The sequence below is a fragment of the Duganella aceris genome (genome assembly GCF_011090165.1).
Classification (GTDB): domain Bacteria; phylum Pseudomonadota; class Gammaproteobacteria; order Burkholderiales; family Burkholderiaceae_D; genus Rugamonas; species Rugamonas aceris.
On record NZ_JAADJT010000003.1, the window covers coordinates 225,449 to 456,134 of the forward strand.

Here is a 230,686-nt window from a genome sequence, read left to right on the forward strand (position 1 = left end):
CGACGAAGTGCCGTTGCCGCCCGGCAGCTGCACCGAGTGGGTGGCGTCGAACACCACCGGCGCGCCGGTTTCGCGCATGATGGCCAGCGAGCGCATGTCGGACACCAGGTTGTTGTAGCCGAAGGAGGCGCCGCGTTCGCAGGCCATGAAGTTGTCTTCATTCAGGCCCTTGGCCTTGGCGGCCGCGCGGGCTTTCTCGATGACGTTCTTCATGTCGTGCGGCGCGAGGAACTGGCCCTTCTTGATGTTGACCGGCAGGCCGGACTGCGCGCAGGCGACGATGAAGTCGGTCTGGCGGCACAGGAAGGCCGGCGTTTGCAGCACGTCGACCACCGCCGAAACTTCGGCGATTTCGTCGATCGAGTGCACGTCGGTCAAGACCGGAACGCCCAGTTCGCGTTTGACGTCGCCCAGGATCTCCAGGCCCTTTTCGCGGCCGGGACCGCGGTAGGTGGTACCGGAGGAACGATTCGCCTTGTCGAACGAGGACTTGTAGATGAACGGGATGCCCAGTTCAGCCGTCATTTCCTTCAGCGCGCCGGCGACATCGAACGCCATCTGGCGCGATTCGATCACGCAGGTGCCGGCGATCAGGAAGAATGGCTTGTCGAGGCCGACGTCAAATCCGCACAGTTTCATGCCGCATCTCCTTGCAACTCTTCAGCGACGGCATGCGGACGATTGCCGCCCGAGGCCTTGTGGGCCAGCGCCGCCTTGATGTAGGACGTGAACAGCGGGTGGCCGTCACGCGGGGTCGATTTGAATTCAGGGTGGTATTGCACGCCCATGTACCAAGGGTGGGCGTTGTCGCCGCTGCGCGGCAGTTCCATGATTTCGCACAGGTCTTCGGTCGGGGTGCGCGCCGCGACCACCAGCCCGGCCGCTTCCACGCGCGGCAGGTAGTGGTTGTTGGCTTCGTAGCGGTGACGGTGACGCTCGGTGACGACCGCGCCGTAGATTTCCGATGCCAGCGTGCCCGGCTTGATGGCGCAGGTTTGCGCGCCGAGGCGCATGGTGCCGCCCAGGTCGGAGTTCTCGTCGCGTTTCTCGACCTTGCCGTCCTGGCCTTGCCATTCGTCGATCAGCGCGACCACCGGCTGCGCGGTGTCCAGGTCGAACTCGGTCGAGTTCGCCGTGGTCAGGCCGGCCTTGTGGCGCGCGTATTCGATCAGCGCGACCTGCATGCCCAGGCAGATGCCCAGGTAAGGGATCTTGTTTTCACGGGCGAACTGCGCCGCCATGATCTTGCCCTCGACGCCGCGCTTGCCGAAGCCGCCCGGCACCAGGATGGCGTCGTACTTGGCCAGCGCCGCGCAACCGATGGTTTCGATCTCTTCCGAGTCGATGTACTCGATGTTGACCTTGGATTCGTTCTTGATGCCGGCGTGGCGCAGCGCCTCGGTCAGCGATTTGTACGACTCGGTCAACTCGACATACTTGCCGACCATGCCGATCGACACTTCCGACTTCGGATGTTCCAGCGTGTAGATCAGGCGGCTCCAGACCGACAGGTCGGCCGGCGCCGGGTTCAGGTCCAGCGCGTCGCAGATGATCGCGTCCAGGCCCTGGTCGTGCAGCATTTGCGGCACTTTGTAGATGGTGTCGACGTCCCACACGGAAATGACGGCCTGCTCTTCGATGTTGGAGAACAGCGAGATCTTGGCGCGTTCGTCGTCCGGGATCGGGCGGTCGGCGCGGCACAGCAGCGCGTTCGGCATGATGCCGATTTCACGCAGTTTCTGCACCGAATGCTGGGTCGGCTTGGTTTTCAGTTCGCCGGCGGAGGCGATGAACGGCACCAGCGTCAGGTGGACGAAGGCGGTGTTCTTGCGGCCCGCGCGCAGGCTCAGCTGACGGGCGGCTTCGAGGAACGGCAGCGATTCGATATCGCCGACGGTGCCGCCGATTTCGCACAACGCCACGTCGTAGCCTTCGGCGCCGCGCCGGATGTAGTCCTGGATTTCATTGGTGATGTGCGGGATCACCTGCACGGTCTTGCCGAGGTACTCGCCGCGGCGTTCCTTGCGGATCACCGATTCGTAGATCTGGCCGGTGGTGAAGTTGTTCACCTTTTTCATGCGGGTGGAAATGAAGCGCTCGTAGTGGCCGAGATCGAGGTCGGTTTCCGCCCCGTCGTCGGTGACGAACACTTCACCGTGTTGCATAGGGCTCATCGTGCCAGGATCGACGTTGATGTACGGGTCGAGCTTGAGCATGGTGACTTTGAGGCCGCGCGATTCGAGGATCGCGGCGAGGGAGGCGGCGGCAATCCCTTTACCAAGGGAAGACACGACGCCACCGGTGACGAAGACAAATTTGGTCATTGCAGATAGTGCCGAACGGCACGTGCGGGAAATTGAAATTATACCCTAAAACCGCCGATTCTTCACCTTCCCGCCCGGAAAAAACCGCCATCCCCGGGCTACACCCTGCTCAAAATGGAAACTTTGGCAAGCTTGTCAGACTGTGCTTCAACGTACAGACCTTGGGCTTTCGTGAGAGCAAAATGACAATTCATTATCTAGAGGAGGTCATTATGAGCTACGAAGAACGCGATACCTATGGCATGTATGTGGACAACGGCCACAAAGGCCCTGGCCCTGAACTGATGGGCGCGGATACCCTGATCGGCGACCACGTGCACAACCTGCAAAACGAACACCTGGGCGAGATCAAGGAAATCATGCTCGACATGCGCACCGGCAAGATCGCCTATGCGGTGATGGCGTCCGGCGGCATCCTGACCATCGGCGAAAAACTGTTCGCCGTACCTTGGGAAGCCCTGACCCTGGATACCGTCAACAAGCGCTTCACGTTGAACCTGGACAAGGAACGCATCGAAAACGCCCCCGGCTTCGACACCGACCACTGGCCCAACATGGCCAACCAGACCTGGGCGTCGCAGATCCACACCTACTACGGCACCACTGCCAACACCAGCCTGTAAGTAGTGATGTGCCGGCTGCGCCAGCATGGCGCGGCCGGCATTCCCGATCAAGGCAGCAGCACCGACAATTCGCGTGCGCCCTCCTGCAGGGTCGGCAGGAACACCTCCACCATATACGCCGCACTGACACGGCTTGCCTGCACCCCGACGTTCAACGCCGCCAGCACATTGCCCGACGCGCCCCGCACCGGCACCGCCAGCGAACGCAATCCAAGCTCCAGTTCCTCGTCATTCAAGGCATAGCCCGACTCCCGCACCTCCGCCAGCACGGCGCGCAGCCGCGTGGCCGAGACGATGGTCTTCTCGGTGTAGGCCTGTAGCTTGACCCGCGCCAGGTAAGCGTCCAGCGCCTCGTCCGGCAGCTGCGCCAGCATCACCCGTCCCAGCGAGGTGCAATACGCCGGCAGCCGGCTGCCCGTGTTGAGCGACACCGACATGATGCGCGACGTCGCCGAACGCGCCACGTACAGGATCTCGTCCTCCTGCAACACCGCCAGGGAACAGGACTCGTTCAGCGTGCGGCTGATGCGGTTCAGATAAGGCGCGGTCGATACCGTCAACGGCGTCGACGACAAATACGAATAGCCCAGCGTCAGCACCTTGGACTGCAAGGTGAACAGGCTGCCGTCCACCTCCGCGTAACCCAGCTCGCACAAGGTGTGCAGGCAGCGCCGCACCGCCGCGCGCGAGATGCCGGTGCGATGGCTGATCTGCGCGATGGTCAGGCTGCGGCGCTGGTCGCTGAAGGCGCGCAGCACCGCCAGGCCGCGCGCCAGCGAGGTCATGAAATCCGGTCCGGTATGGCTGTCGATCTCGTCGGCGATGCTGACGGGGGAATTGCTCATGCGCGCTCCATTCCTGAAATAGCGTTCGATTACCGCACAGCTTCGATTGCAAGCGGTTGCCCGGCAAAACCGGGATGACTACACTGAACCGGTAGCAAAAGCGGCCAATTGTTCGATTATCGCACAAGGGCCGACGACCAATCAGTCAGAAAGCCCATTGTGATCGACAAAATCTCCCCCTCCCTGCAGGACGCGGTGGCCGACATCCGCGACGGCGCCACCGTCATGATCGGCGGCTTCGGCAACGCCGGCATGCCGTCGGCGCTGATCGACGCGCTGATCGAGCAAGGCGCGCGCGAACTCACCATCGTCAACAACAACGCCGGCAACGGCGACACCGGCCTGGCCGCGCTGCTGGCGGCGGGCCGGGTGCGCAAGATCATCTGCTCCTTCCCGCGCCAGGCCGACTCGCATCACTTCGACGCGCTGTACCGCGCCGGCAAGATCGAACTGGAACTGACGCCGCAAGGCAACCTGGCCGAGCGCATCCGCGCCGCCGGCGCCGGCATCGGCGGCTTCTTCTCCCCCACCGGCTACGGCACGCAGCTGGCCGAAGGCAAGGAGACGCGCCTGATCGACGGCCGCCACTACGTGCTGGAATCGCCGATCCACGCCGACTTCGCGCTGATCAAGGCGCTGCGCGGCGACCGCTGGGGCAACCTGGTGTACCGCAAGGCCGCGCGCAATTTCGGCCCCATCATGGCGATGGCGGCCAAGACCACCATCGCCCAGGTGCGCGACGTGGTCGCGCTGGGCGAACTCGATCCAGAAGTCATCATCACGCCGGGCATCTTCGTGCAGCGCGTGGTCAAGGAGGCAGCATGATGAACCGTTACACGCGCGACCAGATCGCCGCCCGCGTCGCCCAGGACATCCCTGAAGGCGCCTACGTCAACCTCGGCATCGGCCTGCCGACCAAGGTCGCCAACTACCTGCCGGCCGAGCGCGAAGTGTTCCTGCACAGCGAGAACGGCCTGCTCGGCATGGGCCCGGCGCCCGCGCCCGGCGAAGAGGACGAGGACCTGATCAACGCCGGCAAGCAGCCGGTGACGCTGCTGACCGGCGGCGCCTACTTCCACCACGGCGACTCGTTCGCGATGATGCGCGGCGGCCACCTGGACATCTGCGTGCTGGGCGCGTTCCAGGTCGCCGCCAACGGCGACCTGGCCAACTGGCACACCGGCGCGCCGGACGCGATCCCGGCGGTCGGCGGCGCGATGGACCTGGCGATCGGCGCCAAGCAAGTGTTCGTGATGATGGACCACCAAACCAAGACCGGCGAGAGCAAGATCGTCGCCGAGTGCAGCTATCCGCTGACCGGCGTGGCCTGCGTCAACCGCATCTACACCGACCTGGCCGTGCTGGAAGTCACGCCGGACGGCCTGCGCGTACTGGAAATGGCCGAGGGCCTGACCTTCGAAGAGCTGCAGGCGGCCACCGCCGCCACGCTGCTGCCCCACTAAAACGAAAGCGAGAAAAAAATGAATCAAGCCTTTATCTGCGACGCGGTGCGCACCCCGATCGGCCGCTACGGCGGCGCCCTGAAGGACGTGCGCGCCGACGACCTTGGCGCGCTGCCGATCCGCGAACTGCTGCGCCGCCATCCCGGCCTGGCGTGGGACCAGGTCGACGACGTGATCTACGGCTGCGCCAACCAGGCCGGCGAAGACAACCGCAACGTGGCGCGCATGTCGGCGCTGCTGGCCGGCCTGCCGGAGCAGGTGCCCGGCACCACCATCAACCGCCTGTGCGGCTCCGGCATGGACGCCGTCGGCACCGCCGCGCGCGCCATCATGGCCGGCCAGGCGGAATTGATGATCGCCGGCGGCGTCGAGTCGATGACGCGCGCGCCCTTCGTCATGGGCAAGGCCGATTCGGCCTTCAGCCGCAACGCCGAGCTGCAGGACACCACCATGGGCTGGCGCTTCGTCAATAAGGCGCTGAAGGAAGCCTACGGCGTCGACACCATGCCGCAGACGGCGGAGAACGTCGCCGACGATTACGGCGTCAGCCGCGCCGACCAGGACGCGTTCGCGCTGGCGAGCCAGAACAAGAGCGCCGCCGCCATCGCCGCCGGCGTGTTCGAGCGCGAGATCGTGCCGGTATCGCTGCCGGTCAAGAAGGGTGACCCGGTGATCTTCAGCCAGGACGAGCATCCGCGCGCCACCACGCCGGAAGCGCTGGCCAAACTGAAAGGCGTGGTGCGCCCCGACGGCAGCGTCACGGCGGGTAACGCGTCCGGCATCAACGACGGCGCCTGCGCGCTGCTGATCGCCAGCGCTGAAGCGGCCGAGAAGCATGGCCTCAAGCCGTTGGCACGCATCGTCGGCATGGCCACCGCCGGCGTCGCGCCGCGCGTGATGGGCATCGGCCCGGTGCCGGCGGTGCAGAAGCTGCTGCGCCAGACCGGCCTGTCGCTGGAGCAGATGGATTTGATCGAGTTGAACGAAGCGTTTGCGGCGCAGGGCCTGGCGGTGCTGCGCCAGCTCGGCTTGCGCGACGACGATCCGCGCGTCAATCCGAACGGCGGCGCCATCGCGCTGGGCCATCCGCTCGGCATGAGCGGCGCCCGGCTGGTGACGACGGCGACCTACCAGCTGCACCGCAGCGGCGGGCGCTATGCCCTGTGCACCATGTGCATCGGTGTCGGCCAGGGCATCGCGCTCATCATCGAGCGCGTCTGAGGTTAGAAGCTGTGGCGCAGGCCGGCGACGACGCCGTTCTGCGTCTTGCCGACGCCGACGGTGCCGCCGGCGTCCAGCGCGATCGCCGAGGCGCCGGAGTTCTTCATGCGGCCCAGCGAGCCGTGAATCGCGGTGCGCTTCGACAGATAGTAGGTCAGGCGCGCCACCAGCAGCGTCGCGTCGGCGTCGCTGCCCTTGACGTTTTTGCGCGCCACCTGCGTGTCCAGCGTCAGCAGCGGATGGACCGGGTAGCTGACGCCCAGGTAGTACAGATCCGATTCCTGCAAGCCGGTCGCGGCGCGCGTGCTGCGGTCCACCACGCCGCCGCCGATGCGGCCCGCTCCCACCATCACATATCCGTTCAGCGTCAGGCGCTTGTCGCTGTTGTCGCTGCTGCTCAGGCCGTTGGCGGCGCCGGTGTTCCCGTACAGGATGTCGTAGGAGGCGGTGACGCCGAACGGCTTGGTCTCGTAGCCGAGCAGGCCGGTGACCTGGCGGCAGGCCTTGGCGTTGCCAGCCACTTCGCCGGGACAGTTGGTGCCGGCCGGTCCGCCGGCGGCCGACGTGTCGCGGCCGGTGCTGTAGGTAGCGCCGGCCACCACGTCGTTGAAGCGGCCGAAGTAGAAGATCGAATTGTCGCTGCGCGCGTTCGGCAGATACAGGTCGATGCTGCTGATCGAGAACAGGTTGGGGCCCATCACGTCCGACTTTTGCGTCGCCAGGTAGGTCATGTTGATCTGGCGGCCGAAGGCGATTTCGCCGAAGCTGCCCTTCAGGCCCACCGAGGCCTGGCGGCCGAACAGCCGGTTTTGTCCCATGCCGCCGGTGTCGACGCCAAGTCCGGTCTCCAGCGTGAAGATGGCTTGCAGGCCGCCACCCAGATCTTCGGCGCCACGGAAGCCGATGCGTGACGGGAAGGAGCCGGTCAGCGACGGCATCTTGGTGACCGAGTCACCGGCGGCGTTGACGTTGGTGGTGTGTACCAGGCCGGTGTCGAGCAGGCCGTAGATGGTGACGGAGCTTTGCGCCATGGCCAATGCGGGTGCGGCCAGCAGCAGCGCAATGGCGCGGCGGATGCGTTGATGTTGGTGTTTCAAATTGGTCTCCATTGATGTAGTTATGTTGTGTGCGACCGGGATTTCTTAGCTGTGCAGGAACTCCCTGAGTGCGAGGTTAAAGGCCGCTTCGGCCTCGATATTCGAGATGTGCGATGCGTCCAGGATCGCCAGCGTGGCGCCGGGAATCTGTTCGCGCATCGCGGTGGCGTCGGCGACGGTGGTGACCGGGTCGGCGGCACCGGCGATCAGCAGCGTGGGGACGGCGATCGTGGCCAGCTGGCCGCGCAGGTCTGCGACGGCCAGGGCGTCGCAGCAGGCGGCGTAGCCTTCGGGGCTGCCGGCGCGCAGTGCGACCACCAGGGCGGTCACGCGTCGCGGCTCGCGCTCGGCGAAGGCCGGGGTGAACCAGCGGCCGGCGGCGCCGTCGGCAATGGCGTCCAGGCCGGAAGCGCGCACCAGCGTGGAGCGGTCTTGCCAGCCTTGCGCGGTGCCGATGCGCGGCGCGGAATTCGCGATCACCAGTTTGTGCAGCCGCTGCGGCGCGTGGATGCCGAGCCACTGCGCGATCGCCCCGCCCATCGACAGCCCGCAGAAATGTACCCGCTCGATAGCCAATGCATCCAAAAGCGCCAGCACGTCGCGCCCGAGCAGCGCCAAGCTGACCGGCTCGCGACCAACGTCCGAGCCCGAGCGCAGGCCCGCGTCGCGGCCAGCGAGGCCGACGTCCGATCCGGCGTCGTCGTGACCCAAGCGTACGCTTGCGCGGGCGGCGGCGCTGGCGGCAGGGACGGCTTCCGGTGCGTTGTCATGGCCTGCGCAGGCGGCGGCGATGGAAGCGGGGCCGGCATCTGGTGCGTTGTCGTAGCCTGCGCGGGCGGCGGGGGCGGCGGTGGCGGCGCGGACGGCTTCCGGCGCGTTGTCGTAGCCTGCGCGGGCGGCGGCGATGGCGGCGCGGACGGCGTCCGGTGCGTTGTCGTAGCCTGCGCGGGCAGCGGCGATTGAAGCGGCGCCGGCTTCCGGTGCGTTGTCGTAGCCTGCGCGGGCGGCGGCGATGGCGGCGCGGACGGCTTCCGGCGCGTTGTCGTAGCCTGCGCGGGCGGCGGCGATGGTGGCGCGGACGGCTTCCGGTGCGCTGTCTTGGCCTGCACTTGCGGCGGAGATGGCGGCGGGGCCGACGTCCGGTCCGGCGTCGTGGCCCGCGTGGCGCACGGCGGCGGCGGCGGCGGCGGCGGGGCCAATTGTGGAGCCGCCGTGGCCGCGTGTGTCGTAGCGCAGGACGCGGAAGTCTTGTTTGAAGAATTCGGCCTGCGCCTGCCACATCCGCAGGTCGGTGCCGAGCGAATTGGAGAACATCAGCCAGGGCTTGCCCGGCTCGCCGTCCACCTGATAGCTAACCTCGCCACCGTTAAGTCGAATAATAGGCATGATCCGTCACCCCTGATCGCCGCCGCCCACTGGCAGCACGCTACCGGTGATGTACGACGATTCACTGGAAGCCAGAAACAGAATCGCACTGACCTGCTCCGCGATGGTCCCGTAACGATGCATCAAACTGCTGGCGACGGTCTGGTCGACGATCCCCTGATACCACTGCTGCTCCCGCTCATTGAGCGGCTGTTCATTGCGTGGCACCCGGCGCGGCGGCGCCTCGGTCCCGCCGGTGGCCACCGCGTTGACGCGAATGCCATTGTGCGCATGCTCCATCGCCAGACTGGCGGTCAGCGCATTCACTCCGCCCTTGGCCGCCGAATACGGTATCCGATGAATCCCCCGCGTCGCCACCGACGACACATTGACGATCACGCCCTGCCGCCGCTCCACCATCCCCGGCAACACCGCCCGGCAGCACCACATGGTCGGGAACAGCGAACGACGAATCTCCGCCTCCACCTGCTCAGGCGAGTACTCCTGATACGGCTGCACCCAGATCGTGCCGCCGACGTTATTCACCAGCACATCGACCCGGCCGTAAGCCGCCAGCGCGATCTCGTTCAACTGCGCCGCGCCCGCCCAGGTCTCCAGATCGCCGCGCGCCACCACCGCCAGCGCACCCAGCGCCTGCACCTCCGCGACCACCTCCTCGACGATGGCCGCGCGGTCGGCCAGCACCAGTTGCGCACCCTCGCGAGCCAGCGCCAGCGCCACGCCCCGGCCGATGCCCTGGCCCGCGCCTGTAACGATCACCGCCTGCCCCTCAAAGCGACGCGCGCTCACGCCGCCACCTCGCTGCTCGCCGAGAACTTCTCAAAATAGAAGTTGGCCGGCTTGACGCCGCACTCGTTCAACCAACGCCGTACCGCATCCACCATCGGCACCGGACCGCACAAATAGATATCGACCTCACCACCGTTCAACCACTCCTGATCGACATGCTGGGTGACATAGCCCTTGCGCGGATGCGCGCTGTCGCTGGAAGCCACACAAGTGCGGAAGCTGAACGAAGGATGCGCCGCCGCGATCCGCTGCAAATGCTCGATCGCCACCAGATCCACATCGTTGGTCACGCCGAACACCATGCGCACCGGCTGCCGCATGCCGCTCGCCGCCAGCACCTGCAACATCGACAGGAACGGCGCGATGCCCGTACCGCCGGCCAGCAGCAACAAAGGCCGTTGCACCTCGCGCAGATAGAAGCTGCCATAAGGCCCCGAGAACGCGATCGGCTGCCCGACCTGCGCATCGCGCGCCAGGAAAGTGCTCATGCGCCCCTCCGGCACATTGCGCACCACGAAATCGAACCGCCGCTCACCGGGCGCGGAGCTGAACGAATAGGAACGCGTCAACGCCGTACCAGGCACCTCGACATTGACGTACTGCCCGGACAGGAAGCCAACCTCCGCCCCCTGCTCCAGCTCAATCGAAAAGCCCAGCGTCGTGTCGGATAGCCGCTCCACGCCGGCCAGGTTGCCGGTGTAACGCGCCACGCCGGTCTTGCACGCCGCCGACGTGGCGGGAATCCGCACCACGCAATCGGAGGTTGGCTTCATCTGGCAAGCCAGCACCTGACGTTGCGCCGCCTCTTCCGGCGTCAATGCATCCTCGATATAGCTCGATTCCGGCATGTCGTAGCTGCCCGACTCGCACAGGCCGCGGCAAGTGCCGCAAGCCCCATCGCGGCAGTCCAATGGAATGTTGACCTTCTGCCGGTAGGCCGCGTCGGCCAGCTTTTCATTCTCATTGCATGAGATGAAGCGGGTCACCCCGTCTTCGAATTGAAGCGCGATGTTGTAGCTCATCGTCGTGTCTCCTGCTTAAAGGTGATAGATGTCGATTACCTGATTGATGTAATCGTTCTTGAGCACCACGTACTTGTTAAGGATCAGAGGGCGCTCGCCGGAAAAATCGATGACGTAACGCGCCATGCCGAAGTAGCTGAAGTCCGTCTTGTAGCGGTGGCTCAGCGTGTGCCAGTTGAAGCGCACCGTGTAACGCTGCCCTTCCTGGCTCTCGATCTCCACGTTGGCGACGTTGTGGCAGGTCCGCGTATCCGGCATGGTGGCGCTGGAGCGCTCGGTCTTGATGCGGAACACGCGGTCCTCCAGGCCCTGGCGGGTCGGATAGTAGATCAGAGAAATCTCGCGCTGCGGATCGGTGACCAGCTTGTCGTCGTCGTCCCAAGCCGGCATCCAGAACTGCGCGTCCGGGTGGTAGCATTCCAGCCACTCGTCCCACTGCTCGTCGTCCAGCAGGCGACCTTCGCGATAGATGAAGGCGCAGATATCGTTGATCATGGCGCCACTCCCTCGGCCTTGAGCGCCTTCTGCATCACATCCAGCCAGTAGCGGTGCTGGATGGTGTACAGGCCCTCGTCCTCGGTCTTGACGCCGCTCATCACCGGATTGAGGCCGATCTCGCGCGCCGCCGCGTCGGCGCCCTGCACCCAGTGCTTGGAGCCGCGCGACATGTCGTTCCACTCCAGCGCGATGCCGTTGTAGCCTTGCTGGCAGGCGCGGAATTCCTCCAGGTCGTCCGGCGTCGCCATGCCGCTGACGTTGAAAAAGTCCTCGTACTGGCGGATGCGGCGCGCACGCGCTTCATCGGATTCGCCCTTCGGCGCGATGCAGTAGATCGTCACTTCCGTCTTGTCGACCGAGATCGGCCGCAGCAGACGGATTTGCGAGCCGAATTGGTCCATCAGGTACACGTTCGGATACAGGCACAGATTGCGCGAGCGCTCGATCATCCAGTCCGCCGTGGCGCCGCCGAACTTGTCGGCGTATTCGCTGCGGCGCGGATAGTTGGGCCGGTCCTGCGGATTGGCCCACTGTGTCCACAGCAGCAGGTGGCCGTGCTCGAACGCGTAAAAACCGCCGCCCTGCTTGCCCCAGTTGCCCGCGTCCATGGCCTTTATGTTGTCGGTGCGGCCGGCCGCCTGCTCCTTGCGGCGGTTGGTGGTGGCCGCATAGTTCCAGTGCACCGCCGAAACGTGATAGCCGTCGGCGCCATTCTCCGCCTGCAGCTTCCAGTTGCCCTCGAAGGTGTAGGTGGATGCGCCGCGCAGCACTTCCAGCCCGTCGGCCGACTGGTTGACGATCATGTCGATGATCTTGCCGGCCTCGCCGAGGAACTCGGGCAGCGGCGCCACGTCGTCATTCAGGCTGCCGAACAGGAAGCCCTTGTAGCTCTCGAAGCGCGCTACCTTCTTCAGGTCGTGCGAGCCTTCCTTGTTGAAGCAGTCCGGATAGCCTGCGTCCTCGGGATCCTTCACCTTCAGCAGCTTGCCGCTGTTGTTGAAGGTCCATCCGTGGAACGGGCAGGTATAGGTCGCCTTGTTGCCGCGTTTGTGGCGGCACAGCTGCGCGCCGCGATGGGTGCAGGCGTTGATGAAGGCGTTCAGCTCTCCCTGGCGATTGCGCGCGATGAAGATCGGCTGGCGGCCGATGTGCGTCGTGTAGTAATCATTGTTGTTCGGGATCTGGCTTTCGTGGGCCAGATAAATCCAGTTGCCCTCGAAGATATGCTTCATCTCCAGTTCGAACAGCGCGGGATCGGTGAAGGCGCTGCGGTGCAGGCGGTAATCGCCCTTGTCGTGGTCTTCGACCAGGTAGTGGTCCAGGCTTTTCGCCCCTGGCGCCTTGGCGGCGTGAATCGGAATCATGGCTGTCTCTTTTTATGCGGCGGCGCGCACGCGCTCTACTTCGGCCGCAGGCACTGCCTGGCGATCCGAATACAGACGGAAGTCGAAGTCGATCTCTGAGTACGGCTGGTCCAGGCCCTTGGCCTTGATCGCCGCCGGATCGGTGATCTTGTTCACCGCCGGCACCAGGCCCTCGCGGCTGGCGAAGGCGAAGTCGTCCCACAGGAACTCGTCGCCGTCGATGTTGATCTGCGTGGTCAGCTTGCGCTGGCCTTCGGCGCTGATGAAGAAGTGGATGTGCGCCGGGCGATGGCCGTGGCGGCCCAGCTGGTCCAGCAGGCGCTGGGTGGTGCCGTCCGGCGGGCAGCTGTAGCCGACCGGCAGGATGCTGCGGAACTGGTAACGGCCCTCGCCGTCGGCGATGATGGTGCGGCGCAGGTTGAACGGCGTCTGCGTCTGGTCGAAGAACGAGTAACCGCCCATCAGGTTGCAGTGCCAGACTTCGACCTTGGCGCCGGCGACCGGCTGGCCATGTTCGTCGCGCACGGTGCCCTGCATGAACAGCACTTCGGCCTTGTCGCTTTCGCTGCCGTCGTCGAGGCGCGCATAGCCCTTGCTCTCCGGCGCGCCGGCCACGTACAGCGGGCCTTCGATAGTGCGCGGCGTGCCGCCAATCAGGCCGGCCTTTGCTTCGGCTTCGTCGGCGCGGATGTCGAGGAAGCGTTCAAGGCCCAGGCCCGGCGCCAGCAGGCCGAGTTCATTGCGCACGCCGGCTTCGCGCAGGTATTCCAGTCCGCTCCAGAATTCGGTGGCCTGGATGTCCAGGTCTTCGATGGTCTTGCACAGCGCGCTGACCAGGCCGAACACCACTTGCTGCACGCGTGGATTGACCGGGCCTTTGGCGGTGTCGATGATCCAGCCTTTTACCAGGCTGTCGATGTCATTATGGGTCATGCTAGTCTCCTTGTGGGTTATGGTTTAAGCGTCGCTTTCATGTATCGACGACGGGTGCCGGCACATCGGCATTACTTCGATCTTCATGTACGGGAACAGCGGCAGCGACATCAGCAGCGCGTGCAATTCCTCGACGCTATCGACGTCGAACATGCTGACGTTGGCGTACTGGCCGGCGATGCGCCACAGGTGGCGCCACTTGCCGCTGCGTTGCAGGCTTTGCGCCAGTTCGCGCTCGTTCTTCTTGAGTTCATCCGCCTGCGCGGCCGGCATCGCCGGGGGCAATTGGACGTCCATCCTTACGTGGAACAACATGGTGGTCTCCTCCTCTTTATTTGCGGCGCAGTCGATGCAGCTTTTCCATATCGACCTCCACGCCCAGTCCAGGTCCGGTCGGCACCTGCAACATGAAATCCTTGTAGACCAGCGGCGTGCGCAGCACTTCCTCGGTCAGCAGCAGCGGACCGAATAACTCGGTGCCCGCCGACAGATCGTGAAACGTCGAGAACAACTGGGCCGATGCCGCCGTGCCCACGCCGCCCTCCAGCATGGTGCCGCCATACAGGCCGATGCCAGACAACTGCGCCACGGTCGCCACCTGCGCCGCCGGCAGCAGGCCGCCGGACTGGGTGATCTTGACCGCGAACACATCGGCCGCCGTGGCGTTGGCGATCGCCAGCGCATCCTGCGGGCCGTGCAGCGCCTCGTCGGCCATGATGCTGACGGCGAAGCGCTGCGCCAGCCGCGCCATGGCGGCGGTGTTCTCGGCGCGCACCGGCTGCTCGATCAGATCGACGCCGCCCGCTTCCAGCTCGGCGATGCCGCGCACCGCTTCCAGCTCGCTCCAGGCCTGGTTGACGTCGACCCGCACGCTGACCGCGTCGCCCAGCGCGTTCTTGATCGCCAACACGTGCGCCACATCGTCGGCCAGCGCGCGGGCGCCGATCTTCAGCTTGAAGATGCGGTGGCGGCGCAGTTCCAGCATCTGCTCCGCTTCGGCGATGTCCTTGGCGGTGTCGCCGCTGGCCAGCGTCCAGGCCACCGGCAGCGCATCGCGCACGCGGCCGCCCAGCAGTTCGCTCAGCGGGATGCCGAGGCGGCGCGCCTGCGCGTCCAGCAGCGCGGTCTCGATGGCGCACTTGGCGAAGCGATTGCCCTGGATGATCTTGCGAATCTTCGCCATCGCCTTCGCCACCTGGCTCGCTTCCATGCCGATCAATAGCGGCGCGATATGGGTGTCGATATTGACCTTGATGCTGTCCGGGCTCTCTTCGCCGTAATTCAGGCCGCCGATGGTGGTGGCTTCGCCCCAGCCCTCGATACCGTCGGCGCAGACCACGCGCACCAGCACCAGCGTTTGCGTATTCATCGTCGCGACCGACAGCTTGTGCGGACGAATGGTCGGCACGTCTGCGAGGATGACTTCTATATTCTGAATCATATTTAGTTTGTATAATTGATCGGGTAGATACACAATATTCCTCACCGGCGCCGCCGTCCAACACCGATTTAGCATGATTTTCATACCTGAAAGGTATGCAATGGAATTACGTCACCTGCGTTACTTCGTCGCTGTTGCCGACGAAAAAAACTTCACCCGCGCCGCCCAGCGGCTGCATATCGCGCAGCCGCCGCTGAGCCGGCAGATCCAGCAACTGGAGGAAGAGTTGGGGGTGGAGCTGATCGAAAAAGGCACCCGTCCGGTCAAGCTGACCGAGGCCGGCGCCTTCTTCCACGCCCATGCCCAGGAACTGCTGGCCAAGGCGGCCGAGCTGAAAACCATGACCCAGCGCGTCGGCAAAATCGAGCGCACGCTGTCGATCGGCTTTGTCGCGTCGACGCTGTACGGTTTGCTGCCGAGGATAGTGCGGCGCTACCGCATCCAGCATCCGCAGGTCGAGGTGACGTTCCACGAGATGACCACCATGCAGCAGATCCAGGCGCTGAAGGACGGCGTGATCGACGTCGGCTTCGGCCGCGTCAAGAGCGAGGACCCGAACATCCGCCGCATCGTGCTGCGTGAGGAGCGGCTGATCGTGGCGCTGCCGGCGGCGCATCCGCGCGCCGCCTCGTCCGATCCTATGAGCCTGGTCGACCTGCAGTCGGAATGCCTGCTGGTGTATCCGAAGACGCCGCGCCCGAGCTTCGCCGACCAGGTGCTGGCGGTGCTGTCCGAGCGCGCCATCACGCCGCTGAAGATCGTCGAAGTGCGCGAGCTGCAGATCGCCATCGGCCTGGTGGCGGCCGGCCAAGGCGTGGCTATCGTGCCGGACAGCGTGCAGGGCATGCGCCGCGACGACGTGGTGTTCCGCGCCCTCACCGACCGCCATGCGGTGTCGCCGGTGATGTTCAGCGTGCGCAAGCTGGATCGCAGCGAGGAGCTGCAGAAGATGCTGGCCGTGATCTACGAAGTCTACGACGCGGCCGGCATCAGCTACATCCGCGAAACGCTCTAGGCGGCGGCCGGCGCGCGGCTGTCCGCCTTGACGGCGGCAGCCGAGGCCGAGCGGCCATGCCGAATCAGCGACACCGCAATGGTGGCGATCACCGCCGGAATGGCGATGGCGACGAAGTTCTGCTCCAGCGGCAGCGCCATGCCGACCAGCGTGCCGATCACGATCGGCGCCAGGATCGCGCCGCTGCGGCCCACGCCCGAAGCCCAGCCGATGCCGGTCGAGCGTGCGGCGGCCGGATAGAACTGGCCGGCGTAGGCGTAGGTGACGATCTGCGTGCCGATGGTCGAGGCGCCGGCCAGGCCGACCAGCAGGTACAGCACTTCGGTCGAGACCTTGTAGCCCAGCAGCGTGATCGACACCGCCGCCAGCGCGTACATCCCGACCAGCACATACTTGATGTGGAAGCGGTCCGCCAGCCAGCCGCCACCGACCGCGCCGATCACCGCGCCGAAATTCAGCACCAGCACGAAGGTCAGCGCGGAACCGAGGCTGTAGCCGGCGCCCGCCATCAGCTTGGCCAGCCAGGAACTGAGCGCGTACACCATGAACAGGCACATGAAGAAGGCGATCCAGAACATCACGGTGCTGAAGCCGCGACCGTCCTGGAACAGTTTGCCGATCGGCGCACCCTCGGCGCGGTCGTGCGCCGGCACCGCGAAACGGTCGTCGGCCTGCGGCGTATAGCCCGGCTCCATGTTCGCCAGGATGGTCTTCAGTTCCGCCAGACGGTTCTGCTTCACCAGAAACGGCATCGACTCCGGCAGCGACTTCAGGATGAACGGAATCAGCACCACCGGCGCGCCGGCGGCCAGGAACACCGACGACCAGCCATAGCTCTCGATCATGCCCTTGCCCAGCAGCGCGGCCAGCATGCCGCCGACCGCGTAGCCGCTGAACATCAGCGTCACCATGGTCGAGCGGATCCGGCGCGGCGAGTATTCGGTCATCTGCGCCACCACGTTCGGCATCACGCCGCCGATGCCCAGGCCGGCCAGGAAGCGCATCGCGCTGAACACATACGGATCCTGCGTCAAGCCGGCAGCCGCCGTGAAGACGCTGAACAGCGCCAGGCAGATGGCGATGGCGCGCGGCCGGCCGATGCGGTCGGCGATGGTGCCGAGGAAGATCGCGCCGAACATCATGCCGAACAGCGCGGAGCTGACCATGAAGCCGGCGTTCTGCGCCGTCACGCCCATGCTCTTCATGATCGACGGCAGCGCGATGCCGGCCACCGCCAGGTCGTAGCCGTCGCAGATGATGATGACCGCGCACCAGGCCAGTATGCCGAGGTGGAAGCGGTTGAAGCGGGCGTTGTCCGCGAGGTGGTGGATGTCGATGTGCCGCATGATGCTGGTCTCCCTGTTGTAGTAGTAGTGTGGTGAAATTTATGCGGTGGTAGCCGGGCGCAGCACGCGGTGCGCCACCACGCCGATCAGGATTCCCCAGAACGCCGAGCCGAGGCCGAGGAAGCTCATGCCGGAGGCGGTGGCGAGGAAGGTCAGCACGGCGGCTTCGCGCTCGGGCGCGGCGGCCACCTGCGCCAGATTGACGCCGATGGGACCGAGCAGCGCCAGCCCGGCCAGCGTGACGATCAATTCCTTGGGCAAGGCGGCGAACAGCATCACCACCGAGCCGCCGCACAAGCCGGCCAGCAAATAGAACACGCCGTTGGCGATGCCGGCGACATAGCGGCGGCGCGGATCTTCGTGCGCGTCGCGGCCGGTGCACATGGCGGCGGTGATGGCGGCGATCGCGATGGTGATGCCGCCGGCGAACGCGGCCGCCAGCGAGGCCAGGCTGTTGACCACCACCACCTTGCGTACCGGGACGTCGTAGCCGGCGCCGCGCAGGATCGCCATGCCCGGCAGGTATTGGCCGCTCAGCGTGGTCAGCACCAGCGGCAGGGCCAGGCTGAAGGTGGTGGACCAGCTCCACGCGGGCGTGATGAATTGCGGCGTCACCAGTTGCAGATGGATGCCGGCGAAATGCGTCTGCCCGGTCGACATGGCGATGGCGATGCCGGCCGCCAGCAGCAGCACCACGCTGTAGCGCGGGTATAGCCGCTTGCACAGCAGGTAGGCGGCGAGCATGCCGCACACCAGCAGCGGCAGCGTGGCCATGCCCTTGAAGGCGTTCAGGCCGAACGGCAGCAGGATGCCGGCCATCATGCCGCTGGCGACGCCCTTGGGCACGTGCGACATCAGCCGATCGAAGCCGCCGGACAGGCCGATCGCCAGCAACAGCAGCGCGGCGGTCAGGTAGGCGCCGACCGCTTCGTGGATCGACAGCGCGGGGAACAGCGGGATCAGCAGCGCGGTGCCGGGCGCGGACCAGGCGGTGATCACCGGCGCCTTCAGCGTCCAGCTGAGGAAGATGCCGGCCACCGCCGCGCCCAGCGAAATGCCCCACACCCACGAGGCGAACATCTCGCCGGACATATTCCCCGCCTGCGCCGCCTGATAGAAAATCGCCAGCGGTCCGGCCAGCGAGACCAGCACCGCGAGGAAGCCGGCGGCGATGGCGGACAGCGAGCTGTCGGCCCAGCGCGACGCGCGGACGGCGGTGTCGGGCATAGCTGCGCCCTCGCAGCGCGGTTGCGGCTGTGATTGATGCATGATGTCTCCAGGTTTTATTCTTTTTGTATGCCGTTATTCGGCAGGGGAAGAGTAGACAAGTTGCGCGGGCCGGTCCAACACCGATTGAGTATGCTGTTGATACTTGCTGAGTATCGACGCGGAGGAGGCAATCAACAAAAGTCGCGGCTGATGGTCGGCAGCCGGCCCAGCAGATGCGACATGTCGACCAGCCGCTTGGCGACCAGGTGGCGCACGATGCCTTCCTGTTGCCACACGCCGTACACCCCCAGCAGCGGCGCGCCCAGTACCTCGCGCCGCTGCTGCTCCACCAGCGACGGCCAGATGATGACGTTGACGTTGCCGGTCTCGTCCTCCAGCGTGATGAACAACACGCCCTTGGCCGTGCCCGGCCGCTGCCGCACCGTGACCATGCCGCAGGCGCGCGCCAGCATGCCGTCGGTGTAGGTGTTGAGCGTGGCCGCCGGCATGAAGCGATGCTCCAGCAGCTTGGCGCGCAGCAGCGCCAGCGGATGGCGGCCCAGCGTCAATCCGTGCGAGCGGTAGTCGCCGAGGATTTCCTCGCCTTCGGTCGGCGGCCGGAGCGTCGGCGCCTCTTCGTCCGGCGTGGTCGGGCGCAGCAGATCCTTGTCCGGCGTGGCGCCGACCGCCTGCCACAAGGCTTGCCGCCGGTTGCCGGCCAGCCGCAGCAGCGCGTTGCCGCCGGCCAGCACTTGCAGGTCGTGCCGATCCAGGTCGGCGCGGCGCGCCATGTCGGCGACGCTGGCGAACGGTTGCGCGGCGCGCTCGGCTTCGATGCGTTTGGCGGCCTCGTCGCGCATGCCTTTCAGCAGCGACAGGCCGAGCCGCACCGCCGGCTGGCCGCGCTTGCCGGCCGGTTCCTCCAGCGACGAGTCCCAGCCGCTGATGGTGACGTCGATCTCGCGCACCAGCACGCCGTGACGCTTGGCGTCCTGCACCAGTTGCGACGGGCTGTAGAAGCCCATCGGCTGGCTGTTGAGCAGCGCGCACAGGAAGGCGGCCGGTTCGTGGCACTTGAGCCAGGAGCTGGCGTAGGTCAGCAGCGCGAAGCTGGCGGCGTGCGATTCGGGGAAGCCGTATTCGCCGAAGCCTTTGATCTGCTCGCAGATCGCCTCCGCGAATTTTTCGTCGTAGCCGCGCTCCTTCATGCCGTCCATGATGCGCTGCTGATATTTGTCGACGCCGCCCTTGCGCTTCCAGGCCGCCATCGCGCGCCGCAGCTGATCGGCCTCGCCCTCGGTAAAGCCGGCGGCGAGCTGGGCGATCTGCATCACCTGCTCCTGGAAGATGGGCACGCCCAGCGTTCGTTCCAGCGCCGCTTCCAGCCCCGGCGGGCAATGCGTCGCCTCGCGCCGCATGCGGCGCTGCAAATACGGATGCACCATACCGCCCTGGATCGGCCCCGGCCGCACGATCGCCACCTCGATCACCAGATCGTAAAAGGTGCGGGGCAGCAGGCGCGGCAGCATGCTCATCTGCGCGCGCGATTCGATCTGGAACACGCCGATGGTGTCGGCCTGGCAGATCATGTCGTAGGTGGCGGGATCCTCGGCCGGAATCTCCTGCATGCGGAACACCTCGCCGCGCCGCGCGCTCACCATGTCCAGCGTGCGCCGCAGCGCCGACAACATGCCCAGCGCCAGCACGTCGACCTTCATCAGGCCGAGCTCCTCCAGGTCGTCCTTGTCCCACTGGATCACGCAGCGTCCCTCCATCGTCGCCGCCTCGATCGGCACCAGCCGCGACAGCTTGTCGTGCGAGATGACGAAGCCGCCCGGGTGCTGCGACAAATGGCGCGGAAAGCCCAGCAGCGCCATCGCCAGCGCGGCCCATTGCTGCGCCAGTTGCGAGTCCTGGTCCAGGCCGCATTCGGCCAGCCGGGCCAGCAGGTCGTCGCGGCTGTCGAACCAGTGGTGCGACTTGGCCACCTTCTCGACGATGGCCAGGTCCACGCCCAGGGCCTTGCCGCTGTCGCGCAGCGCGCTCTTAGGCCGGTAGCTGATCACCACCGCCGCCAGCGCCGCGCGGTCGGCGCCGTATTTTTTATAGATGTACTGGATCACCTCCTCGCGCCGCTGGTGCTCGAAGTCGACGTCGATGTCGGGCGGCTCGTCGCGTTCGCGCGACATGAAACGGCCGGTCAGCATGTTGCTGCGCTCCGGATCGACCTCGGTGATATGCAGGCAATAGCACGCCACCGAATTGGCGGCCGATCCCCTGCCCTGGCACAGGATTTCCTTCGACCTGGCGAAACGTACGATATCGTAGACCGTCAGGAAGTAGGGCTCATACCGCAGCTCCGCGATCAGCACCAATTCCTTTTCGATCTGCTTGCGCACCTTGTCCGACACGCCCGCCGGCCAGCGATCCCGCGCGCCCGCGTAGACCTCCTGCCGCAGATAGCTGGCGGCGGTATGGCCGGGCGGCACCAGCTCCTTCGGGTACTCGTAGCGCAGCTGTCCGAGATTGAAGGTGCAGCGCTGCACGATGCTGATCGTCTCCGCCAACGCCGCCGGCGGATACAGGTTCGCCAGCCGCAAGCGCGGCCGCAGATGCTGCTCCGCGTTCTGCGACAGCGCATAGCCGCATTCGCCGACCGCCTTGCCGATGCGCACGGCGGTCAGCGTGTCGTGCAACGGCTTGCGCGAGCGCACGTGCATGCAGACGTGCCCGACCGCCACCACCCGCATATGGTGCTGCAGCGCCACCTCGTCGATGCTGGCCTGGTGCGCTTCGTCGAAGGCGCGTTGCAGCAGGTTCAAACCCATCCAGACGCGGCCGGGGAAGGTGGCCTCCATCCACGCCGCCTGCGCGTGCAGCCGGTCGACGTCGTCCGGCTGGTGCGCCGGATAATGCGGCAGCAGGATCAGCAGGCAATCAGGCAGCCCTTGCAAATGCGCGAAGGCCGGGGGCGGCGACGCCAGGTCGGCCGGCGTCAGCAGATAGCTGCCCTTGGCGACGCGATTGCGGGCGATGGTGATCAGCTCGCACAGATTGCCGTAGCCGTTGCGGTTTTTAGCCAGCGCCACGAACGACAACGCCGGGCCGCCATCCGGATTGGTCAGATGAAAATGGCTGCCGATAATCAGCGGCAGTCCCGCCTCCTTGGCGGCGGCGTGAGCACGCACTACGCCCGCCAGCGAGCATTCGTCGGTGATGGCCAGTCCGGCATAGTCGAGCTGCGCGGCGCGCGCGACCAATTCCTCGGCGCGCGAAGCGCCTTTCAGGAACGAGAAGTTGGACAGGCAAAACAGCTCGGCATAGGCCGGCAGTCCTTGGGTGGGTGGCGTGCTCATAGTTGATACTGTGTTTATATACAGTATTCTACACCGTTTGCCGGAAGATATACTTGGCGAATGAACGTACAAGAACTCCTTTGCTTCGGCACCGTGCCCGGCGGCGGCAATGCCGCCCTGGTGGTGCAAGACGACCATTCCAGCGCCGACCAGCGCCAGCAATTCGCCCGCGAACGCAACCAGCCGGCCTGCGTATTTGTCGATGCGGCGCCGGACGGCGCCATCGTGCTGGACTATTTCTACCCGCACGCCCGCAGCCCGCTGTGCCTGCACGCCACGCTGGCGGCGGCGCGGGTGCTGCTGTCGCCGCAGCGGCCGCTGCTGACGGTGCGCACCGCGCTGCGCGGCCAGCAGCTGACGCTGACGCTGGTCGACGACAAGGTTTTCATCCGGCTGGCGCCGCAGACGCCGCCCGGGGTCGCGCTGGCGCCCGACCTGCCGGGCCGGCTTCTGGCCGCGCCCGGCGTCACGCTGGCGTCGGCGCCGACGGTCGCCTCGGTCGGCAGCCCCAAGCTGCTGCTGGAGGTGGCCGACGCGGCCGCGCTGCACGCGCTGACACCCGACCTGGCCGCCATCGCCGCGTGGGGCGCGCAACACGGCGTCAGCGGCTGCTACGCCTGGTGCCGTCGCCCGGACGGCGCTCATGAAGGCCGCAACTTCAACCACCTCGACCCGGCGCAGGAGGACAGCGCCACCGGCGTGGCCGCCGGCGCCCTCACCGTCCACCTCGGCGCGGGCCTGACGCTGTATCAGGGCGGCAACACCGGCCAGCCCTGCCGCATCGTCACCCGGCGCGATGGCGAAAACATTTTAATCGGTGGCGAAACCGCCTTCCGTAGCACTACGTAGCCCGCGCCCACTCTGGCGCGGCAAAACAACAGTAAATAAAGTTTGCTTGAGAAAATGATACAAAAACACATGTCGATATGACTATTTTGAATAGAATCAAACTTTTCATGGGAGACGACACGTGTTCGCAACTACTACTTTACGCAAAGCCGTCCTGCTCAGCCTGTATGGCGCCACCGCGCTGACGCTGACGCCGACCACCCGCGCCCAATCGGCGCCTGAAGCATCGCCTATGCAATCGGTCAGCGTGGTCGGTTCGCGCCGCGCCACCACCTCCTCCACCGACACCGTGGTGCCGGTCGATATCATCCCGATGAGCAAGTCCAGCGAACAAGGCGGCCAGTTCGATCTGGCGCAGACGCTGACCTATATTTCCCCGTCGTTCAACTCGACCCGCCAGAGCGGCTCGGACGGCGCCGACCTGGTCGACTCGGCCGCGCTGCGCGGCCTCGGCTCGGATCAAACCCTGGTGCTGGTCAACGGCAAGCGCCGCCACACCACTGCGCTGGTCAACCTGTTCGGTGCGCGCAACCGCGGCAACACCGGCACCGACATGAACGCGATCCCGATGCTGGCCATCAAGGACGTGCAGGTGCTGCGCGACGGCGCCGCCGCCCAGTACGGCTCGGACGCGATCGCCGGCGTGATGGACATTGGCCTGAAGAAAAGCAAGGGCTGCGAAGCCATTGCCGGCTACAGCCAGTACGGCGAAGGCGACGGCAAGAACTATCTGACCTCGGCCTACTGCGGCGTCGACATCGGCAACGGCGGCGTGCTCGGCATCACCGGCGAGTACCTGAGCCGTGGCCGCTCGAACCGCGCCGAAGCGGACAACCCGCGCATCATCGGCGACAGCAAGACCGAGAACCAGACCCTGTACCTGAACGGCGAACTGCCGACCGTCGGCGAAGGCCGGCTGTACTTCACCGCCGGCGTACAGAAGCGCGACGCGTCCAGCGCCGCCTTCGCGCGCGGCGGCGTCGGTTCCGACGACATCCCGAGCCGCAACTCGGCCGCGATGTACCCGAACGGCTTCGTGCCCTTCATCGACGCCCGCATCGACGACCGCTACGCCACCATCGGCCACCGCACCAAGATCGGTGAATGGAACGCCGACCTGTCGCAGACCTACGGCTACAACAAGATGATCTATGACATCCGCCATACGATCAACGCCTCGATCGCCAACCTCGATCTGATCAAGGGCGGCAAGGGCATCAGCCCCGACCACTTCAACGCCGGCGGCTTCTCGTTCGAACAGCTGACCAGCAACCTGGACTTCAGCCGCTTCTACGACGGCATCATGGGCGGCGGCCTGAACGTCGCGTTCGGTGGCGAGTACCGCCACGAGAACTTCAAGATCTTCGCCGGCGAAGCCGGTTCCTACATCGACGCCGACGGCGTCGGCTTCGGCGGCAACGCCGGCAGCCAGGGCTTCCCGGGCTTCCAGCCGGGCGACCGCGTGGACGCCGACCGCCACAGCACCGCCGCCTACCTCGACCTGGAGCTGGACGTGACGCCGACCGTCAAGGCCCAGGCCGCCGTGCGCTACGAGAAGTACAGCGACTTCGGTTCGACCAGCACCGGCAAGCTGGCCGGCAGCTGGCGCGTGGCGCCGCAGGTGCTGCTGCGCGGTTCGGCCAGCACCGGCTTCCGCGCGCCGTCGCTGCAACAGATTTATCTGTCGTCGACCTTCACCGACTTCATCGGCGGCGTGCCGACCGAGGTGGTGCTGGCGCCGAACGGCGGCGTGATCGCCAACGCGGCCGGCATTCCGAAGCTGAAGGAAGAGAAGTCGACCAGCTACACGCTGGGCACGACCTGGACCCCGACCCAGGCGATCTCGGTCACCGCCGACCTGTACCAGATCAAGATCAAGGACCGCATCGTGCTGTCGGGCCGCTTCAACGCCGACACCTATCCCGACCTGGCCGAGCGCCTGGCCGCGCTGGGCGTGGGCGAGGCGCAGTTCTTCGTCAACTCGGTGGACACCAAAACCAAGGGCCTGGACCTGACCGCGTCGCACAAGGCCAACTTCGGCGCCAACAAGCTGACCACCTACCTGGCGATGAACGTCAGCAAGACCGAAGTGATCGGCATCCATGCGCCGGCCTCGCTGAACGGCTTCGAGGACGTGCTGTTGTCGGAGAAGGAGCGCCTGTACATCGAGCAAGGCGCGCCGCGCTCGAAGGCGACGCTGGGCTTCGATTTCGTCACCGGTCCGTGGGAAAGCGATCTGAAGATCATCCACTTCGGCCCGCAGACGCTGGGCACCTTCGACGGCACCGCCGGCGGCGTACCGAATCAGCGCTACGAGTCGAAGACCTCGGCCGACCTGGCCTTCACCTACACCATCAACAAGAACATGAAGTTCAGCTTCGGCGGCAACAACATCTTCAACGTCAAGCCGACGTCGCAGGATGCCGACCAGACCGACAACGGCTTCAAGTATGAGAGCGTGCAGTTCGGCCTGAACGGCGCCTCCTGGTTCGGCCGCCTGTACGTCAAGTTCTAAGCATCGCGATGCGCAGCCGTCCGGTGAAAACCGGACGGCTTTTTTATTTAGCGCTACGATTCACGCATGGAAGCCCAAGCCATAAAGCGCGTAACGTTTGCTTACATCTCGCTAACCGCATCCAACTCAGGCCCGCCATACACTGCCATTGTCTTAATTTTCGGCAATGGAGCGTCTATGCGCCGCGCACTTATCCTGATGTTGTTCCTGTCCCTGCTGCAAGGCGCGCTGGCGTATGCCGCGCTGGGCAGCGCCCCGTCCAACTTCGGCGACGCGCCGGTGCGGCAAGCCGCGCGCAGCCTGGCCGCCGCCAGTGGCGACCAGGTCTACACCGTCAGCCAAAGCACGCTCGACAGCGGCACCATCGTGCGCGAGTACAGCGACGCCGCCGGCATCGTGTTCGCCGTCAGCTGGAACGGCCCCACCCTGCCCGACCTGCGTACGCTGCTGGGCGACAAATTCGCCACCATGACCAGCGCCGCCGCCAAGCGTCCCAAGGCCGGCCACTCGCAACTGGCGGTCGAACAATCCGACGTGGTGATCGTCTCCAACGGCCATATGCGCTCGTTCGCCGGCCACGCCTGGATCCCGAGCGCGCTGCCGGCCGGTTTCGACACCAACAGCATCGAATAAGGACCGCCGCATGAAACGTATCCATCTGACGGCAGCCCTGCTGAGCCTGGCACTGGCCGCCTGCGGCGGCGGCGGCAGCGGCACCTCCGCCACCACCGCCACCACCGAAAGCTCGATGCAAAGCGCGACCACCGCCACCCCGGTGGTCAGCATCAGCGCCACGCCGACCGCCACCACCAGCGGCCAGGTGATCACGCTGAGCTGGAACGTCAGCAATCCAGCTTCGACCAGCTGCGCCGCCTCCGGCGCCTGGAGCGGCACGCTGGCCACCAGCGGCACGCAGACCGTCACGGCGGGCGAGGCCGGCACCGCGTTCTACACCCTGACCTGCGGCGCGGCCAGCAGCACCACCAGCGTGGTGGTCAGCACGCCGCCGCCGTCGCCCAGCGCCAGCCTGACGCTGGCCCCGGCCAACATCAACACCGCCCAGACCAGCGTGCTGAGCTGGTCGTCGGCCAACGCCACCAGCTGCACCGCCAGCGGCGCCTGGAGCGGCACCAAGGCCACGTCCGGCTCGGTGACCGTCACGCCTGGCGCCGTCGGCAACTTCACCTACAGCCTGGCCTGCAGCGGCGACGGCGGCACCGCCAACGCCAGCGCCGCGCTCAGCGTCACGGCCGCGCTCAGCAACAGCGCCGCCATCATCGTCGACAGCGGCCCGACCGGCGTCAGCGGCGCGATCAACGTGCCCTACGTCAGCGTCACCGTCTGCCGCCCCGCCACCACCACCTGCCAGACCATCGACCACGTGCTGGTCGACACCGGCTCCTACGGCCTGCGCCTGCTGTCCAGCGCGCTCAACTCGACGCTGGCGCTGCCGACCGTCAAGACCGCCTCCGGCGCCGACGCCGGCGAATGCGGCAAGTTCATCAGCGGCTACACCTGGGGCGGCGTGCGCTCGGCCGACGTCAAGCTGGCCGACGAGGTGGCGTCCGGCATCTCGATCCAGGTCATCGGCGACACCGGCGGCAGCTACACCACCACGCCGTCCAGCTGCAGCAGCGCCGGCAACAACCTCGGCACCTTGTCGGCGCTGGGCGCCAAGGGCATTCTTGGAATCGGCATGTTCAAGCAGGATTGCGGCACCGCCTGCGCCAACGCGGCGGTCAGCGGCGTCTACTACGCCTGCGCCAGCGGTAGCTGCAGCGCCAGCGCGATGCCGCTGGCGGCGCAGATCAGCAATCCGGTGGCCTCGTTCGCGGTCAACAACAACGGCGTGCTGATCACCTTGCCGGCGGTCGGCACCGCCGGCCTGACCTCGGTCAGCGGCACGCTGATCTTCGGCGTCAACACACAGAGCAACAACACCATCGCCACCGAAACCATCTTCAAGGCCAACAGCGGCGGCGACTTCAGCACCACCTACAAGGGCAAGACCTACAGCGCCAGCTTCATCGACAGCGGTTCGAACGGCTACTTCTTCACCGACAGCAGCATCCGCCAATGCTCCGGCGGCGACTTCTACTGCCCGGCCTCGACGCTGGCGCTGACGGCGACCAACAGCGCGTCCGACGCCAGCGCCAGCGGCACGGTCGACTTCAACGTGGTCAACCTGGTCGGGCTGGCGTCGACCATCACGGCGGCGCAGGTCGGCGGCACGGTCGGCAGCACCACCTCGTCGAGCAACTACTTCGACTGGGGCCTGCCCTTCTTCTACGGCCGCCGCGTGTTCGTCGCCATCGAAGGCAACACCGTGGCCGGCAAGGCCGCGCCGTTCTGGGCGTATTAACACTACTATTGGTAAATGATTATTTAATCAATCTGGCGCAATTGCCAAACATCTTGACCCTGCTGTAGAGCTTGTTTACAGTCGCAACTTTAATTTTCTTAACTAAAGGTAGCGATGAAAGTAAATCGGCTGATATGGACGGCGACGGCTGCGGCCGTCCTCACCGCTTGCGGCGGTGGCGGTGGCGGCAAGGACGCGAACGCGGAGCGGGCGATTCCCGAAGGCACCACCGTGACACTGGCGCTGCTGGAAACCACCGACCTGCAAGCCAGCGTGATGAGCTACAACTACTACACCATGGCCGAGGATACCAACCTGGGCATGGAGCGCACCTCGACGCTGGTCAACCAGGTGCGCGCCGAAAACCCGAACACCGTCCTGCTGGACAACGGCGACAATCTTCGCGGCAGCCTGATGGGCGATCTGCAAACCCTGGTGGCGCCGGTCGGCTGCGACGGCACCATGGCCGTGCACAAGGCGATGAACGCGATGAAATACGATGCCGGCGGCTTCGGCGACCACGAGTTCAATTTCGGCCTGTCGCTGATCAGCCAGATCACCAACACCGACCTGAAGATCATCGATATCCGCAAGCCCACCGGTCCCTGCGGCGCGCCCGCCTTCCCGCTGGTGCTGAGCAACGTCACCGGCGTCACGCTGGGCCGCGCGATCCTGCCGCCCTACGTGCTGCTGCCGCGCGACTTCGCCGCCACCGCGCCGGACGGCGGCAAGCTCAGCGTCAAGGTCAACATCGGCGTTATGAGCTTCGTGCCGCCGACCATGATGGAGTGGGACAAGAGCAAGCTGGAAGGCAAGATCGTCGTCGGCGGCGTGCAGGAAGCGGCCAGGAAATACATCCCCGAGCTGCGCAGCAAGGGCGCCGACCTGGTGGTGGCGCTGTCGCACGGCGGCCTGGACACCAGCGCCTACAGTCCGACGATGGAAAACGGCAGCTACCACCTGGCCGGCACCGGCATCGACGCGCTGATGATCGGCCACTCGCAACTGATCTTCCCGCAAGCCCGGGAGCGCGGCGGCCCGGCGCTGGATCCATCGTTCGCGGCGCTTCCGGCCAGCGCCGGCGTCGACGCGGTCAACGGCTTCGTCAAGGGCGTGCCGACGGTGATGGCGCAATCGGCCGGCCGCCGCCTCGGCATCATCAAGCTGACGCTGATGTATAACGGCGGCAAATGGGTGGTGCAACCGGCCAGGACCACGGTCGAGGCGCGCGGCTTCAAGTACGCGGACGGTGTGACGCCGGTGGCGGCCGACCCGGCCATCGCGCCGCTGGTCGCCACCGAACACACGGCGGCCAAGGCGCTGACCGAGCAGTCGCTGGCCGTCACCGCCGACTTCGCGTCGCAAGCCTACTTCGCGCTGGCGGGCGACGTCGGCGCCACGCAACTGGTCAACCAGGCGCAGGCGGACTACGCCAGGCAAGTCATCGCCGCCAGCGGCGACGCCACCATCGCCGGCTACAAGGACTTGCCGCTGCTGTCGGCCAGCAGGCTGTTCAAGGCCGGCGGCAAGGGACCGCAGGACTATCTCGACCTGCCCGCCGGCGATCTGCTGGTGCGCAACGTCGGCGACCTGTATCCGAACGGCGAAGACATCGTGCAGGTGCTCAAGATCAGCGGCGCCGAGCTGAAGTCCTGGCTGGAGGCGGTCGCCGGCCAGTATGGCCGCATCGATCCGACGCTGGAAACCGAGCAGGACCTGGTGCCGAGCTTCGCCGGCCTGCAAGACTACGACGTGTTCTACGCCGCGGACGACGCGCTCAGCTACGGTGTCGACGTGACCCAGCCTGCCGGCGGCCGCATCGTCGACCTGCTGCATCAAGGCAAGCCGGTGCTCAACGGCGACAGCTTCCTGGTCGCCACCAGCAGCTACCGCGCCGCAGGGCTGGCGGGCGGCAAGACCGTGTTCAGCTCGCTCGATTCGGTGCAGACCATCTTGCGCAACTACCTGGTGGCGCAAGGCGTGGCCACCGGTCATGTGGTGACCGGCCCGGGCAACTGGCGCTTCGTGCCGGTGCGCATGGCCGGTCCGCTGATCCTGCGCTCGGCGCCGGGCCATCTCGATCTGGCCGGCGGCCTCGGCGTGATCACGGCGGAAGGCGGCACCGACGCCAAAGGCTATGGCCGCTACACCGTGGAGCTGGGCACGCCGGCGGAGGAGCGCACGCAACGACGCCAGCGCAGCAAGCCGCGCTAAACGTCGACCATGTCACACCCACGTCATGTAGGGTGGTTAAAGTCGCAACCTTGAATTTTCACTTCGAGGTTGCGATGAAATTGAATTTGGTAGTGCTGGCCGCCATGAGCGCCGCCGGCCTGGTGGCATGCGGTGGCGACAGCAATCCTGCGGCCCCCGTCACGCCGCCCGTCACCACACCGGCGATCCCGGAAGGCACGACCGTCACCCTGGCGCTGATGGAGACCACCGACATCCACGCCAACGTGATGAGCTACAACTATTATTCCCTGGCCGAGGACACCAGCCTGGGGCTGGAGCGCACCGCGACCCTGGTCGCCGCCGCGCGCGCGGAAAATCCGAACAACCTGCTGCTCGACGACGGAGACGTGATCCAGGGGACGCTGCTGGGCGACCTGCAAGCGGTGACCAAGCCGATCGCCTGCACCGACACGCTGGCCGTGCACAAGGCCATGAACGCCATGAAGTACGACGGCGGCGGCTTCGGCAACCACGAATTCAACTACGGCCTGCCCTACCTGAGCCAGATCACCAACACCGACTTCGGCATTCCGGGCGTGACCAAGCCGACCGGCGCCTGCGGCGCGCCGACCTTCCCGCTGGTGCTGACCAACGTCACCGGCGTCGCCAGCGGCAAGCCGATCGTGCAGCCGTACTCGCTGCTGGCGCGCACCTTCAGCGCCACCAAGCCGGACGGCACCAAGCTCGACGTCAAGATGAACATCGGCATCATGAGCTTCGTGCCGCCGCAGATCCTGGAATGGGACCAGAAAAACCTGGCCGGCAAAGTCGCCGTGACCGGCGTGCAGGAAGCGGCCAAGCAATACGTGCCGGAAATGCGCACCAAGGGCGCCGACCTGGTGGTGGCGCTGTCGCACGGCGGCCTGGACCCGAGCGCCTACAGCCCGAAAATGGAAAACGGCAGCTATCACCTGACCACCACCGGCATCGACGCGCTGCTGATCGGCCACTCGCACCTGATCTTCCCCAAAGGCAAAGAAACCGGCGCCGCCGCGCTCGATGCGTCGTTCACCGCCTTCCCGGCCAGCGCCAAGATCGACGCCGTGAACGGCTTCGTCAACGACGTGCCGACGGTGATGGCGCAGAGCTGGGGCCGCCGCCTCGGCATCATCAAGATGACGCTGGCTTACACCAGCGGCAAATGGGTGGTGCAGCCGGCCAAGACCACGGTCGAATCGCGCGGCTTCAAGTACACCGACGGCAGCACCAACGTCGCCGCCGACCCGGCCATCGCGCCGCTGGTCGCCACCGAGCACGCCGCCACCATCGCCTTCGCCAAGCAGCCGCTGGGCGTGAGCACCGACTTTGAAATGTCGGCCTACTTCGCGCTGGCCGGCGACGTCAGCGCGATCCAGCTGGTCAACCAGGCGCAGCTGGACTACGTGAAGAAATTCATCGCCAGCAGCACCGACGCCACCATCGCCGGCTACAAGAACATTCCGGTGATCTCGTGCAGCGCGCCGTTCAAGGCCGGCCGCAACGGTCCTTCCGACTTCACCGACGTCGCGCCGGGCGCCAGCGCCGCCGCGCCGATCGGCCTGCAGGTGCGCAATCCGGGCGACCTCTACCTGTACAGCAACAACAACCTGCAGGCGGTCAAGATCAAGGGCTCCGACCTGAAGGCGTGGCTGGAAACCTCGGCCAAGCAGTTCGGCCAGATCGACCCGGCCAAGACCGCCGAGCAGGACCTGGTGCCAAGCTACGGCACGATCTACAACTACGACGTGTTCTACGCCGAAAACAACGCGCTGACCTACCAGATCGACGTCACCAAGCCGGCCGGCAGCCGCATCGTCAACCTGAGCTACCTGGGCAAGGCGGTGGCCGACGGCGACGACTTCATCGTCGCCACCAACGACTATCGCGCCGGCGGCGGCGGTGCGGTGCCCGGCATCGACGGCAGCAAGACCATCATCAAGTCGCCGGACGCCAACCAGACCGTGGTCAGCAACTACCTGACGGCGCTGGGCGCGTCGACCGGCAAGGTCACGCTGGCCGGCAACGGCAGCGCGCGCAGCTGGAGCTTCGTCAAGGTGGCGACCGCCGGTCCGGTGATCCTGCGTTCGGCGCCGGGCCACCTGGCGCTGGCCAAGAGCAGCGGCATCAGCGCGGTCACGGCCGAAGGCGCGCTGGACGCCAGTGGCTTCGCCAAGTACACCGTGGATCTGAGCAAATGATGCGCATCCAGCACTATCCCGGCGCGACGCTGGTGACGGTGCTGGCCTCGGCCTTCCTGTTCGGATGCCAGATCCAGCAGGAAAAGCCGACGTCGGCGCAGATCGAAACCATTGGCATGAAGGCCATGCAGCAGGCCGACGCCAGCGCCGAGCGCAAGCTGATGTCGTGGTCCAAGCAGAACCTGCCGGTGGCGCAGCGCGAGCTGGGATTGCTGTATCAAAAGCGGCCCGAACAGCGCGCCGATGCGCTGCGGCTGTTCGAGCAGGCGGCGCGCGCCGGCGACACGGAAGCGGCGTTCCAGCTGGGCGAGATGTTGCGCCTTGGCGTGATCGGGATCGCGCCGCAGCCGGCCGCCGCCGCGCCGTGGTATCGCATCGCCGCCGGGCAGAAGCACGCCAGGGCCGCGCTGGTGCTGGGCCTGCTCTACAAGAACGGCGACGGCGTCGCGCGCGACGACGCGCTGGCGGCGCGCTGGCTGAAGGCCGCCAGCGAAGCCGGCAATCCGCACGCGATGTTCCTGCTGTCGTACATCTATCGCGACGGCCGGGGCGTGGCGCAGGACGGCGCCAAGGCGCGCCAGCTGCTGGAGGAGGCGGCCGAGCACGAGTATCCGCCGGCGATCCAGGAACTGGCGATGACGGTGCAGCTGGGCGACCACCTCAGTCCGAAAGACGAATTGCGCGCCGGCCATCTGCTGAAGGAAGCCACCGAGCACCGCCACAACAACTGGAACCGATTCTGAGCGTTGCAGGACTATGACTACGCCGCGACGCGCCTGGGTCCCAGACCCAGCGTTGAGCAACGCACAGACCGTATCCTCCGGCAAACCTAGACTGGCTTGGCTGTCCCCGCCAATTCATTAGCCACGCAAGGAGCCGATATGACCACCACCACCCAAAGCCAGGGCAAGCTTCCAAAGCCTATCCCGACCGAGACCGATCCGCAGGACGCCATCACGCTGCTGACCGAGGATCATGAACACGTCAAATCGATGTTCGAGCAATACGAGGAACTGGGCGACCGCGCTTTTGCCAGCAAGCAAAAACTGGCGCTGCAGATCTGCACCGAACTGACCAAGCACGCCATCGCCGAGGAAGAAATCTTCTACAGCGCCGTGCGCGCCGCGACCAAGGATGACGACATGCTCGACGAAGCCATCGTCGAACACGGCTCGGCCAAGGAGCTGATCGCGCAGATCATTTCGATGGAATCGACCGAGGACCTGTACGACGCCAAGGTCAAGGTGCTCGGCGAGCTGATAGACCATCACGTCAAGGAAGAGGAAGGCGAGATGTTCCCGAAAGCACGCAAGGCCAAGCTCGACCTGATGGCCTTGGGCGAGGCGATCGCCGCGCGCAAGCAAGAAATCGAACTGCCGCCGCACTAAGCCTTATTTCGCCGCCAGGAACGCCATTTCGCGCTGCATGTTGTCGATGGCGCGTTCGTTGTACTGGTCGGCGAAATACGCGTTGCCGAACAACTGCCCCGCTTCCGCCTTGCGGCACAGATGGGCCAGCGCTCCGCCGCGCTGCTCGCGATACTTGACGTCCGGCAGATGGATGTATTCCTGCCGGATCGCGCGCGCATAATTCTGATAGACCTCGTCATCCTGTCCGAGGATCGCCAAGTCCACGCTCAACATGATGTCCTTCAATCGGTGACTGACCGCGCCTTCCTGGAAGTGATCGGTGGCGCGGATCAGTTCGGCCGCGTCGTCCATCTCCTGCGCCAGGTGGCTGCCCAGCCACATCTGTACGCTGGCCTCCTCGTTGCTGAGCTCACCCTGCACGCCGCCGTGGCCATATTCCGCGTCATGGAACCAGAACGCTTGCTTGACGATGTCGACATCGGCCGGATCGGGCCGCGTGTTGGCGGCCCAGACGCGGATCTCGCACAGCCCGTGCACCAGGTGATCCAAGTTGTGATAGTAGCGCGCCGGGCCGCCGTAGGCGGTGGCGCCGGTCAGCTTGACGAACCACTCGTCGGCGTGGGAAATGGCGGTGGCATCCAGGTGGGCGTAGTCCCACAGCGTCTCCCATTCCATGCGCAGCCAGCTTAGCACCCAGGCGTGATAGGCCGGGCCGGGCACGAACTTCTTCATGATCCAGTTCCAGCCGATCGGCCCCTCCAGCGCCTTGACGAAGCTGGAACTCACCGAACCCAGATCGCGCGGCGGCATGACGAAGATGGTCTTGGCGCCTTGCAGCACGTCGACGTTGGTTTGCTGGATCAGATTCTCGTAATCGAAGTCGGCGGTGGTGCGGATGCCGCGGATCAGGCATTCGACGCCGTGCTTCTTGGCCGCGCGCGCGGTGTAGTCGCCCTTGACGATCACCACCTGCACGTTTTCCCAGCCCTGCTCGGCGCAGCTGAGCGCGATGATGCTCTTGCGCTCCTCCGCCGTGAACTTGGGTTTCTTGGCCGTGTTTTCGGACAGGAACACCACCACCTCGTCCGCGATCGAACGGGCTTCGTTGATCACCCACATATGACCGTTGGTGATCGGGTCCAGCGTTCCCGAAAATCCGATTTTCTTCATGCTCCACTCCAACAACAATGCCAAACAGGCATTTTAGACTGGAGTGGGCCTGGTAGTCTCGGGAAAATCGACTTTGACCTTCAGCCCGCCCAGGCGCTCGGACTGGTCCAGCGTCAGCACCGCGCCGTGGCGCTCGGCGATCGACTGCACGATGGCCATGCCCAGGCCGCTGCCGCCGGCCGGGCTGCCGGGCACGCGGTAGAAGCGGCTGAACACCCGCTCGCGCTCTTCCGGTGGAATGCCGGGACCGGAATCCTCGACGCTGAGCGTGATGCGCCCGCGCGCCGCTTTTGTGGCGCCGGCGCTACGCCGCAGGTCGATATCGACGGTGCCGCCGGCCGGCGTGTACTTGATGGCGTTGTCGATCAGGTTGCGCAACAGGATGATCAGCGCGTCCGGCTGGCCGTCCACCGCGACCTCGTCGGCGTGGTGCAGGCCGAGGTCGATCTGCCGCGCCTGCGCCAGCCCGGCCATGTCGCCCAGTGTGCGCTTGGCCAGGTCGCTCAGGCTGACCGGCTCCAGCTTGACGTCGTCGACCGAGCCTTCCTGCCGCGCCAGCACCAGCAATTGCTCGACCAGCCGCGTGGCCCGTTCGATGCCGCCGGTGACGCGGCCGATGGCGACGCTGCGCGCCGCCTCGTCCTGTGCCCGTTCCAGGCTGAGCACTTGCAATTTCAGCGCCGCCAGCGGCGTGCGCAACTCGTGTGCCGCGTCGGCGACGAAGTGCTGCTGCGCCTGGAACGCGGTGCGCACCCGGCCGAACAGCAGGTTCAATTCGTGCACCAGCGGCAGCACCTCGTCCGGCAAATCGTTTTCCGACACCGGCGACAGATCGTCGGCCTGGCGCGCCGCCACCTGCCGCTTGACCCGCGACACCGGCGCCAGCGAACCGCTGACCACCCACCACACCACCAGCATCAGCACCGGCGCCATCACGGCGATCGGGCCGACCGTGCGCAGCGCCAGCGTGCCGGCCATGCGCTGCCGCACCGCCATGTCCTGCGCCACCTGCACCGTCTGGTTGCTGGTCTGCACCGAGAAGATCCGGTAAGTCGTGTTGTTGGCCTTGACGTTGGAGAAGCCCAGCACCGCGCGCTGCGGCAGCGAGGCGCGCGACAGCGAGCGGAACACTTGCGCGCCGTCCGGGGTCCACACCTGCACCACCAGATCGTCGTTCTCGGGATCGGCGGCGGTGTCGGCGGCCTTGTTGGTCAGCGTGGCGCTGGAACGCAGCGACATCGCCATCTGCTGCATGTGGTAGTCGAAGATCTGGTCGGCGTCGCTGAGCGCGCTGCGGTAGGCGATCATCGCCTGCGCGATGGCGGCCATGGTGATCGCGGCCAACAGGAACCACAACAGGCGGCCGCGCAGCGAGTGCGTCACCACCGGCACCCGCGGCAACGACGGCATCTTCACCTTCATAGTTTCGGAACCATATAGCCCAAGCCGCGCACGTTCTGGATCAGCTCGGCGCCGAGCTTCTTGCGCAGGCCGTGGATGTAGACCTCGACCGCGTTGCTGTTGACCTCATCCTTCCAGCTGTACAGTTTCTCTTCCAGCTGATGCCGCGACAGCACGATGCCCGGCCGCGCGATCAGCGCCTCCAGCACCGCCCATTCGCGCGCCGACAGGCTGACCGACTTGCCGTCGGCGATCACTTCGCGGGTTTGCGGATTGACCGTCACGCTGCCGTGCTCGAACACCGGCTCGGCGCGGCCGGCCGAGCGGCGCAACAAGGCGCGGATGCGCGCCAGCAGCTCGTCCAGGTCGTACGGCTTGAGCACGTAATCGTCGGCGCCGGCGTCGAGGCCGGCGATGCGCTGTTCCTTGGCGTCGCGCGCGGTGGCGATCAGCACCGGCGTCAGCTCCTTGCGCAGGCGCATCGAGCGCAGCACTTCGAGGCCGTCCTTGCGCGGCAGGCCCAGATCCAGCAACACCAGGTCGTAGGTCTGGGTTTGCAGCGCGGTGTCGGCCATGTCGCCGTCCTTGACCCAGTCGACGGCGTAGTGCTCCGCCCGCAGCAGGTCGAGCACCACCTCGCCGATCATCGTGTCGTCTTCCACCAGCAGAAGTCGCATATTATTTCCTTTCTGTTTTTGTCGCGTTCTGCGGCAGCCGCCATATTAGCCGAGGCGCACCGGGATGAAGATTTTATCTTCGCCGCGCTGCACCAGCAAGGCGACCGACTTGCCGGCCTTGCCGACCACTTCGCGCACCTGGTCGATGCTGCCGACCGCGCGGCCGTTGACCGACAATAACACGTCGCCCGGCATCACCCCGGCGTTGGCGGCGGCGCCGCCCGCGTCCTCGATCAGCAAGCCGTTGGCGATGCCGGACTGGCGCTTCTCGGCCGGATCCAGCGGACGCAGCGACAAGCCCAGGCGCAGCTTGGCGCTGGCCGGATCGGCGCGTTCGGTTTCGGCGGCCGCCACCTTGTCGTTGGCGTTGCCCAGCACCGCGCCCAGCTGCACCAGCTTGCCCTGGCGCCAGACGTCGATGCTGACTTTTTCACCCGGCGTGGCCAGGCTGACCATCGCCGGCAGATCGCCGGAGCTGACGATTTTCTGGCCGTTCAGCGTGCGGATCACATCGCCCGGTTTCAGGCCGGCCTTGTCGGCGGGGCCGCCCTTCTCCACGTTCGACACCAGCGCGCCTTCCGGCGTGGCCAGGTTGAAGGAGTCGGCGAAGCCCTGGTTGATCTCCTGCACCGTCACGCCGAGCTTGGCGTGCACCACCTTGCCGGTGGCGACGATCTGGGTCTTGATCTTGTTGGCGACATCGATCGGAATCGCGAACGACAAGCCCTGGTAGCCGCCGGTCTGGCTGTAGATCTGCGAATTGATGCCGACCACTTCGCCGCGCGTGTTGAACAGCGGTCCGCCCGAGTTGCCGGGATTGACGGCGACGTCGGTCTGGATGAACGGCACGTTGCCATCAGGCAGCGAGCGGCCCTTGGCGCTGACCACGCCGGCCGTCACAGTATTGTCGAGGCCGTATGGCGAACCGATCGCCAGCACCCATTCGCCCACTTTCAGATCGTTGCCCTTGGCCAGCGGCACCACCGGCAGGTTCTTGGCGTCGATCTTCAGCACCGCGACGTCGCTCTTCGGATCCGAGCCCAGCACCTTGGCGCGGAACTCGCGGCGGTCGGTCAGCTTGACCACGACTTCGCTGGCATCGCGCACCACGTGGGCGTTGGTCAGGATCACGCCGTCGGCGCTGATGATGAAGCCAGAGCCCAGGCCGTGGGTCGGCGTGGCGCGCTGGCCGCCGCGCCCCTGCTGCGGCATCTGGCCCTGGAAGCGGCGGAAGAATTCGTAGAACGGATCGTCGGCGAACGGATCGTTGCCGCGCGCCTGGCCTTCGTTGCCGTCGTAGCTGGTCTTGGTGCTGCCGGTGACGCTGATGTTGACCACGGCCGGCCCGTTGTGGGCGACGATGACGCTGAAGTCGGGCAGCGTGATCCCCGGCGCCGGCACGGCCACCGGCGCGGCGCTCGGCGCCACGGCGGCGGCGACCGGCACGGCGGTCGTGGCGGCGGCGGTGGCGCTGCTTTGCTGGACCACCACCGCACCGCCCGCGCCAATCACGCCCAGTACGGCGACCGCGACAGCTGCGCGCTTGAGAGTAGATTTGGACATTTGGGGACTCCTGAATTGAATAGGGTTTGTTGATGTATTCAATATGAAGGTAAAAACTTAGATGCCGCTTAACTAAACATCTGCTTACAAACGACAAACTGGCCGGATATACCGGCCAGTCATGATACTAAATTACACAGGAATTAAGCGGCTTGGCGCTGTTCCAGTGCGGTGACGTTGTCGCTGCCGTCGATGACGATTTTACGCGGTTTCAACGCTTCCGGCACTTCCCGCACCAGCGAGATGGTCAGCATGCCGTTGTCGAAGCCGGCGCCGGTCACCTTGACGTGGTTGGCCAGCTGGAAGCGCTGTTCGAAATCGCGGGCGGCGATGCCGCGGTGCAGGAAGGTGCGCTCGGTGGCGTCCTTCTGTTTGCGGCCGACGACGTGCAGCGAATCGCGTTCGAAGGTGATGTCGATCTCGGAGCGGTCGAAGCCGGCAAGCGCCATCACGATGCGGTAATTGTCTTCGGAGACCAGCTCGATGTTGTAGGGCGGGTAGCTCGGGGTGGCATCGCCGCGCTGGGCGTCGTTCAGCAGTTGTGCCAGACGATCAAAGCCGATAGCGGAACGATACAGTGGGGTCAGGTCAAAAGTACGCATGGTAAATATCCTTTTAAAGTTAAGCGATATGGCGGGGAAGATTCCCCTCGGTGGTCCCCATCTGGGCAACCACTGAGTCCGATATAGGTCGGTTTTTCGGACTTACAAGGCCTTGAAAAACGCCTTCAACATCCCCAGACGCCAACTTTTTTTAAAAATATTTTCGCTGCGCTGCGTCATCTCTTTGCAAGATTTGCAAGTTGCTCGCGTGCTACACTCTTTCGCTTGTCCATCAACGTTCATGACCATGACCATTACCCGCGCCGCTCTCGCCGTCCTGCTGGCCACCGCCTTCAGCGCCCAGGCACAGTCCATCTCCGACCAGCCCTACCCGGGCACCATCGTGTTGAAAGTGGACGCCACCAACACCGCCCAGCAAATCTTCCGCGTGCGCGAAAGCATCCCGGCCAAGCCCGGCAAGCTGACGCTGCTGTATCCGCAGTGGATCCCGGCCAACCACGGCCCCAGCGGCGCGCTGAACCAGTTCGCCGGCCTCAAGGTCAGCGCCAACGGCAAGCCGCTGGAATGGAAGCGCGACACCGTCAACGTCTACGCCTTCCACATCGAGGTGCCGAAGAGCGTCAGCGGCGTCGAGGTGGAATTCCAGTACCTGTCGCCGGTCGAGGCCAACCAGGGCCGCACCACCATCACCAACGACATCGTCGGCGTGCAGTGGCAATCGCTGACCTTGTACCCGGCCGGCTACGACAGCCGCCGCATCACGGTGCAGCCGAACCTGACGGTGCCGGCCGGCTGGCAATACGGCAGCGCGCTGGAGCAGGCCGAACGCGTCGGCGACGAGATCGCCTTCAAGCCGCTGGATCTGGAGGCGATGATGGATTCGCCGATCTTCGCCGGCCGCTACTTCCGCCGCATCGACCTCGATCCGGGCGCGAAGATTCCGGTGCACCTGAATGTCGTGGCCGACTCGGCCGAGCAGCTGGAGGCGACGCCGGAACAGATCGCGCCGCACCGCGCCATGGTGCAGCAAGCGTATAAACTGTTTAACTCGCAGCACTACAAGCACTACGATTTCCTGTTCGCCATCAGCGACGAATTCGGCGGCATCGGACGCGAGCACCACCAGTCGAGCGAGAACGCCGTCAAGCTCGGCTACTTCGCCGAATGGAACAAGTACGAGGCGCGGCGCGAACTGCTGTCGCACGAATTCACGCACTCGTGGAACGGCAAGTTCCGCCGTCCGGCCGACCAGAACGTCCCCAATTTCAACACGCCTCTGCAGAACACGCTGCTGTGGGTGTACGAGGGCCAGACCCAGTACTGGGGCGCAGTCCTGGCGGCCCGTTCCGGCCTGATCACGCCGGACCACACGCGCGACCAGCTGGCCGCCACCGCCGCACGCTACGACAACGTCAAGGGCCGCGACTGGCGCGCGGTGCAGGACACCACCAACGATCCGATCGTCAACGCGCGCCGTCCGCAAGGCTGGAACAACTGGCAGCGCGCCGAGGACTACTACTCCGAAGGCCAGCTGATCTGGCTGGACGCCGACACCAAGATCCGCGAACTGTCCAACGACCAGCGTTCGCTGAACGATTTCGCGCGCAGCTTCTTCGGCGTCGACGACGGCGTCAACGTCGCCAAGCACTACACCTTCGAGGACGTGGTCAAGGCCTTGAACGCGATCCAGCCGTATGACTGGAAGAGCTTCCTGCGCACCCGCCTGGACGGCCACGGCCCGGGCGCGCCGCTGGACGGCCTGGCGCGCGCCGGCTGGAAACTGGTCTACGCCGAAAAGCAGACCGACTTCCTCAAGGCGCAGGAAGACCTGAGCAAGTCGGCCAACTTCCAGTATTCGCTGGGCTTCTCGGTCGGCGCCGAAGGCAAGCTGGAAGCGTTCCAATGGGACGGCGTCGGCTTCAAGGCCGGCCTGTCGGGCGGCACCACGCTGCTGGCCGTCAACGGCCGTGCCTACAAGCCGGAACTGCTGCGCGCCGCCGTCACCGCCGCCAAGACCGCCAAGGAACCGATCAGCCTGCTGGTCAAGAAGGGCAATCTGTACCAGACCGTCGCGCTGGATTACCACGGCGGCCTGAAGTACCCGCGCCTGGAACGCATCGCCGGCACCCCGGATCGGCTTGCGGCAATTTTGCAACCATTAAAGTAATTGTTGCAACGAATGGAGCCGGCCCCGCGCCGGCTCCGGGTTATACTGGATTCATGCCCGACCGGAACGACTCCCGCCCCACCACGCGCAGCGAGCTTGACGAACTGCGCGAGTCCGACCGCATCCTGCGCGCCCTGCTCGACCATGCGCCGGTGCTGATCTCGACCAAGGATCTGCGCGGCACGGTGACCATGGCCAACCGCCACTTCGAGATCCTCGACGGCTACGACGCCGCCACCTTCGTCGGCTCCAATGTGTTCGACCTGTTCCCGTGCGAGATCGCCGAACAGCTGTGGTGCAACGATCGCCGGGCGGCGCTGGAAAAGCGCCCGATCCGCGAGGAAGAGTCGGTCTACCATCGCGACAAGACGCTGCACACCTACCGCACCGTGAAGTTCCCGCTGTTCGACGACGCCGGCGAGGTCTACGCCACCTGCGCCGTCTCGACCGACATCACCGACGCCAAGGCCGCGCACGACGACAGCGTCACCGACGAGCTGACCGGCCTGAAAAACCGGCGCTACTTCAACATCCGCTTCCATGAGGAACAAAAGCGCGCCCACCGCGACCACCGCGTGATGACGCTGCTGCTGGCCGACGTCGACCGCTTCAAGGAATACAACGACACCTACGGCCACCCGCAGGGCGACCTGGTGCTGCGGGCGGTGGCCGAGTGCCTGCACGCCACGCTGCACCGGCCGGGCGACCTCAGCTTCCGCATCGGCGGCGACGAGTTCGCCTGTCTGTTCGCCAGCAGCGGCCCGGACGAAAGCCTGGCGCTGGCCGAGCAGATCCGCGCCGGCATGGCGGCGCGCCGCATCCCGCATCAATCCAACCCGCCGAGCGGCCACGTCACGCTGTCGCTGGGGCTGGCCTTCATCGCGCACGACTCCGCGCTGGGCCAGTGCGAAATCTACGAGCAGGCCGACCAGGCGCTGTACCGCGCCAAACGTAGCGGGCGCAACATGGTGTCCAGATAGCTTATCGTAGCGGTATCCCATCTGGAGGACCGACATGATCACGCTGCACACCTGGACCACCCCGAACGGCCGCAAGATCCCCATCATGCTGGAAGAGCTCGGCATCCCGTACCGCATCGCCACCGTCGACATCGGCAAGGGCGAGCAGTTCGAACCGGCTTTCCTCGCCCTGTCGCCGAACAACAAGATTCCCGCCATCGTCGACGACGACGCCGATGGCCGGACCGTCACCGTGTTCGAGAGCGGCGCCATCCTGACCTACCTGGCCGAGAAGACCGGCCAGCTGCTGCCCGCCTCCGGCGCGGCGCGCTACCAGGTGCTGGAATGGCTGCACTGGCAAATCGGCGGGCTCGGTCCGATGCTGGGCCAGGTCGGCTTCTTCGAATTGCGCGCCAAGGAGAAATCGGCCATAGCCAGCAAGCACTTCCTCGACGAAGCCGAACGCCTGCTGGGTGTGATGGACCGGCAGCTGGCGCAGCACACTTATCTGGCCGGCGCGGACTACAGCATCGCCGACATCGCCGCCTACCCGTGGCTGGCGGCGACCGCCGAGAAAATGCAGCAGGCGCTGGGCCAACAGCTGGCGGCCAGCCACAACATCCAGCGCTGGATGACGCTGATGGCGGCGCGTCCGGCGGTGCAGCGCGGTATGCTTTTGCCGAAGCTCAGCTGACATATTTTGGTGTATGCTTTGCCTATGAACAAAGACACCGACATCCAACTCAGCGGCCCATTCAAGGCCTCCGACGGCTCCGGCCGGGCCCACGACGCCAAGGCGATCCGTATCTTCGACGAAGGTTACGGCGCGATCGACGTGTATGTGGACTTCACCAGTTCGATCAGCGGCCTGCACAAGGACAAATCGCTGATCGACGCCGTGGTGGCGCAACTGCGCACCGTCGGCTACAAGGGCCCGGCGCTGACGGCCGGCGACTCCGTGCTGCAGGAAAGCAAGCTGCTGGTGCTGGAAGCGCCGGACGAATTCAACACCTTCGCCGCCGGCAAGGGTTGGAAAGACCTGGCCGAAGAGTTCGACGACGAATAAGCATCAGCCGATGTAGCGGCCGGACCAGGCCGCGATCAGGTTGGCGACATAGACCGCATCCTCGCGCCTGGTCAGCAGGTGATCGGCGCTGTCGAGCGACACGAAGCTCTTCGGATGCTTGGCCGCCGTAAAGATCTCCATCGCATTGCTGATACCCACGGTGTCGTCGCCCGGCGCATGCATCACCATCAAGGCCCGCTTCAGGGCCGCGATCTTCACCTTCAAATTATGCTCGCCCGCATCATCGACAAACTGTTGCTTGATGCGGAAAGGCCTGCCCGCCAATTGCACATTGGCCTCGCCGTCGCGCGCGATCTGGTCCAGGTGCGCGCTGAACAGGCCGGTCACATGCGACGGATCGCTGGGCGCGGCGATGGTCACCACCGCCTTCACCTCCGGCATGTCGGCGGCCGCCGCCAGCACCGCCGCGCCGCCCAGGCTGTGGCCGATCAGCAGGCGCGGCGCCTGATACGTGGCGCGCAGGAAATCGGCCGCCGCCACCAGGTCGGCCAGGTTGGATGAAAAGTTGGTGTTGGCGAATTCGCCCTCGCTGGCGCCGAGGCCGGTGAAGTCGAAGCGCAGCACGGCGATGCCATGCTCGGTCAGCGCCTGCGCGATGCGGCTGGCCGCGAACACGTCCTTGCCGCAGGTAAAGCAATGGGCGAACAAGGCATAGGCCTTGGCCTCGCCCTCCGGCGCATCGAGCCGCGCCGCCAGCTTCAGCCCATCGGCGCCGGTGAATTCCTGTCGTTGTGATTGCATCGCTTACCCCGGTGAGAAGTTCCAGATGCTATTTAACCAAACAATCCTTGCAGATACCAGCGCGGCGAGAGGTCGGCGGCGTTGGCGTTGCGTTCGCGGTAGAGCCAGTAGTGGGCGCGGTCGGCGCCTTCGGCGATGAAATAGTCGCGGGTTTGCATCTGGCCCCACCAGCCGGCTTCGATGCGCTCGCCGGTCGACATGATGCGCAACGGCGAGCCGTAGTACGGCCGGTGGTCGCGCATCAGCAAGGCGATCGGCTTGGCCAGCAGCCATGCCGGACGCGGCAGACTCGGCATGTCCGGCGGCAGTTGCGCGCGCGCGTCGGCGGGACGGATTTTTTCCTGCACGCTGACCCAGGCGTTGGCCTGCTCCGGCCGGTAGTCGGCGCGCGGCGCCGCTTGCAGCACGTTCTCCGGCCCCAGCCGCGCCGTCAGCAACTCCAGCAGCCGCTGCCAATCCTCCTTGCTGCCGCCCGGCTCGGGAAACAGCGAGTCGCTCGGCGGCGCCATCGGCTGCACCTGCGGCGCTTCCAGGCACAGGCCGATCACCGGCGCGTCCAGCACCTGCTTGGCCAGCCGCTCCTTCAGCAGCCGCACCAGATGCGCGTCGCGCCAGGTCGGCTCGGCCAGCACGATCTCGATCAGCGTCGGCGGCCGCGCCACCTTGCCGCGCTCATGCTCCATCAGCAAATGAATGCGCTCGACCGCGAGCTGGCGCGCGCTCAGCCATCCCGTCAGTTGCAGCAGCAAACGGTGCGCGCCGAACAGCAGAGCCTCGGCGTTCTCGACCCGGTCGAACAGCTCCAGCTTGGCGCGGAAGCTGGCCGGCGCCTCCAGCCATTGATGCAGTTCCGGCCGTTCGCCGTGGGCGTCGTCCAGCATGTCCAGCAAGGCCCGGCCGCAGCGCCGCTGCAAGCCGGGACGCGGTAGGCGGCGCATCTCACCCAGCGTCATGCACCCGATGCCCTCCAACCAGCTCAGGTAGGGTCGAGCCGGGGGCAGCAGGCTGCAGGGCAAGCGGTCCATGCGCCGCACTAACGCCTCCATCGTCAAGGCCCGCCCCGCGTTGCTGCGGGCCAGCAGCCAGGCGCCGCGCGCGCTTGGCGCGCAACTGAGCACGGCTGTGAATCCCAGCGCGCGCATGCTGGCCGCGACCTGCCGGCACAGCGCGCGGATGCCGCCGAACAAGCGCAGACTGGCGCCGATGTCGAGCAGCAGCGTGGCCTCCTCGGCCTGCGCCAGCTGCGGCGTGAATTGCAGCAGCGCCATCGCCACCGCCTGCATCGCCTCCACCTCCAGCTGCGGCGCACGCTGATGAAATTGCGACTGCGGCGCCAGCATCAGCGCGCCGCCGCGTCGCATGTCGAGCTGCACGCCGGCGCCGGCCGCCAGCGCCGACATGGCCGCCACCCGCTCCTGCTCCAGCACCACCGTGCAGCTGTCCTCAGACCAGCGCGGGCAGAATACTTCGAGCGGCAACAACGGCAGGTGTATCGCTATCCAGAGTCGCATGGCGTTGAAGGAGTGAAGGCGTTAATGGAAGAAACAACGGGGCGTCGCGCTGCGGTCCTCGTCGCTTGACGAAGCCGATCTCGATGCCGCCCGCCGCCGGCGCCAGCGACAAGCGCAGCGGCGCCGGCGACGAATCCTGCGCCGCCGCCAACGGCCGCAGCATGCAGAACAAGGTCTCGCCGCTTTGCGCCGCCAGATGCAGGCGCCGCAGCGTTTCGCCGCGCGCATGGGTTTGCCACAGCAGCAGCGCGCCGCAACAGCCGCTGCGCAACACCTGTTCGGCCGCCCACAGCGCGTCGCCGCTTTTGGCGCCGCTGCGGATCCAGATCAGTTGCGACGGTTCCAGCCCCAGGGCGGCCAGCGCCAGCGCCTGCGGCGCATGCGGCGGCTGCAACAGCACGATGGGACGCTTGCCCAGTCCCGCCAGCGCCGGCCGCAACAGCCGCAGCTCGCCGATGCCGTGCTGTTGCAGCAGCAACTCGGTCAGGCTGCCCAGCGGCCAGCCGCCGCCCGGCAACTGCGCCGACAAGGCGGCGAAGCCGGTGTCGACGCAGCGGGTGGCGCTGTGCGCCAGTTGCGATGCCCGCCACAGGGACGGATGCAGGGCTTCGGGCGCCGCCGAACGTATGGAGGTGGCTATGTGTGTCATCGAATTTTACCGCAAATACTGTATAAATACACAGTACTATTTGGAGGCCAGTTTGGCAAGTCCTATCTGATACGCGCGCGCCTTTGCTGTAACATGTTGCCAGAGAACACACGAAAGGACATTCCTTTGCAAACGATACAACTGGTGGGCGCGGTCCTGTTCGGCCTGGCGCTGTTGCACACTTTCGCGGCCAAATCCTTCGAATTGCTGTCGCACCGCTACCCGCGCCATGCCGGGCTGTTCCACTTGCTGGGCGAGGTCGAGGTGGTGTTCGGCTTCTGGGCCTTCATCCTGATCATCACCATGGCCTTCCTCGACGGCGGCGCCGCCGCCATGCGCTACGCCGAGTCGCGCCACTATACCGAGCCGCTGTTCGTGTTCGCCGTGATGGTGGTGGCCGCATCGCGCCCGGTGCTCGATATCGTGCAGCGCGTGCTGCTGGCGCTGGCCAGGGTGGTGCCGCTGCGCACCGAGCTGGCGCTGGTCTGGTTCGGCCTGGCGCTGGTGCCGCTGACCGGTTCCCTGATCACCGAGCCGGCCGCGATGACGCTGGCCGCACTGATGCTGGCGCCGCTGGTGTTCCGCGACGGCGTGCCGGAATGGCTGAAGTATGGCGCGCTGGGCGTGTTGTTCGTCAACGTCTCGATCGGCGGCATGCTGACCTCGTACGCCGCGCCGCCGGTGCTGATGGTGGCACAGACCTGGCAATGGGACAGCGCCTACATGGCCGCGCATTTCGGCTGGAAGGCCGCGCTCGCGGTTGTCGTCAACGCCAGCGCCATCACCTTCATGCTGCGTAAGTATCTGCATGCGCCGCTGCGCGCCGCCGGCGACGCGCCCGCCTCGTCGGTGACGGTGAGCTTGCTCCACCTCGGCTTCCTGGCGCTGGTGGTGGTGCTGGGCCACCATCCGGTGCTGTTCCTCGGCGTGTTCATGCTGTTCCTCGGTTTCACCCAGGCGTACGAGCGCTATCAAAGTCCGCTGATCATCAAGGAGGCCTTGTTGGTCGGCTTTTTCCTGGCCGGGCTGGTGGTGCTGGGCGGGATGCAGCAATGGTGGTTGCAGCCCATTGTCGAGAGCCTGTCGCCACTGGCGCTGTTCTTTGGCGCGATGAGCCTGACCGCGATCACCGACAACGCCGCGCTGACCTATCTCGGCTCGCTGATCCAAGGTATTTCGCCGGCGTCGCAATACATGCTGATGGCCGGCGCGGTCACCGGCGGCGGCCTGACGGTGATCGCCAACGCGCCGAATCCGGCCGGCGCGGCGCTGCTGCGGCGCGGCTTCCGCGACGAGTCGATTGGCGCCATCGGCCTGCTGCTTGGCGCGCTGGCGCCGACCGCCGTATCGGCGCTGGCGTTCCTGCTGCTGTAGGCTTGGCCCAGTCGTTTACATCGTTCTTGCACCTTTCGTCCACGCCAGCGCCTGAGTAGCATGAGTGACATTGAACTTATCACGGGCGACACATGAAATGGCGTGCATTATTCTTCGCGCTGTGCGGCTTACTGCATTACGGAGCATCGGTCGCGGCGGCCAATGACGACGGCGGCGACGGCAAGCAGCGCGCGCAGCGCGTCGGCCAGAAGCTGGTCGGCCATCCCGGTCCGGCGGCGACGCTGACCAGCATCGACGGCCAGCGCATCGACCTCGCTTCGCTGTACGGTAAACAGCCGGTGTACCTGAAGTTCTGGGCCACGTGGTGCGTGCCATGCCGCCAGCAGTCGCCGGGCTTCGAGAAGCTCTATCAGCAGTACGGCAAGCGCATCGCCGTGGTGGCGGTCAATACCGGCTATAGCGAGACCGAGGCCGCCGTGCGCGCCTTCCGCGAACAATATGGCCTGCACATGCCGGTCGTGACCGACGACGGCACACTGGGCGGCCAGCTCGATCTGCGCGTCACGCCGCAGCATGTGGTCATCGACGCCGACGGCCGCATCGTCCATGTCGGCCATCTGGACGACCAGGCCTTGCATGATGCGCTGGAGCGCGTCGCCAACACGCCGCCGTCGCCGGGAGGGATTCCGCTGGCGCCGCAAAGCGCGGCGAAAGCGGCCTTCAAGGTCGGCGACCAGGTGAGCGGCATCAAGCTCACCACGCTGGCCGGCAAGGACATCGCCATCGGCGCCGGCAAGCCGCGCGCGCTGGTGTTCTTCTCGCCGTGGTGCGAATCCTATCTGCGCGAAACGCGGCCGGCCACGTCCAGCGCCTGCGAGCGCGTGCGGCTGGAGACCGAGCGGCTGGCGAAGGACCGCAGCGTCGAATGGGTAGGCATCTCGGCGCCGCTGTGGACCTCGCGCGGCGAGCTGGCGGCGTATGCGAAGGAAAAGCGCACCAGCATCCCGCTGGCGCTGGACCAGGACGGCGCCATCTTCCGCGCCTTCGGCGTGCGCCAGATCCCAACCGTCGTGATGATCGACGCCCAGGGCCGCGTCAGCAAGGTGACAACGCAGCCATAAAACTACGCTGCGGCTACCTCGACATGGAATCGCAATCCGAGCGCACGCGTGACCTTCAGGATCGTCGCGAAACTTGGATTGCCGTCGGCGGAAAGGGCTTTATATAAACTCTCCCGTCCCAGTCCCGTATCGATCGCCAACTGCGTCATCCCGTGCGCACGGGCGATATTGCCCAAAGCCTTGGCGATGAAGGCGATATCATCTCCCGCTTCCTCAAGACATGCATCAAAATACAGTGCGATGTCTTCTTTAGTCTGAAGGTGTTCAGCGCTATCCCATTTCTTCAATTTGAGCACCATGATGATCCCCTACAGTTGTCGCGCTCCGCGCGATCACCAAGAACAGAATCTCTCGGTCTGAAGAATATTCACTTCGTACTCCATAGGATACATTAAAAAGGTGATGTTATTCCTCTATTCAAGTAGTAACGAGCGAAATGTCAGCGTCGCTGATGTGTATCAAATGCGCTGATGGCGGGAGAAAAAGTCCAGCATCATCTTGCTGGCGTCGGGGCCGGCTTTGGCGTTGTAGGCCAGCGATGCGTCGCCGCCGCTCCAGGCGTGTTCCAGTTGTTCGATGCGGGCGACGCGCAGCAGCAGCTTGCGGCCGGCGTAGAAGTCGTGCAGGCGGTGGGCGTTGCGGCTGCCGCCGCGTCCTTGCGGCTTCTCGGTGATCTTCGCGGCGTCGGCCAGGCCGTTCAGCAACAGGCTTTGGCGCGCCAGCTGCACTTGATTGATCGGGCGGACCACGCTGTCGCCCTGCCCCTGGATCAGGATCGCCGGCATGCCGGGAAACTGCGGCTGGCGCAGCAGCACTTCGCGCGCGGCGAGATCGGCGCGCGGGCCGGCGCCGTGCTGCATCACGCCCAGCGCGCCGATGGTGTTGTGGCCGGCGCCGAACACGGGGCCGGAGTGCATCCCGACCGCCGCGAACAAACGCGGATGATTCAGCGCGACGATGTTGGCCATGCCGGCGCCGGCGGAAATCCCGGCGATGTAGATCCGCGAGCGGTCGACCGCATACTCGGTCAGCACCTTGTTGACGATGCCGACGATCATCGGCACATCGCCGCCGCCCTCCTGCGTGGCGCGGTCGTACCACTTCCAGCAACGCTGCGCGTGCGTGCTGACCAGCTGCTGCGGATACAGCACCGCGTAACCCATCTGCTCGGCCCAGTGGTTCATGCGCGTGCCCTGCGCGAACTGCGTCGCGGTTTGCTGGCAGCCGTGCAGCATGACCAGCAATGGCAGCCCTTTGCTGAGGGCCGCTTCAGGGATGTTGTTGGGGATGTAGAGCCAGTAGCTCATGCGGCGCCCGTAGGCGGTGAGGTGCGATGCCAGCCACTTGCCCGGCGAAGGCGGAATATGCGCGGCGACAGCGGCGGCCGGAGCCGGAGCCTTGCGCCGCACGGCCGGTCGCGGCGCGGCAGTGGCCGAAGCGGCCGCCGGCTTTCGCTTGCGCTTGGTTTTCGGCTTGGGCGCGGGCGCCGTCGCCGCCACCAGCAGCTTGGTCATCCGCTTGCCGGAACGAACCAGGCTACGCAGCAACCCAGCGGTTTTGATCTTCATCGCAACGACCTCCTGTTGAGATAAAGTCTACCGCGAAACCACCGCCGGACTGCGTTCGGCAACGCGCTTAGCGCTGCATCGACTCCCATACTTTTTGTAGTCGCTTGACCGATACCGGCATCGGCGTGCGCAGCTCCTGCGCGAACAGCGACACGCGCAACTCCTCCAGCATCCAGCGGAACTCCACCATCTTCGGATCGGTGTTCTTGCCGGCCGATTTGTCCTTGATGAGACGCTGGTACAGCAGCGCGGCCTGCTGCCACTCCGCCATCAATTTCGCATCGCGGGACGGATCGCCGCGCAGCTTCTCGATCCGCACATTCATCGCCTTCAGATAGCGCGGGAAGTGCGACAGCTGGCTGTACTCGTTCTCCGACAGGAAGCGCTTGTTGACCAGCCCCTGCAACTGCGACTGCATATCCGCCGCAGCCTGCGCCGGCAAGCCTTGCAAGCGCTTCGGCAGGCCATGGAACTCGGTCAGCACCTGCGACAGCAGGCGCGCGATCTCGTTCACCAGCAAGACCAGCCGCGACTTGCCCTCGTCCTTGCGCTTGGCGAACGACGCCGCGTCCACCGGCAGCGGATCCTGCAGGCAGGCGATGTCCAGCGCCTTGTTGATGATCTGTTCGCGCAGTTCCTCCTGCGTGCCCATGCTCATGAACTGCATGCCCATTTGCTGCAAGCCGGGGATGCCTTTTTCGATGAACTTGATCTGGTCCTTCATCTGCAACGCGAACAAGCGCCGCAGCCCGACGCGGTGCGTGCGCGCCGCCGCGGTCGGATCGTCGAAGACCTCCAGATCGCAGTGCGTGCCCTTGTCGACCAGCGCCGGGAAGCCGATCAGCGTCAGCTTGCCCTGGGCGATCTCCAGCAGCTCCGGCAACTCGCCGAAGGTCCACGAGGTCAGGCCGGTCAGCGTGATGCCGCTGCTGGCGGTGGCCGCAGCCGCCGCCGGTGCCGAACCCTTGCCCTGCGCGGCCGGCGCGCCGCCTTTCGCCGATGCCGATGCCGCCGCGGATCCGCCCGGGGTCGGCGCCACCGCGCGCAGGCTGACGCCCTGGCCGGCGGACGACTCGGCCATCTTCTGGAAGCTCTCGCGCGCCTGCGTGCCGAATTCCGCCTGCAGCGTGGCCAGGTTGCGGCCCATCTCCAGCTGGCGTCCGTGCTCGTCGATCACCTTGAAGTTCATGAAGTGGTGCGCCGGCAGCGTCTCCGGCTTGAAGTCGCTGGTCAGCACCGCGATCGTGATCTCCTTGCGGATGTCGGCGATGATCGCGTCGATCAGGTCGCCGCGCCCGAAGGTGCCGGCCTCGTTGACGCGCTCGCAGAACTTGGCCGCGTAGTCCGGCAGCGGCACACAATGGCGGCGCAGTTTTTGCGGCAGCGATTTAAGCAGCAGATGCACCTTCTCCTTCAGCATGCCCGGCACCAGCCATTCGACGCGCTCGCGCGGCAGCTGGTTCAGGGCGTACAACGGGATCGCCATGGTCACGCCGTCGCGCACGCTGCCCGGTTCGAAGTGATAGGTCAGCGCCAGCTCAAGGCCGGTCACCGACATCATTTTCGGGAACAGGTCGGTGGTCACGCCGGCCGCTTCGTGGCGCATCAACTCGTCGCGGTTCAGGTACAGCAGCTTCGGTTCCTGCGCGGTCGCGTCCTTGTGCCACTTCTCGAAACCGGCGCCGTTGACCACCTCGGCCGGAACCAGCTTGTCGTAGAAGGCGGCGATCAGTTCATCGTCGACCAGCACGTCGAGGCGGCGCGACTTGTGCTCAAGGTTTTCGATTTCCTTGATCAGCTTGTGGTTGTGGGCGAAGAACGGCGCGCGCGTCTCATAGTCGCCGCCGACCAGCGCGTCGCGGATGAAGATTTCGCGCGCCTCGGTCGGATTGAACAAGCCGTAGTTGATGCGGCGCTGGCTATACACCACCAGCCCGTACAGGGTCGCGCGCTCGGACGCGGTGACCTGCGCCGATTTCTTTTCCCAGCGCGGCTCGCCCCAGGATTTCTTCAGCAGGTGGCCGCCGACCTTTTCCAGCCACTCGGGCTGGATCTGCGCCACGCAGCGCGCGTACAGGCGCGTGGTGTCGACCAGTTCCGCCGCCATGATCCACTTGCCCGGTTTCTTCAACAGCGAGGAACCCGGCCAGATATTGAACTTGATGCCGCGCGCGCCGAGATAGCCCGCGCCTGGCTCGTCCTCGGCCTTGAAGCCGATGTTGCCCAGCAGGCCCGTCAACAACGCCAGGTGCAGGTTCTCGTAGGTGGCCGGCGCTTCGTTGATGCGCCAGCCCTGCTCCTTGACGATCGTCAGCAGCTGCGAGTGCACGTCGCGCCATTCGCGCAGGCGCAGCTGCGACAGGAAGTTGGCGCGGCAGTTGTCCATCAACTGGCGGTTGGTCTTCTTGTGCTCGATCGCGCTTTCGAACCACTTCCAGATCTTGATGTAGCTGAGGAATTCGGACTTCTCGTCGGCGAACTTCTTGTGCGCTTCGTCGGCGGCCTGCTGGTGTTCCATCGGGCGGTCGCGCGGATCCTGCACGGACAGCGCGGAGGCGATGATCAGCACTTCGTTCAGGCTGGCGTTGTCCAGCGCGGCCAGGATCATGCGGCCGACGCGCGGGTCCAGCGGCAGCTTGGACAGCTTGTTGCCCAGTGGCGTCAGCTGGTTGTATTCGTCGACCGCGCCCAGTTCCTGCAACAGCTGGTAGCCGTCGGCGATGGCGCGCGCCAGCGGCGGTTCGATGAACGGGAAGGTCTCCACATCGGTCAGATGCAGGGACTTCATGCGCAGGATGACGGAGGCCAGCGACGAGCGCAGGATTTCCGGCTCGGTGAACTTCGGCCGCAGCAAATAGTCCTGCTCTTCGTACAGGCGGATGCAGACGCCGTCGGCGACGCGGCCGCAACGGCCGGCGCGCTGGTTGGCGGCCGATTGCGCGATCGGTTCGATCTGCAGCTGTTCGACCTTGTTGCGGTAGCTGTAACGCTTGACGCGCGCCACGCCGGCGTCGACCACGTAGCGGATGCCGGGCACGGTCAGCGAGGTTTCGGCGACGTTGGTGGCCAGCACGATGCGGCGTGCGTTGCTGACCTTGAACACGCGTTCCTGTTCTTCGGCCGACAGGCGGGCGAACAGCGGCAGGATTTCGACGTGCGGCGGGTGGTGCTTGCGCAGCGCTTCGGCGACGTCGCGGATTTCGCGTTCGCCGGGCAGGAACACCAGCACGTCGCCGGAGCCGATGCGGCACAGTTCATCGACGCCGTCGACCACGGCGTCCATCAGGTCGCGTTTTTCGCGGGCGGCGGCGGTGCGGGCGCCTTTGCCTTCGGCGTTGGCCACGGCGGGATTCTGCACGTCGCTTTCGATCGGGCGGTAGCGCACTTCCACTTTGTACAGGCGGCCGGAGACTTCGATCACCGGCGCCGGTTTCTCCGGCGTGCCGAAGTGGCGCGAGAAGCGGTCGGCGTCGATGGTCGCGGAGGTGATGATCACCTTCAGGTCGGGGCGGCGCGGCAGCAGCTGCTTCAGGTAGCCGAGCAGGAAGTCGATGTTCAGGCTGCGTTCGTGGGCTTCATCGATGATGATGGTGTCGTAGCCTTTGAGCAGCGGGTCGGTTTGCGTTTCGGCCAGCAGGATACCGTCGGTCATCAGCTTGACCGAGGCGCCTTTGGTCAGCGTATCGGCGAAGCGGACTTTGAAGCCGACCGTTTCGCCCAGCGGCGTGCCGAGTTCCTGCGCGATGCGCTTGGCGGTCGAGGAAGCGGCGATACGGCGCGGCTGGGTGTGGCCGATCATGCCTTTTTGGCCTCGGCCGAGTTCCAGGCAGATCTTCGGCAGCTGGGTGGTCTTGCCGGAGCCGGTTTCGCCGGAGACGATGATGACCTGGTTGTTCATCAGGGCTTCGGCGATTTCGTGGCGGCGGCCGGAGACCGGCAGGTCTTCAGGATAGGTGATCGGCGGCAGCGGATTGCGGAAATTGCGCTCGGCCTCGCGAGCGGCCAGTTCCTCGGGCGTCAGACGCGGGCGGGCGTCGCCGCGCGGTGCACGCGGCGGCTGGGCCAGCGAGCCGCCTTCGCCGTCGGGACGCGGCGCGCGCGCACCACCCCGCAAAGCGGAGCCAGGGGTCTGTCCCCGTACGGGGACAGACCCCGCCTCGGTTCGGGGTGCGCGTCTCTGAGCCTGCGCCGGTTGGGCGGTTTTCGCTTGCGGGGGGCGGGTTTGGGCGGGTTTAGGCTTGTTGCTGGCTTCTGACATTGTTTTTTACAAAGGTTTTGGCGCGGACGTCGCGCACCGAATTATAATGCGGCTAATGGAAAACCCTACCCAATTCGTCCAATGGCTGCGCTCCGTCGCTCCCTACATCCACGCCTTCCGCGGCAAGACCTTCGTCGTCGCCTTCCCCGGTGAGCTGGTCAGCGCCGGCGCGCTGCAGGTGCTGGCCCACGATCTGTCCCTGCTGCACGCGCTGGACATCAACGTCACCGTGGTCTACGGCTCGCGCCCGCAGGTGGCCGAACAACTGGCGCTGCGGAACGTCGAAGGCCGCTTCCACAACGGCGTGCGCATCACCGACATCGCCGCCATGGAGTGCGCCAAGGAGGCCGCCGGCGAACTGCGACTCGATATCGAGGCCGCGTTCAGCCAGGGCTTGCCGAACACGCCGATGTCGAACGCGGCGATCCGTATCATTTCCGGCAACTTCATCACCGCCCGTCCGCTCGGCGTGATCAACGGCGTCGACCTCGAACTGACCGGCATCACCCGCAAGGTCGATGCCGAAACCATCCACTCCATCCTCGGCTCCGACGGCCTGGTGCTGCTGTCGCCGCTGGGCTTCTCGCCGACCGGCGAGGCGTTCAACCTGACCATGGAGGACGTGGCCTGCTCCACCGCCATCGCGCTGCACGCCGACAAACTGATCTTCATCACCGAAACCGAGATGATGACCGACGCCGGCGGCACCGAAATCCGCGAACTGTCGTCGCACCAGGCCGAAGCCGTGCTGCAAGCCGGCTTCCTGCCCGACGCCACCGCGTTCTACCTGAAGCACTGCATCAAGGCCTGCGACAACGGCGTCGAACGCTCGCACATCGTCTCGTTCAGCATGGACGGCTCGGCGCTGCTGGAGCTGTTCACCCATGATGGCGTCGGCACCATGATCTCGCACGAGAACCTGGAATCGCTGCGCCAGGCAACCATCGAGGATGTCGGCGGCATCATCAAGCTGATCGAACCGCTGGAGGCCGACGGCACGCTGGTCAAGCGCGGCCGCGAACTGATCGAACGCGAAATCGACTACTTCTCCGTCATCGAGCACGATGGCGTGATCTTCGGCTGCGCCGCGCTGTATCCGTTCCCGGAACAGAAGATGGCCGAAATGGCATGCTTGACGGTTAATCCAGACGTCCAGGCCCAGGGCGACGGCGAGCGTATCCTGAAGCACATGGAGAACCGCGCCCGCGCCATCGGCGTCACCAAGTTGTTCGTGCTGACCACCCGCACCTCGCACTGGTTCCAGAAGCGCGGCTTCGTGCCGACCACCGTCGATTCGCTGCCGAAAGACCGCCAGCGCATGTATAACTGGCAGCGCAAATCACAGGTGCTGGTGAAAACCTTATAATGACGCTTTACATACCGCTTTAGGAGCAACACTGATGGCCCGCACCGTTCAATGCATCAAACTCAACAAGGAAGCCGAGGGCTTGGACTTCCCGCCGTATCCGGGTGAACTGGGTAAGAAGATTTATGAGACGGTTTCGAAGGAAGCCTGGGCCGCATGGCTCAAGCACCAGACCATGCTGGTCAACGAAAACCGCCTGAACCTGGCCGATCAGCGCGCCCGCAAATACCTGGCGACGCAGATGGAAAAACACTTCTTCGGCGACGGCGCCGACGCCGCCATGGGCTACGTGCCGCCACCGGCCGACTGAGCTGGCATCGAGCCGGCGGCGCGCAGCCGCCGGCGTTTCATCTTACATGGCCTTGCACTGTTTCAGCTCGCACTTGGCCATGTAGACCTTCCCGCTTTCGCAGGTCATGCGATAGATCTCGACCGGTCCCGGTTCGCTCACCAATCCCGCGCCCCAGCCGCCGGCGCAGCCCTGCTGCTTGGCCAGCTTCTCCACCGTCGCCGACGATACGCCGGGACGGAACGGCACCTTCTCGATTTCGACGCCGTCGACGCGCGTCAACGGCGTGCCGTCGGCGGCTACGGTGCGCACCGGTGCGCGCGCGGCGGCCGCCGCCGCGTCGGCGCGCGATTTCGAAGGCAGCCAGGAGCAGGCGCTCAACAGCACCCCGCAAGACAACAGCAATACGGACAATCGATTCATGGGGGAGCTCTCTGTGTAGTTGGCGGCCGCGCTACCCCGCGACCTTGAGTGGCGAAGCCGGCTCCGCCACTTAGGGGTCAGACCCCGCATCGGGTCTGACCCCAGCAGGCCTGCGGGGTAAGACGATCAGAAGGTCAACGTCTTGACGCCGTCGGCGGTGCCGAGCAGGCAGACATTGGCGCCGCGCGCGGCGAACAGGCCGACCGCGATCACGCCGACGATCTGGTTGATGCGCTGCTCCAGCGCCACCGGATCGGTGATGGACAAGCCGGCGACGTCGATCAGCATGCCGCCGTTGTCGGTGATGAAGGCTTCGTCGGTGCCCGGCTTGAGGCGCAGCTTCGGCGTGCCGCCGATCCTGGCCAGCTCGCGCGTGACCGAGGCGCGCGCCATCGGCAGCACTTCCACCGGCAGCGGAAACTTGCCCATCACTTCGACCAGCTTGGAACCGTCGGCGATGCAGACGAACCGCTTCGACACCGAGGCGACGATCTTCTCGCGCGTCAGCGCCGCGCCGCCGCCCTTGATCATGGCGCCGGTGTCGGTGATCTCGTCGGCGCCGTCGATGTAGACCGCGATTTCCGGCACGTCGTTCAGGTCGAACACTTCGATGCCGTGGCCGCGCAGGCGGGCGGCGGTCGCTTCCGACGACGCCACGGCGCCCTTGATGGTGTGCTTGATCTTGGCCAGTTCGTCGATGAAGAAATTGGCGGTCGAGCCGGTGCCGACGCCGATGATCTCGTTGGCCACCACGTAATCGATGGCGGAGCGGGCTACGGCTTGTTTCAGTTCGTCTTGGGTCATGATGTTTCTATAAGAGAGGGGAAATCGAATGGCGCTATTTTAACGGATCACCCTCCCCCCTCCCTGTTTTCGGCAAAAAATTGCGCTCAGACAACACAGCCGGCGCCGTGGTGTCGCAGACTGGCACAAGTGCTGTTAATGATGCAACGATCGTAGCCGGCAGCCGGGCCGGATATGCGAGAATGAGCGCAATGCAGGTCCAAAAGAAGATCGCCGGGGATACGCCATGACGCAAGCCAAAACAGTCCTGATAGTCGATGACAGCCGCGTCTCGCGCATGATGGCCCGCCAATACATCTCGGTGTTGCGCGCCGATTGGGTGGTGGCCGAAGCGGCCACCGGCGAGGAATCGCTGCTCAAGGCGCACGAGGTGGCGCCGGACCTGGTGCTGATGGACGTGAACATGCCGGGCATGGGCGGGATCGCCGCCGCCGAGCAGCTGCGCCAGGATTTTCCCGCGCTGCCGATCTCGCTGCTGACCGCCAACGTGCAGACCGCGACCCGCGAGCGCGCCGCCGCGATGGGCATCGGCTTCGTCGAAAAACCGATCACCGAGGCCCGCATCGCGCAGCTGCTGGCGACGCTGGAAACCGCGTGAACGCCATGTTCAACCTGTCCGAGCTGGAGAACGACGCGCTGATCGAGATCTTCAACATCGGCGTCGGCCAGGCGGCGGCCTCGATGAGCGCCATCGTCCACGAGGCGGTGCGGATGTCGGTGCCGTCGATCAGCTTCATCCCGCGCACCGAGGCGGCGCGCCTGCTGGGCGCGCGCGACGCCGCCGAGCCGGAACGCATCTGCGGCATCAGCCAGCATTACCAGGGCGCGTTCGAGACCGAGGCGATTCTCATGTTCCCCGAGGATAAAAGCCTGGAGATCGTGCGGCTGATGGTGGGCGAGTCGGTGCCGATCAAGGAGCTGACCGAGATGGAGCAGGAAGCCATGTGCGAGATCGGCAACATCATCCTCAACTCCTGCGTCGGCACGCTGGCCAACATCTTCCAGCACGAGCTGCAAGGCTCGCTGCCGGAGTACCACCTCGGCACCAGCGACGAAATCCTGACCGCCACCGGCAGCGGCGCCGGCACCGTGGTGCTGATGCTGCACATCGACTTCCTGCTGGAGAAGCACCAGATCCACGGCTATGTCGCCTTCGTGCTCGACATCACCGCGCTGCACGACCTCAAGGGCCAGATCAATCTCTACATCGCGCGCGCGATGGGCCAGGCATGACGGCCATGCACACCCTGCCCGCCAGCGACCGGCTCAATCTGCTGCAAAGCATCCTGTGCGCGGTCAACATCGGCGCCGTGGTGCTCGACGGCGAGCGCCGCATCGTGCTGTGGAACGAATGGATGATCCGCCACTCCGGCCTGACCAACGACAAGGTGATCGGCAGCGACTTCTTCACCACCTGCCCCGGCCTGCGCGGCGGCCGGGTCGACGCCGCGATCCAGCAGGCGCTGTACAACAACTTCCCGTCGCTGCTGTCGCAGACGCTGAACAAGGCGCCATTCGCGCTGTACAGCAACGCGCTGGCGGCGGCGCGCCACGAACGCATCCAGCAGGCGGTGGAGGTGACGCCGATCGCGATCGAAGGCGCGCCGCGCCACTGCCTGATCCAGATCAACGACGTCAGCATCGCCGTCGCGCGCGAGAAGCTGCTGCGCGAGCAAACCATGGTGCTGCGCTCGCAGACCTTCTCGGACGGCCTGACCGGCATCGCCAACCGGCGCCACTTCGACGTCGCGATGGAGAAGGAACACCGGCGCGCCAAGCGTGGCGGCACGCCGCTGTCGCTGCTGATGATCGACATCGACCACTTCAAGGCCTACAACGACCACTACGGCCACCAGAAGGGCGACCAGTGCCTGATCCAGGTCGCGGCCGCGCTGGCGGGCATGCTGAAGCGCCCGTGCGACCTGATGGCGCGCTACGGCGGCGAGGAGTTCGCCATGATCCTGCCAGAGACCGACGTCGAGCAGGCCACGATGATGGCCGAGACCATCCGCGCCCGCGCGCAGGAACTGGGAATCGTGCATGAGCGCAGCGGCATCGACACGCACCAGGTCACGGTCAGCATCGGCATCGCCACGCAGAAGGTCGACGCGCCGGTGGAGATGGAGGCGCTGATCGGCGCCGCCGACCGCGCGCTGTACCAGGCCAAGCGCGCCGGCCGCAACCGCATCGCCGCGCTGGTGCCGGCATGAACCGCCGCCCTGGTTTTGCGCGTCACGTCGCGGCTTTGCTGGCCGCTTGCGGCATGCTGCCCGTCCTGCACGCCGCGCCGCTGGAACAACTGGGCTGGCTCGCCGGCTGCTGGAACGCGGTCGGCGGCGAGCCGGGATCGGGCGAGCAATGGACCTCGCCGGCCGGCGGCGCCATGCTGGGCATGAGCCGCACCATCAAGGGCGGCAAATTGAAGACTTATGAGTTCATGCGTATCGCCGCCACGGACGACGGCACGGCGGTGTTCCACGCGCAGCCTGCGGGCCAGCCGGCCGCCAGCTTCAGCGCCATCAAGCTCGATGCGACCGAGGTCGTGTTCGAGAACCTCCAGCACGATTTCCCGCAGCGCGTGATCTACCGCTTCGAGGCGCCGGAGCGGCTGCACGCCAGCATCGAAGGCACATTGAAAGGCGCGCTCAAGCGCATCGAGTTCCCGCTGGTGCGCGCCGCGTGTCAGGTCCAGATCCGGTAGATCCAGTAGCTTTCCTCGCTGGCCAGCACGCGCGCCAGTTCGGCCGGACTTTGGCCGGTGATCTCGCGCGCCTCGCGGCAGAAATGCGCCTGATCCGAATAGCCGCCGCGCGCGGCCACGTCGGACCAGACCACGCGGCCGGCCAGGTAGTCGTCGCGCGCGTCGAAGAAGGATAGCTCGGCGCGCTGCATCCGCAGCAGCTTGCGCAAGGGCTGGCCGGCGCTGGCCTTGATGCGGCGCTCGATGCTGCGCACCCCGCGTCCCAGCACCGAATCGGCGGCCTGCCAGGCCAGATGCCGCACCCAATCGCCGGCGATGCCGGCCGCGCCGCTCGGCCGGCTGGTTTGCCAGCGCGGCTCGAGGAAGGAGGCGATGGCCGCCAGCCGCGCGTCATCGTCGGTGGCCGCCAGCACCGCGTCCGACATCGCTTCCCAATCCGCGCCGAGTACTTCGTCCAGCGGCGCCCAGCGGTCCACCCAGTTCGGCACGTCGATGTCGCTCAACGCGTGCATCGCCTGCGGGTAGAACATCAGCATGAAGATGCGCACCGGGCCGGGGTTGTAGGTGGTCAGGGGACGCGTCTGCGGGCCGCAGAACACCGCGCGCATCGCTGGGGATGGCGTCGGCGGTTCGACCACTTCCGCCTCGCCTTCGATGAACCAGGTGATGGAGCATAGCGGCGTGGCGGGGAAATGGTTAAAGCGATCGGCCGCTTCGGCCAGCGGCGCCTCCACCGTGCTGCGCGTGATGCAGGCGCGCACGCAGGAGGCAAGCGCGAACGGCGGCACGATCAGGCGGGTGGAGTTCGGATGAGTCATGTCCGGAGTTTATACTCGTTTGTCGCAAACGTTCAATACGGGCGGCGGCGGGCGAGGCATAGTGGGCCATCGTCAGCCAGGGAGACAGTATGGAGAACAGCATGCCACGCACCGCAGCAGCGCCGGATTCGGGCTGCGCCCAATCGCCGGCCATCGCACTGCGCCGGATCGCGGATTTGCCGGGACCGCGTCCGTGGCCGCTGGCGGGCAACCTGCCGCAGATCCGTCCGCTGCGCCTGCACCAGGACGTCGAAGCGTGGAGCCGCGAATACGGCCCGCTGTTCCGCATCGCCTTCGGCAGCAGGCCGGTGCTGGTGGTCTCCAGCCATGAGCTGGTCGGCGCCGTGCTGCGCGACCGGCCGGATGGCTTCCGCCGCCCCGCCCTAACGGCCCAGGTATCGGAAGAAATGGGCGGCCGCCCGGGCCTGTTCCTGGCCGAAGGGGCGCCCTGGCGCGAGCAGCGGCGCATGGTCATGGCGGCGCTGGCGCCGCACGCGGTCAAGGCTTATTTCCCGTCGCTGGTCAAGGTCGCGCAGCGCTTGCAGGCGCATTGGCAAACGGCCGCGCGCACCGGCGCCGCCATCGACCTGACCGAGGACCTGAAGCGCTACAGCGTCGACATCATCGCCGGACTGGCGTTCGGCACGGAGGTCAACACCATCGACGGCGGCGAGGATGTGATCCAGCGCCACATGGACGTGATCCTGCCGGCGGTGGCCAAACGCTCGATCGCTATGTTCCCCTACTGGCGCTACGTCAAGCTGCCGGCCGACCGCCAACTGGACCGCAGCGTGGCCACGCTCAGCGCCGCCATCGACGACCTGATCGCCGCCGCGCGCGCACGCCTGAACGCCGAGCCGGCGCGGCGCGCGCGTCCCGCCAACCTGCTGGAGGCGATGATCTGCGCCGCCGAGGAAGGCGGCGGCGGCGTCGATGACGTCGCGGTGGCCGGCAACGTCACCACCATGCTGCTGGCCGGCGAAGACACCACCAGCAACACGCTGGCGTGGATGCTGTACCTGCTGAAGCGGAATCCCGCCGCGCTGGCGAAGGCGCGCGAGGAAGTGCTGCGCATCGCGCCGGACGCGGCGGCGTTCAGCATCGAGCAAATGGACGCGCTGGACTACGTGGACGCCTGCGCGCAGGAAGCGATGCGCCTGAAGCCGGTCGCGCCTTTCATCCCGCTGGAAGCGCTGCGCGACAGCGTGGTCGGCGACGTCGCGGTGCCGCAGGGCGGCCTGGTATGGCTGGTGATGCGCAACGACAGCGTCGCCGACAGCCACGTCGCCAACGCCGCCGATTTCGATCCCGAGCGCTGGCTGCGGCGCGGCGACGAGGCGATGAACAAGCACGTCTCGATGCCCTTCGGCGCCGGCGCGCGCACCTGTCCGGGGCGCTACCTGGCGCTGCTGGAGATCAAACTCGCCGCCGCCACGCTGCTCAACAGCTTCGACATCGCATCGATCGCCACCGTCGACAACAGCGAACCGCAAGAACTCTCCGGCTTCACCATGTCGCCCATCGGCCTGCGTATGACGCTACGCGCACCGACTTCCGATCTGCAACGCTAAGGCGCGGACGCCACGCCCCGCGTTTGACGAAAACGCCGCGCCGCGCACGGCTGGATGTTCGAAGCGGCGGCGGCGTGGTACGCTCATCCTACCTACATGGAGGAGAGCAATGCGCTTCAAATTCGAAACCAAACGACATGGCCGATGCTTCGCCGAGACCGAAGAGGCGGATGACCATATCGAAGTCGTCATCTGGTTCGACCAGAACACGTCACCCAAACAAGTCGCGTACCAGCTGCACATCACCGACCTGCCGCTGCCGAAGCAGATCCCCGACGGCGGCGCCTTGCAGGACGCGACCCGCATCGCCATCAATCACTTCCAGTCGGTCAAGACCAAGGACGGCGACGAGTTCGAGATGCACTGCAGCCGCATCACCGCCCGCTGGAACGGCATCATCTACAACAAGATGGGCGGCTGACGCCTACGGCAGCGGCTTGAAGCCTTCGGCGCGCACCACCCAACCTTCGCGCGGGAAGCCGGGCGCCGCGCCGGCCGGCGCGCCGTCCCAACCGCCGGCCATCATCGCCACCGCCGCCAGCAGTGCGCCATTTCCCGGCAGGTAGACCGGCAGGTTGGTGTTCGGATTGTGCCCCGCCGCCGTGTAGCTGTTGTTGGGGCCATCGGTTTTCAGCAGCACGTCCACCGCCTGCCGGCGCGCATCGAGGCGCGCGGCGGTCATCGCGATCATCGGATAATCCCAGCCCCAGATCTTGGTCTGCCAATCCCAGTTGGCCAGCACCGCGTCCAGCGTGCGCCGCATCACGGCGCGATCGACGCCGGCGCCGGGCAGCTGGCCGAGCGCCATCAGGAAGGATGGATGGTCGTGGCGGCTGGCGATATTGTCCCAGGTGTCCGGCGTCGACTCCAGCGCCACGTATTTGCCATCCTTCTGAGGCAGGCTGGATAGCTGCAAGCGCTTGCGTTCCCAGTCCTGATCCGGCGGCAGGCCAAGCCGCGCGCGCCACTGCTGCGCGATCTGCAGGCCGGTGGCCCAGTAGCTCAATTCGTAGGCCGGATTCATGCTGGTCGATTGATCGTAGATCTCCTGCGCGATCCACAGCGGCGGACCAAGCACATAGCGCTTGCCGGCCGCGTCCCAATGCAGCATCGACGCCATCGCATCGGCGGTGGCGAATACCAGCTCGCTGTAGCGGTCCAGCGTTTGCCGGTCCGGCGCGCTGCGGTACATCAGCTCCGCCAGATGGATCGGGTGCGGCTGGTTCCACACGATCAGCGGATTGCCGCCGGGGCTGTCGCGTCCCTGCGGCCCGGTCATCTTCGGCCAGCGCGCGCCCTTCAAGCCGCGCGACGCCGCGATCCGGCGCGCCACGGGCAGCGTCTGCTGGAACCAGCGCAGCGTGTTGGCCAGATACTGCGGCCGGCCCCACAGCGCGAAGTGCGCCGTATGCCACCACACCATCTCGGTGTGGTGCTTGCCGTACCAGGTGGTGGTGGTTAAGCCGCTTTCCTGCGGCGGAAAGTCGCCGCCGAACTGGATCGCGGTCAGGTACTGCGACAACACCACGCGCCGCTCCAACTCCGCCGCGCGCGGATCGATGCTGCCGGTGAAATCGATCGCCGCGCCGCTGCGCCAGAAAGCCTGCCAGTGCCGGGCGCTTTGCGCGATCACGGCGACCGCCCCCTCCGCGCCGTCCGCGTCATCGGGCGCATACGACAGCGTGAAATCAAGCTCCTCGCCGCCGGCCGGCGCGATCAGGAATTCATGCGGCGAAGGATACTTGATATCGATGGGCGCCTCAGCCTTCAGCAGCGCCGCATAACGCGCGCCATCGCGCACATGCTCCAGCGCCAGCGTGCGCTGGTCCTGCGCCGCCACGCGCGTGCTGTGCGACGCCGGCTGCGACCAATCCAGAGGCGGATTGGCCTTGACCGCGATGACGTAGCCACGCGGCAGCGCGAGCCGCACCGACAGCTTGCCGCCTGCCAGCAGCGGCGACGCGATGCGCACCGCCAGCGTATCCCGCGCAGGACTGGCCGCCGTGGTCACGCTGACCGGCTGCCCATCGATGGTGTAACGGCTGGTCAGCACCCCGCTCCACAGATCGAGCTTCTGGTCGATGTTCTTGACGTCCTCGATCGCCAGCGGCCTGCCCTGGTAGCGCAGGCCCAACTGCCCCAACGGCATCGCATGCGGATTCTCCCTGAGCCAGCCGGTGGCCGCCGCCTTCATGTTGGTCGGATAGCCGACGGTGCTGCCGTGCGCGGTGTAATCGCGGTTGGCGTCGGCCAGCTTGTAGCCGTTCGGATTCGGATCCTCGTGCCACGACCAGCGCGCCTGCGTCTCCACCGCGATGCCGTTCTTGCTGTAGTAGTCGGGGAAGCTCTGCAGGCCGGTCACGTCGGCGGTGAAGCAGAACTGCCCGTTGCCCACGCTGAGCGGCGCCCACGCATCGACCGCGCGCAAGTGGGGACTATGCCGCTCCACCAGCGCGCGGCGGTCGATCGACTGATCGGCCGCGCCGGCGCCGGCGGCAAGGGCAACGGCCGCCAGCATCGCCAGCCGCATCCAGCTTGAGTGAATCATTTTGGTCTCCTTGTTTGGCAAGGATCATATCCAGAAAAAGCAACAGATCGCCCGTCCAATCAATCAACTTGTTGACTATACCGACATCGATCAAGACCTTGAGCGGTGTGCGATTGACTCTCCGATACGAAGCTACCTACCATTTAACACGGTCTAATGGTTGCGCTAACAATTTTTTGTTAGCTTAACACTCGGCCGCCACGATCCGATAAAAAAGGAGACACGAAATGAATAACAAAAGATTCAACCACCACGGCAACTCGCTATCCGCATTACTCATGGCCGTCAGCGTCACCGGCATCGCCAGCGCGCAGGATGCGCCCGAGGTCAAACCCGATGACAACAAGGTCGTCATCACCGGCTCGCGCCTGGCCAGCGGCGGCTATCTGGCGCCGACCCCGGTCACCGTGGTCGACCAGCAGGAACTGAAGCTGACCGGCACGCAGAACCTGGAAGTGCTGCTGTCCGATACGCCGCAATTCACCGCCAACCAGTTGAGCAGCCCCACCGCCAACACCGTGCAGGCCGGCCAGCCGTCCGGCACCTCGACGCTGAACCTGCGCAATCTCGGGCCGACGCGCAACCTGGTGCTGGTCAACGGCCGCCGCTTCGCCATCACCGGCCCGGACTTCACCACCGACATCAACACCATCCCGTCCGCGCTGGTGAAGCGGATCGAGACCGTGACCGGCGGCTCGTCCGCCGTCTACGGTTCGGACGCCATCTCCGGCGTGGTCAACTTCATCATGCGCGACAACTTCGAAGGCGTGGAGGTCAACACCCAGCGCACCTGGGACCAGCCGACCAAGACCCCGACCAAAAGCCTCGACGTGACCATGGGCGGCAACTTCGCCAACAACAAAGGCAACGCCGTCATCTCGCTCAACTACATGGACCGCGAAGGCATGACGCGCGGCGACCGTGGCGACTGGGCGCTGCCGTCGATGGGCGATGGCTGCGTCACCGCCGCCTCGTGGTCGTCGACCCGTCCCGGCACGCCGCAAGCGGTGCCCGCCGGCCAGACCTGCTTGTCGGCCGGCGGCAGGCCAGGCCTGGTCTACAGCGGCTCCGCGACGGTGCCGTTCGGCCGCATCGGCAACTTGCCGGTGGTGGGATCGTCGGCGTCCAACCCGGCCTTGAACGCGGCCTTGATCGCCGCCGGCCTGCAAGGCATGGGCTCTCTCGGCGCCGTGTTCGACCAGACCGGCAAGGCGATCCGCCCCTACACCGCGGCCGACGCCTACGACCTCGGTCCGATCTCGTATCTGGTGACGCCGCAAAAACGCTGGATGGGCAACGCCTTCTCGCACTACGATTTCAACGAGCACCATACCGGCTACCTGGAACTCCATTACAGTAACAACACCGCCAACGTGCAGATCGCGCCCACCAGCGCCAGCGGCAACTTCCTGGTCAACACCAACAACCCGTATCTGAGCGCGCCGATGCAGGAAGTGCTGCGCCAGCTGGATCTGCGCGAAACCGGCAGCACCCGCATCACCACCGGCACGCAGTCGCTGACCACCACGCCGGGCGACGGCCTGGCGGTGCTGAACCTGAACCGCCGCCTGCCGGACATCGGCACCCGCGCGGCGACCACCGAACACTCCGTGTTCCGCACCGCGCTGGGCCTGCGCGGCGATATTCCGGACGTCTCCAGGAGCTTCTTGAGCGACCTGAAATACGATATGTACTACACCTACGCCCGCACCATCGAATCGCAAAACCAGAGCGGCTCGATTTCGCTGAGCCGCTTCCAGAACGCGATCCTGTCGCAGGGCGGCGCGGCGCCGGTGCTCAACCCCTTCGGCCAGAACATCACCGAGGCCGGCAAGAATGCGATCTCGATCTTCTCCAACTCGACCATCCGCGCCGAGCAGCAGGTCGCCTCGGGCAACATCACCGGCAAGCTGGCGGAGCTGCCGGCCGGCGCGGTCGACTTCTCGGCCGGCCTGGAACGCCGGCGCGCCTCCAGCAGCTACTCGCCGGATGCCTTCCTCTCCTCCGGCGACGTCTCCGGCTGGAACGCGGCGCTGGCCACCAGCGGCTCGTCCACCGTCAAGGAATTCTACGGCGAGACGCGGGTACCGCTGTTGGCCGACCAGCCTTTCGCCAAGCGCCTGAGCGTCAGCGGCGCCTTCCGCCGCTCCGACTACGACGTCGAATCGGTCGGCAAGGTGTGGACCAGCTCCATCGGCACCGAATGGGCGCCGGCCGAAAGCCTGACCTTCCGCGCGCAGAAGCAGAAATCGATCCGCGCGCCGAACGTGGGTGAGCTGTTCGGCGGCCAGGGCACCAACGGCCCGACCGCGACCGATCCGTGCTCCAACCGCACGCCGGCCGCGCAGACCGCCGCCGTGCGCGCGCTGTGCGTGGCCACCGGCGTGCCGGCCAACCTGGTGTTCGACCAGGCGGTGCAGCCGTCCAACTTCATCAACCAGGTGGTCGGCGGCAATCCCAACCTGACCGCCGAGAAGTCGCACACCACGACCTTCGGCGCGGTATTCTCGCCGAGCTTCGTCAAGGGCCTGAACCTGAGCCTGGACTACTACAAGATCACGCTGGACGACGCGATCTCCACGTTGGGCGGCGGCGGTATCCAATCGGTGCTGGACCTGTGCTACAACACCATCCAGAACGCCAACAGCGTCTACTGCAAGGCGATCAACCGCGATCCGATCACCGGCCAGATCGCCGCGCCGACCTATGTGATGACCACGGCGGCCAATATCGGCGGCATCTCCACCAAGGGCTACGACCTGGCGGGCCACTACGGCTTCCGCACCGACTGGGGTCTGATGGGCGACTCGCGCTGGAACGTCGACACCAACTGGACCTATGTGAAAGAGCTGACCTTCACACCGATCCAGGATCTGCCGAACATCAAGAACCAGTGCGTCGGCTCCTGGGGCGCGACTTGCGGTCAGCCGGTGCCGCACTGGAAAGGCACGGCGCGCTTGAGCATGAACACTGGTAAGCTGCTGTTGTCGGCGCGCGCTCGTTATACCGGCGGCGTCACGGTGGACACCTATGTGGTGCCGCAGCGCCAGGGCGGCACACCGCCGGCGTTGAACTCGCTGACCAATCCGACCATCAAGGCCTACACCTACCTGGACCTGACCGCCGGCTATGAGTTCAGCAAGTCGATCAGCCTGACGGCCGGCGTGCGCAATGTGTTCGACAAGGATCCGCCTATCCTGGGTTCGTCGCAGCTGCCGGCCAATAACACGATCGCCGCCAGCTACGATCCCTTGGGTCGGTCGATGTTCGTCACCCTCAACCTGAAACTGTGAACCAGATGACAGAAGCCATCAACGCCAAACGCCGCACCCTCGCCCTGGCGATGGGCAGCGGCATGCTCGGCGCGTGGGTGTCGCCGGCCGTCCTGGCGGCGGCACCCGGCGGCGCGGCGCCGGAATGGGCAGAGGCCTTGCGCCGCGACCTTGACCTCATGGCGCAGAACCTGACCAGGACGTTGCTGGCCTGGCCGGTGCCGGACAGTGTGTTCCTGCCGGAGGCCTACGGGCTGACGGCCGGTGCGCCGGCCACGGTCCCGGCCACCGCCACCGCCGCGATCCAGCGCGCCATCGACGCCTGCGCGGCGGCGGGCGGCGGCACGGTGCGGCTGGCGCAGGGCGACTACGTCAGCGGCACCATCGACCTGCGCTCCGGCGTGATGCTGGAAATCGCCGAAGGCAGTCGCCTGCTCGCCAGCACCGACCTGAAAGACTATCCGGAGCGGCTGGCAAAGCGGCCGACCGTCATGGACAGCAATATGGGCATGAACCAGTCGCTGATCTTCGCCCAGGATTGCCAGCATGTCGGCATCTGCGGCAAGGGCACCATCGACGGGCGCGGTACGGAGGCCAACTTCCCCGGCGAGGAAACGATCAGCGGCACGCCGGGCCGGCCCTTCATCATCCGCATGCTCGATTGCCGCAACGTGGTGATCAAGGACATCAATCTGCGCGACTCGCCGTGCTGGATGCAGAACTACCTCAATTGCGAGGACTTGCTGATCGACGGCATTCGCGTCGAGAACCAGTCCAATCACAACAACGACGGGCTGGATATCGACAGCTGCCGCCGCGTCATCGTGCGCAACAGCTGGATCAATTCGGGCGACGACGCCCTGTGCTTCAAGGGCGCAGGCCAGCGGCCGATGGAAAATATCCTGGTCGAGAACTGCCAGTTCTTCAGCAGCTGCAACGCGCTCAAATTCGGCACCGACTCGCAGGGCGACTTCCGCAATGTCCTGGTGCGCAATGTGGTGCTGGGCGGGCCGTCGGAGACGATGCGCTCGCGCAAGCGGCGCAAATCCGATGGCGGAATCTCATGGGAGATCGTCGACGGCGGCACGCTGGAGCGGGTGCTGGTGCATGACGCGCATATCGTCCGCAGCGAGAGTCCGCTGTTCCTGTATCTGGGCGATCGTGGCCGGGTACGGCCGGGGGAGCAGCGTCCGCCGCCGGGCGTGCTGCGGCATATCGTGTTCGACCGCGTCACCGGGGACGACAACGGCGTGCGCGGCTCCTTCTTCACCGGCATCCAGGCGAAGCAGATCGAGCATGTGCTGCTGCGCGACGTGACGATCAAGATGGCGGCGGCGGGCGAGCCGGCGATCAAGGCGGCCGATGTTCCGGTCAGCCAGGACATTTATCCCGATCCGCATATGTACGCCACGGTGATGCCGGCCTATGGTTTGTGGACGCGCCACGTGCGCGATTTGTCGCTGGTGCGGGTGCGCTTCTTCAACGCCGGCAAGGACGCGCGGCCGGCGCTGCTCGCCAACGTCACTTCCAGTCCGACACTCTGAACCAGTCGATGTCGATGTAGTTCTGCTTGATTTGATCGCGGCCGGTGTGGGTGGACTTGGCTTCATCCACATCGGCTTTGATGTAGGTGAAGACCGCCGGCCGGCTGCCCTTCCACCACGAGAATTTCGCCAGCGGCGTCACCGGGCCGAAGTCCTTGAACGCATCGCCTTCCTTCAGCGCGTACGAGAACTGCACCATCTGGCTTTCGTAGACCTGGGCGCGCAGGATGACGGCGTTGGCGTCGATCCTGGCGCCGCGCGTTTCTTCGCCGGCGTTGGAGTAGGTCAGGTAGTTGACGCCGCCGTCGCGCGTCACGCCTATCCATGGCAGCTTGACGCCGAACAGGCTCAGGCCCGCGCGCTGCGCATCGGCCAGCGCGCCGATCTCGATGCGGGTGCTGATGACGGCATGCGGGCCTTGCAGGATCTGCGTCAGCGTATTGCGGGCGCCGACCAGATAAGTGGCCTTGTTGGCTTCGATGCGCATGAAGCCGGGGCGCTGCGACAGGCTCCAGCGCGCGTCGTCGGGATTGTGGTTCCACGACCATTGCAGGCCGAGTTTAGCGCCGGAGAATTCGTCGCTGTCCTGGATCTTGTCGGCGGATGGTTTGCCGGTGTCGGGATAGGCGTGCTCAGAGACCGGAACACCGGCCGCGCCCATCACCGGCCAATCGTCCTGCCACACCACCGGCTGCAAGTGCGCGATGCGGCCGAAGGCGCCGGTGCTGTTGAAGTGGATGAACCAGCCCTGGCCCGAAGGCGTTTCGACATAGCCGCCCTGGTGCGGGCCTTTCAGGCCGTTGCCGGGATTGAGCACCGACTTGTATTCATACGGCCCCTCGATCTTCCGCGCGCGCATGACCGCCTGCGCGCCGGTCTCGACGCCGCCGATGGGCGCGAAGATGTAGTAGTAGCCATTGCGCTTGTAGGTCTTCGGGCCTTCCAGGATCGGCAGGTTGGCCTTGTCTTCGATGATGGTTTGGCCGGCGTCGTACAGCGTCTTGCCGTCGGGGCTCATCGCATGCAGGATCACCGGACCGGCGCCTACTTTCGAGTGGACCAGATAGGCTTTGCCATCGTCATCCCAGAACGGGCAAGGATCCTCATAGCCCGCGCCATCGAGCACTTTGACGGGCGCCGACCATTTGCCGGCGGGATTGGCGCTGGAGCTCATGAAGATGCCCTCGTCCGGCGTGGCCCAATAGACGTAGAACAGGCCATTGTGATGCCGGATCGACGGCGCCCAGACGCCGCCAGCATAGCGCATCCCCTTGCCGACCGGCTTGGAAGCGGCGTCGGTCAGCGTGTACGGCGGCACCATGTCGTAGGAAGGATGGAAGCCCAGTTTATCCAGCACATGGCCGGCGATCTTCCAATGCACCAGATCCGTGGATCGCAGCACCGGAATACCAGGCGAAAAATGAAAACTCGACGCGACCATGAAATAGTCGCCGCCGACGCGGATCACATCCGGATCGGAATAATCGGCGTAGATGATGGGATTCGCATAGCGCGGCCCCGGCCCCGGCCCCGGCCCGGCGGCAGCGCAGACTAGCGGCAAGCACACCGCGAACATCAAGCCCTGGATTTTCCGCCGCATCGATCATCCTCTCCGATTGAAGAGGATGATCTTATCACCCAGCAAGCCACAACATCGCTCACGAATCTGCTTACTTGCGCGGATTGGCCGCCTTGTCCTGCTCGATCAGACGGGCCAGCTGCGACTGCGGACCAACCACCTCGACGAACAGGATCTTCTCCACCGGGATGGTTTGTGACGACGGCCCGTGCCAATCATTCCTGTTGCGGCTGACGACCCGATTGCCGGGTTGGCCGTCGGGTTGGGTGTATGCCTGCACGTAGTACACCTGGTCGAGCTGTAGAAAATCGTGTCCGACCTTCACCAGATTGCCGTAGTAAATCGGACCACTCACCAGTTGCACCGCGCACAGCGTACCCGGCGGCGCCGGGTCCAGTCGCGGCCCCTGTTGCGCGCGCCAGCCGCCGACGGCCAGGGCCGTCAGCGCCAGCGCAGCGATCACGCCGGAGAGCGCGCCCACCACCGCCGGCCAGCGCGGTGCGGCAGCCTTGACCGCCACCACTTGCGCGTCGGCGATCGGACGAATTTCCACTGCGTTCACGCATGCTCCTTTTTGCTACGACGACGCGCCATCAACAACATGCCGCCGCCAAGCAGCATCATGCCCCAGGTCTGAGGTTCAGGCACCGGCGCCAGCATGGTGTTGGCGACGCCGACCACATAGTTGAAGCCGTAGCCTTGGTTCGTGCCCTGGGTGAACGCGGTGGTCACCACCAGGTCCTGAATGCCGAGACCCGATACGCCCAAGTCCAGAACGCGGTCCTGGAAGAAGTCTTGCGCCGCGTCGAAGGAGATGAAGCTCTGGGTGAACAGCAGCACGCCGCCGCTGGTAACCGAGAAGTCCAGGTTGCTGAAACCACCGCCCACGCCGAAACCGCTGAGCAAACCCAGCAGCAGGTGCCCGCTACCGTTGCCGTTCACCGAAAATGCGCCGCTGGTGGTGAAGGTGTAGCTGCCGGCCCCGGCGTAGCTGGCGCTCTGGGTGCCGATGCCGGCCACGTCGACGCCGCCGAACGCCGCGCCCGCCGTCGGCGCGCCGCCCAGCCACGCCTGCGCGGCGGCGCCGTCCGGCGCGCCGCTCACCTGCGATGTCACGGTATTGGCGACTAGCTGGGCGGCGTCCTGCGTACCGCCGTAATTGGCCTTGGTGATCACCGCCACGCCGCTGCCGGCCGGGGCGCTGGCGCCGGCCAGTGCATATTGCAGCCCCTGGCGCGCGTCGCTGTTGGCGGTCAGGGTACCGCTGCTGCCGCTGCCATCGGCGCGCGCGATCGCATTGCCGCCGCCGATCACACTGGCTTGCGCTTGCACATCCAGCGCGCCGCCATGGCCACTGGCGTGGGCGCTCGCGCTGCCGCCTTGCGTCAGGCTGACGGCCTGGGCACGCGCGGTGGCGGCGGCGAACGTCGGCGCTGCCGTACCGATATTGCTGCCGCCGGTGGCGCTGGCGCTGGCGCTGACCACGCCGTTGCCGCGGGCCGAGGCCAGCGCGTTCGCAGCGCCGCCGCTCAGGGCGCCGGCGGGATCGCCGATCCGGGAGCCCGCCGCGTCGCCGCCGACCGCGCTGGCGTTGACGCTCAGCTTGCTGGCGACCAAGTCCTGCACCGTCAGCGAGGAGGCGGCGGAGCCGCCGGCGTTGCCATCAAACATGCCGGTGCCGGCATGACCGCCCACCGCATTCTGGTTCAGCGTCAGCGCGCCGCTGGTGCCGCCGCTGACGGCGTTGGTCATCGACGAGTCGGCGCCGCGGCCGCCACCCCAGCCGCCCTGGCCACCGATTTGCGTCGCCGTCACGATCACCGTGGCGCCCCCGCTGGACGTGCCGCTGGCGCTGGCCACTGCCTGGCCAGCCGCGCCAGTGCTGCCGCCATTGCCGCCGATGGCGGTGGCGCCTATGGTCAGCGTGCCCTTGCCGGACAGCGAACCGGTGGCGTTGCTGACCGCCTTGCCGCCCGCGCCGTATGGACCGCCATTGTTCTGATAGGCGAAACCGCCGCCGGTTGCGGTGCTCTGTCCTTGCACGTCATGGTCGCCGCTGCCGGCCACGGTCAGTTGCGCATTGGCGTCGCCGCCGGCGGCGAGGGACTGGGAGGAACCCGGCAGACCGGCGATGCCGTTGCCACCGGTCGCCACACTGGTGACCGACAACGGACCGCTACCGCTGGCGGTCAGGCTGGACACGGCTTGCCCGCCCTGCCCGCCGGCGCCGCCCAGCGCCTGCGTTTGCGCGGTCAACGCCGCGCCGGCTTTGACGCTGGCCAAGGTCAGCGTTGCGGTGGCGTCGCCGCCCCGCGCGTTGGCGATCGGCGTGTCTTGATATACATTCGATCCGCCGCCGACGCCGCCCTGCGCCGCCACCGTGACTTGCAGCGCGCCGGCTTTGCTGTCATTCACTTGCAACGTGGAGCTGGCCGCGCCGCCGGCACCGCCGCCGCCGTTGGCCGATCCGCCGGCGCCGCCGACCGCTCTCTGCAACAGGGTCAGCGTGCCGCTGGTGCTACCGCCGACCGCGTTCGACAACACCGAGGCGCCGCCCGCGCCGCCGACAAATTTGCTGTCGCCGTCGCTGCCGCCACCGGCACCGCCCGCGCCGCCGGTCTGCAGCACGCTGGCCGTGGCCGGGCCGCCGGCCGACTCCGCATAAGCACTGGCAACGGCCGCACCACCCGCACCGCCCACCAACTTGCCGGGCGTATCGTAGTAATCCGTACCGGCGCCGGCGCCCTCGCCGCCGGTGGCCACCGCACTGGCGCTGGCGCCGTACGCGCCGAGGCTGATGGCCTGCGCGTTGCTGCCGGCGCCGCCGCCGGTGAGGCTGCTATTCAGGGCGTCCGAGCCGCTGCGGCCGCCGGTCGAACTGGCGGTCACCGTGACGGGCCCATTGCCGGTTCCCTTGACCAAGGCGCTGGCGTTGCCGCCGGCCTTGCCGACGCCGCGCTGCGCCAGGGTGGAGTCGAAATTGTTCGCGCCCGCGTTGCCGCCGTTGCCGCCGGTGGCGGTGCTGTCGAGCCGCAGCGAGGCCGCGCTGCCGTCGCTTAACACCAGCGTGGAGGCGGCATTGCCCGCCGTGCCGCCGTTGCCCGCTTTTTTCGGTGAGAAGAAGTCCTCGTTGCCCCACATGCCATCGCCGCCGTTGCCGCCGACCGCCTGCTGCGACAGCGTCAGCGCGCCGCTGGTGCTGCCGCTGACGGCGTTGTTCATGGTGGAATCGGCGCCGTTGCCGCCGTTCTCCGGCAGACCCATGCCATAGCTGCCGGCCAGGCCATGACCACCGGACTGGCTGGCCGACACCGTCACCGCGCCACTGCCGGATTGGCCGCTGGCGGTGGCGCTGGCAACACCGCCAAGGCCGCCCCGGCCGCCGCTGGCGAACGAGGTGACGTTGACCGCGCCGCTGCCGCCAGTCTGCGCCGAGGCGGCCGCCGTGGCCGCGCCGCCGGCGGCGTTGAGCAGAGGGATGGTGCTTTCGCCGCCGTTATAACCGCTGGAGCCGCCGACCGCAATGGCGTTGGCGACGGCATTGCCGCTGCCGATCAGGGTGGTGGCCGTGGCCTGCCCTGCGCCGCCCGCCCCGCCCTGGTCGGAGGTCCCGAAGCCGGCGTCGCCGCCGCTACCGCCCATGGCAGTGGCTTGATTGAAGGCGTCGCTATTACCGGCCGCCGTAGCGCTGACCGACTGACCGGCGCCGGCCGGCACGCCGAAGTCACCCGGAGTGCCGGCGGCGCCGGTGGTGTTGACGGTGCCGCCGTACGCCTGGCTGACCGCCAGCGACAACAACAAAGGGACCAAGGGAGCGGTAAAACGGGAACGACGAGTGGAACGCGGCATAAGGGTGTTGCCTTTCTATCTGATAGGTAGGAAGAACACTTGAGGAGCCGCAATTATAAAATATATAATTATAAATAGGTTAACCTTAATCTTAAAAATATGCTCAAAAAAAACGACGCCGAAGCGTCGTTTGGTTTTTAGCGCAGGCCGCTGGCGGCCTTGGCGATGTCGGTGATGCGCTGCCAGTCGCCGGCGGCGATGGCGTCTTTTGGCGTCAGCCACGAGCCGCCGACGCAGGCGACGTTCTTCAGCGTCAGGAACTGCGACGCGGTGTCCTGCGAGATGCCGCCCGTCGGGCAGAACATCACGTCCGACAGCGGTCCGTAGATCGCGTTCAGCATGCCGATGCCGCCCGCCGGCACCGCCGGGAACAGTTTCAGTTGCTTGAAGCCCTGCTCGCGCGCGGCCATCACTTCCGATGGCGTCATCACGCCCGGCAGCAGCGGCAGGCCGCTGCTCTTGGCGGCGGCGATCAGCGCCGGCGTCAAGCCCGGCGACACGCCGAACACCGCGCCCGCGTCACGCGCGGCGGCGAATTCCTCCGGCTTGGTCAGCGTGCCGACGCCGACGATGGCGCCTTCCACCGCCGACATGGCCTTGATCGCGTCCAGGCCATGCTTGGTGCGCAGCGTGACTTCCAGCACGCGGATGCCGCCCGCCACCAGCGCGCGCGCCAGCGGGACCGCATGTTCAATTTCGTCGATCGCGATCACTGGGATCACGGCCGAGGTACGCATAATGTCGAGCAGAGTCATGGTCATGATTTACGCATCTTTCTTCATCGAGTAATCTTCATCGGAACCCGGCACGGTGTTGCCGACCGGGTCTTTGTCATGCAGGCCGACGGTGGTCGGAATCGGCGACGGCAGCGGGAACACGGTGGCGCCCTTCTCCGCTTCGCAGACGCTGTTGCGGAACATGGCGAACAGTTCGCGGCCCATGCCGACACTGTTCGGCGACAGATCGGCCGTGGCCAGCGAACGCGAATGCCACACGCTCGATTCGACCAGCGCCTCCAGCGTGCCGCTGCGGGCGCAGACGCGGATGATGTCGCCGTCGCGCACCAGGCCGAGCGGACCGCCGGCCAGGATCTCCGGCGAGACGTGGATCGCCGCCGGCACCTTGCCCGACGCGCCCGACATGCGGCCGTCGGTCACCAGCGCCACGTGGCGGCCGGCGTCCTGCAGGTTGGCCAGCGCCGGGGTCAGCGCGTGCAGTTCCGGCATGCCGTTGGCGCGCGGGCCCTGGAAGCGCAGCACCGCGACGAAGTCGCGATCCAGCTTGCCGGCCTTGTAGGCGTCCATGAAATCTTCCTGCGAGTTGAACACCAGCGCCGGCGCTTCCACCGTCTGGTGTTCCGGCTTGACCGCCGAGACCTTCATCACGGCGCGGCCCAGGTTGCCCTTGACCAGCACGGTGCCGCCGTCCGGCGAGAACGGCGCGCTGATCTTGCGCAGCACCGCTTCGTCGCCCGATTCCGCCGGCACGTCTTTCCACACCACGCCATTGCCCGCTTCGCCCAGGAACGGCTCGGCGCAATGCTTGCGCAAGCCCTTGCCCATGATGGTGGTGACGTCGTCGTGCAGCAGGCCGCCGTCCAGCAGTTCGCGGATGACGAAACCGGTGCCGCCGGCGGCGTGGAAGTGGTTCACGTCGGCGTTGCCGTTCGGGTAGATGCGCGCCAGCAGCGGCACCACTTTCGACAGCTCGTCGAAGTCGTCCCAGTCGATGACGATGCCGGCCGCCTTGGCGATCGCCACCAGGTGCAGGGTGTGGTTGGTCGAGCCGCCGGTGGTCAGCAGCGCGACCACGGCGTTGACGATGGACTTCTCGTCGACCACATGGCCGACCGGTAGGTATTCGCTCGATTGCGCGGTGATCACGGCGGCGCGCTGGGCGGCGGCCTTGGTCAGTTCGTCGCGCAGCGGGGTGTTCGGGGTGATGAAGGCGGCGCCCGGCAGGTGCAGGCCCATGACCTCCATCAGCATCTGGTTGCTGTTGGCGGTGCCGTAGAAGGTACAGGTGCCGGCGCCGTGGTAGGACTGCGATTCGCCTTCGAGCAGCTCGGCGCGGCCGACCTTCCCTTGCGCGTACAATTGGCGGATCTTGGCTTTTTCCGAGTTCGACAGGCCGGTGGTCATCGGGCCGGCCGGCACGAACACCGCCGGCAGGTGGCCGAAGTGCAGCGCGCCGATCAGCAGACCGGGTACAATCTTGTCGCAGACGCCCAGATACACGGCCGAATCGAACATATTGTGCGACAGCGCGATGGCGGTCGACATGGCGATCGCGTCACGCGAGAACAGGGACAGTTCCATGCCCGGCTGCCCTTGCGTGACGCCGTCGCACATGGCGGGCGTGCCGCCGGCGAATTGGGCCACGGCGCCGACTTCGCGCACGGCGTCCTTGATCAGCGCCGGGAAGCGTTCGAACGGCTGGTGCGCCGACAGCATGTCGTTGTAGGCCGAGATGATCGCCACCGATGGTTTCTTGAGTTCCTTCAACGACAGCTTGTCGTTGGCGGGGAAGGCGGCGAAGCCGTGCGCCAGGTTGGTACAGGCCAGCGCGCCGCGCTGGACGCCCTTGACGCGGGCGGCTTCAAGATGCGCCAAATACGCGCCGCGCGAGGGTTTGCTGCGCTGGATAATGCGAGCGGTGACGGTTTCTAGGACTGGATGCAACGCCATGATCGTTCCTTATGAATGGATTCCGTGAAATTTTACTACAAAATTTCAATGGATAGCTGGGTTTTCTGACATTTTCCTCGCTCACACCCGTGGGAAAACCGTAGTGAATTTACCTATTTTTCCTGTATGATTCCATCATCCCCTTCCATCCCAGACTAAGACGCCCAAACATTATGCGCCAGCCTGCACTGACCACCACCGCCAGCTTCCAAGCCCTCGAATCCCATGCCGTCGACGCGAAAGCGTGGCAACTGCGCCAGCTGTTCGCCGCCGATGCGCAGCGCTTCCCCAAACTGACCGTCGACGCGGCCGGCCTGTTCCTGGACTATTCCAAGAACCGCCTGAACGCCGACACCATCGGCCTGCTGCTGGACCTGGCCCGCGAACGCGGCGTCGAAGCGCAGCGCGACGCCATGCTGAGCGGGGAAAAGATCAATCTTACCGAACATCGTGCCGTATTGCACACCGCGTTGCGCATGCCGCGCGGCAAAGGCCTGGTGGTGGACGGCCAGGACATCAACGCCGACGTGCACGCGGTGCTGGACCAGATGAAGGACTTCACCGACCGCGTGCGCAGCGGCGCGTGGCTGGGCTACAGCGGCAAGCCGATCACCGACATCGTCAACATCGGCATCGGCGGCTCGGACCTGGGACCGAAGATGGCGGTGCTGGCGCTGCGCTCGTACGCGCATCCGCGCCTGAAGATGCACTTCGTCTCCAACGTCGACGGCCATGACATGGACGCGGCGCTGGCCCAGGTCGATCCGGAGACCACGCTGTTCATCATCGCCTCCAAGACCTTCGTCACCGCCGAGACCATGCTCAACGCCGGCACCGCGCGCGCCTGGTTCCTGCAATCGGGCACCGAAGAGCAGCTGGCGCGCCACTTCGTCGCCGTCTCCACCAACACCGAGGCGGTCAAGGCCTTCGGCATCGATCCGGCCAATATGTTCCCGTTCTGGGACTGGGTCGGCGGCCGCTATTCGGTCTGGTCGGCGATCGGCCTGGCGGTGGCGCTGGCGGTGGGCTTCGGCTACTTCAGCGACTTCCTGGCCGGCGCGCACGCGATGGACGAACACTTCCGCGAGGCGCCGCTGGAACAGAACATGCCGGTGCTGCTGGCGATGATCGGCTTCTGGAACCGCCAGTTCCTCGACGCCGGCTCGCTGTCGATCGCGCCGTACCACCAGGATTTGAGCCGCTTCGCCGCCTACCTGCAACAGCTCGACATGGAGAGCAACGGCAAGCGCGTCACCCGCAACGGCGCGGCGGTCGACACCCCGACCTGCCCGGTGGTGTGGGGCGAATGCGGCACCAATGCGCAACACGCCTACTTCCAGCTGCTGCACCAGGGCACCGACATCGTGCCGATCGACTTCATCGCCACGCTGCGCGCGACCCACGACCTGCCGGGCCATCACGACTCGCTGCTGGCGAACTGCTTCGCGCAGTCGGAGGCCTTCATGACCGGCAAGACCGCCGACGAAGTGCGCGCCGACCTGAGCGCGCAAAACCTGAGCGCCGATGAAATCGAGGCGCTGGTGCCGCACAAGACCTTCCCCGGCAACCGTCCGTCCAACACCATCCTGATGGACCAGCTGACGCCGACCGCCCTCGGTACACTGATCGCGCTGTACGAGCACAAGACCTTCGTGCAGGGCGTGCTGTGGGACGTCAACAGCTTCGACCAGTGGGGCGTGGAGCTGGGCAAGGTGCTGGCCAAGAACATCCACGCGGAACTGACCGGCGAGATCCAGCCGGAACGCCACGACAGCTCGACCAACGGCTTGATCATCATGGCCAAGGCCGCACAACACATCTGATCCCATGACCACGCCAACCATTGAAATCGCCTACGACGCCGTGATGCAAACCGGCGAATGCCCGTTGTGGCATCCGGAAGAACAGGCGCTGTACTGGGTCGACATCCCGGCCTACACCGTGCACCGGCTCGATCCAGCCAGCGGCGCGCACCGTTCGTGGAAGCTGTCGAGCGAACCGGCCACGCTGGCGATCAGCGACCAGGGCGGCCTGATCGTCGCCATGCGCGGCGGCTTCGCGCACCTGGACACCGGCAGCGACGAGGTGCGCCTGACCGAAATCGCGGCGGCGCCCTACGACACCGCCGTGGCCCGCTTCAACGACGGCCACGTCGACCCGGCCGGCCGCTTCTGGGTCGGCACCATCTACGAGCCGCGCGACAAGCCGGCCGCCGAGATGTTCGTGCTGGAACGCGGCGAGATCCGCAAGGCCTGGTCGGGCGGCATGACCAACTCCAACGGCCTCGGTTTCAGCCCGGACGGCAAGACCATGTACCACGCCGACACGGCCGCGCACCGCGTCACCCGCGCCGATTTCGACGCCGCCACCGGCGCCGTCTCGGACCAGCGGCTGCTGCACCAGTTCTCGACCGACAAGGCGAACAACTACGGCGGCCGCCCCGACGGCGCGGCGATCGACAGCGAAGGCAACTATTGGGTCGCGATGTTCGAAGGCGCGCGGCTGGTCAAGCTGTCGCCGACCGGAGAGCTGATCGGCGAGATCGCGCTGCCGGTGCGCTGCCCGACCATGATGGCCTTCGGCGGCGCGGACCTGCGCACGCTGTACGTCACCAGCGCCGGCGCGCGTCCGGCGCCGGAACTGGAACAGTATCCGCTGAGCGGCAAGCTGCTCGGCATCCGCATGGATGTCGCCGGCCGGGTGGAACACACCTACCTGGAATAGGCGTCGCCGACGAGCTGCAAGCGGCGCTGCGGCGCCGCCAGCCGCTGCGGTTCCGCCGCATACCCGGCCTCCAGCTTGAACGCCTCCACCAGCGAGGTCAGATGCCGCGCCTCCTCGGCCAGCGCATCCGCCGCCGCCGCATCCTCCTGCACCAGCGCCGCGTTCTGCTGCGTGCTCTCGTCGAACTCGACGATGGCGTGGTTGATGCGTTCGATGCCCTCGTTCTGCTCCTGATTGGCGTTGCTCATCTCGCCCATGATGGCGGTAACGCGCTGCACGCTGTCGACCACCTGCAACATCGTCGCGCCGGCTTCGTCGACCAGCAGGCTGCCGCCCTCCACCGTCCGCACCGTATTGCCGATCAGCTCCTTGATCTCCTTGGCCGCCGCCGCCGAGCGGTGCGCCAGGTTGCGCACCTCGGTCGCCACCACCGCGAAGCCCCTGCCCTGCTCACCGGCGCGCGCCGCCTCCACCGCCGCGTTCAGCGCCAGGATATTGGTCTGGAACGCGATGCCGTCGATGACGCTGATGATGTCGACGATCTGCCGCGACGAGGCGTTGATGTCGCCCATCGTATCGACCACCTGGCGCACCGCCTCGCCGCCCTTGATGGCGATCACCGACGCGCTCTGCGCCAGCGCGTTGGCCTGGCGCGCGCTCTCGTTGTTCTGCCGCACGGTCGCGGCCAGCCGCGCCATCGACGCCGCCGTCTGCTCGATGCTGCCGGCCTGGCGCTCGGTGCGGCGCGACAGCTCGGCGTTGCCGTGCGCGATCTCGCCCGAGGCGCCGGCGATGGTGTGCGCGCCGTCGCGCACGCCGGCGATGGTGTCGCGCATCGTCACCAGCATCTCCAGCAGCGAGCGCGCCAGGCGGCTGCGCGGCTTGCCCTCGGCGCCCGACAGATCGATGCGGCCTTCGATCGCCGCCAGCGCGGAGACGATGCTCTCCAGTTCCGCCGCCTGGCACGCGGCCCGGCGCAACACGGTGGCGAGGAAGATCAGCACGCCCGATTCCACCACCACATACGCGGCGTGGATGAACACCGTCGACAACTGCGGCCGGGTGAAGCACATCACGCCGTAGTTCCATTCCTGCAGATAGTGGAAGCTGAGGTGGTGCACCGCGATGACGGCCGCCGCCACCACGATCGGACGCCAGTCGCGGTAGGCCAGCAGGAAGGCGAGGTAGACGAAGATGCCGAAATGCAGCTCGGTCAGGCCGGCGCCCTGGTGGATGTTCAGCGCCGCGAACACCATCACCGCCACCGCCACCGCGCATCGGGTCGGCAGCGATCCCGGCGCGTTGAGGTGCAGCAGCGTCGGCAGCCCGGCGGCCGGCAGGCCGACCGCCAGCGCCAGCATCCAGCTGTCGTGCAGGCCGGCCAGCGCCAGCGAAAACAGCTGCAGCGCCCACAATACGCCCAGCATCATTTTGTCGGCCTGGACGGCGATGGCTTGCAAAGGATCGTAGCGGTTTTGCATGAATGACTCCTCGCCGGCCGGGCCAACGCTATGCGACGGCACGCGATGACAGGCCAGCTTATAATGGTTGACTGTTGTGTGCGGCGGGAGAAGGGCCGCGGAATGGCTTGCCGCATCAGGGCGGCGCATGCGTGGTGCGATCGGACGGCGGCGGCGCGAATATGGCGCGGGCGGCGACGGAGGCGCATGCGGGATACGAATATTATAGACCCATTTTTCCGCAAGGCAATTAAACTCCGCCATGCGCGCGGCGCGGCGTCGCTTTCGGCGCATCCCGATGGTCGCGCCAGAGGAGAATGTAGTAAAATTTCTTGCAAATCAGCTTTAAAAGTAGTAAATTTACACAGGTAAACGACGGCTGGTGTAAGGTGTCACATCAGCTTGCGCGCCCTGCGCGCGGTACATCCTTTCGGCACTTTTTTTGCGACGATTCTCATACTATGGCTCTTACCGATTTTGACCTGGTTCTGTTTGGCGGCAGCGGCGATCTGGCGATGCGCAAATTACTGCCCGCGATGTATGCACGCGATGTGGCGAACGACCTGCCCGCGACCGCCCGCATTATCTGCGTCGGCCGCGCGGACGCCAGCCAGGAAGAGTTCCTGCAAACCGTCGAGACCACCTCCAAGCCGCACATCAAATCCCCGGCCGTGACGCCGACCGCGTGGGCCAAGTTCACCGCCCGCATCGTCTACGTCTCGCTGAACGCGACCGAATCGTCCAGCTTCCACACGCTGGTCGAGGCGCTGCGCAAGGACGACGCGATCACCAAGGTGTACTACCTGGCGACGCCGCCGGCGATCTTTTCGCAGATCTGCGAGAACCTGAAGGCCAACGGCCTGGTCACCGCCAATTCGCGCGTGGTGCTGGAAAAGCCGCTGGGCCGCGACCTGGCCTCGGCCAAGCAGATCAACGCCGAAGTCGGCAAGGTGTTCGAGGAATCGCAGATCTACCGGATCGACCACTACCTGGGCAAAGAGACCGTGCAGAATCTGCTGGCGCTGCGCTTCGGTAACATCCTGTTCGAGCCGCTGTGGCGCCGCGAGTGGATCTCCGACGTGCAGATCACCATCGCCGAAAAACTCGGCGTCGGCAACCGCATGGGCTACTACGACACCTCGGGCGCGCTGCGCGACATGCTGCAGAACCACTTGCTGCAACTGCTGTGCATCGTCGCCATGGAGCCGCCGACCTCGATCGCGCCGGACGCCGTGCGCGACGCCAAGTTGCAGGTGCTGCGTTCGCTGAAGAAATTCACCCCTACCACGCTGGCGCAGAACATCGTGCGCGGCCAGTACCGCGCCGGCCACGTCGACGGCAAGGCCGTGCCAAGCTACCGCGACGAGCCGGACGCGCCGGAACATTCGCGCACCGAGACCTTCGTCGCGATGAAGGCGGAGATCGACACCTGGCGTTGGGCCGGCGTGCCGTTCTACCTGCGCACCGGCAAGCGCATGGCCGACGGCCTGGCCGAGATCGTGGTGCGCTTCAAGCAAATCCCGCATTCGATCTTCGCCCAGCCGACCAGCAGCTTCCAGCCGAATTCGCTGGTGATCCGTCTGCAGCCGGACGAAGGCCTGCGCATGAACCTGATGGCCAAGACGCCGGGCGACGGCATGCGCCTGAAACAGGCCGAGCTGGAACTGGACTTCCGCGAGTCGTTCAAATCGCCGCGCATGGACGCTTACGAGCGCCTGCTGCTCGACGTGCTGCGCGGCCAGCTGACCTTGTTCATGCGCGGCGACGAGCTGGAAGCGGCGTGGGAATGGGTCGAGCCTATCCTGAACAACTGGGAAGCCGACGACAGCTATCCGATTCCTTACGCCTCGGGCACCTGGGGTCCGGCCGCCGCATCGGCCCTGATCGGCCGCGACGGCCTGCAATGGCGCGAAGAAGCGCTGCCTGAAGATTAAGCCTCCATGCTGTTAGATTCCATCCGCACCCAGCTCGACTCGCTCTCCAAATCGGAGCGCAAGGTCGCGCTGGCGGTCCTCGACCATCCGGGCCAGACGGTCAGCCAGAACATCACCGCGCTGGCCAAGAGCGCGCAGGTGTCCGAACCGACCGTGGTGCGTTTCTGCCGCACGCTGGGTTACGACGGCTGGCATGAATTCAAGCTGAAGCTGGCGCAAGGCCTGGCGCTGGCCCTGCCCGGCCTGAACGAGCAGCCGACCCAGGACGACCTCGCGGCCGACCTGGTCAACAAGATTTGCAGCCGCTCGATCAACACCCTGCTGGACCTGCGCAACAACCTCGATCCGGACGCGATCCAGAAAGCGCTGGACATCCTGGCCAAGGCCAACAAGATCGAATTCTACGGGCAGGGCACGTCCGGCATCGTGGCGGCCGACGCGCAGCACAAGTTCTTCCGTTCCGGCGTACCGACCGTGGCCTACGCCGACCCGCACATCCACAGCATCGCCGCCGCCCTGCTGCGCACCGGCGACGCGGTGGTGGCGATCTCGCAGCGCGGCAACAGCCCGTCGCTGGTGCGCTCGGTCAAGCTGGCGCGCCGGGGAGGCGCCGAAGTGATCGTGCTGGCGCCGTCCGGCACCCCGCTGGCCGACCTGGCCACGGTGCTGATTCCAATCGACCTGATCTTCAATATCGACCCCTATACCCCGATCTCGGCGCGGCTGGCGTATCTGGTGGTGATCGACGTGCTGGCGGTCGGCCTGGCGCTGCAACGCGGCCCCGAGTTCCGCAAGAAAATGCAGAACGCCCAGAAAGCGCTACAGGAATTCGACTTGCAGTTCGATTCTTTTATCGGCTGATCGCGCCGTTTCGGTGCGCTGGCGAACCGCAGGCCGGTTGATAGTCCTTCTATAATTGCAACAGTTGCGCTAAAGTGTGGCTAATTTGCCCCACCTGCAACGTTGCGATTCTGGACACAATGAACACCTCTCCTCGCATTCCTTTGCTGAACACCGGCGTCCCCGGCCTGGATGACATCCTGGGCGGCGGCTTTCCGGCGCACAGTCTGTACCTGCTCCAGGGTCTCGCGGGCAGCGGCAAAACCACCCTCGCTTGCCAGATCGGCTTCCATCACGCGCATCAGGGCAAGAAAGTGCTGATCCTGACGCTGATCGCCGAAACCCACGGCAAGATGCTCAATCACCTGAGCAGCTTCTCCTTCTTCGACGAACACCTGGTCGGCGAGCGCATCGTCTTCATCGGCGCCTACAGCGACCTGCTGCGCGGCGGCCTGCGCGACCTGCTGAAGTCGATCGCTTCGACGCTGGCGGCGCAACGTCCCGACATCATGATCATCGACGGCTTCCGCACCGTGCGCGACGCCAAGCCGTCCGACCTGGCGCTGTCCGAGTTCATGCTGTCGCTGAACTCGCTGGTGTCGACCATGGAATGCACCACCTTCCTGCTGTCGCCGACCGAAGGCAACGTGGCCGATTCGGAAAACACGCTGGTCGACGGCTTGATCGAGCTGAGCCAATATGAGCACGGCCTGCAACTGATCCGCGAAATCAAGGTGTTCAAGCTGCGCGGCAGCAAGCACCTGCTGGGCCGCCACGTGTTCCAGGTCGGCGAGGACGGCATCGAGATCTATCCGCGGCTGGAGGCGGTCAGCACGCTGTCCGCCGCGACGCCGTCGGTGTTTTCGCAGCGGCTCGGCTTCGGCATCGAGGGCTGGGACCGGCTGACCAACGGCGGCGTGGCCAAGGGCTCGACCACCGCGCTGCTGGGCAATCCGGGCGTCGGCAAGACCTTGATGGGGCTGCACTTCATCCACGAAGGCCTGCGCCAGGGCGAGCATTGCCTGATCGTCGGCTTTTACGAATCGCCGCCGCGCCTGCTGGAAAAGGCGCGCAGCGTCGGCATCGACCTGAAGACCTATTTCGACAACGGCGCGCTGCAGATCATCTGGCACCCGCCGCTGGAAGTGCTGGTCGACAGCCTGGCGCACGGCGTACTGCGCAATGTCGAGCGGCGCAAGGTGTCGCGCCTGTTCGTCGACGGCCTCGACGGCCTGCGCGAGATCGTCATGCACGAGGGGCGTTCGCGCTCCTTCCTGGCGGCGCTGGTCAACGAGTTGCGGGTGCGCGACGTCACCACCTTCTTCACCCAGGAACTGCCGTACTTCGCGCAGGGCCAGTTGCAGAGCGAGGCCTCGGCCTCGATGCTGTTCGAAAACATCATCCTGCTGCGCTATGTCGACGTGAACGGCATCAACCGGCGCCAGATCGGCGTGCTCAAGCTGCGCGAAAACAGCTACGACGCCGCCAACCACATCCTGCTCATCTCCGACAAGGGTATGAGCATCGAAGGGCCGGTGTCGTTCCAGCCCACCCAGCCGCTGTAGCCGGTTCATGGACAATCCCCCCGACATCATCGACGCCAACCCGGACGGCAGACTGGTCCTGGTGGTCGACGACGAGTTCGACGTGCTGTCGGCGTATACGATGCTGTTCGAGTTCCACGGCTTTCGCGTGCGCACCGCCGGCAACGGCGCCGACGCGCTGGCGGCCGCCGCGCGCGAGCGGCCCGACATCATCGTCTCCGACCTGATGATGCCGGTCATGGACGGCGCCGAGCTGTGCCGGCATTGCCGTGCCGACCCGGCGCTGCGCGACGTCGCCTTCATCCTGACCAGCGCCGGCATCCCGCGCCCCGACCTCGGCGTGCCCTACGACGCCTTCCTGAAAAAGCCGATCCGCTTCGAAGCGCTGTTGGAGGAAATCCACCGCCTGATCGCCATGCGCACGGCGCGTTAGCCTGTGCTGGCTCCGGCTGCGGGATTGGCAGTACAATAAGGAAAAGATCCCTTACCTGAATGGCAACGCACATGAACCAGCTCGAACAACTGAAGAAATTCACCACCGTGGTCGCCGATACCGGCGATTTCCAGTCCATCCAGGCCTACACCCCGCGCGACGCCACCACCAACCCATCGCTGATCCTGAAAGCGGTGCAAAAGGAAGAGTACAAGCCGCTGCTGGAAAAAGCCGTGCGCGACAACCTCGATTCGAGCACCAGCGAAGTGATCGACCATCTGCTGATCGCCTTCGGCAAGCAAATCCTGCGCGTGATCCCGGGCCGCGTCTCGACCGAGATCGACGCCGGCCTGTCGTTCAACACCAACGCCTCGGTGGCCAAGGGCCGCGAACTGATCCGCCTGTACGAAAAGGCCGGCATCGAGCGCGAGCGCGTGCTGATCAAGATGGCCTCGACCTGGGAAGGCATCCGCGCCGCCGAGATCCTGGAAAAGGAAGGCATCCACTGCAACATGACGCTGCTGTTCTCGCTGGCCCAGGCGATCGCCTGCGCCGAAGCGGGCGCGCAGCTGATCTCGCCGTTCGTCGGCCGCATCTACGACTGGTACAAGAAATCGACCGGCATCGACTACGTCGGGGGCGAAGACCCGGGCGTGCAGTCGGTCAAGCGCATCTACAACTACTACCGCAAGTTCGGCTACAAGACCGAGGTGATGGGCGCCAGCTTCCGCAACGTCGGCCAGATCCTGGAACTGGCCGGCTGCGACCTGCTGACCATCAGCCCTGACCTGCTGCAGAAACTGGCGGAAAGCGACGCGCCGGTCGAGCGCAAGCTGAGCGCCGAAAGCGGCGCCGGCGCCGGCATCGGCAAGATTTCGCTGGACGAGCCGACCTTCCGCTTCATGATGAACGAAGACGCGATGGCGACCGAAAAGACCGCCGAAGGCATTCGCGCCTTCTGCGCCGACACCGGCAAGCTGAAGCAAATCATCTCCGGCATGCGCTGATTTCGGCGCTCTGCCAAAAGAGGCGGGAACGCGGCGCGGGCCGCGCTCCCGCCTTTTTTACGTTATCGTCGTGTACAAAACGTTACTTAACGCCCTGTATTACAATCCTGCATCATCAATACATCTCCTTTCACGAGAGCCTCCATGAGACCAGTTCCTCGTTGCACCGCTGTTGCCGTCGCCATCATGACTCTGCTGAGTGCCTGCGGTGAAAAAGCCGCGCCACCCGCCCCGCCTCCAGCCACCGTCGCCGTCGTCACCGCCACCGCCGGCACCCTCACGCTCAGCAGCGAACTGCCGGGCCGCACCGAGGCCTCGCGCATCGCCCAGGTACGGGCGCGCACCGCCGGCATCGTCCTGAAACGGGTGTTCCAGGAGGGCGGCGACGTCAAGGCCGGCGAGGTGCTGTTCCGCATCGATCCGGCGCAGTTCCAGGCCTCCTACGACAGCGCCCAGGCGGCGGTCGCCAAGGCCGAGGCCAACCTGGCGCAGGCCGATCTCAAGGTGAAACGGTATAAACCATTATTGGCGGCGCAGGCGGTCAGCCAGCAGGAATACGACGACGCCGTCACCGCGCAGAAACAGGCGGCGGCCGACCTGGCCACCGGGAAGGCGGCGCGCACCAACGCCAACCTGACGCTGGGCTACGCCACCGTCACCGCGCCGATCTCCGGCCGCATCAGCCGCGCGCTGGTGACCGAGGGCGCGCTGGTCGGCCAGGGCGAGGCGACGCCGATGGCCACCGTGCAGCAGCTCGATCCGATCTACGTCACCATCACCCAGTCGTCCACCGAGATGCTGAAGCTGCAACGCGCGCTGGCCGAGGGCAAGCTCAAAAGCGCGGGCAAGGGCCAGGCCAGCGTGACGCTGGTGACCGAGGACGGCCAGGCCTATCCGCAGCCGGGCAAGCTGCTGTTCTCCGACGTGTCGGTGGACGAAAGCACCGGCTCGGTGTCGATGCGCGCCGAGTTCCCGAATCCGAACAAGGTGCTGCTGCCGGGCATGTACGTGCGCGCGCGCCTGGAGCAAGGCGTCAGCGACGCCGCCATCACCGTGCCGCAGCAAGCCATCGTGCGCAACAACGAAGGCGCTTCGGTGCTGATCGTCGGCGCCGACAATAAAGTGGTGTCGCAGCCGGTGACCGCCAGCGCCAACGACGGCCAGAACTGGGTGGTCAGCTCCGGCCTGAAAGGCGGCGAGCGCATCGTGGTCGAAGGCTTCCAGAAGGCCAAGCCGGGTGCGACGGTCAATCCGCAGCCTTGGAAGGGGCCGGCCGGATCGGCCGCTCCCGCAGCGCCGGCGACGGCGCCCGCCGCAGCCAAATAACCGGGAGTCCAGATGGCCAAGTTCTTCATCGACCGCCCGGTGTTCGCGTGGGTGATCGCATTATTCATATTGCTGGGCGGCGCGCTCGCGATCACCGTGTTGCCGGTGTCGCAGTACCCGACCATCGCGCCGCCATCGATCGTGGTGACGGCCAACTATCCCGGCGCCACCGCGCAGGTGCTCGACGACGCCGTCACCAGCGTGGTCGAACAGGAAATGAACGGCGCCGACGGGCTGCAATACGTCGAATCGTCGAGTGAGGCCAGCGGCGCCGTCACCATCACCGTCACCTTCGTCCCCGGCACCAATCCGGACCTGGCGGCGGTGGATGTGCAGAACCGCATCAAGCGGGTGGAATCGCGGCTGCCGGCCGCCGTCACGCAACAGGGCGTGCAGGTCAACAAGGCGCGCTCCAACATCCTGATGTTCGTCGGCCTGACCTCGACCGACGGCCGACTCGACCCGACCGGTCTGGGCGACTACATGGCGCGCAACGTGGTCAACGAGATCAAGCGCATTCCCGGCGTGGGCCAGGCGCAGTTGTTCGGCACCGAGCGCGCGATGCGGATCTGGGTCGACCCGGCCAAGCTGATCGGCCTGAAAATGAACATGGCCGACGTCACCGCCGCCATCCGCGCGCAGAACGCGCAGGTCACCTCCGGCACGCTGGGCGACTTGCCCAGCCCCGCCAAGCAGACCTTCTCGGCGCCGATCGTGGTCACCGGCCAGCTGTCGTCGACCACCGAGTTCGGCCAGATCGTGCTGCGCGCGAATCCCAACGGCTCGCTGGTGCGGCTCAAGGACGTGGCGCGCATCGAGATGGGCGGCGCCAGCTTCAACATCAACGCGCGCCTGAACGGCGCGCCGTTCTCCGCCATCGCGGTGCAGCTGTCGCTGACCGGCAACGCGCTGCAAACCGCCACCGCCGTGCGCGAGAAGATGGACCAGCTGGCCAAATACTTCCCGCCCGGCGTCGCCTACACCATCCCTTACGACACCTCGCTGTTCGTCAAGATCTCGATCGAGGAAGTGGTCAAGACACTGCTGGAGGCCGTGCTGCTGGTGTTCCTGGTGATGTATCTGTTCCTGCAGAATATCCGCTACACGCTGATCCCGACCATCGTGGTGCCGATCGCGCTGATGGGCACCTTCGCCGCGATGCAGCTGTTCGGCTTCTCGATCAACGTGCTGACCATGTTCGGCATGGTGCTGGCGATCGGCATCCTGGTCGATGACGCCATCGTGGTGGTGGAGAACGTCGAACGCATCATGAGCGAGGAAGGCCTGTCGCCGCGCGACGCCACCCGCAAGGCGATGACCCAGATCACCGGCGCCATCATCGGCATCACGCTGGTGCTGATCGCGGTGTTCGTGCCGATGGCCTTCTTCGGCGGCGCGGTCGGCGCGATCTACCGCCAGTTCTCGCTGGCGATGATCTCGGCCATGCTGTTCTCCGCCCTGATGGCGCTGACCCTGACGCCGGCGCTGTGCGCCACCATCCTCAAGCCGGTGGAAGCGGGCCACCACCACGAGAAGAAAGGCTTCTTCGGCTGGTTCAACCGCGGCTTCGCGGTCACCGCCACCGGCTACCAGGGCGTGATCGCCAACATGCTGAAGCGCACCGGCCGCTACCTGATCATCTTCGCGCTGCTGTGCGGCGTGGTGGGCTGGCTCTATGTGAAGCTGCCGTCGTCGTTCCTGCCGAACGAAGACCAGGGCTACCTGATCGCCAACGTGCAGCTGCCGGCCGGCGCCTCGACCAGCCGCACGCAGGCGGTGCTGGCCCAGGCCGACGCCTACTTCCGCAAGCAGCCGGGCGTGGCGCGCACCATCGCCGTCGCCGGCTTCTCGTTCTCCGGCAACGGCCAGAACGCCGGCCTGGTGTTCATTCCGCTGAAGGACTGGAAGGAACGCAGCGCCGACCAATCGGCGCAGGCGATCGCGCAGCGCGCCTTCGGCGCCCTGTCGGCGATCCCGGACGCGATCATCTTCCCGCTCAGCCCCCCGCCGATCCGCGAGCTTGGCAACGCCACCGGCATCACCGCGCGCCTGCAGGACCGCAGCGCGGTCGGCCACGACGCGCTGGTCGCCGCGCGCAACCAGCTGCTGGGCATGGCCGCCAAGAGTCCGATTCTGAAAGGCCTGCGTCCCGAAGGGCTGGAGGACGCGCCGCAGCTGCAAGTCGACATCGACCGCGAGAAAGCCAACGCGCTGGGCGTCACCTTCGCCGACATCAACGCGATGATGTCGACCGCGCTGGGCTCCTCGTACGTTAACGACTTCGCCTCGAGCGGCCGCCAGCAGCGCGTCATCGTGCAGGCCGACGCGCCGCGCCGTTTGCAGCCGGAAGACATCATGCAACTGAACGTGCGCAGCACCAGCGGCGCCATGGTGCCGTTCTCCTCGTTCGCCAAGTCGCACTGGATCCAGGGTCCGGTGCAGCTGGTGCGCTACAACGGTTACCCGGCGATCAAGCTGACCGGCGACGCCGCGCCGGGCCGCTCGACCGGTGAAGCGATGGACGAACTGGAACGCCTGGCGGCGCAGCTGCCACCCGGCTTCAGCATCGAATGGACCGGGCAGTCGCTGGAGGAAAAAACCTCCGGCTCGCAAGCGCCGATGCTGTTCGCGCTGTCGCTGCTGGCCGCGTTCCTGGTGCTGGCGGCGCTGTATGAATCCGAATCGATCCCGATCGCGGTGCTGCTGGTGGTGCCGCTCGGCGTGCTGGGCGCGCTGCTCGGCGCGCACATCCGCGATTTGCCGAACGACGTCTACTTCAAGGTCGGCCTGATCGCCATCATCGGCCTGTCGGCGAAGAACGCGATCCTGATCATCGAATTCGCCAAGGACTTGCAGGCGCAGGGCAAGGGCCTGATCGAAGCGACGCTGGAGGCGGTGCACCTGCGCTTCCGTCCTATCATCATGACCTCGCTGGCCTTCATCCTCGGCGTGCTGCCGCTGGTGATCGCCACCGGCGCCGGCTCCGCCAGCCAGCGCGCCATCGGCACCGGCGTGATGGGCGGCATGATCACCGCCACCGTGCTGGCGGTGTTCCTGGTGCCGATCTTCTTCGTCGTGATCCGAAAAATCTTCAAGGGCAGCGAACGTCAGCGCAAGCTGGCCGCACATGAACTGAATGACAAACACCATGAAACCTATGACTAAACGCTTCCCTCCCCTGACCTTGTCGCTGTCGCTGCTGGGCGCGGCTTTGCTGTCGGCCTGTTCGATGGCGCCGACCTACCAGCGTCCGGAAGCGCCGGTCGCCGCGGCCTTCCCGGTCGACACCGCCGGCGCCGCGTCGCGCAACACCAACAACGGCGGCACCGGCGGCACCGGTGGCACGCGCGCGACGCCGGCCGACGCCAAGCCCGCCGTCGATACCGGCTGGCGCGACTACTTCAGCGAACCGCGTTTGCAGCAGCTGATCGGCGCCGCGCTGGAAAACAATCGCGACCTGCGCACCGCCGCCCTGCGCATCGAAGAAGCGCGCGCGCAGTACGACATCCAGTCGGCCGACCGCCTGCCGAATCTGAACGGCTCCTTCGCCGGCAGCAAAGGCAAGACGCCGGCCTTCCTGACGTCGAGCGGAAATTCCGCGATCAGCAAGCGTTACGACGTCGGCCTGTCGGTATCCTCGTTCGAGCTGGATTTCTTCGGCCGCGTGAAAAGCCTGAACGACGCCGCGCTGGCGGCCTACCTGGCCACCGACGAAGCGCGCCAGGCGGCGCAGATCGCGCTGGTGGCGCAAGTGGCGCAGGCCTACTACACCGAACGCGCCTACGCCGAACAGTATGCGCTGGCGCAGCAGACCTATGAAGCGCGCGCCCGCACCTACAAGCTGACGCAGCAACGCGCCGAAGTGGGCGCCTCGTCGCGGCTCGACCTGCGTTCCAACGAAACGCTGATGGAAACCGCGCGCGCCGCCGCGCTGACCTTGGCGCGTCAACGCGCGCAGGCGCAGAACGCGCTGACGCTGCTGGTCGGCCAGGCGCCGACGGCGCCGTCTTCGGGCGCGATGCCGAGCGATGCCCAGCTGGACGCGCTGAGCGCGGTGCCGGAAGGCCTGCCGTCGGATCTGCTGACGCGCCGGCCGGACATCCGCGCCGCCGAGCAGCGCCTGAAATCGGCCAACGCCAACATCGGCGCCGCGCGCGCCGCCTTCTTCCCGCGCATCAGCCTGACGGCGGCGGTGGGCAGCAGCAGCCCATCGCTGGGCGGCCTGTTCGACAGCGGCTCGGGCAGCTGGTCGTTCGCGCCGCAACTGGTGCTGCCGATCTTCGACGCCGGCCGCAACCGCGCCAACCTGACCATCACTGAAGTGCGCAAGAACCTCGCCATCGCCGACTACGAGAAAACCATCCAGACCGCCTTCCGCGAAGTGGCGGACGCCCTGGCGGCGCGCGACTACCTGGGCGACCAGGTGAACGCGCAGCGCGCGGTGCAGGAAGCGCAGGAGGATCGCCTGAAGCTGTTGCAACTGCGCTTCGACAACGGCGTCGCCAGTTCGCTGGACGTGCTGGACGCGCAGCGCGAGTTGTTCAGCGCGCAGCAAACGCTGGTGCAAGCGCGCCTGCTGCGCACCACCTCCGCGATCGACCTCTATCGCTCGCTGGGCGGAGGCCTAAAATAAACAACCTCGGTGTCAGTGCCGACATTCGGACACGAGCTCTACCGTAACAACGTTACGGTAGAGCTCGTGTCCGAATGTCGGCACTGACACCGCCTAATCATATGATCACCATCCGCCTGGGCCAGCGCGCCCGCCAGCGCATCGCCGCCGAAGGCGTGCGGGCCGACGATATCGCCATCGTCCCCGCCGCCGCCGGCGGGCCGAAGGGCCTGATCCTGCACGGCCTCGATTGCTGGCTGTTCGGCGATTTCCTCAGGGCCGCGCCACGCCGGCGCCGCCTCGTCGGCGCGTCCATCGGCGCCTGGCGCATGGCCGCTTCCGCCTTCGACGATCCGGTCGCCGCCCACAAACGGCTGGCGCGCCTGTACGCCGGCCAGCGCTATCCGAACAAAGTCACCGCCAGTTACGTCAGCCAGACCTGCCGCGCCCTGCTCGACGAACTGCTCGACGGCCGCGCCGCCGAGGCGCTGAACCATCCGCACCACCACGTCAACGTGCTGACCGTGCGCGGCATCGGCGCGCTGGGCCGCGCCAACGGTGCCCGCTGGCGCGAAACGGCCGGCTTCCTGATGGCCGCCGCCAACAACGCCGTGTCGCGACAACGCCTGGCCGCGTCGATGGAACGCGTGATCTTCCACGACGCCCGCGACGACGCCGCCTGGCTGCGCGACGGCTTCGACGCCTTCGCCGGCCAGTTCGTCGGCCTCTCCACCGACAACCTGCGCGACGCGCTGCTGGCCTCCGGCTCGATCCCACTGGTGCTGGAGGCGGTCACCGGCATCGCCGGCGCGCCCGACGGCGCCTACTGGGACGGCGGCTTGATCGACTACCATCTGCACCTGCCCTACCAGCGCGATCCCGGCCTGGTGCTGTACCCGCACTTCAACGACTACATCGTGCCCGGCTGGCTGGATAAATCGATGCCATGGCGCCGCGCCAAGGATGCAGCCCTGGACAACATGATCCTGGTCTCGCCGTCGCCCGACTTCGTCGCCACGCTGCCGAACCGCAAACTGCCGGACCGCAAGGACTTCACCGTCTACGGCCAGGACCACGCCGGCCGCAACCGCGACTGGACCCGCGCCATCGCCGAGAGCGAACGCATGGCCGAAGCCTTCGCCCGCTGGTGCGAGAAGCCGGACCTGCATCAGGCACAGTCGTTCTAATTGTTCTCAAAAACAACAAAACCACAGAAAATCACATGACCGCCGCCGGGCGGCGGGTGCATACTAAAAGCCCCGCAAGCTGGATTTCGCCTGATTCATCGGAGTGAACATCATGAATTTTCTGTCGCACATGCGTATCGGCACCCGCCTCGCCGCCGGTTTCGCCCTAGTCCTGTTACTCGCCGTCTTCGCCACCTCGGTCGCGCTGGTCAACGCCCGCAGCAACGCCGCCGCCACCAAGCTGATGATGGAAAAGCCGCTGGCCAAGGAGCGCATCGTCTCCGACTGGTATGTGCTGATTTATTCGGCCATCGCCCGCACCGCGCTGATCGCGCGCAGCACCGATGAAACGCTGTCGGTGACTTTCGCCGACGTCATCGCCGACAGCACCAAGAAAGGCACGGCGCTGCTCGACACCGTCAAGGAACTGGTGGCCAGCGACGAAGAACGCAAGATGTACGAGAGCGCGCTCTCGCTGCGCAACGCCTATCAGAAAGCCAAGACCGATGTGATGAACGCCAAGAAGGCCGGCAACGCCGCCGAAGGCGAGCGCCTGTTCAAGGAGGTGTTCACGCCGGCGGCCGGCGCCTATCAGAACCAGGTCAAGGATTTGCTCGCGCACCAGCGCAAGGCGATCGACGATACCGCCCACGCCATCGACGCCGCCAATGACCGCAGCAATATGCTGCTGATGATCCTGGCCGCGCTGATGGTCGCCATCGGCTCGGTGGCGGCGTGGTTCATTTCGCGCTCGATCACGGTGCCGCTGCAATCGGCGGTGGATATCGCTTCGACGGTGGCCAACGGCGACCTGACCACCGACTTCAACGCCGCGACGCAGAAGGATGAAATCGGCGACCTGATGACGGCGCTGAAGGGCATGAACGACTCGCTGCGCAATGTGGTCAGCCAGGTGCAGGTCGGCACCAGCACCATCGCCACCGCGTCGAATGAAATCGCGGCCGGGAATATGGACCTGTCGCAGCGCACCGAGGAACAAGCCAGCTCGCTGGAGGAAACCGCGTCGTCGATGGAGGAGCTGACCTCGACCGTGCGGCAGAACGCGGAAAACGCCAAGCAGGCCAACCAGCTGGCGCAGGCGGCGTCGGACGTGGCGGAGCGCGGCGGCACCATCGTCGGCCAGGTGGTCGATACGATGGGGAATATCGATGCGTCGGCGCGCAAGATCGTCGACATCATCGGCGTCATCGACGGCATCGCGTTCCAGACCAATATCCTGGCGCTCAACGCCGCCGTGGAAGCGGCGCGCGCCGGCGAGCAGGGTCGCGGCTTCGCGGTGGTGGCGTCCGAAGTGCGCAACCTGGCGCAGCGCTCGGCCGGTGCGGCCAAGGAGATCAAGGAATTAATCGGCAATTCGGTCGAACAGGTCGACATCGGCGCCAAGCTGGTGCAGCAGGCCGGCAGCACCATGAACGATGTGGTGGCCAGCGTGCGCCGCGTCACCGACATCATGGCCGAGATCACGTCGGCCAGCAGCGAGCAAAGCATCGGCATCGACCAGGTCAACACCGCGATCACGCAAATGGATCAGGTGACGCAGCAGAACGCGGCGCTGGTGGAGGAAGCCGCCGCCGCCGCGGCCAGCATGCAGGAACAGGCGGCGCGGCTGTCGGAAGTGGCGTCTTCGTTCAAGCTGGGGAATGAGGTGGCGATGCGGCCGATGCTGGCGGCGCCGCAGAAACCGCGCGCTTCGCTGCCGCCGGCCCGCGCCGCGCGCCCCGCTCCGGCGCGGTCGCCCGCACCTGCGCCACGGCTGGCCTCACGCCCGGCTCCGGCCAAGCTCAAGGCCACCGTCGGCGGCGACAAGGACTGGGAAGAGTTCTAAGCCTTCAGGAACATTTCCTGAAGATCGTTCAGGAAGCGCTGGCCTAGCTCGGTCGGTTTGATCAGCTTGTAGTCGCGGTACAGCAGGCCCTTGGCTTCCGCTTCGTTGAGGGTTTTCTCGATCGCGTTCAGGCTCAAGCCGGTGCGCTCGGCGAACAGGTTGGGATCGAAGCCGCCGTGCAGGCGCAAGGTGTTGAGCATGAACTCGAAGCCCATGTCGTCGCGCGAGATCTCGTGCTCCTCCTGCACCGGTGCGCCAAGCCGCGCCTGTTCCATATACGCCTTCGGCTGCTTGTAGCGCGCCTGCCGCAATATGCGGTGCGGGAACGAGATCTTCGAGTGGGCGCCGGCGCCGATGCCGAGATAGTCGCCGAACTCCCAATAATTCAGATTATGGCGGGCGCGATGGCCGGTCTTGGCGTAGGCCGAGACCTCGTACTGCTGGTAACCGTTGGCGGCGGTCAGCTCGGCGATCAGGTCCTGCATGTCGGCGCTGGCGTCGTCGTCCGGCAGCGCCGGCGGATACTTGGCGAACAGCGTGTTCGGCTCCATCGTCAGGTGGTACAGCGACAGGTGCGGCGGCTTGAAGGCCATCGCCGTCTCCACGTCCTGGCGCGCTTCCTCCAGCGTCTGCGACGGCAGCGCGTACATCAGGTCCAGGTTGAAATTATCGAAATTGTCGAGCGCGATTTCCACCGCGCGCTTGGCCTCGTTGTCGTCGTGGATGCGGCCCAGCGCCTTCAGGTGGCGCTCATTGAAGCTCTGGATGCCGATCGACAGCCGATTCACGCCGCTGGCGCGGTAGGACTTGAACTTCTCCGCCTCGAAGGTGCCGGGGTTGGCCTCCATCGTGATCTCGCAGTCGCTGTCGAGCGGCAGCAGCGTGCGCACGTCGGACAGCAGGCGGTCCAGCCCCGCCGCCGACATCAGGCTCGGCGTGCCGCCGCCGATGAAAATGGTATAAATCTTTCTGCCCCAGATCAGCGGCAGCGACATCTCCAGGTCGGCGCGCACCGCGTCCAGGTATTCCTGTTCGGGGAAGGTGTGGCCGTCCTTGGCCTCGTGCGAATTGAAGTCGCAGTAGGGGCACTTCTTCACGCACCACGGGAAGTGGATGTACAGCGACAGCGGCGGCAGCGCGGTCAGGTTCAGCGAGCCGGCCTGCAGGTACTTGGCGGCGACGCCGGCAGCGTCGCTGATGTCGGCGGTGGGCGCGCTGCGTTTGCCGGTGGAGCCGGCGATTTTAATCGGGATCATTTCAATTTCTCTACCAGCGCGCGCAGCGCCTGGCCGCGATGCGACATGGCGTTCTTTTCTTCGGACGTCAGCTCGGCGGCGCACTTGCCCAGCGCCGGGATGTAGAAGTGCGGGTCGTAGCCGAAGCCGCCGTTGCCGCGCGCATCGGCGATCATCTCGCCGTTCCAGCGGCCGTCGGCGATCACCGGTTGCGGATCGTCGGCGTGGCGCACGAACACCAGCACGCAATAGTAGTAGGCCGATTTGTCCGCGTGCGCGGCCAGGTCGGCGATCATTTTCTGGTTGTTGCGGGCGTCCGACTTCGGCTCGCCGGCGAAGCGCGCCGAGTACACGCCGGGCGCGCCGCCCAGCGCGTTGACGCAGACGCCGGAATCGTCCGCCAATGCCGGCAGCCCGGTCAGCCGTGAAGCGTGGCGGGCTTTTTGCAGTGCATTTTCGACAAAGGTGTGAAAAGGTTCATCCGCCTCGGGAACGTCGTACTCGCCCTGCGCGTGGACCGAAAAGCCCACGGTGGACAGCAGTGCGTTGAATTCTTTCAGTTTGCCGGCGTTGTTCGAGGCGAGGATCAGGCGTTGGGTCATGGGTGTGCGGGTTCAAATGGTGGACAGCGGCCGTCATTTTAAACCTTTTACCCCGAACAGTCGGGGTCAGACCCCGTACGGGGTCTGACCCCAGGTCGTGGCCGTGCGGGGTGAGCGGTTTCCGCCTAGGCCGCGATGCCCAAGGCTTGCTTCTGCAATGTGATCAAGTCGGCAATTCCACCTTGAGCCAGGTCGAGCAAACGATTCATGCCGGCGCGGTCGAAGGCCGCGCCTTCGGCCGTGCCCTGCACTTCGATGAAGTGGCCGGCATCGTTCATCACCACGTTCATGTCGGTGTCGCAGCCCGAGTCCTCGATATAGTCGAGGTCCAGCACCGGCATGCCCTGATACACGCCGACCGAGATCGCGGCCACGAAATGCTTGAGCGGAATCGCCGGCACCGCGCCGCGCGCCACCAGCTTGGAGAAGGCGTCGTAGGCGGCGACCATGGCGCCGGTGATCGACGCGGTGCGGGTGCCGCCGTCGGCCTGGATCACGTCGCAGTCCAGGTGCAGCGTGCGCTCGCCGAACGCTTCCAGGTCGAACGCGGCGCGCAGCGAGCGGCCGATCAGGCGCTGGATTTCCTGCGTGCGGCCGGACTGCTTGCCGCGCGCCGCTTCGCGATCCATGCGGGTGTGGGTGGAGCGCGGCAGCATGCCGTATTCCGCCGTCATCCAGCCCTGGCCTTTGCCCTTCAAGAAGCCGGGCACCTTGTCTTCAATGCTGGCGGTGCAGATCACCTTGGTGTCGCCGCATTCGATCAGCACCGAGCCTTCGGCGTGCTTGGTGTAGTCGCGGGTCAGGCGCAGGGTGCGCAGCGCATCGACGGCGCGGCCGCTAGGACGGGATTCAAAGGTCATGCTGTATTCCTTATTTAAGTATCTGGGATGATTTTTCGATCGCGCCACGGATCTCGGCGATCGCCCGTTCGATTTCATCTTCATCGAAGGCGTCGACGCCCGGGACGCTGTGAATGGTGGTGCTGTGCAGGTTCTCCGGCAGCGCCTCGGTCGAGATCACGGTCGACAATTCGGCCGCCGCCATGGTGCTCGCGCCCATGCCGTCGATGATCGAACTGCCCTGCCACATGATGGCCAGCGCGGTGACGTTGTCGCTGGCGCTGCCCGCCGCCTCCAACGCGGTATGCAGCAGGTCGGGCACGGCGCGCACCACGGTCTGGCTCTGCATGCGCCGCGCCAGGTCGTCGTCCGGCAGCATAGACCACAAGCCGTCGGAGCACAACAGCATCACGTCGCCCGGCAGCATGCCGCCGCCGCTCGACACCTCGACCTTGGGCAGGCTGTCGGCGCCAAGGCAGTTATACAGCTTGTTGCGGTCCGGGTGGGTGGCGCGCTCGGACGGCTGCGCCATGCCCTTGGCGATCAGGCTTTCGATGTGCGAATGGTCGCGCGTGCGCGCCAGGATCTCGCCGCCGCGCATCCAGTACAGGCGCGAATCGCCGCAGTGCGCCCAGGTGGCGGTGTTGTGCTGGATCAGGCAGGCGACGATGGTGGTGCGCGGCGTCTCCGGCAGCTTGTGCACGGCGCGGTATTGGTGGATGTCGTTGTGCGCGGCCATGAAGGCCTCCTCCAGGAAGCGCTCCGGCTTCCTGACGTAGGGCGTGGCCTGCTGCTGGAACAGCGCGGAGATGGTTTGCAGCGCGACGGTGGCGGCGATCTCGCCGCGCAGGTGGCCGCCCATGCCGTCGGCCAGCACCAGCAGCAGCGCGTCGCGGGTGAAGCTGTAGCCCATGCGGTCCTGGTTGACCTTGCGGCCGCCGATGTGGCTTTCCTGATACACGGAGAATTGCATGGTGCAGCCTTTATCTAGTTAGACCAACGTGTCCGGGCCGGCCTTGGCCTTCGGCTTGGCGATGCCGCCCAGGCGTCCCACCAGGCCGCGCAGGCCGTCTCCGAGCTTATTCATCATGCCTTGCGGCGGCGGCGACGCCTCGGGGGCCAGGGCCACCGGCACTTGCAGCACTTTTTGCAGCGCGAACAGGCTTTGCGGCCGCTCCAGCGGATCGATCTCCAGGCACCAGCGCACCAGCTTGACCAGCTCCGGCGAATAGCGGCCTTCGAGCTTTTCAAAATGGCCGGCCATTTTATCCTCGGTCTTGCGCTGGTCGGCCGGCTGCGGCGGCGAGCCGACCATGCAGGCGAACATCGACGCGCCGATGCTGTAGATGTCCGACCACGGCCCCAGGCCGCCGGTCTTGGTGTACAGCTCCGGCGGCGCGAAGCCGGGAGTGTACATCGGCGTCAGCGTCGGCATGTCGTTGTTGACGGTCTGGCGCGCGGCGCCGAAGTCCAGCAGCATCGGCGTGCCGTCGGTGCGCAGGTAGATATTGGCCGGCTTCAGGTCCAGGTGCAGCAGCTTGTTGGCGTGGACTTCGCGCAGCCCTTTCAGCACCTGGGTGAAGATGGCGCGAATGAAGGCTTCGCCCACCTTGCTGCCCTTGGTCCGCTGGCGCTGGATATGCTCCTGCAAGGAATGGCCCGACTCGTAGGCCATCACCATGTACACCGTGTCGTGGGCGCGGAAGAAATTGAGCACGCTGACAACATTCGGATGGGCGATGCGGGCCAGCGCCCTGCCCTCCTCGAAAAAGCACTTCAAACCGATGCGGAACACCGGCAGATTGGCTTTGGAGACGGCCGGCACCAGTTCGCCCTCTTGCCGCAAGGCCAGTGAACTGGGTAAATATTCCTTGATTGCGACCGCGACGCCGTCGGTGTCATACGCCAGGTAAACAATACTGAACCCACCGGACGCAATTTTCTTTACAATGCGATATCCAGCAATTTCCAGACCATCTGGTAACGGGGCGTTGTTCTGTGCAGCCATAGTGCTCCTCGCCTCAACACCCGGATTGTGTGGATAAATCACTGTTTTGTAAAGATTAAATCGGGGATATCCATTGAGCATTTCCAGTATGACGGGCTACGCGGTCGCCACCAGTGAAAGTGCGGCGGGGACACTGACTATCGAGATCAAGAGTGTTAACTCTCGGTTTTTGGATCTTCAGTTTCGAATAAACGACGATTTGCGCGCGCTTGAACCCGATTTGCGCTCCGCGATCATGGCCGCGATCACGCGCGGCAAGGTCGAGTTGCGGCTCAGCTTCGGGCGCAAGGCGGCCACCACCGGCGCCCAGGCGCTGAATTTGCCGTTATTGACTGAATTGCAACGCTTGCAGGCCGAAGTCGGCACCCATTTCCCCGGCGTGCAAACGATGTCAGTGGCCGAACTGCTGCGCTGGCCCGGTGTCATCGAGGAAGCGCAGATCGGCCAGGAATCGCTGCAGGCCGACGTCGCCACGCTGACCGCCCGCACCGTCGAAGCCTTCGTGATCAGCCGCCAGCGCGAAGGCGCGGCGCTGGAAGCGATGCTGACTTCGCGCATCGAGGCGATGGAAGTGATCGTCAAGCGCATCACGCCGCTGATCCCGCAGGTGGTCGCAGCCTTTCAGCAGAAGGCCGTCGAGCGCATGCAGGACGCGCTGGGCCTGGCTTGCCAGGGCTCGAATTCGGCGCTGTCGCGCCAGGACGCGCTGGAACGCATCCGCCAGGAAGTAATCCTGTACGGCATCCGCATCGACGTGGCCGAGGAACTGGGCCGTCTGTCGGCGCACTTGACCGAGACCCGTCACATTCTGAAAAAAGGCGGCCAGGTCGGCAAGCGCCTCGATTTCATGATGCAGGAGCTGAACCGCGAAGCCAATACGCTGGGCGCCAAGGCCTCGGTCAAGGAACTGGCCGACGCGTCGATGGAGCTCAAGCTGCTCATCGAGCAGATGCGCGAACAGGTGCAGAACCTGGAATAAACCTCAAGGGAGCTTCGGCTCCCTTTGTTTTGATGCGGCCTCACTTCAGCACGGCCGCCGCGTCGACCATGTCCACACCCTGCAATTGGCCGAGCCAGGCGTCGAACCATGGCTTGTGGGTGGCGCCGACGATGGTCAGCACCCGCGCGCCGGGGCGTTCGCGGAAAGTCTCGCGGATGTTGGCGACCATGCGCAGGTTGCGGATTTCCCAGCCCGCCACCCAGATCTGCGGATAACCTTGCGGCGACTTGCCGCGCATGGCGGCGCCGACGTTGGCGTCGGCGCGCACCCGCAGCGCTTCCGGCTGGTTGAGGGCGCGGTACAGCGGCAGCAAGTCGGGCGCCTGCGACAGCTCGCCGTCGCGCTGGTCCTGTGCCTTCATCGCCGCGCCGCCCTCGGCCCAGGCCGACTCGATCGAGCGGACGAAGGCTTTGATGTCGGGCACGTCGATGCGGTCGCCGGTGTGGTTGTCGACCGCGTACACCCGTTGCAGGCCCAGTTGCGCGGCCAGCCGCGCGGCCACCAGGTAGTTCTCGTTGTTGCGCTTGCTAACCTTGTCGAGCGCGTCCAGCAGCGCCGGGTTGATGCCGTCGCCGGCGCGGCGCTCGGCTTCCGGCAGTTGCAGCCATTGCACGTAGGCCGAGGCGCGGTCGTTGGCCGCCAGGAAGGTCGCGGCCAGGCGCCGCCGCTGCGCCGGGGTTGCTTCGGCCGGCCAGGCTTTGAGGGTTTTGTCGACTTGGGCGATGGCGGCCGGCACGTCCAGGCCGGTGGCCGCCTGCGCGGCGTCGGTCGGGGGACAGTAGTCGGGGCCGTACTTGGCCGGATGGCGCGCGGCGAGGTCGCATTCCTCGCCGGACTCGGTTTCGATGGTGATGATCTCCGGCCTGTACGCCGCCAGCCGCGCGATCACGCCGTCCAGCGCGCCCGGTTTGAAGCCGGCCGGCATGCCGCTCAGGTGGGCCGTGCCCAGCACCAGGATCTGCGCCCGGGGACCTGCCATGTCGCGGTCGAGCGTGGTCAGGTCGATCTGCGCCTGCGCCGCGAACGGCAACGCCATGAGTAATCCGCACATCCAGTTGGTCGCTTGGGCCATGCCGCACTCCTCCACATTATCAAGGTGGCGCCAGTGTAGGCAAATGCGCGGGGAGCTGAAACGAGTTTGGGACGGAATGCCGGATCCGGGGAGCAGGACGTCGAAAACGCGGATACGCCTGCGGGATTATTCACCTGTATGCACAAGGTATTCGTTTACATCCCATTTATCAAATAATGAGGCGGCGTTAAAGTGATCTCACTTCTTCCTCTTTCCAGAAAGCGACATCATGAAAACCGCCACCAAACTGCTGAACGACTACCTCGCCAACATCCAGAATCCAGCCGCCGCAGCGGCGCTGTTCGCCGAGGACGGCGTGCTGGAACTGCCGTCCTTGAAATCGCTGGGCATCAACGCGCGCGCCGTCGGCCCGGTCGCGATCGAATCGTTCATCGCCGGCCTGCTGAAGAACGTGCCGGACTTCCGCTTCAAGGACATCGAACTGCTGATCGACGGCGAGGACCAGGCCTTCGGCGAATACAGCGTCGAGGCCAAGGTGCTGTCGACCGGCAAGCTCTACAAGCAAACCTACGCCGGCCGCCTGGTCGCTGAAAACGGCAAGATCAAGCTGCTGCGCGAAGCGCTGGACACCTTGGCCGCCGCCAAGGCCTTCACGCCGGACTGAGCTTAGACCAGCTGGTTCAGCTTGACGATCTGGATGTCGGCCTTGCCGCCGATGCTGGCGACCAGTTCCTGGAAATGCGGCGTGGCTTCGTGCGCCGCCAGCGCTTCCTCGTCGCGCCAGGCTTCCAGCATGATGAAGCTGGCGTGGTTGCCCAGGTCCACGTTCAAATCGTAGCGCAGGCAACCGGCTTCGGCGCGGCTATGCGGCACCACGCGCTCCAGCGCGGCGCGGACGATGGCTTCATTGCCTTCCTTGGCGGTGATGGTGGCGACGACGATCAGATCGTTCATAAACAGTCCCTAGAGTGGAGGAAACCAACATGATGGGGCCGCTTCCCGAATCGAAAAGGGCCGCCGTGAAAATACCGCTATCATCACCGCATCGACTTGCAAGGAGAGACGCATGGCACAGATTCGGGTGGGCATAGGCGGCTGGGAGTTCGCGCCGTGGCGCGAGACCTTCTACCCCAAGGATGTGCCGCAGAAAAAGGCGCTGGAATACGCCAGCAGCCAGGTCACCAGCATCGAGATCAACGGCACTTTCTACCGCACCGCCAAGCCGGAACACTTCGCCTCCTGGGCCGCGCGCACACCGGACGATTTCATGTTCGCCGTCAAGGCCAGCCGCTACGCCACCAACCGCAAGGTGCTGGCCGAGGCCGGCGAGTCGATCGAGCGCTTCATCGACAGCGGCCTGAACGAACTGGGCGACAAGCTCGGTCCGCTGCTGTGGCAACTGGCGGCCACCAAGCAGTTCGACCCCGCCGACGTCGAAGCCTTCTTCAAGCTGCTGCCGCCCAAGCTGGGCACGCGCAAGCTGCGCCACGTGCTGGACGCGCGCCACGACAGTTTCCTGTGCGACGACTACCTGAAGCTGGCGCGCAAGTACAAGGTCGCCACCGTGATCACCGACTCGCCCAAATATCCCAACTTCACCGACGTCACCGGCGAGTTCGTCTACGCCCGCTTGATGGACGCGCAAAGCGGCATCGCCACCGGCTACACCAAGCCGGCATTGAAGCAGTGGGCCACCACCGCCAGGCAATGGCAGCAAGAGGCGAAGTCGGGCGAGGTCTACGTTTACTTCATCAACGGCGCCAAGGAACGCGCGCCGGCGGCGGCGCAACATCTGCTCACCTTGCTGTAAATTGGATGGCTGTCCTTGCTCTTGGTAAAATACGTCTTTGGGCGACGACATCGCGCGCCCGTCTACGTTTTTGAGGGATAGACATGAGTTCAACCAACGCATTCGCGGGCAGCCTGTTCATGGTGGTCGCGCCGTCCGGCGCCGGCAAGTCGACGCTGGTCAACGCGCTGCTGGCGCAGGAGCCGACCATCAAGCTGTCGATCTCGACCACCACGCGCGCGCCGCGTCCGGGCGAAACCCACGGCCAGCAATACTACTTCACCAGCGCCGAGGATTTCGTCGCGCGCGCCAAGGCCGGCGAGTTCCTCGAGTGGGCCGAAGTGCACGGCAATTACTACGGCACCTCGCGCCTGATGGTGGAAGAACAGATGGCGACCGGCACCGACATTCTGCTGGAAATCGATTGGCAGGGCGCGCGCCAGGTGAAGAAGCAATTCCCGCAGGCGGCCGGCATTTTCATCCTGCCGCCGTCGATCGCCGCGCTGGAGGAACGCCTGAATAAACGCGCCACCGACGAACCGCACGTGATCACCAAACGGCTGCTGGCGGCGGGCGGCGAAATCGCCCACGCTCCGGAGTTCGAGTATGCTATCATCAACGAAGAATTTGCAGTCGCCCTGTCGGAACTGACGGCGATTGTGAGAGCGGCCCGTTGCCGGTTTGCGCAACAAGCGGCGCGCAACGCCTCGCTATTTGCCCAACTGGGTATCCACGCTGAATAAATACACAAGATTTTAGGAGTTAAGATGGCCCGCATTACAATTGAAGATTGTCTGAAAAATATTCCTAACCGTTTCCAGCTGACGCTGGCCGCGACCTATCGCGCACGCCAACTGCTGCAAGGCCATACCCCGAAGGTCGAAGCCAAGGACAAGCCGACCGTCGTCGCGCTGCGCGAAATCGCCGCCGGCAAAGTGGGTATCGAAATGCTGAAAAAGGTCCCAATGTAAGTTGGGCCCGCGTTCCCAATAATGTGAATGATGTGGTTTAGCAGTAGTATTAGACATTCTCATTAGACGGAACGCACACGTATGAATCCGATCCCTGCCGATCCGACACTTAGCGGCAAGCCCGCCAGGGCAAAACAGCCGGCCAAAGCGCCGGCTGCAGCCGTGTCCGGAGCAAACGCAGGGGATAGCACCGTCTCCACCATCGCCTCATCCGCACCAGCCCCCGCCCCGCCTGTGATTTCTTCGTCGCCCCTGGCCACGCCCACCCTGACCGCCGGCGTCGCCTCGGTCACGCACCTGACCGAAAAACTCGCCGAGTACATGACCGCCGCCGACCTGAAAAAGGTCAAGGAAGCGTATCGCTTCTCGGACGAAATGCACCTCGGCCAGGTGCGCAAGTCGGGCGAGCCGTACATCTCGCATCCGATCGCCGTGGCCGAGATCTGCGCCGACTGGAAACTCGACGCGCAAGCGATCATGGCGGCGCTGCTGCACGACGTGATGGAGGACCAGGACGTCAAGAAGGACGAGCTGATCGAACGCTTCGGCGCGCCGGTGGCCAATCTGGTCGACGGCCTGTCCAAGCTGGAGAAGATCGAGTTCCAGAGCCAGATCGAAGCGCAGGCGGAAAACTTCCGCAAGATGCTGCTGGCGATGGCGTCCGACGTGCGCGTGATCCTGATCAAGCTGGCCGACCGCCTGCACAATATGCGCACCATGGAGGTGATGGCGCCGGCCAAGAAGGCGCGCATCTCCAGCGAGACGATGGAAGTGTACGTGCCGATCGCGCACCGCCTCGGCCTGAACAACATCTACCGCGAACTGCAGGACCTGTCGTTCTCGCACCTGTATCCGATGCGCTACCGCACCTTGGGCAAGGCGGTGAAGGCGGCGCGCGGCAACCGGCGCGAGGTGGTCAAGAAAATCCTCGAGTCGGTCAAGAACACGCTGGCGATGGCGGAGATCGAGGCCGAGGTCTACGGCCGCGAAAAAACCCTGTACGGCATCTACAAGAAGATGCGCAGCAAGCACCTGTCGTTCTCGCAGGTGCTGGACGTGTACGGCTTCCGCGTGGTGGTCGACAGCTTCCCGAATTGCTATGTCGCGCTGGGCACGCTGCACTCGCTGTACAAGCCGATGCCGGGCAAGTTCAAGGACTACATCGCGATCCGCAAGCTGAACGGCTACCAGTCGCTGCACACCACCTTGATCGGCCCGTACGGCACGCCGGTCGAGTTCCAGATCCGCACCCAGGAAATGCACCGCACCGCCGAATCCGGCGTGGCCGCGCACTGGCTGTACAAGAACGGCGACGCGAACATGTCGGACCTGCAGCAGCGCACCCATGCGTGGCTGCAATCGCTGCTCGACATCCAGCAGCAGACCGGCGACTCGGCCGAATTCCTGGAACACGTCAAGGTCGACCTGTTCCCGGATTCGGTGTACGTGTTCACGCCGAAATCGAAGATCATCGCGCTGCCGCGCGGCGCCACGCCGATCGACTTCGCGTACTCGATCCACACCGGCATCGGCGACCACACGGTGTCGGTGACGATCAACAACGAACCGGCGTCGCTGCGCACCGAATTGCGCAACGGCGACATCGTCGAGATCGTGACCGATTCGTCGTCGCGGCCGAGTCCGACCTGGTTGTCGTTCGTGCGCACCGGCAAGGCGCGTTCGGCGATCCGCCACCATCTGCGCACCATCAACCTGCCGGAATCGATCACGCTGGGGCAGCAGTTGCTGGCGCAGGCGCTATCGTCGCTGGGCATGCAGTCCGACCTGGAAGAGCACCTGATCGAACGGCTGCTGAACGAATCGAGCGCCAAGTCGATGGACGAGCTGCATGCCGACATCGGCATCGGCAAGCGCATGGCGGCGCTGGTGGCGCGGCACATCTTCGGCCTGCGCGGCGGCGAATCGGCCAGCGCGCCGGTGGACCACAACAGCGCGGCAGAGCTGGACCCGGTCACCATCTGCGGCAGCGAAGGCGTCTCGGTGCAGTTGGCGCCGTGCTGCCTGCCGATCCCGGGCGACTCGATCATCGGCCAGCTGCGCCGCGACCAGGGCTTGCTGGTGCACACCTTCGACTGCACGCTGGCCAAGCGGCAGAAGGCCAAGGAGCCGGACCGCTGGATCGCGGTCAAGTGGGGCACCGAGCTGAACCGCCGTTTCGACAGCCGCATCAAGCTGCTGATCAACAACGAAAAAGGGATCCTGGCGCGGGTGGCGGCGGAGATCGGCGAATCGGACGCCAACATCATCTATGTCGGCATGGACGAGGACAAGGAACACGTGCTGCACCAATTGCGTTTCACCATCCAGGTGAAGGACCGGGTGCACCTGGCGGGCCTGCTGCGCAACGTGCGCCGCGTGGCCGGCGTCAACCGCATTCTGCGCGAGCGCAGCTAGCGCTACCCCGCACTGCCAGGCAGGGTCAGACCCCGTACGGGGTCTGACCCTTAAGCGGTACATCATGCGTATCGCTTAAGGTTGCGGGGCAGGTTTTGCGCTGGCGATGAACTGTTTGTCCCCCAACACCCCACCCCGATTGCCTGCGGCGCGAATCTGTTCGATCTGTATCGGGGTAAAGGCTTCTTGAAATAGCCGGAGGTACGCCTGCCTGCGCTCCGAGGCATCCCGCCCCAGACGCTGGTACATCGCATGTGGCGCCACCAGCGCGTCGTGCCGGCCTTCGGCATTCGCCCGATAGCTGGACCACTTGTAATTCCCGGGGAAACGCACCATTCCCGCCCGCACCGGATTGAGCTCAATATACCGCTGGCACATCAGGAAATATCCCTCCGTCTGCACCAGACAGCTCTTGTACCGTCCATCCCACACCGTGCCGGTGGTCCGCTGCCGCGCATTTAGATATTGCGCATAAGCCTGCGCCACGCCCTTCATCATCGCCGCCAGACGCGGCGCGTCCGGCACGCTGAGCAACAAATGCACGTGATTACTCATCAATACATACGCATGCACGCTGCACTGAACCGACAACGCCTGCTCATGCAGCCATTCCCGATACGCATGAAAATCATGATCGACAAAAAAGCACGGCTGCCTGTCATGCCCACGCTGAATCACATGCAGCGGCACCGCTGACAGCAATGCTCTCGAAGCGCGTGGCATGGCATGTCTCCCGGAAGTATGCCGCCAACATAGCAAACGCCGGACACACCAGCTTGACCACGCTCAAACGCCTTGCTTAATCGGCGGCCGGCGCCGGGTAGCTCACTTCGAGGATCTCCAGCTCCTCCACCCCGTGCGGCGCCTGGAAGGTGATGGTGTCGCCCTCGCGCGCCTTGGTCAGCGCGCGCGCCACCGGCGCCACCCAGCTGATCCTGCCGTTCAATGGATCGAGCTCGTCGATGCCGACGATGGTGATGGTGCGGGTTTCATCATGCTGGTTGCTGTAGGTGACCGTGGCGCCGAAGAACACCTGGTCGCTGCCATGATGCACGCTGGGGTCGACGATCGCGGCCGAATCCATGCGCTTGGTCAGGAAACGGATGCGGCGGTCGATCTCGCGCAGCCGCCGCTTGCCGTAAATGTAGTCGCCATTCTCCGACCGGTCGCCGTTGGACGCGGCCCAATGCACGATGCGCACCACTTCCGGCCGGTCGACGTCGATCAGCCGCAGCAGCTCGTCCTTGATGCGCTGATAGCCTTCCGGACGGATGTAGTTCTTCGAGCCGGCCGGGATCGCCAAGGCCAGCGCCGCCGCCTCTTCATCCTCGTCCTGATCCGACTCTTTGACAAATGCTTTATTCATGCGGCCTATTGTAACGTCTTTCACGTATCATGATGCCTAAGGAACAACGCTGCCCACAATGAGACCATTCTACCGATTCCAACGCTGGTTGCTGGCGCCGCTGGTGTATCTGGCGGCCCTGCTGTTGCTGCTGGAAGACTGGCTGTGGGAGCTCGGCATGCGCGGCATGAGCCGGCTGGCCGCCTGGCCGCCGCTGCACCGGCTCGAGGCCTGGATCTGCCGCCTCGGCCCGAAGGCGGCGCTGGTGCTGTTCGTGCTGCCGGCCACGCTGCTGTTTCCGGTCAAGCTGATCGCGCTGTGGGCGATGGCCAACGGCTATCCGCTCACCGGGCTGCTGGTGATCGTGCTGGCCAAGCTGGGCGGCGCGGCGGCGGTGGCGCGGCTGTATTTGCTGACGCGGCCGGTGTTGCTGTCGATCGTCTGGTTCGCCGCGCTGCTGACCTGGTTTCTGGCGCTTAAGGAGCGCTGGATCGAACGGCTACGCGCCACCGCCGCCTGGCGCGAAGTGACGGCGCTGGCCAAGGCCTTCCGCCACTGGCGCCAGCACGCCGCGCCGCGCCCCGGCAGCTGGACCGCGCGCTTCCGCCGCCTGCTGAAACGTTTCCGCGCCCGCTGGCGCGCCTGACCCCACCATTAAAGAGACCATGACCGCGGCATCCCGACAACACAAGGACAGCAAGGCGATGGCCGAGGAGCTGGAACAAGTCCGCGCCCGCTTCGACGCCATCGTCTCCAACACGCCGGGACTGGTGTTCCAGTTCGCGCTGCACCCCGACGGCAAGGTCAGCTTTCCCTACCTGAGCGACGGCTGCCAGGCGCTGCTCGGCCTGACCGCCGCCGACCTGCGCCAGCACCCGGAGCGCTTTCTGGAACTGATCCTGTCCGACGACCGCAAATCCTACCAGGACGCGATGCAGGCGTCGGCCACGGCGCTGTGGAGCTGGAACTGGGAGGGCCGGATCTGGGTCGAGGCGTGGAAGGACGTCAAGTGGATCAACCTGCGCTGCACCCCGCACGCGCAGCCGGACGGCGCGGTGCGCTGGGACGGCATCATGACCAACATCACCGAGAGCAAGCAGGAGCAGATGGAGGTGCGCCATTCGCGCGCCCGCCTGGCCGAGCTGAGCGCCCACACCGATCGCGTCAAGGAACAGGAGCGCACCCGCATCGCGCGCGAGATCCACGACGAGCTGGGCGGCAACCTGACCGCGATCAAGATGGCGCTGGCGATGCTGGCGGCGCGCATCGACAGCAGCGGCGCCGGCGCCGACCCGGCGCTGCGCGACAAGACCGACTACGTCGACGCCCTGGTCGACCGCACCATCGACGCCATCCACCGCATCTCGCTCGACCTGCGCCCGGCGCTGCTGGACCTGGGCCTGGTGGCGGCGCTGGAGTGGCAGGTCGGCGAGTTCGCCAGGCAGAGCGGCATCGAGGCCCAGTTCAGCGCCAACCAGCGCGAGATCGCGCTCGACAACGACCAGGCCACGGCGCTGTTCCGCATCGCCCAGGAGGCGCTGACCAATATCGCCAAGCACGCTCACGCCGGCAAGGTGACGGTCAAGCTGGCGCGGCTGCGCCACCACGTCAGCCTGAAAATCAGCGACAACGGACGCGGCATCCGCCCGGCCGACCGCAGCAAGCCGGCCTCGTTCGGCCTGCGCGGCATGGCGGAACGGGCGCGCGCGCTGGGCGGAACGTTGACGCTGAGCCACGCCGCCGGCGGCGGCACCGTGGTCGCGATTAAAATTAAGCAAGATACCGCACGCGAGAGCCTCATCGCGGCCGCCGCTGGCGCTACAATAGCTGGAGAAAACATTTCCGCCGCGAAATAGCACGCCTCACGGCGCGCGGGCGCGAAATTTACACCAGGGTTCAGAGATTCACATGACAGAAAAAGCCACCATCAAGGTCTTCATCGCCGACGACCATGCCATCGTGCGCGAGGGCTTGAAACAGATCCTGGCCGAGACGCGCGACATCGTGGTCGCCGGCGAGGCCGAGAACGGCGTCGACGCCATCAAGCTGTTCCGCAAGTCCGAGTGCCAGGTGATGCTGCTCGACATTTCGATGCCGGACCGCAGCGGCATCGAGGTGCTCAAGCAGATCAAGAAGGAAAAACCGGAGCTGGCGGTGCTGATGCTGTCGATGCACCGCGAGGACCAGTACGCGATCCGCTCGCTGAAGGCCGGCGCGTCCGGCTACCTGACCAAGCAGAGCGCGCCGCGCGAGCTGGTGACGGCGATCCGCCAGGTGGCCGGCGGCCTCAAGTACATCAGCCCGGCGCTGGCGCAGGAACTGGCCAACCACGTCGGCGAGGACCACGAGGCGCCGCCGCACGACACGCTGTCCGACCGCGAGTACCAGACCTTGACCATGATCGCCTCCGGCAAGACGGTGGGGGTGATCGCCAAGGAGTTGTCGCTGTCGGTCAAGACCGTCAGCGAATACCGCGCCCGGCTGCTGGTCAAGATGAAGCTGAAAAACAGCGCCGAACTGACGCACTACGCGATCAAGAATCAATTGATAGAATAAGGCGGCGCGGCGGCGCGCGCGCCTTGCCGGATCGAACACGTTTAATGCTGCGATGAAAGACGCCTTCCCGCCCTTTATTCAGGCTATGCCGTCCAGGACAATGACTTATCATGGTGTAATAGAGAATCCCTAAAGAGGCCGCCTGCACTATGTCCAGCAAACCCACCACGCCCGAGCAGAATCCGGCCGAGATCGCGCGCGAGGCCTTCCGCCGCCTCGCCACGCGCCGCATCGCGCCGACGCCGGAAGCCTACCGCGAGATTTACAACGAAATCGCCGGCGTCGCCGCCGAGCCGGCCGCCGCCGCGCCGGCCGCGCCGCTGGGCAGCGTCGATCCGGGGCCGGAATCGGTGTTGAGCCAGTTCGCCACCCGGCTCACCGAGAACAGCGGCGACCTGGCCGACTTCGGCCGCCGCTTCAACCGCGCGGTCAAGTCGCGCGACTGGGACGGCTACGCCAAGACCCTGTCGCAGCTGGTGGAAAAGCATTTCGTCGGCAAGAAGGGCGGCATCGAAGTGGCCGGCCTGGCGGCCGAGGACGAACAAACCCGCACCCTGCGCGAACTGCTGAGCCGCACCCTGACCTTCGCCGTGGCCTCGCTGCTGTCCGGCGCGCCGGTGCTGGTGGCCGAGGCCGAATCGCTGGGCGCCGCCACCAAGCTGGCCCACAGCGAGGAGGCGCTGGCCGAGATCGCGCTGCGGTTGAAGCAACTGTGCTTCCAGATCGAGCTGCGCGGCGGCGACAGCGGCGAACAGCAGGAATTGCTGCTGCGCCTGTTCAAGCTGCTGCTGGAAAACGTCAGCGAGCTGCTGGACGACGACAGCTGGCTGCGCGGCCAGATCGAGGCGGTGCAAAACCTGATCGCCGGCCCGCTCGACGTGCGCGCGCTGGAGGAAGCCACGCGCAGCCTGAAAGAGGTCATCTACAAGCAGGGCCAGCTCAAGCACAGCCTGTCGGACGTCAAGCTCACCGTCAAGAACATGATGATGACCTTCATCGACCGCCTCGGCCAAGTGGCGGCGTCGACCGGCGACTTCCACGAGAAGATCGGCGGCTATTCGGAAAAGATCAGCAAGGCCGACAATATCGCCGAACTCAACAGCATTCTCGACGAGGTGCTCAAGGAAACCCGGCTGGTGCAGAGCGAGGCCTTGAAGGCGCGCGACAAGATGGTGCTGGCGCGGCAGGAGGTGCAGGACGCGGAACAGCGCATCCACACGCTGGAGGCCAAGCTGCAGCATTTGAGCGAGCTGGTGCGCGAAGACCAGCTGACCGGCAGCCTCAACCGCCGGGGCCTGGACGACGTGTTCGAGCGCGAGACCGCGCGCTCCGACCGCCGCGGCACGCCGCTGTGCATCGCCATCCTCGACCTCGACGATTTCAAAAAGCTCAACGACACCTACGGCCACATCGCCGGCGACGCCGCGCTCAAGCACCTGGTCAAGATCGTCAAGGACACGCTGCGCTCGATGGACGTGATCGCCCGCTTCGGCGGCGAGGAATTCCTGATCCTGATGCCGGAAACCACGGTCGAGGCGGCCGCGAGCACGATGACCCGGCTGCAGCGCGAGCTGACCAAGCACTTCTTCCTGCACGACAACGAGAAAGTGCTGATCACCTTCTCGGCCGGCGTCGCGCTGCGCCGCCCGAACGAGGAACAGACCGAGCTGGTCAAGCGGGCCGACAAGGCCATGTACACCGCCAAGCAGACCGGCAAGAACCGGGTGGTGGTGGCCGATTAGACATCGTTGCGGTCCTGTTTGCCCCCAGCCCGGCGCCCGCCGGGCTTTTTTTTCGTCCGCACACGGCGCGAAATATAATTATTTTTACCCTAAAGATTCGCGCCGCGCGGTCGTTTAAACGGGAAGGCGAAGCGAACTTTAGCCCTGAAAGATAAAATTTAGTCGTGTTTCCAACCCTAAATTTTCCCGCAGAGCAACCGTTAGTGACTACAACTGCGGTTTGATTGTCTCGGAACACGGAGACAGACCAAGGGGAACTGAGGCATCCAGCCCACAATGAAGTACCTGTTTGGAGAAACATCATGGCACAAGTCATCAATACCAATATTTCCTCGCTGAATTCGCAACGTAACCTGACCACCTCGCAAGCTTCGCTGTCGACTTCGCTGCAACGCCTGTCCTCCGGTCTGCGCATCAACAGCGCCAAGGACGACGCCGCCGGTCTGGCGATTTCCGAGCGTTTCACGTCGCAAATCCGGGGCAATACCACGGCCGCACGTAACGCCAACGACGGTATCTCGCTGGCGCAAACGGCCGAGGGTGGCTTGAGCACCGCCGGCGACCTGCTGCAGCGTATGCGTGAACTGGCCGTCCAGTCCGCCAACGGCACCAACTCCGATTCCGACCGCGCATCGATCCAGAACGAGGTCTCGGCGCTGTCGAACGAATTGAACCGCGTCGCCAACACCACCCAGTTCAACGGCCAGAACGTGCTGGACGGCTCGCTGACCTCGGCCCAGTTCCAGGTCGGCGCCAACTCCGGCCAGACCATCAACATCGGCGTGCAATCGGCCAAGGCCACCGACCTGGGCAACAACACCCTGAAGTCGGCCACCGGCAACACCCTGACCAGCGCCCTGTCGCAGCCGATCGCCGGCGGCGCCACCGACGGCCAGAACAACATCGCCGCCGATGAAACGCTGTCGATCAAGTCCGGCGCCGGCATCAGCACCGACCTGCTGGTCACCGCCGGCGCCAGCGCCGGCAAGATCGCCGCCAACATCAACTCGCTCAGCGGCACCACCGGCGTCAGCGCCCAGGCTTCGACCACCGCCACCATCACCGGCATCACCGACGGTTCGGTGCAGTTCGAACTGCGCGGCGCCAACTCCAAGGCCAACGACGCCAACTCCAAGCCGGTGACGATCTCGGCCAAAGTGGTCGGCGGCGACCTGTCGGCCCTGGCCCAGGCGATCAACGCGCAAAGCGGCACCACCGCCGTCACCGCGTCGGTCAAGAAGGACGGCGCCAGCGGCGCCACCTCGCTGGTGCTGAACAACAGCAACGGCGACGACATCAGCCTGAACAACCTGCTGGCCGACACCGCCACCGGTCTGGGCGCCGCCCTGATCGCCGGCGCGCCGACCCCGGCCAACGGCACCACGGCTGAAGTACCGTCGACCGGGATCGCGATTCCGAACAGCGGCACCACGGCCACCCCGGCCTCGGTCACCGTCGGCGGCACGCTGTCGTTCTCGTCGGACAGCGGTTTCTCGATCGCCTCGACCGGTACCGCCATCATCGGCGGCACCGCCGGCACCGCGGTCGGTTCCGACCTGCAAGCGGTGGCCAAGCTGGACGTCAGCACCGTCGCCGGCTCCAACGCGGCACTGAAGACCATCGACTCGGCGCTGAACCAGATCAACAGCAACCGCGCCGCGCTGGGTGCGATCCAGAACCGTTTCGCCTCGACCATTTCGAACCTGAACACGACCACCGAGAACTTGTCGGCCTCGCGTAGCCGTATCCAGGACACCGACTTTGCTGCGGAAACCGCGAGCCTGACCCGCGGCCAGATCCTGCAACAAGCCGGTACCGCGATTCTGGCCCAGGCGAACTCGTTGCCGAACGGCGTGCTGTCGCTGCTGCGTGGCTAAAATCCGGGGATGAGACGGCGCCCACCCGCGCCGTCCTGACCAGGTTCCCCGACTGATTTCATCCGTCGGGGATTTTTCACAAAGGAAGCATCATGACTATCGATACCATAGGCTCGGCCACCTCGGCCCGCCAGGCCGACCGCACCCCGGTCGGCACCGACGCGGCGCTCGCCCAGGGCGCCGCGCGCGCACCGGCCACCGCCGTCGAGACCGCCGCCGCGGTGAGGGCGCCGTCCGCGGCGCCGTCGCTGGCCCAGGTCAACGAGGCCGTGTCGCAGTTGAACAAGTCGTCGCAGGCCAAGTCGCAGGGCCTGGAGTTCTCGGTCGACACCGACAGCAAGCGCACCGTGGTCAAGGTGGTTGACCAGACCACCAAGGAAGTGCTGCGGCAGATTCCGACCCCCGAGGCGCTGGAAATCGCCAAGGCGCTGGAATCGAAGTCCAGCACCGGTCTGCTGATCCAGCAAACCGCCTGAAGCGGCCGCGCCCAGCGCGCGCCGCTTTTTCTTTTCTTATGGCATCCTGTTCCGGGAGCGCCGACCTGACGAATCTCTCGGGCCACGCCCCGCGCCGGATGCCCGTCGGACCCACCGCTGCCTGTTTTTTCCGCTTTGACCGAACAGGCCGGTATTCCCCCCTCTCAAGTCCGGTTTGATTCTGCCGATACTGTCTTATATTATTGCTTTACTTAGGAGCACAACGTGGGCATCTCTTCACCCGGCATCGGCTCAGGCATCGACGTCAACACCATCGTCAGCAAACTGATGTCGGTGGAATCGCAGCCGCTGAACGATTTCGACAAGAAATCGGCCAGCTATCTGGCGCAAGTGTCCGCGTTCGGCAACCTGTCGAGCGCGCTCGGCGGCTTCCAGTCCTCGCTCTCCAGCCTGAGTTCGCTCTCCGGCTTCCAGACCATGAGCGCCACGCCGGGCGACAACTCGATCTTCACCACCAGCGCCAGCGGCACCGCGCAGCCCGGCAGCTACCGGGTCAACATCACCCAGATCGCGCAGGCGCAGACGTTGGCCTCGGGCGGCTACAAGTCGACCACCGCCGCCATCGGCCTGGGCGGCAAGACCACGATCAACTTTGCGCTCGGCACCGTCAGCGGCGGCAGCTTCGGCCTGAGCGGCGCCAAGCTGGACAAGGCGCTCAGCAGCGGCGGCCTGACCACCGGCGCGCTGACCATCAACAACACCGCGATCGCCACCGACGGCACCACCCGCAGCGCGCGCCTGCTGGCCGACGCCATCAACGCCAAGAGCGCCACCACCGGCGTCTCGGCCAAGGCCTCGGCCACCGTCACCGACGCCACGCTGTTCGCCAGCTACGGCGACATCGACACCAGCGCCGGCGGCACCTACGCGCTGTCGGTGGGCGGCGTCAACATCGCGGTGCAGGCCAGCGGCGTGGCCCCGGGCGAGGCCGGCGCGGTCAGCGCCGCCTCGATCGACGCCGCGCTGACCGGCAACACCGCCATCACCCGCGCCCTGGCCGACGCCAACATCACCGTCAGCGGCACCGCCGCCGGCGGCGACCTCGCCTTCACCAACGCCGACGGCAGCAACATCACCATCGCCGAGGGCGTCTCGGGCACGGTCAGCGGCGGCATCGGCAACGCCGCCGGCGCCGCCAACATCGGCTCGGCCACCACCGAGGTCGGCGCCATCTCGCTGATTTCCGCCAGCGGCAGCCCGATCACCGTGGGCGGCACCAACCCGGCCGGGGCCGGCCTGAGCGCCGGCGTCGGCGGCGCCTACCTGGGCGCCGGCTTCGCCGCCGATTCCAGCCGCACCAGCGGCAACATCGTCATCGACAGCTCCAACAACACGCTGCAGGGCATCATGGCGGCGATCAACAAGGGCAACTTCGGCGTCACCGCCCGCATCGTCTCGGACGGCTCGACCGGCACCAACGCCACCCCGAACCGGCTGGTGCTGACCTCGACCGCCACCGGCGAGAGCTCGACCATGAAGATCACGCTGTCCGGCTCGGGCGGCAGCGCGCCGGACGAGGAACTGAGCAAGCTGCTGGCCTACGATCCGGCCGGGGCGCAAAACATGAGCCAGAAGGCGGCCGCGTCCAACACCAAGGGCACCGTCGACGGCATCGATTTCACCAGCTCCAGCCTGGGCATTTCCGGCTCGGTGCCGGGGGTGACCATCAGCGCGCTGAAGGTCGGCAGCTCGACGCTGACCGTGTCCAAGGACACCGCCGCGCTGACCGCGTCGGTCACCGGCTTCGTCAAGGCCTACAACGACCTGACCAAGCAGATCACCGACCTCAGCGGCTACAACGCCGACACCAAGACCGGCGGCGCGCTGCTGGGCGATTCGACCGTGCGCAACCTGCAGGCGTCGATCCGGCGCCAGTTGTCGAGCTCGATCACCGGCCTGCAGGGCACCAGCCTGACCAATCTGTCGCAGATCGGCGTCTCGTTCCAGAAGGACGGCACGCTGACGCTCGACACCAGCAAGCTGGGCAAGGCGATCGAGAGCAACTACAACGACATCGCCGGCCTGTTCGCGGCGGTCGGGCGCGGCACCGATGCCGACGTCAAGTTCGCCAGCTCGACCAGCAAGACCCAGGCCGGCGACTACCGGGTCGACATCACCCAGCTGGCCACCCAGGGCACGCTGAAGGGCACCGTGGCGCTGCCGGCCGAGACCGTGATCGCCGAAGACACCACCTGGACCGTCACGCTGAACGACACCAAGCCGGCGACGCTGGCCAACACCGCCACCATCACCCTGCCGGCCGGCAGCTACAACCCGAGCCAGCTGCAGACCATGCTGCAATCGTCGATCAACGGCGTCAGCGCGTTCTCCAGCGCCGGCGCCACCGTCTCGGCCACCATCGGCGACGACGGCATGCTCCAGCTGAGTTCGACCCGCTACGGCGCCAAGTCCAACCTGCACATCGCCAGCGCCACCGGCACGGCGGTGTCGGACGTGTTCGGCGCCGGCGCCTCGGTCGACGGCGTCGACGTAGCCGGCACCATCGGCGGCTACACCGCCACCGGCGACGGCCAGAACCTGACCGGCGGCCCCGGCGCCCCGGTCGAGGGCCTGAAGCTGACCATCACCGGCGACGCCATCGGTTCGCGCGGCACCATCGGCTTTTCGCAGGGCTACGCCTACCAGCTCAACAACCTGGCGGCCGGCTACCTGGGCAGCACCGGCGCGATCACCAGCCGCACGACCGGCCTGAACAATACGGTCAAGGACATCACCAAGCAGCGCGACGCCTTCGCCGCGCGGCTGACCGACATTGAAGCACGCTACCGCAAGCAATACACGGCGCTCGACACCTCGATCGCCAGCATGAATACCACCGCGTCCTTCTTGACGCAACAGTTCGCGGCCATGGCCAAAGCCTGACCGCGGACTCATTAACAGGAGACAGAGTATGTTTGGATCTCGACAAACCGGCGTGCACGCCTATGCCAAGGTCGGCATGGAAACCGGCGTGGTCGCCGCCAGTCCGCACAAGCTGATCGTGATGCTGTTCGACGGCGCGCTGGTGGCGCTGAACGGCGCCCTCGGCGGCATTCGCAGCGGCAACATCGGCGAGAAGGGCAAATCGATCTCCAAAGCCATCATGATCATCGACAGCGGGCTGCGCGCCGCGCTCGACAAGAAGGCCGGCGGCGAAATCGCCGAGGGCCTGGACGCGCTGTACGAGTACATGAGCGGGCGCCTGCTGACCGCCAACATCAACAACGATCCAGCGATCCTGGAGGAAGTGCAGCGTTTGCTGACCGAGTTGCGCGACGCCTGGAACGCGATCGCCGATACCCCCGCCGCCACCGGCGCCCAACCCACCAATCTCGCGAGCGCCTGATCCATGATGACGATTCAAGATGTTTTATCCGTGTACGCCGCGATGGCCGACCTGACCGAGCAGATGGTGCAGGCCGCCACCCGCAGCGACTGGGACGCGCTGGTGCTGCTGGAGCAGCGCTGCGCCGCCCACGTGCAGACGCTGCGCGCGCAGGAAACGCCGTTGCCGATGAGCGGCGCCGAGCGCGAACGCAAGATCGAACTGATCCGCCAGATGCTCAACGCCGATCGCCGGATCCGCGACCTGACCATGCCGTGGATGCATCAACTGTCCAAACTGATCAACTCCACCGGCACTGAACGGCGCGTGGTCAACGCCTACGGCAGCGTCTAAAGCGGGCGCGCGTCGTGCTGCCGCGCCTCGACGCCGCCGTCGTCACGCCGCTCACCCCGGCTGACGGCGCCGGTGCGGGCGCGGCGGTCGGCGAAGGCCGCCAGGCCGCCTTCCAGCGCGCGCTGCAGGGCATGGTCGGCCAGACCGTCACCGCCGAGGTGATCTCCAGCGTCAAGGACGGCAGCTTCATCGTCCGGGTAGCCGACAACGCGGTGCGCATGATGCTGCCGCCCGGCACCCAGGTCGGCGCCGACATCCCGCTGACGGTGCTCAGCGCCAATCCCCGTCCCACCTTCCAGCTGGCCAACGCGCCCGCCGGCGGCAATCCCACCGTGCTGTATGCCGACGGCGAGGCGGCCGCCGCGCCGCTGCCGTCGCAGGGCTCGGCGGTGTACGTCCCCGGCCGCACCCCGCCCGCCGCGCCCGGCCAAACCGGCCAGGCGGGCGCCCCCGCATCGCCCGCCGCCAACCCAGCGGCGACGCCGGGCGCGGACGGCGGCACCGTGGCCGACGCCGATCCCGCCCTGCCCGGCCAGCTCAAGCCCGGCGCCGCGCCGAACAATGCCGCCCCCCCGGCCGGCGCGCGTCCGGGCGCCGGCGCCGGCGAAGCCGCGCCCGCCGGCCAGCCGGGCCGGCCTGCTCCGGCGGCACAGCCCGGCGCCGCCGCGCCGGCCAATGGCGCCGCCAATCCGGCCGCCCTGCCCGCCACCGCCGGCCAGCCGGCGGCCAATGCGGCGGCCAACCCAGCGGCAACCGCAGCCAACGCGGCGACCGCTGCCGGCGCCGCCGGTTCCGCCGTGCCGGCCGACGCCGTCAAGCCGCAAAGCCTGGCCGCGACGTTGCTGGGCAAGGCGCCGCTGACCCCGGCCGCCGAGCTGCCCGACCTCGATCCGAGCACGCCGGCGCCGACGCTGAGCAGCACCGCGCGCGCGCTGACCACCGTGCTGGGCGCGGTCCAGACCGGCCAGGCGGCGCAACTGGCGCTGATCGGCAAGACCGCGCTGTTCGGCAACGCCGCGCCGGACACCGCCGAACTGGCGCAAAAACTGCAGAACAGCATCTCGCAAAGCGGCCTGTTCTACGAATCCCACGTCACCCAATGGGTCAAGGGCGAACGCACGCTGCCCGAACTGATGCGCGAACCGCAGATGCAGCGCCTGGCGCAGGGCGGCGACAACGCCGCCCGCGCCGCCGCCAACGGCCCCGACCTGAGCGCCGCGCAAATGATCAACCAGCAGCTGCACACCCAGGAGCAAGGCCGGGTGCAATGGCAAGGCCAAGCCTGGCCGGGCCAGCCGATGCAATGGGAGATCCGCCGCGAGCAGCGCGACGGCCGCAAGGACGAAGGCGGCGCCGACGCCGAGCCGGAGCAAGTTTGGCGCAGCGGCGTGCGCTTCCGCTTCCCGGCGCTGGGCACGGTGTCGGCCTCGGTCACGCTGATCGGTGGCCAGGTCCACATCCAGGTGCAGACCGGCAGCGACGACACCGCCGTCACGCTGCGCGCCTACGCCGGCGCGCTCGAGGCGGCGATGGAGGCGGCCGGCGCGCCGCTGTCGTCGCTGAGCATCGCCCAGGGGGACCGCGATGACGGATGAGTCGACGCGCCGGCCGCTGCAGCAGGCGGTGGCCCTGGCCTACGAAACCGGCGCCCCGGCGCCCAGGGTGGTGGCCAAGGGACGCGGCCTGGTGGCGGAACAGATCATCAGCGTGGCGCAGGAAGCCGGCGTGTTCATCCATGAGTCCAAGGAACTTGTCTCTTTGCTCATGGATATAGATTTGGACCAACAAATACCGCCCACGCTGTATCGTACGATTGCGGAACTGTTGGCATGGCTATATCATATTGAATCAGCGCAAAAGTCCGGCCTGCCGCTCCCGGCGCCGCCCGACACCAGCATCCCCTTGACCGAAATTTGATTTGACTGGCGACAGATGTACCCACACTTTCAGGATGCGGAATTGGAAAACTGGCACGATTTTGAAGTCGAATCACGGAAGGAGATTTTCTCCCTGCTACGCGGTATCGGCGAAAAAAACCAGTTGATCCGCATGCTGATCCAGGGCGAATCGGACGTCTGCGTGACCTCGATCCTGGATGTGGACGAGGCCGGCAACAGCGTGCTGCTCGACTGCTCGATCGACAAGGAGCAGAACCAGCGCATCCTGGGCTCGCGCCGGCTGTCGTTCGAGACCACGCTCGACAAGGTGCGCATCCTGTTCGCGGCCGACCTGATCGAGGCGGCGGTGTTCGAAGGCAACCCAGCGTTCAAGATCGCCATCCCACCGACGCTGATCCGGCTGCAACGGCGCGAGTATTACCGCATCTCGACGCCGGTGAGCAACCCGGTGCGGGTGGTGATCCCGCTGCCGGCCGAGCTGGGCGGCAGCACCACCTTCCCGCTGGCCGACATCAGCTGCGGCGGCATCGCCATCCTCGACAACAAGATGATCCTGGGCGACACCATCGGCAAGACCTACGCCGGCTGCAGCATCGACCTGCCGGAGATCGGCCAGGTCAAGACCGAGCTGCACGTGCGCAACTCGCTGGACCTGACGCTGCTCAACAACAAGACCAACCGCCGCCTCGGCTGCGAGTTCGTCAACATCCCGCGCGGCATGCTGGCCTATGTGCAGCGCTACATCACCAAGCTGGAGCGCGAGCGCAACGCCCGCATCGCCGGCCTCGGCTAAGCGCTACTCGAACGCCAGCGTGGCGCGCACGCGCCAGGCCGGATCGATGCCGGCCGGCTGCGCATAGCGCGCCAGCGCCGCCTTGCCCTTCTGCTTCACATACGTCATCAGGCTGTTTTCGATGCGGTGTTCCTCGAACTGCTCCTTGCCCATGTCGCGCACGCCGGACGGCCGCTCGACATCGCCGCGCCGCAGATAACGCCAGTTGATGGCGCCTTCGGCCGGAATGAACTCCATCGCCAGCGTGCCGGACATGCGGTAGCGCGCCGCGTCGGGCGGGAATTCGACGTTGGCCATCACGTCGTAGGTGACGCCGGCGATGTACACACAGGCCTGGAACAGCGCCGGCGGCATGCGCTCCAGCGCGGCGTTGAAGGCGTCCTGCTGTTTTTCGGGATCGGCGGCCGGCACGCAGGCGGCCGGCAGGTTCAGCGGCCGGTGCGCCGCCCACCACAGCGCCAGGCCGTGCTCGCGGCCGGCCACGGCGTAGCCGGCGGCCAGGCGCGGGATCGCCGAGCGGTTGCCGGCGGCGTCGGCCAGCAGGTACAGGTTGACGGCCTTGTCCCAGTCCGGCTTGACGCACACGCCTTCCTCGAACATGGTGCCGGCCACCAGCAGCACGGCGGGATGCCGGGACTTGATGCCCTCCTTGATCGCGCCGACGGCGCCGGGGCAATCGCCGCTGGCGAGAAAGGCGGTGACGGTGGCCAGTCCCTTGGGATCGGGCGCCAGGCTGTCGGTGCCGGCCCAGGCCGGCGCGGCCAGCGCCAGCATCAGGGCGAGATAAATCGGACGGGACACTGGCATTCCTTGCTCTTATGACAAAGAATCAGTGTTACATAAAAGACATTACCTGTAAAGCGGGTCAGACCTGCATGTTCATGATGTCGTGGTAGGCCGACACCAGCTTGTTGCGGACCTGGATCGAGGCCTGGAAGTTGATGCTCGACTTCTGCATCGAGATCATCACGTCCGACAGACTGACGCTGTCGTCGCCCATGGCGAATTTCTTGCTCAATTCGCCGGACTCGACCTGACTGGCGTTGACCGCGTCCAGCGACTTCTTCAGCGCGTCGGCGAACTCCGCCTTGGGCGCGGCCGGCGCCTCGGTCTGGATCACCGGCGGCGTCAGGCCCGGGCGCGTGGCGTGCGCCTTCAACTGCGCGATCATCGCCTGGATCTGGCTGCCGTCGATTCCACCTGTTCTCATCATCACTCCTGTCTTGTTGCTGCCGTGGAACAAATTCCACGACATGGCCGAGCGCGGCGTTACAATACGGCACGGCTCTATCAGTGCTGCCAGAATATCGTGGACCGGGCCAGTCCCCAGGACCGAGCAGGGCCATAAACGGCGCTCTATTCGTGGCATTGACCGCGCCGGAAACAGGCAATAATGGCTCATTCCCACCAGAAACTCATTGGAAACCCACCATCATGGCCGTAGCGGAAGAAATCCAAAACGACACCGCCGCCCCGCAAAACGACGACGGCGCGGAACGAGTGCCCTTCATCCGGACGCCGATGGGCCGCAACTTCCTGCGCGCCGCCGGCGCCGCGGCCATCGTCGCGGTCCTGCTCGGCCTGTGGCTGTGGAACAAGCCGCCGGAATACGCGGTGCTGTTCTCCAACTTCACCGACCGCGACGGCGGCGCCATCACCGCCGAACTCGACAAGCTGAACGTCAAGCACAAGTTTTCCGACAACGGCTCGGCGATCCTGGTGCCGGCCGAGCAAGTGCACGACATCCGCCTGAAGCTGGCGGCCCAGGGCTTGCCGAAAGGCGGCAACGTCGGCTTCGAGCTGATGGAGAACCAGAAACTGGGCGTGTCGCAATTCCTGGAACAGGTCAACTACCAGCGCGCGCTGGAGGGCGAACTGGCGCGCTCGGTGATGTCGCTGGCGCCGGTCGAGAACGCCCGCGTCCACCTGGCGCTGCCGAAACCGTCGGTGTTCGTGCGCGACCAGCAAAAGCCGACCGCCTCGGTGATCGTCACGCTGCACCCGAACCGCATGCTGGATCCGCAGCAGACCGGCGCCATCGTGCATTTGATTTCGTCCAGCGTGCCGGAACTGTTGCCGGCCAACGTCACCGTGGTCGACCAGGCCGGCAACCTGATTTCCGACCAGAACAAGAACGGCAGCGCCGGCCTGAACGCCAAGAACATGGATGAAACCCAGCTCAAGTATGTCAAGGACATGCAGCTGCAGGTCATCAAGCAGGTCGAATCGATCATCATCCCCATCGTCGGCGAAGGCAATGTGCGCGCCGAAGCCACCGCCGACGTCGATTTCTCGCAGATCGAGCAGGCGGCCGAAACCTACAAGCCGAACTCGCCGCCGGCCGCCTCGGCCATCCGCAGTCAGCAAAGCGTGGAGACCAACGGCAACGGCGGCAACGCCAATCCGGGCGGCATTCCGGGCGCGCTGTCGAACCAGCCGCCGGGCACCGCCACCGCGCCGCTGACCCAGGTCGCGGGCGCCGCCGGCCCCAACGCGCCGGCCCCGGGCACGCCGCCGGGCACCGCCGCCGCCGCCGCCGCCAACGCGCCGACCCACAAGGAATCGACCACCAACTACGAAGTCGACAAGACCGTGCGCTACGAGCAGCGCGGCATGGGCGGCCTGCGCCGCATGACGGTGGCGGTGGTGGTCAACTACAAACGGCTGGTGGATAAAGACGGCAAAGTCACGATCAAGGCCTATACTCCTGAAGAGATGGCGAAAATCAACGACCTGGTCAAGCAGGCGATGGGCTACAACCAGGATCGCGGCGACGCCGTCAGCGTGGCCAACTCGCCGTTCGACGGCGTCGACAAGCCGTTCCAGGCGCCGCCCGACTGGTGGCGCGACCCGGCCAACCTGCCGATGGCCAAGGATCTGGCGAAGTTCCTGATCACCGCGCTGGTCTTGCTGTACATCCTGATGCGCATCGTGCGGCCGATGATGCGCCCGGTGTTCAAGAAGATCGACGAGATCAATGCGCCGGAGCCGGAACCGGACGTGCCGGAGGAAGTGGTCGAGGAAGGTCCGGACGAGGCCCTCATCGCCGAAGAAGAATTGCGCAAGATGGAAGAAACCACCGCGCGCGGCTACCGCGAAAACCTGGCCATGGCCAAGAAGCTGGCGGTGGAGGATCCACGCATCGTTGCCAACGTCATCAAGGAATGGATAGGCGCAAATGACTGAAAATACCGGACTGCAGAAAGCCGCCATCCTGATGCTGGCGATGGGCGAGAGCGAGGCCGCCGAGGTGATGAAGTTCCTCGGCCCGCGCGAAGTGCTGAAGCTGGGCGCCGCGATGGCGACCATGAAGAACGTGCCGCACGACGAAGTGGTGGGCACGCTGGACAACTTCCGCGACATGGTCGCGGCCGCCTCCACCGTGGGCCTCGACTCCGACGAGTACATCCGCCAGGTGCTGACCAAGGCGCTGGGCGACGACAAGGCGTCGGTGTTGCTGTCGCGTATCCTGGGCGGCAAGGACGCGTCCGGCATCGAATCGCTGAAGTGGATGGATTCGCAATCCGTGGCCGAGCTGATCCGCAACGAGCACCCGCAGATCATCGCCACCATCCTGGTCCACCTGGAGCGCGACCAGGCCTGCGAAATCCTCGGCCACTTCACCGACCGCCTGCGCAACGACGTGGTGCTGCGCATCGCCACCCTGGACGGCGTGCAGCCGGCCGCGCTGCGCGAGCTGAACGACGTGCTGACCAAGCTGTTGTCGGGCAACGAGAACATCAAGAAATCGTCGCTGGGCGGCGTCCGCGCCGCCGCCGAGATCCTGAACTTCATGAGCGGCGAGCAAGAAGGTTCGGTGATGGACAACATCAAGAACTACGACAACGACATGGCGCAGAAGATCATGGACGAGATGTTCGTGTTCGACAACCTGATCGATATCGACGACCGCGGCATCCAGCTGCTGCTGCGCGAAGTGCAGTCGGAAATGCTGATCATCGCCTTGAAAGGCGCGTCGCAGGAACTGCGCGACAAGATCTTCAAGAACATGTCGGCGCGCGCCAGCGAAATGATGCGCGAGGACCTGGAATCTAAAGGACCGGTGCGCCTGTCCGAAGTGGAAACGCAACAGAAGCAGATCCTGCAAATCGTGCGCCGCCTTGCCGACGAAGGCCAGATCGTGCTCGGCGGAAAAGGTGAGGATTCCTTCGTCTGATGGCCATGTTACCCAAAGAGCAGCAATCGGCGTTCCAGCGCTGGGAGATGACGTCGTTCGGCGACGAGCGTCCCAGCACGGTCGCCCTGCGCCAGGCCGAGCAGCGCGAGCGCGACGCCGAACAGGCGCACTTCGACGCCGAGCAGCGGGTGCAGGAAGCGTTGCAGGAGCAGCAGGAACAACTGGAAATGGGGCCGCCGCTGCCGCCGCCGGTCGAATACCCGACCGTCGAGGAACTGGAAGCGATCCGCGAGCAATCCCGCAAGGACGGCCATGACGAGGGCTTCGAAGCCGGCCGCCTGGAAGCGATCGAGGCCGGCAGGCTGGCCACCGCCGAAGCGCTGCAACAGGTGCGCGCGCTGGCCGACACCTTCGGCACCGCGTTGCAGGACGCCGACCAGCTGATCGCCAACGAAGTGCTGGACCTGGCCTTGCAACTGGCCAAGGGCATGCTGAAGAACGCCTTGCAGGTCAAGCCCGAGCTGGTGCTGCCGATCGTGCGCGACGCCATCGAATACCTGCCGGTGCTGCAACAGCCGGCGCTGCTGGTGCTGCATCCCGACGACGCCGCCATGGTGCGCGCCGGCATCGGCGAGGAACTGGACAAGGGCGGCTGGCGCGTGGTCGAGGACGCCAGTATCGGCCGCGGCGGCTGCAAGGTCGACACCGCCACCAACCAGATCGACGCCACCGCCGCCGCGCGCTGGCAACGCCTGAGCCATGCGCTCGGCAAGGAAGTGGACTGGCTGGCCTGACATGGACACCCTCACCCCCGCCAACCCGCACGCGGGCCGCTGGAAATCCTACCTCAACGATTGCTCCGCGCTGGTCGGCTTTGTCGAGCCGATGCAGGTCTCGGGTCGCGTCACCCGCGTCGCCGGACTGGTGATGGAAGCGGTCGGCCTGCGCCTGGCGGTCGGCGCCGCCTGCACCATCCCGCTGCCGGCCGGCGGCAAGATCGAAGCCGAAGTGGTCGGCTTCGAGGGCGATAAACTATTTCTGATGCCGCAAAGCGACGTCGAGGGCGTGGTGCCCGGCACCCGCGTGTTCCCGGTCGAACCATCGATCCCGAAACCGGGCAGCGTCACCCACCCACGGCGCCGCCCCAGCGACCGCGCGCGCCACCTGCCGGTCGGCCCGGAACTGCTGGGCCGCGTGCTGGACGGCGCCGGCCGCCCGCTCGACAACCTCGGCCCGCTGAACGCCACCGACAGCGCGCCGATCAACGTGCGCCCCGCCAATCCGCTGGGCCGCGCGCCCATCGTCGAGACGCTGGACGTCGGCGTGCGCTCGATCAACGCCATGCTGACGGTCGGTCGCGGCCAGCGCATGGGCCTGTTCGCCGGCTCCGGCGTCGGCAAATCCGTGCTGCTGGGCATGATGGCGCGCTACACCGAGGCCGACATCATCGTGGTCGGCCTGATCGGCGAACGCGGCCGCGAGGTCAAGGAATTCATCGAACAGATCCTCGGCGAGGAAGGCCTGGCCCGCTCGGTGGTGGTGGCGGCCCCGGCCGACACGCCGCCGCTGATGCGGCTGCAGGGCGCGGCCTACGCCACCGCGATCGCCGAGCACTTCCGCGACAAGGGCCAGAACGTGCTGCTGATCATGGATTCGCTGACCCGCTACGCCATGGCGCAACGCGAGATCGCGCTGGCGATCGGCGAGCCGCCCGCCACCAAGGGCTATCCGCCGTCGGTGTTCGCCAAGCTGCCGGTGCTGGTGGAACGCGCCGGCAACGGCGAAATGGGCGGCGGCTCGATCACCGCCTTCTACACCGTGCTGACCGAGGGTGACGATCAGCAGGATCCGATCGCCGACTCGGCGCGCGCGATTCTCGACGGCCACATCGTGCTGAACCGCCGCCTGGCCGAATCCGGCCACTACCCGGCGATCGACATCGAGCAATCGATCAGCCGCGCCATGCACTCGATCACCTCGCACGAGCACCAGAACAAGGCGCGCCATCTGAAGCAACTGTTCTCGCGCTTCGAGCGCAGCCGCGACCTGATCAGCGTCGGCGCCTACGCCGCCGGCACCGATCCGGTGCTCGACCAGGCGATCCAGCTGCATGACCGGATCGAAAACTTCCTCCAGCAACAAATCACCGAACGCGTGACCATGGGCGAGAGCTTGGGCCAACTTACCTCTCTGTTCGACTGATTGCCGCGACCAACCGCTACTTATAATGGGTCATCATGGCTTCCAAAGCGCAACTTGAAACTCTGATGGACCTGGCGCGGCGGGAAACCGACGACGCCGCCAAGCGGCTGGGCGTCGCGCTGAAGGCGGTCGACGAGGCCAGGCAGAAGCACCAGATGTTGCTCGGCTTCCGCGAGGAATACGAGAAGAAATTCGTGGCGGCGCAGGCGGCCGGCATCACGCCGATGGCGTACCGCAACTTCCAGGCCTTCATCGAGAAGCTGGAAACGGCGGTCAGGGGCCAGCAGGACATGATCAAGCACGCCGAGTACCGCAGCGAGCAGGAAAAGACCGCCTGGCAGGCCAGCGAACGCAAGCGCATGTCCTACTCGACCCTGAACGACCGGGCCGACGCCGACGCGCTCAAGCTGGAAAACAAGCGCGACCAGAAGCAGATGGACGAACACGCAGCACGACAGGCGTATTACAAACGCTGACGCATTTAACCAACCGATACGGCGCGACCCATGCAAACCTCGAACATTCAACTCCCTTCCCTGACCGCCGAAGCGACCGCCGCCTCCAAGACCAAGTTCAACCTGAGCGGCGCCGGCACGGATAATCTGTTCAAGCAAGCACTGTCGCGCGAGATGGACCAGCGCCAGGCCAACGCCGGCGGCGCGAACGCGCCGGCCAAGAGCGCCGAGCGGCCCGCCGCCTCGCGCTCGTCCGCGCCCAAGCAGGCGGCGCCGGCCAAGCCGGTCCAGCCGCAACAGAACAAGCAGGCCGACGACGCCAGCGAGGCCAAGCCCGCCGCCGGCGCCAGCCAGGCCGCCGCCGCGCCCGCCCCGGCGCCGGCCAAGAGCGCCTCCAGCGACAACGACCGTGGCGCCGACGGCGCCGACAGCGACACCGAGGCCGCGCAAGCGGCCGATCCGGTGGCCGACATGCTGGCCCTGGTGGCGGCCTTCAATCAGCCGCCGGCGCCGGCCAGCGCACCGGTGGCCGATGCGGCCGACAGCGCGCTGGCCTCGGCCGCGACGGCCGGCGCCAGCGCCGCCTCGCTGGCCGCCGACGCCGCTGCGGCAGCCGCGCTGGCGGCCAGCGCCTCGAGCGCCGCCGCCGACACCGGTGCCTCCGACGCGGCCTCCGCTCCCGAGCTGACCGCCGAAGGCGTGCTGGACGCTTCCGCCGTGCAAGCCGCCAAGGATGGCGCCGAAGCGAGCGCCACCACCTTCAAGGATGCGCTGGGCCAGGCCGGTTCCACCGCCGCGCAAGCCAGCGCCGATGCGGCCGCGGCCGCCGTCGCCGCCGCAGCGGCCGCCAAGGCCGCCGCCGATGCGCCGGCCGCCGCGACCGTCGTGCCGCAGGCCGTGGCCGCCCAGACCAAGACCGACACCAGGCCGGCCGCCGCGACCCCGGCCGAGCAGCCGCTCGATGCCGCCGCCGCGACCGACACCGACGCCGCGCCCAAGGTCGGCGCCGACGTTATCAACCGCATCGAAACCAAGGCCGCGCCGGCCGGCGACGAGCAGCCGCAGCTGACGCAAACCCGGCAGCAGCAAGCCGATCCGCAACTGGCCACGACCGCCGCCGCCACCAAGACCAGCGCCAACGCCGATTTCGCCGCCGCGCTGAAGGAAGCCGCGCCGGCCGCCATCGCGCCGACCGCCGCCAAGGCGGCGCAGGAAATCGCCAAGGCCGCCACCGCCGTGCCGACCGACAAGCTCAACAGCCGGGTCGGCACCCCGGCGTGGGATCAGCAACTGGGCCAGAAGATCGTCTTCATGGCCGCCGGCGGCGAGCAGAGCGCCACCATGGAATTGAATCCGCCCGACCTCGGCCCGTTGCAGGTCGTGCTCAGCGTCAACAAGGACCAGGCCACCGCCGCCTTCAGCTCGGCCGCGCCGGAAGTGCGCCAGGCGCTGGAAGCCGCGCTGCCGAGGCTGAAGGAGATGATGAGCGAGGCCGGCATCCAGCTGGGCAGCGCCACCGTGTCGGCCGGCATGTCGGACCAGAACAACGGTTTTAACCAGCAAGCCGCATCGGCCCAGGCCGGCAACGGCAACGGCGGCGGCAACCGGGGCGGCGCCCGCTTCGGCAACGACGGCGGCAACGGCGCCGAGGCGCCACGCAGCGCCCCGCCGCAGCGCCGCGTGCCGGCCGGCGCGGTCGACACCTTCGCCTGATCCCACGACGCCGCCAGAACCACCGGGACCGGCGCCGCGCCCTCCCGGTTTTTTGTTGTCTGTTACACTAGGGAAACGTCGAGCAGTAGCGGGATCGTCCTTCTTTTCAGCGGATCCAACTGCGCAGCAGCAACTGATAATGACATAATGGCGTCATGATCCACTTCCGCACCACGCAAGGGCTACTTTGAAAGCGAACCCAAAAATGAAAGCCGATCAGAAAGTTGAAGCCCCCACGGGTGGCGGCAGCAAGAAGCTGATCATCATCATCCTGGCGGTGGTGCTGTTGCTGGGCGCGGTCGGCGGCGGCGCGGCCTGGTTCTTCCTGCACGGCAAAGCCGATGCCGGCGAGGAACACGACGAGGCGCCGTCGAAAAAAGGCAAGAAGGCCAAGAAGCCGGTCGGCCCGCCGGAGTACGTGCCGGTGGAAGCGTTCACCGTCAATCTGCAACCGGGCGAGAACGGCGCCGACCAGTATCTGCAGGTGGCGTTCACGCTGGAGGTGGGCGGCCTGGAAGAGAAGGAAAACATCAAGAACAACATGGCCAAGGTGCGCAGCCGCATGCTGTTGCTGCTGTCGAGCAAGCACGCGTCGGACATCAGCACGCCTGAGGGCAAGATCGCGCTGGCCAAGGAAATCGTCGCCCAGCTCAAGGAACCGTTCGAAGAGCGCGGCACGCCGCAGGAAATCGAAGATGTGCTGTTCACATCCTTCATCATTCAGTAAGTAGAAAGTCATGGCCGATAATTTTCTCTCCCAGGAAGAAGTCGATGCCCTGTTAAAGGGCGTCAACGGCGATCAGGACGACGTCCAGCAGCAGGAGGACGTCGCGGGAGTCCGTACATACAACCTGGCCACCCAGGAACGTATCGTCCGTGGGCGCATGCCGACGCTGGAAATTATCAACGAACGCTTCGCCCGTTTGCTGCGCGTCGGCCTGTTCAACTTCCTGCGCCGCAGCGCCGAGGTGTCGGTCGGCTCGGTGCGGGTGTCCAAGTATTCCGAGTTCATCCGTAACCTGGTGGTGCCGACCAACCTGAACCTGGTGCACATGAAGCCGCTGCGCGGCACCGCGCTGATGGTGTTCGATCCGGGCCTGGTGTTCCTGCTGGTCGACAATCTGTTCGGCGGCGACGGCCGTTTCCACACCCGCGTCGAGGGCCGCGACTTCACCCAGACCGAGCAGCGCATCATCCTGCGCATCCTCGATATCGTGTTCGAGGCCTATACCAAGTCGTGGGAACCGGTCTACCCGGTCGAGTTCGAATACATCCGCTCGGAAATGAATACCCAGTTTGCCAACATCGCCACGCCGAACGAGGTGGTGGTGGCGTCGACCTTCACGGTGGAGCTGGGATCGGTGTCCGGCCAGATCCACTTCTGCATGCCGTACTCGATGATCGAGCCGATCCGCGATTCGCTGACCTCCAGCCTGCAGGGCGAGGCGCTGGAAGTGGACAAGCGCTGGATCCGCCTGATGACGCAGCAGATCCAGATCGCCGAGGTCGAGATCGTCGCCTCGCTGGGCACGGCCAAGGTCAACTTCGACGACATCCTGAACATGCGGGTGGGCGACATCATCCCGCTGACCATCCCGGAAATGATCTCGGCCACGGTCGACGGCGTGCCGGTGATGGATTGCAGCTACGGGGTCATGAACGGACAATACGCGCTGAAGGTGGAGAAACTGCTCGCCAATGCCGATAATATTAAATAAGACCGGCGCAACCGCCGCCGGTGACCGCGATACAGGAGAGAAATAATGTCGGATAATCAAGACGACCAGGCCATGGACGACGATCCATGGGGCGCGGCGATTGCCGAGCAGGCCCAGGCGGAAGCCGCGGCGCTGGAGAAACAACAGTCCCAGGCGGCCAGCGCGGCCGTGTTCAAGGACTTTTCCAGCACGCCCAGCAAGACCGAGACGCATAACGATATCGACTTCATCCTCGACATCCCGGTCCAGCTGACGGTGGAACTGGGGCGCACCAAGATCGCCATCAAGAACCTGCTGCAACTGGCGCAGGGTTCGGTGGTGGAGCTGGACGGCCTGGCCGGCGAGCCGATGGACGTGCTGGTCAACGGCTGCCTGATCGCCCAGGGCGAGGTGGTGGTGGTGAACGACAAGTTCGGTATCCGCCTGACCGACATCATCACGCCTTCCGAACGTATCCGAAAATTGAATAAATGAAGCACGGCCTTACTCTGACCCTGATCCTCGCGGCGGCCTTGGCCGCCGCGCCCGCGATGGCCCAGCGCACCGTGTCGGGCACCATCGGCGGCGCCCACGCCGCCGTCGCCACGGAAACGCCGGCCACGCCAAGCGCCCCTGCGGCCTCCGCCGCGACCGAGGCCGGTGCGCCTGTCCCCGCCGCCGCGCCGGCCGCCACCCCGGCCGCGCCACCCGGTCCGCTGGCGATGACCATCCCCACCCCGCCGGCCAGCACCGCGTCCGGCGGCGGCGGCCTGCTGTCGACCACCTTCGCGCTGCTGTTCGTGCTGGCGCTGATGCTGGGCCTGGCCTGGTTCATGAAACGCTTTGGGCCGAAAACCTTCGGCGGCGGCAACAGCCACGTCAAGCTGGTCGGCAGCCTCAGCGTCGGCACCCGCGAGCGCATCCTGGTGGTCGAAGTGGGCGAACAATGGATCGTGGTCGGCGCCTCGCCCGGCCGCATGAACGCGCTGGCCACCATGCCGCGCCAGGACAGCGGCGACGCGGCGCCGCCCGGCCCGTCCGGCGCCCCGCCGTCGGCCAGCTTCGCCGAATGGTTCAAACAAACGATCGACAAACGCCATGGCAAATAAGCGGTCCGGCATCGCCCCGGCAACGGCCGTCAAGGCGCTGTGGATGCTGGCCGCGCTGGCCCTGCCGCTGCTGGCCGGCGCCGAGTCCAGCATCGGCATCCCGGCCCTGACCTCGACTCCGGCCCCGGGCGGCGGCACCAACTACACGCTGCCGGTGCAGACCATGCTGCTGATGACGGCGCTGACCTTCATCCCGGCGGCGTTGCTGCTGATGACGGCCTTCACCCGCATCATCATCGTGCTGTCGCTGCTGCGCCAGGCGCTGGGCACGCAATCGGCGCCGCCCAACCAGGTGATCGTCGGCCTGGCGCTGTTCCTGACGCTGTTCGTCATGGGCCCGACCTTCGACAAGATCTACACCGAAGCCTATCTGCCGCTGCAGGAAAACAAGATCAACATGAGCGAAGCGATGGACAAGGGCGCCGCGCCGCTTAAAACTTTCATGATGAAGCAAACCCGCCAGGCCGACCTGGCCTTGTTCGTCAAATTGTCGCGCAGCCCGGCGCTGCAGGGGCCGGAAGACGTGCCGCTGCGGATCCTGGTGCCGGCCTTCGTCACCAGCGAGCTCAAGACGGCGTTCCAGATCGGCTTCGCCATCTTCATTCCATTTCTGATTATCGACATGGTGGTCGCCTCTGTACTGATGTCGATGGGGATGATGATGATGTCGCCGGCGGTGATTTCGCTGCCGTTCAAGCTGATGCTGTTCGTGCTGGTGGACGGCTGGCAGTTGCTGCTCGGCTCGCTGGCCCAGAGTTTTTACTAGGAGGCCGCGATGACACCCGAAAGCGTGATGACGATGGGCCGCCACGCGATGGAGGTCACGCTGATGATCGCCGCGCCGATGCTGCTGGTGGCGCTGATCATCGGGCTGGTGGTCAGCATCTTCCAGGCCGCCACCCAGATCAACGAGCAGACGCTGTCCTTCATCCCCAAACTGGTCGGCATTTTCGTCGCGCTGGTGGTGGCTGGACCGTGGATGCTGGCGGTGATTCTTGACTACATGCGTGAAGTCTTCACCGGTATCCCGCTGCTGGTGGGATAGTGGTTTTCACAACATGTAACAGTTTACAACTTACCAAAAAGTTCGCTTAGAATGCCCCAATTGATGCTTCGCGGAAATGTAACAGTGGGTAAGCAACCCTCATGATTACCGTCTCGTCCGCCGATATCAATATGTGGATCGCTGCCTTGCTGTGGCCGCTTACCCGGATCCTGGCGCTGATCGCCGCCTCGCCGCTGTTCGGCAACAGTTCGGTGCCGGCCAGCGTCAAGGTCAGCCTGGGGGTGATGCTGGCGCTGATCGTGGCGCCGGCGGTGCCGGCGCTGCCGGCCGCCGATCCGCTGTCGCTGGCCGGGCTGTTGATCCTGATGCAGGAAATGCTGATCGGCCTGGCGATGGGCTTCACCATCCGCGTCATTTTCGCGGCGGTGGAGATGGCGGGGGAGATTTCCAGCCTGACCATGGGCCTGGGGTTCGCGACGTTTTTCGACCCCAACACCCGTGGCCGCTCGTCGGCGATCAGCCAGTTCCTGTCGCTGGTGGCGACCATGGCGTTCCTGGCGGTGAACGCCCATCTGGTGCTGCTGTCGGCGCTGGTGGAGAGTTTTTCCACGTTGCCGATCTCGGGGTCGCCGGTGTACGGCGGCGGCTTCAAGCAGATGGCCGACTGGGGCGGCGCGATTTTCAGCACCGGCGTGCAGCTGTCGCTGCCCATCGTTGGGGCGTTGTTGATTACCAACGTGGCGCTGGGCGTGCTGACGCGCGCGGCGCCGCAATTGAATTTGTTCGGCATCGGGTTTCCGATCACGTTGGGGGTGGGCTTGCTGGTGATCGCCATGACCCTCCCCTACCTGGCCACCCCGGTGCAGAACCTGTTTTTGGATGGCATTGAACGGGTGCGGCTGATGCCGCGCACATGGTCCGAACGCCCGCCCCCACCCCGGCCGGCAAGCTCGCCGGCGCGTCCGGCGGGCCTGGGACCATAGCGAAATTCAATCGCCAGCCAGTTTATTTTTGGTTTCCATAAAGCAATTCTGCGCTATGATGGGGGCTGCCCCGGAGATCCTGTAATGACGACGCTCGTTCCAACATTTACTACTGCTAACATTGCCAGCTGGACCACGGCGCAGATAGTCACGCTGACGACCGAAGACATGCAAGCGTTCAGCTCCGACCAGATCGGGGCGCTCTCCACCACCGGCCTGCGCGCGCTGACCACGCGGCAGATCGCCAATTTGAGCCTGGACGGCGTGCTCGGCATCACCACCGACGGCATCCCGGCGCTCACCAACGCCCAGGTCGCCGCGCTCACCGGCGGCCAGATCCAGACCCTGAGCAGCGACCAGCTGATCGCGCTGAACACGCGCGAAATCACCGCGCTGACCACCAGCCAGCTCAACGCCCTGGCGCCGGCCCAGGTGGCGGCGCTGGAAACCGTGGACATCCGCGCGCTGCAGACGCTGCAGATCAACAGCATCGGTTCGGACCAGATCGGCAACCTCACCACCGACCAGATCGCCGCGCTGAGCTCGCGCCAGCTGGTCGCCATCAGCACCCGCGCCATCACCGCGCTGACCAGCGACCAGATGCTGTCGCTGTCGTCGACCGCGCTGCAACAGCTGGTCAGCAGCCAGATCAACGCTCTGACCGAATGGCAGCTGGGCACGCTCACCACCGACCAGATCGCCCAGCTGAGCACGCTGCAGGTCAGCACCCTGGCCACCACCTCGCTGGCGCTGTTGACCAGCGACCAGTTCGCCGCGCTGGAAACCCGCGACCTGATCTGGCTGTCGAGCAAGCAGATCGCGGCGCTGACCCAGACCCAACTGGCCGGCATCGGCACCGACCAGGCGCACGCCTTGCGCAGCAACGAGATCGCCGCGCTCAGCGGCGACCAGTTGGCGCTGCTGAGCACCGACCAGATCAACGCGCTGAGCTCGCTGGCGCCGTTGAACTCGAAACAGATCGCCGGCCTGACCACCGACCAGATCGCCTCGCTGACCACCAAGACCATCGCCGCCCTCGGCACCGCCCAGCTGGCCGCGCTGAACGCCGACCAGGTGGTGGCGCTCAACAGCGACCAGCTGATCAGCCTGGGCACGGCCCAGGTGGCGGCGCTGACCACCAACCTGCTGACCCAGCTGACCACCACCCAGCTGCAAGCCATCGAGCTGCGCGACATCGCGGTGCTGACCAGCGGCCAGGTGCGCGCCCTCAGCAACGAACAGATCGCGGCGCTGACCACCGCCCAGGTCGCCGCGCTGAGCAGCGCCAACGAGCAGGCGCTGCGCCCGGACCAGATCGCCGCACTGACCACCGACCAGATCGCCGGCCTGAAATCGCTGCTGCCGCTGACCAGCCTGCAGATCCAGGCGCTCACCACCGACCAGCTGACCTGGCTGGAAACCGCCGACCTGGTGGCGCTCACCAGTTCCCAGCTGGCGGCGCTGACGCCGGACCAGATCCAGGCCTTGAGCACCGACCAGGTGGCGTGGTTGACGACGCTGCAGATCGCCGGCCTGAGCACCAGCATGCTGAGCCAGCTCAACACCGACCAGATCGCCGCCATCGAGACGCGCGACATCGCCGCGCTGACCACCAGCCAGATCCAGGCGCTGACCGCCAGCCAGCTGGTGGTGCTGAGCACCGACCAGATCCGCTCGATGACCACCAACGACGCGGTGGCGTTGCGCCCGGAGCAGCTGGCCGCGCTGACCACCGACCAGATCGTCGCGCTGAAGTCGCTGCTGCCGCTGCGCAGCGTGCAAATCCAGTCGCTGACGACCGACCAGATCGCCGCGCTGACGACCCAGACCATCGGCACCCTGTTCAGCAACCAGCTGAATGCGCTCAATGCCGACCAGCTGCACGCGCTGAGCACCGACCAGCTGGTCGCGCTCGGCACCAGCCAGGTGGCGGCGCTGAGCACCGCGCTGCTCAGCCAGCTGACCACCGACCAGTTGCAAGGCCTGGAGACGCGCGACTTCGCCGTGCTGACCACGCGCCAGATCCGCGCCTTCGACACCACCCAGATCGCGGCGCTGAACACCGACCAGATCGTCGCGCTCAGCAGCGCCGACCTGCAGGCGCTGACCGCCGAGCAGGTGGGTGCGCTGACCACCGACCAGATCATCGCGCTGAAGTCGCTGCTGCCGCTGACCAGCGCGCAAATCCAGGCGCTCAGCACGACGCAGCTGGCGGCGCTGGAAACCCGCGACCTGGTCGCCCTCACCAGCGTCCAGCTGGCCGCGCTGACCGCCGAGCAGGTACAGTCGCTCAACAGCGACCAGATCGCCGGCCTTACCGTGGCCCAGTACGGCAGCATGAGCACCAATATGCTCAACCTGCTGACCACCGACCAGATCGGCCAGATTGAAACCCGCGACATCGCCGCGCTGCGCACCGCGCAGGTGGCGCAACTGGCCACCGACCAACTGGTGGCGCTGCACACCGAACAATTCGCCGCGCTGTCGAGCGCCGCCGTCGGCGCGCTGTCGACCGACCAGATCGGCGTGCTGACCACCGACCAGCTCAACGCGTTGGCCACGCTGGCCGCCATGAGCAGCAGCCAGATCGGCGCCTTCACCACCGCGCAGCTGGCGGCCTTGTCGACCACCAACCTGGCGTCGCTGGCCAGCAGCCAGCTGCGCGCCTTCAGCGCCGAGCAGATCGGCGCGCTGACCACCGACCAGATCGTCGCGCTCAGCGTCGGCCAATACCGTGGCCTGAGCTCGCTCGCCATCGCCGCGCTCAACACCGACCAGATCCGCGCCATCGAAACCCGCGACATCGCCGCGCTCGACGCCAACCAGGTCAACAAGCTGACCAGCGACCAGATCGTCGCCCTGCTGACCGAGCAGGTCTGGGCGCTCAGCAGCGCCGACACCGCGGCCCTGACCGAAGAACAGGTGGCGGCGCTCAGCACCGACCAGGTCGACGCGCTGCGCTACCTCAACGTGCTGTCGACGCGCCAGATGCGCGCGCTGACCTCGGACCAGATCGGCGGCATCACGCTGAACGACCTGGCCACGCTGAACACGCGCCAGATCGGCGCCATCAGCAGCGACCAGGTGACCGCGCTGAGCACCGACCAGATCGTCGCGCTGAGCACCGCGCAGATCGGCGCGCTCAGCACCAGCGCGCTGAGCACGCTGGGCACCGACGCCATCGCCGCGATCGAAACCCGCGACATCCGTGCGCTGCGCACCGCGCAGCTGGCCAACCTGAGCACCGACCAGATCCGCGCCCTGACCACCGACCAGATGGCGGCGCTGACCAGCGCCGAGGTGCGCGCGCTGAGCGCCGTGCAGCTGGCCGTGCTGAGCAGCGATCAGATCGCCGCGCTGGCCTCGCTGATGCCGCTGGGCACCAAGCAGATCGCCGCGCTGACCTCGGACCAGATCGCCGCCATCGGCACCGACGACATCGCCGCGCTGTCGACCGCGCAGGTGGCCGGGCTGACCTTCGACCAGGCCACCGCGCTGACCTCGGACCAGGTGGTGGCGATGAACACCGCGCAATTGCGCGCGCTGAGCACCGCCGTGCTGGCCGCGCTGGGCACCGACCGCATCGCCGCGCTGTCCAACGGCGACCTGGCCTCGCTGTCGACGCGCCAGATCGCCGCGCTCAGCAGCGACCAGCTGCTGGGACTGAACACCAACCAGCTGCGCGCCCTCACCACCGCCGAGATCGCCGCGCTGACGGCGTCCCAGCTGGGCAGCCTGAACGATGCCCAGCTCGATGCGCTGGCCACGCTGGCCGCGCTGAGCACCCGCCAGCTGGGCGCGCTCAACACCGACCAGGTGTCGCACCTGAACCTGGCCGACCTGCGCTCGCTGGCGACGCGCCAGATCGCCGCGCTCAACAGCGACCAGCTGCGCGCATTGACCACCGACCAGGTCGCCGCGCTGGGCACGCACCAGCTGCGCGCCATCGGCACCGCCGCGCTCGCCACGCTGACCACCGACCAGATCGCCGCGCTGACCAACGCCGAAGTGGCCATCCTGTCGACGCGCCAGATCGCGGCGCTGACCAGCGACCAGCTGGGCGCGCTGAGCACCGACCAGATCACCAGCCTGACCACGGCGGAGATCGCCGCGCTGACGCCGGACCAGAAAGCCGCGCTCAGCAGCGCCCAGCTGGCGGCGTTGTCGTCGCTGGCCAGCTTCAGCAGCGCCGCCATCGCCGCGCTCACCACCGACCAGATCGCCTCGCTGCCGCTGTCCATCCTGGCGCGCCTCACCACGGCCCAGATCGCCTCGCTGACGACCGACCAGACCGGCGTGCTGAGCACCGACCAGATCGTCGCCCTGACCACGGCGCAGGTGCGCGCGCTCACCACCGTCCAGCTGGCCTCGCTGAACACCGACCAGATCCAGGCGATCGAGATCGTCGACCTGCAGGCGCTGAGCACGCGGCAAATCATCGCCCTCACGACCGACCAGATCGCCAACCTGTCGCTGCCGCAGGTGGCGTCGCTGAGCACGCGCGACATCGCCAGCCTCAGCACGCGCCAGGTGCACGCGCTGACCACCGACCAGTTGGCCAACCTGGCCACGCTGGCGCCGCTGACCAGCCGCCAGATCGCCGCGCTGACGACCGACCAGATCGCCAGCCTGTCGAACGTCGCCACGCTCAAGACCAGCCAGATCGCCGGCCTGACCAGCGTCCAGATCGGCGCCCTGAGCACCGACCAGGTGGTGGCGCTGACCACCGCCCAGGTGCGCAGCCTGACCGTCGCCACGCTGGCCGCGCTGAACACCGACCAGGTGCAGGCGATCGAGCTGGTCGACATCGCCGCGCTCGGCACCAACCAGATCATCGCGCTCAACAGCGACCAGTTGGCGGCGCTGACCGCCGGCCAGTTCGCCGCCCTCAGCAGCCGGGTGCTGGCCAGCATGACCAGCCGCCAGATCGCCGCGCTGTCGACCGACCAGATCGACAGCCTGGCCTCGCTGGCGATGCTGACCACGGCGCAGATCCGCGCGCTGACCACCGACCAGCTCGGCAACCTGCTGTTGCCGCAGATCGGCACCCTGAAGACCGCCCAGTTGAGCGCGCTGACCAGCAAGCAGGCGCAGGCGCTGACCACCGACCAGCTGGTGGCGCTGTCGACCGCGCAGGTGCGCGGCATGGGCGCCGCCGTGGTGGCGTCGCTGACCACCGACCAGACCGCCTCCATGGAGGCGGCCGACATCGCCGCGCTGAGCACGGCGCAGATCATCGCGCTGCGCACCGAGCAGATCGCGGCGCTGACGCTGGACCAGCTGAGCGCGCTCACCTCGCGCGCGATCGCCGCGCTGACCGTGCGCCAGGTGGCGGTGTTGACCACCGCGCAGTTCGCCGCGCTGGGCAGCCTGGGCGGCCTGACCACGCGCCAGATCGGCGGCCTGTCGAGCGACCAGGTGCTGGCGCTGACGCCGGCCCAGGTGGCGGCGCTGACCGTGGCGCAGATCGCCGCGCTGACCACCGCCCAGCTGGCGTACTTCGGCGTGCCGCAGATCGGCGCGCTGACCTCGGCGCAGGTGCGCGCGCTGTCGACCAGCATGATCGCCGCGCTGTCGACCGACCAGCTGAGCGTGCTGCCGGACGACGACCTGCGCGCGCTGGGCAGCCACCAGATCGCGGCGCTGACCAGCGACCAGCTGGTCAGTCTGCTGCCGAACCAGTTCGCCGTGCTGACCACGCGTGAAATCGCCGCGCTGACCACGCGTCAGATCGGCTACCTGGACGCCAACATGCTGGGCTCGCTCAGCACGCTGTCCGCGCTGACCACGCAACAGGTCCGCGCGCTCAGCACCGACCAGCTCAACGCGCTGGCGACGCCGAGCTTCACCACCCTCAAGACCAGCCAGCTGGCCGCGCTCAGCAGCAGCCAGGGCCAGGGCCTGACCGACGACCAGATCATCAACCTGTCGACCGCGCAGGTGCGCGCCCTGTCGACCAGCCTGCTGTCGCACCTGAGCCTGACCCAGCTGGTGGCGATCGAAGTCGAGGACTTCGCCGCGCTGACCAGCGCGCAACTGCGCTCGCTGACCACCGACCAGATGCAGGCGCTGCTGATCGACCAGCTGCACGCGCTGAGCACCGCCGACATCGCCGCCTTCACCCAGACCCAGTTGTCCGTGCTGAGCCTGGCGCAGCTGGCGGCCCTGGGCAACCTGTCCGACTACAGCACCGCCCAGATCGCGGCGCTGTCGACCGACCGCATCACCGCGCTGACGGCGGACGACATCGCCTCGCTGAGCACGCGCCAGATCGCGGCGCTGAGCTCGGCGCAGCTGTCGGTGCTCGACCAGACCCAGCTGGAAGCCTTGAGCGGCCAGCAGGTGGGCGCGCTCAGCATCGCCGGCCTGAAGGGCCTGGATGCGGCGCACCTGGCGATGATCGAGGTGGACGACGTGCCGTTCCTGAAGTCGGCCCAGCTGCAGTCGCTCAACAGCGTGCAGCTGCAGGCGCTGACGCCGGAGCAGATCGCCGCGTTGACGACGCAGGGCGTGTCCGGCCTGAAAGCCAACCAGATCCCGCTGCTGACCAACGCCCAGCTGGCCGCGCTGAGCGCGATCAACGGCCTGAGCACCGACCAGATCCGCGCCCTGACCACCGACCAGCTGCCGCTGCTGCTGGCGGACCAGATCGCGCAACTGACCACCAGACAGATCGCCGCGCTGACCAACGCGCAGGTGACGGTGTTGACCACCGACCAGATCGTCGCGCTGGAGACCGGCGACCTGATCGCGCTGGATCCGCGCGCGCTGGCCGCGCTCAGCGCCGACCAGATCGCCGCCATCGAAGGCGCCGACCTGGCCGCGCTGCGCTCGACCCAGATCGGCGTGCTGAGCACCACGCAATTGCAGGCCATCACCATCGACCAGATCGGCTACCTCGGCACCGGCGCCATCGGCGGACTGTCGGCCAACCAGGTCGGCAGCCTCAGCACCGACCAGATCGTCGCGCTGAGCGGCGCCCAGCTGCGCGCGCTGAGCACGCGCGCCATCGCCGCGCTCACCACCGACCAGTTCGTCGCGATCGAGGCCGGCGACATCGCCAGCCTCAGCACCCGGCAGATGCAGGCGCTCAACACCGACGAGATCGTCAGCCTGACGGCCGACCAGCTCAGTTCGCTGACCTCGAGCCAGGTGCGCGCGCTCAGCACGCGCCAGCTGGCGGCGCTGACCACCGACCAGTTCGCGCTGCTGGCGTCGCTGGGCATGCTGAGCACGCGCCAGGTCGGCGGCCTGACCACCGACACGCTGTCGTCGCTGGACGACACCCAGCTCGGCCAGCTGAGCAGCAGCCAGATGGCCGCGCTCAACAGCAAGCAGGTATCGTCGCTGACCACCCACCAGATCCAGGCCCTGACGGTCAACCAGTGGCGCGCCATCAGCACCACCGCCATCCGCGTGCTCAACAGCGACCAGCTGGCCGCGATGGAGCAGGAAGACCTGGCCGGCCTGAAGAGCAGCCAGTTCGCCGCGCTGACCACCTTGCAGATCTCGCAGCTCAGCATCGACCAGATGGGCCAGTTGAGCAGCGCCGAGATCGCCGCGATGACGGCGACCCAGATCAAGACGCTGACGACCGATCAGCTGGCCGGCCTGACGTCGCTCAATCCATTGACCACGGCGCAGTTCAGCGCGCTGACCAGCGACCAGCTGATCTCGCTCGACGGCGACCACATCGCCTCGCTGCGGACCGCGCAGATCGCCTCGCTCGGCAAGGCGCAGCTGCTGAGCCTGAGCACCAACCAGATCGTCGCGCTGAGCGCCGCGCAGATGCGGGCGCTGTCGCTGCTGGCGCTGCCGGGCCTGACCAGCGACCAGATCCAGGCGATCGAAGTGGAAGACCTGCAGGCGCTCAGCACCGCCCAGGTGGCGACGCTGACCGTGGCCCAGGTCGGCGCGCTGACCGTGGACCAGCTGGGCGCGCTGAAGACCGCGCAGATCGTCGGCTTGACCGCCGGCGACATCAAGGCGCTGAGCACCGACCAGATCAACAGCCTGTCGACGCTGGGCGTACTCAGCGACAGCCAGGTGGCGGCGCTGACCTCGGACCAGTTGGGCATGCTGGACACGGACAGCTTCGCCTCGCTGCGCTCGTCGCAGATGGACGCGCTGAACGCCAAGCAGGTGGCGCAATTGTCGACCGCGCAGCTGGCCGGCCTGAGCACCCAGCAAGCGGTCGGCCTGCACCTGACCTACCTGACCACCGACCAGTTCAGCTCCTTGAGCGCGCAATCGCTCGGCGGCCTGAGCACGGCGCAGATCACCACCCTGACCAGCGCGCAGATCACGTCGCTGACCAACGACCAGATCACGGCGCTGAGCACGCGCTCGCTGGCCACGCTGGGCGCGGCGCAGCTGCAGGCGCTGAGCACCAACCAGCTCGGCGCGCTGTCCTCGCTGAGCGCCTTCTCGACGGCGCAGATCCCGAACCTGACCTCCGACCAGATCGCCGGCCTGAACGAAACCCTGTTCGACACGCTGACCACCCGCCAGCTCGGGGTGCTGGGCAGCAAGCAGGCGCCGGGCATCAGCACGCTGCAGATCTCGTCGCTGACCATGGCGCAGATCGCGGCGCTGTCGACCACCGCGCTGAACGCCTTCAACAGCGACCAGCTGCAGACGCTGGACGCCGGCGACATCGGCGCGCTGAAGACGGCGCAGATCGCGGCGCTGAAGCCCACCGTGTTCAGCAGCTTCAACGTCGACCAGATCGCCGCCTTCACCACCAGGCAGATTCCATCGGTCTCGGCCAACCAGCTGAAGGCGCTCAGCGCCGAGCAGATGAACGCGCTGACCGCCGACCAGATCGCCGTGATGAGCGCGGCGCAAAAAGCGGCGATCGCCGCCAGCCCGCTGATCCTCGACCTGGACGGCAACGGCGTGCAAACGCTGGGCTACCAGGCCGGCGTGATGTTCGACATCAACGCCGACGGCGCCAAGGTCAACACCGGCTGGGTCGGCAAGGGCGACGGCTTGCTGGTGCTGGACCGCAACAAGGACGGCGTGATCAACGATGGCCGCGAATTGTTCGGCACCGCCACCGACGCCGGCGGCGGCGGCAAGAGCAGCGACGGCTTCGCCGCGCTGAGCGAGATGGACAGCAACCACGACGGTGTGGTCGACGCCAACGACGCCCAGTTCGCCGACTTGCGGATCTGGGTCGACGCCAACGCCGACGGCGTCAGCCAGGCCGACGAGTTGAAGACGCTGAGCGCGCTGGGCGTGGCCAGCCTGAAGCTGGCGGCCGAGCAGACGAGTGAACTAAACAACGGCAACTGGGTCGGCCTCAGCTCCAGCTACACCGGCACCGACGGAACCGAGCACGCCATGGCCGACGTCTGGTTCCGCGTCAACCGCAGCGCCAACGTCAGCGCGCTGACGCAGGCGATCGCCGGCTACGGCCGCGCGGCCGACCAGGCCGGCGACACCGGCGGATCGCTGCGGCCGCCGGCCGAGGCGGCGCGCGACGACGCCAAGGCGAGCGGCCTGGGCGGCAGCGTGGCGGCGTTGAGCGAGCAGTTGCGGCGCTACGACGCCACCACCGCCCTGAGCGGCGCCGGCGGCATGGCCAACACCGAACGCGAGGACTGGCTGCGCCGGCAACCGGCGGCCGGCATGCTGGCGGCGAAGTAACACGGCGGCGGGCGCCCGGCCCGCCGTTTTCAAGCGACCAAAAAAAAACCGCCATCCGGCGGTTTTTGACGTTTGGCGGCGGACTCAGGTGATGTAATTGAACAGCGACAAGCCGGCCAGGCTCTTGAACGACTTTTGTGCCGCGTCCAGCATGGTCGACTGCTGGGTGAACAGCGATACCGCCTTGACCATGTCGACGTCCTGCAGGTCCGACAAGGTGGCCGCGTACTGCAGGTTCAGGTCGTCGCCCGAGCTGTCCAGGTAGTCCAGCTCCTTGAGCCGCGAACCGACCGCCGATTGCACTGCCAGCAGGTTGTCGGTGGCGTTGTCGATGTTCATGTGCGCCTGGTTCAGCTTGTTGTTCAGGCTGGCCTGGCCGGCGGCGCCGTCGCCGGGCGCGCGCAGCGCCGCGATCAGGTCGCTCACGGTGGTGAACACCGATTGCTTGGTGGACGGCTCGACCGCGAAGTTGTCGCCGTCGGCCGGCTCGCCCTTGACGTCGAACTGCACCCCGTCGAAGCTGATGTTCTGGCCGCTGACATAGGGCTGCGGCTCGGCCGGGATCGGCGTCGGCGGCACCGGCTGGTTCAGCGTCAGGTCGGTCACCGTGTAGGTGGTGACCTTGGGGATGCCCGGCTGTTCCGGCACCACCTGGAAGTCGATCTGGTACTTGTGGCCGGTCAGCAAGGTCTGGTCCTTGACCGAACCGGCGCTGATGATGCCGGTGCCGCCGCGGTCGTAGTTGGCCGCGTCCGGCCTGGTGACGAAGTTGCCGTTGCCGGTGGCGTTGTTCTCGAACACCGACGACCCGGAATCGGTGATCGGCACCTTGCGGGTCGACCCGACCTGCAGCTCGCGCTGGCCCTGGTCGCCCTGGTAGGCGGCGCCGGTGGCGGTTTGCGTGAACGGCAAGGTGCTGGATTTATACCCGGCGAACACATAGCCGCCGACGCCGTCCGAACTGTTGGCCTGGCCCAACAGGTCGGCCAGCCGGCCCTCCAGCTCGACCGCCAGCGATTCGCGGTCCTTTTGCGTCATGCCGCCGTTGCCGGCGTTGACGGTCAGCGTCTTGATGTCCTGCAACAGCGAGGTCGAGCTGGCCAGCGCCACCGTCTCCAGCGACAACATGCCCTTGGCGTTGGCGCGGTTGGTCACCAGCTGGGTATTGATCGATTGCGACTGCGTCACCTCCAGCACCCGCGCGGCGGCGATCGGGTCGTCGGCCGCGCTCAGGTTCTTGCGCTGGGTCGAAAGTTGCTGCTGGGTACGGGCGAGCGCCGTCTGCAGCGAGCCGATCTGGCCGACGCCGACGTCGTATATGGTCTGGGAACTGATGCGCATGCTCATGGTGCCACCTCGTGATTAATTGCCCAGGCTGAGCAGGGTGTCGAACAACTGGCTGGCCACCTGCATCACCTTGCCGCTGGCCTGGTACGCCTGTTGATAGCGTAACAGATTTGCCGCTTCCTCATCCAGATTCACACCGGACACGCTTTGTTGCGAATTGGTGGCCTGGGCCACGGCGGCGTCGGCGGCGATGCCGCCGATCTGCGCCTCGGACGCCTTGGCGCCGACATAGTTGACCATCTGGGCGTAGCTGACCTGGTAGGTCGCGCTGCCGTTGTTCATGATGTTCTTGCTCTGCAGCCCGGCCAGCAACGCGCCGTTGCGGCTGTCGCCGACGCCGCTGACGTTGGGGCCGACGGTGAAGGTGTCGAGGTCGGCCGGCGTGCCGCTGATGTTGAAGCTGATGCCGCCGAAGCTGATGGCGGCGCCGTCGGTGTACGGCACCGGCGTGCCGGCCGGATACACGGTGGCGGTGCCGTTGACCGTCACCGTCACATCCTTGTCCGCCGGGAAGCCGGACAGCGTGCCGCTGGCCTGGTCGAAGCTCAGCGTCAGCGGCGCCGTCAGCGCGTTGCCGGGCGTCAGGTAGCTGGCGTCCACCGTGCCCGGCGTGATCTTGGCGTTGCCGGCGTTGGCGGTCGGCGCGGCGGTCGCGACCGGCGTCGCCAGCGCCACCTTCTTCGGATCCGACACCAGCACCTTGAACTGGGCGGCGGCTTCGAAGGTCGGACGCACCAGGAAATTATCCTTGGTCACCGGCGTGCCGGTGATGCTGTACGACACGCCGTCGATCACCTGCGGCTCGGTCTGCGGGAAGGGATTGATCTGCGTGACCTTGCCGTCGCTCTTGCGGGTGACGTTGAAGTTGGTGCCGTCGTAATCGACGCTGTAGTCGCTGGCGGTCAAGGCGGCGGCGTCGGTCACCACGGCGGTGACGTTGGCGCTGCTCACCGGCGAATTCTTGCTGTTGGCGCCGACGAAGGCGTTGATCGGACCGAAGAACGGCGTGCCGGCGTCGCCGTTCTTGTCCTGGCCCAGCACGTGCTGCGCGTTGAAGCTGACCGCCAGCGCCGCCGCCACCTGGCCCAGCGCGTTTTGCGCATGGTCCATCGGGCCGTTGCGGAACTCCAGCAGGCCGCCCAGCTGGCCGCCGGTGATCACGCTGTCGGGCAGCTCGCTGAAGCCGCCCGGATTGTTCATATAGCCGACCGTGACCCGGCCCGGCTCGTTCGACGCCGAACTGGTGCCCAGCTGGAAAGCCTTGTCGCCCAGCACCAGCGGCTGACCGGTGCCGAAGGTCACGGTCAGCTGGTTGTTCTCGCCCGGCAAGACTTGCGTCTTGACCAGCTTGTTCAATTCGGTCAGCACCTGGTCGCGCTGGTCCAGCAGGTCGTTGGGCGCCTTGTTGTCCGAGGCCAGGCCGGCGATGGTGTGGTTCAGCTCGGCGAGCTGGCGGGCATAGGAATTGATCGCGGTGACGTTGTCGGTGATCTGGCCGTTGACGCCGTCCGAGATCTCGCCCAGCCGCGCGCTCAGGCCCTGCAGCCGGCCGGCCAGCGATTGCGCGCTCGAGATCATGGCCTGGCGCGACGCGTCCGAGGCCGGGTTCGAGGTGGCGTCCTGCACCCCGTTGAAGAAGTCCTGCAGCGCCGGCGACAGGCCGGCGGTCGGATCGGCCAGCAGGTTGTCGATCTGGCTGATCTGCTTGGAGTAGACATCCAGCGAGGCCTGGTTCGATTGCGCGTTGCGCAGCTGCGTCGCCAGGAAGTTGTCGTAGTAGCGGCGCACCGAGGTCACCTCGGTGCCGGTGCCGACGTAGCCGAAGCCCTGGTCCAGGGTCGGGGTATCGCCCTGGATCGCGACCTGGCGGTTGTAGCCGGCCACACCGGCGTTGGTGATGTTGTTGCCGGTGGTCGCCAGCCCTACCTGGGCGGCCAACAAACCGCTTCTGCCGATGCTGAGGAGACTCATGATGGTGTGCTCTATCTAAAGGAATCAGCCGGCCAGCGAGCGCTTGATAATGCTGGTCAACTTGGTGGCGTAATTCGGATCGGTGGCGTAGCCGGCCTTCTGCAGGCCCTGGGCGAAACTGGCGGCGTCGCCGGCGCTGGCCATGACTTTTTCGTAGCGCGGATTGCTCGCCAACAGCTTGGCGTAATCCTTGAAGCTGTCGCTGTAGCTGTCGTAGGCGCGGAAGCGCTCGACCTTGGTCTGCGCCTTGCCGTTGACGTACTCGGTGGTGGTGGCCTCGACCACCTTGCCCTTCCAGTCGCCGCCGGCCTTGATGCCGAACAGGTTGTTGCTGTTGGTGCCGTCGCGGCCCTTGATCTCGCGCTTGCCCCAGCCGCTTTCCAGCGCCGCCTGGCCCAGCATGAACTTGGCCGGGATGCCGGTGGCGCGGCTGGCCTCCTCGGCGTGGGCGCTGAGTTTTTCCTGGAAGCTGCGCACGTGCGGCGCCTGCGAACCCTTGCTGGTGGCGGCGGCGGCGCCGTTGCCGACCAGCGTGATCGCGCTGTCCGCGCCGCTGCCGCCGGCCGCCGCGATCGCGCGCTGCAGCTTGGCGTCCATCAGGCTGGCCAGGCCGCCGAAGCTGCCGTTGGCCGCGCCGTCGCCGGCCGTGGTGGCGTCGGCGCCGAGCGCCAGCGCCTGGGTGTCGGTGGTCTTGGACAACTGGCGGATCAGCATGTCCGACAGGCCGATGCCCTTCTTGGCGATGTTCTGGCTGGTCTGCTGGTCCAGCATGGCGGTGAAGGTCTTGCTTTGCTGGCTGTCCATCATGCCGTCCTGCGGCGTGGCGTCGCGCATGCTCTTCATCATCATGTTGACGAACATCGCTTCGAACTGGGTGGCGGCCGTCTTCAGCGCCTCCGGGCTGCCGGCGCGGGCCGACTGCTTGAGGCTCCCCATGTCCTTCAGGTCGAGCGCGAACTTGCCGCTCAGGTCATTGGTGGTGGAGGTGGGACTGGTCATGGCGGCATCCGTTTAAATGATTTCCAGCTCGGCGCGCAGCGAGCCGGCGGCCTTCATCGCCTGCAGGATCGACAGCAGGTCCTGCGGCGTGGCGCCGATGGCGTTGAGCGCCTTGACCACCTCGGCCAGCGAGGCGCCGCCCTTGACCAGCATCACCTTGCCGCTGTCGGCCTTGATGCCGACCTGCGGGTTCTGCGTCACCACGGTGCGGCCGCCGGACAAGGGGTTGGGCTGGCTGACCTGGGTATCGGCGTTGACCGACACCGACAGGTTGCCGTGCGAAATGGCGCAGGTGTCCAGCGTCACGGCGCGGTTCATCACCACCGAACCGGTGCGGGCGTTCATGATGACCTTGGCCGGCTGCTCGGCCGGGTTGACGTTCATGTCCTGCAGCGTGCCGATGAAGCTGACGCGCTGGTCGCTGCCGCTCGGCGCCTGCACCCGGATCACCCGGCTGTCGAGCGCATAGGCGATGCCGGCGCCGTATTTTTCATTGATGGCCTCGACCACGCGGCTGGCGGTGGCGAAGTCGGCGGTGTTCAGTTCCAGCTTGATCATATTGTTTTCGCCCAGCGCCGAGGCGACCGCGCGCTCGACGGTGGCGCCGCCGGAGATCTTGCCGACGCTGAGGTGGTTGACGGTCAGCGAACTGCCGCCACCGCCACCGCCGCCGGCCTGCACGCCGACGCCGCCGACCAGCACATTGCCCTGCGCCATGCCGTAGACCTGGCCGTCGGCGCCCTTCAGCGGCGTCATCAGCAAGGTGCCGCCGCGCAGGCTCTTGGCGTTGCCCATCGACGAGACGGTGATGTCCAGCGTCTGGCCGGGCTGCGCGAACGGCGGCAGCGAGGCGGTCACCATCACCGCGGCGACGTTCTTCAGTTGCAGCTGCGTGCCCTGCGGCAGGTTGACGCCCAGTTGCTGCAGCATCGACACCACGCTTTGCACGGTGAACGGGGTTTGCGTGGTCTGGTCGCCGCTGCCGTCGAGGCCGACGACCAGGCCGTAGCCGATCAATTGGTTGTGCCGCACGCCGGCGATGCTGGCCAGGTCGCGCAGGCGCTCGGCGCTGGCGGGCGGGGTCAGCAGCGCCATGCCGGCCAGCACGGCGGTCAGCAGCGCCAGCTTGCAGAGGGCGGCGGCGCGGCGCGTGGTATCGGTCATGGCTAGGGTGCGGTGCATGGTCGGCCTCAGAACGGTAACAGGCTTTGGAAGAAGCGCGACGCCATCGACGCCACTTCGGCGCGGTCGACATGGGCGGCGGTGCGGTACTCGACGCGGGCGTCGGCCACGGCGGTCGAGGCCACGGTGTTGCCGGTGGCGATGCTGTCCGGATTGATCATGCCGGAGAAGCGGATGTACTCGACGCCCTTGTTCATGCCGACCTGCTTCTCGCCGGCCACGATCAGGTTGCCGTTGGCCAGCACCTCGACCACGGTGATGCCCATGGTGCCGGTGAAGGCGTTGCTGGCCGACTGGTTGTCGCCGTCGGTGAACGAGCTGTCGTTGCTGACGCCGAGCGGATTGCCGAAGGTCGATTGCAGCGGCTTCGGCAGCGCGACGCTGACGCTGCCCTTCTTGTTGCCCGAGCTGGCGCCGGTCTTGTTGGCGCTGGTGCGTTCGGTGATGACCAGCGTCAGCACGTCGCCGATGTGGCGCGCGCGGCGGTCTTCGAACACCGGACGGTAGGCCGAGGCCTGGTAGATCGCGCCGTTGCTGGGCGCGGCCTGCAACTGCTCCGACGTCAGCGGCCGCGCGCTCATCGGCATGGTGACGATCGAGGTCGGGGTGCTCATGCAGCCGCTCAGCAGCAGTGCCGCAGCGGCGATGGTGGTGGCGAGTTTCATGCTGTTTTCCCTTACATCTGCGACAGTTTTTGCAGCATCTGGTCGGAGGTGGTGATCGCCTTGGAATTGATCTCGTAGGCGCGCTGGGTCTGGATCATGTTGACCATCTCCTCGACCACGTTGACGTTCGAGGTTTCCACATAACCCTGCAGGATGTTGCCGGTGCCGTTGGTGCCCGGGGTATTGGCCTGCGGGTTGCCGGAGGCGCCGGTTTCGACGTACAAATTCTCGCCCTTCGATTCCAGCCCGGTCGGGTTGATGAAGGTGCTCAGCTGCAGGCTGCCGATCTGCTGCGCCGCGATCTGGCCCGGCAGCGTCACCGACACCGTGCCGTCGCGGCCGACGGTGATCGATTGCGCGGTGATCGGAATGGTGATCGGCGGTTGCAGCACGAAGCCGCTGGAGGTGACCATCTGGCCGTTGTTGTCGCGCTGGAAGGAACCGTCGCGGGTGTAGGCGGTCGAACCGTCCGGCAGCAGCACGTTGAAGAAGCCGTTGCCGTTGACCATCAGGTCCTTGTCGTTGCCGGTCGATTGCGGATTGCCCTGGGTGAACACGCGCTCGATCGCCACCGGACGCACGCCGGTGCCGAGCTGCATGCCCGAAGGCAGGTTGGTCTGTTGCGACGATTGGCCGCCGGGCTGGCGGATGTTCTGGTACAGCAGATCCTCGAACACGGCGCGCGACTTCTTGAAGCCGTTGGTGCTGACGTTGGCCAGATTATTGGACGTGACGTCCATCTGCGTCTGCTGCGCCTCCATGCCGGTCTTGGCGATCCAAAGTGAACGTATCATTTTCCTTCTCCCGTTGCCTGGATGAGGCCGTCGAAGCGACAGCTACTCATCCCACGCAACCATTATGCGGGAGAGGTGATCAACTCAAAGCGAGGATCTGGGTGGCTTTTGCGGCGTTATTCTCGGCGTTCTTCATCAGGCTCATTTGCATTTCGAACTGCCTTGCCAGACTGATCATGTTGACCATGGAGTCGACCGGATTGACGTTGCTGCCCTCCAGCGCGCCGTCCACCACCCGCACCAGCGGGTCGTTCTCGGCCGGCTGGCCGCTGCTCTGGCGGAACAGGCCGTCGTCGCCGCGCACCAGGCCCTTGGGGTCGGGATTGACCAGCTTGATGCGGCCGAGCACGTTGGACGGGCCCGGCATGTAGTCGTTCGACACCGTGCTGACCGTGCCGTCGCTGGCGATGGTGACGCTGGTGTCGGGCGGAATGGCGATCGGGCCGCCCTCGCCCTGGATGGTCTGGCCGCTGGTGTTTTGCAGCAGGCCGTTCTCGCTGATCTTCAGGCCGCCGTTGCGGGTATACGCCTCCGAGCCGTCGGCCGACTGCACCGCGATCCAGCCCTGGTCGCGGATGGCGATGTCGAGCGAGCGCCCGGTGGTCTGGATCGGGCCGGCGCGCATGTCGGCGCCGACGGTCGAATCGACCACGAAGGCGCGCGTCGGCAAGCCCTCCGACACCACCGGCACCGCGCGGAACGAATCGAGCTGGGCGCGGAAGCCGGTGGTGGTGGCGTTGGACAGGTTGTTCGCCACGGTGGCTTGCTGCTCCATCACGTGGCGGGCACCGGTCATCGCGGTGTAGACGAGGCGGTCCATGCTCGACCTTAGCGCAGATTCACCAGCGTTTGCAGGATCGAATCCTCGGTCTTGATGGTCTGCGCGTTGGCCTGGTAGACCCGCTGCGCGGTGATCATGTTGACCAGCTCCGCCGTCAGGTCGGTGTTGGACGATTCCACCGAGCTGGCGCGCAGCTTGCCCATCGAGCCGGCGTTCGGCACGCCGATGATGGGCGTGCCCGAGGCCGAGCTTTCGGCCCAGGCGTTGTTGCCCAGCGGCGTCAAGCCGTCGACGCTGGCGAAGTTGGCCATGGCGATCTGGCCCATCGCGCGCGACTTGCCGTTGCTGTACTGACCCATGATGACGCCGTTCTCGTCGATCGAGTAACGCTGCCACGAACCGGCCGAATAACCGTCCGCGGTCGAGCCCTGGTCGTTGGTGACGCTGCCGTACTGGGTCATGTCGCCGAAGGTGGCGTTGACCTGCATCGGGCCTTCGGCGCCGGTGTCCGGGAAAATCGGCAGCGCGACCACGAACGGCAGTTTCTGCGCCGGATCCATCAGCGCCATCGCGCCCTCGTCCAGGTTGCCGCTCTTGTCGAACAGCAGCGTGCCGACCTTGACGGCGGGCACGGTGACGGCGGCCGCCAGCTTGGCGTTGATCTGGTCCGGCGTCATGCCGGTGATCTGGCCGCTCTGGGTCGGATCGAGCGCGGTGAAGGCGGCTTCGATCGCGGCCAGCTGCTCGTCGGTGGCGGAGGCCGGCGGCGTGGTGGCGGCGGCCACCATCACATCGTGGGCGACCACGGAATAGGCCGAGGCGGCGGCGGCGATATCCGCCTCCACCGGCGGCGTGGCGTGCACCGCGGCGTCGTAGGCGGCGCGGGCGGTCTTGACCCCCTCGTCCAGATTGATCGACGACACCACGCCGGCCGAGACCAATTCCTTGCCGTCGGCGGCGGCGTAGACGTCCCAGGTGTTGGCGGCGGTCTTGACGTAATAGGTCGTCATGATGTGCTCGGTGCCCAGGGTGTCGTACACCGGAACCTGGGTTTGCTTGTTGTAGCTTTTCGGATCGGTCGGGTCGAACGGAATCTTCTCCGGCACCGTCTCCTTCGAGCTCAGGTTCAGCTTGAAGTTGGCGGTGGTGGTTTCCACCGGCTTCAGATCCGCCTTGTCCAGCGTCAGCGGCACCGGCGCGCCCAGCAGCACCTGCCCGGCCGAATTGGTCAGGTAACCGGTCAGCTGCGCGCCCTGGGCGTTGACCAGGGTGTGGGTCTCATCCTCATGGAACTGGCCGTTGCGGGTGTATTGCACCGCGCCGTTGACCACCATGCGGAAGAAGCCGCCGCCGTTGATCGACACGTCCAGCGGATTGTTGCTGGTTTCGATATTTCCCTGGGTGAATTGCTGGGCCAGCTTGGCCACCGACACGCCGATACCGGCGTTGTTGCCCGAGACACCGTTCAGCGAATTGGCGTACAGGTCGGCGAATTGCGCTTGCGACGCCTTGAAGCCCACAGTGCTGGCATTGGCGATGTTGTTGCCGATGACGTCCAGCGATTTGGATGCGGCGTTCAGACCGCTGAGACCTTGTTGGAACATGGTATTCCCCTATGCTAGGTGTGGTGACGTATAAATGAATGATTGCTTACAGCACTTCTTTGACTTCGGCCAGCGTGATCGGGCCGAGCGTCGTGTTGAGCTTGACGCCGCCGCTGCCGGTCGAGACGCTGGCCACGCCGGCCAGCTGCAGCGGCGTGGCGGAGGTCAGCGTCGCGCCGTTGCTCTTGGCGGTGACGGTGAAGGTATAGTCGCCGGCCGGCGCGATGGTGGTCTTGTCGTCCATGGTGCCGTCCCAGGTGATCGGGTAGGTGCCGATCTGCGCGTTGGCGGGCAGCGCCATGCTGCGCACCGTCTTGCCGGACTTGTCGACAATGGCGATCTCCACCGTGTCGGCGGCCGACGCCAGGTCGATGCCGAACACGGCGCTGCTGGTGGTCGTGCCGTCCTCGGCGGTGCTGGCGGTCAGCTTGATGCCCTTGCCCTCCACCAGCACACCCTTGCCGATCAGGTTCAGCGCGCCCATCGCCGCGCTGTCGGCCTGGTCGGCGCGCAGCGATTCCAGCGTGGCGTTGACCTTGTTGATGCCGGTCACGGTCGACAGCTGCGCCAGCTGGCTGGTCATGGCGGCGTTGTCCATCGGATTCAGCGGATCCTGGTTCTGCAGCTGCGTGATCAGCAGCTTCATGAACTTGTCCTGATCCGCCTGGACGCTGTCGGTGGCGGTCTTGGTGGTGGTCGGCACCGTGTTGACGGCTGCCGGCGTGTCGATCACGCCGCCGGATAATTGAGTCATGCTGGCACCTCGGATTAAGTCTGACCGATGGTCAGGGTTTTCAACAACAGCGTCTTGGCCGCGTTCATGGTTTCGACGTTGGTCTGGTAGGAACGCGAGGCCGACAGCATGTTGACCATCTCGTCGACGACGTTGACGTTGGGCATGGTCACATAGCCCTTGTCGTCGGCCATCGGGTGTTTCGGGTCGTACATCTGTTTCATCGGCGACTGGTCCTCGACCACTTGCTTGACCCGCACCCCGGTGGCGGCGCCGCCGTCGGTCGGGGTGGTGGCCTCGAACACCACCTGGCGCGCGCGGTAGGCCTCGCCGCTGGCGCTGGTGGCGCTGTCGGCGTTGGCCAGGTTGGACGCGACCACGTTCAGGCGCTGCGCCTGGGCGCTCATGGCCGAACCGGAAACATTAAAAATATTAAACAAAGACATGATCAGGTCCCTCCCTGGATCGCCGCCATCATGGCCTTGATCTGCGCGTTGATGGCGGTGATGCCGGCTTCGTAACGAATCGCGTTGTCGGCGAACTGGTTGCGCTCGACGTCCATGTCGACCGTGTTGCCGTCGACCGCGCCCTGCACCACGCCGCGATATTGCAACTGCGTGCCGTCGGCCATGGTGCCGGCGTCTTGCGGAGGGTTGGGGTAATGCTGGGCGGCGGTGGTCTTCAGGCTGGCCGCCGCGCCCGGCGTGGCCTTGTCCAGCGCCGACTTCAGCGCGTTGCCGAAATCGATGTCGCGGGCCTTGTAGTTGGGCGTATCGCCGTTGGCGATGTTCGAAGCGAGCACGCCCTGCCGCTTCTCGCGCAGGCCGAGTGCGGTTTCATTGAAACGCAGGTATTCGTCGAGTTTCCCCAGCATGACATGCTCCGATACGCCGTCCACACGATGGACGAACTTGTTATGACAGGATCGATGATACGGAGTTGATTGGTGGAACCATCGGCAGAGAAGCAGCGGCTTTTCGCTGCTATTCGCCGCTTCAAGTCGCGCCCGCCAGACTATGATGGCAATATTGAAGGGGAAACCTACGCCATGAAATCACGCCTACTTATCGCCGCGCTGCTGAGCGCCGCCAGCCTCGTCCCCGCCGCCGCCCAGAACGGCCGCCAGGAGGTGGCCGCGATCAAGCGCACCGTCGAGCAATTCCTGCAGATCCAGACCGCCGGCCTGCCGGGCCAGGTCACGGTCGCGGTCGGCGCCATCGATCCGCGCCTGCAGCTGGCCGCCTGCGCCGATCCGCAAGCCTTCTTCACCTCCGGCGCGCGCGCCTGGGGCAAGACCACGGTCGGCGTGCGCTGTGCGGCGCCGGCGGTGTGGACGGTCTATATTCAGGCCAGCGTCACCGTGATCGGCGACTACATCGCCAGCGCGGCGCCGCTGGTGCAGGGCCAGCCGATCGACGCCGGCCAGCTGGTCACGCTCAAGGGCGATCTGACAATGTTGCCAGCCGGTATAGCCACCGACGCCAGCCAGGTGATCGGCCGCAGCGCGAATATTTCGTTGCCGCCGGGAACACCGATGCGGCTCGACACCTTGCGCAGCAAGCCGGTGGTGCAGTCGGGCCAGCTGGTGCGGCTGGTATCGAGCGGCAACGGTTTCAGCGTCTCGTCCGAGGCGCGCGCCATGGGCACGGCCGGCGACGGCCAGGTGGTACAGGTTAAAACTTCCGGTGGACAGCAAATCACCGGCATCGCCAAGACGGGCGGACTGGTGGAGGTGGCGTTTTGACGCAACGCCGGTGATCTGGCGCGGGGCGCGGCTAAAGTTTACCGACGGGCCGCCGTTACCAACTCAGATCCCGGAGTTTCGTACTCCAACCAGAGAAGGAAAATGCTGTGAAAATTAACGATACATTGAAGAGCACCACCGGCTTGCCGGCGACGCCCGCAGCCACCTCCTCGACCGCGCGCGGCGCGGACAAGGCGGCCGAAGCGACGGCGACCAGCGTCGCGTCGGACAATGTGCGCCTGTCGCCGCAAGGCCAGGCATTGGCGGCCAGCTCGGCCGGCGGCGCCAGCGCCGTATTCGACACCAAGAAAGTCGAACGCATCAAGCTGGCCATCGCCGATGGCCAGTTCCAGGTCAACTCGGAAAAAGTGGCGGATGGCTTGCTGGATACAGTCAAGGATCTGCTGCACTCAAGAAAACGATAGGAAGTCACCATGCCCACCGCCACCCCGCTGAACAGTCTGCGCGAAGAAGAGCACATCATGGCCACGCTGCTGGACCTGCTCGCGCAAGAACAGCAATTGCTGGTGTCGGCGGATATCGACAACCTGCCGGCCCTCACCACCCGCAAGACCGCGCTGGTGACGCAAATGACGCTGTTGTCGGCGCAACGCCACCGCGCGCTGGGCAAGTGCGGCTTCCCGGCCGAAGAGTCGGGCATGGATGCCTGGATCGCCGCCAGCGGCGCGGCGCGCGAGGAATCGGCCGGCTTGTGGCGGGCGCTGCTGGAACATACGCGCCAGGCCAAGGAGCTGAACCGCATCAACGGCATGCTGATCAGCAAGCAAATGAACCATACCCAGGGCGCCTTGCAAGCCCTGCGTCCGCCGGGCGCGGCGCAGAATAATTTCTACGGCCCGGGCGGCATGTCCACCACCCTGCCGCGCAGTCGCGGCTTCCTGGCCGGCTAAGCCTTATTGCGGCGCCGGCGCCGCCGGCGTCGGTATCTCCGTCACCGTATCCGGTATTCCCGACAGAATCGTCACCGCCACCCGGCGGTTGCGGGCGCGGCCCTGCGGGCTGTCGTTGGACGCCACCGGCACGTTGGCGCTGAAGCCCACCGCCGTCAGCCGCTCCGGCGCCACGCCGGCGTCGATGAACAGCCGCACCACGCTGCTGGCGCGCACCGCCGACAATTCCCAGTTGGACGGATACTGCGGATTCCTGATCGGCTGGTTGTCGGTGTGGCCCTCGACCTGCACGTTGTGGCTGTCGGCTTTCAGCAGGCCGGCCACCGCGCGCAAGGCCTCGGTCGACTCGTCGGTCAGGCGCGCGTTGCCCGGATCGAACAGCACCGAGGCGTTGATCTCGACGCTGACGCCGCGGCTGTTCTGCGTCACCCGCACCTTGCCCTCCTTGACCAGCGGCGCCAGCGTCGACAACAAGTCCTGCGCCAGCTTGGTCATGTGCTCCTTTTCCTTGCGCAGCAGCTCGGTGCGGCGCTTCAGGCCGGGATTGGGGATGGGCAGGTTCGGCACCTGGGTGTTAATCGGCTGCGCCGCGCCGGCGCCGCCGAAGGCGTCGCCGAGCGCGTCGGAAAAGACCTTGTATTTTCCGATATTGACGGAAGAGATCGCGTACATCACGACGAAGAAGGCGAACAGCAGCGTGATGAAGTCGGCGTAGGAAATCAGCCATCGCTCGTGGTTCTCCGGCTCGTCGTCGAACTTCTTGCGCGCGCGCCGCTGCTGCATGTCAGTGCTCCCGCAACAGCGTGGCGATGCGTTCGTCGATCACGCGCGTGTGGTCGCCGGTGGCGATGTCGTAGAACACGGCGGCGGCGATTTCCTGCTGGTGCACCGCCTGCGTGACGATCGCCTTCAGTTTATTCGCGATCGGATAGAACAGCAAATTGGCCAGCCCGACGCCATAGATGGTGGACACGAAGGCCACCGCGATGCCGGAGCCGAGCTTGCTCGGATCGGTCAGGTTTTCCATCACGTGGATCAGGCCCAGCACCGCGCCCAGGATGCCGATGGTGGGCGAATAGCCGGCCGCCGATTCCCAGATCCGCACCGCCTGGCGCTCCTCGGTTTCATAGGCGGTGATTTCGGTGTCGAGCAGCTGGCGCAGCTTGTCGGGATTGATGCCGTCGACGATCAGCCGCAGGCCCTTGGTATTGAACTTGTCCTTGGAGGCCAGCATGTAGCGTTCCAGCGACAGCAGGCCGTCGCGCCGCGCCGCCAGGTTCCAGGCGTTGATGTCGCGCGCCAGCACGGCGCGGGTGTCGGGCGGCGGCGCGAACACCAGCCGCAGCATGCGCACGCCGCGCACGAAGGTCTTGAAGCGGGTCTGCAACAGCACCGCGCCGAAGGTGCCGATCACCACGATGGCGAACGCGGCCGGCTGCAGCAGCGACGACAGCTTGCCGCCTTCGAGCGACTGGCCGATGACGACGCCGGCCAGCGCCAGCAGCACCCCGGCTACGCTGGCCCAGTCCAAGACCGCTCCCGAAGTGAGGCGCGCAGACGCGCCACGGCCTGCGTATGCAGCTGCGATACGCGCGATTCCGATACGCCCATCACGGCGCCGATTTCTTTCAAGTTGAGCTCCTCTTCATAGTACAGCCCCATCAGGATCTTTTCGCGCGGCGGCAGCTGGTCGATGGCGTCGATCACGGCCTGGCGGAAGTCGCCGTCCAGCAGCGAGCGCAGCGGATCGGCGTCGTCGTCGGCGGCGTAGCGGTCGAGGAAGCTGTCGTTGCCGTCGTCGTCGTGGAAATCCTCGTAATAAACCAGCTGGTGGCCGCCGCCGTCGGCCAGCATTTCCTGGTAGTCGGCCAGCGACAGCTTGAGCATCTTGGCCACTTCCGACTCGGTCGGCGGATGGCCGAGACGCTGCTGCAGGGTCGCCATCGCGGTCTCGATCTTGCGCATGTTCTGCCGCATCGAGCGCGGCAGCCAATCGCTGTTGCGCAGTTCGTCCAGCATGGCGCCGCGGATGCGCAGCACGGCGTAGGTCTCGAACTGGGCGCCATGGGTTTCTTCGTAACGGCTGATGGCGTCGAGCAGGCCGATCATTCCGGCTTGCACCAGATCGTCGACTTCGACGCTGGGCGGCAGCTTCGCCTTCATATGATGGGCAAGGCGCTTAACCAACGGCATATGCGTCGTCAGCAAAGCATCCTTTTCCGTTTTCCCCTTGGCCGTGTACATGTATTATTTTTTTGCTTTACAGTTTATTTATGCGCGAAACCGGTTGCCGCTCCCCGTGTCGAAAGATGGCGCACCGGCCAGCGCGAAGCGCCCAGCCAGCTGACGAAACGCGACCGAAGCCCCGGCCAGCGGAAACGCATCGACCACCGCGCGCCCCAAGCGCGCGGCGCGTTGCAGGTACTCATCCGCCGGCACCGACCCCATCGACACCAGGTTGACGGCAAGATAGCGACTTGCCGCCTGCGACATATTATCGTATACCACCTTTGCCTCCGATTCGGAAGCCCCGGTGACCAGAATCCCGAACGGACGCCGTCCCAGTTCCTGGTTCAGCCGCTTGATCATGCTGTAGGCGGCCTTGATCGAGGTGGCGCTGTTCGACACCTGCACCACGATCTCGGAGCTGGACATGACCGGCACCGGGAATGCCTCGCCGTCGAATTCGCCGTCGACGATGACCACGCCGGTCTGCTTGACCAGCACGTCGAAGGCCTTGGCCAGGCGGCGGGTTTCGTCCGGACCGCCGCGCGCCGCGCCGCGTGTCATCGACGCCACAGCGAAGCCCTGCGGCACCTGGTGGATCACCTGGTTCAAGGCGCATTCCTGGCGCGCCACGTCCAGCAGGCTGGCGCCGCCGTCGACGCCGAGGCGCGAGGCCACGCCGTGCGCGCTGGCGCAGGCGTCGACGATCAGCACGTCGTTGCCGGCGCGGGCCAGCGAGGCGCCCAGGTTGACCAGCATGGAACCCTTGTCGTCCTGCGGCGAGGCCGACAGGAAGGTGACGATGCGGGGCTGCGGCCCCGCCAGCATGCGGCGCAGCCCCTCCGCCTGGTCGAAATCGAAATTAGCCAAGGTGCACCTCGCGCAGGCCATGGGTGTTACTCATCAGCATAGGCAGTTCCGCATCGAGATATTGGGTGTTGACGACATCGCGTTTCAACTTGAAAGCCCGGTCGATCAGGTAGGCCGGATCGGCCAGGTGCAGGTCTTCCGGCACCCGCTGGCCGTTGGAGACGTAGAACAGGTTCAGCTTCTGGCGGATCACCACGTCCAGCACGTTGCCGATCGCGGCCGCTTCGTCCAGCTTGGTCATGATGCAGCCGGCCAGGCCGCTGCCTTGATAGGCGCGCACCACTTCGTTCAACGTCTCTTGCGTCGCGGTGGCGTTCAGGCACAGCAGGCGCTTGACGTCGGAGCCGGCGCCTTGCAGCATCGACACCTGCTCGGTCACCATCTGGTCGCGCTGGCTGACGCCGACGGTGTCGATCAGCACGGTGTGCTTGTTCTTCAATTCTTTGAGCGCGATGCGCAGGTCGGCCTCGTCCTTGACCGAGTGCACCATCACGCCGAGGATCTTGCCGTAGATGCGCAGTTGTTCGTGCGCGCCGATCCGGTAGGCGTCGGTGGTGATCAGCGCCAGCTTGTCCGGGCCGTGGCGCATCACGCAGCGCGCGGCCAGCTTGGCGGTGCTGGTGGTCTTGCCGACGCCGGTCGGGCCGACCAGCGCGAACACGCCGCCCTGGTCGATCAAGGCATCTTCGTTGGCCATCGCCGACAGGTTGCGCGTCAGCACGGTCTTAATCCAGCGCAGGCTGTCGGCGGCGTCGCGGTTGGCCGGCATCTTGTCGAGCAGGTAGCGCGCCAGGCTGGCCGAGAAGCCGGCGGCCAGCATTTCGCGCAGCACGGCGGCCTTCTGCGGTTCGCGCGCCTGGGTCGCGCCCCACGAGATTTCGGCCAGCTGGGTTTCCATCATGCCGCGCATGGCGCGGATTTCATTCATCATGCCGCTCATTTCGGCGGCGGCGTTCTGCTTGGCGCCGGCGACGGCGGCGGCCACCATCGCGGCGACCTGCTCGGCGTCGAGGCCGGCCTTGGCCGGAGCAGGTGCCGGTGCGGCGGCGGCCTTGGTGGCGCTGGCGAACGACGCATTCGACGCCACCACGCGGCGCACCGGTTGCGCTGGCAGGGTTGGCTGGAATTGCTGGGCTTGCTGGATCGACTCCTGGCGCGCCGGGGTCGGGCTCGGGAAGCTCGGCTCCATGCGCGGCTCGGTGCGGCCGTGATGGCTGGGAACGGTGGTGTTCAGGTCGAGCGACGGTGCCGGTTCGGCCATCGGCGAGTGCGGCGCCGGCACCGACAACGAGGCGGCATCATCGTTGGCCAGCGCCAGGATCTCCACGCCACCGTCGATCTGGCGGTTGGACAGGATCACGGCGTCCGGGCCAAGCGATTCGCGCACTTTGCGCAGCGCTTCGCGGGATGTGGGGGCGGTAAATTTTTTCACGTTCATGGCCGACTCTCAAGAGGCTAAGTCGGGCAGCGCGTCTTCCGGATGAGACGCCCTTTACTCCGACAGTGTCATTATTGACGATGCACTCTGGAAACGATCTGATGAACAGGGGGGCAAATGGGCCGCATTTCGCCCCCGCCGCCCGAGCGGCTATTTATCGCGAAAAACCTGCTCCAACGCACATTGCCTCTGGTTTGCCGCGCCAGCAAATGCGCCACCGTCACCAGGGCGAAAGGATTCGCCTCGTCGCGGACGTGGACGCTGACCAGCTTGTCGAGTAAGCGCTTGCCCAGCGCGGCATCGCGGCTGAGCGCGGCCAATTCCTGATCGAGAAAGACGTGCGGGCGCGACCAGTCGATCGCCGCGTGCGCGCGGGGGAAATAGAAAGCCATGAACTCGGGGAAGTGATGCATCACCACTTCCTTCCACGGGGAGTCGTAATCGTCGTGCTCCATGCCGCGAGTCTAGCCCGCCGCCATGCGGCACGACCGCGACCGCATCAACGCTTAGGTCGGCTGCTGCCCCACCAGCGCGGTCACGCGTATCGTTTTGGTCTCCGGAATCTCCGCATGCGACAGCACCTTCAGCTGCGGCAAGGCGCGGCGCAGGAAGCGCGACAGCAAGGCCCGCAGCGGCCCCGGCACCAGCAGCACCGGCGTCAGACCCAAGGCCTCCTGCTGCTGCGCCGCCGACTGCGCCTGCTGGGCGATGGTGTCCGCCAGCCCCGGCTCGATGCCCGCGCCGTCCGGACCGCTGGCCGCCAAGGCCTGCATCAGCAAGCGTTCCAGTCGGTTGTCCAGGGTCATCACCGACAACTCGCCGGCGCCGGGGAACAGTTGCTGCACGATCGCCCGTCCCAGCGAGATGCGCACCAGCGCCGTCAGATCGCTCGGATCCTGCGTATGCACCGCATGCTCGGCCAGCGTCTCGATGATCGAACGCATGTCGCGGATATGCACGCCTTCGATCAACAGGTTCTGCAACACTTTCTGCAAGGTCGACAGCGACACCATCTTCGGCACCAGATCCTCCACCAGCTTCGGCGCATCCTTGCCCAGGTGATCCAGCAATGCCTGCACCTCGGCGCGGCCCAGCAGCTCGGCGGCATGGCTGGTGATCAAATGGTTCAGGTGGGTCGCCACCACCGTGCCGGCGTCGACCACCGTGTAGCCCATGCCCTGCGCCTGGTCGCGCAGCGAGGCGTCGATCCACGTCGCCGGCAGGCCGAAGGCGGGATCGCTGGTCACCAGCCCGGGCAGCGTGCCGCTGGCCATGCCGGGGTTGATCGCCAGGAACTGGCCGTTGAAGGCTTCGCCGACGCCGACCTCGACGCCCTTGAGCGTGATGCGGTAGGCCGACGGCTTGAGCTCCAGATTGTCGCGGATGTGCACCGGCGGCGCCAGGAAACCGACCTCCTGCGCGAATTTCTTGCGGATGCCCTTGATGCGCTTCAGCAGTTCGCCACCCTGGGTCTTGTCGACCAGCGGAATCAGGCGATACCCGACCTCCAGCCCCAGCGTATCGACCGGCATGATGTCCTGCCAGCTGGCCTCTTCCTGCTCCGCCGCCGCCGCGGCAGCCGGCGCCGCTTCGGCCGCCGCGGCCGCCTCGGCCGTGACCTTCACCGCCGCGCGCTTCGAAATCAGATAGGCCGAACCGGCCAGCGTGCCGCCCAGCAGCAGGAACACCAGGTTCGGCATGCCCGGAATCAGCCCCATGCCGCCGATGATGGCGCCGGTGATGTACAGCACCTGCGGCTTGGCGAACAACTGCGCCACCACCTGGGTGCCGATGTCCTGGTCGCTGGCCACGCGCGACACCACGATACCGGCGGCGGTCGAGATGATCAGCGACGGGATCTGCGCCACCAGGCCGTCACCGATGGCCAGCAGCGTGTAGTTCTTCAGCGCGTCGGCGAAGCCCATGTCGTGTTGCAGCAGGCCGACCAGCAGGCCGCCGACCACGTTGATCACCGTCACCAGGATGCCGGCCACGGCATCGCCGCGCACATACTTGCTCGCACCATCCATGGCGCCATAGAATTCCGCCTCCTGCGCCACTTCGCTGCGGCGCTTGCGGGCCACGTCCTCGCCGATCAGGCCGGCGTTGAGGTCGGCGTCGATCGCCATCTGCTTGCCCGGCATCGCGTCCAGCGCGAAGCGCGCGCCCACCTCGGCGATACGGCCCGCGCCCTTGGTCACCACGGTGAAGTTGATGATGGTCAGGATGATGAAGACCACGATACCGACCGTGTAGTTACCGCCGATCAGGAAGTGGCCGAAGGCCTCGATCACCTTGCCGGCCGCGTCGGCGCCGGTGTGGCCCTCGGTCAGCACCACCCGGGTCGACGCCACGTTCAACGACAGCCGCAACATGGTCGACACCAGCAGGATGGTCGGGAAGGCCATGAAGTCCAGCGGCTTGACCGTGTACAGGCTGGTCAGCAGCACGATCACCGCCAGCGCGATATTGAAGCTGAAGAAGATGTCGAGGATGAACGCCGGCAGCGGCAACACCATCATCGCCAGCAGCATGATGATCAGGATAGGCGCGGCGATGCTGCTCTTGCCCGGCGAGTTGGCGATGCCTTGCAACCATGGCGGCAGTTTGATGTTGCTCAGGGCGTTCATGCGGGTGCTCCGTTATTCGTGTCTGGTTTGTTGCCGTGCTTTGGAATGAAGGCCGGATCCAGCGGATCGAGCTCGGGCGGCACATCGAGTTTCTTCGGCATCTCGGGCCGGTTGCCGCCGCCCTTGCTGAACAGGCGCAGCTGGAACACATACGCCAGCACCTCGGCCACCGCCGAGTACAACGCTTCCGGAATCTCGTCGCCGATCTCGGTGTGCTTGTGCAGCGCGCGCGCCAGCGCCGGGGCTTCGAGGATCGTGACCTTGTTGTCCTTGGCGATTTCGCGGATCTTGGCCGCCACCTCGTCGATGCCCTTGGCCACCACTTTCGGCGCGCCGCGCATGCCGTCGGCGTACTTCAGCGCCACCGCGTAATGGGTCGGGTTGGTCACCACCACGTCGGCGGTCGGCACGTCGGCCATCATGCGGCGCTTGGCCATCTCGCGCTGTAGTTGGCGGATCTTGGCCTTGATCTGCGGATTGCCGTCCGATTCCTTGGATTCCTGGATCAGCTCCTGGCGCGTCATCTTCAGCTTGTTGGCGTAGTGCCACATCTGGTACGGGCCGTCGATGGCGGCGATCAGGCCGAGCGCGCCGACGATGAACAGGAAGCTGCTGGCCAGCATATTAATCAGGTGCACCGTACCCAGCTTGATCGGCTCGACCGCCAGGCCGATCACCGCGTCCTTGTATTTCATCACCACCAGCCAGGCCACGAAGCCGACCAGCAAGGTCTTGCCGACCGCCTTCAGCAACTCGACCAGCGCGTTGGTGGAAAACATATTGCCGATGCCGTTGATCGGATTGAGCTTGCTGAATTTCGGCATGAAGGCCTTGCTGCTGAACAGCCAGCCGCCGACCAGCAGCGGCGACGCCAGCGCCACCACCATCACCGCGACGCCCAGCGGCAGACAGGCGAGCATGACCCGCACCACGTCCACCCCGATGCGGTTGATCAGCACGTCGGCATTGAAGATTTGCTCCTGGTCCAGCGTCAGGCCGGACACCAGGGCGGAATTGAGTTGCCGCACCAGACCGTCGCCGGTCATCCACAGGCCGGCGCCGGCGGTCATCAGCACGGTGAACGTCGCCACTTCCCGCGAACGGGGAACATCGCCTTCCTCACGCGCCTGCGCGAGGCGCTTCGCTGACGCGGGTTCGGTCTTTTCTGCGTCGCTATCTTCGGACATGTTCTCTGCCTGCTGCGTGGGTTATCTCGACAGTGCCATTATCCGGCCCGGCGGGAGCAACTCATCGCTGGAATACGGCGGTGTTTCACCGCCATATCCTTAATTCCACACGGCAATTAGAACACTTTGCGGGCCTCGGCCTGCGTGACGGCCTGCTCGATGGCGCCGAACACCGACTTGCCGTCGCCGTTCAGCATCTCGATACGGATGGTGTCGCCGAAGGCCATGAACGGCGTGACCGGCTCGCCGCCGGCGATCATTTCCCGCGCGCGCTGCTCGGCGATGCAGGAATAGCCGCGTTTGGCGTCCTTGTTGGACACCGTGCCCGAGCCGATGATGGAGCCGGCGCGGACGTTGCGCGACTTGGCCAGGTGGGCGATCAGCTGCGGAAAATTGAAGGTCATGTCGACGCCGGCCTGCGGCTTGCCGACCAGCTTGTCGTTCCAGGTGGACAGCAGCGGCAGATGCACCTTGCCGCCCTTCCAGGCGTCGCCCAGCTCGTCCGGCGTCACCGCCACCGGCGAGAAACTGCTGGCCGGCTTGGATTGCACGAAGCCGAAGCCCTTGGCCAGCTCCTCGGGGATCAGGTTGCGCAGCGAGACATCGTTGACCAGCATCAGCAGGCGGATGCGCTGGTGCGCCTGGTCGGGCGTCGCACCCATGGGCACATCGTCGGTGATCACCGCCACTTCCGCCTCGAAATCGATGCCCCACTGGTCGTGGAACAGCGCGATATCGTCGGTCGGGCCGAGCAGGTTGTCGCCGCCGCCCTGGTACATCAGCGGCTCTTCCCAGAACGATTGCGGCAACTCGGCGCCGCGCGCCTTGCGCACCAGCTCGACGTGGTTGACGTAGGCCGACCCGTCGGCCCACTGGAAGGCGCGCGGCAGCGGCGCCATGCAGTGCTTCGACTCGAAATCGAAACCTCGGCGGGCGCGGCCCTGGTTCAGGTCCTGGTACAGCTGTTCTAGCTGCGGCGCGATGAAGGTCCAGTCGTCCAGCGCCTTCTGCAAGGTGCGCGCCACGCCGTCGGCCAGCTGCGCGGTTTTCAGGTCGCGCGACACCACCATCAGCTGGCCGTCGCGCGTGCCGTCCTTCAGCGTCGCCAGTTTCATGCCGGCGCCAACATGGCCAGTTGTTCGGCCGTCAGGTAGCACCAGTCGCCTTCGGCCAGGCCCAGCGATTCCAGCGTCAGCGAGCCGATCGCGGAACGGTGCAAGGCGCTGCAATGGTTGCCGGCGGCGGCCAGCATGCGCTTGACCTGATGATATTTGCCCTGCTCCAGCACGATTTCCAGCTGGTGCTCGCCGCGCTTGACGCAGGTCTGCGCCGCCAACGGCGCCGGCTCGTCGTGCAGCTGCACCCCGGCCAGCAACTGCGCCACCAGCTCGTCGCTGACCGGTTCTTGCGTGGTGGCCTGGTAAATCTTCGGCACATGCCGCTTCGGCGACGATTGAGCGTGGATAAAGGGTCCATCATCGGACATCAACAGCATGCCGGTGGTGTCGTGATCGAGCCGTCCGACCGGCTGCACCTCGCGCCAGGTGAATTGCTCAGGCAGCAAGGTGAGCACGCCCGGATGGTGGCTGGGCTTGCGCGAGCATTCGAAATTGGCGGGCTTGTAGAGCGCGATATACAGATGTTGACGATAGATCCACTCTTCATCGCCGAAGATGGTCAGCACCAGGCCATCGGTCTCGATGCTGGCTTTGTAGTTGTCGTGCACCACGCCGCCGATACTGACTTCGCCGTCTTCGATCAGCGAGCGGCAGTACTTGCGGGTGCCAAAACCCTGCGATTGCAGGATGCGGTCCAAGGATAATTTACTCATGGCCGGGATTTTACAGGATGGCTCCCTATTGATACATATCAAGCCACGATGAAATTGTATTGATACACTGAAACCTCGTTAGGAATTCGCCTAACGGACTAGGAAACTCAGCAGGAAGCAGGACACCATCATGCCACCCCAAAACGCCAACCCCGTGGCACAAGCCCAGGCCGCCATGCACCGCACCGCCTTGCTGCTGGCGCGCTGCAGCCACCACGACACGCCACAACCGCCACCCACCAGCCTGCAAGCACGCTGGTATGCCGACCAGCAACGCCGCCTGCTGGCATGGCTCGATCGCGGCGGCTTCGCGCAAAGTGAAGCGCCGGGCCAGCCCACAATAGAAAACAGCGGCATTGCGCCGCTGTTCTCAGCCCCATTACAGGACTCTGACGAGGAATCGAAATTCTCTCTGGTCCGCATCAACGATGCGGTTGAGTAGTTCCATCAATCTGGTTCAAGATCGTGCTGACAACAAGCTAAATTGTTTATATCGGCCTCCCTTGGAAAGAACTACAAAACCACTATAGTTCACCGCATCGGATATGCAAGAAGAAATAAAGCTGGTCCGATAAGGTTCATTCCCGTTAGCGCAGGCTGGGCTTGGCGGCCTCCACCGCCGATTTCATCGCCCCGGCGCCCATCGCGGCGCCGAATTTCTTCAATACCCGCTCAGGCAAGCCTTCATGCTGGGTGTAATCGACGATATCCTCGGCCTTGACCACGTCGCGCGCGACGCTGTCGACGGTGCCGAAGGCGTCGGCCAGGCCCATGTCGATCGATTTGGCGCCGGTCCAGAACAGGCCGGAGTACATCTCCGGGGTTTCCTTCAGGCGCTTGCCGCGGCCGTTGCGCACCACCTGGATGAATTGCTGGTGGATCTCGTCGAGCATCGCCTGCGCGTGCTGCTTGTGGCGCTCGGTCAGCGGGCTGAACGGATCCATGAAGCCCTTGTTCTCGCCGGCCGTCAGCAGACGGCGCTCGACGCCGACTTTTTCCATCACGCCGGTGAAGCCGAAGCCATCCATCAGCACGCCGATCGAGCCGATGATGCTGGCCTTGTTGACGTAGATGCGGTCGGCGCCGGCGGCGATGTAATAGCAGCCTGAAGCGCAGATCTCGTCCACCACCACGTACAACGGCTTGGCCGGATAGCCCTTGCGCAGGCGCAGCATCTCGTCGACGATCATGCCGGCCTGGACCGGGCTGCCGCCCGGACTATTGATGTGCAGCACCACCGCCACCGAGCCGCTGTCGGAAAACGCCTTATTCAGCGCCGGGATCACCACGGCGGCCGACCCGCTGCCCTCCGACTCGATCGCGCCTTCGACTTCGATCAGCGCGGTGTGGCGGCCCAGGGTTTCGCCGTCGGAGCCGGTCCAGCTGATGTCGAGATAGGCGCTGAGCGCCACCACGATCACCAGCAAGGTCAGCGCCTTGAAGAAGATGCCCCAGCGGCGCGCCGCCTTCTGCTCTTTGAGCGTGGCGAACACCAACTTTTCCAGCACCTCGCGTTCCCAATTGGACGCGGCCACGGCCGGCTTCCCGGCTTGCGGCGCCGGCGGCGGTGTTGCGGCAGGATGGGCGTTGTTCGTGTTATCGCTGTTGTCGCTCATGGATTACTTTGTCAGGTTGTTATCAAGCGCGCGCCGGGCGCACATAATCGTCCGGCCGCCAGTAGATTTGCTGGTCGCGCTCGATCAGCGCGATCGGACGCAGACGGCCGCCCTTGCACGGGCCGCCGGCGCACAAGCCGGTTTCCGGAACATACACCGCGCCATGGGTGGCGCACATGATGTACAGCTTGCTCGACTCGAAGAATTCGCCTTCGGCCCAGTCCAGCTCGATCGGCACGTGGGCGCAGCGGTTCAGGTAGGCGTAGGCCTTGCCGCCGTAGCGCACCACGAAACCGGTGCCGTCGTCGCCGCCGGCGGTGACCAGGAAGCGCACCCCCTTGCCGCCCTCCAGCACCGCGTCCGCGGCGCAAATCAAAATCTCATCCACTTCCATCAAGCGTGCTCGCTCAGCCATTGATGCAGCTCGGCCACCGTGGCCGCCGAGTACAGCGGTTTGCAGGCGTCCAGCTGGTCGACCGGATGGGCGCCGTACTGCACCGCGACGCCGGCCGCGCCGGCATTGTTGGCCATCAGTAAATCATGCGTGGTATCGCCGATCATCACGGTACGTCGCATATCCTGGCCCAACTCGCGCGTCAATTCCTGCAACATGGCCGGGTGCGGCTTGGAGAAGGTCTCGTCGGCGCAGCGCGTGGCGTCGAACATCGACAATAGTTTGACGTCATTCATGGCGCGGTTCAAGCCCACCCTGCTCTTGCCCGTCGCCACCGCCAGGAAATAGCCGTTTTGCGACAGCTCGGTCAGCATGTCGAACACGCCGGGGAACAGCGCCAGCTCGTGGTCCTTCGACAGGAAATGGTAGCGGTAGCGCTCCACCATGCGCGGATAATAGGCGGGATCGATTTCCGGCAACACCGCCTGCATCGCTTCATGCAGGCCCAGGCCGATGACATGCGCCGCCACGTCGTCGCGCGGCACCGGCAGCGCCAGGTCGCGCGCCGCCGCCTGGATGCATTTCACGATGGTCGAGGTGGAATCCATCAGGGTTCCATCCCAATCGAAGACGATCAGATCAAATTGCTTTCTTGCCATGTATTCCGGCCATGACGCTGACCGGCTCCTTCAATGAATATTTGCGATTAGTTAACAGGTTTCCCCAAGCTTACCAAGAATCGCTCACATTCGGCGGCTAATGGCGCATTCAGCGTCATGATTTTTCCGGTTTCCGGATGGGTAAACGTAATTTGATGGGCGTGCAGGAACATCCGCTTGAGCGCGCCGCGCGTGGAATCCGCTTTCAGCAGCACGCGGTTGAGCGCGAAATCGCCGTATTTATCGTCGCCTACGATGGCGAAGCCGGAAGAAGCCAGATGGACGCGGATCTGGTGGGTGCGTCCGGTCTTCAGCTCGGCTTCCAGCAAGGCGAAGCCATTAAATTTCTTCAACAGCGAAAACACCGTGTGCGACGGCATGCCGTCCGCCTGCACCGCGACCCGCCGCTCGCCGTCGGCGGTCGTATATTTGTGCAACGGCAACTTGACGTGCTGGCGCGCGTTTTTCCAATCGCCCGCGACCATGGTCAGGTAGCGCTTGTCGGTATGGCCATCGCGCATCTGCTCGTGCAGATTGGTCAGCGCCGAGCGTTTTTTCGCCAGCAACAGCAAGCCAGAGGTGTCGCGGTCCAGCCGGTGCACCAGTTCCAGGAACTTGGCGTCGGGCCGCGACGCGCGCAGCTGCTCGATCACGCCGAACGAGACGCCGGAGCCGCCGTGCACGGCCACGCCGGCCGGCTTATCGATCACCAGCAGTTGGGCGTCCTCATAGATAACCTTGAATTCGGCGGCCGGCACATGGCTGGTGTCGGCTTTTTCCGCGATGCGGACCGGTGGAATGCGCACCACATCGCCCTGTACCAAACGGTACAGCTGATCGATACGCCCCTTGTTGACCCGTACCTCGCCCGAGCGCAGGATGCGATAGACGTGGCTTTTCGGCACGCCTTTGCAAACGCGCAACAGGTAGTTGTCGATACGTTGACCGGCTTCTTCTTCAGTGATGGTGACGAATTGTGCTTGCAGCGGCGCAGGTGTTGAAGGGGGAACAACATCATTTTGCATCTTCATTTGCTCTGTCTTCCCAGAAATCTCTCTAAGTCCTTCATTTTGAATATATAATTGTTTCGCTGCGGTTCAATCTGCGGCAAGTGTAAGAATAAAAGCACATTTTACACAGGGGCGTCTCCACTGGCCTCGCCAAATTGCAAATTCAGAGGAAAAAATGTATACGCACCACCCCTGCCCGAATCAAGGTTGCACCGTTGTTGTAATCGGATGCCTGCAGGGATGCTGAACCGGAATGATTGCATCGTAAGGATAAAGTCCGGCCAGACAGGTCTAGTGCCTGGCTGGCTGGTTGATGAAGTTGATAACGCTTGCCGTTTTCGCCAGACCCCAATGCTTTGCTGCAAGCTCGACGGAAGGCTGAAACCAGCCCGGTTGTTGTAATACTTGTAGTACGTAAGCTTGGCCAGGATTTGGCTCATACAACGCTGTTCACCGCCGGCATTTCTCTGCCGCCCCCACGGGCCGCATGGATGAGTTGCTGGTGATGCGAACACAGCGGCATGTCGATCGACCTCATGCGCCCAGTTGCCGGCGCGGCGAATCCGCCGCGCTCGCGCACAGGATGGGCATACCCACCGCAATCACCCGATTCTCGCGTATATCCCTGTACCTACGCCGCTTGGCCCCGCCGGGCGGCACAGAGATGACCTACGGGTCGCGGAGTTAATAAAAATGAAACGCATGTTGTTTAATGCTACGCAGCAAGAAGAACTGCGCGTGGCGATCGTCGATGGTCAGAAACTGATCGATATCGACATCGAAACCGCCGGTCGCGAACAGCGCAAATCCAACATCTACAAAGGCGTGATCACCCGCATCGAACCGTCGCTCGAAGCTTGCTTCGTCAGCTACGGCGAAGATCGTCACGGTTTTCTGCCGTTTAAAGAAGTAGCACGCACTTACTTCCGTGAAGGCGTCGATGTCCGCACCGCCTCCGTGAAGGAAGCGCTGCGCGAAGGCCAGGAAATCATGGTCCAGGTGGAAAAGGAAGAGCGCGGCAACAAAGGCGCCGCCCTGACCTCCTTCGTCTCGCTGGCCGGCCGTTATCTGGTCTTGATGCCTAACAACCCACGCGGCGGTGGCGTGTCCCGCCGTGTCGAAGGTGAAGAGCGCCAGGAACTGCGCGAAACCATGGACAAGCTGGACCTGCCGCCAGGCATGTCGGTCATCGCCCGCACCGCCGGCATCGGCCGCAACGTCGACGAGCTGCAGTGGGACTTGAATTACCTGATGCAACTCTGGCGCGCGATCGAAGGCGCGGGCAAGTCGGCTTCCGGCGCATTCCTGATCTACCAGGAATCGTCGCTGGTGATCCGCGCCATTCGCGATTACTTCCAGCCCGATATCGGCGAGATCCTGATCGATACCGACGATATCTACGAACAAGCGCACCAGTTCATGAGCCACGTGATGCCCGACATGGTGCATCGCGTCAAGCGCTATAGCGACGACGTGCCGCTGTTCTCGCGCTTCCAGATCGAACACCAGATCGAAACCGCCTACAGCCGCACCGTGCCGCTGCCATCGGGCGGCGCCATCGTCATCGACCACACCGAAGCGCTGGTCTCGGTCGACGTCAACTCGGCCCGCGCCACCCGCGGTTCCGACATCGAAACCACCGCCTTCAACACCAACTGCGAAGCGGCCGAAGAAGTGGCCCGCCAACTGCGCCTGCGCGACCTGGGCGGCCTGATCGTGATCGACTTCATCGACATGGAAGTGGCCAAGAACCAGCGCGAAGTCGAGCAACGCCTGAAGGACGCGCTGCACCACGACCGCGCCCGCGTTCAGATGGGCAAGATTTCCCGCTTCGGCCTGATGGAATTGTCGCGCCAGCGCCTGCGCCCTTCGCTGTCCGAAGGTTCGCACGTGACCTGCCCGCGCTGCTCCGGCACCGGCCACATCCGCGATACCGAATCGTCGGCCCTGCAAGTCCTGCGCATCATTCAGGAAGAGGCGATGAAGGAAAATTCGGCCACCATCCACGTGCAAGTGCCGGTGGATGTCGCCGCCTTCCTGCTGAACGAGAAGCGTGGCGAGGTGCTGAAGATCGAGACCCGCCATCGCATCAGCATCATCCTGGTGCCGAACAAGCACCTGGAAACCCCGCATTACAAGCTGGAACGCATCAAGCACGACGATCCACGCCTGGAAGACAGCCAAGCCAGCTACTCGCTGGCCGAGACCGCCGAAACCGACATGGCCTACAGCAAGCGCCAGAAGGAAGAAGCCAAGCCGCGCCAGGAAGCCATGGTCAAGACCATCACCCCTGACCAGCCGGCACCGCTGGTCGAGCGCAAGCCGACCGAAACCGTCATCAAGCCGGCGCCGGCGCCAGTGCCCGCCCCGGCCGAGCAAGGTTTCTTCGCCAAGCTGATCAGCTTCTTCACCGGCGCGCCGGCCGCTCCGGTGCTGCCGCAGCAGCCGACCATCGTGGTCAAGGCGCCGGCCGGCGACCGTGCCGACCGCAACGCCCGTGGCCCGCGTGGCCGCAGCCGTAACGGCAAAGGCGGCCGCGAACGCGACGAACGCGAGCCAGGCGCCGCCCGTCCGGGCCAGGAAGAAGCCAAGGCGGCCGAGACCGGCCGTCCGGCCCGTCCACCGCGTCCACCGCGCGAGCCGCGCGAACCGCGTGAAAACCAGCCGGTCGATGGCCAGGCGCCACGCGAACGCGCGGAACGTCCGGAGCGCGCCGAGCGTCCGGAACGTGGCGAGCGTCCTGAGCGCGCCGAGCGCACTCCGCGTCCACCACGCGAGCCGCGCGGCGACAAAGCCCCGGTCGAAGCCAAGGTTGACGAGCTGGCGTTGAACGTCGGCGTGCCGTCCACCGGTCCGGAGACCGAAGCCGCCATCAGCATCCTCAAAGCCGAGCCGAACGCCGGTCCAGAGGGCGATGACGAAGTCGGCGCGGATGGCGAAGAGCCACGCCGTCGTCGTCGTCGCGGTGGCCGCAACCGCAATCGTCGCGACCGCGAAGGTGTGGAAGGCGAAGCAGGCGAGCAAAGTGAACTGGGCTTCAACGCCGACACCGCAGCGACCGTAGCGGTTGCCGCGACCGGCGAAGCGGCGGTCGACGCACCGGCCGTGGCCGTAGCCGAAGTAGCCCCTGCCGCCGTGCCGGCGGCCGACGCCCCGGCGACGCCGGTGGTGACCGAGGCCCCAGCGGCCGCAGCACCAGCGGTTGAAGCTCCGGTCGTTGCAGCGCCATTGGTTGAAGCACCGGTCGTTGCAGCGCCGGTGGTTGAAGCGCCTGTCGCCGAAGCACCGGTGGCAGCCGCCCAGGTTGCCGAGCCTGTCGCTGTGGTCGCCGAACCGGTCGCCCCGGTCGCCGAACCGGTCGCTGAAGTCGCCGAACCAGCGCCGGCAACCGCCGAAGTCGAGCCAGCTCCGGTCGTCACGGAAGTTGCTGCCGCGCCAGTCGAAGCGGAAGTCGCGGCTCCGGTCGAAGCTCCGGCCGTGGTCGCTGAAGTGGCGGCCCCGGTTGTGGCAGCGCCGGCCCCGGCGCCAGTAGCTGCCGAGCCGGCAGTGGCCGCAGCCCCTGCCCCGGCCCCTGCTGCAGTCGACCTGCAAGCAGTGCTCGGCTCCGCCGGCCTGACGCTGGCCGCCACCGATCCTGCCAAGCTGCGCGCAGCCCAGGAAGCAGCCGCCAAGGTCGCCGCCCCGGTCCGCGTTCCACGCGAACGCAAGCCGTTGCCGCCGCAAGCGGACGAACCTCTGGTTCAGATCGATACCCGCCGCTAATCCGGCCGGGGTAAATCAAAAAAAGGGAAGCTGAGGCTTCCCTTTTTTTATTCTCGAACGGCCGGCCAACGCTCGTGGTATCGTAGCCACCTTGTGAGCCACCTTCCAGGCCGCCGATTTCTATAAAAGCAAGATTTGCATCGCCATGGCAGAAAAAATCATCATGCTGGCCCAGCAGCGCTCCGCCGCGCCAGCCATCCCCTCGATCCTGGAGACACCGACCGGCCTGTTGAGCGATCAGCTGGCGCGGCCGCTGCACGACCTGCGCATTTCGGTCACCGACCGCTGCAACTTCCGCTGCGTCTACTGCATGCCGAAGGCGGTGTTCGACAACGACTACCAATACCTGCCGCACACCTCGCTGCTGTCGTTCGAAGAGATCACCCGGCTGGCGCGCAACTTCATCGCCCACGGCGTCGAGAAGATCCGCCTGACCGGCGGCGAGCCGCTGCTGCGCAAGAACATCGAAAAGCTGGTCGGCATGCTGGCCGAGCTGAAGACCGTCTCCGGCAAGCCGCTCGACCTGACGCTGACCACCAACGCCTCGCTGTTGGCGCGCAAGGCGCAGTCGCTGAAGGACGCCGGACTGCAACGCGTCACCGTCTCGCTCGACGCGATCGACAACACCATCTTCCAGCGCATGAACGACGTCGACTTCGCGGTCGAGGATGTGCTGAACGGGATCGCGGTCGCCAACCAGGTCGGCCTGGGCCCGATCAAGATCAACATGGTGGTCAAGGGCGGTATGAACGACCAGCAGATCCTGCCGATGGCGCGCCACTTCAAGGGCACGCCCTACATCCTGCGCTTCATCGAATACATGGACGTCGGCGCCTCCAACGGCTGGAAGATGGACGAGGTGGTGCCGTCGGCCGAGGTGGTGCGGCGCATCCACCAGGAGATGCCGCTGGAGGCCATCGGCGCCAACTACACCGGCGAGACCGCCGCGCGCTGGCGCTACGTCGATGGCGGCGGCGAAATCGGCGTGATCTCCAGCGTCACCCAGGCGTTCTGCAGCGACTGTTCGCGCGCGCGCCTGTCGACCGAGGGTAAGCTGTACACGTGCCTGTTCGCCAGCAGCGGCCACGATCTGCGCGCGCTGCTGCGCGAGGGCCGCAGCGACCAGGAAATCAGCACCGTGCTGGCCCACTTGTGGCGCGCGCGCGGCGACCGCTATTCGGAACTCCGCACCAGCAACACCGACGGCTTGCAACGCCGCGCCAATAAAGTCGAAATGTCATACATCGGAGGATAGTTTTGTCTTTGAAGAGCAAGGTTACCGGACTGATACTCGCGGGTGGGCGCGGCACCCGCATGGGGCGGGTCGACAAGGGCTTGCAGCCGTTCCAGGGCGCGACGCTGGCGGCGCACGTGCTGCGCCGGCTGGCGCCGCAGGCGGCCGCCGTGGTCGTCAACGCCAACCGCAACTTGCCGCAGTATCAGGCGCTGGCCGGCGTGGCGGCGGTGGTGCCGGATGCGATGGGCGGTTATGAAGGGCCGCTGGCGGGCCTGCAAACCGGCTTGCAGCATTGCGCCACCGAGCTGCTGTTGACGGCGCCTTGCGATTCGCCTTTCCTGCCGCTGGACCTGGCCGAGCGTTTGTACGCGGCGATGCAGGCCGAAGGCGCCGACCTGGCCGTGGCCGTGACCATGGAGAGCGACGAGCAGGATCCCGCCGCCGCGCCGTACCGCCAGCCGCATCCTGTTTTCAGCTTGCTCAAGGCCGATGTGCTGCCGCAGCTGGACGCCTACCTCGCCACCGGCGCGCGCCGCATGGAGGGCTTCTTCAAGACCTTGCGCATGGCCGAAGTGCTGTTCGACGACGCCGACGCCTTCCGCAACATCAACACGCTGCAGGAATTGCAGCGCCACGAGCGCGAACAGACGCCGGCCTCCGCGCCGGGTTTCGGCGGCGATCCGGCGGCGCTGCATGTCGCCGAGGCGCAGCGGCTGATTCGCGAGCGGGTCGCGCCGATCGCCGCCATTGAGCGCCTGCCGCTGCGCGCCGCCCTCGATCGCGTCCTCGCCGAAGACATCATCTCGCCGATCAACGTCCCCGCCTACGACAACTCGGCGATGGACGGCTACGCCCTGCGCGGCGCCGACCTGCCGGCCGAAGGCGCCGCGCCCGTCGTGCTGAAGACCATCGGCATCGCCTACGCAGGCCGCCCGTTCGCGCATGCGCCAAAGGTCGGCGAATGCGTCCGCATCATGACCGGCGCCGCCATCCCGCCCGGTTGCGACAGCGTGATCCCGCAGGAACTTGCGGCCGCCATCGACGGCGACCAGGTCACCATCGCCCACGGCGCGATCCGCAGCGGCGCCAATCTGCGCCGCGCCGGCGAAGACTTGAAAGCCGGCGGCATCGCCATCGCCCAGGGCAAAATCATCCGACCCGCCGACCTGGGCCTGGTCGCCTCGCTCGGCATCGCCGAAGTGGCGGTGCGGCGCAAGCTGCGGGTCGCCTTCTTCTCCACCGGCGACGAACTGCGCTCGCTCGGCGAATGCCTGGACGACGGCTGCGTCTACGACAGCAACCGCTACACGCTGTACGGCATGCTGACGCGCCTCGGCTGCGAAGTGACCGACATGGGCATCGTCCGCGACGACCCGGCCGCACTGGAAGCCGCGCTGCGCGACGCCTGCAAGAACGCCGACGCCATCATCACCTCCGGCGGCGTCTCCGAAGGCGCGGCCGACTACACGCGCGAGATCATGGCGGTCCTCGGCGACGTCGATTTCTGGAAGCTGGCGATGCGCCCCGGCCGCCCGCTCGCCTTCGGCAAGGTGCAGTCCGACGGCGACAGCGCCTGGCTGTTCGGCCTGCCCGGCAATCCGGTCGCGGTGATGGTCTCGTTCTATATGTTCGCCCGGCCGGCGCTGCTGCGCATGATGGGCGCGCAGGTCACGCAGCCGGCGATGCAGGCGCGCGCCACGGAAGCGATCCGCAAGCGCCCCGGCCGCACCGAATACCAGCGCGGCATCGTCGGCACCGGCGCCAACGGCGAAGCGCAAGTACGCCTCACCGGCGCGCAGGGCTCCGGCATCCTGAGCTCGATGACCGAAGCGAACTGCATCGTCGTGCTGCACCACGAACAGGCCAACGTCGCCGCCGGCCAGCTGGTCGACGTGCTGTTATTCGACGGGCTTGTGTAGCGGCGTGCTGGCCGCGATCAGCAGCATGCCGCAGGCCAGGCCGGTGAAGGCCAGATGCAGGCTGGACGCATGGGCGATCAAACCGATCAGCGCCGGCCCTGCCAGGATGCCGGCATAGCCGATGGTGGTGATCGCGCTGATCGCCATGCTGGCCGGCATGTCCTTCTGGTTGCCGGCGGCGGTGAACAGCACCGGCACGATATTCGATGCGCCGAAGCCGATCAGCACAAAGCCCAGCAGCGCCAGCCACGGCGACGACGCCAGCACCACCGCGAAGAATCCCGCCGCCGCACCGAGCCCGCCCAACAGCAGCACCCGCCGTCCGCCCCAGCGCTGGACGATGCGGTCGCCGTTCAAACGGCCGATGGTCATGGCGCAGGCGAAGGCCGCGTAGCCAAGCCCGCCCTGCCCCGCCGACAAGCCGCCGGCGCTGGTGAGGAACACCGCGCTCCAGTCCAGCACCGCCCCTTCGGCCAGGAACACCACGCCGCACAAGGCGCCGATGAAGATCACCGAACCGTGCGGCATCACCAGCATCGGTCCGTCGCGTTCGGCGGCGATCGGCTCGCGCAGCAGATGCGGGCCGGCGCCCAGCAACACCAGCGCGACCGCCACCGCCATCGCCAGCGCGGCCGGTACGATACCCATGCCGGCCCACAGCATCAAGGTCATGCTGCCCGCGCCGACGATGCCGCCCACGCTGAACAAACCGTGAAAGCCCGACATCAGCGAACCGCCGTAGTCCTTTTCAACGATGACGGCCTGGATGTTCATCGCCACGTCCAGCGTGCCGATGGTGGCGCCGAACAGGAACAGCGCCACCGCCAGCGTTGCCGCGCCGGGCGCGATCGCCAGGAACGGGAACACGGCGCAGCAGCCCAGCCCCGACGCCAGCACGATGCGACGGCAACCGAAGCGCGCGGCCAGCGCGCCGGTGACCGGCATTGCCAGCAGCGAGCCGATGCCGAGGCAGAGCAGCAGCAAGCCGAGTTGTCCCTGCTCGACGCCGGCGCGCGCCTGGGCGTAAGGCACCAGCGGCGCCCAGGCCGACATGGCCATGCCTGCGGCCAGGAAGGCCAGGCGCGTGGAGATGCGTTGTTTTAATCCGGTAGTCTTCAAGATAGGCTTTCTAGGAGGCGTCGGCGCGCAGCAGCGTGGCGCCGGCAGCGGCGTAGTCGCCGACGAGTTGTTCATCCACCTGCGCCGGGACGACCAGGTGGGTCAGCTGCGCGATCGGCAGCACCAGGAACGGCGCCACCACGCCCAGCTTGTCGGCGGTGGCGACCACCGCCGTCGCCTTGCTCAGCGCCGCGACGCGGCGCTTGAATTCCGCTTCCTCGAAATCAACCGCCGTCACGCCGGCGTGCAGATCGACGCCGCAGGCGCCGATGAAGTACAGGTCCGGGCGTATCAATTCGATCTCGCGCAGCGCGCTGGGGCCGACGCTGGCGCCGATGCCCGGCTTGATCCGGCCGCCGATCTGGATCAGTTCAAGCTGCGGACGGTCGAGCAGCCGCGCGGCGATCAGCGGCGCGTTGGTGATCACGGTGAGCGGCACCTGCGGCAGCGCTTCGGCGACGGCCAGGTTGCTGGAGCCGGCGTCGAGGAACACCACGCTGCCGGCCTTGATCAAGGTCGAGGCCATGGCCGCGAGCCGCGACTTGTCCGCCGGCTGCCGCGTCGCGCGCTGCACCAGCGTGCCGGTTTCCGGCGACGCGGCGATGCGCACCGCGCCGCCGTACACCTTTTGGCACAGGCCGGCGGCGGCGAGGTCGCGCAGGTCGCGCCGTATCGTGTCTTCGGTGACGTTGAGCGCCTGCGCCAGCTGGGCGGCGATGACGCGGCCGTCGGCCGACAGCTGCGCCAGGATCAGGGCATGACGCTCCTGAAGGAGGAGATTTTCTGTTTTCATGCGATGAAGTGTACATAATCAGCGCACGAATGTAAACAAATACGCTTAAACGCGCACAAATACGTTTATGGCGTGTCCTTCAAGCGCAGCAGCGCCTCGGCGGAATTGGCGAACAAGGCCGCGTCCTTCTCGATACGGCGAAACGCCCGCCCCAGGCTGGCGCGCATGAAGGTGCTGTGCGCGTAGCGCGTCACCTTGCTGTAGTAGCGCTCCGACAGGCCGTTCACCGCCGCCACGTAGTCGTCCAGCAGATCGGGCACGATAGAGAAATTATCATAGTTGATCACCGCCGGCACCTTGCGGCCCAGCGGCGCCAGGCGCTCCGACACCAGCGCGCAGATCCGCTCAATGGTGGCGGCGTCGCCCACCTCGAAGCCCTCGAAGTTCACGAAGAACAGTTCCTGCTGCGCGTCGTACACCAACCGCTGCTCCAGCGGCAGCGCCAGGAAATCAGCGCGCCAGTTCATCGCCGACGGCGAGAAGATGCGCGCGTCCATCAGCTTCAGCTCAGCGCTGACCAGCGGCTTGAAATCCATCTGCGCCAGCACGTCGCGCTCGACGTCCACGCCGGGCGCGATTTCGACCAGCTCCAGCCCCGACATGCCGCCGTCCAGCACCAGCCGGAACACGCAGCGCTCGGTCACGAACAACGCCTCCTGCCCGCGCCGCGCCGCATATTCTCCGCTGTAGGTGCGGTGCTCGACCTCGTTGATGAATTTGCGGGTCGCGCCCTTGTCCGCCGTGAAGGTGCCGACAAACACCACCTTGCGCGCGTTCTGGCTGATGTTGATGAAGCCGCCGGCGCCGGCCAGCTTGCTGCCGAATTTGCTGACGTTCAGGTTGCCGTGCCGGTCAGCCTGCGCCAGGCCGAGGATGGCCACGTCCAGGCCGCCGCCGTCGTAAAAGTCGAACTGGTACGGCTGGTCGATGATCGCGTCGGCGTTGGTGGCGGCGCCGAAGTTCAGCCCCGCCGCCGGCATGCCGCCGATCACGCCCGGTTCCGCCGTCAGCGTGACCAGGTCCAGCAGCTTCTCCTCCGCCGCGACCGCCGCCACGCCCTCCGGCATGCCGATGCCGAGGTTGACGACGTTGTTCGGCCGCAGCTCCATCAAGGCGCGGCGCGCGATGATCTTGCGCGCCGACAGCGGCATCGGCGCCACCGCCGACAAGGGCACCCGCACTTCGCCGGAAAAGGCCGGGCTGTATGGCTCGGCGAAGGTCTGCATGTGGTACTCGGGTTTTTCCGCCACCACCACGCAGTCGACCAGGATGCCGGGGATCTTGACCTGGCGCGGGTTGAGCGTGCCGCGCTCGGCGATGCGTTCCACCTGCACGATGACGATGCCGCCGGAGTTGTGCGCCGCCATCGCGATCGCCAGCGCTTCCAAGGTCAGCGCCTCGCGCTCCATGGTGACGTTGCCGTTGGCGTCGGCGGTGGTGCCGCGGATGATCCCGACGTGCACCGGCTGCGATTTGTAGAACAGGTATTCCTTGCCGCCGAGCGTGATCAGCTCGACCAGCTCCTCGGTGGTGCGGTCGTTGATCTTGCCGCCGCCGTGGCGCGGATCGACGAAGGTGCCCAGGCCGACGTGGGTCAGCAGCCCGGGCTTGCCGGCCGCCGTGTCGCGGAACAATTGGCTGATGACGCCCTGCGGCAGGTTGTAGGCTTCCGCCTTGCCGTTGATCGCCAGCTGTTGCAGCTTCGGCGCGAGGCTCCAATGGCCGCCGATGATGCGCTTCAGCAGACCCTCGTGGCCGAAGTGATTCAGGCCGCGATCCTTGCCGTCGCCCTGCCCAGCGGCGTAGATCAAGGTCAGGTCGCGCGGATGGGCGTCGGCGAGAAAGCGCCGCTCCAGCGCCACCGCGATGTTCTCCGCGAAGCCGACGCCGACAAAACCGCCGGTGGCGATGGTGTCGCCGTCGTGGATCAATCCGACCGCGTCGGCCGCGCTGACGATCTTGTTTCGCTGGACGGCCGGCATGCCGACGGAAGAAAAATCAAGGCTACGTCCAGGCATGGCAAACTCCGTTAATTAGTCTGTATCCAGATCGCTCTTGTCCAGCGCCGGGCCAAGCAGCAGCTGCGCCGCTTCGCTCGGCAAGGCCTCCACCGATTTCAGCTTGCGCGCCATCTGGCGGCTGCGGGTCTCGGCGGTTTCGATATTCTTGGCGGCGCGTTCCAGCGTCATCTTGGTCGCCGCCAGCACGTCGCCGAATTTGCCGAACTCGGTCTTCACCGCGCCCAGCACCTGCCACACTTCCGACGAGCGCTTTTCCAGCGCCAGGGTGCGGAAGCCCATCTGCAAACTGTTCAGCAGCGCCGACAAGGTCGACGGCCCCGCGACGCTGATGCGGTGCACCCGCTGCAGATCGTCGGCCAGCCCCGGCCTGCGCATCACTTCCGCGTACAGCCCCTCGGTCGGCAGGAACAGGATCGCGAAGTCGGTCGTGTGCGGCGGCGACACATACTTCTCGGAGATGGTCTTGGCTTCGACCCGCACCGCGCGTTCCAGTTCGCGTCCGGCCAGCGCCACGCCGTCGGCGTCGGCACGATCGGCGGCGTCTAGCAGGCGCTCGTACTGCTCCTTCGGGAACTTGGCGTCGATCGGCATCCACACCGGCGCGCCGCCTTCCGTCTGGCCCGGCAGCTTGAGCGCGAACTCCACCCGCGCGCCGCTGCCGGCGATGGTCTCGACGTTCTTGGCGTACTGCTCCGGCGTCAACACCTGCTCCAGCAGCATCTCCAGCTGCACCTCGCCCCAGGTCCCGCGCGTCTTGACGTTGGTCAGCACGCGCTTCAAGTCGCCGACGCCCAGCGCCAGCTGCTGCATCTCGCCCAGGCCCTGGTGCACCCGTTCCAGCCGTTCCGACACTTGCTGGAACGATGCGCTCAGGCGCGCCTCCAAGGTCGCATGCAGTTTCTCGTCGACGGTCTTGCGCATCTCCTCCAGCCGCGCGCCGTTGTCGGCTTGCAGATCCTTGATCTTCGCCTCCAGCGTCGCCCGCACCTCCTGCATGCGCTGCGCGTTCGACTCGGTCAGCCGCGCCAGTTGCTGGTTCATGCTGTCGGCGAACTGCGTCAGGCTGCGCGCCTGCTCGTTGCGCCCCACCATGCCCTGCGCCTCCAGCTGGCGGCGCATGCCTTCGAACTGCTGCACCGTCGCCGCGTGCGTCGCTTGCGCCGTGGTCTGCAGCTGCACCCGCACCTCGCGCTCGACGCGCTCGATGCGCTCGGCCAGCCCGATCTCGTCGGCGCCGCCACGGCGGTTGCGCAGCAACGCCAGCGCCTGCAACACGATCACCACCGCCAGCGCCGCCAGCAACACCAAAAACTCGATCTGGCTCATGGCGTCAATCCGGCTTGTTGCGCATCCAGTCGGCGGTTTGATAGAAAGATTCCATCAACCGCAACCGCAGCGCCTCGTCGATGCCGACATCCTCCATCGCCCACGCCATCGCACGCAACCACTGGTCGCGCTCCTGGGTGCCGATGGCGAACGGCATGTGCCGCATGCGCAGGCGCGGATGGCCGTGCGCTTCCACGTACACGTCCGGACCGCCCATCCAGCCGGTCAAAAACATGAACAGCCGCTCGCGCGCATGGTCCAGCGACGGACCGTGCACGGAGCGCAGCAGCGTGAACTCGGCCTCCAGTTCCATCAGATCATAAAAACGGTCGACCATCTCGCGCACGCGCGATTCGCCGCCGATAACTTCATAGAGTGTTCGGGATTCAGTCATAGCCACCATGATAGCGTACCGGCCGGCGAAACGCGGCGGCCTACACCAACGCCAGGCGGCGCAGGCGCCGCGTCGACGACCAGTTCTCCAGGTCGACCTGGTCGCGGATGGCGGCGCAGGCCGCGACGATGCGCGCCAGTTGCACTTCATCCAGTCCGGCGTTCAGGGTCAGGCGCACCAGCGAACGGTTTTTCGGCGTGGCCGGCGCGCAAAACATGGCGCCGTAGACGCCGTGCTTCTCCAGCAGCTTGCGCAGCGCCAGCGTCTTCGGCTCAGGACCGGGCTCCAGCGCGATGATCTGTTCGCTGCCGTCGCCGACGTTGTAACCCAGCGCGCTCAACGCCGCCCGCAGCCTGCCCGCGTGCGCGTGCAGGCTGGCGCGGCGCGCGTCGGCCGCCGCCACGAAATCGATCGCCGCGTCGAACCACGCCAGCTCGTGCCCCAGCATGCACGAGCTGAAGATCGCCGGCCGCGATTCCGACAGGAAGTAACCCTTGAAGCGGCTGGAACAGGTGATGATGCCGGCCCGTCCGGCGAAGGCCTTGGCCAGCGAGGCGGTGCGGAAATGCACCCGGTCGCTCAGGCCCAGTTGCGCCACCAGCCCGGCGCCGCGCGGGCCGTGCGTGCCCAGCGAATGCGATTCGTCGACGATCAACAGGCAATCGCCGCGTTCCGCGATCTCCACCAGCTCCGCCAACGGCGCCAGGCTGCCGTTGGTGCTGTACAGCGCGTCGACCACGATCAGGCCGCGCCCATGACGCTGCAACTGCTTGCGCAAATGCTCCATGTCGTTGTGCAGGAAGGACACCGGCGTCGCTCCGGCCGACTGCACGCCCTCCCACAGCGAGGCGTGCGCCTGCATGTCGAGATACACCGGAATCCCCGGCGCGGCCAGCGTCTGCACCAGCCCGACGTTGGCGGCCCAGCCGGATTGCGCCAGCACCGCATCCTGCGCGCCCATGAAGCGCGCGAACTTGCGCTCCAGCCGGTGCTGCGCGCTGCCCTCCTGCAGGTAGACCGCCGACATCAGCATCTCGCCCTTGCTGCGCCGCAGCGCATCGATCTGCGCGCCCACCAGCGCCGGCTCGCCCGCCAGGCTCAGGTAATCGTTACCGGCCAGAAAAATCGCCCCGGACGGCGTCGGCTGCCAGGCGTGTGGATGCTCACCGCCCAATAGTCGCTCGATGCGGGTGACGTAGTGTTCATCCATACGACGGGTAACATAATCCGGCATGTTGTGCTCGGCCGGGTGGAAGGCAACGCGGGCATCGGCTTGATTTTGCGCAATTGCGTACGACATGGTTTTCTCCTTGGTGTGTTTGGAAAGGTTGTTTTTTTATGAATGCAGTCCCACCTTGACGCCAAAAATTCAAACAGAGATTGATGCGGATCAACTACCGATTTGATATCGCGAAGCGTGCGGCCGATTGAGTCCATGATTGCAACTTGACCAAAATCAAATTTCACCATGAGGCATCCGCTGCACGACCGCTGGAAACGCTGGCAGAACGGACTGGTCCAATCTCTGCTGCTGTATCACGGCCGTGAGGACCATGCGACGGTGCGCGTGCTGCTGCTGGCATCGATCGGCACGGTCGGCATGCCGCTGTACTACGTGATCTGGCAGCACTTCTTTCCGCAGGAGTACGAGACGCTGTCGCTGCGGATGCTGGGCATCCTGTTGTGCGCGCTCGGCCTGTTCGCCCACCAGTTCAGCCGCCGCATGCTGAACCTGTACCTGCTGGTCACGCTCAGCTACATCTTCCCGTTCTTCTTCACCTTCATGTTCCTGATGAACCACGCCTCGGGCGTGTGGGGCGAGTCGCTGCTGATCGGGTTGGTGGTGCTGTTCCATTTCGACACCGGCCTGGCGCTGCGCGCCTACCTGATCGGCACCACGCTGGCCTGCCTGGCCGTGACCGCGCTGGGCGAAGGCGCCACCATCGTCAGCAAGCCGGCCTTGCAGCAGTTGCCGATCCACTGGTTCACCATCGCCGCGCTGTCGGCGGCCAAGATCAGCCGCCACGTGCTGGCGCAGGAAAAGCTGGCCGGCCTGGGCGCGGGACTGGCCACCGTGGCGCACGAGTTGCGCACGCCGCTGACCAGCGTCGACGCCAATGTGCGCGGCCTGCAGCGGATGTTTTCCGACGGCGCCGGACGCCCCGCGACCGCCGAGGACCGGCTCAGCACCGTCGACGCGCTGGCGCGGATCCAGTTCGAGGTGCGGCATATGAACCATATGATCGACCTGTTCCTGCTCAGCGCCACGGCGGTGCGGCAGAACCTGCGGCCGGTGGAATCGGTATCGATGGAAGCGGTGGTGGAGGCGGTGCTGAAGCGCTACCCGTTTTCCAGCGCGACCCAGCAAAGGATGGTGACGCTGGAGATGCGGCGCAATTTTCATTTCGCCGGCCAGACCGAGTTGTCGGTGGTATTGCTCTTGAACCTGCTGCGCAACGCGCTGAAGGCGGTGCAGCGCGCCGGCAAGGGCCGGGTGCGCATCGTCGTCGATGGCGGCCGCAGTCCGCCGCGCCTGCTGTTCATCGACACCGGCTGCGGCGTGCCGGCGCAGCAGAAGGCGCTGATCTTCCGCCGCTTCTTTTCCTACCCGCCGCACAACGGCGCCGGCATCGGCCTGGCGCTATGCCAGGAGATCATGCAGGCGTGGAACGCCACCATCCGTTGCGTCTCGCGCGAAAGCGCCTACGCCATTTTTGTGCTGGAATTTCCCCAGCATCCGACCCTACCGAGGTAAGTCATGCCCATCCCCGTCTATTCCCATCCCACGCTGACCGTGCTGATCGATGACAGCGACTCCTTCCTGCGCAGCCTGTCGTTCCAGCTCGACTCGATGCTGGCCAACAAAACCTTCCACGACACCAGCGCCGCGCTGCACTGGCTGCGGCAAAGCGGCCAGGACGACGATGTGCCGCTGCACGTCAACTTCGACATGCAGAACCTGCCCGCCGACCAGTGCAACGTGGCGCTGGACCTGGAGCGCATCTACCGCATCGCCGAGCAACGGCAGCGCTTCGCCACGCCGTCGGTGCTGGTGGTGGATTATTCGATGCCGCAGATGAGCGGGCTGGAATTCTGCGAAGCGGTGGCGCACCTGCCGTGCAAGAAGATCCTGTTCACCGGCGCCGCCGACGAGAAGGTCGCGGTCAGCGCCTTCAACCGCGGCCTGATCGACCGCTACATCAAGAAAAGCGACGACCACGCGCTGGACATGCTGGAGATCGAGATCGCGACGATGCAGCGCACCTACTTCGACGAACGCTCGGAGACGCTGCGCGAGCTGGTGCTGCTGCATAACTACCACTTCCTCGGCGACCCGGCGCTGGCCTCGGTGGTGGCGTCGCTGATGGCGAGCATGGGCTTCGTCGAACACTACATCTTCCCCAACCCGACCGGCATCCTGTTCCTCGACAAGCACGGCAAAGCCAGCCTGATGATGATCGAGACCGAGCAAGGCATGTACGCGCAGTACGAGGTCGCGCGCGACTGCGACGCGCCGCAGTCGCTGCTCGACGCCCTGCTGGAGCGGCGGGTGCTGCCGTTCTTCAGCGATCCGAGCGGCGACGGCATGTATTCAAGGCGCGTCGGCGACAACTGGCACCGCTACTGCGCGACGCCGAAGATCTGCCAGGGCCGCGAGACTTACTACTGGGCGCTGTTCGAGCTGCCGCCGCACTATTTCACCAGGCGCCCCTACGGCTACGGCCAGTTCCTGCGCGACCGCGAGGCGACCCAGGACATCGCGGCCTACGCCTAGGCTTCGCGCAGCGTTTGCAGCGGTGGCTGGCGCAGCACGTTGCGCAGTCCCAGCCAGCCGCCGGCGATGGCGCACAGCGCGCCGGCAAGCAAGCCCACCAGCCACACCGACGGGTTGAACTCCCAGGCGAACTTGAACTGGTAGGTGGCCAGCGCCCAGCCCATGACGGCGGCGCCGCTGGCGGCCAGCAATCCGGAGAGCGCGCCCACCAGCGAGAACTCGATCAACTGCGCCTGCGACAGCTGCTTGCGGGTCGCGCCCAGGGCGCGCAGCAAACCGGATTCACGGGTGCGCTCGTCCTGCGATCCCATCAGCGCGGCGTACAGCACCAGCACGCCGGAAGCGAGCGTGAAGACGAACAGGAACTCGACCGCCGTCACCACCTGGTCCAGCACCGTCTGCACCTGGCGCAGGATGCCGCCGACGTCGACGATGGTCAGGTTGGGGAAATCGCGCGTCAGGCCGTTCATCACCGCGCCCTGCTGCTGCGGCAGGTGGAAGGCGGTGATCCAGCTTTGCGACACTTCCTTCATCGCCGCCGGGTTGATGATGACGAAGAAGTTGACCCGCATCGAACCCCAATCGAGCTTGCGCAGGCTGGTGATGGTGACGTCCACCGGCGCGCCGGCGATGTCGAAGCGCAGCTTGTCGCCCAGCTTCCAGCGCAGCGTCTTGGCGATGCCCTCCTCCACCGACGCCTCGGCCACGCCCGGCTTGTCGTCGAACCACTTGCCGGCGCTGATCTTGTTCTCGGCCTGCATTTGCGCCATCGTCGACAGGTTGAACTCGCGGTCGGCCAGTCCCTTGGCGCGGTCCTCGGTATAGGTCTCGGCGGTGACCGGCGCGCCGTTGACGGCGGCCAGGCGGCCGCGGATCATCGGATACTGCGGCGCGTACAGCACGCCGGCGTCCTTCAGCCGTTGCGCGATCTGCGCCTGCTGCTCCGGCTGGATGTTGATGATGAAGCGGTTCGGCGCGTCCGGCGGCGTGGCGTTGCGCCAGGCCGTCATCAGGTCGCCGCGCACCACCGTCAGCACCAGCAGCGCCATCATGCCCAGCGCCAGCGAGACGATCTGCACGATGGTGGCGCCGGGACGGCGTTGCAGCGAGGTGATGGCGAAGCGCCAGCTCTGGTGGTCGATGGCGTTGCGCAGCGACTTCAGCGACAACAGCCCCAGCCAGCCGACCAGGCCGAACACCGCGAACGCGGCCAGGAAGCCCAGCGCCGTGTACAGCGCCAGTTGCGGGTCGCCGGCCTGCCACAGCAGCAGCGCGGTGAAGCCGCCCATGCCGAGGCCATAGGTGGCCAGCGCGGCGATCTGCGGCGCGTCCTGCTCGCGGCGGATCACGCGGTTGTGCGGCACCTTGCGCAGTTGCAGGATAGGCGGCAGCGCGAATGCGGCCAACAGCAGGATGCCGATCGCCACGCCCTGCAGCGCAGGGTAGATGGTCGGCGCCGGCAGGTCGGCCGAGACCAGGCTGCCCAGTACCTCCAGCAGCACGTAGTGGCCGGCGAAACCGACCGCCACGCCCAGCGCGCTGCCGGCCAGGCCGACCAGCAGGAATTCGATCAGGTACATGACGGTGACCTGGTTCTGCGTCAGACCGAGGCAGCGCAGCATGGCGCAGGCGTCGAGATGACGCTGCATGAAGCGGCGCGCGGCCATCGCCACCGCGACGGCCGCCAGCATCGCCGACAGCAGGCCGACCAGCGACAGGAAGCGGTCGGCGCGGTCCAGCGTGGCGCGCATTTCGGGCCGGCCGTTTTCCAGCGATTCGACCCGCACGCCCTTGATGTTCTGGTTTTTGATCTTCGCCACCAGCCACTGCTCGAAGCCGGCGGCGACGGCGGCGCCGTTCTTCAGCGCCGGCGGCGCGGCCACCAGCAGGCGGTAGGTGACGCGCGAACCGGGCTGGATCAGATTGGTCGCCTCCAGGTCCTGCAAGGCGAACATCACGCGCGGCGCGAAGGCCAGGAAGTTGGCGCCGCGATCCGGCTCGGAGGCGATCAGCTGCGCCACCTTGAAGCGCTTGTCGCCCAGTTGCAGCTCGCCGCCGATCTTGGTTTTCAGGCTGCCCAGCAGGCCCGGCTCGATCCACACCGTGCCCGGCGCCGGCACGCCGTCGGCCGGTGTGCCGCTGCTTTGCTCGGCCTGCGCGGCGTCGGTGCTGATCTTCAGGCGGCCGCGCAGCGGATAGCCGGGGCCGACCGCCTTCAGCGACGCCAGCATCGACATCGACGCCTCGCCCTCGCCCGCCTGCGCCATGCTGGGGAAGGCGATGGTGTCGGTGACGACCAGGCCGCGCTTGACCGCTTCGGCGCGCCAGTCGGCGTCGACCGGCAGGTCGCCGCTGACGACCACGTCGGCGCCCAGCAGCTGGTGTGCGTCGCGATCGAGGCCGCTGCGCAGGCGGTCGACGAAGAAGCCGGTGGCGGACAAGGCGGCCACCGCCACCGTCAGCGCGATCAGCAGGAAGCGCAGCTGACCGGCGCGCCAGTCGCGCGCGGTCATTTTCAGGGCGAGTTTGAGCATGGGGTCAGACCGCTGCGAAGAAGGCGTCGACTTCGGCCAGGAAGGCTTGCTTTTGCGCCTCCGGCAGGAAGGCGGCCGAGAAGCCGTTGCGCGCCAGCCGGTGCGCGTGCGACAGGCCCAACGGCAGCGCCTCGAACGTGGCGATGAAGTTGTCGTTCATGTAGCCGCCGAAGTAGGCCGGGTCGTCCGAGTTGACGGTCGCCACGATGCCGGCGTCCAGCAGCTCCAGCAGGTTGTGCTGCGCCATCTCATCGAACACGCACAGCTTGATGTTGGACAGCGGGCACACCGTCAGCGCGATCCGCTCGCGCGCCAGCCGCTGCGTGAGCGCCGCGTCGTCCAGGCAGCGCACGCCGTGGTCGATGCGCTCGACCTTCAGCACATCCAGCGCGGTTTCGATGTAGGCCGGCGGGCCTTCCTCGCCGGCGTGCGCGACCAGGCGGAAGCCCAGCTCCTTGCAGCGCGCGAAGACGCGGGCGAACTTCTCCGGCGGGTTGCCGAGCTCGGACGAATCGAGGCCGATGCCGAGGTATTTGTCGCGGTACGGCAGCGCCTCCTCCAGCGTGGCGAAGGCTTCCGCTTCCGACAGGTGGCGCAGGAAGCTGAGGATCAGCGTGGCGCTGACCGGGCTGTCCTGGCAGGCGCGGTGGATGCCGTCGATCACGGTCTTGATCGGCACGCCGCGCGCGGTATGCGTCTGCGGGTCGAAGAAGATTTCGGTGTGGCGCACGTTGTCGGCTTCGGCGCGCTTCAGGTAGGCGGCGGTCATGTCGTAGAAATCCTGTTCCTGCAACAGCACGCTGGCGCCGGCGTAATAAATATCGAGGAAGGATTGCAGGTCGGTGAAGGCATAGGCGGCGCGCAGCGCCTCCACCGACGCGTAGTCGAGCTTGACGCCGTTGCGCTGGGCCAGCGCGAAAATCAGTTCCGGCTCCAGCGAGCCTTCGATGTGGATGTGCAATTCAGCCTTCGGCATCCGTTGCAGCACGTCGCGCAATTGTTCGTTCAACATTATTTTTTTCCCGTTACTAAGTTGCTTGATCGAGCCATCTTATCGCATGCTGCGAGAGTGCGACAGCGCGCCGCGCGCAAGCGTGATACTGTGACATAAATGTGCGGGAAAAATACGCGATTCGGCCTCGAAAAATACGTAGGGAAATAGATAATTACTCTTTGAAATCAAATAGTTACGAAAGAGTATTAACGATATTACGACATATCTTTTGACTTCCTGAGGCAATAGCGCAATAATCAATTTCATAGACGTAAGAAGCGTTACGACCAACACATAAAAGCCGCCAACCGGCGATAAAGCCAGCTCATAGGCACGGGCAATCCGTGCCGCCAAAAGGAAGCTGGCGATAAGAAAAATAATACTGAGAGGACTTATACGAACCAGGGCCAGGGCAGGCGAACTGCCGGTGACCCGTGACTAGCAGGTTTATTCATCAAAGGACATTCAAATGACCATTTTTGACAACTACGCCGCACGGTACGAACGGACCAAGGAAGAAGAGATGTCCATGAAGGAATATCTCGACCTCTGCAAAAAAGATCGACTCACGTATGCCAGCGCCCCCGAGCGCATGTTGGCCGCCATCGGCGAGCCGACCCTGGTCGACACCCGCAACGATACCCGGCTGTCCCGCATCTTTGCCAACAAGGTCATCAAGATATATCCGGCGTTCCGCGAGTTCTACGGCACCGAGGAGGTGATCGAGCAAGTGGTGTCCTACTTCCGCCACGCCGCGCAGGGGCTGGAGGAACGCAAGCAGATCCTGTACCTGCTGGGTCCCGTCGGCGGCGGCAAGTCGTCGATCGCGGAAAAGCTCAAGTCGCTGATGGAGCATGTGCCCTTCTATTGCCTCAAGGGTTCGCCGGTCAACGAATCGCCGCTCGGCCTGTTCAACGAGGAAGAGGACGGCGTGCTGCTGGAGGAAGATTACGGCATCCCGCGCCGCTACCTGCGCAACATCCCCAGCCCGTGGGCGGTCAAGCGGCTGCACGAGTTCAACGGCGACATCAACCAGTTCCGCGTGGTCAAGCGCTACCCGTCGGTGCTGAAACAGGTGGCGATCTCCAAGACCGAACCGGGCGACGAAAACAACCAGGACATCTCGTCGCTGGTGGGCAAGGTCGACATCCGCAAGCTGGAGGATTATTCGCAGGACGATCCGGACGCCTACAGCTACTCGGGCGGCCTGTGCCTGGCCAACCAGGGCTTGATGGAATTCGTCGAGATGTTCAAGGCGCCGATCAAGGTGCTGCATCCGCTGCTGACCGCGACCCAGGAAGGCAACTACAAGGGCACCGAAGGCTTCGGCGCGATTCCGTTCGACGGCATCATCCTGGCGCACTCGAACGAGTCCGAGTGGAAGACCTTCCGCAACAACCGCAACAACGAAGCGTTCCTCGACCGGATCTACATCGTCAAGGTGCCGTACTGCCTGCGCGTCACCGACGAGATCAAGATCTACGACAAGCTGGTGGCCAATTCCTCGCTGTACCAGGCGCCGTGCGCGCCCGGCACGCTGAAGATGATGGCGCAGTTCGCCATCCTGTCGCGGCTGAAGGATCCGGAAAACTCCAGCATCTTCAGCAAGATGCTGGTCTACGACGGCGAAAACCTGAAGGACACCGATCCCAAGGCCAAGTCGATGCACGAGTACGTCGACTACGCCGGCGTCGACGAGGGCATGAACGGGCTGTCGACGCGCTTCGCGTTCAAGATCCTGTCCAAGGTGTTCAACTTCGACAACAGCGAAGTCGCGGCCAATCCGGTGCACCTGCTGTACGTGCTGGAGCAGCAGGTCGAGCGCGAGCAGTTCCCGCCGGAGACCGAGCAAAAGTATTTCTCGTACATCAAGGAGCATCTGGCGCAGAAATACGTCGAATTCATCGGCAAGGAAATCCAGACCGCCTACCTGGAATCGTATTCCGAGTACGGCCAGAATATTTTCGACCGCTACGTGACCTTTGCCGATTTCTGGATCCAGGATCAGGAATATCGTGATCCCGACACCGGCGAAAGCTTCGACCGCGAATCGCTGAACAACGAACTGGAAAAAATCGAGAAGCCGGCCGGTATTTCGAATCCCAAGGATTTCCGCAACGAGATTGTCAACTTCGGACTGCGGGCGCGCGCTAATAACGGTGGGAAGAATCCCGCGTGGACCAGTTATGAAAAGTTCCGCACGGTGATCGAGAAAAAGATGTTCTCGAATACCGAGGAACTGTTGCCGGTGATTTCATTCAACGCCAAGGCCAGCGCCGAAGACGCCAACAAGCACGCCGACTTCGTCGCGCGCATGGTGGAAAAAGGCTATACGGCCAAGCAGGTCCGGCTGTTGTGCGAGTGGTATCTGCGGGTGAGGAAGTCGTCTTAAGCAGTCGCGCGCCGCCCCGGCACCCAAGGACGGGGCGGCGCGGCGCCGACCAATAGCAGCAGGAGGCATCTTTTGACTTACCTCATCGACCGACGTTTGCAGGGCAAGAACAAATCCGCGGTCAACCGCGAACGCTTCTTGCGCCGCTACAAGGCCCAGATCAAGGACGCGGTGGGACGTGCCATCAAAGGCCGCTCCATCACCGATATTGAAAACGGCGAAAAAGTCTCCATCCCCGTCAAGGACGTGGGCGAACCCTCTTTCGGCCACGCCCACGGCGGCGTGTGGGAAACCATCAACCCCGGCAACCAGGAATATCAGAAAGGCGACCTGATCAACCGACCCAAGGGCGGCGGCGGCAGCGGGCGCGGCAAGGCCGGCAACAGCGACCAGATGACCGAGGACGATTTCATCTTCGAGCTGTCGCGCGAAGAATTCATGAACTATTTCTTCGAAGATCTTGAACTGCCGCACATGATCAAGACGCAGTTGACCGCGACCACGGAATTCAAGAACCAGCGCGCCGGCTACAACATGTCCGGCACACCATCCAACATCCACGTGCTGCGCTCGCTGCGCGGCGCGCTGGGCCGGCGCATCGCCGTCGGCGGCAGTTCGCGCAAGCGCGTCATCGAGGCCGAGCGCGAGCTGGAGGAGCTGCTGCTGGAAGGCGCGCCGCTCGACGCGCCGCGCGTGGTGGAACTGAAAAAGCTGATCCACCATTTGCACACGCGGCTGCTCGCCATCCCCTTCATCGATCCGTTCGACCTGCGCTACTCCAACCGGGTCAAGGTGCCCAAGCCGATGACGCAGGCGGTGATGTTCTGCATCATGGACGTTTCCGGCTCGATGGACGAAACCCGCAAGGACACCGCCAAGCGCTTCTTCATCCTGTTGTACCTGTTCCTGAAGCGGGTCTACGACAAGATCGAGGTGGTGTTCATCCGCCACCACACGGCGGCGGCCGAGGTCGACGAGCAGGAATTCTTCCACTCGCGCGAATCGGGCGGCACGGTGGTGTCGTCCGCGCTGCACCTGCTGGACAAGATCATCGACGAGCGCTACGGCGCCGGCAGCTGGAACAGCTACGTGGCGCAGGCGTCCGACGGCGACAACTGGGACAACGACTCGGTGCTGTGCCGCCAGCTGCTGACCAACACCATCATGCCCAAGGTGCAGTACTACACCTATGTCGAAATCACCGACGGCCCGCCGCAAAACCTGTGGGAGCAGTATTCGCAGGTGCCGGACCATCACCAGCATTTCGCCATGCAGAAAATAGTCACGCCGGCCGATATCTATCCGGTGTTCCGTGAACTGTTCAAGAAACAGCCGAAATAGGCAGCGAATATTATGAACGACATGACGCATGTGCCGCCCCTCAAGCCGCGCCATCCGCGCGCCCTGCCCGAACAGTCCGAGTGGACCTTCGAGCTGATCGAACAAGCCCACCAGGAGATCCGCCGCGTGGCCGAGAACTTCGGGCTGGACACCTACCCCAACCAGCTGGAGATCATCACCGCCGAACAGATGATGGACGCCTACACCTCGGTCGGCATGCCGGTGTCGTACAACCACTGGTCGTTCGGCAAGCACTTCCTGTCGACCGAGAAGGGCTACAAGCGCGGCCAGATGGGCCTGGCCTACGAGATCGTGATCAACTCCGATCCCTGCATCGCCTACCTGATGGAGGAAAACAGCCTGACCATGCAGGCGCTGGTGATCGCGCACGCGGCCTACGGCCACAACTCCTTCTTCAAGGGGAACTATCTGTTCCGCACCTGGACCGACGCCGAGGCCATCGTCGACTACATGGTGTTCGCCAAGAACTACATCGCCGAATGCGAGCAGCGCCACGGCATCGACGCGGTCGAGCTGCTGCTCGATTCCTGCCACGCGATCCAGAACTACGGCGTCGACCGCTACAAGCGGCCGGCCAAGCTGTCGATGATGGAGGAGCGGGCGCGGCAGAAGGAGCGCGAAGCCTACGTGCAGTCGCAGATCAACGACCTGTGGCGCACGCTGCCGCGGCGCGAGGAGGAAGAGGCGCAGAAGGCCACGCCGCGCTTCCCGCCCGAGCCGGAGGAAAACCTGCTGTACTTCATCGAGAAGTATGCGCCGCTGCTGGAACCGTGGCAGCGCGAGATGGTGCGCATCGTGCGCAAGATTTCGCAGTATTTCTATCCGCAGCGCCAGACCCAGGTGATGAACGAGGGCTGGGCCACGTTCTGGCACTACACCATCCTCAACCAGTTGTACGACGAGGGCGTGATCGGCGACGGCTTCATGATGGAGTTCCTCAAGAGCCATACCAACGTGGTCTATCAGCCGCCGGTCAACAGCCCCTACTACAGCGGCATCAATCCATACGCGCTGGGCTTCGCGATGATGACCGACATCCGCCGCATCTGCGAGCATCCGACCCAGGAGGACCGCGAATGGTTCCCCGACATCGCCGGCAGCGACTGGCGCAAGACGCTGGATTTCGCGATGCGCAACTTCAAGGACGAGAGCTTCATCGCCCAGTACCTGTCGCCCAAGCTGATCCGCGAGTTCCACTTCTTCGCCGTGCTGGACGACGACAACAACGAGAAGTTGGCGATCTCGGCCATCCACGACGACCTGGGTTACCGTTACGTGCGCCAGCAACTGGCGGAACAATATAATCTTGGTAACCGTGAACCCAACATCCAGGTGTGGTCGGTCAACACCCGTGACGACCGCGCGCTGACCTTGCGCCACACCCAGTTCCAGCGCCGCCCGCTGAACCAGCAGGCCGGCGAGGTGCTGAAGCACGTTGCACGATTATGGGGCTTCGATGTCCACCTCGAAACGGTCGGCCCGAACGGCGAGGTGGTCAGCTCGATGGAGGTGAAGCGCGAGAAACGGGGGCGCGGAGGCTGACCCGACATATATATAAGGCTTTTGTGGAGAGCGCAGTAAAGCAGGCATGGCTCTTGCAAGGACTAAACCGGGATCAGGGGCGGTGCTCTGACCCCGGTTTTTTTACGAGATGCACGATGCCAGAGGGAAGTCAACTTTTTTCTTGCCCTACTTGTATAGCGCGCCTCGCAAGAATTTCATGAAAGAAACATTCACGGCCAAATTATCAATTGCGTGTAGTAAAATTACATTGATAAAATTCCGTTTTTGTCCTTAAGGGAAAACTAAGTAACGTCATGGTGCGTCCGCGCACAAACTTGCGCCGCAGGTTCTTGCATATTGAACCAGAACGGTGCAAAGAGAGCGCTACCATATAGGAAAACCCTATGAAATTTAACCGGTTTTAGGGATGAAAATTCTATGTAAAATCAAGAATTCGTATGTATAATTCGCCGACGTCCCGGATGCGGCTGTTGTTTTGTGTCGCCATTTTGGGGTTTAGTAGCAACAAAAAGAGTTGGTATTGGAGAAAGCAGGCATGAATTTCACGCACAACGAGAAAAGCACCGGGAAGAACTTTACAGGCATTACCATTGTCGTTTTGTTGCACGTCCTGGTTGCTTATGGGATCATCACGGGCTTGGGAACGCGGCTGGTCAGCAAGATGATTGCCCCGGTTGAAACCAAGATCATCGAGGAAGTCAAACCTCCTCCCCCGAAAGAGCTCCCACCGCCACCACCGCCGCCAGAGATGAAAGCGCCACCACCGCCGTTCATCCCGCCAGTCGAGGTGAATGTGCAGCAACCGCCGCCACCGCAAAACGTGATCGCGAATGCGACCAACGTGAAGCCTGCGACGACCGAACTGCAGAAAGCGCCTCCGGCGCCGCCAGCAGCCCCACCTGGTCCGGCAAAGACCGGTGTGCGGACTGCAGCAGTGGTTGACTTCGGCACTTGCGCCAAGCCTGAATGGCCGAAGTCGTCGCTGCGTAACGAAGAAACCGGCACGGTAACGCTGTCGTTCTTGATTGCAGCCGATGGCCGCGTCGGCGAATCCAAAGTTGTGAAATCCTCCGGATTCCGCGACCTGGACAAAGCCGCAGTCGCCGGTATCAGTAAGTGCCGTTTCAAACCGGCCACCGTTGACGGTGTCCCACAAGAAGGCTGGCAGCAGATGCAATACGTCTGGACGCTGGAGTAAACCGAGGCAGTTGACCGTCTCACTTAGTAATTTTCGTTGTCATTCAGCGATCTGATTATTTTATCAATTTGGAGGAAGCATGTTTAAGAATACCCGTTTGTCCGCTGTACTGGCCGCTGTGCTGTTTTCCGTGACCGCAGCCACCGCCCTGGTAAGCGCCCCAGCTTTCGCTGACGCGCCAGCCTCGGCAGCCGCTTCGGCACCAGCAGCCGCTCCAGCGGATGCGGCGGCAGCACCGGCAGCAGAAGCTCCAGCAGCTCCAGCAGCAGAAGCAGCGCCAGCAGCACACGGCAAAGAAGAAGTGGAAAATCCATACGGCTTCAGCGCTGTCTGGGACGCAGGTTTCGTATCGCGCGGCACCCTGATCATCCTGTCGATCATGTCGATGGGTTCGTGGTACATCATCATCACCAAGCTGATCGACCAGGCTAAAGTGTTCAAGCAATCGAAAGAAGCCACCGCCAAGTTCTGGAAAGCTTCGTCGATCGCTGCTGGTTCGGCTGCCCTGAAAGAAGGCTCGCCATTCCGCTTCATCGCTGAAACCGGCACCAAGGCCACCGTGCATCACGACGGCGCCCTGCTGGAACAAATCGATCTGTCGACCTGGGTGACGATGTCGATCCAGCGCGCTGTCGATAAAGTTCAGTCGCGTCTGCAAGACGGCCTGTCGTTCCTGGCAACCGTGGGTTCGACCTCGCCGTTCATCGGTCTGTTCGGTACCGTTTGGGGTATTTACAATGCACTGATCGCCATCGGCATGTCCGGTAACGCATCGATCGACAAAGTCGCAGGTCCAGTGGGTGAAGCGCTGATCATGACCGCTTTCGGTCTGTTCGTCGCGGTGCCAGCGGTTCTGGGTTACAACTGGCTGGTGCGTCGTAACAAGTCGGCAATGGAAGATGTCCGTTCGTTCTCGGCCGACGTGCACTCGGTACTGATCTCGGGCGCGATGTCCACCAGCGAAGCTGGCCGTGCCGCCGGCGCTAAAAAGATTGGATAATTAATCATGTCGATGTCCGTAGGCTCCGATAGCGGAGACGAAGATCAAGTCATGTCAGAAATCAACACGACGCCCCTGGTGGACATCATGTTGGTTCTGCTGATTATCTTCCTGATCACGAGCCCGGTTGTTCTGAAGCTGATCAAGATCAAGCTGCCAGAAGAAACCAACCAGGTTATTCAGACCAAGCCGGAAGATGTCAACATCGTTGTAAGCAAAGATGGCGACATCTACTGGAACCAGCGGAAGATGCGCGACGCGAATGAGTTGTTCGACAATCTGAAGGTGGAAGCTGTGAAGTTGCCTCAGCCGGAAGTGCATGTTCGTGGCGACCAAGAAACACGCTACGAATCCATCGGCAAGGTTATTTACACTACCCAGCGTGCTGGTATTCAGAAGGTCGGCTTCATCACCGAACCGCCTGATAAGGGTTAATCCCCGACGGTGCATTGTGCAGGCCTGTAGTCCGGGCCTGCCCTTCTTAAAAGGAAACATCCATGAGTATGAATGTCGGCTCCCCAGCTGCAAGTGGCGCGGACCCGGAACCAATGATGGAAATGAATATGACGCCCCTCATCGACGTGATGCTGGTGCTGATTATCATGATGATCATTACGATTCCTAAGGCCAATCACTCGGTCAACCTGAACATGCCGGTCGGCACCCCGCCGCCGCCAACGAAGGAACCAGTGGTCATCACGATTGACGTCGACTTCGACGGTACGATTCTGTGGGATAACGCTGTCGTACCCGACCGCGGCTCCCTGGAAGCGAAACTGACCGACGTCGCAGCGCAAGCTGACCAGCCGGAAGTGCATCTGCGTCCGAACAAGCTGGTGTCGTATAAAGTCGTGGCGGGCGTGATGGCTTCGGCCCAGCGTCTCGGCGTGACCAAGATTGGCCTGGTCGGCAACGAACAGTTCCAATAATCAGTTCTATGTTCAACGATAGGCAGGACCATTCCTGCCTATTTCGCATTTTGAAGAAAGAAAAACACCCATGACCAAGTTTCGTCTCGCTCATCTCGGCCTGGTAATGGCCGCTATTGGTTTTACTGCAGCAGCTCCTATGGTTGGTCTTTCGTCGGTCGCTTACGCGGCTGAAGCGGTGCGTGCTGAAATCGGCAAACCATTGCAGGAAGCGCAGAAACTGGCTGCAGCAGGCAAGAATAAAGAAGCACTGGCCAAATTGCGCGAAACCGACTCGGTCGGTGGCAAGACCGCCAACGAATCCTATATCATCGAGCGCACCCGCGCATCGGCCGCGGCCGCCGCAGGCGATAACGACGCCGCCGCCAAAGCCTTTGAAGCGGTGATCAATTCCGGCAAGCTGTCCGCTGCCGAACAACCCAAATTCACCCAAGCCCTGGCCGGCATCTACTACCGCGCCAAGGACTATCCAAAAGCCATCACCTGGATCCAGCGCGCGCTGAAAGACAATCCCAACGACGGCCAGATGCATGAACTGCTGATCCAGACCTACTACATCAGCGGCAAGTACGCCGAAGCGGCCAAGGAACTGCAAGGCACCAAGGGCGCGTCCGAGCAGTCGCTGCAAATGCTGGCCAACATCCAGCTGAAGCAGAACGACAAGGCCGGCTACGTGCAGACGCTGGAAAAGCTGGCCGGTTCGTATCCGAAGACCAGCTACTGGGCCGACCTGTTGAACCGCGTGTCGGGCAAGCCTGGCTTCTCGTCGGCGCTGTCGCTGGACGTGCTGCGCCTGCGCCTGGTCAACGGCCTGCTGACCAAGCCCGCCGAATACATGGAGATGAGCCAACTGGCGCTGCAAGTGCAGAACCCGGCTGAAGCGATGAAGATCATCGACCAGGGCTACAAAAAAGGCGCGCTGGGCACCGGCGCCGACGCCGCCCGTCACCAGCGTCTGAAAGACCTGGCCGTCAAGACCCAGACCGAGTTCGACGCCAAGCAAGCCGCGCTGGAAGCGGAAGCCGTCAAGAACAAGGACGCCGACGCGCTGGCCAACATGGGCTTCGCGCTGGTTTCGGCCGGCAAGAACGACAAGGGCCTGGGCCTGCTGGACCAGGCTGTGAAGCTGGGCACCGGCAAGAATCCTGAGGCGATCAAGCTGCACCAGGGCATCGCCCAGGCGCAAGCCGGCAAGAAGGCCGCCGCGCTGACCACCCTGAAATCGGTCAAAGGCACCGATGGCGCCGCCGACCTGGCGCGCTACTGGACCTTGAACATCAACCGCCCGATGTAATTCGGCGGGAGATGCACGAAAGCGCTGTCGGCCCCGGCCGGCAGCGCTTTTTTTTCGCCCCATTCGGTGTCAGTGCCGACATTCGGACACGAGCTCGTGTCCGAATGTCGGCACTGACACCGATTTTCCTGCTGAGGGGGATTCCCCGTATAATCCACATTTCGCGATAGTTTTTACCAGATTCCCATGAAGGTATTTCGAGGTCTACCCAATGCTGCGGCGCGTGCGCCCTGCGCGCTCACGATCGGCAACTTTGACGGTGTCCACCTCGGCCACCAGGCATTGCTGGCCCGCGTGCGCACCGCCGCCACCGGCCTCGGGCTGGAAGCGGCCGTGATGACCTTCGAACCGCATCCGCGCGAGTTCTTCGCGCAGAAAGCCGGCGACCTGTCGAAGGCGCCGCCGCGCATCGCCAACCTGCGCGACAAGCTGCAATCGCTGTCCGACAACGGCATCGACCGCGTCATCGTCGAACATTTCTCGGCGCCGTTCGCGGCGCTGACGCCGCAGGAATTCACCGAAAAAGTGCTGGTCGAAGGTCTGCACGTCAAATGGCTGATGGTCGGCGACGACTTTTGCTACGGCGCGCGCCGCGCCGGCAACGTCGCCATGCTGCTGGAGGCCGGCAAGAAATATGGCTTCCACGTCGAGACCCTGCCGACCGTGATGAACGGCACGACCCGCATCTCCTCGTCGGCCGTGCGCGGCGCGCTGGCCGAGGGCGACTTCGCCCACGCCCAGGCGTTGCTGGGCCATCCTTATGCCATCTCCGGTCACGTGATCCACGGCCAGAAACTGGGCCGCACGCTGGGCTTTCCGACGCTGAATTTGCGCGTGCCGCACCGCCCGGCGCTGGCCGGCATCTTCATCGTGCAGGTGCACGGCCTGGCCGACACGCCGCTGCCGGCCGTCGCCAGCCTGGGCGTGCGTCCGACCGTCGACGACAGCGGCCGCGTGCTGCTGGAGGTGCACGTGTTCGACTTCGCGCAGAACTGCTACGGCAAACAGGTGCGGGTCGAATTCCTGCGCAAGATACGCGACGAGGAAAAATACGTCGACCTGCCGACGCTGACCGCCGCCATCCACCGCGACGCCGACATCGCCCGCGCCCACTTCGGCATCGCCGACGCCACCGCCGCAACCGACCGAATTTGACCGCGCGATTAAGCTACGCGCGCCGGCTACACAGAACACCCGAATAAATCACCGAAGAAGACCATGTCCGATAACAAAGCAAAGAAGCCCGTCAGCAAATACCCGGTCAACATGACCGACACCCCGTTCCCGATGCGCGGCGATATGGCCAAGCGCGAGCCGAACTGGGTCAAGGAATGGCAAGACAAGAAAATCTACGAGCGCGTGCGCAAGGCCGCCGCCGGCCGTCCGAAATTCATCCTGCACGACGGCCCGCCGTACGCCAACGGCGACATCCACATCGGCCACGCGGTCAACAAGATCCTGAAGGACATGGTGGTCAAATCGCGCGGCCTGGCCGGCTACGACGCGCCCTACGTGCCGGGCTGGGATTGCCACGGCATGCCGATCGAGATCCAGATCGAAAAACAGTACGGCAAAAACCTGCCGACCGCTGAAGTGCTGACCAAGGCCCGCGCCTATGCGCTGGAGCAGGTCGACCGCCAGCGCAAGGACTTCATCCGCCTCGGCGTGCTGGGCGAATGGCAGAACCCTTACCTGACCATGAACTACTCGAACGAGGCCGACGAACTGCGCGCCCTCGGCAAGATGCTGGAAAAAGGCTATGTGTATCGCGGCCTGAAGCCGGTCAACTGGTGCTTCGATTGTCAGTCCGCGCTGGCGGAGGCGGAAGTCGAATACCAGGACAAGCGCGATCCGGCGATCGACGTCGGCTTCAAGTTCGCCGAATTCGACAAGCTGGCGCAGGCCTTCGATCTACCCAAGCTGCCGACCGAGAACGGCTTCATCGTCATCTGGACCACCACGCCATGGACCATCCCATCCAATCAGGCGCTGAACGTCCATCCGGAACTGAAATACGCGCTGGTGCAAACCGAGCGTGACGGCCAGCCGCTGCTGCTGATCCTGGCGCAGGACCTGGTCGAATCCTGCCTGGCGCGCTACAAGCTGGAAGGCGTCACCATCGCCACCTGCGAAGGCGCGGCGCTGGGCGGCATCAACTTCCGCCATCCGCTGCACGCCTCGGACCCGTTCTACGACCGCCTGTCGCCGATGTACCTGGCCGACTACGTGACCGCCGACAGCGGCACCGGCGTGGTCCACTCCGCGCCCGCCTACGGCCTGGACGACTTCATCTCGTGCAAGGCGCACGGCCTGAAGGACGACCAGATCCTGACCCCGGTGCTGGGCGACGGCAAGTACGCCGAGTCGCTGCCGCTGTTCGGCGGCATGACCATCTGGGAAGCGTCGAAGCCGGTGTGCGCCGCGCTGAAGGAAGCCGGCGCGCTGTTCGAAGTGAAGATGTTCGACCACAGCTACATGCACTGCTGGCGCCACAAGACGCCGATCATCTACCGCGCCACCTCGCAATGGTTCGCCGGCATGGACACGCATCCGAAGGACGGCGGCGCCACGCTGCGCCAGGCCGCGCTGGCCGGCATCGAGCAGACCGAGTTCTTCCCCGACTGGGGCAAGGCGCGCCTGCACGGCATGATCGCCAACCGTCCGGATTGGACGCTGTCGCGCCAACGCCAGTGGGGCGTGCCGATGGCCTTCGTGGTCCATAAAGAGACCGGCGAGCTGCATCCGCGCACGCCCGAGCTGCTGGAGCAGGTCGCCCAGCTGATCGAAAAGAGCGGCATCGACGCCTGGCTGGCGCTGGACCTGAAAGACCTGATCGGCGACGAAGCCGCGATCTACCAGAAGAACAAGGACACGCTGGACGTCTGGTTCGACTCCGGCTCGACCCACCAGACCGTGCTGCGCGGCTCGCACAAGGAGCAATCCGCGTTCCCGGCCGACCTGTACCTGGAAGGTTCGGACCAGCACCGCGGCTGGTTCCACTCCTCGTTGCTGACCTCCTCGATGCTGAACGGCGCCCCGCCGTACAAGGCGCTGCTGACCCACGGCTTCGTGGTCGACGGTGAAGGCAAGAAGATGTCCAAATCGGTCGGCAACACCGTCGCGCCGCAGGACGTGTGGAACAAGCTGGGCGCCGACATGCTGCGCCTGTGGGTCGCCACCACCGACTACACCGGCGAGCTGTCGATCTCCGACGAGATCCTCAAGCGCGTGACCGAAGCCTATCGCCGCATCCGCAACACGCTGCGCTTCCTGCTGGCCAACCTGTCGGACTTCGACGCGGCCAAGGACGCGGTGCCGGTCGCCGAGCTGCTGGAGATCGACCGCTATGCGATCGCCGACATGGCGGCGCTGCAGGCGGAGATCGCCGAGCACTATCTGCGCTACGAGTTCCAGCCGATCTTCTCCAAGCTGCAGAACTTCTGCTCCGAGGACCTGGGCGGCTTCTACCTGGACATCCTGAAGGACCGCCTGTACACCACCGGGGTCACCTCGCAGTCGCGCCGTTCGGCGCAGACCGCGCTGTGGCACATCACGCAAAGCCTGCTGCGCCTGATGGCGCCGGCGCTGTCGTTCACGGCGGAGGAAGCGTGGGCGGTGTTCGCCGGCGCCGACGCCTACCAGGCCAGCGACGAGACCATCTTCACGCAGACCTGGTGGCAGCTGCCGCAACTGGCCGACGCCGAAGCGCTGCTGGCCAAGTACACCGCGCTGCGCGCGGTGCGGGCCGACGTGACCAAGCAGCTGGAAGACCTGCGCACCTCGGGCGCGATCGGCTCGTCGTTGCAGGCGGAGCTGACCATCAAGGCCGCCGGCGACAAGTACCAGCTGCTGGCCAGCCTGGATGAAGACCTCAAATTCGTCTTCATCACCTCGCTGGCGAAGGTGGTCGAAGTCGGCAGCGAAGCGGAGGAAGCGGTCGAAGTGGCCGCGTCGGCCGCCGCCAAGTGCGAGCGTTGCTGGCATTACCGCGCCGACGTCGGCGCGCACGCGGACCATCCTACCCTGTGCGGTCGCTGCTACAGCAACCTGTTTGGTGCGGGCGAAAAACGCAAGTTCGCTTAATATATCGTCGCTCCCGCGCAAGCGGGAGCCCTCAGCGAACCACTTGAAAAAACATGGCCACTAAAAAAATCTTCCCGACCAAATCCTCGTCGAGTCTCACGCCGTGGCTGGGCATCGCCGCCATCGTCATCCTGTTCGACCAGCTGTCCAAGATCACCATCACCAAGACCTTCCAGCTGGGCGAGGAGAAGATCATCACCTCCTTCTTCAACCTGGTGCTGGCGTATAACAAGGGCGCGGCGTTCAGCTTCCTCAGCAACGCCGGCGGCTGGCAGCGCCACTTCTTCACCGCGATCGGCATCGGCGCGGCGATCTACATCGTGATCCTGCTGAAAAAGCACGGCGGCCAGCGCATGTTTGCGTGGGCGCTGGCGCTGATCCTGGGCGGCGCGGTCGGCAACGTCATCGACCGCCTGCTGTACGGCCACGTGGTCGACTTCCTCGACTTCCACTGGAGCGGTTTCGGCCACTTCCCGGCGTTCAACCTCGCCGACTCGGCGATCTGCATCGGCGCCGCCCTGTTCATCCTGGACGAACTGCGCCGGGTGAACCGTTAAGAACGGAGCATCAAGATGGAACTCACCGGTAAGAAAATCGTCCTCGGCCTGTCCGGCGGCGTGGCCTGCTACAAGGCGGCGGAACTGTGCCGCGCGCTGACCAAGGCCGGCGCCTCGGTGCAGGTCGTGATGACCGAAGCCGCGACCCACTTCATCACCGCCGTCACCATGCAGGCCCTGTCGGGCAACAAGGTGTTCAGCAACCAGTGGGACCCGCGCGTCGACAACAACATGGCCCACATCGACGTCACCCGCGACGCCGACGCCATCATCATCGCACCCTGCTCGGCCGACTTCATGTACAAGCTGTCGCACGGCGTCTGCGACGACCTGCTGTCGACCATGTGCCTGGCGCGTCCGCGCCTGGTGCCGCTGCTGGTGGCGCCGGCGATGAACGTCGAGATGTGGCAGAACCCCGCCACCCAGCGCAACGCGCAGCAGCTGCGCGACGACGGCGTGGTCATCTTCGGCCCGGCCGCCGGCGACCAGGCCTGCGGCGAAGTGGGCATGGGCCGCATGCTGGAACCGTCGCAACTGCTCGAAGAGCTGATCGCCTCGTTCCAGCAGAAGGTCCTGGCGGGCAAGCGCATCCTGATCACCGCCGGCCCGACCTTCGAACCGATCGACCCGGTGCGCGGCATCACCAATCTGTCCTCGGGCAAGATGGGCTACGCCGTGGCGCGCGCCGCGCGCGAGGCCGGCGCCGAAGTGGTGCTGGTGTCCGGCCCGACCGCGCTGCCGGCGCCGTTCGGCGTCACCCGCATCAACGTGCAAAGCGCGGTGCAGATGTACGACGCGGTGATGGCCAACGTCGACCACCAGCACATCTTCATCGCGGTGGCGGCGGTCGCCGACTGGCGCATCTCCAACGCCAGCGACCAGAAACTGAAGAAGAACCCTGACGGCTCGGTGCCCGACCTGAAGTTCGAGCAGAACCCGGACATCCTGGCCACCGTCGCCGCCCGCACCTCGCTGGCCGGACACCCTTACTGCGTCGGCTTCGCCGCCGAATCGGAAAACCTGATCCAGTTCGGCGCCGACAAGCGTGAAAAGAAAGGCATCCCGCTGCTGGTGGGGAACATCGGCCACCACACCTTCGGCCAGGACGACAACACCATCATCCTGTTCGATGAAAACGGCCACACCATCCTGCCGCGCGCCGACAAACTGACGCTGGCGCGCCAGCTGATTTCCGAAATCTCCAAACGCATCTCCAAGCATTCCCTGTTCAGCAAATCATGAAAAATATCGACGTCAAAATCCTCGACCCGCGCATGAAGGACCAACTGCCGGCCTACGCCACTCCAGGTTCGGCGGGTCTCGACCTGCGCGCCTGCATCGACGCGCCGCTGGTGATCGAAGCCGGACAAACCGTGTTGATCCCGACCGGACTGGCGATCCACGTCGCCGATCCGGGCTACGCCGCGATGATCCTGCCGCGCAGCGGCATGGGGCACAAGAACGGCATCGTGCTGGGGAATCTGGTAGGCTTGATCGACTCCGATTATCAGGGCCAATTGATGATTTCAACCTGGAACCGCGGCCACAGCGCCTTCACGCTGAACCCGATGGAACGCCTGGCCCAGTTGATCATCGTGCCGGTCCTGCAGGTCGGCTTCAATATCGTGGACGAATTCGACACCAGCGAGCGCGGCGCCGGCGGTTTCGGCAGCACTGGAAAACACTAAAAACAACGGAGCACAGGGATGGTTCAGCGCAACACCAACAATCGGTTCGGCGGTTTATCCCTGGCCGCGGCGGCATCGCTGCTGACGGCTTGCTCGAATTTCCAATCCAGGCCGACCACGCCGGAACCGCCGCCGGCGGTGGTCACCACCGCCACCGAAGGCGCGCCGGTGGTCACCGCCAAGATGGCGGCCGCGCGCACGCAGCTGGCGCAGATGGTGGCGCTGCAGGATCGCCTGTACCGCGTCGCCGGCCCGCTGCTGATCAATAACGCGGACCTGTGCCGCACCCAGGCCCGCAACCTGCTCGGCTTCACCGCCAAGAACAAATACTCGTACACCGGCGAATTCGTCGACGCCGCGCAAGCGGTGCTGAACTACGGCGACCGGCTGGAAGTGGCCAGCGTGCTGTCCGGCAGCGGCGCCGCGCGCGTCGGCCTGAAAAAAGGCGACGGCCTGGTGGCGGCGGAAGCCAAGACCCTGCCGACCGGCGCCAACGCCGAGACCCAGGCCGCCGCCGTGCTTGGCCCGCTGGCCTCCAGCAACAAGGTGCTGAACCTGACGGTGGCGCGCAACGGCGCCAACCAGGCGCTGAAGGTGCCGGTCACGCGCGCCTGCGCCTTCAAGATCGACATCGGCAACTCCGACAACATCAACTCCTACGCCGACGGCCAGCGTGTGATGATCACGCGCGGCATGGTCAACTTCGCGCAGAGCGACGAAGCCATCGCCTATGTGCTGGCCAAGGACATCGCCCACAATGTGCTGGGCCACGCCGCCACCACCAAGCAGGCCTACACCATCGGCAGCATCATCGACAACCTGGTCGCGGTGCGGCCTGACGTGTCGATGCTGATCGGCAGCGCCGGCGTCAAGCCGATGCCGCAGGACCTGGACGCGGCGGCCGATGCGCTGTCGCTGTACATGGTGGCGCGCGCCGGCTACAGCGTCGACGGCGCCCGCGCCTTCTGGCAGCGTCTCGCGACCCAGTATCCGGCCACGGTGCTGAACGGGTATACTGCGGTCCATCCCGCCGTTTCCTTCCGCCTGGCCGCGATCGACAAGACCGTCGCCGACATCCGGAACAAGCAGGCGGCCAAGAAACCACTGGTGCCTTAAAGCAGAGAGTCCGCCATGAACAAACCCGGCCTGATCGCAGTCATCCTGATGTTGGCGGCCGGCTGGGCCCAGGCCGCGCAATGGGCGCGGGTCGGCGGCGGCAGCGGCAACGCCTTCTACATCGACAAGGCCAGCATCATCAAGATGGACAAGACCCGCAAGGTGTGGTCGATGCAGAGCTACGCGCGGCCGCAGAACACGCCGGAGGGCAAGCCTTACCGTTCGGTCAAGGCGCTGCACCTGTATTCCTGCGAGGAACGCACCACCACCCTGCTGTCGCAGGTGTTCTATCCCGAGGCCATGGGCAAGGGCGAGCCGGTGGAAAACTACAAATACGAGAAATTCAGCCCCGAAGACATCGTGCCGGACAGCCCGTTCGACAGCGCGCTGACGGCCGCCTGCAAGCTTTAATTCGGGAAGTTGGGGAAGAAGCGCGCCATCACCCAGGTCAGGAAGCCGCAGAACACCACCGCGAGTATCAGCACGATCAGCAGGCGGCCGAACTTGGGCGAGCCGTCATCTTCCTTTGGTGGGGCCATGGTACTTGTTCCCTGCAAGCTTTAGAGAGCCGTAGTATATTCCAATCATGGACTCTATCGATCTCGAAGTATTAAAAACCAGCGCCGCATGGATCGCCGCAGGGAAACGCTGTGAACTGATCACCGTCATCAAGACCTGGGGCTCCAGCCCGCGCCCGGTCGGCGCCACGCTGGCCATCTGCGAAGACGGCACGGTGATCGGCTCGGTCTCGGGCGGCTGCATCGAGGACGACCTGATCGCCCGCGTGCGCGACCACGGCATCAGCCGCACCATCCCCGAAATCGTCAGCTACGGCATCACCGCCGACGAGGCGCACCGTTTCGGCCTGCCCTGCGGCGGCACCATCGAACTGTCGATCGAACCGCTGTCGCGGCAGAGCCGCATCGACGAGCTGCTGCAGCGATTGGAACAACATGAGCTGGTGCAGCGCCGGCTCGACCTGCGCAGCGGCGCGGTGGAGCTGTCCAGGGCCGCGCCCGGGGCGCAGATGCAGGTCAGCGAACAGGTGATGGTCACGCTGCACGGCCCGCGCTGGCGCCTGCTGATCATCGGCGCCGGACAGCTGTCGCGCTTCCTGGCGCAGATCGCCACCGCGATGGATTACCACGTCATCGTCTGCGATCCGCGCGAGGAGTATCGCAGCGGCTGGCATGTCGACGGCGTGCAGCTGGTGCACGACATGCCGGACGATATCGTGCTGTCGCTGCGGCTCGACCATCGCAGCGCGGTGGTGGCGCTGACCCACGATCCCAAGCTGGACGACCTGGCGCTGATGGAGGCCCTGAAGTCGGAGGCGTTCTACGTCGGCGCGATCGGCTCGCGGCTGAACAACAGCAAGCGCCGCGAACGGCTGCTGGAATTCGATCTGACGCCGGAGCAGCTGGCGCGTTTGCACGGACCGATCGGCCTGTACATCGGCAGCAAGACGCCGTCGGAGATCGCGATTTCCATCCTGGCCGAGATGACGGCGATTAAGAACGGCGTGCCGGCGGGCTTGCTGGTGCCGCACAGCGCGACGCCGGTGGCGGCCGGCGACTCGGTATGCGCCGTCGACAGCGGTGCGGTCTGACCCGCACGGCGGCGCACAGGGGTCAGACCCCGTACGGGGTCTGACCCCGCCTTACCGGGTTACGGCGCCGCTCAATCCGGCCGTGTAGAATTCAAAAGCAAGAATCGGCTTTCACCGGCGGCCGGCGTCGGCGACAATGGTGATCCCGCATCCAACCGGAATCCGCATGAGCACCGCCAACCTCCTTCGACTGATCTTCCTGGCCGCCATCTGGGGCGGCTCCTTCCTGTTCATGCGGATCGCCGCGCCGGTGCTGGGCGCGGCGGTGCTGATCGAATACCGCGTGCTGTTCGCCGCGCTGTTCCTGGCCGTCATCGGCTTGTTCCTCAAAAAGAAGCTCGACCTGCGCGCCCACTGGAAGCACTACCTGATCCTCGGCCTGTTCAACTCCGCGTTGCCGTTCCTGATGTTCGCCTTCGCCGCGCGCACGCTGTCGGCGTCCTTGCTGGCGGTGCTCAACGCCACCACGCCGCTGTGGGGCACGCTGATCGCCGCCGTCTGGTCGCGCCAGATGGTCACCGGCAAAGTGATGCTCGGCCTCGCGCTGGGCACTTGCGGCGTCGCGCTGCTGGTCGGCTTCGACCACGTCAGCGCCAAACCCGGCGCCGGCATCGCCATCGCCGCCGTGCTGTTCGCCTCCTTCAACTACGGCATCGCCAGCAACTACGCCAAGCAGGCCAAGACGGTCGAACCGTTCGCCAACGCGCACGGCTCGATGTGGGCGGCGGCGCTGCTGGTGCTGCCGGTGGTGCCGTTCTTCCCGGCGCCGGCCGAACCGACCATCGGCATCATGGGCGCGGTGATCGCGCTGGGCGTGTTGTGCAGCGGCGTGGCTTACCTGATCTACTTCCGCCTGATCCAGGATGTCGGCCCGTCGTCGGCGCTGACGGTGACTTTCCTCAGCCCGTTGTTCGGCATCCTGTGGGGCATGCTGTTCCTCGGCGAGACCGTGGGCTGGTACACCATCGTCGGCGCCGCCATCGTCATCACCGGCACCGCGCTGGTGACCGGCTTCCGGCCGAACCTCGGCTTCCTCAACAAGGCCAAGCCGGTATGAAGGGCTTTGCGCTGACGCTGCCGGCCGACTACCGCCTGCACGACGTGCTGGCCTTCCACAGCCGCGATGCCGAAAGCGTGGCCGAGGAAGTCAGCGCCGAGCGCCTGCGCAAAGGCATGCTGCTGGACGGCGTGCCGGTGGTGCTCGACATCGCGCTGCCGCCCGCGCCGCAGCCGATGTCGCCGGCCAGCGCCAGCTGCGCCGTGCATGCCGATGGCAAGCTGTCCAAGGCCGCGCAGCAGCGGGTGCGCGAGGCGGCGCTGAGCATCCTCGGCCTGCGCATCGATCCCGAGCCGTTCAGCGTCTTCGCCGCCGGCGACGAGATGTTCGGGCCGCTGACGCGCGCGCAGCCCGGCCTGCGCATCGTGCAGTCGGCCACCGTGTTCGAGGCGCTGACCTGGGCCATCATCGGCCAGCAGATCAATCTGTCGTTCGCGATCGCGCTGCGCCGCACCTTCATCCTGCAGGCCGGCCGGCGGCACAGCAGCGGCTTGTGGTGCTACCCCGCCGCCGACGACGTCGCCAGGCTGGAGATCGACGACCTGACCAGCCGCAAATTCTCGCGCGCCAAGGCGGAGACCTTGCTGCGGCTGGCGCGCCTGGTCGCCGACGGCGAGCTCGATCTCGACGTCTCGCCGGCCAACAGCATCGATCGTATCTCGGCCGCGCTGCTGGCGCTCAAGGGCATCGGCCCATGGACCGTCAATTACGCGCTGCTGCGCGGCTATGGCCACGCCGACTGCTCGCTGCACGGCGACGTCGCGATCCGCGCCGCGCTGCAAGCGCTGCTCGGCGAAGAGGTCAAGCCAGACATGCCGCGTACCGAAAAAATCCTGGCCCGCTACAGCCCGCACCGCACCATGGCCGCCGCGCACCTGTGGGCCAGCCTGCACCCGCGCGATCCCGAATAGATTTCGCTTGAGCCTGACGCTACTTCAGGCTTTACGCTCCCGGCATGTCTTCACCATGCGAGAGCCCATGAGCTGGATCGAAAAACTGCTACCGCCGCGCATTCAGCGCGGCGCCGAACCGCGCCAGTCGATACCGGCCGGCCTGTGGACCAAGTGCGCCGCCTGCGACGCGGTGCTGTACCGCGCCGACCTGGAAGCCAGTCTGCACGTTTGCCCCAAGTGCGGCCACCACATGCGCATCCGCGCCCGCGCCCGGCTCGACGCGCTGCTCGACGGCGGCGGGCGGCACGAGATCGGCCAGGAAGTGCTGCCGGTCGATACGCTGAAGTTCAAGGGCAGCAAAAGCTATCCGGAGCGCCTCAAGTCGGCGATGGAGGCCACCGGCGAGACCGACGCCCTGATCGTCATTTCCGGCGCCATCCTGTCGCTGCCGGTGGTGGTGGCCTGCTTCGAATTCGACTTCATGGGCGGCTCGATGGGCGCCGTGGTCGGCGAGCGTTTCGTGCGCGGCGTGAAGGCGGCGATCGAACAGCACGTGCCGTTCATCTGCATCACCGCCAGCGGCGGCGCGCGCATGCAGGAAGGCTTGATGTCGCTGATGCAGATGGCGAAGACCACCGCCATGCTGGCCAAGCTGGCCGAAAAGCGGCTGCCCTTCGTCTCGGTGCTGACCGACCCGACCTCGGGCGGCATCTCGGCCTCGTTCTGTTTTCTGGGCGACCTGGTGATCGCCGAACCGAAGGCGCTGATCGCCTTCACCGGCGCGCGCGTCATCAAAAGCACGCTGGGCGTGACGCTGCCGGAAGGCTATCAGCGGCCCGAGTTCCTGCTGGAACGCGGCGCCATCGACATGATCGTCGACCGCCGCGCGATGCGCGCGGAACTGGCGTCGCTGCTGGCGTTGCTGCTCAAGCTGCCGAAGGATGCGGTGGCCTGATTCGTCGTACACTATCGCGCATGATAGAACATCGAGACCAAGCCGTGTTGAAGATCGGCGAACTGGCCGCGCGCTCCGGCCTCACGGTGCGCGCGCTGCATCACTACGACAGCATCGGCCTGCTGACGCCATCGGCGCACACCGACGCCGGCTACCGTCTGTACAACCGCGCCGACGTGGCGCGGCTGCACCAGATCCAGGCGCTGCGGCGCTTCGGCATGTCCCTGGCCGACATCGGCACCTTTCTCGCCAGCCCCGAAGCGCCGTTCGCCGACGTGGTCGCGCAGCAGATCGACGCGCTGGGCCAGCAAATTGCGCAAGCGACCGCGCTGCGCGAACGGCTGTCCCAGCTGCACCGGCAGATGGCCGACGGCGGCGAGCCGGCGCTGACCGACTGGCTGTCGGCGCTGGAGCTGATGAACCTCTACGACAAATACTTTACGAAGGATGAGTTGCGCCGCCTGCCGTTCTGGCAGCAGGACGCGCGCCGCAACAGCGGCTGGGCGGCCTTGGTGCGGCAGATACAGGAGCTGATGCGGCAAGGCGTCCGCGCCGACGACGCGCAGGCGCGCGCGCTGGCCGAACGCTGGATGCAAATGCTGGAGCGCGACACGGCGGCCAATCCCGAATTCGCGCGCCGCGTCACGGTCATGCTGGAGATGGAGCCGTCGGCACAGCTGCACACCGGGATCACGCCGCAGTTGAAGCAGTACGTGATGCAGGCTTTCAGCGCGCACCGGCTGGCGCTGTACGCCGACTATCTCGACGCCGACGAACTGCAACACATGCGCGCACACGGCGCCCGGCATGACGAAGAATGGAGCGTGCTGCTGGCGAAGGTGCACCTGCACCTCGAGACCGGGGCCGCGCCGGACGACCCCGCGTCGCAGGCGCTGGCGCGCGAATGGATGCTGCTGTTCCGCGCGCGCATCGGCGACAATCCGGCGACCCTGGCCAGGATCCGCGAAGCGCACGAACGCGAACCGCGCCTGCTTACCGGCACCTGGGCCACGCCCGCGATGCTCGACTTCATCCGGAAATCGTACGCCACGCTGGCTTGAGCAAGCGTAAAGTGAAGCTCCGACCAGCGCCCTAAGATAGCGGAGGTGCCCCATGGACGATCACATCAACAGCGACTACGAAACCGACGCCCTCATCTGGACCAACACCCAGATCGCACTACTGCGAGCCGGAAAGTTTGATCAACTGGATCTGGACAACGTCATTTCAGAGCTGGAATATCAAGTGAGAAAAGACAAGCGCGAAGTCGCCCATCGCCTGATCGGCTTGATGACACATTTGCTGAAATACAAATACCAGCCAGAGCGCATCTCCGCCAGCTGGATCCGCACCATCAATGGACACCGGCTTGAAATCGCCGGCATCCTGACGCAGATGCCCAGCCTGCGTCCGAGCCTTGACGCCTATGTCGCGAAAGGCTACGCCAAAGCGGTCAAGGACGCCGCGAAAGAAACCCATCTTCCGCTTTCGACCTTCCCAAAGGAAAATCCCTTCACCGTCGATCAAATCCTCGATGAAGATTTCTGGCCCGGGCAAAAGTGAAAAAGCCGCTGACACCTGACGGCATCAACGGCTTTCGAATTTGGTTGCGGGGACAGGATTTGAACCTGTGACCTTCGGGTTATGAGCCCGACGAGCTGCCAGACTGCTCCACCCCGCGTCTGTATGTAGCTATTATAGGGCACATCGCCGGTTTAGGCAATCTTAATCCTGAAAACAAGCGCGATAGCCCGAATAAATGCAGTTACTTACAGGAATAGGCTGGCACGGGCCATGCCGTAGCGCGCGCAATCGGTGTAAAGTAGCCATAAACCGACTTGAGCCACTCCCATATGAAATTTTGTTCCGAATGCGCCGCCCCCGTCAGCCTGGCTATCCCGGCCGGCGACAACCGTCCCCGCTACGTCTGCGCCAACTGCTCCGCGATCCACTACCAGAATCCGAAAATGGTGCTGGGCTCGATCCCCGTCTGGGAGCGCGACGGCGAACTGAAGATCCTGCTGTGCAAACGCGCCATCGAGCCGCGCTACGGCTACTGGACGCTGCCGGCCGGCTTTATGGAAAACAATGAAACCACGGCCGAAGCGGCGATCCGCGAAACCGAGGAGGAAGCCGGCGCCAACATCGAACTGGGCAAGCTGTTCACGCTGCTCAACGTCGCCCGCGTGCACCAGGTGCATATGTTCTACCTGGCCACGCTGATCGATCTCGACTTCGCGCCCGGCGAGGAAAGCCTCGACGTGCAAATGTTCACGGAAGCGGAAATCCCGTGGGACGAGCTGGCCTTCCCCACCATCCGCACCACGCTGGAACTGTTCTTCGCCGACCGCGCCCGCATGCGCGACGGCGGCGGCTACGGCTTCCACACCCAGGACATCACCCACAACATGCGCTCCGAGCCCGCCGCAACGTGACGCCGTGACATGATCCCCTGGCTCGACATCCATAGCCCGTTTCCGGACGTTTCCGAAGCGCTGACCAGCGACGCGCCCGGACTGCTGGCGGCCGGCGCCGACCTGTCGCCGCAGCGGCTGCTGATGGCGTACCGGCGCGGCATCTTCCCCTGGTTCTCCGAAGGCCAGCCGATCCTGTGGTGGAGCACCGATCCGCGCATGGTGCTGATGACCGAACGCTTCCGCATCTCCGACAGCCTGAAGAAAACCCTGCGCCGCATCGAGCGCAGCATGGCCGACGGCGGCCGCTGGCAGGTGCGCTTCGACAGCGCCTTCGAAGACGTGATGCGCGCCTGCGCCGCGCCGCGCCGCGACGGCCCCGGCACCTGGATCTCGGACGACATCGTGGCCGGCTACACCGGCCTGCACCGGCTCGGCTACGCCCACTCGGCCGAGCTGTGGCTGGACGGCGAACTGGTCGGCGGCGCCTACGGCGTCAGCATCGGCCGCATGTTCTACGGCGAATCGATGTTCGCCCGCGTCACCGACGGCTCCAAGGTGGCGCTGGCCCACCTGGTGCGCTTTCTGCGCGCGCACGGCGTGGCGATGATCGATTGTCAGCAGGAAACCGGCCATTTGGCCTCGCTGGGCGCGTCGCCGATCCCGCGCGCACAGTTCCTGGCGCATCTGCGCAACACTATTGAGTTGCCGCAGATCACTAAGTGGGAACCCATTGCAGCGCCGGCCCCGGACAGTTAAGCTAAGGGTGACAGCGCGATCGCGGACGAAGCGCTATCATTGGCATTAAACAACCGCCCCCGATAGGACGTGCATGACGCACCTCAACGACCTGCCTTTCGCGACGCTGCAGTTTTACACCACGGCGCCCTACCCTTGCAGCTACCTCGACGCGCGCCAGGCGCGCTCGCAGGTCGCGACGCCCTCGCACCTGATCAATGCGGACGTGTACTCGGAGCTGGTCAAGAGCGGCTTCCGCCGCAGCGGAATCTTTACCTATCGGCCATATTGCGACGGCTGCCAGGCCTGCATTCCGGTGCGGGTGGTGGCCGACCAGTTCAAGTCCAGCCGCGGCCAGCGGCGCGCCTGGAGCCGGCACGGCGACCTGATGACCGGCGTCGCGACGCTGTCGTTCTCCGACGAGCACTACGACCTCTACCTGCGCTACCAGAGCAAGCGTCACGCCGGCGGCGGCATGGACCAGGACAGCCGCGACCAGTACGCGCAGTTCCTGCTGCAAAGCCGGGTCAACACGCGGCTGGTGGAATTCCGCGAGCCGGACGGCACGCTGCGCATGGTCAGCATCATCGACGTGCTGTCGGACGGGCTGTCGTCGGTGTACACCTTTTTCGATCCGGACGTCGAAGGCGCCTCCTACGGCACCTTCAACGTCTTATGGCAGATCGCGCAGGCGCGCGAGCTGAAGCTGCCCTACGTCTACCTGGGCTACTGGATCAAGGAAAGCCCGAAGATGTCCTACAAAACCAACTTCAAACCGCTGGAAGCGCGGATCAAAGGCATATGGAGCGTGCTGGACGCCTGATAAAATACGGGCGAACCACAACCTGAGCGCCCCATGTCCGAAAAATTCCTGTATTCCCTGGCACGTCCGATGCTGTTCTCGATGGACGCCGAAGCCGCCCACCACTTCACCCTTCCCGCGCTCAAGCGCGCCGCCGCGCTGGGCCTGACCAGGCTGGTCAAGCAACCCAAGGCCGACCCGCGCACGGTCATGGGGATCACCTTCAAGAACCCGGTCGGCCTGGCCGCCGGACTGGACAAGGACGGCGCCTACATCGACGCGCTGGCCGACCTCGGCTTCGGCTCGATCGAAGTGGGCACGGTGACGCCGCGCGCGCAGCCGGGCAACGCCAAGCCGCGCATGTTCCGCCTGCCGGAAGCGCACGCCATCATCAACCGCATGGGCTTCAACAACGGCGGCGTCGACGCCTTCGTCGCCAACGTACAGGCGTCGCGCTTCTACCAGGACAAGGCCGGCGTGCTAGGCCTGAACATCGGCAAGAACGCCGACACCCCGATCGAACGCGCCACCGACGACTACCTGCACTGCCTGGAAAAAGTCTACCCGTACGCCAGCTACGTGACGGTCAACATCTCGTCGCCGAACACCAAGAATCTGCGCCAGCTGCAGGGCGGCTCGGAACTGGACAGCCTGCTCGCCACCCTCAAGCAGGCGCAGCTACGCCTGGCCGACCAGCACCAGCGCTATGTGCCGCTGGCGCTGAAGATCGCGCCGGACATGGACGGCGACCAGGTCAAGAACATCGCCGACGCGCTGATGCGCCACAAGATCGACGGCGTGATCGCCACCAACACCACGCTGAGCCGCGACGCCGTCACCGGCATGCTGCACGGCGCCGAAGCGGGCGGGCTGTCGGGCGCGCCGGTGTTCGCCGCGTCCAACAACGTGATCCGCATGCTGAAGGCGGAACTGGGCGACGCGCTGCCGATCATCGGCGTCGGCGGCATCATGCGCGGCGCGGACGCCAAGATGAAAATGGACTGCGGCGCGCAGCTGGTGCAGCTGTACAGCGGCCTGATCTACGCCGGCCCGGCGCTGATCCGCGATTGCGCGGACGCGGTGCGCGGCCGCTAAGGAGATTAACTATGCAGAAGACGCAACTTGGATCCAGCGACCTCCAGGTCAGCAAGATCTGCCTGGGCACGATGACCTTCGGCGAACAGAACACCGAAGCCGACGCGCACAGCCAGCTCGACTACGCCTATGAGCGCGGCATCAACTTCATCGACACCGCCGAAACTTATCCGGTGATGCCGCGCGCGGAGACCCAGGGCTCGACCGAGCGCATCATCGGCACCTGGCTCAAGAAGACCGGGCTGCGCGACCAGGTGGTGCTGGCCACCAAGGCGGCCGGGCCGAACAAGAGCATGAGCTGGATTCGTGGCGGCAAGCAGAACCACGACGCCGCCAACCTGCGGGCGGCGGTCGAGACCAGTTTACAGCGGCTGCAGACCGACCATATCGATTTATACCAATTGCACTGGCCGAGCCGCAACGTGCCCATCTTCGGCAACAACGTATTCAATCCGCAGCACGAGCGCGCCAGCGTCGCGATCGAGGAAACGCTGGCCGCGCTGGGCGAGCTGATCAAGGAAGGCAAGATCGGCGCGATCGGCGTGTCGAACGAATCGTGCTGGGGCGTGAACCAGTTCACCAAACAGGCTGAGATCAAGGGCTTGCCGCGCATCGCCACCATCCAGAACCTGTACAACCTGACGGCGCGCCACTACGAAACCAGCCTGCTGGACGAGACCTGCTTCCGCGAAAACGTCAGCCTGCTGGCGTACAGCCCGCTGGCCTTCGGCCAGCTGAGCGCCAAGTATCACGACGACGCCAAGGCGCACGGCCGGCTGACGCTCTTCCCGCCGACCTGGAGCCCGCGCTACCTGCGGCCGGCGGTGCTGGAAGCGGTGGCGCGGTACGCCCGGCTGGCGCGCGAGCACGGCCTGACGCCGGCGCAGCTGGCGCTGGCGTGGGTCTACTCGCGCTGGTTCGTGGCCTCGACCATCATCGGCGCCACCACGCTGGCGCAGCTGAAGGAAAACATCGACGCCTTCGAAATTGCGCTGCCGGCCGAAGTCATCGCCGAAGTCGACGCCATCCACGCCAGCATCACCAACCCAGGCCAGTAAACTCCGGGGTCAGAGCTAAAAACTGGACACGGGCTCTGCTGTAGCGAAAGCTACAGCAGAGCCCGTGTCCAGTTTTTAGCTCTGACCCCGGAGTTATCGCCAGCCGCCGGCCGCGTCGAGCAGCGAGCCGGTGATCCAGCCGGCGTCGTCGGAGGCCAGGAAGGCCACCGCCTTGGCGATGTCGGCCGCCTCACCCAGCCGGCCCAGCGGCGTCAGGCCGACGATCATCTGCGAGAAGTCGCCGTGCAGGCCGGCGCTGGCGAAACCTTCGGTGGCGGTCGCGCCCGGATTGACCGCGTTGACGCGGATCTTGCGCGGCCCCAGCTCCTTGGCCAGGCTGCGCGTGATGGTGTTGACCGCGCCCTTGGTCGACGCGTACACGGCGGCCCCGCCCGGCGGCAACTCGCCGACCACCGAGCCGATATTGACGATGCTGCCGCCTTCGGCCGGGAACGCCGCCGCGGCCGCCTGGCTCGCCAGCAGCAGGCCGGTGACGTTGACGTCGAACATGGCGCGCACGCCTTCCGCCGTCACCGACTCCAACGGACCGAACGCGTACACGCCCGCATTGTTGACCAGGATGTCGAGCCGGCCGTAGGCCGTGTGCGCCGCCGCGACCAGCCGCTCCACATCCGCCGCCAGCGCCACACTGCCCCGGACCGCGATCGCCTTGCCGCCGGCGACGATGATCTCGGCCACCACCTTGGCCGCGTCCTGCTCGCTCGACGCGTAGTTGACCACCACCGCCGCGCCCTGCGCCGCCAGCTCCTTGGCGATGCCCGCGCCGATGCCCTTGGATGCACCGGTGACCAGTGCGACTTTTCCCGCCAGTTTTTGTTGCGACATGATGATTTCCTCTTGAAGTGGCCGGCGACACGCTGGCCTCGAAGACATCATCACTCATGCATAAATCCTGCGGTAGCCGGCAAATTCGTCTATCATTTATTCAAACCATGGATAAATAAATGCATGATCGCCTGTTCACCCTACGCCTGTTCGTGCGCGTCGCGCGCAAGGGCAGCTTTTCGGCCGCCGGCCGCGAACTCAAGATTCCGCAGCCGACCGTGTCGCGCCTGATCGCCACGTTGGAGCAGGACATCGGCGCGGCGCTGCTGACGCGCACCACCCGCGCCGTGACGCTGACCGAAGCCGGCGCCGACTTCCTGGCCCGCGTCGAACCGGTGCTCGATGCGCTGGACGACGCCGAACACGCCGCGCGCGGCGGCGGCCGGCTGCGCGGCGTGCTGCGCGTGGGCGTGTCCTCCAGCATGGCGATACGCGGCCTGATGCCCCATCTGCAAGCCTTCCTCGACCAGCATCCCGACCTGCGCGTCGAGCTGCTGCTGGACGACCTGCGGCAGAACCTGGTGGCCGAAGGCGTCGACGTCGGCCTGCGCTTCGGTCCGCTGCCCGATTCCAGCGCGACGGCGCAGCGGCTGGGCGCGGCCGAACGCGTGCTCGCCGCCTCGCCCGACTACCTGCGGCGCGCCGGCACGCCGCACACGCCGGCGGAGCTGGCGCAGCATTCCGTCATTGCCGGTCCCGGCCGGCTGGCGCACGCGTGGTCGTTCACCCGGGACGGCAAGACGCTCGCGGTGCGGGTCGACGGCCAGCTGTCCGTGTCCGTCAACGAGGTGTCGACCGCCGCCGCGCTGGCCGGCATCGGCATCGCGTCGATGACCTTGGGCGCCTGCCTGAAGGAGTTGCAGAAAGGCTCGCTGGTGCGCCTGCTTGCGGACTGGAGCATGGGCGACATCGAGCTGCACGCCGTGTTCCCCGCCGGCCGCGCCGCCAAGCCCGCCGCCCGCGCCTTCGCCGACCATGTGGCGAAAAATCTGGGGCATATGCTGATCCAATAGGCCCCGGTCCGCACGCGATATCCAATTCTTGAATATCATTAGACGTAACCATTCGTGGGCAATATGGACGCCCGCTGATAAGATTTTTCCAATCACAACAGTCCCGAGACAAATCACATGCCTTCACGTCCCATCGCCCAGCCCCTGCTGCTCGCCAGCCTGATCGCCACCGTCGTCGTTCCCGCCTTCGCGCAGCAGGCCGCCGACGGCGAGCTGCAATCCGTGGTCGTCACCGGCACCTATGCCAAGAACCGCCGCACCATCGATTCCGAATCGCCGGTCGACATCATCGGCGCGCGCGAGCTGCAGGCCAGCGGCTCGACCGAGCTGGCCACCGTGCTCGGCCGCCTGCTGCCGTCGATGAATTTCCCGCGCCCGTCCGGCGCCGACGCCAGCGACGCCGTGCGTCCGGCCCAGCTGCGCGGCCTGTCGCCGGATCAGACGCTGGTGCTGGTCAACGGCAAGCGCCGCCACACCTCGGCGGTGGTCAACGTCAACGGCACCCAGGGACGCGGCTCGGCGCCGGTCGACCTGAACGCGATCCCGCTGTCGGCCATCGACCACATCGAAGTGCTGCGCGACGGCGCGGCGGCCCAGTACGGCTCGGACGCGATCGCCGGCGTGATCAACATCATCCTCAAAAAAGGCGCGAACGGCGGCGAGGTCGAAGTCGGCTTCGGCGAGTACCAGGAGCGCGACGGCAAGCAGAAAACCCTGCGCGGCTCGACCGGCTTCAGCCTCGGCGACGACGGCTGGGTGCGGGTCGCCATCGAGGCCGCCGACCGCGATCCGACCAACCGTGCCGGCGCCGATTTCCGCACCCCGACCGAACCGCGCTACGGCCGCGTCAACCAGCGCTTCGGCGATCCGGAGACCAAGCCGCGCACACTGTTCGTCAACAGCCAGTACCGCATCAACGACAACGTCGACTGGTACGCCTTCGCCAACTACGGGCGGCGCGAGACCGAGGCCGCCGCCACCTGGCGCACCTCCGGCCGCACGCCGCTGTTCCCGGAAGGCTTCCTGCCGCTGGAGAACAGCACCTCGACCGACGCCACGCTGGTCACCGGACTGCGCGGCGAAGTGTCCGGCTGGCGTTGGGACGCCAGCCTCAACTACGGCCAGAACGAATTCAAGCTGGACCTGGACAATACCGCCAACCTCGACCTCGGCGCCAACAGCCCGACCCATTTCTACGCGGGCAAGCTGAGCAACAAGCAGGCGCTGTTCAACTTCGACGTCGCGCGCGAGTTCCCGGTGGAAGCGTTCAGCGGCCCGCTGACGGTGGCGCTGGGCGTCGAAGCACGGCATGAGAAATACGAGATCGGCGCCGGCGACCTGGCGTCCTACAGCGGCACCGGCGCGCAAGGCTTCTCCGGCTTCCGCCCGATCAACGCCGGCAGCAACAGCCGCCACAACGAATCGATCTACGGCAACCTGGAAGCCGAGATCACCAAGCAGTTCTCGGCCTCGGCCGCGCTGCGCCACGAGCGCTACAGCGATTTCGGCAGCACCACCTCGGCCAAGGGCTCGGCGCGCTATGCCTTCAACGACAAGGTATCGTTGCGCGGCACCGCCTCGTCCGGCTTCCGCGCGCCGTCGCTGGCGCAGCAGTTTTACACCATCACCACCACCAATTTCTCGGTGGTCAACGGCGTCAACACACCGATCGAGACCGGCACCTTCGCGGTCGGCAGCGCAGCGGCGGCGGCCCTGGGCGCGACCCCGCTGAAGGCCGAGAAAGCCCGCAACTACAGCCTCGGCCTGCAACTGCAACCGACGCGCGACTGGACCGCCAGCATCGACGCCTACCGCATCGATATCGACGACCGGGTCGCCTTGTCGGCCAACATGACCTTGTCGCCGGTGCTGCGCAATACGCTGGCGGCGCAAGGCATCCTGGTCGGCGCCGGGCGTTACTTCACCAACGCCATCGACACCCGCACCACCGGCGTCGACATCGTCAGCACCTACCGTTGGGACCTGGCGAGCGCCGGCCGTTATGATTTCACGGCCGCCTACAACCACAACAAGAACACGCTGGAGCACGTCAACGCCAACCCGGCGGTGCTGAGCGCCAACGGCCTGACCTTGATCGACCGCCAGACCATCAACCGCCTGACGGTGGGCTCGCCGAAGGACAAGTTCAGCCTGGCGACCGATTGGACGCTGGGCGCCTGGAACGCGCGCGGCGTGGTGACGCGCTACGGCAGCTTCACGGTGCCGCAGAACAGCGCGGCGCTGGACCAGGTGTACGATCCGCAATGGGTATTGGATTTGTCGGCGGGCGTGAAGCTGAGCAAGAACTGGCGGTTGAGCGTCGGCATCGACAATGTGACCGACCGTTATCCGGACCAGGTCACGTCGTTGGGCAACCTCAACAACAACGGCATCAACCCCTACAGCGGCTTCGCCCCGAACGGCTTCAACGGCCGCTACTACTACGCCAAGGCCGGCTACAGCTGGTGACCTAAAACTCCGGGGTCAGAGCTAAAAACTGGACACGGGCTCTACCGTAGCGGCCGCTACGGTAGAGCCCGTGTCCAGTTTTTAGCTCTGACCCCGGAGTACTAGGACATGGCGAGTTGGCGTTGCGGTGCGCCGGCCAGCTTGAATACGCTGACCGCGCGCGCCAGCAAGTCCGCCTGGTCGCGCATGCTTTGCGCGGCGGCGGCGGCTTCCTCCACCAGCGCGGCGTTCTGCTGTGTTACGTCGTCGATCGAGACGATCGCTTGATTGACCTGCTCGATCCCCGCGCTCTGTTCGCTGCTGGCGGCGCTGATCGCGCTCATGATGTCGGCCACCTGCCGCACCGCCTTGACGATGCCGTTCATCGTCGCGCCGGCTTCGTCCACCAGCGCCGCGCCGGCGTCGACCGTTTCCACCGAGCGTCCAATCAAGGCCTTGATCTCCTTGGCCGCGCTCGCCGAGCGCTGCGCCAGGTTGCGCACCTCGGACGCGACCACCGCGAAACCCCGCCCCTGCTCGCCCGCCCGCGCCGCTTCCACCGCTGCGTTCAAGGCGAGAATATTGGTCTGGAAGGCGATGCCGTCGATGACGCTGATGATGTCGACGATCTTGCCCGAACTTTCCTTGATCGCGCCCATCGTCGTCACCACCTGCCCCACCACTTCGCCGCCCTTGGTGGCGAACTCCGACGCCGACACCACCAGCTTGGTGGCCTGCTTGGCGTTCTCGGCGTTCTGCGTCACGGTGGAGGTCAACTCTTCCATCGACGACGCCGTCTCCTCCAGACTCGAAGCCTGCTGCTCGGTACGGCTCGACAGATCCAGGTTGCCGCTGGCGATTTGATTCGACGCGGTGGCGATGGTGTCGGTCCCCGAGCGCACCTGACCCACCGTGCGCGCCAGGCTGTCGTTCATGTCGATCAGCGCCCGCAGCAGCTGGCCGGTTTCGTCGGTGCTGTCGCATTCGATGCGCATCGTCAGGTCGCCACCGGCCACCGCCTGCGCCATGCCGACCGCGCGGTTCAGCGGCCGCGTGATGCTGCGCGTGATCCACAGCAGTACCCACGCCGCCAAGCCCGCCGCGACCAGCGTCAACAGCATCATCATGTTGCGCGAACTGGAATAGGATTGCTCGGCGACCGCGCTGGCGTCCTCGATGGCGGCGTTCTGATATTTGACCAGCTCGGTCAGCGAATTCAGGTAGGCGGTCTGCTCTTTGCGGACCGTGCTCAGCAGGTAGGTGACCGATTCGTCGTGCTTGCCGACGTCGCCGGACATGGCCACGAAGGCGGTTTGCACCACCATGTATTTTTCGCGCGCGTCCAGCACGGCTTGCAGTTTGGCTTTGCTTTGCGGGTCGTCGTCGTCGGCGATCAGCACGCCGAGCTTCTCCAGCCGCGCGGCGTTTTCCACCTTGCGTTTGTCGACCCGTTCCATCTCGGCCTTGATGACTTCGGGGTCCTTGGACAGCATGGCGTTGCGCATGGCGCGGGCGATGTCGTTGACGCCGCCTATCGTTTCGTAAGCCAGTATCACCTTCGGCACCTTGTCGCTGGCGAGGTCCTTGGTGTTGTTGTTCAACTTGCCAAGATTGCCGATGCCGATCACGGCGATGCCCACCATGAAGACGATCGACACGCCCAGGCCGGCGGCGAGCCGGGTCCCTATCTTCCAGTTACCGATCCCCATCACGCGCTCCTCAAGAGTGGATGCCGGGAATCAGTATATGGTCATTTAGACATGCCGCTGCGAATAATTTTCACACTGTTTTGCGGCCGCCACAATGTCAGGACATTTCGCCGCCGTTGAGCGCGGCGTCGATGTCGGCGCGGGTCAGGCCCGGCGCGAATTCCTGGATGAAGTGGTAGGCGTACGAGCGCAGGTAGGCTCCCTTGCGCACCGCCAGTCGCGTGGTGTTCTGCGCGAACAGGTGCGACGCTTCCACCGCGCGCATGCCCTTGTCGCGGCCGTGGTCGAAGGCCATCGAGGCGACGATGCCGACGCCCAATCCCAGCGACACGTATTGCTTGATGACGTCCGAATCCATCGCCGTCAGCACGATGTCCGGCTTGACGCCCGCCTGCGCGAACGCGGCGTCGATATGACCGCGTCCGGTGAAGCCGACGTCGTAGGTAATCAGCGGGAACTCGGCCAGGTCTTCCAGCTTGATCGGCGAACGCGCCAGCAGCGGATGGCCGTCCGGCACCACGATCAAGTGGCTCCAGCGGTAGCACGGGAACGACACCAGATCGGGGAACTGCGACAGGCCTTCGGTGGCGATGCCGATGTCGGTCTTGCCGGACAAGATCCATTCGGCGATGTGCTCGGGCGCGCTCTGCTGCAAGGCGATGCGCACCTCGGGATACGCGGCGCGGAAACTCTGCACCACTTTCGGCAAGGCATAGCGCGCCTGGGTGTGCGTCGCCGCCACGCTCAAGGTGCCGCTTTGCTGGCCGGTGTATTCGAGGCTGGCCTGTTGCAGGTTTTCCGCTTCGATCAGCAGGCGGTCGATGATCTTCAGGATACCCTTGCCCGGCTCGGTCATGCCGGTCAGGCGCTTGCCGTTGCGTTCGAAGATCACCACGCCGAGCTCATCCTCCAGCTCGCGGATCTGGCGCGACACGCCCGGCTGCGAGGTGAACAGCGCGTTCGCCACTTCGGTCAGGTTGTAGCCGCGACGGGCCGCTTCGCGGATGGAGCGCAGCTGTTGAAAGTTCATATCGACGCCCCTTGATCCACGAACACCCGCAGGCGCTTGGGACGGACCACCAGCGTCTCGCCCTCCTTCAATTGCAGGCTGCTGAAGCGTTCGTTCGACATCACCGCCTCGATCAGCTCGGAGGTGTCGTCGCGTTCCAGGTCCAGCTGGGCCAGCGGGCCGATCGCGTGCGCGCGGCGCAGCTTGACCACGATGCCTTCGGCGCCCGGCGTGTAGCGTTCGATGTCCAGGTCGTGCGGACGCACGTAGGCCGTGCCCTTGCCGTCGGCGCTCGGCTGGCCCGGCACCTCGAAGCTGGCGGCGCCGCTGGCCAGCACGCCGTCCTGCACGCGGCCATGGAACATGTTGACGTTGCCGAGGAAACCGTAGACGAACGGCGAAGCCGGATGGTTGTACACCTCGTCCGGCGCGCCGATCTGCTCGACGTTACCCTTGTTCATCAGCACCACCTGGTCGGCCACTTCCAGCGCCTCTTCCTGGTCGTGGGTGACGAAGATCGAGGTCACGTGCAGGTCGTCGTGCAGGCGGCGCAGCCAGCGGCGCAGTTCCTTGCGCACCTTGGCGTCCAGCGCGCCGAACGGTTCGTCCAGCAACAGCACGCGCGGTTCGACCGCGAGCGCGCGCGCCAGCGCGATACGCTGCCGCTGGCCGCCCGACAGTTGCGGCGGATAGCGGTCGGCCAGCCAGTCCAGCTGCACCAGCTCCAGCAAGTCCTTGACCTTGCGCCGGATCTGCTCTTCCGACGGACGCTCGGCGCGCGGCTTGACGCGCAGGCCGAAGGCGACGTTCTCGAATACGGTCATGTGCTTGAACAGCGCGTAGTGCTGGAACACGAAGCCGACCTGGCGCTCGCGCACGTGGCGGTTCGAGGCGTCGTTCGAATCGAGGATCACCTGGCCCGAGTCCGGATGCTCCAGGCCGGCGATGATGCGCAGCAGCGTGGTCTTACCGCAGCCCGACGGCCCCAGCAGCGCGGTCAGCTCGCCTTGCGGGAACTGCAGCGACACGTTGTTGAGGGCGACGAAATCGCCGAAACGCTTGTTGATGTTTTTAACTTCGATCGTCATGGTATTACTCCGTAGTGCGCACGTCGTCGGCGATGGATTCATTCAAGCGCCAGGCGATAAAGGATTTCAGGGCCAGGGTCACCAGCGCCAGCAGGGCCAGCAGGGACGCCACGGCGAAGGCCGCCGCAAAGTTGTATTCGTTGTAGAGGATCTCGACCTGCAGCGGCATGGTGTTGGTCTCGCCGCGGATGTGGCCGGACACCACCGACACCGCGCCGAATTCGCCCATGGCGCGGGCGTTGCACAGAATCACGCCGTACAGCAGGCCCCACTTGATGTTCGGCAGCGTCACGCGGCGGAAGGTGTCCCAGCCGGACGCGCCCAGCACGATGGCGGCCTCTTCCTCTTCGCTGCCCTGCGCCTGCATCAGCGGGATCAGCTCGCGCGCGACGAAAGGGAAGGTGACAAAGATGGTGGCCAGCACGATGCCCGGCACCGCGAACAGGATCTTGATGTCGTGCTCCATCAGCCACGGACCGAACCAGCCCTGCGCGCCGAACAGCAGCACGTAGATCAGGCCGGAGATCACCGGCGACACCGAGAACGGCAGGTCGATCAGCGTCAGCAGGATGCTCTTGCCGCGGAATTCGAACTTGGCGATGCACCAGGACGCGGCCACGCCGAACACCAGGTTCAGCGGCACGGCGATGACGGCGGTGATCAGGGTCAGCTTGATGGCCGAGATCGCGTCCTCCTCGACGATGGCGGACACATAGGCTTCCCAGCCCTTCTTGAACGCTTCGACGAACACCGCGACCAGCGGCACGAACAGGAACAGGGTCAGGAAGGTCAGCGCGACCGCGATCAGCGCGATCCGCACCCAGGCCGGCTCCAGCGTCTTCGGCGCGGACGGCAGTTCGCCGCGACGGACGGGGGTTGCAGGAATTCCACTCATTTCTTACCCGACTTTCCGCGAGCCCAGGCTTGCAACAGGTTGATGGACAACAGCATCAGGAACGAGGCCACCAGCATCACCACCGCGATCGCGGTGGCGCCGGCGTAGTCGTACTGTTCCAGCTTGGTGATGATGAACAGCGGCGTGATTTCCGACACCATCGGCATATTGCCGGCGATGAAGATCACCGAACCGTATTCGCCGGTGGCGCGCGCGAAGGCCAGCGCGAAGCCGGTCATCAGCGACGGCAGGATGGTCGGGAACACCACGCGGCTGAAGGTCTGGAAAGCGTTGGCGCCCAGGCTGGCGGCGGCCTCTTCCAGTTCACGCTCGGCGTCCTCCAGCACCGGCTGCACCGTGCGCACCACGAACGGCAGGCCGATGAAGGTCAGCGCGATGACGATGCCCAGCGGCGTGAACGCGACCTTGATGCCCAGCGTGCCTTCAAGGAAGCGGCCGAACCAGCCGTTGGCCGAATACAGCGCGGTCAGCGTGATGCCGGCGACGGCGGTCGGCAGCGCGAACGGCAGGTCGACCAGCGCGTCGACGATGCGCTTGCCGGGAAATTCATAGCGCACCAGCACCCAGGCCACGATGCCGCCGAAAACGACATTGATCGAGGCGCCGATCAGCGAGGCGCCGAAGGTCAGCTTATAGGAGGCGATCACGCGCGCCGAGGTGACGGCGGCCCAGAACGCGTCCCAGGTCAGCGTGAAGGTCTTCAGGAACACCGCCGACAGCGGAATCAGGACGATCAGCGTCAGGTAGAAAATGGTGAACCCCAGCGATAGCCGGAAACCCGGCATCACACGGTACGGTGCGCCCTTGGCGGCGGGCGCCGCGCCGGAGGCTGCGAGAACTGCGGACATGAATGCTCCCTTATTACAAATTCTTCTATAAGGGCTGCATAATCTCATCCAGGCGTCATATTACAAACGAAGCATTTCTCATTTGATTAGATCGATAAGCTATATACGATTTTTAACCCGCAAAGCAAAAAGGGTCAGACCCCGTACGGGGTCTGACCCTATAGACGCGGCGGCCGCGTTACTTATTCGGTTGCGGGGTAACGCGCAGATAAGGCTTGGCGGCGGTAAAACCCTTAGGATATTTCTGCTTGATCACCTCCGGATCCTGCACCGTCAACGGGATGATGACATCATCGCCATCCTTCCAGTTGCCCGGCGTAGCCACGGTATGAGCGTCGGTCAATTGCAGCGCATCGATCACGCGCAGCACCTCGTCGAAGTTGCGGCCGGTGCTCATCGGATAAGTGATGCTCAGACGAACCTTCTTGTTCGGATCGATGACAAACAACGTGCGCACGGTGGCGGTGACCGACGCGTTCGGGTGAATCATGTCATACAGCGTCGACACCTTGCGGTCCGCATCGGCGATGATCGGGAAGCCAACCACGGTGTTCTGGGTTTCCTCGATATCCTTGATCCAGCTTTGATGCGATTCAGCCGGATCCACCGACAGCGCGATCGCCTTGACGTTGCGCTTGTCGAATTCAGGCTTCAGCTTGGCGGTCAAGCCCAGCTCGGTGGTGCACACCGGCGTGAAATCGGCCGGATGCGAAAACAGCACCACCCACGAATTGCCAGCCCACTCGTGGAAATGCAGTTTGCCGATGGAAGA

198 protein-coding genes and 1 tRNA gene (2 of these 199 cut by a window edge) are annotated in these 230,686 nt (G+C 65.6%); 110 read left to right on the plus strand and 89 right to left on the minus strand.

Annotated elements, in window-relative coordinates:
* A protein-coding gene (gene kdsA, locus GW587_RS08275; protein ID WP_166100945.1) for a 3-deoxy-8-phosphooctulonate synthase crosses the window boundary here: on the minus strand, window positions 1–639 show its 5' portion. 216 nt of this gene lie to the left of the window's left edge; 639 of the gene's 855 nt are visible here — the first part of the coding sequence; its start codon is at window positions 637–639; its stop codon lies off the left edge, out of view.
* Window positions 636–2,324: a CTP synthase gene (gene pyrG, locus GW587_RS08280; protein WP_166100947.1), complete on the minus strand. Its 1,689-nt coding sequence runs from the start codon at window positions 2,322–2,324 to the stop codon at window positions 636–638. The genes kdsA and pyrG overlap by 4 nt, the downstream gene beginning before the upstream one ends.
* Before the next feature lie 212 nt (window positions 2,325–2,536).
* Between pyrG and GW587_RS08285 the strand changes: the two genes are divergently transcribed.
* Window positions 2,537–2,947 carry a PRC-barrel domain-containing protein gene (locus tag GW587_RS08285; protein ID WP_166100949.1) on the plus strand — a complete coding sequence of 137 codons (411 nt, stop codon included), beginning with the start codon at window positions 2,537–2,539 and terminating at the stop codon, window positions 2,945–2,947.
* A gap of 47 nt (window positions 2,948–2,994) precedes the next feature.
* On the opposite strand, the gene GW587_RS08290 is transcribed toward GW587_RS08285, so the two are convergent.
* Window positions 2,995–3,792 carry an IclR family transcriptional regulator domain-containing protein gene (locus GW587_RS08290; protein WP_166100951.1) on the minus strand — a complete coding sequence of 266 codons (798 nt, stop codon included), beginning with the start codon at window positions 3,790–3,792 and terminating at the stop codon, window positions 2,995–2,997.
* A 159-nt stretch (window positions 3,793–3,951) separates the two neighbouring features.
* Between GW587_RS08290 and GW587_RS08295 the strand changes: the two genes are divergently transcribed.
* The 3 genes from GW587_RS08295 to pcaF are packed head-to-tail and all read left to right on the plus strand — an operon-like array spanning window position 3,952 to window position 6,476.
* Window positions 3,952–4,617: a 3-oxoacid CoA-transferase subunit A gene (locus GW587_RS08295; RefSeq protein WP_166100954.1), complete on the plus strand. Its 666-nt coding sequence runs from the start codon at window positions 3,952–3,954 to the stop codon at window positions 4,615–4,617.
* Entirely contained in the window at window positions 4,617–5,255 is a 639-nt protein-coding gene (locus GW587_RS08300; protein ID WP_166101601.1) for a CoA transferase subunit B, read from the plus strand. Before GW587_RS08295 ends, GW587_RS08300 begins: the two co-directional genes overlap by 1 nt.
* 18 nt (window positions 5,256–5,273) lie before the next feature.
* Complete coding sequence (pcaF, locus tag GW587_RS08305; RefSeq protein ID WP_166100956.1) at window positions 5,274–6,476, plus strand: 3-oxoadipyl-CoA thiolase; 1,203 nt, start codon at window positions 5,274–5,276, stop codon at window positions 6,474–6,476.
* A 2-nt stretch (window positions 6,477–6,478) separates the two neighbouring features.
* Here the strand turns inward: pcaF and GW587_RS08310 are convergent, their stop codons facing one another.
* The 9 genes from GW587_RS08310 to GW587_RS08350 all read right to left on the minus strand — a co-directional run bounded on the left by GW587_RS08310 (window position 6,479) and on the right by GW587_RS08350 (window position 15,006).
* Complete coding sequence (locus GW587_RS08310) at window positions 6,479–7,552, minus strand: porin (RefSeq protein ID WP_503826762.1); 1,074 nt, start codon at window positions 7,550–7,552, stop codon at window positions 6,479–6,481.
* Between the two features lie 66 nt (window positions 7,553–7,618).
* Window positions 7,619–8,959, minus strand: coding sequence for an alpha/beta fold hydrolase (locus GW587_RS08315; RefSeq protein ID WP_166100960.1), 1,341 nt, complete (start codon window positions 8,957–8,959; stop codon window positions 7,619–7,621).
* 6 nt (window positions 8,960–8,965) lie between these two features.
* Window positions 8,966–9,748 (minus strand): benzoate diol dehydrogenase BenD, encoded by a 783-nt coding sequence (gene benD, locus GW587_RS08320; protein WP_166100962.1) that lies wholly within the window; start codon window positions 9,746–9,748, stop codon window positions 8,966–8,968.
* Window positions 9,745–10,770, minus strand: a complete 1,026-nt coding sequence (benC, locus tag GW587_RS08325; RefSeq protein WP_166100965.1) for a benzoate 1,2-dioxygenase electron transfer component BenC — start codon at window positions 10,768–10,770, stop codon at window positions 9,745–9,747. Before benC ends, benD begins: the two co-directional genes overlap by 4 nt.
* 15 nt (window positions 10,771–10,785) lie before the next feature.
* Complete coding sequence (gene benB / locus GW587_RS08330; RefSeq protein ID WP_166100968.1) at window positions 10,786–11,265, minus strand: benzoate 1,2-dioxygenase small subunit; 480 nt, start codon at window positions 11,263–11,265, stop codon at window positions 10,786–10,788.
* A complete protein-coding gene (gene benA / locus GW587_RS08335; RefSeq protein WP_166100970.1) occupies window positions 11,262–12,632 on the minus strand; it encodes a benzoate 1,2-dioxygenase large subunit in 1,371 nt (456 codons plus the stop codon). Before benA ends, benB begins: the two co-directional genes overlap by 4 nt.
* Window positions 12,633–12,644: 12 nt before the next feature.
* Window positions 12,645–13,565, minus strand: coding sequence for a catechol 1,2-dioxygenase (catA, locus tag GW587_RS08340; RefSeq protein ID WP_166100973.1), 921 nt, complete (start codon window positions 13,563–13,565; stop codon window positions 12,645–12,647).
* A gap of 24 nt (window positions 13,566–13,589) precedes the next feature.
* Window positions 13,590–13,880, minus strand: coding sequence for a muconolactone Delta-isomerase (gene catC / locus GW587_RS08345; protein ID WP_166100977.1), 291 nt, complete (start codon window positions 13,878–13,880; stop codon window positions 13,590–13,592).
* 16 nt (window positions 13,881–13,896) lie between these two features.
* Window positions 13,897–15,006, minus strand: a complete 1,110-nt coding sequence (locus tag GW587_RS08350) for a muconate/chloromuconate family cycloisomerase (protein WP_166100980.1) — start codon at window positions 15,004–15,006, stop codon at window positions 13,897–13,899.
* Between the two features lie 100 nt (window positions 15,007–15,106).
* Here GW587_RS08350 and GW587_RS08355 point away from each other — a divergent pair, with 100 nt between their 5' ends.
* Window positions 15,107–16,021 (plus strand): LysR family transcriptional regulator, encoded by a 915-nt coding sequence (locus GW587_RS08355; RefSeq protein ID WP_166100982.1) that lies wholly within the window; start codon window positions 15,107–15,109, stop codon window positions 16,019–16,021.
* Here GW587_RS08355 and GW587_RS08360 read toward each other — a convergent pair.
* The 3 genes from GW587_RS08360 to GW587_RS08370 form a co-directional block, all read right to left on the minus strand.
* Window positions 16,018–17,367, minus strand: a complete 1,350-nt coding sequence (locus tag GW587_RS08360; RefSeq protein WP_166100984.1) for an MFS transporter — start codon at window positions 17,365–17,367, stop codon at window positions 16,018–16,020. The two genes, GW587_RS08355 and GW587_RS08360, sit on opposite strands and share 4 nt — an antisense overlap.
* A gap of 39 nt (window positions 17,368–17,406) precedes the next feature.
* On the minus strand, window positions 17,407–18,636 hold the full coding sequence (locus GW587_RS08365) for a benzoate/H(+) symporter BenE family transporter (RefSeq protein WP_371875558.1): 1,230 nt from the start codon (window positions 18,634–18,636) through the stop codon (window positions 17,407–17,409).
* 131 nt (window positions 18,637–18,767) lie between these two features.
* Window positions 18,768–21,932: an error-prone DNA polymerase gene (locus tag GW587_RS08370; protein ID WP_166100986.1), complete on the minus strand. Its 3,165-nt coding sequence runs from the start codon at window positions 21,930–21,932 to the stop codon at window positions 18,768–18,770.
* A gap of 60 nt (window positions 21,933–21,992) precedes the next feature.
* Here GW587_RS08370 and GW587_RS08375 point away from each other — a divergent pair, with 60 nt between their 5' ends.
* The 8 genes from GW587_RS08375 to GW587_RS08410 all read left to right on the plus strand — a co-directional run bounded on the left by GW587_RS08375 (window position 21,993) and on the right by GW587_RS08410 (window position 33,458).
* On the plus strand, window positions 21,993–22,781 hold the full coding sequence (locus GW587_RS08375; RefSeq protein ID WP_166100988.1) for a PhzF family phenazine biosynthesis protein: 789 nt from the start codon (window positions 21,993–21,995) through the stop codon (window positions 22,779–22,781).
* Window positions 22,782–22,902: 121 nt separating this feature from the next.
* Entirely contained in the window at window positions 22,903–25,296 is a 2,394-nt protein-coding gene (locus GW587_RS08380; RefSeq protein ID WP_166100989.1) for a TonB-dependent receptor plug domain-containing protein, read from the plus strand.
* Between the two features lie 177 nt (window positions 25,297–25,473).
* Window positions 25,474–25,929 carry a DUF2844 domain-containing protein gene (locus GW587_RS08385; protein ID WP_166100992.1) on the plus strand — a complete coding sequence of 152 codons (456 nt, stop codon included), beginning with the start codon at window positions 25,474–25,476 and terminating at the stop codon, window positions 25,927–25,929.
* A 10-nt stretch (window positions 25,930–25,939) separates the two neighbouring features.
* A complete protein-coding gene (locus tag GW587_RS08390) occupies window positions 25,940–27,658 on the plus strand; it encodes a DUF3443 family protein (protein WP_166100994.1) in 1,719 nt (572 codons plus the stop codon).
* Between the two features lie 114 nt (window positions 27,659–27,772).
* Complete coding sequence (locus tag GW587_RS08395) at window positions 27,773–29,872, plus strand: 5'-nucleotidase C-terminal domain-containing protein (protein ID WP_166100997.1); 2,100 nt, start codon at window positions 27,773–27,775, stop codon at window positions 29,870–29,872.
* Window positions 29,873–29,946: 74 nt separating this feature from the next.
* A complete protein-coding gene (locus GW587_RS08400) occupies window positions 29,947–32,070 on the plus strand; it encodes a bifunctional 2',3'-cyclic-nucleotide 2'-phosphodiesterase/3'-nucleotidase (protein ID WP_166100999.1) in 2,124 nt (707 codons plus the stop codon).
* Complete coding sequence (locus GW587_RS08405) at window positions 32,067–32,813, plus strand: tetratricopeptide repeat protein (RefSeq protein WP_229259353.1); 747 nt, start codon at window positions 32,067–32,069, stop codon at window positions 32,811–32,813. Before GW587_RS08400 ends, GW587_RS08405 begins: the two co-directional genes overlap by 4 nt.
* Window positions 32,814–32,951: 138 nt before the next feature.
* Entirely contained in the window at window positions 32,952–33,458 is a 507-nt protein-coding gene (locus tag GW587_RS08410; protein WP_166101002.1) for a hemerythrin domain-containing protein, read from the plus strand.
* Between the two features lie 3 nt (window positions 33,459–33,461).
* On the opposite strand, the gene coaD is transcribed toward GW587_RS08410, so the two are convergent.
* From coaD to GW587_RS08435, 5 genes are all read right to left on the minus strand, one after another.
* Window positions 33,462–34,610 (minus strand): pantetheine-phosphate adenylyltransferase, encoded by a 1,149-nt coding sequence (coaD, locus tag GW587_RS08415; protein WP_166101004.1) that lies wholly within the window; start codon window positions 34,608–34,610, stop codon window positions 33,462–33,464.
* A 33-nt stretch (window positions 34,611–34,643) separates the two neighbouring features.
* On the minus strand, window positions 34,644–36,020 hold the full coding sequence (locus GW587_RS08420) for an ATP-binding protein (protein ID WP_229259354.1): 1,377 nt from the start codon (window positions 36,018–36,020) through the stop codon (window positions 34,644–34,646).
* Between the two features lie 8 nt (window positions 36,021–36,028).
* Window positions 36,029–36,688, minus strand: a complete 660-nt coding sequence (locus tag GW587_RS08425) for a response regulator (RefSeq protein ID WP_166101009.1) — start codon at window positions 36,686–36,688, stop codon at window positions 36,029–36,031.
* Between the two features lie 45 nt (window positions 36,689–36,733).
* Window positions 36,734–38,251 carry a Do family serine endopeptidase gene (locus GW587_RS08430; protein WP_166101013.1) on the minus strand — a complete coding sequence of 506 codons (1,518 nt, stop codon included), beginning with the start codon at window positions 38,249–38,251 and terminating at the stop codon, window positions 36,734–36,736.
* A gap of 143 nt (window positions 38,252–38,394) precedes the next feature.
* Window positions 38,395–38,853, minus strand: coding sequence for an Hsp20 family protein (locus GW587_RS08435; RefSeq protein WP_166101016.1), 459 nt, complete (start codon window positions 38,851–38,853; stop codon window positions 38,395–38,397).
* A gap of 241 nt (window positions 38,854–39,094) precedes the next feature.
* Here GW587_RS08435 and GW587_RS08440 point away from each other — a divergent pair, with 241 nt between their 5' ends.
* From GW587_RS08440 to GW587_RS08455, 4 genes are read left to right on the plus strand one after another with little or no spacing between them, the layout of a single operon-like run.
* Window positions 39,095–40,981 carry a M61 family metallopeptidase gene (locus GW587_RS08440; RefSeq protein WP_229259355.1) on the plus strand — a complete coding sequence of 629 codons (1,887 nt, stop codon included), beginning with the start codon at window positions 39,095–39,097 and terminating at the stop codon, window positions 40,979–40,981.
* 53 nt (window positions 40,982–41,034) lie between these two features.
* Window positions 41,035–41,961 (plus strand): sensor domain-containing diguanylate cyclase, encoded by a 927-nt coding sequence (locus tag GW587_RS08445; protein WP_166101019.1) that lies wholly within the window; start codon window positions 41,035–41,037, stop codon window positions 41,959–41,961.
* 34 nt (window positions 41,962–41,995) lie between these two features.
* Entirely contained in the window at window positions 41,996–42,634 is a 639-nt protein-coding gene (locus tag GW587_RS08450) for a glutathione S-transferase family protein (protein ID WP_166101021.1), read from the plus strand.
* Window positions 42,635–42,658: 24 nt separating this feature from the next.
* Window positions 42,659–43,006, plus strand: a complete 348-nt coding sequence (locus tag GW587_RS08455; protein ID WP_166101023.1) for a hypothetical protein — start codon at window positions 42,659–42,661, stop codon at window positions 43,004–43,006.
* Window positions 43,007–43,009: 3 nt separating this feature from the next.
* On the opposite strand, the gene GW587_RS08460 is transcribed toward GW587_RS08455, so the two are convergent.
* Genes GW587_RS08460 through imuA form a run of 3 tightly spaced genes read right to left on the minus strand, consistent with a single transcriptional unit; the run spans window position 43,010 to window position 45,928 of the window.
* Complete coding sequence (locus tag GW587_RS08460) at window positions 43,010–43,768, minus strand: alpha/beta hydrolase family protein (RefSeq protein WP_166101025.1); 759 nt, start codon at window positions 43,766–43,768, stop codon at window positions 43,010–43,012.
* Between the two features lie 32 nt (window positions 43,769–43,800).
* Complete coding sequence (locus GW587_RS08465) at window positions 43,801–45,279, minus strand: Y-family DNA polymerase (protein WP_166101028.1); 1,479 nt, start codon at window positions 45,277–45,279, stop codon at window positions 43,801–43,803.
* The gene (gene imuA, locus GW587_RS08470; protein ID WP_166101031.1) at window positions 45,212–45,928 is read right to left on the minus strand and encodes a translesion DNA synthesis-associated protein ImuA; all 717 of its coding nucleotides are present in this window, start codon (window positions 45,926–45,928) and stop codon (window positions 45,212–45,214) included. Before imuA ends, GW587_RS08465 begins: the two co-directional genes overlap by 68 nt.
* Before the next feature lie 126 nt (window positions 45,929–46,054).
* Here imuA and GW587_RS08475 point away from each other — a divergent pair, with 126 nt between their 5' ends.
* Together GW587_RS08475 and GW587_RS08480 are read left to right on the plus strand one after the other, a co-directional pair.
* Entirely contained in the window at window positions 46,055–47,302 is a 1,248-nt protein-coding gene (locus tag GW587_RS08475; RefSeq protein WP_166101034.1) for a putative Na+/H+ antiporter, read from the plus strand.
* Window positions 47,303–47,394: 92 nt separating this feature from the next.
* Window positions 47,395–48,384 (plus strand): TlpA family protein disulfide reductase, encoded by a 990-nt coding sequence (locus tag GW587_RS08480; protein ID WP_166101037.1) that lies wholly within the window; start codon window positions 47,395–47,397, stop codon window positions 48,382–48,384.
* Between the two features lie 2 nt (window positions 48,385–48,386).
* Here the strand turns inward: GW587_RS08480 and GW587_RS08485 are convergent, their stop codons facing one another.
* From GW587_RS08485 to hrpA, 3 genes are all read right to left on the minus strand, one after another.
* On the minus strand, window positions 48,387–48,683 hold the full coding sequence (locus GW587_RS08485; protein WP_207393393.1) for an addiction module antidote protein: 297 nt from the start codon (window positions 48,681–48,683) through the stop codon (window positions 48,387–48,389).
* Between the two features lie 159 nt (window positions 48,684–48,842).
* The gene (locus GW587_RS08490) at window positions 48,843–49,952 is read right to left on the minus strand and encodes an extracellular catalytic domain type 1 short-chain-length polyhydroxyalkanoate depolymerase (RefSeq protein WP_229259356.1); all 1,110 of its coding nucleotides are present in this window, start codon (window positions 49,950–49,952) and stop codon (window positions 48,843–48,845) included.
* Window positions 49,953–50,019: 67 nt separating this feature from the next.
* The gene (hrpA, locus tag GW587_RS08495; protein WP_371875559.1) at window positions 50,020–54,210 is read right to left on the minus strand and encodes an ATP-dependent RNA helicase HrpA; all 4,191 of its coding nucleotides are present in this window, start codon (window positions 54,208–54,210) and stop codon (window positions 50,020–50,022) included.
* A 55-nt stretch (window positions 54,211–54,265) separates the two neighbouring features.
* Between hrpA and argA the strand changes: the two genes are divergently transcribed.
* Together argA and GW587_RS08505 are read left to right on the plus strand one after the other, a co-directional pair.
* Window positions 54,266–55,576: an amino-acid N-acetyltransferase gene (gene argA / locus GW587_RS08500; RefSeq protein WP_166101044.1), complete on the plus strand. Its 1,311-nt coding sequence runs from the start codon at window positions 54,266–54,268 to the stop codon at window positions 55,574–55,576.
* Window positions 55,577–55,610: 34 nt separating this feature from the next.
* Window positions 55,611–55,886, plus strand: coding sequence for an oxidative damage protection protein (locus GW587_RS08505; protein WP_166101046.1), 276 nt, complete (start codon window positions 55,611–55,613; stop codon window positions 55,884–55,886).
* 42 nt (window positions 55,887–55,928) lie between these two features.
* On the opposite strand, the gene GW587_RS08510 is transcribed toward GW587_RS08505, so the two are convergent.
* Together GW587_RS08510 and rpiA are read right to left on the minus strand one after the other, a co-directional pair.
* The gene (locus GW587_RS08510) at window positions 55,929–56,288 is read right to left on the minus strand and encodes a hypothetical protein (protein ID WP_166101048.1); all 360 of its coding nucleotides are present in this window, start codon (window positions 56,286–56,288) and stop codon (window positions 55,929–55,931) included.
* A gap of 126 nt (window positions 56,289–56,414) precedes the next feature.
* A complete protein-coding gene (gene rpiA / locus GW587_RS08515) occupies window positions 56,415–57,092 on the minus strand; it encodes a ribose-5-phosphate isomerase RpiA (protein ID WP_166101051.1) in 678 nt (225 codons plus the stop codon).
* A gap of 226 nt (window positions 57,093–57,318) precedes the next feature.
* Between rpiA and GW587_RS08520 the strand changes: the two genes are divergently transcribed.
* From GW587_RS08520 to GW587_RS08535, 4 genes are read left to right on the plus strand one after another with little or no spacing between them, the layout of a single operon-like run.
* Window positions 57,319–57,690 (plus strand): response regulator, encoded by a 372-nt coding sequence (locus GW587_RS08520; protein ID WP_166101053.1) that lies wholly within the window; start codon window positions 57,319–57,321, stop codon window positions 57,688–57,690.
* Window positions 57,691–57,695: 5 nt separating this feature from the next.
* Window positions 57,696–58,325: a chemotaxis protein CheC gene (locus tag GW587_RS08525; RefSeq protein ID WP_166101616.1), complete on the plus strand. Its 630-nt coding sequence runs from the start codon at window positions 57,696–57,698 to the stop codon at window positions 58,323–58,325.
* Window positions 58,322–59,302 (plus strand): sensor domain-containing diguanylate cyclase, encoded by a 981-nt coding sequence (locus GW587_RS08530; protein ID WP_371875560.1) that lies wholly within the window; start codon window positions 58,322–58,324, stop codon window positions 59,300–59,302. Before GW587_RS08525 ends, GW587_RS08530 begins: the two co-directional genes overlap by 4 nt.
* Entirely contained in the window at window positions 59,299–59,793 is a 495-nt protein-coding gene (locus tag GW587_RS08535; RefSeq protein WP_166101056.1) for a DUF6265 family protein, read from the plus strand. Before GW587_RS08530 ends, GW587_RS08535 begins: the two co-directional genes overlap by 4 nt.
* Here GW587_RS08535 and GW587_RS08540 read toward each other — a convergent pair.
* Complete coding sequence (locus tag GW587_RS08540) at window positions 59,775–60,611, minus strand: helix-turn-helix domain-containing protein (protein ID WP_166101059.1); 837 nt, start codon at window positions 60,609–60,611, stop codon at window positions 59,775–59,777. The two genes, GW587_RS08535 and GW587_RS08540, sit on opposite strands and share 19 nt — an antisense overlap.
* 101 nt (window positions 60,612–60,712) lie before the next feature.
* On the opposite strand from GW587_RS08540, the gene GW587_RS08545 reads away from it, so the two are divergent.
* A complete protein-coding gene (locus GW587_RS08545) occupies window positions 60,713–62,182 on the plus strand; it encodes a cytochrome P450 (protein ID WP_229259357.1) in 1,470 nt (489 codons plus the stop codon).
* Window positions 62,183–62,291: 109 nt separating this feature from the next.
* Window positions 62,292–62,603 (plus strand): hypothetical protein, encoded by a 312-nt coding sequence (locus tag GW587_RS08550; protein ID WP_166101065.1) that lies wholly within the window; start codon window positions 62,292–62,294, stop codon window positions 62,601–62,603.
* A 3-nt stretch (window positions 62,604–62,606) separates the two neighbouring features.
* Here GW587_RS08550 and GW587_RS08555 read toward each other — a convergent pair whose 3' ends face one another.
* Window positions 62,607–64,730 carry a hypothetical protein gene (locus GW587_RS08555; RefSeq protein ID WP_166101068.1) on the minus strand — a complete coding sequence of 708 codons (2,124 nt, stop codon included), beginning with the start codon at window positions 64,728–64,730 and terminating at the stop codon, window positions 62,607–62,609.
* Window positions 64,731–64,957: 227 nt separating this feature from the next.
* On the opposite strand from GW587_RS08555, the gene GW587_RS08560 reads away from it, so the two are divergent.
* Both GW587_RS08560 and GW587_RS08565 read left to right on the plus strand, forming a co-directional pair.
* On the plus strand, window positions 64,958–68,023 hold the full coding sequence (locus GW587_RS08560) for a TonB-dependent receptor domain-containing protein (RefSeq protein ID WP_166101070.1): 3,066 nt from the start codon (window positions 64,958–64,960) through the stop codon (window positions 68,021–68,023).
* Window positions 68,024–68,028: 5 nt separating this feature from the next.
* Window positions 68,029–69,546, plus strand: a complete 1,518-nt coding sequence (locus GW587_RS08565) for a glycoside hydrolase family 28 protein (RefSeq protein ID WP_166101073.1) — start codon at window positions 68,029–68,031, stop codon at window positions 69,544–69,546.
* Here GW587_RS08565 and GW587_RS08570 read toward each other — a convergent pair.
* The 5 genes from GW587_RS08570 to edd form a co-directional block, all read right to left on the minus strand.
* Complete coding sequence (locus GW587_RS08570; RefSeq protein ID WP_207393394.1) at window positions 69,524–71,146, minus strand: glycoside hydrolase family 43 protein; 1,623 nt, start codon at window positions 71,144–71,146, stop codon at window positions 69,524–69,526. The two genes, GW587_RS08565 and GW587_RS08570, sit on opposite strands and share 23 nt — an antisense overlap.
* Before the next feature lie 70 nt (window positions 71,147–71,216).
* A complete protein-coding gene (locus GW587_RS08575) occupies window positions 71,217–71,687 on the minus strand; it encodes a hypothetical protein (protein WP_166101074.1) in 471 nt (156 codons plus the stop codon).
* Window positions 71,684–74,974, minus strand: a complete 3,291-nt coding sequence (locus GW587_RS08580; protein WP_166101077.1) for a beta strand repeat-containing protein — start codon at window positions 74,972–74,974, stop codon at window positions 71,684–71,686. The genes GW587_RS08575 and GW587_RS08580 overlap by 4 nt, the downstream gene beginning before the upstream one ends.
* A gap of 137 nt (window positions 74,975–75,111) precedes the next feature.
* Entirely contained in the window at window positions 75,112–75,735 is a 624-nt protein-coding gene (gene eda / locus GW587_RS08585) for a bifunctional 4-hydroxy-2-oxoglutarate aldolase/2-dehydro-3-deoxy-phosphogluconate aldolase (protein WP_166101080.1), read from the minus strand.
* A gap of 3 nt (window positions 75,736–75,738) precedes the next feature.
* Window positions 75,739–77,661, minus strand: coding sequence for a phosphogluconate dehydratase (edd, locus tag GW587_RS08590; RefSeq protein WP_166101082.1), 1,923 nt, complete (start codon window positions 77,659–77,661; stop codon window positions 75,739–75,741).
* A 173-nt stretch (window positions 77,662–77,834) separates the two neighbouring features.
* Here edd and pgi point away from each other — a divergent pair, with 173 nt between their 5' ends.
* Both pgi and GW587_RS08600 read left to right on the plus strand, forming a co-directional pair.
* Complete coding sequence (pgi, locus tag GW587_RS08595) at window positions 77,835–79,484, plus strand: glucose-6-phosphate isomerase (RefSeq protein WP_166101085.1); 1,650 nt, start codon at window positions 77,835–77,837, stop codon at window positions 79,482–79,484.
* A gap of 4 nt (window positions 79,485–79,488) precedes the next feature.
* Complete coding sequence (locus tag GW587_RS08600) at window positions 79,489–80,385, plus strand: SMP-30/gluconolactonase/LRE family protein (protein ID WP_166101088.1); 897 nt, start codon at window positions 79,489–79,491, stop codon at window positions 80,383–80,385.
* On the opposite strand, the gene GW587_RS31735 is transcribed toward GW587_RS08600, so the two are convergent.
* The gene (locus tag GW587_RS31735; protein WP_308495377.1) at window positions 80,373–81,866 is read right to left on the minus strand and encodes a methyl-accepting chemotaxis protein; all 1,494 of its coding nucleotides are present in this window, start codon (window positions 81,864–81,866) and stop codon (window positions 80,373–80,375) included. The genes GW587_RS08600 and GW587_RS31735 overlap by 13 nt on opposite strands.
* A 440-nt stretch (window positions 81,867–82,306) precedes the next feature.
* Here GW587_RS31735 and zwf point away from each other — a divergent pair, with 440 nt between their 5' ends.
* From zwf to GW587_RS08655, 10 genes are all read left to right on the plus strand, one after another.
* Window positions 82,307–83,779 (plus strand): glucose-6-phosphate dehydrogenase, encoded by a 1,473-nt coding sequence (gene zwf / locus GW587_RS08610; protein ID WP_166101089.1) that lies wholly within the window; start codon window positions 82,307–82,309, stop codon window positions 83,777–83,779.
* Window positions 83,780–83,785: 6 nt separating this feature from the next.
* Entirely contained in the window at window positions 83,786–84,640 is an 855-nt protein-coding gene (locus GW587_RS08615) for an SIS domain-containing protein (RefSeq protein WP_166101092.1), read from the plus strand.
* A 119-nt stretch (window positions 84,641–84,759) separates the two neighbouring features.
* Window positions 84,760–86,184, plus strand: coding sequence for an ATPase domain-containing protein (locus GW587_RS08620; RefSeq protein ID WP_166101094.1), 1,425 nt, complete (start codon window positions 84,760–84,762; stop codon window positions 86,182–86,184).
* A 7-nt stretch (window positions 86,185–86,191) separates the two neighbouring features.
* Complete coding sequence (locus GW587_RS08625) at window positions 86,192–86,596, plus strand: response regulator (protein WP_166101097.1); 405 nt, start codon at window positions 86,192–86,194, stop codon at window positions 86,594–86,596.
* Between the two features lie 71 nt (window positions 86,597–86,667).
* On the plus strand, window positions 86,668–87,603 hold the full coding sequence (gene tal / locus GW587_RS08630) for a transaldolase (RefSeq protein WP_166101100.1): 936 nt from the start codon (window positions 86,668–86,670) through the stop codon (window positions 87,601–87,603).
* A gap of 144 nt (window positions 87,604–87,747) precedes the next feature.
* Window positions 87,748–88,929: an efflux RND transporter periplasmic adaptor subunit gene (locus GW587_RS08635; protein ID WP_166101103.1), complete on the plus strand. Its 1,182-nt coding sequence runs from the start codon at window positions 87,748–87,750 to the stop codon at window positions 88,927–88,929.
* A 12-nt stretch (window positions 88,930–88,941) separates the two neighbouring features.
* On the plus strand, window positions 88,942–92,094 hold the full coding sequence (locus GW587_RS08640) for an efflux RND transporter permease subunit (protein WP_166101106.1): 3,153 nt from the start codon (window positions 88,942–88,944) through the stop codon (window positions 92,092–92,094).
* Complete coding sequence (locus GW587_RS08645; RefSeq protein ID WP_166101626.1) at window positions 92,087–93,562, plus strand: efflux transporter outer membrane subunit; 1,476 nt, start codon at window positions 92,087–92,089, stop codon at window positions 93,560–93,562. The genes GW587_RS08640 and GW587_RS08645 overlap by 8 nt, the downstream gene beginning before the upstream one ends.
* A 101-nt stretch (window positions 93,563–93,663) precedes the next feature.
* Window positions 93,664–94,728 (plus strand): patatin-like phospholipase family protein, encoded by a 1,065-nt coding sequence (locus tag GW587_RS08650; RefSeq protein ID WP_166101109.1) that lies wholly within the window; start codon window positions 93,664–93,666, stop codon window positions 94,726–94,728.
* A 112-nt stretch (window positions 94,729–94,840) separates the two neighbouring features.
* Entirely contained in the window at window positions 94,841–96,574 is a 1,734-nt protein-coding gene (locus GW587_RS08655; protein ID WP_166101113.1) for a methyl-accepting chemotaxis protein, read from the plus strand.
* Here the strand turns inward: GW587_RS08655 and hemW are convergent.
* From hemW to GW587_RS08680, 5 genes are all read right to left on the minus strand, one after another.
* A complete protein-coding gene (hemW, locus tag GW587_RS08660) occupies window positions 96,571–97,830 on the minus strand; it encodes a radical SAM family heme chaperone HemW (RefSeq protein WP_166101115.1) in 1,260 nt (419 codons plus the stop codon). The genes GW587_RS08655 and hemW overlap by 4 nt on opposite strands.
* Complete coding sequence (gene rdgB / locus GW587_RS08665) at window positions 97,827–98,411, minus strand: RdgB/HAM1 family non-canonical purine NTP pyrophosphatase (protein WP_166101116.1); 585 nt, start codon at window positions 98,409–98,411, stop codon at window positions 97,827–97,829. The genes hemW and rdgB overlap by 4 nt, the downstream gene beginning before the upstream one ends.
* A 125-nt stretch (window positions 98,412–98,536) precedes the next feature.
* On the minus strand, window positions 98,537–99,271 hold the full coding sequence (gene rph / locus GW587_RS08670; protein WP_166101118.1) for a ribonuclease PH: 735 nt from the start codon (window positions 99,269–99,271) through the stop codon (window positions 98,537–98,539).
* 10 nt (window positions 99,272–99,281) lie between these two features.
* Window positions 99,282–100,223 carry a PP2C family protein-serine/threonine phosphatase gene (locus GW587_RS08675; RefSeq protein ID WP_166101121.1) on the minus strand — a complete coding sequence of 314 codons (942 nt, stop codon included), beginning with the start codon at window positions 100,221–100,223 and terminating at the stop codon, window positions 99,282–99,284.
* Window positions 100,224–100,241: 18 nt separating this feature from the next.
* Entirely contained in the window at window positions 100,242–101,258 is a 1,017-nt protein-coding gene (locus GW587_RS08680) for a serine/threonine protein kinase (protein ID WP_166101123.1), read from the minus strand.
* An 88-nt stretch (window positions 101,259–101,346) separates the two neighbouring features.
* Here GW587_RS08680 and GW587_RS08685 point away from each other — a divergent pair, with 88 nt between their 5' ends.
* A complete protein-coding gene (locus GW587_RS08685) occupies window positions 101,347–102,237 on the plus strand; it encodes a YicC/YloC family endoribonuclease (RefSeq protein ID WP_166101629.1) in 891 nt (296 codons plus the stop codon).
* Window positions 102,238–102,277: 40 nt separating this feature from the next.
* Here GW587_RS08685 and GW587_RS08690 read toward each other — a convergent pair whose 3' ends face one another.
* Window positions 102,278–103,330 (minus strand): DUF5694 domain-containing protein, encoded by a 1,053-nt coding sequence (locus GW587_RS08690; protein WP_166101125.1) that lies wholly within the window; start codon window positions 103,328–103,330, stop codon window positions 102,278–102,280.
* A 229-nt stretch (window positions 103,331–103,559) separates the two neighbouring features.
* Here GW587_RS08690 and GW587_RS08695 point away from each other — a divergent pair, with 229 nt between their 5' ends.
* A complete protein-coding gene (locus GW587_RS08695) occupies window positions 103,560–103,955 on the plus strand; it encodes a nuclear transport factor 2 family protein (protein ID WP_166101128.1) in 396 nt (131 codons plus the stop codon).
* A gap of 2 nt (window positions 103,956–103,957) precedes the next feature.
* Here the strand turns inward: GW587_RS08695 and GW587_RS08700 are convergent, their stop codons facing one another.
* Window positions 103,958–104,245: a putative quinol monooxygenase gene (locus GW587_RS08700; RefSeq protein ID WP_166101130.1), complete on the minus strand. Its 288-nt coding sequence runs from the start codon at window positions 104,243–104,245 to the stop codon at window positions 103,958–103,960.
* Window positions 104,246–104,357: 112 nt separating this feature from the next.
* On the opposite strand from GW587_RS08700, the gene GW587_RS08705 reads away from it, so the two are divergent.
* The 4 genes from GW587_RS08705 to GW587_RS08720 all read left to right on the plus strand — a co-directional run bounded on the left by GW587_RS08705 (window position 104,358) and on the right by GW587_RS08720 (window position 108,466).
* Window positions 104,358–105,101, plus strand: coding sequence for a DUF72 domain-containing protein (locus GW587_RS08705; RefSeq protein ID WP_166101133.1), 744 nt, complete (start codon window positions 104,358–104,360; stop codon window positions 105,099–105,101).
* An 83-nt stretch (window positions 105,102–105,184) separates the two neighbouring features.
* Window positions 105,185–105,823 carry a guanylate kinase gene (gmk, locus tag GW587_RS08710; protein ID WP_166101136.1) on the plus strand — a complete coding sequence of 213 codons (639 nt, stop codon included), beginning with the start codon at window positions 105,185–105,187 and terminating at the stop codon, window positions 105,821–105,823.
* 24 nt (window positions 105,824–105,847) lie between these two features.
* Entirely contained in the window at window positions 105,848–106,051 is a 204-nt protein-coding gene (gene rpoZ / locus GW587_RS08715; protein WP_019922806.1) for a DNA-directed RNA polymerase subunit omega, read from the plus strand.
* An 81-nt stretch (window positions 106,052–106,132) separates the two neighbouring features.
* Window positions 106,133–108,466 (plus strand): RelA/SpoT family protein, encoded by a 2,334-nt coding sequence (locus GW587_RS08720; RefSeq protein WP_166101138.1) that lies wholly within the window; start codon window positions 106,133–106,135, stop codon window positions 108,464–108,466.
* Between the two features lie 75 nt (window positions 108,467–108,541).
* Here the strand turns inward: GW587_RS08720 and GW587_RS08725 are convergent, their stop codons facing one another.
* Together GW587_RS08725 and greB are read right to left on the minus strand one after the other, a co-directional pair.
* Window positions 108,542–109,189 (minus strand): transposase, encoded by a 648-nt coding sequence (locus tag GW587_RS08725; protein ID WP_166101142.1) that lies wholly within the window; start codon window positions 109,187–109,189, stop codon window positions 108,542–108,544.
* Window positions 109,190–109,265: 76 nt separating this feature from the next.
* Window positions 109,266–109,832: a transcription elongation factor GreB gene (greB, locus tag GW587_RS08730; RefSeq protein WP_166101146.1), complete on the minus strand. Its 567-nt coding sequence runs from the start codon at window positions 109,830–109,832 to the stop codon at window positions 109,266–109,268.
* Window positions 109,833–109,890: 58 nt separating this feature from the next.
* Between greB and GW587_RS08735 the strand changes: the two genes are divergently transcribed.
* The 12 genes from GW587_RS08735 to GW587_RS08790 all read left to right on the plus strand — a co-directional run bounded on the left by GW587_RS08735 (window position 109,891) and on the right by GW587_RS08790 (window position 122,853).
* Complete coding sequence (locus GW587_RS08735; protein WP_166101149.1) at window positions 109,891–110,457, plus strand: hypothetical protein; 567 nt, start codon at window positions 109,891–109,893, stop codon at window positions 110,455–110,457.
* 19 nt (window positions 110,458–110,476) lie between these two features.
* Window positions 110,477–111,667, plus strand: coding sequence for a sensor histidine kinase (locus GW587_RS08740; RefSeq protein WP_166101153.1), 1,191 nt, complete (start codon window positions 110,477–110,479; stop codon window positions 111,665–111,667).
* Between the two features lie 52 nt (window positions 111,668–111,719).
* Window positions 111,720–112,367 (plus strand): response regulator, encoded by a 648-nt coding sequence (locus GW587_RS08745; RefSeq protein ID WP_166101156.1) that lies wholly within the window; start codon window positions 111,720–111,722, stop codon window positions 112,365–112,367.
* Between the two features lie 149 nt (window positions 112,368–112,516).
* Window positions 112,517–114,109: a GGDEF domain-containing protein gene (locus GW587_RS08750; RefSeq protein WP_166101158.1), complete on the plus strand. Its 1,593-nt coding sequence runs from the start codon at window positions 112,517–112,519 to the stop codon at window positions 114,107–114,109.
* A 302-nt stretch (window positions 114,110–114,411) separates the two neighbouring features.
* A complete protein-coding gene (locus tag GW587_RS08755) occupies window positions 114,412–115,986 on the plus strand; it encodes a flagellin N-terminal helical domain-containing protein (RefSeq protein ID WP_166101160.1) in 1,575 nt (524 codons plus the stop codon).
* 92 nt (window positions 115,987–116,078) lie between these two features.
* Window positions 116,079–116,462 (plus strand): flagellar protein FlaG, encoded by a 384-nt coding sequence (locus GW587_RS08760; RefSeq protein WP_166101163.1) that lies wholly within the window; start codon window positions 116,079–116,081, stop codon window positions 116,460–116,462.
* A gap of 225 nt (window positions 116,463–116,687) precedes the next feature.
* Window positions 116,688–119,366 carry a flagellar filament capping protein FliD gene (gene fliD / locus GW587_RS31815; RefSeq protein WP_166101165.1) on the plus strand — a complete coding sequence of 893 codons (2,679 nt, stop codon included), beginning with the start codon at window positions 116,688–116,690 and terminating at the stop codon, window positions 119,364–119,366.
* A 28-nt stretch (window positions 119,367–119,394) separates the two neighbouring features.
* A complete protein-coding gene (gene fliS / locus GW587_RS08770; RefSeq protein WP_166101168.1) occupies window positions 119,395–119,829 on the plus strand; it encodes a flagellar export chaperone FliS in 435 nt (144 codons plus the stop codon).
* 3 nt (window positions 119,830–119,832) lie between these two features.
* Window positions 119,833–120,162 (plus strand): flagellar protein FliT, encoded by a 330-nt coding sequence (locus tag GW587_RS08775; protein ID WP_166101171.1) that lies wholly within the window; start codon window positions 119,833–119,835, stop codon window positions 120,160–120,162.
* A gap of 14 nt (window positions 120,163–120,176) precedes the next feature.
* The gene (gene fliK, locus GW587_RS08780) at window positions 120,177–121,757 is read left to right on the plus strand and encodes a flagellar hook-length control protein FliK (RefSeq protein WP_371875561.1); all 1,581 of its coding nucleotides are present in this window, start codon (window positions 120,177–120,179) and stop codon (window positions 121,755–121,757) included.
* Window positions 121,747–122,079, plus strand: a complete 333-nt coding sequence (locus GW587_RS08785) for an EscU/YscU/HrcU family type III secretion system export apparatus switch protein (RefSeq protein WP_166101173.1) — start codon at window positions 121,747–121,749, stop codon at window positions 122,077–122,079. Before fliK ends, GW587_RS08785 begins: the two co-directional genes overlap by 11 nt.
* Window positions 122,080–122,094: 15 nt before the next feature.
* Complete coding sequence (locus GW587_RS08790) at window positions 122,095–122,853, plus strand: flagellar brake protein (RefSeq protein ID WP_166101175.1); 759 nt, start codon at window positions 122,095–122,097, stop codon at window positions 122,851–122,853.
* 3 nt (window positions 122,854–122,856) lie between these two features.
* On the opposite strand, the gene GW587_RS08795 is transcribed toward GW587_RS08790, so the two are convergent.
* Together GW587_RS08795 and fliE are read right to left on the minus strand one after the other, a co-directional pair.
* Complete coding sequence (locus GW587_RS08795; protein ID WP_166101178.1) at window positions 122,857–123,654, minus strand: hypothetical protein; 798 nt, start codon at window positions 123,652–123,654, stop codon at window positions 122,857–122,859.
* A 64-nt stretch (window positions 123,655–123,718) separates the two neighbouring features.
* Complete coding sequence (gene fliE / locus GW587_RS08800; protein ID WP_166101634.1) at window positions 123,719–124,063, minus strand: flagellar hook-basal body complex protein FliE; 345 nt, start codon at window positions 124,061–124,063, stop codon at window positions 123,719–123,721.
* Between the two features lie 224 nt (window positions 124,064–124,287).
* Between fliE and fliF the strand changes: the two genes are divergently transcribed.
* The 14 genes from fliF to GW587_RS08870 all read left to right on the plus strand — a co-directional run bounded on the left by fliF (window position 124,288) and on the right by GW587_RS08870 (window position 145,807).
* Entirely contained in the window at window positions 124,288–126,039 is a 1,752-nt protein-coding gene (gene fliF, locus GW587_RS08805; protein ID WP_166101180.1) for a flagellar basal-body MS-ring/collar protein FliF, read from the plus strand.
* Window positions 126,032–127,030: a flagellar motor switch protein FliG gene (fliG, locus tag GW587_RS08810; protein WP_166101182.1), complete on the plus strand. Its 999-nt coding sequence runs from the start codon at window positions 126,032–126,034 to the stop codon at window positions 127,028–127,030. Before fliF ends, fliG begins: the two co-directional genes overlap by 8 nt.
* Complete coding sequence (locus GW587_RS08815; protein WP_166101185.1) at window positions 127,030–127,785, plus strand: flagellar assembly protein FliH; 756 nt, start codon at window positions 127,030–127,032, stop codon at window positions 127,783–127,785. The genes fliG and GW587_RS08815 overlap by 1 nt, the downstream gene beginning before the upstream one ends.
* Window position 127,786: 1 nt before the next feature.
* On the plus strand, window positions 127,787–129,193 hold the full coding sequence (fliI, locus tag GW587_RS08820; RefSeq protein WP_166101188.1) for a flagellar protein export ATPase FliI: 1,407 nt from the start codon (window positions 127,787–127,789) through the stop codon (window positions 129,191–129,193).
* 35 nt (window positions 129,194–129,228) lie between these two features.
* Window positions 129,229–129,669 carry a flagellar export protein FliJ gene (fliJ, locus tag GW587_RS08825; RefSeq protein ID WP_166101191.1) on the plus strand — a complete coding sequence of 147 codons (441 nt, stop codon included), beginning with the start codon at window positions 129,229–129,231 and terminating at the stop codon, window positions 129,667–129,669.
* A gap of 30 nt (window positions 129,670–129,699) precedes the next feature.
* Window positions 129,700–131,361, plus strand: a complete 1,662-nt coding sequence (locus GW587_RS08830; protein WP_166101195.1) for a flagellar hook-length control protein FliK — start codon at window positions 129,700–129,702, stop codon at window positions 131,359–131,361.
* 205 nt (window positions 131,362–131,566) lie between these two features.
* Complete coding sequence (fliL, locus tag GW587_RS08835; RefSeq protein ID WP_207393396.1) at window positions 131,567–132,088, plus strand: flagellar basal body-associated protein FliL; 522 nt, start codon at window positions 131,567–131,569, stop codon at window positions 132,086–132,088.
* A 10-nt stretch (window positions 132,089–132,098) separates the two neighbouring features.
* Window positions 132,099–133,079 carry a flagellar motor switch protein FliM gene (gene fliM / locus GW587_RS08840; protein ID WP_166101201.1) on the plus strand — a complete coding sequence of 327 codons (981 nt, stop codon included), beginning with the start codon at window positions 132,099–132,101 and terminating at the stop codon, window positions 133,077–133,079.
* Between the two features lie 45 nt (window positions 133,080–133,124).
* A complete protein-coding gene (fliN, locus tag GW587_RS08845; RefSeq protein WP_166101204.1) occupies window positions 133,125–133,553 on the plus strand; it encodes a flagellar motor switch protein FliN in 429 nt (142 codons plus the stop codon).
* Entirely contained in the window at window positions 133,550–134,167 is a 618-nt protein-coding gene (gene fliO / locus GW587_RS08850) for a flagellar biosynthetic protein FliO (protein ID WP_166101207.1), read from the plus strand. The genes fliN and fliO overlap by 4 nt, the downstream gene beginning before the upstream one ends.
* Window positions 134,157–134,933 carry a flagellar type III secretion system pore protein FliP gene (gene fliP / locus GW587_RS08855; RefSeq protein ID WP_166101210.1) on the plus strand — a complete coding sequence of 259 codons (777 nt, stop codon included), beginning with the start codon at window positions 134,157–134,159 and terminating at the stop codon, window positions 134,931–134,933. The genes fliO and fliP overlap by 11 nt, the downstream gene beginning before the upstream one ends.
* A gap of 9 nt (window positions 134,934–134,942) precedes the next feature.
* Window positions 134,943–135,212 carry a flagellar biosynthesis protein FliQ gene (fliQ, locus tag GW587_RS08860; RefSeq protein WP_166101213.1) on the plus strand — a complete coding sequence of 90 codons (270 nt, stop codon included), beginning with the start codon at window positions 134,943–134,945 and terminating at the stop codon, window positions 135,210–135,212.
* Between the two features lie 101 nt (window positions 135,213–135,313).
* Complete coding sequence (gene fliR, locus GW587_RS08865) at window positions 135,314–136,156, plus strand: flagellar biosynthetic protein FliR (protein ID WP_166101215.1); 843 nt, start codon at window positions 135,314–135,316, stop codon at window positions 136,154–136,156.
* A gap of 84 nt (window positions 136,157–136,240) precedes the next feature.
* Window positions 136,241–145,807, plus strand: a complete 9,567-nt coding sequence (locus GW587_RS08870) for an SPM autocatalytic domain-containing protein (RefSeq protein ID WP_229259358.1) — start codon at window positions 136,241–136,243, stop codon at window positions 145,805–145,807.
* Window positions 145,808–145,891: 84 nt separating this feature from the next.
* On the opposite strand, the gene flgL is transcribed toward GW587_RS08870, so the two are convergent.
* The 11 genes from flgL to flgB form a co-directional block, all read right to left on the minus strand.
* The gene (gene flgL / locus GW587_RS08875) at window positions 145,892–147,148 is read right to left on the minus strand and encodes a flagellar hook-associated protein FlgL (protein ID WP_443090627.1); all 1,257 of its coding nucleotides are present in this window, start codon (window positions 147,146–147,148) and stop codon (window positions 145,892–145,894) included.
* Window positions 147,149–147,169: 21 nt separating this feature from the next.
* Entirely contained in the window at window positions 147,170–149,125 is a 1,956-nt protein-coding gene (flgK, locus tag GW587_RS08880; protein ID WP_166101222.1) for a flagellar hook-associated protein FlgK, read from the minus strand.
* Window positions 149,126–149,149: 24 nt separating this feature from the next.
* Window positions 149,150–150,124, minus strand: coding sequence for a flagellar assembly peptidoglycan hydrolase FlgJ (gene flgJ / locus GW587_RS08885; RefSeq protein WP_166101225.1), 975 nt, complete (start codon window positions 150,122–150,124; stop codon window positions 149,150–149,152).
* A 12-nt stretch (window positions 150,125–150,136) separates the two neighbouring features.
* Entirely contained in the window at window positions 150,137–151,306 is a 1,170-nt protein-coding gene (locus GW587_RS08890) for a flagellar basal body P-ring protein FlgI (RefSeq protein ID WP_371875562.1), read from the minus strand.
* An 8-nt stretch (window positions 151,307–151,314) separates the two neighbouring features.
* Window positions 151,315–151,971 (minus strand): flagellar basal body L-ring protein FlgH, encoded by a 657-nt coding sequence (locus GW587_RS08895; RefSeq protein WP_166101227.1) that lies wholly within the window; start codon window positions 151,969–151,971, stop codon window positions 151,315–151,317.
* A gap of 11 nt (window positions 151,972–151,982) precedes the next feature.
* The gene (flgG, locus tag GW587_RS08900; RefSeq protein WP_166101229.1) at window positions 151,983–152,765 is read right to left on the minus strand and encodes a flagellar basal-body rod protein FlgG; all 783 of its coding nucleotides are present in this window, start codon (window positions 152,763–152,765) and stop codon (window positions 151,983–151,985) included.
* A 79-nt stretch (window positions 152,766–152,844) separates the two neighbouring features.
* A complete protein-coding gene (flgF, locus tag GW587_RS08905) occupies window positions 152,845–153,585 on the minus strand; it encodes a flagellar basal-body rod protein FlgF (protein ID WP_166101232.1) in 741 nt (246 codons plus the stop codon).
* A gap of 8 nt (window positions 153,586–153,593) precedes the next feature.
* On the minus strand, window positions 153,594–155,150 hold the full coding sequence (locus GW587_RS08910; protein ID WP_166101235.1) for a flagellar hook protein FlgE: 1,557 nt from the start codon (window positions 155,148–155,150) through the stop codon (window positions 153,594–153,596).
* A gap of 46 nt (window positions 155,151–155,196) precedes the next feature.
* On the minus strand, window positions 155,197–155,904 hold the full coding sequence (locus GW587_RS08915; RefSeq protein ID WP_166101238.1) for a flagellar hook assembly protein FlgD: 708 nt from the start codon (window positions 155,902–155,904) through the stop codon (window positions 155,197–155,199).
* A 14-nt stretch (window positions 155,905–155,918) separates the two neighbouring features.
* Window positions 155,919–156,329: a flagellar basal body rod protein FlgC gene (gene flgC, locus GW587_RS08920; protein ID WP_166101240.1), complete on the minus strand. Its 411-nt coding sequence runs from the start codon at window positions 156,327–156,329 to the stop codon at window positions 155,919–155,921.
* A 2-nt stretch (window positions 156,330–156,331) separates the two neighbouring features.
* On the minus strand, window positions 156,332–156,757 hold the full coding sequence (gene flgB, locus GW587_RS08925; RefSeq protein WP_166101243.1) for a flagellar basal body rod protein FlgB: 426 nt from the start codon (window positions 156,755–156,757) through the stop codon (window positions 156,332–156,334).
* A 174-nt stretch (window positions 156,758–156,931) separates the two neighbouring features.
* On the opposite strand from flgB, the gene flgA reads away from it, so the two are divergent.
* The 3 genes from flgA (at window position 156,932) to GW587_RS08940 (ending at window position 158,538) form a co-directional block, all read left to right on the plus strand.
* Entirely contained in the window at window positions 156,932–157,627 is a 696-nt protein-coding gene (gene flgA, locus GW587_RS08930) for a flagellar basal body P-ring formation chaperone FlgA (RefSeq protein WP_166101245.1), read from the plus strand.
* Between the two features lie 107 nt (window positions 157,628–157,734).
* On the plus strand, window positions 157,735–158,052 hold the full coding sequence (flgM, locus tag GW587_RS08935; RefSeq protein WP_166101248.1) for a flagellar biosynthesis anti-sigma factor FlgM: 318 nt from the start codon (window positions 157,735–157,737) through the stop codon (window positions 158,050–158,052).
* Window positions 158,053–158,061: 9 nt separating this feature from the next.
* Complete coding sequence (locus tag GW587_RS08940) at window positions 158,062–158,538, plus strand: flagella synthesis protein FlgN (protein WP_166101251.1); 477 nt, start codon at window positions 158,062–158,064, stop codon at window positions 158,536–158,538.
* A 3-nt stretch (window positions 158,539–158,541) separates the two neighbouring features.
* Here the strand turns inward: GW587_RS08940 and motD are convergent, their stop codons facing one another.
* The 10 genes from motD to GW587_RS08990 all read right to left on the minus strand — a co-directional run bounded on the left by motD (window position 158,542) and on the right by GW587_RS08990 (window position 168,720).
* Window positions 158,542–159,321, minus strand: a complete 780-nt coding sequence (gene motD, locus GW587_RS08945; protein ID WP_166101253.1) for a flagellar motor protein MotD — start codon at window positions 159,319–159,321, stop codon at window positions 158,542–158,544.
* Between the two features lies 1 nt (window position 159,322).
* The gene (locus tag GW587_RS08950; RefSeq protein ID WP_166101256.1) at window positions 159,323–160,069 is read right to left on the minus strand and encodes a flagellar motor protein; all 747 of its coding nucleotides are present in this window, start codon (window positions 160,067–160,069) and stop codon (window positions 159,323–159,325) included.
* Window positions 160,051–160,782: an RNA polymerase sigma factor FliA gene (locus tag GW587_RS08955; RefSeq protein WP_166101258.1), complete on the minus strand. Its 732-nt coding sequence runs from the start codon at window positions 160,780–160,782 to the stop codon at window positions 160,051–160,053. Before GW587_RS08955 ends, GW587_RS08950 begins: the two co-directional genes overlap by 19 nt.
* A gap of 27 nt (window positions 160,783–160,809) precedes the next feature.
* Window positions 160,810–161,634 carry a MinD/ParA family ATP-binding protein gene (locus tag GW587_RS08960; protein ID WP_166101261.1) on the minus strand — a complete coding sequence of 275 codons (825 nt, stop codon included), beginning with the start codon at window positions 161,632–161,634 and terminating at the stop codon, window positions 160,810–160,812.
* The gene (gene flhF, locus GW587_RS08965) at window positions 161,627–163,072 is read right to left on the minus strand and encodes a flagellar biosynthesis GTPase FlhF (protein WP_166101265.1); all 1,446 of its coding nucleotides are present in this window, start codon (window positions 163,070–163,072) and stop codon (window positions 161,627–161,629) included. The genes GW587_RS08960 and flhF overlap by 8 nt, the downstream gene beginning before the upstream one ends.
* Window positions 163,073–163,143: 71 nt before the next feature.
* Window positions 163,144–163,527 (minus strand): hypothetical protein, encoded by a 384-nt coding sequence (locus GW587_RS31240; protein ID WP_229259359.1) that lies wholly within the window; start codon window positions 163,525–163,527, stop codon window positions 163,144–163,146.
* A 51-nt stretch (window positions 163,528–163,578) separates the two neighbouring features.
* Entirely contained in the window at window positions 163,579–165,702 is a 2,124-nt protein-coding gene (flhA, locus tag GW587_RS08975; RefSeq protein ID WP_166101267.1) for a flagellar biosynthesis protein FlhA, read from the minus strand.
* Window positions 165,699–166,889, minus strand: coding sequence for a flagellar biosynthesis protein FlhB (gene flhB, locus GW587_RS08980; protein WP_166101270.1), 1,191 nt, complete (start codon window positions 166,887–166,889; stop codon window positions 165,699–165,701). Before flhB ends, flhA begins: the two co-directional genes overlap by 4 nt.
* A gap of 116 nt (window positions 166,890–167,005) precedes the next feature.
* Complete coding sequence (locus GW587_RS08985; protein ID WP_166101272.1) at window positions 167,006–168,004, minus strand: fumarylacetoacetate hydrolase family protein; 999 nt, start codon at window positions 168,002–168,004, stop codon at window positions 167,006–167,008.
* The gene (locus GW587_RS08990) at window positions 168,001–168,720 is read right to left on the minus strand and encodes a pseudouridine synthase (protein WP_166101275.1); all 720 of its coding nucleotides are present in this window, start codon (window positions 168,718–168,720) and stop codon (window positions 168,001–168,003) included. The genes GW587_RS08985 and GW587_RS08990 overlap by 4 nt, the downstream gene beginning before the upstream one ends.
* A 130-nt stretch (window positions 168,721–168,850) precedes the next feature.
* On the opposite strand from GW587_RS08990, the gene GW587_RS08995 reads away from it, so the two are divergent.
* Window positions 168,851–169,162 (plus strand): hypothetical protein, encoded by a 312-nt coding sequence (locus tag GW587_RS08995; RefSeq protein WP_229259360.1) that lies wholly within the window; start codon window positions 168,851–168,853, stop codon window positions 169,160–169,162.
* Window positions 169,163–169,307: 145 nt separating this feature from the next.
* On the opposite strand, the gene GW587_RS09000 is transcribed toward GW587_RS08995, so the two are convergent.
* Genes GW587_RS09000 through GW587_RS09015 form a run of 4 tightly spaced genes read right to left on the minus strand, consistent with a single transcriptional unit; the run spans window position 169,308 to window position 172,420 of the window.
* Entirely contained in the window at window positions 169,308–170,336 is a 1,029-nt protein-coding gene (locus GW587_RS09000) for a S49 family peptidase (RefSeq protein ID WP_166101277.1), read from the minus strand.
* A 22-nt stretch (window positions 170,337–170,358) separates the two neighbouring features.
* Entirely contained in the window at window positions 170,359–170,730 is a 372-nt protein-coding gene (locus tag GW587_RS09005; RefSeq protein ID WP_166101643.1) for a Rieske (2Fe-2S) protein, read from the minus strand.
* A complete protein-coding gene (locus GW587_RS09010) occupies window positions 170,730–171,389 on the minus strand; it encodes an HAD-IIIA family hydrolase (protein WP_166101279.1) in 660 nt (219 codons plus the stop codon). Before GW587_RS09010 ends, GW587_RS09005 begins: the two co-directional genes overlap by 1 nt.
* Before the next feature lie 47 nt (window positions 171,390–171,436).
* Complete coding sequence (locus GW587_RS09015) at window positions 171,437–172,420, minus strand: RluA family pseudouridine synthase (protein WP_166101282.1); 984 nt, start codon at window positions 172,418–172,420, stop codon at window positions 171,437–171,439.
* A gap of 672 nt (window positions 172,421–173,092) precedes the next feature.
* Between GW587_RS09015 and GW587_RS09020 the strand changes: the two genes are divergently transcribed.
* The 3 genes from GW587_RS09020 to moeA all read left to right on the plus strand — a co-directional run bounded on the left by GW587_RS09020 (window position 173,093) and on the right by moeA (window position 179,317).
* Complete coding sequence (locus GW587_RS09020; RefSeq protein ID WP_166101284.1) at window positions 173,093–176,161, plus strand: Rne/Rng family ribonuclease; 3,069 nt, start codon at window positions 173,093–173,095, stop codon at window positions 176,159–176,161.
* Window positions 176,162–176,306: 145 nt separating this feature from the next.
* Window positions 176,307–177,416: a GTP 3',8-cyclase MoaA gene (gene moaA, locus GW587_RS09025; RefSeq protein ID WP_166101287.1), complete on the plus strand. Its 1,110-nt coding sequence runs from the start codon at window positions 176,307–176,309 to the stop codon at window positions 177,414–177,416.
* Window positions 177,417–177,424: 8 nt separating this feature from the next.
* Window positions 177,425–179,317 (plus strand): molybdopterin molybdotransferase MoeA, encoded by a 1,893-nt coding sequence (moeA, locus tag GW587_RS09030; RefSeq protein ID WP_308495379.1) that lies wholly within the window; start codon window positions 177,425–177,427, stop codon window positions 179,315–179,317.
* On the opposite strand, the gene GW587_RS09035 is transcribed toward moeA, so the two are convergent.
* From GW587_RS09035 to cqsA, 6 genes are all read right to left on the minus strand, one after another.
* Complete coding sequence (locus GW587_RS09035; RefSeq protein WP_267878043.1) at window positions 179,297–180,436, minus strand: MFS transporter; 1,140 nt, start codon at window positions 180,434–180,436, stop codon at window positions 179,297–179,299. The two genes, moeA and GW587_RS09035, sit on opposite strands and share 21 nt — an antisense overlap.
* Window positions 180,437–180,446: 10 nt before the next feature.
* A complete protein-coding gene (locus GW587_RS09040; RefSeq protein ID WP_166101296.1) occupies window positions 180,447–181,229 on the minus strand; it encodes a DeoR/GlpR family DNA-binding transcription regulator in 783 nt (260 codons plus the stop codon).
* 65 nt (window positions 181,230–181,294) lie between these two features.
* The gene (locus tag GW587_RS09045) at window positions 181,295–183,247 is read right to left on the minus strand and encodes an acyl CoA:acetate/3-ketoacid CoA transferase (RefSeq protein ID WP_207393397.1); all 1,953 of its coding nucleotides are present in this window, start codon (window positions 183,245–183,247) and stop codon (window positions 181,295–181,297) included.
* A gap of 15 nt (window positions 183,248–183,262) precedes the next feature.
* Complete coding sequence (locus GW587_RS09050; RefSeq protein WP_166101299.1) at window positions 183,263–184,576, minus strand: DNA recombination protein RmuC; 1,314 nt, start codon at window positions 184,574–184,576, stop codon at window positions 183,263–183,265.
* 4 nt (window positions 184,577–184,580) lie between these two features.
* A complete protein-coding gene (locus GW587_RS09055) occupies window positions 184,581–184,979 on the minus strand; it encodes a group II truncated hemoglobin (protein ID WP_166101301.1) in 399 nt (132 codons plus the stop codon).
* 31 nt (window positions 184,980–185,010) lie between these two features.
* On the minus strand, window positions 185,011–186,270 hold the full coding sequence (gene cqsA, locus GW587_RS09060) for an alpha-hydroxyketone-type quorum-sensing autoinducer synthase (protein ID WP_166101303.1): 1,260 nt from the start codon (window positions 186,268–186,270) through the stop codon (window positions 185,011–185,013).
* A gap of 168 nt (window positions 186,271–186,438) precedes the next feature.
* Between cqsA and GW587_RS09065 the strand changes: the two genes are divergently transcribed.
* On the plus strand, window positions 186,439–187,725 hold the full coding sequence (locus GW587_RS09065) for a sensor histidine kinase (RefSeq protein ID WP_166101307.1): 1,287 nt from the start codon (window positions 186,439–186,441) through the stop codon (window positions 187,723–187,725).
* Window positions 187,726–187,728: 3 nt separating this feature from the next.
* Window positions 187,729–188,745 (plus strand): response regulator, encoded by a 1,017-nt coding sequence (locus tag GW587_RS09070; protein ID WP_166101309.1) that lies wholly within the window; start codon window positions 187,729–187,731, stop codon window positions 188,743–188,745.
* On the opposite strand, the gene GW587_RS09075 is transcribed toward GW587_RS09070, so the two are convergent.
* Window positions 188,742–191,279: an ABC transporter permease gene (locus GW587_RS09075; RefSeq protein WP_166101311.1), complete on the minus strand. Its 2,538-nt coding sequence runs from the start codon at window positions 191,277–191,279 to the stop codon at window positions 188,742–188,744. The two genes, GW587_RS09070 and GW587_RS09075, sit on opposite strands and share 4 nt — an antisense overlap.
* Before the next feature lie 4 nt (window positions 191,280–191,283).
* Window positions 191,284–192,291 (minus strand): adenosine deaminase, encoded by a 1,008-nt coding sequence (locus GW587_RS09080; RefSeq protein ID WP_166101313.1) that lies wholly within the window; start codon window positions 192,289–192,291, stop codon window positions 191,284–191,286.
* 451 nt (window positions 192,292–192,742) lie between these two features.
* Between GW587_RS09080 and GW587_RS09085 the strand changes: the two genes are divergently transcribed.
* The 15 genes from GW587_RS09085 to GW587_RS09155 all read left to right on the plus strand — a co-directional run bounded on the left by GW587_RS09085 (window position 192,743) and on the right by GW587_RS09155 (window position 209,827).
* On the plus strand, window positions 192,743–194,665 hold the full coding sequence (locus GW587_RS09085; RefSeq protein WP_166101316.1) for a PrkA family serine protein kinase: 1,923 nt from the start codon (window positions 192,743–192,745) through the stop codon (window positions 194,663–194,665).
* Window positions 194,666–194,737: 72 nt separating this feature from the next.
* Window positions 194,738–196,006, plus strand: coding sequence for a YeaH/YhbH family protein (locus GW587_RS09090; RefSeq protein ID WP_166101319.1), 1,269 nt, complete (start codon window positions 194,738–194,740; stop codon window positions 196,004–196,006).
* A 12-nt stretch (window positions 196,007–196,018) separates the two neighbouring features.
* A complete protein-coding gene (locus GW587_RS09095) occupies window positions 196,019–197,569 on the plus strand; it encodes a SpoVR family protein (protein WP_166101322.1) in 1,551 nt (516 codons plus the stop codon).
* A gap of 517 nt (window positions 197,570–198,086) precedes the next feature.
* Window positions 198,087–198,749: an energy transducer TonB gene (locus GW587_RS09100; protein ID WP_166101325.1), complete on the plus strand. Its 663-nt coding sequence runs from the start codon at window positions 198,087–198,089 to the stop codon at window positions 198,747–198,749.
* A 79-nt stretch (window positions 198,750–198,828) separates the two neighbouring features.
* Window positions 198,829–199,749, plus strand: coding sequence for a MotA/TolQ/ExbB proton channel family protein (locus tag GW587_RS09105; RefSeq protein WP_207393398.1), 921 nt, complete (start codon window positions 198,829–198,831; stop codon window positions 199,747–199,749).
* Between the two features lie 6 nt (window positions 199,750–199,755).
* Window positions 199,756–200,184, plus strand: a complete 429-nt coding sequence (locus GW587_RS09110; protein ID WP_166101327.1) for an ExbD/TolR family protein — start codon at window positions 199,756–199,758, stop codon at window positions 200,182–200,184.
* A gap of 62 nt (window positions 200,185–200,246) precedes the next feature.
* Window positions 200,247–200,678, plus strand: a complete 432-nt coding sequence (locus GW587_RS09115) for an ExbD/TolR family protein (RefSeq protein WP_207393399.1) — start codon at window positions 200,247–200,249, stop codon at window positions 200,676–200,678.
* 106 nt (window positions 200,679–200,784) lie between these two features.
* Entirely contained in the window at window positions 200,785–201,972 is a 1,188-nt protein-coding gene (locus GW587_RS09120; RefSeq protein WP_166101652.1) for a tetratricopeptide repeat protein, read from the plus strand.
* Between the two features lie 186 nt (window positions 201,973–202,158).
* Entirely contained in the window at window positions 202,159–203,127 is a 969-nt protein-coding gene (locus GW587_RS09125) for a bifunctional riboflavin kinase/FAD synthetase (protein ID WP_166101330.1), read from the plus strand.
* Between the two features lie 63 nt (window positions 203,128–203,190).
* A complete protein-coding gene (ileS, locus tag GW587_RS09130; RefSeq protein ID WP_166101333.1) occupies window positions 203,191–206,055 on the plus strand; it encodes an isoleucine--tRNA ligase in 2,865 nt (954 codons plus the stop codon).
* 53 nt (window positions 206,056–206,108) lie between these two features.
* Window positions 206,109–206,612, plus strand: coding sequence for a signal peptidase II (gene lspA, locus GW587_RS09135; protein ID WP_166101336.1), 504 nt, complete (start codon window positions 206,109–206,111; stop codon window positions 206,610–206,612).
* 15 nt (window positions 206,613–206,627) lie between these two features.
* Entirely contained in the window at window positions 206,628–207,854 is a 1,227-nt protein-coding gene (gene coaBC, locus GW587_RS09140) for a bifunctional phosphopantothenoylcysteine decarboxylase/phosphopantothenate--cysteine ligase CoaBC (RefSeq protein ID WP_166101338.1), read from the plus strand.
* Window positions 207,851–208,300, plus strand: coding sequence for a dUTP diphosphatase (gene dut, locus GW587_RS09145; RefSeq protein ID WP_166101340.1), 450 nt, complete (start codon window positions 207,851–207,853; stop codon window positions 208,298–208,300). The genes coaBC and dut overlap by 4 nt, the downstream gene beginning before the upstream one ends.
* A gap of 18 nt (window positions 208,301–208,318) precedes the next feature.
* Window positions 208,319–209,416, plus strand: coding sequence for a M48 family metallopeptidase (locus tag GW587_RS09150; protein ID WP_166101343.1), 1,098 nt, complete (start codon window positions 208,319–208,321; stop codon window positions 209,414–209,416).
* Between the two features lie 15 nt (window positions 209,417–209,431).
* Complete coding sequence (locus tag GW587_RS09155) at window positions 209,432–209,827, plus strand: surface-adhesin E family protein (protein WP_166101346.1); 396 nt, start codon at window positions 209,432–209,434, stop codon at window positions 209,825–209,827.
* Here the strand turns inward: GW587_RS09155 and GW587_RS31630 are convergent.
* Window positions 209,824–209,955 (minus strand): hypothetical protein, encoded by a 132-nt coding sequence (locus GW587_RS31630; protein ID WP_267878044.1) that lies wholly within the window; start codon window positions 209,953–209,955, stop codon window positions 209,824–209,826. The genes GW587_RS09155 and GW587_RS31630 overlap by 4 nt on opposite strands.
* A 47-nt stretch (window positions 209,956–210,002) precedes the next feature.
* Between GW587_RS31630 and GW587_RS09160 the strand changes: the two genes are divergently transcribed.
* The 6 genes from GW587_RS09160 (at window position 210,003) to GW587_RS09185 (ending at window position 215,493) form a co-directional block, all read left to right on the plus strand.
* Window positions 210,003–211,025, plus strand: coding sequence for an XdhC family protein (locus tag GW587_RS09160; RefSeq protein WP_166101349.1), 1,023 nt, complete (start codon window positions 210,003–210,005; stop codon window positions 211,023–211,025).
* Between the two features lie 166 nt (window positions 211,026–211,191).
* A complete protein-coding gene (locus GW587_RS09165) occupies window positions 211,192–212,082 on the plus strand; it encodes a DMT family transporter (RefSeq protein WP_166101351.1) in 891 nt (296 codons plus the stop codon).
* Window positions 212,079–212,993 carry a DNA-3-methyladenine glycosylase family protein gene (locus GW587_RS09170; RefSeq protein ID WP_166101353.1) on the plus strand — a complete coding sequence of 305 codons (915 nt, stop codon included), beginning with the start codon at window positions 212,079–212,081 and terminating at the stop codon, window positions 212,991–212,993. The genes GW587_RS09165 and GW587_RS09170 overlap by 4 nt, the downstream gene beginning before the upstream one ends.
* Before the next feature lie 67 nt (window positions 212,994–213,060).
* A complete protein-coding gene (gene accD, locus GW587_RS09175; RefSeq protein WP_166101355.1) occupies window positions 213,061–213,930 on the plus strand; it encodes an acetyl-CoA carboxylase, carboxyltransferase subunit beta in 870 nt (289 codons plus the stop codon).
* 20 nt (window positions 213,931–213,950) lie between these two features.
* Window positions 213,951–214,991, plus strand: coding sequence for a MerR family transcriptional regulator (locus GW587_RS09180; protein WP_166101357.1), 1,041 nt, complete (start codon window positions 213,951–213,953; stop codon window positions 214,989–214,991).
* A 52-nt stretch (window positions 214,992–215,043) separates the two neighbouring features.
* Entirely contained in the window at window positions 215,044–215,493 is a 450-nt protein-coding gene (locus GW587_RS09185; protein WP_166101360.1) for a DUF29 domain-containing protein, read from the plus strand.
* Window positions 215,494–215,534: 41 nt separating this feature from the next.
* Here the strand turns inward: GW587_RS09185 and GW587_RS09190 are convergent.
* Window positions 215,535–215,611 (minus strand) — tRNA-Met (locus tag GW587_RS09190).
* A gap of 172 nt (window positions 215,612–215,783) precedes the next feature.
* On the opposite strand from GW587_RS09190, the gene GW587_RS09195 reads away from it, so the two are divergent.
* The 5 genes from GW587_RS09195 to GW587_RS09215 all read left to right on the plus strand — a co-directional run bounded on the left by GW587_RS09195 (window position 215,784) and on the right by GW587_RS09215 (window position 220,037).
* Window positions 215,784–216,365, plus strand: a complete 582-nt coding sequence (locus GW587_RS09195) for an NUDIX hydrolase (protein ID WP_166101363.1) — start codon at window positions 215,784–215,786, stop codon at window positions 216,363–216,365.
* 9 nt (window positions 216,366–216,374) lie between these two features.
* Window positions 216,375–217,103, plus strand: a complete 729-nt coding sequence (gene aat / locus GW587_RS09200; RefSeq protein ID WP_166101366.1) for a leucyl/phenylalanyl-tRNA--protein transferase — start codon at window positions 216,375–216,377, stop codon at window positions 217,101–217,103.
* A 73-nt stretch (window positions 217,104–217,176) separates the two neighbouring features.
* On the plus strand, window positions 217,177–217,905 hold the full coding sequence (locus GW587_RS09205; RefSeq protein WP_166101368.1) for an arginyltransferase: 729 nt from the start codon (window positions 217,177–217,179) through the stop codon (window positions 217,903–217,905).
* Between the two features lie 33 nt (window positions 217,906–217,938).
* The gene (locus tag GW587_RS09210; RefSeq protein ID WP_166101371.1) at window positions 217,939–218,979 is read left to right on the plus strand and encodes a quinone-dependent dihydroorotate dehydrogenase; all 1,041 of its coding nucleotides are present in this window, start codon (window positions 217,939–217,941) and stop codon (window positions 218,977–218,979) included.
* 11 nt (window positions 218,980–218,990) lie between these two features.
* Window positions 218,991–220,037, plus strand: a complete 1,047-nt coding sequence (locus GW587_RS09215) for an aldo/keto reductase (protein WP_166101373.1) — start codon at window positions 218,991–218,993, stop codon at window positions 220,035–220,037.
* A gap of 93 nt (window positions 220,038–220,130) precedes the next feature.
* On the opposite strand, the gene GW587_RS09220 is transcribed toward GW587_RS09215, so the two are convergent.
* Window positions 220,131–220,883, minus strand: coding sequence for an SDR family NAD(P)-dependent oxidoreductase (locus tag GW587_RS09220; RefSeq protein ID WP_166101376.1), 753 nt, complete (start codon window positions 220,881–220,883; stop codon window positions 220,131–220,133).
* A gap of 119 nt (window positions 220,884–221,002) precedes the next feature.
* Between GW587_RS09220 and GW587_RS09225 the strand changes: the two genes are divergently transcribed.
* Entirely contained in the window at window positions 221,003–221,896 is an 894-nt protein-coding gene (locus GW587_RS09225; RefSeq protein ID WP_166101378.1) for a LysR family transcriptional regulator, read from the plus strand.
* Between the two features lie 117 nt (window positions 221,897–222,013).
* A complete protein-coding gene (locus GW587_RS09230) occupies window positions 222,014–224,365 on the plus strand; it encodes a TonB-dependent receptor plug domain-containing protein (protein WP_166101381.1) in 2,352 nt (783 codons plus the stop codon).
* Window positions 224,366–224,466: 101 nt separating this feature from the next.
* On the opposite strand, the gene GW587_RS09235 is transcribed toward GW587_RS09230, so the two are convergent.
* The 6 genes from GW587_RS09235 to GW587_RS09260 all read right to left on the minus strand — a co-directional run.
* Window positions 224,467–226,053 (minus strand): methyl-accepting chemotaxis protein, encoded by a 1,587-nt coding sequence (locus GW587_RS09235; protein WP_166101384.1) that lies wholly within the window; start codon window positions 226,051–226,053, stop codon window positions 224,467–224,469.
* A gap of 97 nt (window positions 226,054–226,150) precedes the next feature.
* On the minus strand, window positions 226,151–227,083 hold the full coding sequence (locus GW587_RS09240) for a CysB family HTH-type transcriptional regulator (RefSeq protein WP_166101387.1): 933 nt from the start codon (window positions 227,081–227,083) through the stop codon (window positions 226,151–226,153).
* Window positions 227,080–228,150: a sulfate/molybdate ABC transporter ATP-binding protein gene (locus GW587_RS09245; protein WP_166101390.1), complete on the minus strand. Its 1,071-nt coding sequence runs from the start codon at window positions 228,148–228,150 to the stop codon at window positions 227,080–227,082. Before GW587_RS09245 ends, GW587_RS09240 begins: the two co-directional genes overlap by 4 nt.
* Window positions 228,151–228,154: 4 nt before the next feature.
* Complete coding sequence (cysW, locus tag GW587_RS09250) at window positions 228,155–229,045, minus strand: sulfate ABC transporter permease subunit CysW (protein WP_166101393.1); 891 nt, start codon at window positions 229,043–229,045, stop codon at window positions 228,155–228,157.
* Window positions 229,042–229,914: a sulfate ABC transporter permease subunit CysT gene (gene cysT / locus GW587_RS09255; RefSeq protein WP_166101395.1), complete on the minus strand. Its 873-nt coding sequence runs from the start codon at window positions 229,912–229,914 to the stop codon at window positions 229,042–229,044. The genes cysW and cysT overlap by 4 nt, the downstream gene beginning before the upstream one ends.
* A gap of 178 nt (window positions 229,915–230,092) precedes the next feature.
* Window positions 230,093–230,686, minus strand: partial view of a peroxiredoxin gene (locus tag GW587_RS09260; protein ID WP_166101655.1) — the 3' portion only. The gene runs 45 nt beyond the window's last position; only the last 594 of its 639 coding nucleotides appear in the window; its start codon lies beyond the right edge, outside the window; the stop codon is at window positions 230,093–230,095.

Excerpts from the sequence above, each read along its gene's own strand:
- pyrG (WP_166100947.1), bottom strand. The coding sequence starts at position 2,324 with ATGACCAAATTTGTCTTCGTCACCGGTGGCGTCGTGTCTTCCCTTGGT.
- GW587_RS08285 (WP_166100949.1), top strand. The coding sequence starts at position 2,537 with ATGAGCTACGAAGAACGCGATACCTATGGCATGTATGTGGACAACGGC.
- GW587_RS08290 (WP_166100951.1), bottom strand. The coding sequence starts at position 3,792 with ATGAGCAATTCCCCCGTCAGCATCGCCGACGAGATCGACAGCCATACC.
- GW587_RS08300 (WP_166101601.1), top strand. The coding sequence starts at position 4,617 with ATGAACCGTTACACGCGCGACCAGATCGCCGCCCGCGTCGCCCAGGAC.
- pcaF (WP_166100956.1), top strand. The coding sequence starts at position 5,274 with ATGAATCAAGCCTTTATCTGCGACGCGGTGCGCACCCCGATCGGCCGC.
- GW587_RS08315 (WP_166100960.1), bottom strand. The coding sequence starts at position 8,959 with ATGCCTATTATTCGACTTAACGGTGGCGAGGTTAGCTATCAGGTGGAC.
- benC (WP_166100965.1), bottom strand. The coding sequence starts at position 10,770 with ATGAGCTACAACATCGCGCTTCAATTCGAAGACGGGGTGACCCGCTTC.
- benB (WP_166100968.1), bottom strand. The coding sequence starts at position 11,265 with ATGATCAACGATATCTGCGCCTTCATCTATCGCGAAGGTCGCCTGCTG.
- benA (WP_166100970.1), bottom strand. The coding sequence starts at position 12,632 with ATGATTCCGATTCACGCCGCCAAGGCGCCAGGGGCGAAAAGCCTGGAC.
- catA (WP_166100973.1), bottom strand. The coding sequence starts at position 13,565 with ATGACCCATAATGACATCGACAGCCTGGTAAAAGGCTGGATCATCGAC.
- catC (WP_166100977.1), bottom strand. The coding sequence starts at position 13,880 with ATGTTGTTCCACGTAAGGATGGACGTCCAATTGCCCCCGGCGATGCCG.
- GW587_RS08350 (WP_166100980.1), bottom strand. The coding sequence starts at position 15,006 with ATGATTCAGAATATAGAAGTCATCCTCGCAGACGTGCCGACCATTCGT.
- GW587_RS08355 (WP_166100982.1), top strand. The coding sequence starts at position 15,107 with ATGGAATTACGTCACCTGCGTTACTTCGTCGCTGTTGCCGACGAAAAA.
- GW587_RS08360 (WP_166100984.1), bottom strand. The coding sequence starts at position 17,367 with ATGCGGCACATCGACATCCACCACCTCGCGGACAACGCCCGCTTCAAC.
- GW587_RS08365 (WP_371875558.1), bottom strand. The coding sequence starts at position 18,636 with ATGCATCAATCACAGCCGCAACCGCGCTGCGAGGGCGCAGCTATGCCC.
- GW587_RS08370 (WP_166100986.1), bottom strand. The coding sequence starts at position 21,932 with ATGAGCACGCCACCCACCCAAGGACTGCCGGCCTATGCCGAGCTGTTT.
- GW587_RS08375 (WP_166100988.1), top strand. The coding sequence starts at position 21,993 with ATGAACGTACAAGAACTCCTTTGCTTCGGCACCGTGCCCGGCGGCGGC.
- GW587_RS08385 (WP_166100992.1), top strand. The coding sequence starts at position 25,474 with ATGCGCCGCGCACTTATCCTGATGTTGTTCCTGTCCCTGCTGCAAGGC.
- GW587_RS08390 (WP_166100994.1), top strand. The coding sequence starts at position 25,940 with ATGAAACGTATCCATCTGACGGCAGCCCTGCTGAGCCTGGCACTGGCC.
- GW587_RS08395 (WP_166100997.1), top strand. The coding sequence starts at position 27,773 with ATGAAAGTAAATCGGCTGATATGGACGGCGACGGCTGCGGCCGTCCTC.
- GW587_RS08400 (WP_166100999.1), top strand. The coding sequence starts at position 29,947 with ATGAAATTGAATTTGGTAGTGCTGGCCGCCATGAGCGCCGCCGGCCTG.
- GW587_RS08405 (WP_229259353.1), top strand. The coding sequence starts at position 32,067 with ATGATGCGCATCCAGCACTATCCCGGCGCGACGCTGGTGACGGTGCTG.
- GW587_RS08410 (WP_166101002.1), top strand. The coding sequence starts at position 32,952 with ATGACCACCACCACCCAAAGCCAGGGCAAGCTTCCAAAGCCTATCCCG.
- coaD (WP_166101004.1), bottom strand. The coding sequence starts at position 34,610 with ATGAAGAAAATCGGATTTTCGGGAACGCTGGACCCGATCACCAACGGT.
- GW587_RS08420 (WP_229259354.1), bottom strand. The coding sequence starts at position 36,020 with ATGCCGTCGTTGCCGCGGGTGCCGGTGGTGACGCACTCGCTGCGCGGC.
- GW587_RS08425 (WP_166101009.1), bottom strand. The coding sequence starts at position 36,688 with ATGCGACTTCTGCTGGTGGAAGACGACACGATGATCGGCGAGGTGGTG.
- GW587_RS08430 (WP_166101013.1), bottom strand. The coding sequence starts at position 38,251 with ATGTCCAAATCTACTCTCAAGCGCGCAGCTGTCGCGGTCGCCGTACTG.
- GW587_RS08435 (WP_166101016.1), bottom strand. The coding sequence starts at position 38,853 with ATGCGTACTTTTGACCTGACCCCACTGTATCGTTCCGCTATCGGCTTT.
- GW587_RS08440 (WP_229259355.1), top strand. The coding sequence starts at position 39,095 with ATGACCATGACCATTACCCGCGCCGCTCTCGCCGTCCTGCTGGCCACC.
- GW587_RS08445 (WP_166101019.1), top strand. The coding sequence starts at position 41,035 with ATGCCCGACCGGAACGACTCCCGCCCCACCACGCGCAGCGAGCTTGAC.
- GW587_RS08450 (WP_166101021.1), top strand. The coding sequence starts at position 41,996 with ATGATCACGCTGCACACCTGGACCACCCCGAACGGCCGCAAGATCCCC.
- GW587_RS08455 (WP_166101023.1), top strand. The coding sequence starts at position 42,659 with ATGAACAAAGACACCGACATCCAACTCAGCGGCCCATTCAAGGCCTCC.
- GW587_RS08460 (WP_166101025.1), bottom strand. The coding sequence starts at position 43,768 with ATGCAATCACAACGACAGGAATTCACCGGCGCCGATGGGCTGAAGCTG.
- GW587_RS08465 (WP_166101028.1), bottom strand. The coding sequence starts at position 45,279 with ATGCGACTCTGGATAGCGATACACCTGCCGTTGTTGCCGCTCGAAGTA.
- imuA (WP_166101031.1), bottom strand. The coding sequence starts at position 45,928 with ATGACACACATAGCCACCTCCATACGTTCGGCGGCGCCCGAAGCCCTG.
- GW587_RS08480 (WP_166101037.1), top strand. The coding sequence starts at position 47,395 with ATGAAATGGCGTGCATTATTCTTCGCGCTGTGCGGCTTACTGCATTAC.
- GW587_RS08485 (WP_207393393.1), bottom strand. The coding sequence starts at position 48,683 with ATGGTGCTCAAATTGAAGAAATGGGATAGCGCTGAACACCTTCAGACT.
- GW587_RS08490 (WP_229259356.1), bottom strand. The coding sequence starts at position 49,952 with ATGAAGATCAAAACCGCTGGGTTGCTGCGTAGCCTGGTTCGTTCCGGC.
- hrpA (WP_371875559.1), bottom strand. The coding sequence starts at position 54,210 with ATGTCAGAAGCCAGCAACAAGCCTAAACCCGCCCAAACCCGCCCCCCG.
- argA (WP_166101044.1), top strand. The coding sequence starts at position 54,266 with ATGGAAAACCCTACCCAATTCGTCCAATGGCTGCGCTCCGTCGCTCCC.
- GW587_RS08505 (WP_166101046.1), top strand. The coding sequence starts at position 55,611 with ATGGCCCGCACCGTTCAATGCATCAAACTCAACAAGGAAGCCGAGGGC.
- GW587_RS08510 (WP_166101048.1), bottom strand. The coding sequence starts at position 56,288 with ATGAATCGATTGTCCGTATTGCTGTTGTCTTGCGGGGTGCTGTTGAGC.
- rpiA (WP_166101051.1), bottom strand. The coding sequence starts at position 57,092 with ATGACCCAAGACGAACTGAAACAAGCCGTAGCCCGCTCCGCCATCGAT.
- GW587_RS08520 (WP_166101053.1), top strand. The coding sequence starts at position 57,319 with ATGACGCAAGCCAAAACAGTCCTGATAGTCGATGACAGCCGCGTCTCG.
- GW587_RS08525 (WP_166101616.1), top strand. The coding sequence starts at position 57,696 with ATGTTCAACCTGTCCGAGCTGGAGAACGACGCGCTGATCGAGATCTTC.
- GW587_RS08530 (WP_371875560.1), top strand. The coding sequence starts at position 58,322 with ATGACGGCCATGCACACCCTGCCCGCCAGCGACCGGCTCAATCTGCTG.
- GW587_RS08535 (WP_166101056.1), top strand. The coding sequence starts at position 59,299 with ATGAACCGCCGCCCTGGTTTTGCGCGTCACGTCGCGGCTTTGCTGGCC.
- GW587_RS08540 (WP_166101059.1), bottom strand. The coding sequence starts at position 60,611 with ATGACTCATCCGAACTCCACCCGCCTGATCGTGCCGCCGTTCGCGCTT.
- GW587_RS08545 (WP_229259357.1), top strand. The coding sequence starts at position 60,713 with ATGCCACGCACCGCAGCAGCGCCGGATTCGGGCTGCGCCCAATCGCCG.
- GW587_RS08550 (WP_166101065.1), top strand. The coding sequence starts at position 62,292 with ATGCGCTTCAAATTCGAAACCAAACGACATGGCCGATGCTTCGCCGAG.
- GW587_RS08555 (WP_166101068.1), bottom strand. The coding sequence starts at position 64,730 with ATGATTCACTCAAGCTGGATGCGGCTGGCGATGCTGGCGGCCGTTGCC.
- GW587_RS08560 (WP_166101070.1), top strand. The coding sequence starts at position 64,958 with ATGAATAACAAAAGATTCAACCACCACGGCAACTCGCTATCCGCATTA.
- GW587_RS08565 (WP_166101073.1), top strand. The coding sequence starts at position 68,029 with ATGACAGAAGCCATCAACGCCAAACGCCGCACCCTCGCCCTGGCGATG.
- GW587_RS08570 (WP_207393394.1), bottom strand. The coding sequence starts at position 71,146 with ATGCGGCGGAAAATCCAGGGCTTGATGTTCGCGGTGTGCTTGCCGCTA.
- GW587_RS08580 (WP_166101077.1), bottom strand. The coding sequence starts at position 74,974 with ATGCCGCGTTCCACTCGTCGTTCCCGTTTTACCGCTCCCTTGGTCCCT.
- eda (WP_166101080.1), bottom strand. The coding sequence starts at position 75,735 with ATGACCATGACTCTGCTCGACATTATGCGTACCTCGGCCGTGATCCCA.
- edd (WP_166101082.1), bottom strand. The coding sequence starts at position 77,661 with ATGGCGTTGCATCCAGTCCTAGAAACCGTCACCGCTCGCATTATCCAG.
- pgi (WP_166101085.1), top strand. The coding sequence starts at position 77,835 with ATGCGCCAGCCTGCACTGACCACCACCGCCAGCTTCCAAGCCCTCGAA.
- GW587_RS08600 (WP_166101088.1), top strand. The coding sequence starts at position 79,489 with ATGACCACGCCAACCATTGAAATCGCCTACGACGCCGTGATGCAAACC.
- GW587_RS31735 (WP_308495377.1), bottom strand. The coding sequence starts at position 81,866 with ATGCAAAACCGCTACGATCCTTTGCAAGCCATCGCCGTCCAGGCCGAC.
- zwf (WP_166101089.1), top strand. The coding sequence starts at position 82,307 with ATGGCTCTTACCGATTTTGACCTGGTTCTGTTTGGCGGCAGCGGCGAT.
- GW587_RS08615 (WP_166101092.1), top strand. The coding sequence starts at position 83,786 with ATGCTGTTAGATTCCATCCGCACCCAGCTCGACTCGCTCTCCAAATCG.
- GW587_RS08620 (WP_166101094.1), top strand. The coding sequence starts at position 84,760 with ATGAACACCTCTCCTCGCATTCCTTTGCTGAACACCGGCGTCCCCGGC.
- GW587_RS08625 (WP_166101097.1), top strand. The coding sequence starts at position 86,192 with ATGGACAATCCCCCCGACATCATCGACGCCAACCCGGACGGCAGACTG.
- tal (WP_166101100.1), top strand. The coding sequence starts at position 86,668 with ATGAACCAGCTCGAACAACTGAAGAAATTCACCACCGTGGTCGCCGAT.
- GW587_RS08635 (WP_166101103.1), top strand. The coding sequence starts at position 87,748 with ATGAGACCAGTTCCTCGTTGCACCGCTGTTGCCGTCGCCATCATGACT.
- GW587_RS08640 (WP_166101106.1), top strand. The coding sequence starts at position 88,942 with ATGGCCAAGTTCTTCATCGACCGCCCGGTGTTCGCGTGGGTGATCGCA.
- GW587_RS08645 (WP_166101626.1), top strand. The coding sequence starts at position 92,087 with ATGACTAAACGCTTCCCTCCCCTGACCTTGTCGCTGTCGCTGCTGGGC.
- GW587_RS08650 (WP_166101109.1), top strand. The coding sequence starts at position 93,664 with ATGATCACCATCCGCCTGGGCCAGCGCGCCCGCCAGCGCATCGCCGCC.
- GW587_RS08655 (WP_166101113.1), top strand. The coding sequence starts at position 94,841 with ATGAATTTTCTGTCGCACATGCGTATCGGCACCCGCCTCGCCGCCGGT.
- hemW (WP_166101115.1), bottom strand. The coding sequence starts at position 97,830 with ATGATCCCGATTAAAATCGCCGGCTCCACCGGCAAACGCAGCGCGCCC.
- rdgB (WP_166101116.1), bottom strand. The coding sequence starts at position 98,411 with ATGACCCAACGCCTGATCCTCGCCTCGAACAACGCCGGCAAACTGAAA.
- rph (WP_166101118.1), bottom strand. The coding sequence starts at position 99,271 with ATGACCTTTGAATCCCGTCCTAGCGGCCGCGCCGTCGATGCGCTGCGC.
- GW587_RS08675 (WP_166101121.1), bottom strand. The coding sequence starts at position 100,223 with ATGCAATTCTCCGTGTATCAGGAAAGCCACATCGGCGGCCGCAAGGTC.
- GW587_RS08680 (WP_166101123.1), bottom strand. The coding sequence starts at position 101,258 with ATGGCTGCACAGAACAACGCCCCGTTACCAGATGGTCTGGAAATTGCT.
- GW587_RS08685 (WP_166101629.1), top strand. The coding sequence starts at position 101,347 with ATGACGGGCTACGCGGTCGCCACCAGTGAAAGTGCGGCGGGGACACTG.
- GW587_RS08690 (WP_166101125.1), bottom strand. The coding sequence starts at position 103,330 with ATGGCCCAAGCGACCAACTGGATGTGCGGATTACTCATGGCGTTGCCG.
- GW587_RS08695 (WP_166101128.1), top strand. The coding sequence starts at position 103,560 with ATGAAAACCGCCACCAAACTGCTGAACGACTACCTCGCCAACATCCAG.
- GW587_RS08700 (WP_166101130.1), bottom strand. The coding sequence starts at position 104,245 with ATGAACGATCTGATCGTCGTCGCCACCATCACCGCCAAGGAAGGCAAT.
- GW587_RS08705 (WP_166101133.1), top strand. The coding sequence starts at position 104,358 with ATGGCACAGATTCGGGTGGGCATAGGCGGCTGGGAGTTCGCGCCGTGG.
- gmk (WP_166101136.1), top strand. The coding sequence starts at position 105,185 with ATGAGTTCAACCAACGCATTCGCGGGCAGCCTGTTCATGGTGGTCGCG.
- rpoZ (WP_019922806.1), top strand. The coding sequence starts at position 105,848 with ATGGCCCGCATTACAATTGAAGATTGTCTGAAAAATATTCCTAACCGT.
- GW587_RS08720 (WP_166101138.1), top strand. The coding sequence starts at position 106,133 with ATGAATCCGATCCCTGCCGATCCGACACTTAGCGGCAAGCCCGCCAGG.
- GW587_RS08725 (WP_166101142.1), bottom strand. The coding sequence starts at position 109,189 with ATGCCACGCGCTTCGAGAGCATTGCTGTCAGCGGTGCCGCTGCATGTG.
- greB (WP_166101146.1), bottom strand. The coding sequence starts at position 109,832 with ATGAATAAAGCATTTGTCAAAGAGTCGGATCAGGACGAGGATGAAGAG.
- GW587_RS08735 (WP_166101149.1), top strand. The coding sequence starts at position 109,891 with ATGAGACCATTCTACCGATTCCAACGCTGGTTGCTGGCGCCGCTGGTG.
- GW587_RS08740 (WP_166101153.1), top strand. The coding sequence starts at position 110,477 with ATGACCGCGGCATCCCGACAACACAAGGACAGCAAGGCGATGGCCGAG.
- GW587_RS08745 (WP_166101156.1), top strand. The coding sequence starts at position 111,720 with ATGACAGAAAAAGCCACCATCAAGGTCTTCATCGCCGACGACCATGCC.
- GW587_RS08750 (WP_166101158.1), top strand. The coding sequence starts at position 112,517 with ATGTCCAGCAAACCCACCACGCCCGAGCAGAATCCGGCCGAGATCGCG.
- GW587_RS08755 (WP_166101160.1), top strand. The coding sequence starts at position 114,412 with ATGGCACAAGTCATCAATACCAATATTTCCTCGCTGAATTCGCAACGT.
- GW587_RS08760 (WP_166101163.1), top strand. The coding sequence starts at position 116,079 with ATGACTATCGATACCATAGGCTCGGCCACCTCGGCCCGCCAGGCCGAC.
- fliS (WP_166101168.1), top strand. The coding sequence starts at position 119,395 with ATGTTTGGATCTCGACAAACCGGCGTGCACGCCTATGCCAAGGTCGGC.
- GW587_RS08775 (WP_166101171.1), top strand. The coding sequence starts at position 119,833 with ATGATGACGATTCAAGATGTTTTATCCGTGTACGCCGCGATGGCCGAC.
- GW587_RS08785 (WP_166101173.1), top strand. The coding sequence starts at position 121,747 with ATGACGGATGAGTCGACGCGCCGGCCGCTGCAGCAGGCGGTGGCCCTG.
- GW587_RS08790 (WP_166101175.1), top strand. The coding sequence starts at position 122,095 with ATGTACCCACACTTTCAGGATGCGGAATTGGAAAACTGGCACGATTTT.
- fliE (WP_166101634.1), bottom strand. The coding sequence starts at position 124,063 with ATGAGAACAGGTGGAATCGACGGCAGCCAGATCCAGGCGATGATCGCG.
- fliF (WP_166101180.1), top strand. The coding sequence starts at position 124,288 with ATGGCCGTAGCGGAAGAAATCCAAAACGACACCGCCGCCCCGCAAAAC.
- fliG (WP_166101182.1), top strand. The coding sequence starts at position 126,032 with ATGACTGAAAATACCGGACTGCAGAAAGCCGCCATCCTGATGCTGGCG.
- GW587_RS08815 (WP_166101185.1), top strand. The coding sequence starts at position 127,030 with ATGGCCATGTTACCCAAAGAGCAGCAATCGGCGTTCCAGCGCTGGGAG.
- fliI (WP_166101188.1), top strand. The coding sequence starts at position 127,787 with ATGGACACCCTCACCCCCGCCAACCCGCACGCGGGCCGCTGGAAATCC.
- fliJ (WP_166101191.1), top strand. The coding sequence starts at position 129,229 with ATGGCTTCCAAAGCGCAACTTGAAACTCTGATGGACCTGGCGCGGCGG.
- GW587_RS08830 (WP_166101195.1), top strand. The coding sequence starts at position 129,700 with ATGCAAACCTCGAACATTCAACTCCCTTCCCTGACCGCCGAAGCGACC.
- fliL (WP_207393396.1), top strand. The coding sequence starts at position 131,567 with ATGAAAGCCGATCAGAAAGTTGAAGCCCCCACGGGTGGCGGCAGCAAG.
- fliM (WP_166101201.1), top strand. The coding sequence starts at position 132,099 with ATGGCCGATAATTTTCTCTCCCAGGAAGAAGTCGATGCCCTGTTAAAG.
- fliN (WP_166101204.1), top strand. The coding sequence starts at position 133,125 with ATGTCGGATAATCAAGACGACCAGGCCATGGACGACGATCCATGGGGC.
- fliO (WP_166101207.1), top strand. The coding sequence starts at position 133,550 with ATGAAGCACGGCCTTACTCTGACCCTGATCCTCGCGGCGGCCTTGGCC.
- fliP (WP_166101210.1), top strand. The coding sequence starts at position 134,157 with ATGGCAAATAAGCGGTCCGGCATCGCCCCGGCAACGGCCGTCAAGGCG.
- fliQ (WP_166101213.1), top strand. The coding sequence starts at position 134,943 with ATGACACCCGAAAGCGTGATGACGATGGGCCGCCACGCGATGGAGGTC.
- fliR (WP_166101215.1), top strand. The coding sequence starts at position 135,314 with ATGATTACCGTCTCGTCCGCCGATATCAATATGTGGATCGCTGCCTTG.
- GW587_RS08870 (WP_229259358.1), top strand. The coding sequence starts at position 136,241 with ATGACGACGCTCGTTCCAACATTTACTACTGCTAACATTGCCAGCTGG.
- flgL (WP_443090627.1), bottom strand. The coding sequence starts at position 147,148 with ATGCGCATCAGTTCCCAGACCATATACGACGTCGGCGTCGGCCAGATC.
- flgK (WP_166101222.1), bottom strand. The coding sequence starts at position 149,125 with ATGAGTCTCCTCAGCATCGGCAGAAGCGGTTTGTTGGCCGCCCAGGTA.
- flgJ (WP_166101225.1), bottom strand. The coding sequence starts at position 150,124 with ATGACCAGTCCCACCTCCACCACCAATGACCTGAGCGGCAAGTTCGCG.
- GW587_RS08890 (WP_371875562.1), bottom strand. The coding sequence starts at position 151,306 with ATGCACCGCACCCTAGCCATGACCGATACCACGCGCCGCGCCGCCGCC.
- GW587_RS08895 (WP_166101227.1), bottom strand. The coding sequence starts at position 151,971 with ATGAAACTCGCCACCACCATCGCCGCTGCGGCACTGCTGCTGAGCGGC.
- flgG (WP_166101229.1), bottom strand. The coding sequence starts at position 152,765 with ATGATACGTTCACTTTGGATCGCCAAGACCGGCATGGAGGCGCAGCAG.
- flgF (WP_166101232.1), bottom strand. The coding sequence starts at position 153,585 with ATGGACCGCCTCGTCTACACCGCGATGACCGGTGCCCGCCACGTGATG.
- GW587_RS08910 (WP_166101235.1), bottom strand. The coding sequence starts at position 155,150 with ATGTTCCAACAAGGTCTCAGCGGTCTGAACGCCGCATCCAAATCGCTG.
- GW587_RS08915 (WP_166101238.1), bottom strand. The coding sequence starts at position 155,904 with ATGACTCAATTATCCGGCGGCGTGATCGACACGCCGGCAGCCGTCAAC.
- flgC (WP_166101240.1), bottom strand. The coding sequence starts at position 156,329 with ATGTCTTTGTTTAATATTTTTAATGTTTCCGGTTCGGCCATGAGCGCC.
- flgB (WP_166101243.1), bottom strand. The coding sequence starts at position 156,757 with ATGCTGGGGAAACTCGACGAATACCTGCGTTTCAATGAAACCGCACTC.
- flgA (WP_166101245.1), top strand. The coding sequence starts at position 156,932 with ATGAAATCACGCCTACTTATCGCCGCGCTGCTGAGCGCCGCCAGCCTC.
- GW587_RS08940 (WP_166101251.1), top strand. The coding sequence starts at position 158,062 with ATGCCCACCGCCACCCCGCTGAACAGTCTGCGCGAAGAAGAGCACATC.
- motD (WP_166101253.1), bottom strand. The coding sequence starts at position 159,321 with ATGCAGCAGCGGCGCGCGCGCAAGAAGTTCGACGACGAGCCGGAGAAC.
- GW587_RS08955 (WP_166101258.1), bottom strand. The coding sequence starts at position 160,782 with ATGTACACGGCCAAGGGGAAAACGGAAAAGGATGCTTTGCTGACGACG.
- flhF (WP_166101265.1), bottom strand. The coding sequence starts at position 163,072 with ATGAACGTGAAAAAATTTACCGCCCCCACATCCCGCGAAGCGCTGCGC.
- GW587_RS31240 (WP_229259359.1), bottom strand. The coding sequence starts at position 163,527 with ATGGAGCACGACGATTACGACTCCCCGTGGAAGGAAGTGGTGATGCAT.
- flhA (WP_166101267.1), bottom strand. The coding sequence starts at position 165,702 with ATGAACGCCCTGAGCAACATCAAACTGCCGCCATGGTTGCAAGGCATC.
- flhB (WP_166101270.1), bottom strand. The coding sequence starts at position 166,889 with ATGTCCGAAGATAGCGACGCAGAAAAGACCGAACCCGCGTCAGCGAAG.
- GW587_RS08985 (WP_166101272.1), bottom strand. The coding sequence starts at position 168,004 with ATGAAACTGGCGACGCTGAAGGACGGCACGCGCGACGGCCAGCTGATG.
- GW587_RS08990 (WP_166101275.1), bottom strand. The coding sequence starts at position 168,720 with ATGAGTAAATTATCCTTGGACCGCATCCTGCAATCGCAGGGTTTTGGC.
- GW587_RS08995 (WP_229259360.1), top strand. The coding sequence starts at position 168,851 with ATGCCACCCCAAAACGCCAACCCCGTGGCACAAGCCCAGGCCGCCATG.
- GW587_RS09000 (WP_166101277.1), bottom strand. The coding sequence starts at position 170,336 with ATGAGCGACAACAGCGATAACACGAACAACGCCCATCCTGCCGCAACA.
- GW587_RS09005 (WP_166101643.1), bottom strand. The coding sequence starts at position 170,730 with ATGGAAGTGGATGAGATTTTGATTTGCGCCGCGGACGCGGTGCTGGAG.
- GW587_RS09010 (WP_166101279.1), bottom strand. The coding sequence starts at position 171,389 with ATGGCAAGAAAGCAATTTGATCTGATCGTCTTCGATTGGGATGGAACC.
- GW587_RS09015 (WP_166101282.1), bottom strand. The coding sequence starts at position 172,420 with ATGAAGATGCAAAATGATGTTGTTCCCCCTTCAACACCTGCGCCGCTG.
- GW587_RS09020 (WP_166101284.1), top strand. The coding sequence starts at position 173,093 with ATGAAACGCATGTTGTTTAATGCTACGCAGCAAGAAGAACTGCGCGTG.
- moaA (WP_166101287.1), top strand. The coding sequence starts at position 176,307 with ATGGCAGAAAAAATCATCATGCTGGCCCAGCAGCGCTCCGCCGCGCCA.
- GW587_RS09040 (WP_166101296.1), bottom strand. The coding sequence starts at position 181,229 with ATGAAAACAGAAAATCTCCTCCTTCAGGAGCGTCATGCCCTGATCCTG.
- GW587_RS09045 (WP_207393397.1), bottom strand. The coding sequence starts at position 183,247 with ATGCCTGGACGTAGCCTTGATTTTTCTTCCGTCGGCATGCCGGCCGTC.
- GW587_RS09050 (WP_166101299.1), bottom strand. The coding sequence starts at position 184,576 with ATGAGCCAGATCGAGTTTTTGGTGTTGCTGGCGGCGCTGGCGGTGGTG.
- GW587_RS09055 (WP_166101301.1), bottom strand. The coding sequence starts at position 184,979 with ATGGTGGCTATGACTGAATCCCGAACACTCTATGAAGTTATCGGCGGC.
- cqsA (WP_166101303.1), bottom strand. The coding sequence starts at position 186,270 with ATGTCGTACGCAATTGCGCAAAATCAAGCCGATGCCCGCGTTGCCTTC.
- GW587_RS09065 (WP_166101307.1), top strand. The coding sequence starts at position 186,439 with ATGAGGCATCCGCTGCACGACCGCTGGAAACGCTGGCAGAACGGACTG.
- GW587_RS09070 (WP_166101309.1), top strand. The coding sequence starts at position 187,729 with ATGCCCATCCCCGTCTATTCCCATCCCACGCTGACCGTGCTGATCGAT.
- GW587_RS09075 (WP_166101311.1), bottom strand. The coding sequence starts at position 191,279 with ATGCTCAAACTCGCCCTGAAAATGACCGCGCGCGACTGGCGCGCCGGT.
- GW587_RS09080 (WP_166101313.1), bottom strand. The coding sequence starts at position 192,291 with ATGTTGAACGAACAATTGCGCGACGTGCTGCAACGGATGCCGAAGGCT.
- GW587_RS09085 (WP_166101316.1), top strand. The coding sequence starts at position 192,743 with ATGACCATTTTTGACAACTACGCCGCACGGTACGAACGGACCAAGGAA.
- GW587_RS09095 (WP_166101322.1), top strand. The coding sequence starts at position 196,019 with ATGAACGACATGACGCATGTGCCGCCCCTCAAGCCGCGCCATCCGCGC.
- GW587_RS09100 (WP_166101325.1), top strand. The coding sequence starts at position 198,087 with ATGAATTTCACGCACAACGAGAAAAGCACCGGGAAGAACTTTACAGGC.
- GW587_RS09105 (WP_207393398.1), top strand. The coding sequence starts at position 198,829 with ATGTTTAAGAATACCCGTTTGTCCGCTGTACTGGCCGCTGTGCTGTTT.
- GW587_RS09110 (WP_166101327.1), top strand. The coding sequence starts at position 199,756 with ATGTCGATGTCCGTAGGCTCCGATAGCGGAGACGAAGATCAAGTCATG.
- GW587_RS09115 (WP_207393399.1), top strand. The coding sequence starts at position 200,247 with ATGAGTATGAATGTCGGCTCCCCAGCTGCAAGTGGCGCGGACCCGGAA.
- GW587_RS09120 (WP_166101652.1), top strand. The coding sequence starts at position 200,785 with ATGGCCGCTATTGGTTTTACTGCAGCAGCTCCTATGGTTGGTCTTTCG.
- GW587_RS09125 (WP_166101330.1), top strand. The coding sequence starts at position 202,159 with ATGAAGGTATTTCGAGGTCTACCCAATGCTGCGGCGCGTGCGCCCTGC.
- ileS (WP_166101333.1), top strand. The coding sequence starts at position 203,191 with ATGTCCGATAACAAAGCAAAGAAGCCCGTCAGCAAATACCCGGTCAAC.
- lspA (WP_166101336.1), top strand. The coding sequence starts at position 206,109 with ATGGCCACTAAAAAAATCTTCCCGACCAAATCCTCGTCGAGTCTCACG.
- coaBC (WP_166101338.1), top strand. The coding sequence starts at position 206,628 with ATGGAACTCACCGGTAAGAAAATCGTCCTCGGCCTGTCCGGCGGCGTG.
- dut (WP_166101340.1), top strand. The coding sequence starts at position 207,851 with ATGAAAAATATCGACGTCAAAATCCTCGACCCGCGCATGAAGGACCAA.
- GW587_RS09150 (WP_166101343.1), top strand. The coding sequence starts at position 208,319 with ATGGTTCAGCGCAACACCAACAATCGGTTCGGCGGTTTATCCCTGGCC.
- GW587_RS09155 (WP_166101346.1), top strand. The coding sequence starts at position 209,432 with ATGAACAAACCCGGCCTGATCGCAGTCATCCTGATGTTGGCGGCCGGC.
- GW587_RS31630 (WP_267878044.1), bottom strand. The coding sequence starts at position 209,955 with ATGGCCCCACCAAAGGAAGATGACGGCTCGCCCAAGTTCGGCCGCCTG.
- GW587_RS09160 (WP_166101349.1), top strand. The coding sequence starts at position 210,003 with ATGGACTCTATCGATCTCGAAGTATTAAAAACCAGCGCCGCATGGATC.
- GW587_RS09165 (WP_166101351.1), top strand. The coding sequence starts at position 211,192 with ATGAGCACCGCCAACCTCCTTCGACTGATCTTCCTGGCCGCCATCTGG.
- GW587_RS09170 (WP_166101353.1), top strand. The coding sequence starts at position 212,079 with ATGAAGGGCTTTGCGCTGACGCTGCCGGCCGACTACCGCCTGCACGAC.
- accD (WP_166101355.1), top strand. The coding sequence starts at position 213,061 with ATGAGCTGGATCGAAAAACTGCTACCGCCGCGCATTCAGCGCGGCGCC.
- GW587_RS09180 (WP_166101357.1), top strand. The coding sequence starts at position 213,951 with ATGATAGAACATCGAGACCAAGCCGTGTTGAAGATCGGCGAACTGGCC.
- GW587_RS09185 (WP_166101360.1), top strand. The coding sequence starts at position 215,044 with ATGGACGATCACATCAACAGCGACTACGAAACCGACGCCCTCATCTGG.
- GW587_RS09195 (WP_166101363.1), top strand. The coding sequence starts at position 215,784 with ATGAAATTTTGTTCCGAATGCGCCGCCCCCGTCAGCCTGGCTATCCCG.
- aat (WP_166101366.1), top strand. The coding sequence starts at position 216,375 with ATGATCCCCTGGCTCGACATCCATAGCCCGTTTCCGGACGTTTCCGAA.
- GW587_RS09205 (WP_166101368.1), top strand. The coding sequence starts at position 217,177 with ATGACGCACCTCAACGACCTGCCTTTCGCGACGCTGCAGTTTTACACC.
- GW587_RS09210 (WP_166101371.1), top strand. The coding sequence starts at position 217,939 with ATGTCCGAAAAATTCCTGTATTCCCTGGCACGTCCGATGCTGTTCTCG.
- GW587_RS09215 (WP_166101373.1), top strand. The coding sequence starts at position 218,991 with ATGCAGAAGACGCAACTTGGATCCAGCGACCTCCAGGTCAGCAAGATC.
- GW587_RS09220 (WP_166101376.1), bottom strand. The coding sequence starts at position 220,883 with ATGTCGCAACAAAAACTGGCGGGAAAAGTCGCACTGGTCACCGGTGCA.
- GW587_RS09225 (WP_166101378.1), top strand. The coding sequence starts at position 221,003 with ATGCATGATCGCCTGTTCACCCTACGCCTGTTCGTGCGCGTCGCGCGC.
- GW587_RS09230 (WP_166101381.1), top strand. The coding sequence starts at position 222,014 with ATGCCTTCACGTCCCATCGCCCAGCCCCTGCTGCTCGCCAGCCTGATC.
- GW587_RS09235 (WP_166101384.1), bottom strand. The coding sequence starts at position 226,053 with ATGGGGATCGGTAACTGGAAGATAGGGACCCGGCTCGCCGCCGGCCTG.
- GW587_RS09240 (WP_166101387.1), bottom strand. The coding sequence starts at position 227,083 with ATGAACTTTCAACAGCTGCGCTCCATCCGCGAAGCGGCCCGTCGCGGC.
- GW587_RS09245 (WP_166101390.1), bottom strand. The coding sequence starts at position 228,150 with ATGACGATCGAAGTTAAAAACATCAACAAGCGTTTCGGCGATTTCGTC.
- cysW (WP_166101393.1), bottom strand. The coding sequence starts at position 229,045 with ATGAGTGGAATTCCTGCAACCCCCGTCCGTCGCGGCGAACTGCCGTCC.
- cysT (WP_166101395.1), bottom strand. The coding sequence starts at position 229,914 with ATGTCCGCAGTTCTCGCAGCCTCCGGCGCGGCGCCCGCCGCCAAGGGC.